This is a genomic window from Salinicola salarius (genome assembly GCF_003206135.1).
GTDB lineage: Bacteria > Pseudomonadota > Gammaproteobacteria > Pseudomonadales > Halomonadaceae > Salinicola > Salinicola salarius.
In genome coordinates this window covers 1-183,860 of the sequence record NZ_PZJT01000010.1, presented here as the reverse complement: position 1 = coordinate 183,860, position 183,860 = coordinate 1, and the positions used below count along the sequence as shown (strand labels likewise).

Below are 183,860 nucleotides of genomic sequence, written 5' to 3'. Positions count from 1 at the left end.
GGCCTGGTCTCGTTGAAGTGTTGCCAACCTCGCTCTTCCTGTAGGTGATGCCAGTGGCATCACTCCAACTCTTATTCCTCCGAGGCCCCGGACTGGGGCAGCAGCTGGTCGTCGTCCAGATCCGCGCCTTCGAGCTTGTGTGCCTGATCACTGCCAGACGGCGAGGCTTCCTCACGCCGGATCGTCGGCGCAAACTCGCTGCGGCGCGTTCCTTCCAGAATGTCCTGCGGCAGCTCACCGTATTTTTCGAGGGCGTTTCGCGCCTTGGCGTTGTTGGCCGCGAAGTCGTCACGCGTTGCCCCGCTGAACCCGGGGAACTTGACGGGGGCGTAACACAGCGAGCGCAAGGCATGACCGCCCTGATCACGGATCATCGCGCCGCGCTGCTTGTTGCCCAGCAAGCCAATGTGATGCGCCAATAGGACATCGCGCACGATGCTGTCGTACTGCATCAGCAACATGACGGCCTGCCAGCCCATCTGCCCGCCGGTGAACACGGGCGTCACGAAAGGTTGCTGGCTGACGTTGCGGCTGACATCGAGTCCTTCCGGGATCTGCTTCAGCACACTGCTGACTCGAGTTTCCAGCTGCTGCAGCGCCTGTCGGGTCTCGTCGACCTTCTCCTCAAGCATGAGCAGCCAACTATCGGCATAGGGATCGTCCCGGCCCGCTGCCTGATGAACACGACCGGCAAGTGACAGGAACTGCTTGAGGCCGACCACCTGCGGTTTGCCGCTCTCGACCCCGCGCCCGTGCCAGGCAAGCACTGCCGGATAGGTATGCAGGGTCATCTCGATCTTGCTACGTAGCTGCCCTACACGGGGCTCAGTGCTGGCCATAATTACTCCTGAGTCGTCGATGCACTGGATGGGATGCCAGCATCAGGGGTCGATGGCCATTGCCCTACCGGAAACGTTAAACGCGATCTCACGGGTTTCTAGCGCCGCAGTCCGAGGCGCTTGAACATCTCCCCTCGCGCCCGTTCGGTTGCCGCCGACATCGGCTGCGGTTCCGGCTCGGCCGGTTTGGGCGGCGACATCGCCACCACCGGCGCGGTAACGACCCGGTTCTGTTCGTCACTCGTCTCAGCCTGATCACGCCGCTTGTTGGCGACGCTGCGCCCGAAGTGGGTCAGCTGGAAATTGTCCGAGGCGGCACGCTTGGCCAGGGTGTGCAGGAAGCCCAGTGTGTTCTTGACCTTGCCGGCATCGACCCGCCCGGCGGCTTCGTCGATCACCGCCTGCTGCGTCTCGGTCGACAACCCCGTCAGCAGGAACGTGACCGATTCCCGTTCATCGGCAGTCAGCTCGAGCGGCCAGCTCCAGACCAGCGAGGTGTCGCCCGGCTCGCGCGCGGTGGTTTTACACACACTGATTGTATAACTACGTACTGTAGGGCGAGATGCATCGGAAACTGCGTCGTAAGTGTCTGATTCACGCATGAGTTTCCGCTGGAAACTGGGATCTTCGGATTTGGGAAACTGTCCGAGTTTCCGCTGGAAACCGGGAGAATCCTGCTGAGTTTCCTCCGGAAACTGGGTATCTGATGACAGAGTTTCCGCTGGAAACTCTGTGCGCTTCTGCCGCTGGGCACGCTGGTCGATGACCTCGAGTCGGGTCGGCAGTTCGAGCACACCGCCCTCGGCCAGCTCATCGCGGACGAGCTGCGCCACCTCGGCGACATCACGGTTGTGGTGCCGAGTGCAACGGATGACGTACTCGATGTACTCGGCATCCAGCGACAGCGACTCGGCGGGTGCCAGCGGCTCATCGTGCAGCACGTAGACGTTGCCGATCATGCGTCCGTTGTCGGTGTTGCGCGCTTTCATGCCCAACGTCATCCAGCGGGTCAGCCTGAGGATCGCGATAACACGCGCCACGGTCTTACGTGACGCCTTGCGGTTCGCCCCGGAACGCAGCAACGGCTCCAGTTCGTCATAGGTTGGGAAAGCGGTGGTGCGGTCGGCGTTCGAGAGCAGCCGGATCATCTGCCACCCGAGCACGTCGACCGCGCCCAGGCGTTGATCGAGTAGCAGGGCTCGGGGAACGGTTTCATGGGGATTGCCCATGAACAGCAGACCGTCGAGCGCATCCGCCTGACCGCTTGACGCCGAGGCGGCCTCGCCTCGGCGTTGAGTCATGGATGACGCGGCGCGCCCGATGAGCGCGTCAAAATGTTTCATCACACCACCCCTTCACGCACCACGCCCTCGTCCTCGGCAGGCAGGCTGTGCTGTCGCGCCTGCTCCGGCTGGGTCCACTGCTTGATCAGGGTCCAGATCACCGCCAATGGCAGCGCGACCTCTTCAGCCAGTACCAGCATGCCGCGAATATCTTCCACGGCACCGGGACCGGACGGATCGTCAGAAATGGTCTGCCAGCGGTGGTACGCCTCGTGCTCAACCTTCTCCTCCGGCATGGGCAAGCGTCCCTGCCGGCTCGGCACGCCCAGCAGGGTGCGACGCGCCGAGCAGTCGTTCGGGGTCAGGCCGAAGAAGGTGGACAGCATGTGAACGCTGGCCCCGTGTCGAATGCAGTGATCGACCAGCCCGTCGCGATCCTGGTCGCGATCGACGCGGCGCAGCGCCGCTTTGAAGGTGTCGTGGTCCAGCTCGAACCGGGCCACGCCCGGAAACTCGTGAATCAGGGACTCGATCTCGCTGGCCCGCAGCCGACTGAGACTCTGCAGCTCGTCATCGCGGAAGCCCAGCGCGCGAGCGCGTCGCATGTCGCCCTCACGAATCAGGATCAGCGCCTGGTTGAACAGCGCATGGTTGAGTTGCGGTGTCGCCATCACGAATCCCCCTTTGCATTGAGCACGTCACGCAGCACCCGGATCAGCCGGGTCAGCCAGAACACACGAACGAAGAGGCCGTCGGGCAGACGCACCTCGGTGTCGTCACCATGACTGCCCACCAGTTCTCCCAACAGCGAGATGTCGCTCGGCATCACCGGATCGATGTTGCCCTCGAGACCGGCGAGCAGTTGCCAGACGAGCTGAGCACGACGGCTGGGTGCGTCCTCGAGGGGACCGAGTTCGTAACCGATACCGTCGCGCGCATTGAGTCGAATGATCTCGCTGGATCCGCTGGCCTCGACGCCGGCCCAACTAGCCAGCACCTGGACCACTTCACCGATCTGCATGCGTAGATCCTGAGCGTTGCGACGCCAGGTCGGCACATGCCAGAGATCCGTGATCGGGGCGACACGGCCACCGTCCTGCAGCGGTACGCTCTTGAGTGCCGCTGCCTCGAAGTCGATGGCCTCCTCGCCGTGCTCCTTTGCCTGCCAGTGACGCAGCTGGCGATGGCCCTCCGTCTCGTGGTGGGGAGAGAGGGTCAGATCGGCGGTGATGGTCGCCTGTTCCTCGGCAGAGCGGGTCGGCTGAGGTGTGTGCTCCTGCAGCAGACCATCGGTGTCCAGTAGCCCGCCGGCGTTGTCGTTCCAGTCGTCATCGAAGCTGCCGCCCTGTAGGGCCACCGGTGTTCGCTGGGTCTGAGCCTCGAGTTTGGCGTTGCGCTGCTCGAGCTGCTCGAGCTGGGCACGCATCTGTTTCATGGCGACCGACTCGCCTACCCCGCCCGCATCCGGCACACCGCGCGCCGGCGACGGTCCCGGCGCGGGATCGAGGTCGCTCTGGCCATCGCCGAAGGTCAGATCATTGGGGTCGAGTTCACTCCCACCGCCGGTGGGTTCGCTACCGCCTCGAGAGGTTTTGGCGGTCGATGGCAGAGAGGAAGGATCCGACGACTTGCCGGACGACGAGCCACCCGGAGAGGTATCCGGTTTTGGCGGATAAAGGTGGCGCTCCTGGGGATGACGCAGGCGCTCCAGTTCACTATCGACAGTGGTCCAGATATCCGCGCGCTCCTCGTCCGTTGCCGCCCGGGCATACTTGCGTACGGTGAACCAGTTCTTCCACGCCATGTCGATGGGGTTGAAGTGCAGCCCGGTGTGCTCGTTGAGCATGCCCTTCAAACGATCCTCGACGATATTCCAGCGAAACTCGGTCTGACCCTCGTGATCGAGCTGGGCCATCTCCTCATGCCAGGCCTGAGCGAAATCACCGTCCACGACGTTGTTGGCCCAGCGCTCACCCTCGCCCAGGTCATCGGCGTGCTCGATCCAGTAGTCGGCACAGCGGGTCCAGCACTCGTCACAGAACTGGCGATACGAAATCAGCTTCTCGATCTGGGGACGGCCCATGCCGGCATCCAGCGTCAGCGGCAGGGTCGGCAGAAAATGCTCGATGGTGTAGAGCATTTTCGAGATATGGCTCTGATTAACCGTGTAGCCCAGCCCCCGCAGCCGCTTGGTCAGCTCACGCTGGGAAATGGTCTCGCCGGCGTCCTCTTCGATCATGCGCTTGGCCTCGAAGATCCCGCGCGCCCGCTCGATCCAGCTCAGTTGCCCCCGGTTGTCGTTCTCGGCCAGGTGGCCGGCGAGCACGTTGATCTCGCCCTGCCACGGAATGAAATGACAGTCCTGGTAATAGAAGGACTGATCGCCCGTCTCCTGGTACAGCTCATTGAGAATGGTTAGGCGAGTGTTGCCCCCATCGGAGATCATGTAGCGGTCATCGCCGGGACGCTGCGTGACGGTCAACTTCTGCTTGAGTCCGACTGCCTTGATCGACTCCTTGATCTCATCGTACTTCGGATTGTGGTGGGTTCTGGGGTTGCGGTCGTAGGCACGCAGCTGATCCAGCGTGAGCGACATCGCCTGTTTGCGGGTTGGTGCCGGCAGCCGATCGGTGGGCTGGCTCCTGAGCGTCGGCCCCGGCTGGTTCAGCTTGGCCGTGATCTGATCGGGGGTAACGGATGGTTTACTCATGAGGTCCACTCCGGCTGCCGCGAGGCGCAGCCATCAGAATCGAAAAAATGGTTCAACTGCTGGTTGAGACGACCGATGCTCTGGGTCAACCCGTGCAGGCTCAGGTCGCTGCGCGTCTGCGGCGGATGCTGCTGGCACAGCGCCTGCAGGCCACAACGCAGATCGAGCAGGTTGTCGTTGACGATCACCAGCAGCTCGAAATCGCTGAGGTCGAAATACTGGAGCTGTGCCCAGCGCAGGCTGTGGTGGGGCTCCATCTCGAGCCGACTGGCCTTGTCGCAGGCCATATGGAAGACCAGCCAGGTATCGGCGAGCAGCGAGCGCAGCGCATCATTGCGCTTGTTGTGCGCCTGGGGATGCGCCGCGAACCAGGGCTCCAGTGTCTCGACCCAGCCGGCGAAGGGATCGAGCAGTCCCAGGGCCAGACATTCCCGGCCTTGCAGATAGCGCTCCATGCCCCGGTCGGTCGCGACGCGTGTCGGAAACGTGACGATCTCAGCCATGGGGCAGCTCCTTGTGTTGGTCGCGATCGACGCCGCCATGCAGGCGCGCGTTACGACCAGCGGTATACCCCCGGGCCATTGCTCGCTGATCGTCACGGCGTTGACCGCGGTCGATGGCCTTCATCGCCTCAAGCTGCGGATAGAAGCGCTGCTGGAAGTGCGCGATTGCCGCGACTGACGCCTCCGTTTTCTGCACAGGGACGATGTGCTCATACGCCCCGGCGACCCATGCCAGCGCATAGGCGTCTGCCCGACGGACCTTGGTGACGCGCTTCGCGCGCTTGTGCATGCCGTTCAGGAATGCCTTGCGATCGCTGATCAGCTGACGCTGCAGCACCTCGAAGGCATAAGCCGCGATGCGCACCTGGCTCGCCTCGCCGAGAAAGGCGAAGTACCCCTGCCAGCTCTCGAACGTGGGACGCGGCTCATAGACCGTGGCGGTACCGAAGGCGGCATTGACCAGGCTGGCCAGATGATCGAGCCAACGTGGCGGTTTGCGCCCGGCCGGGGACTTGACGGCGACTCGGTCGATGGTCGATGCCGCAACATCGATCTCGCTGACGCCGTACTCGTCCATCAGATGCTGCGCCTGACGCAGGGCCGTTCCGGCCTCGTGCTCGTTGGCAGAGCGCGATAGCGCCAGACAGCGCTCGATCTTGCGAAGGATGCGATCAGAAGTCATTGGACACCTCCCGTCGCACCGTTGGGAAAAGGTGCCGGGCGCATCCCGTGGTAGGTTGAAAACGCTCCCCAAGAGCACATCTCAACACTGCCCACAGCAGGCCCGACATGACGGAAAAAGCGGAATTTGTCTATCGAGTGAATTACGAGATGGAGACCTCGCACGGTCAAAGTGAACCACTGAGAATCCTGAAACGAACGGATCACTTGCTTTACAAGCTCGCAGAACCACGCATCATTCCTCGACAAGGCGAATCCGTCGCCTTCAAGGACGATCTGTTGTCGACTGATATCGAATGGCTGAAAGTGAAGAATGTGTTTCATGGCATCACTCCTGGTCCACTCGGGGATCTACAACATCAATGGGTGACCGTCCTGCTAACTGCTGACGAATCCATTCCGGAGTGATACCAAGAAATGCCAGGACCTCTCTGACATCACCGTTGAGAACGATCATCTGATCGACGCTTAACGCACATCGACCGCGCATACCCGGAAACGCGTGGTGTGCGCGGTACCAATGCCGCGTACAGCTGGGCAGGCTGTAGATAGGCTCATCCGAGGTGCTCATCGGCAGCATCAGGTCAGCCAGCAGGCCTCTCGCTCGAGGGCTCAAGTCATTGATGGCTGGGTTGGAGTTATCCTTCATACCTCACCCTCCTCATGTCGCTGAACCCTACGTAGGCGTGCCAGCACGTTCTTCTCGGCACGCGCGTCGCTGGGTGAAAAGCCGGTGAATACGGGCGGGCAGCCCGGCTTGATGAAACGAACGTGACCGCCACGTGTGCGCTCGACGTGCCAGCCGTGAGTCACGGCGTAACGCACCACACGCTTCAATGCGCGGGTCGAGCAGCGGATCGGGAGTGCGTCAGGCATGAGGCACCTCCCCGATGAATTGATCGGTGTGATCAAGCTGCTGACGAAACAGATCCAGTTGGCCTTCAAGCGACCGGATCAGTCGCTCTCGTTCACCTCGAAGCAGTCGACATTCGCGGTTGAGCCGCGCAAGTTCGTCGCGTTTTTCAGCGAGGCGAGTTTCGAGATGCAGTAGTTCCTGGGCTGCACTGTTCATGAACGCCCCTCCTGTACCTGTTTCCACGCCAAAGACTCGAACCGGGTGCTCGAGCCCACGAACGTCAGGTGCACCGTGCCGGTGGGACCGTTGCGCTGCTTGCCGATGATCAGCTCAGCCAGTCCCTTGTTGTCGGGGTTATCGGTGTTGTAGACCTCATCGCGGTAGACGAACCCGATGACGTCGGCGTCCTGCTCGATCGCGCCGGAGTCGCGCAGATCGGCCATTGAGGGCCGCTTGTTGGGGCGATTTTCGAGTGTCCGGTTGAGTTGCGAGAGCGCCACCACCGGGCAGTTGAGATCCTTGGCGGTGGCTTTGAGAATCCGCGAGATCGTGGATATCTCGTTGTTGCGGTTCTCACAGCCCGGCTCCTCGAGCAGCTGCAGGTAGTCGATGAGGATGAGTGCCGGCTTGCCATGGCGGCGCATCAGCCGACGGGCACGAGACTTGAGTGAGGTTGCGGAGAGCCCACTGGAGTCGTCCACGAACAGGCGCTCTTCGAACCCGAGTATGCGGTTCGTGGCTGAGGTCAGCTTCTCCCAGCCGCCATCGTCGAGCTGCCCTGAGCGCAACTTGCTCAGATCCAGTCGCCCCATGCTTGCCATCAAGCGCAGCATCAGCTGCTCCTCGGGCATCTCGAGCGAGAAGACAAAGATCGGGGCGGTGGCTAACTCAGTGCGGCCCGCCGTGGCAACCAATGCATTCTCGACGAGGTTCATCCCCAAGGTCGTCTTGCCCATCGACGGGCGGCCGGCGAGGACGATCAGATCGGAGTCCTGCCAGCCGCAGGTGAGCGCGTCGAGATCCTGGTAGCCGGTCGGCGTGCCAGTAATGCCGTCTTTGGCGTTGAAGGCGCGATCAATGGTATCGATCGCTGCCGTCAGTGCGGGACGTATGCCGGTTTCCTTGCCCTGCCGATTTTCGGCCAGCTCGAATAGTTGACGCTCGGTGGCTTCGATCAACGCCTGACTGAGCTGCTGCCCATCCAGCGCCCGCTGACTGAGATCGCGCCCCATGTTGGCCAGTTGCCGGCGACGCTGATGCTCGCGAACAATGCCGGCATAGGCGACCACATTGGTTGCCGACGGTGTGTGACGGGCCAGCTCGGCCAGGTAGGACAAGCCGCCGCAGGTCTCGAGATTTCCATCGCGCTCCAGAACTTCGGAGAGCGTCACCACATCCAGCGGCTTTTCGTCATGGGATAGCGCTTCCATCGCCTTGAAAATCAGCCGGTGCGGGTACTGATAAAACGCGCCGGTATCGACGATTTCGCAGATGTCATCCCACTTGGTGTTATCGAGCATCAACGCACCCAGCGTGGACTGCTCGGCCTCGATGCTATGCGGTGGCAGAAGCCCCATGGCCTCGGCTTCGGCGGATGCCGGGGATGCGGCTTCAATGGACATGACCCACCCCCGATTTTCCGGTGCCGGATTTACCGCTCGGAGCATTGGTGCCCACCGCGCGGATGGCATCGGCCCACTCGGGATAGAGATCGATGGCCACGGCCTTGAGCTGGTCGGCACAGGCCGGTGCCTTGCGGCTGTATGGCTTGCGCGGCTCGACCCGGTGGACGGGCAAGCCCTGCAACGCTGCCGAACGATAGGCGGAGAGATTGACCAGTGGCGTCTCGAGCACACTAATCCCGTGATCTTCGACCTCGGCATACATGGTGCGAATACTGTCGGCGATGTCGCGGGCATCGCGCAGCTGGTCGGTCATCTTGTTGAGCAGGATGGAGACCGGCGGCACCTCAAAACGGGTATAACGTGCCAACTCGCGCAGTTCGTTGAGCATGCCCTGGGTGCCACGCACGAATTCGCGGGCGGTGAGCAGTTCGGGAACGATGGGTGAGATCAGCCGATCGGCAGCCATAACGGCCATCTCGAGAATCACCGATCGCGCACCCTGGGTATCGATCAGGATGGCGTCATAGCGATCGGCGAAGCGATCGAGGAGGTCAATCAGCCGGAAACGACCATTCGGGGCGTTGAGCAACAGCTGCTGCAACTGGTTCCGATAATCGTTGGAGACAATGATGTCGAGATGGGGGATAGCGGTCTGCGAGATGATTTGGTCGAGGTCGACCAGTTCTGTCGCGAGCAGCTCGTACACCCCACCAGGGGCAGGCTGGGACAGCTCATAGTAGGAAGAGAGGGTTGGCTGGGAGTCGAGGTCGATGAGCAGGACCCGTAGACCGGCGTCTGCCAGGAGACCGCCCAGATTGGCCGTCGTGGTGGTTTTCCCGACGCCACCCTTGGAGCAAACCGTTGCTGAAACACGCATGACTGCACCTCATCCGTCAGTGATTGGAATGAGTGCAGAGGCGGTATTACATAGCAGGATGTCTTTCTAAGCGTTCAGCTGGCTCCCTGAGCAGGACTCGAACCTGCGACCCAGCGATTAACAGTCGCTTGCTCTACCAACTGAGCTATCAGGGATCGATTTGCGGGCTTATCGATGCAGTGACAGCGATGGCTCCCCGAACAGGACTCGAACCTGTGACCCAATGATTAACAGTCATTTGCTCTACCAACTGAGCTATCGGGGATCGATGCGGCAGTGTCGTCATACGGTGTCGGCGATGGCTCCCCGAACAGGACTCGAACCTGTGACCCAATGATTAACAGTCATTTGCTCTACCAACTGAGCTATCGGGGATCGTCGTTCACCGCTGGCTGATCTGGATGTTGTTGGCTCCCCGAACAGGACTCGAACCTGTGACCCAATGATTAACAGTCATTTGCTCTACCAACTGAGCTATCGGGGACCATCCTTCAGCACGCGGCGTAGTATACGCGCTGAGTCTTTTGCGTCAAGGCCGATACGCAGGAATCTTCAAAAGAATGGAAACGAATTATCCAGCGCAATCAATACGCTGCGGAGTCAAAAAAGTAGTCCAGGGCAAATCTTCTTATCGAATGACCAGCACTGTTCGCAAAGCGAGGAGCGTATTCACCGAGCCACGGGCGGCTACGTTGACAAACAGCCTGCGATCCGCATAGCGTCTATTTATTATAATAAATACCCAGCTTGTCTGCGGCCTGCCACAAGAGCTCACGGCCAGCAAGCACATGAACAACAATAGCGATAAAGGAGATCCCCATGACGGCAAGAGACGCGACAACCCGAAAGCCGTGGTATCAACGCATTCCCCATCCTGCCATTTTGATCTTCTGCCTGCTCTGCGTCGTCTGGGTGTTGACGCTGATCATTCCAGCAGGAACTTATGATCGCCAGGAGGTGAATGGCCGAAGCGCCGTCGTTCCAGGAACGTTCCACCTGATAGATCAATCGGCGCCGTCAGTACTGGAAATCTTCCATGCGATCCCCCTTGGCATGATCGGCGCTGCCAGCATTATCGTTATCGTATTCATCGGCGGCGGCCTGTTCCGGGTCATGGAAGCAACCGGTGCACTGGAAAACCTGGTCGGCACACTGGTGAAACGCCTGGGTGCTGAGCGCCCTTCCATCCTGATCTGGCTGATGACGTTCGTCTTTGGGGCCTTGGGGATCGCAGTCGGATACGAGAACAATATCGCCTTGATACCGCTTGCGGTCCTGCTGGGGCTCGCCATGGGTGGTGACAGGCTGGTCGGAACGGCGATCGCACTCGGTGGTGTCGGGATAGGCTTTGCCACCTCGCCTATCAATGTCTATACCGTTGGCGTCTCCGACCAGATCGCACAATTGCCGATGTTCTCGGGTGCCGGGCTGAGGAGCGTGCTATGCCTCGGCGCCCTGGCACTATTGGCACATCACACCAGCCGCTACATGAAACGCCTGCGCGCAGATGCCAGTGCCTCGCTGCTCGAGCGTGACGAGCACGACGCCTCTCTCGATAAGCCGATCGACGACTATCGACTGTCGGCGTCGGATCTTCGGGTCATTGGCACCTTCGTGGTCGGCCTCGCCATCATGCTCTACGGGGTCTTCGCCCACGGGTGGTATATCAACGAAATTTCCGGCGTATTCGTGGCCATGACCATCGCCATTGGTGCCATGGCCAAGCTTTCGCCTGCCGACATCAATCGATACTTCTTCGAGGGCACGGCATCGGTGACAACCGGCGCACTTTTGGTGGGCCTGGCCCGGGCGCTGCAGGTCCTGCTCGAACAGGGCAGCATCGGCGATACCATCGTCCACGGCCTGGCAGAACCGCTGGCCAATCTGCCGGTACTGGCATCAACGCTCGCCATGACCCTGGTGCATTCGGTCATCAATGTTTTCATTCCCTCGGGCAGCGGCCAGGCCATGGCCACCATGCCGATCATGATTCCTCTGTCCGACTTGATCGGGATGACCCGGCAAACCGCGATTCTGGCGTTCCAGGTCGGTGATGGCCTGACCAATATGGTGGTACCGACCTCCGGTGGAACATTGGCCATGTTGGCCATTGCCCGCGTGCCATATGACCGCTGGGTGCGCTTCTTCTTCCCATTGCTGGTCAAGGTCTTCCTGCTCAGTTGGCTGATTCTGGCATTTGCGGTGGCGATCGGCTGGGGGCCGGCGTGAGCCGTAAACGTTCGGACCAGATCGCCGACGGGCTACGCGAACGGATTCTCTCCGGCGAGCTGCCGCCCGGCGCCAGGCTGGAAAGCGAATCCGCCCTGAGCGCTCGCCTTTCGACCAGCAAGTGGACACTGCGCGAGGCATTGAAGTCGCTCGAGACCCAAGGCCTGGTCCGAGTCAAAAGCGGCCCGGGCGGTGGTGCCAGTGTCACCGAAGTGAGCGCCGCCACCGCCAACGAGTTGCTGTGGAATTTCTGCTTCAGCCGTGACCTGTCGGTGCCGGACATCTACGCGCTGCGCAAGCTGCTGGAACCGGCTCTGGCACGCGAGGTGACACCACTGCTCGACGCGGCCGCTCTGGAGCGCTTAAGCGCCACCGCCGGGCGTTGCTGCAGTGACCGGCGCGATGGACGTGGCGTATCGGAACGAAAAGATGAGTTGAACTTCCACAACCTGCTCGCCGCAGCGTCGCCTAACCCGTTGCTTCGCTTTCTGGTCGAATTCCTGAATGGGTTGCTGCTCAAGGTGGTTGCCGCACAGCATCTCGATCCAGCTCTGACTGGGGTCGATATCAATTATCACGGTCATGACTATCATCTGGAACTGATCGAAGCCTTCCGTGAATGCGATGCCGAGCGGGCCGGCCGCTTGATGTTCGACCACATGGAGGCCGCCGAACGCTACATGGCCGAACTGACGGCGCTGGCCGGACGTAACCGCTCGCCCGGCGACAACGACAGCGGAACTCATGACAACGAGACAAATGACAACGAGGATTCATGATGTCCATGACGCCCCATAACGCCGCCGATATGCTCGCCAAACTGGTCGGCTTCGATACCGTATCGCGACACTCCAATCTTGCACTGATCGAATTCATCGAAGCGCATCTCGCCGAATACGGCGTCGAGAGCTGGCGTGTCGAGAACGATGACGGCAGCAAATCGAACCTGATCGCCAGGATCGGGCCGGCGGTCGAAGGTGGGGTGGCGCTCTCCGGCCATACCGATGTAGTGCCGGTCGACGGCCAGCCCTGGACCACCGATCCATTCACGCTGACCGCCCATGACGACAAGCTCTATGGACGCGGCAGCTGCGACATGAAGGGCTTCATCGCCTGCGCACTGGCACAGGTGCCGCACTGGGTCGAGCAAAAGCTCAAGAAACCGATCTGGCTGGCATTCTCCTATGACGAAGAGATCGGCTGCCTGGGCGCCCCACGCATGATCGAGCGCCTGGCTGGCGAGCTTCCCCGCCCGGCGGTCGTGGTGGTCGGCGAGCCGACATTGATGCAGCCGGTGACCCAGCAGAAAGGGATTACCTCGCTGAAAACGGTCGTGCATGGCGTCGAGTCTCACTCGAGCCAGGTGGACCAGGGTATTTCGGCGATCCATGTTGCCGCACGACTGGTGACACGGATCGAGGAAATCATGACGGAACTCGTACGCGAAGGTCGAACCAACTCGGCCTTCAATGTGGCCCATTCAAGCCTTCATGTGGGACGCATCCATGGCGGCACCGCAATCAACATCATGGCCCGCGAGTGTGCTTTCGAGTGGGAAATCCGGCACCTTCCCGAAGAGGGCTTCGAGGCAGTCTTTGAGCGCTTCATGACTTACAGCCGACGATTGGAAAGCAAGCTCAAGGCCCGCGACCCCCGCTTTGCCATCGAAACCACGCCCCTGACCCATACCGTGCCGGGGCTCGCCGGCAGCGACAACCGAACGGCCATTGCGCTGTGCGCGCAGCTTCTGGGAGAGCGCGAAGCGGAAGCGGTCGCTTATGCCACCGAAGCCGGTCAGTTTCAGCGGGCAGGACTCGAGGCCATCATCTGCGGACCGGGAAGCATCGCCCAAGCCCATCAGCCGGATGAATTCATCAGCGAAGATCAGCTCGAGCAAGGTGCCGAGTTCATGCGCCGACTCGGCCAGCTACTGGAAGCCTGAGGCAGCCTGAGACAGAGGAACGCAGAACGAAAAATCTGGAATGGCGCTTCTCGACATGCAGTCGACAAGACGGTCTTGGCGCAAGCCAGGAAAGCGAGTCAGGGAAGGCAGGTGGTGGCTACGCCCTGATTCGAACAGGGGACCCCATCATTATGAGTGATGTGCTCTAACCAGCTGAGCTACGTAGCCAACGATGTCACTTGCATACTGCAGACGTTGCCGAGTGACAACGGGGGCGGACTATACCTGCGAGCTCGCCGAAGGACAAGCCCGCAGTGAAAATCGAGGCGAATTTCTGCGTCACCTCTCCTTTCGCGCCGCCCCCGGCGTCGTCAGATATCCAGCGCCTGCTTGACTGCCGGCAAGCCCGGTTCGCCGTCGGCCGTCTTCACGCCTTCGAGCCATCCATCCAGCGTTTCGGGATGGGCCTTGAGCCAGGCGCGAGCGGCGTCTTTCTCGTCTTCGCCGTCATCCATGATGCTGCCCATCACCTCGTTCTCCATATCCAGCGTGAAGCTCAGATTCTGGAGGAACTGGCCAACGTTGCCGCACTCGTCGATGTAGCCGGCACGGGTATTGGTGTAGACGGTTGCCCCACCGTAATCCGGGCCGAAGTAATCGTCCGCGCCGGACAGGTAGCCGATATCGAAGTTGGTATTCATCGGATGCGGTGCCCAGCCCAGGAATACCATCCAGTCCTTGCTCTGGGTGCGCGCCTTGACCTCGGCCAGCATGCCGGCTTCGCTGGAGTCGACCAGCTCCCAGTCGCCCAGACCGAAGGCATCGTCATCGATCATCTGCTGGATGATCATGTTGCCGTCGTTGCCCGCCTCGATGCCGAACAGTTTGTGGCCGAACTGGTCCGCATGCTCGTCCAGGTCGGCGACCGAAGTCACGCCAGCGTCGATGATGTATTGCGGCACGGCCAGGGTGTACTTGGCCCCTTCGAGATTCGGGCGGGGGCGATCGACCTGACCTTTCTCGATGTAAGGGTCGCTGATCGATTTCATCGACGGCATCCAGTTGCCCAGGAAGACGTCGAAGTCGCCGTTCTTCATGCCCGCGTAGGCCACCGGCACGGAGACGGTATCGGAAGTCGCTTCGTAGCCGAGCCCTTCGAGCACGACGCTGGCCAGCGCGGTGGTGGCCTGAATGTCGGTCCAGCCCACCTCGGCGAAACGGACGCTCTGGCAGCTTTCGGGTTCCTGCGCCTGTGCCTGAGCCTGAGCCGCCGGTATTGCCGCCAGGCTGGCGCCGGCCAGGGTCCAGAGAATGGTCGAGTATTTCATGCTTCAACTCCCTGATCGTCTTGTAGGTTATCGTCAATAATCACTGCTTATCGAATGCCGAATTATTCATTCGATAGCACAATACAGTAGTTTTTATTGATTGACCGTTCAATAAAAAATTCCCATAATGATGGCTCGCTGGGGATAAAAGCGAAGTTAATGAAAGCGGAATGGATGGGCGCTAGGTTGTTCAGCGCCATGCTCGAACCGTCTTCGGACGCCGCCTGAAGCGGGCGACTCGCAGATTCTGATCCCCTCAGCCCCGATTCAGGAGGAGCGCCGTGCCGAAACTGGGTATGCAGCCCATTCGTCGCCGACAATTGATTCAGGCAACGCTGGAAGCGATCGACGAGGTAGGGCTGGCCGACGCCACGATTGCGCGCATCGCCAAGCGCGCGGGCGTCTCTACCGGCATCATCAGCCACTACTTCGCCGGCAAGGACGGATTGCTGGAAGCGACCATGCGTCACGTTCTCAACGACCTGGGCACGGCGGTACTGGAGCGCCGCACGGCGCTGGGCAATGCGCCGCCGGAAGCCCACCTGCGCGCCATCATCGATGGCAACTTCGATCGCAGCCAGACCAGCCAATCGGTCATGAAGACCTGGCTGGCATTCTGGGCCAGCAGCATGCACCACCGCCCGCTTCAGCGGCTGCAGCGCGTCAACGATCGCCGGCTCTATTCCAACCTGAGCTGTCAGTTCCGGCGCGTGCTGCCCAAACAGGAAGCGAGAGATGCCGCCCGAGGCCTGGCGGCGCTGATTGACGGCCTGTGGCTGCGTGGCGCCCTGGCTCCGGAAGGGCTCAACGTGGAGCGCGCCCGCCGACTGGCCTACGACTACGTTCGAGTGCAGCTCGACGCCGCGAGGAACACCCGGACGCGCGCCAACGACTACGCTTGAAGCGGCGTCCCTCAGCAACGCTATTTCATTCGCCATCCGAAGGGAGAGTCATCATGGCACGACTCGAAACGCAGACACTTTACATCGACGGTCGCCACACGCCGGCCAGTGGCAACGAAACCTTCGACGCCGTCAATCCGGCGAATGGCGAGATCATTGCCAGCGTCCAGCAGGCAACGGCGGCCGATGTCGACAAGGCGATCGACAGCGCCCAGCGTGCCCAACGCCAGTGGGCGGCGATGACCGGGATGGAGCGGGCGCGAATCCTGCACAAGGCAGTCGCCCTGCTGCGTGAACGCAACGACGAACTCGCCGAGCTCGAAACGCTGAACACCGGCAAGCCGATCAGCGAGACGGCCAGCGTCGACATCGTGACCGGGGCGGACGCACTGGAGTACTTCGCCGGGCTGGCGCCGACCATCGAGGGAACTCAGATCCCGCTGCGCGAGGACTCGTTCGTCTATACCCGCCGCGAGCCGCTGGGTGTCATCGGCGCCATCGGCGCGTGGAACTACCCGATCCAGATCGCATGCTGGAAAGCCGCCCCGGCCCTGGCCGCAGGCAACGCGGTAGTGTTCAAACCGAGCGAAGTCACGCCGTTGACCGCGATGAAACTGGCGGAAATCTTTACCGAAGCCGGCCTGCCGGACGGCTTGTTCAACGTCGTTCACGGCGACGGTAGCGTCGGCGCCATGCTCACCGAGCATCCGGGCCTGGCCAAGATCACCTTCACCGGCGAAGTGGGCACCGGCAAGAAGGTCATGTCCGCCGCGGCCAGTTCCACGCTGAAGCAAGTCACCATGGAACTCGGCGGCAAGTCGCCGCTGATCGTCTTCGACGATGCCGATCTCGATCGTGCCGCCGACGGCGCCATGATGGCCAACTTCTACTCCAGCGGCCAGGTCTGCACCAACGGCACCCGCGTGTTCGTTCACAGCTCGGTCAAGGAAGCGTTCGAAGCCAAGATCGTCGAGCGCGTCAATCGCATCAAGGCCGGCGACCCGCTGAATCCGGAAACCAACTTCGGCCCGCTGGTCAGCTTCGAGCACCTGGAAAAGGTTTCCGGCTACCTGGAGACCGCCAGGCAGGACGGCGCCCGCCTGCTGGTAGGCGGTAACCGCATGACCGATGGCGATTTCGCCGGCGGCGCCTGGGTCGCCCCGACCGTTTATACCGACTGCCAGGACGAGATGCGCATCGTCCGCGAGGAGATCTTCGGGCCGATCATGGCGATCCTGTCCTTCGACGACGAGGAAGAGGTGATCCGCCGCGCCAACGATACCGAATACGGCCTGGCCGCCGGCCTGTTCACCGAAGGGCTCAACCGTGCTCACCGGGTCATCCATCGGATCGAAGCCGGCATCTGCTGGATCAACACCTGGGGCGACTCCCCCGCCGAAATGCCGGTGGGCGGCTACAAGCAGTCCGGCATCGGCCGAGAGAACGGCATCGAGACACTGGCGCACTATACCCAGACCAAATCCGTACAGATCGAGATGGGGCCGTTCGCCTCGGTTTTCTGACCGATAACGGGCTGCGCTCGATCATACGGCGTTGTCTCCCGGCTCGGGCTGCTCACTTAGCACCCAGTAAGTTCCGCGCCCTTGCCGGGAGACGCCTTGTCTGATCGTCGCTCGCGCTGTCCTCGGGCGGCGCATTCGACCGCCTCGGACCGCTTGGTCTCTTCGCTCTTGTCTCTCCCCCTCTTCTCTCTTGAAGGAGCGTGTGTATGCAACAGGCTCAGGAATTCGATTACATCATTATCGGTGCCGGTTCGGCGGGTAACGTGCTCGCCACCCGCCTGACCGAGGATCCGGCGGTCAGCGTGCTGCTGCTGGAAGCCGGCGGGCCGGATTATCGCGCCGACTTCCGCACCCAGATGCCGGCAGCGCTGGCGTACCCGCTGCAGGGCAAGCGCTACAACTGGGCGTTCGAGACCGACCCGGAACCGCACATGGACAACCGTCGCATGGAGTGCGGGCGCGGCAAGGGGCTGGGCGGCTCCTCGTTGATCAATGGCATGTGCTATATCCGCGGCAACGCGCTGGATCTGGACAACTGGGCCAAGCAGCCCGGTCTTGAGGACTGGACCTATCGCGACTGCCTGCCCTACTACCGCAAGGCGGAAACCCGCGATATCGGCCCCAACGACTACCACGGCGGCGACGGCCCTCTGAGCGTGGCGACGCCCAAGGCCGGCAACAATCCGCTGTATCAGGCGTTCATCGAGGCTGGCGTGCAGGCGGGCTATCCGCGTACCGACGACCTCAACGGCTATCAGCAGGAAGGCTTTGGCCCCATGGATCGGTCGACGACGCCCAACGGCCGGCGCTCTTCGACCGCCCGCGGCTACCTGGATATCGCCAAGCGGCGCGAGAACCTGACTATCGTCACCCACGCCACGACCGATCGAATCCTGTTCGAGGATCAGCGCGCCATCGGCGTCAACTACCTGCACGACCATCTCAACAACAGCCAGCCCCGCCAGGCGCTGGCGCGTCGCGAAGTGCTGCTGTGCGGCGGCGCGATCGCCTCGCCGCAGATTCTGCAGCGCTCGGGTGTGGGCAATCCGGCGCTGCTGGAGAAGCTGGGCATTCCGGTTGTGCACCCGCTCAAGGGCGTCGGCGAGAATCTGCAGGATCACCTGGAGATGTACATCCAGTACGAGTGCAAGGAGCCGGTATCGCTCTATCCGGCGCTCAAGTGGTACAACCAGCCGAAGATCGGCGCGGAATGGATGTTTCTGGGCAAGGGTGTCGGCGCCAGCAACCAGTTCGAGGCCGGCGGCTTCATCCGCACCGACGACAGCGAGGAGTGGCCCAATCTTCAGTACCATTTCCTGCCGATCGCGATCAGCTACAACGGCAAGAGCGCGGTCCAGGCGCACGGTTTCCAGGCCCACGTCGGCTCGATGCGCTCCGAAAGCCGCGGTCGCGTCCAACTGCGGGACAGAAATCCGCGCAGCGCACCCAGCATCCTGTTCAACTACATGTCTACCCAGCGCGACTGGGAAGAGTTTCGCGCCGCGATCCGCCTGACCCGGGAGATCATCGCCCAGCCGGCGATGGATGCCTATCGCGGCCGGGAGATTTCGCCAGGGCCGGACGTGCAGTCCGACGAGCAGCTCGACGCTTTCGTGCGCGAGCACGCCGAGACCGCCTACCACCCCTGTGGCACCTGCCGCATGGGCACCGGCGACGATGCGGTGGTCGACCATGAAGGCCGTGTCCACGGCATCGAAAGCCTGCGCGTCATCGACGCCTCGATCATGCCCCAGATCGTGACCGGCAACCTCAATGCCACCACCATCATGATCGCCGAGAAGCTCGCCGACCGGGTGCGGGGTCGCGAGCCGCTGCCACGCTCCGACGCTCCCTACTACGTGGCCAACGGCGCCCCGGCCCGCCAGACCCCGGCCAAAAGCGCCTGACGAATCACGGGGCGCCGACGCGCCCCTGATCGATGTCCGCTCGCTCCGTGGCGTACTCCTGTCCGACCGCCATTGCCGCGCTGAGATGCCCTTCCCGCGCTTTCTGCCTGCCCCGCACTGCCTGGGCCGGGCATCGTCTCAGCGCCATTCGGGGCGGTTGCGCTTCGAAAACGGCTGATGCAACGTTCACATTCTTGGTCGCGAAGATGATTTTATTCGCGAAGATGATTTCGTCCGTGAAGATGATTTTGCCCGCGGAGATGATTTGCGCGCTAATTGCGCATTGTTCGAACAGTGTTCCGTTACACTGGGTTCGTCTTTACGCTAGCCCCGCCTCTATCGTGAGTTCGTCATAAAGCCAGTACAAGGACCGTTGCCCGTTATGCCCTCTTCCTCTTCGTCGCCTCAGAATCGTCGACCGCTACGCTGGCTGTGGCTGCTGTTACTGGTGATCATCGTGGCCGTCGTTGCCTATTACATGTTCGGCCGAGGCGAAGACTCGCAAGCACCCGATGGCAACGCCGGGCAAGCCGGTGGGCGCGGCGCAATGACGACCGCCATTTCCGCGGTGGCCGCCAGCCGGGGCGATCTGCCGATCGAGCTGACCGCGCTGGGCACGGTACGCCCGTTGCAGAGCGTCGCCGTGCGACCCCGCGTCGAAGGCGAGCTGCTGTCGGTGAATTTCGAGGAAGGCGAGACGGTCCAGAAAGGGCAGCAGCTTGCGCAGGTCGACCCGCGCGATTATCAGGCGCAACTGGATCAGGCCAAAGGCCAGCTCGCCCAGGATCAGGCCCAGCTAGCCTCCGCCCGCGAAGACTTGGCTCGCTACGAGAAGCTGATCGATTCCAACTATGTCTCGCAGCAGGAACTGGAACAGCAGCGTCAACTGGTGCGTCAGTACGAAGGCACCGTCGCCAGCGATCAGGCCAGCGTCCAGAGCGCCCAGGTCCAGCTCGACTACACAGACATCGTCGCGCCGATTACCGGCGTGGTGGGGATTCGCAACGTCGATCCCGGCAATATCATCCAGCTTGGCGACGACGAGCCCATCGTCACCATCACCCAGCTCGACCCGATCTCGGTGATCTTCTCGCTGCCCAGCCGTTATGTCGACACGGTCCGTGGGCGCCTGGCCGCTGGCGATCATCCGGCGGTGAGCGTGACCGGCACCGATGGCGAAACCTACTCGGGCCAGTTGAGCAGCATCGACAGCAACATCAACAGCGCCACCGGCACGATTCGGCTGCGCGCCACCTTCGACAATCCGGTCGGCGGTCTCTATCCCAACGCCTACGTCGATGTCAGCCTGGTGTCGCAGATCCTGCGCGATCAGGTCATCGTGCCAGAACCGGCGGTACAGACCGGCCAGGACGGCAACTACGTCTACGTGGTCAAGGATGACGACACCGTCACCCGCCGCGCGGTGACGCTGGTCGCCACCCAGAACTCGCAAAGCGCCCTTTCCTCCGGCGTCGAGGCCGGCGAGCACGTGGTCGTGGACGGCGTCGACAGCCTGCGGGAAGGCGCCAGGGTACGGGTGGTCAGCGATGCCCTGCCGGGAGAATCGAGCGACGAGGTTGCGGACCCGGCCAGCAGCGACGTAGCGAAACAGGCCGGCGGTGACGGCAGCGCGTCATGAATCCGTCTCGCCTCTTCATCCTGCGCCCGGTCGCCACGTCGCTGGTGATGCTGGCGATCCTGATCGCGGGCGCCCTCTCCTATCGGCTGCTGACGATTTCGTCGCTGCCGGAGGTGGAATTCCCGACGATCCAGGTCACCACGCTCTACCCCGGCGCCGGCCCGGACGTGATGCTCTCCCACGTCACCTCGCCACTGGAGGACGAGCTCGGCGAAATCTCGGGGCTGGAGGACATGAGTTCGACCAGTACCGGCGGCGCCTCGCTGATCACGCTGCGGTTCTCGCTCGATTCCGACCTGGGCGTCGCCGAGCAGGAGGTGCAGGCAGCGTTGAGCCAGGCCGAGACGCTGCTGCCGGACGACCTGCCCCGCCCGCCCAGCTACAGCAAGGTCAACCCGGCGGACACGCCGATCATGACGCTGGCCGTCAGCTCGGACACCCTGCCGCTGACCCAGGTCTACGATCTGATCGACACGCGCATGGCGCAGAAGATCGCCCAGATCAGCGGCGTGGGCCAGGTCAAGCTGGCCGGCGGCCACCAGCCGGCCGTGCGGATTACCGTCGACTCCCGCCAGCTGGCCGCCTACGGGCTCGACCTTGCGGCGGTGCGCAGCGCCGTCGATGCCGCCAACGTCAACCAGGCCAAGGGCACGCTGTACGGCCCCTACCGCGCCTACAGCATCGACGCCAACGACCAGTTGCTGTCGGCGAGCGGTTATCGCGACCTGATTCTCAAGACCGACGACGGATCGGTGCTGCGCCTGTCTGACGTGGCCACCGTCGAGGATGGCGCCGAGAACGCCTATCTCTCGGCCTGGGCCAACCGCGAAGGCGCAATTCTCATCGATGTGCTGCGTCAGCCCGGCGCCAACGTGGTGGGTGTCGCCGACGCCATCAAGCAGAGCCTGCCGGCCCTGGAAAACACGCTGCCGGCCAGTGTCGAGGTCAAGGTGCTCACCGACCGCACCACGACCATTCGCGCCGCGGTGGAAGACGTGCAGTTCGAGCTGATCCTCGCCATCGGGCTGGTAGTGATGGTGACCTTCCTATTCCTGCGCAACATTCCGGCCACGCTGATTCCCAGTCTGGCCGTACCGCTGTCGCTGGTCGGCACCTTCGGCGCGATGTACCTGGCCGAGTTCAGCCTCAACAACCTGACGCTGATGGCGCTGACCATCGCCACCGGCTTCGTCATCGACGACGCCATCGTGGTGCTGGAAAACATCACCCGCTACATCGAGAAAGGCGAGAAACCGCTGGCGGCCGCGCTCAAGGGCTCCCGGCAGATCGCCTTCACCATCGTCTCGCTGACGATCTCGCTGCTCGCCGTGCTGATCCCGCTGGTGTTCATGAGCGGCGTGGTCGGCGTACTGTTCCGGGAATTCGCACTGACCCTGGCAATCTCGATCCTGATCTCCGCCTTCGTGTCGCTGACGCTGACGCCGATGCTTTGCGCGCGTTGGCTGAAACATCGACCCGACGCCGCCGACCGCGGCGAGGAAGAGAACGACGACGAGGCCATGGTGCGCAACCGCCAGGGGCTGTTCGGTCGCGTGACGCGCGGCTACGAGCACGCGCTGGACTGGATCCTGCGCCACCAGACGCTGACGCTGCTGGTCGCGGTCGCCACCCTGGGCGTGACCGCCCTGCTGTTCGTCGCCACACCCAAGGGGCTGTTTCCGGTGCAGGACACCGGCGTCATTCGCGGCGTCACTACCGCCACGCAATCGACCTCGTTCGAGGCGATGTCGGCCCGCCAGCAGCAACTGGTCGACCGCCTGCTCGAGGACCCGGCCGTCGAAAGCCTCTCTTCCAGCGTGGGTATCGACGGCACCAACACCACGCTCAATGGCGGGCGCCTCTCGATCAATCTCAAGCCGCTGGACGAGCGCGACGACCTGGATAGCGTGTTGGCAAGGCTGCGCAGCGAAAGCCACGATATCCCCGGCCTGTCGCTCGCCCTGCAGCCGGTGCAGGATCTGACGCTGGAAGACACCATCAGCCGCTACCCGTATCAGTTCGCGCTGACCCAGGGCGACCGCGAGGTGCTCAACGATGATGCCGCCAAACTGCTCGCGGCGCTGGAGAAGTCGCCGGCCATCGCCAACGTCAGCAGCGATGTCCAGAACGCCGGGCGCAAGCTCGAGGTCACCATCGATCGCGCTCGTGCCGGCCAGCTCGGCATCAGCGTCGCCGATATCGACGACGCGCTCTACGACGCCTTCGGCCAGCGCCTGATCTCGACCATCTTCACCCAGGCCAGCCAGTATCGCGTCGTGCTCGCCGCCAACGCGACCGACAGCGACGGCCCGCAGGCGCTGTCTCGCCTCTACGTCGCCAACGACGACGATGAGCTGGTGCCGCTGTCGACGCTGGTCACGCTGACCGAACGCACCACGCCGCTGTCGCTGCAACGCCAGAACCAGTTCCCCTCGGCATTGATGTCGTTCGCCGTCGCCGACGGCTACTCGCTGTCGGACGCCTTCGAGGCGGTCGACCAGGCGGCGACCGAGACGCTGAGCGACCAGACCTCGCTGGACTATCGCGGCTCGGCGCTGGCCTATACCCAGTCCACCAGCGATACCCTTTGGCTGATCCTGGCCGCCATCGTTACCATGTACATCGTGCTGGGGATTCTCTACGAGAGCTATATCCACCCGCTGACGATCCTGTCGACGCTGCCCTCGGCCGCCATCGGCGCCCTGCTGGCGCTCCAGATCAGCGGCTACTCGCTGGGGCTGGTGGCGATCATCGGCATCATTCTGCTGATCGGCATCGTCAAGAAGAACGCCATCATGATGATCGACTTTGCCCTGGAGGCGCAGCGCGAGCGCGGCATGTCGGCGGAGAAGGCGATTCACACCGCCGCGCTGCTGCGTTTCCGGCCGATCATGATGACCACCTGCGCCGCACTGCTCGGTGCGTTGCCGCTGATGTTCGCCAGCGGCTACGGCGCCGAGCTTCGTCAGCCGCTGGGCATCACCATGGTCGGCGGGCTGTTGTTCAGCCAGTTGCTGACACTGTTCACCACGCCGGTGATCTACCTGTTCTTCGATCGTCTCGCCTCGCGCTGGCGACACGATGACGACGCCGAGCGTGACGAAACCGCGATCGGGGCCACATCGTGAGTCTGTCATCGCCCTTCGTTCGCCGACCGGTCGCGACCATTCTGCTGGCGCTGGCCGTGGTGCTGCTGGGGTCGCTCGCCTACGAGCGCCTTCCGGTGGCCCCGCTGCCCAATGTGTCGTTCCCGACCATTCTGGTCTCGGCGAGCCTGAGCGGGGCCAATCCGGAAACCATGGCCTCGACGGTAGCGACACCGCTGGAACGCTCGCTGGGCCGAATCCCCGGGATTACCCAGATGACCTCGTCGAGTTCGGACGGCTCCACCAGCGTGGTCATCCAGTTCGATCTCGACAAGGACATCAACGTGGCGGCGCAGGAGGTCCAGGCCGCGATCAACGATGCCCAGCCGCTGCTGCCCAGCGCCATGACCAGCCGCCCCCAGTATCGCAAGCTGAACCCGGCCTCGGCGCCGGTGATGATCCTCTCGCTGACCTCGGACGCCCTGCCCACCAGCGAGCTCTATCGTCTCGCCGACAGCAAGATCGCGCCGCCCATCGCCCAGGTGCCGGGGGTCGGCGACGTCAATGTCGGTGGCAGCTCCTCCCCCGCGGTCAGAGTGTCGATCGACCCGCGCAAGCTCAATCATGCCGGCATCACGCTCGATGCAGTGGCCGGCGCGCTGCGGGCGGCGACGACCCAGTCCCCCACCGGCTTCGTGCAGACCGTCGAACACCGCTGGGAAGTGCAGACCGATTCCCAGTTGCTGAAAGCGAGCGACTACAGCCAGATCGTGATCGCCCGCGACGACGGCTCGCAGATGCGCCTGGGCGACGTGGCTACCATCACCGATGGTGTCGAGGATCGCTACAACGTCGGCTTCCAGAACGATCTGCCCGCCGTGCTGCTGGTGATCAGCAGCGCCAGCGGGGCCAACATCATCGACACCATCGCCGGCGTCAGGGAGCGACTCGACGAGATCCGCAGTCTGCTGCCGCAGAACATCAATCTCAGCGTGCAGCTCGACCGCGCGCCGGGCATCCAGGCATCGCTGCATGAAACCCAGCTGACGCTGCTGCTGGCGGTGATCCTGGTCGTGCTGGTGGTATTCGTGTTCCTTCGCAACGCTCGCGCCACCATCATTCCCAGCGTCGCGATTCCGGTGTCGCTGGTCGGCACCTTCGCCATGATGTGGGCGTTCGGCTTCTCGCTCGATACGCTGTCGCTGATGGCACTGATCGTGTCGATCGGCTTTCTGGTCGACGACGCCATCGTCGTGGTCGAGAACATTGCGCGGCATATCGAGCAGGGGGTGAAGCCCTTCCAGGCCGCGCTGCTGGGTGCCCGGGAGGTCGGCTTCACGGTGACCGCGATGAGCGTCTCGCTGGTGGCGGTGTTCATTCCGCTGCTGCTGCTCGGCGGCTTCATCGGCCGGATGTTCCACGAGTTCGCGGTGACCTTGTCGCTGGCCATCGGCGTCTCGCTGCTGGTGTCGCTGACGCTGACGCCGATGCTCTGTGCGCGCTGGCTCAAGCCGCATCCCGAACGTCAGCGCCAGCCCAGGTGGGAACGGGCCTTGACCGCGATCGGCAATGCGTTCGTGCGCGGCTACGCCAGGTCGCTGGACATTGCGCTGAAGCATCGCCGGCTGACGCTGCTCTCGCTGGTTGCCGTGATCGTTCTCAACGGCTACCTGTATACCGCCGTCGACAAGGGGTTCATTCCCGATCAGGATACCGGCCGCCTGCTCGGCACCATGCGCGGCGACCAGGCGCTGTCATTCGAGGCCGTCTCGGACAAGCTCGGCCAGGTTCGCGAGCGGCTGCAGGCTGACCCAGCAGTGGAGAGCGTGCTGGGTTTCATGGGTAGCGGCGGCCCGGGCCGGGGCGGCTCCTCGGCGACGCTGTTCATCACCCTGAAAGCCGACCGCCAGGGCTCGACGCAGGCCATCGGCAATCGCCTGATGGCGAGCCTGCAGGGCCTGACCGGGGTCAGCACCTTCATGTTTCCGCTGCAGGACATCCGCGTTGGCGGCCGTTCCAGCAGCGCTTCCCAGTACGAGATCACGCTCAAGAGCGACGACCTCGATCTGCTCGGCGACTGGGCCGGCAAGGTCCAGCAGGCGATGCAGCAGGTCGACGGCATCACCGGCATCGACAGCGACAACCGTGGCGAGGGCTTGGCCGCCAAGCTGGTCGTCGACCGGGAGACCGCCTCGCGTCTCGGCGTCGACATGCGCACCATCGATACCGCGCTGGGCAACGCCTTCGCCCAGAGCAAGGTGGTGAGCCTCTACGACGCCGACGAACAGCGCTACGTGGTGATGGAGGTGGCTGCGCCCTATCGTCAGGCACCGGACGCGATCGGCGATCTCTACGTCAGCGGCAGCGATGGCGAGATGATCCCGATTTCGGCGTTCAGCCACGTCGAGCGCAGCACCACGCCGGTCAGCGTCAACCATCAGGGCCAGTTCGCCGCCTCGACGATCTCGTTCAATCTGGAGGACGGCGTTGCGCTGGGCGACGCCACGGCGCGTATTCGTCAGGCCGTCGACGCGCTCCACCTGCCTACCGACGTGCAGATCGATTTCGAGGGCAGTGCCGGCGCAGCCCAAAGCGGTATCGAGGCGATGCCGTGGCTGATTCTGGCCGCACTGGTCACCGTCTATCTGGTGCTGGGGATTCTCTACGAGAGCTACATCCACCCGCTGACGATCCTGTCGACGCTGCCCTCCGCCGGGGTGGGCGCGCTGCTGGCACTGATGGCGCTGGATACGCCCTTCACCCTGATCGCGCTGATCGGCATTATCCTGTTGATCGGTGTGGTCAAGAAGAACGCGATCATGCTGGTCGACTTCGCGGTCGTCTGCGAGCGCGATCAGGGCATGACGCCGCAGGACGCGATTCGCCACGCCGCGCTGGTGCGTTTCCGGCCGATCATGATGACCACGCTGGCCGCGCTGCTCGGCGCCTTGCCGCTGCTGCTCGGCACCGACGAGAACGCCGGCCTGCGGGCACCACTGGGTATCACCATCATCGGCGGGCTGATCGTCAGCCAGATCCTCACGCTCTATACCACGCCGGTGGTCTATCTCTATCTCGACCGGCTCCATCGTCGGCTGCGACCCCGGCACATAGAGTCGACACAGACCCGCGAAGCGTGAGCGCTCGTAGCTCGTAGCTCGTAGCTCGTAGCTCGTAGCTCGTAGCCAATAGTCCCAAAGGATGATCCCGCCGGCTCTAGTCAGCCGTCACGGGATCGGCTAGTCTGAAAACCAAATTCAAACGCTCGTCTGAATTTTCGTTTTCCTCTCGGAGCTCGTCATGATCACACTGCTGCTCATCGTCCTTGCCGTCATCGGCTGTCTGGTCGTCATGCGTCGCGAAGCCGGCGCGCTCGCGGCAATCGCCGTTCTTGTCGTGCTGGGTCTCGTCGGGCTGGCGCTGGATGCCGGCGTCATCGGCACGCTGCTGCTGATCGCGGCGATCGGCGTCGCCGCCTGTGGCCTCAAGCCGATCCGTCGCCTGTGGCTATCGCCGCGTCTGTTCGCGCTGTTCAAGAAGATCGCGCCGCGCGTTTCCGAAACCGAACGCGTCGCGCTGGATGCCGGCACCGTCGCCTGGGATGGCGAGCTGTTCAGCGGCCGCCCCGACTGGCAGAAGCTGCTCGACTTCGACAACGCCGGCCTGAGCGAAGAGGAGCAGGCGTTCATCGACAACCAGTGCTCCGTGGCCGCCGGGATGTGCAACGCCTGGGAAATCGCCCGCGAGCGCGCCGACATGCCGGAAGCGCTGTGGGAGTACCTGAAGAAAGAACGCTTCTTCGGCATGATCATTCCCAAGTCCTACGGCGGTCTCGAGTTCTCGGCCAAGGCGCAATCCGCCGTGCTGCAGAAGCTCGCCTTCAACGAAACCCTGATGAGCACGGTCGGCGTACCCAACTCGCTCGGCCCCGGCGAGCTGCTGCTGAAATACGGCACCGAGGCACAGAAGAATCACTACCTGCCGCGCCTCGCCGATGGCCGTGACGTCCCCTGCTTCGCGCTGACCGGGCCACGCGCCGGCAGCGATGCCACTTCGATCCCGGACGTCGGCATCGTCTGCCGCGGCATGCATAACGGCGAAGAGGTGCTGGGGCTGAAGCTGACCTTCGAGAAGCGCTGGATCACGCTGGCGCCGATCGCCACGGTGGTCGGCCTCGCGTTTCGCATGTTCGACCCGGACAACCTGCTGGAGCGCGGCGAGAGCGACATCGGCATCACTTGCGCACTGATTCCCCGCGAGACGGAAGGCCTGCAGATCGGCCGCCGCCACCATCCGATCGGCAGCCCGTTCATGAACGGCCCGATTCGCGGCAAGGACGTGTTCATCCCGCTGGACTACCTGATCGGCGGGCTCGACATGGCCGGCCAGGGCTGGCGCATGCTGGTCGAATGTCTCTCGGTGGGCCGCTGCATCACCCTGCCTTCCGGTGCCGCGGGCATCGGCCGCTACGCGGTGGGCTGGAGCGGCGGTTTCACGCGGATTCGTCGCCAGTTCAACATCGCCGTGGCGGACATGGAAGGCGTCCAGGAGCCGTTGGCGCGCATCGCCGCCAAGGCCTACATCTCCCAGGCCGCCGTCATGCAGACGGCCAACACCATCGACCACGGCGTCAAGCCGGCGGTGCCGTCAGCGATTCTCAAGAGCCAGCTGACCGAATTCCAGCGCGAGGTTCTGGCCGACGCGATGGATGTCCACGGCGGCCGCACGGTCACGCTCGGCCCCCGCAACTACCTCGGCATCGGCTACAGCGCCAACCCGGTCTCCATCACCGTCGAAGGCGCCAACATCATGACCCGCAACCTGATGATCTTCGGTCAGGGTGCGATCCGCTGCCATCCTTACGTCCTCAAGGAGCTGGCCGCCAAGGACGCCGACGATTTCGCGGCCTTCGATCGCCTGTTCTTCCGCCATATCGGGCTGATCTTCGGCAACGGCGCGCGTGCCTTCACCCAGGCACTGGGTCTCGGCCGGCCCAAGGTGCCCTTCGACGCGATCGCCGCGCCCTACGCGCAGGATGCCGCCCGGCTCTCTTCCGCCTTCAGCCTGTGCGCGGATGCGGCCATGGCCAGCCTCGGCTCCAAGCTCAAGCAGCGCGAGATGATTTCGGCGCGTCTGGGTGACGTGCTGTCGAACCTCTATCTGCTGTCGATGGTGCTCAAGCAGTTGCACGAGACGGACCGCGTCGACAATGAAGCCGCGCTGTTCCATTACAGCTGTCGGCTGCTGCTGAACCGTGCCGAACAGGCGCTGATCGATCTGTTCGACAATCTGCCCAACCGGGCGTTGGGCAACACGTTGTCGTTCGTCACCCAGCCGCTGGGACGTCGCTGGCACAAACCCCAGGATACGCTGACCCGCGAAATCGCCAAGGCGATCTCGACCGACAGCGCGCTGCGTCACAAGCTGACCCGCAACACCTGGGATACCTGGGAGGAAGGCCAGAAAGACAACGCACTGGCGCGCTACAACGCCCTGCTGGCCAATGCCGAGCGTGCCGAAGCGATCTATCGCACGCTCAATAAGGCGCGGGTCAAGAAGGCCCTGCCCGAGGTCGCGCTGCACCCCGAACAGTGGATCGACGCGGCCCACGAAACCGGGCTGCTGAACGACGAAGATGCCGCGTTCATGCGTGCACATGAAGCCGAAGTGCTGGACATGCTGACGGTGGACGACTTCGCCTTCGACGCCTTCGAGATGCGGCAGCAAAGCGCAAGTGCCAGCCACCAGACCGACGAAACCGTTGCCTGACCCCGCCAGACCATACACGCCAGACCACAGAAGCCCCGCTCATCGAGCGGGGCTTCTGTTTGTCGAGGGGAGTCTCTGCTTGATGAAAAAGCCTTCGAGCTTCGCCAGAGCCACCCCAAGCGCCTTTCAAGACCGTACTGGACGATAATCGCGAAGCTGGGTCTTGCGACATGGATGTCGCAAGAGGCATGCCGGGACAGGGATGTCCTTGCATGCCGACCCTAAGCGCAGCGATTGATCGGCCAGGGTTTCACGGTTTGTGGCGCGAAAAGAGGGGGAGCGGCGAGGGGGCGAGCGTTAAGCCCCCTCGTCATCATGCGCGATAGGATAGGTAAGGTTTCGACAGTGGTAAGCTTACGTCGAAGGGGCAAATTGCCTTGGCAAAAAGCTGATTATCAAACAGCCCTCGCTTTACGACCCGATACGAGTGCTGATGGCGGATTACGATCTACTGCCCCAACACCTGCAGCTGCACTTCGGCGGCACCCTCGTGAACCATGCCGAGCTGCTCCGCCGCCTTTCGGGAAAGATCGATGATGCGACCGTCGACGAACGGGCCGCGGTCGTTGATGCGCACCACGGCCGTCTCGCCGGAATCCAGCGCGGTCACCTTCACCTTGGTCCCGAACGGCAAGGTCTTGTGCGCCGCCGTCATCGCCTGGCTGTCGTAGGGTTCGCCACTGGCGGTCGGCCGCCCTTCGAAGTAGGAGGCGTAGTAGGTCGCCTCGCCCCGACGCGGCTTGCCCATCGGCGATGCGCTGGCCCGCGTGTCGGCGGCCTTGCGCTTGATGCTGGCGTCTCGCCTGGCGGACTCCTTCTTGCCGGGCTTGCTACCGGACTTGCCGGTCGCGGCCACCGGCGGCGGTGACGAAGTCGCTTCCCAGCCCTGCGGGTGATAGGGCGACGCACAGCCCGCCAGCAGAACCGATGCGATGGCAGCGGCGAACAGCGTCTTGCGAACGCGGCGCTCTCGAGAGGATGCCGGCCTTGCCGGCGAGAACCTGTCGTCGGTGGTATCGAATGTCATCGTGATTGACCTGGCATGGATCATCTGGCCTCGACGCCCCGCGGAGAAACTGGCGAAATGCGGGCGCCATCGTCGTACTACGACAACGACAATCGCTGTTCGCTCACGAAAGCGGCCAAATAAGTGAACGTGATGATAAGTGAACGTGATGATAAGTGAGTACGATAAGTGGGTACGATGATCAGTGAACACGATGGAATGATCGCCCCACGTCGCGACCGCCGCGCGATCAGGGAACCAAAAGGCCGGCGTCGCCCGTTCGGACGACGCCGGCCTCTGCATGGGTAGCGATGGCTCAGGGGATCAGAATCGTGGATCCCGTCGTCTGGCGTGAGGCCAACGCCTCCTGCGCCTTGCCGGCCTCTTCCAGCTTGAAGCGCTGGGCGATATCGATATTGACCTTGCCGCTCTCGAGCATGTCGAACAGGTCGAGACACATCTCCTCGAAGCGCTCCCGCGTATCGGCATAACCGTTGAGGCTGGGGCGCGTCAGGTAGAGCGAGCCCTTCTGGTTGAGGATGCCCACGTTGACACCTTCGACCGCGCCGGAAGCGTTGCCGAAGCTGACCATCAAGCCTCGCGGCGCCAGGCAGTCCAGCGAGGTCATCCAGGTATCCTTGCCGACGGAGTCATAGACCACCGGCACCATCGCGCCGCCAGTCAGCTCGCGAACGCGCTCGACGACATTTTCCTCGCGGTAGTTGATCGTTGCCCAGGCGCCATTCTTCTTCGCCAGTTCGGCCTTTTCGGCGGAACCGACGGTACCGATCACCTTGACACCCAGGGCGTTGGCCCACTGGCAGGCGATCGACCCCACTCCACCGGCGGCAGCGTGGAAGAGGATGGTTTCACCCCCTTCCAGCGGAAATGTCTGGCGCAGCAGATACTGGGTGGTCAAGCCCTTGAGCATGGCAGCCGCGGCGGTCTCGAAGGAGATACTTTCCGGCAACTGGACGACCTTGTCCGCCGGCAGCACGTGATATTCCGAATAGGAGCCGAGCGGCCCCTGGGCGTAAGCGACGCGATCCCCCTTTTCGAGGTGGGTCACGCCTTCGCCGACCGCATCCACCACCCCGGCCCCTTCGGTGCCCAGACCGGATGGCATGGAGGGCGCCGGATAGAGACCGGTGCGGAAGTAGATATCGATGAAGTTGAGTCCGATGGCGTGGTTCTTGACCCTGACCTCTCCCGCCCTGGGGGCGGCAGGTTCGAATTCGACGGTTTCGAGAACCTCCGGGCCGCCGGTACGGGCGAACTGAATACGCTTGGCCATGACGTTTCCTTGTTGGGTGATGACTCTCGGTCTGACATCCAAGCGCCATTCCCGAGGCGGGTCAAGTCAGGAGCGGCACGCGTCGCGGCCGTCAGACATTGGTCGAAGCCGGCTTTACAAACTATTCGAGTAACGTTCAAGGGCGGCAACGAAGCGCGTCTTGTACTCCTCGAAGGTCTTCGGCTGCTCCTTGAAGGTACGCACGATACCGTCGCCGTTGAAGCGCACCATGTTGGGCAGCGCTCCTTTCACCGGCGCCGGATGCAGCGGCCCCAGACCGATGCGCAGGCCCTCTTCGCCATCCACCCAGCGCTCGATGCCGCAACGTCGGAAGAATGTTTCTCCCGCCTCGTCGCTGGCCGTCACGCGCAGCGGCGCCTTCTCCGCCAGGGTCCTGACCAGTTGCCGGCTATGCCGGGTGTTGCCTTTCCCCTCCGGCGTCGACAGCATGCCGACTTCCATGGTCCCGCCGTCGACATCGGAGGAAATCAGCGCCAGGCAAAGAATGGTGCCGTCGTCTTCGGTCAGCGCGAACAGCCGCGCCGCCTCCTGCTCGAACAGCACGCCCTGGGTGCCGGCGAACGTCACCAGCGGGGCCAGGCCCGCTTCCTGCCCATAGACACTGGCGCACAGCTTGGCGAGACACGCTTCGCGGGTTTCAGGGTTCTTGACGTGAACGACCTTCATCATGCTTCTCCTGACTTGTTGCCTTGTGGCGCGCTGCCGGCGGCTTCGGGCCGGTGTAATAAGCCGCGCAGCCTATCATATCGTCACGTTGCTGGCCCCGTCCGTCCGCCTCCGGCCGGTATTCGAAAGGAGTCGGAATCCAGCCGCGTCAGTGCCGCCGTCGCGACTCCGCCGGGCTCGGCCGCACAGCAGGCATCGGAATCGAAGCGCGGCAGACATAACCACTCGATCGAGGCGCACTCCGATCGATCAATGCGGCGGTACGCATATCACCGATAAGGCCATAATCCTCGATCTTCTTCGATTCATCCATGCAAGGGAGATGTCGTTCCCCAGATGCCATTGGCATTCTTTCCGCCACGAAGCGGTAAATATGCATTATTTTTTAACGGAGATTAATCAAAATTCAGCCGATCGATTCAGCCACTCGATGTCTCTTTATTCGTTTGTTAATCATAGCCATGACTCGTCCGGCTTTCGTCTTGCTCAAAGCCACGTTGATGTACCACCTTGAAGAGTGTTTTCCGCATAGCGTCACTATTTTTTTCAGCAAACCGACATTCTTCTCAAGCAACCGATCCAAGTTCTCAGTAACCGATCCAAGCGTGGAGGCCAGGAAATGAGCAGCGAAACGGTCAGCGATTTTCTTCTCAAGCGTCTATCGCAATGGAACATTCGGCGAATATTCGGCTACGCCGGCGATGGTATCAACGACATCATGGGAGCTCTCGACCGCGCCGGCGACCGCTTCGATTTCATTCAAGTCCGTCATGAGGAAATGGCCGCATTCATGGCCTGTGCCCATGCCAAGTTCACCGGCGAAGTGGGCGTTTGTCTCGCCACATCAGGACCGGGCGCGATCCATCTGCTCAACGGCCTGTACGACGCCAAGAAGGATCACACGCCGGTGGTGGCAATCGTCGGCCAACAGGCGCGCAGTTCATTGGGCGGCGACTATCAGCAGGAAGTCGATCTGGTCTCGCTGTACAAGGACGTGGCCAATGAATATGTGCACATGGCAACCACACCCGGCCAGATCCGCCATCTGATCGACCGGTGCGTGCGTATCGCCTTGTCCGAACGTACGGTCACCGCGCTGGTCATTCCCAACGATCTGCAAACCCAGCCCGCCGTCGAGACACCGCCGCATGCGCATGGCACGGTGCATTCGGGTGTCGGCTATGCTGCGCCGCGCACGATTCCGCACCAGGATGATCTCGAACGCGCCGCGGAGGTGCTCAACGCTGGCGAACGCGTCGCGATCCTGGTCGGCGCCGGCGCCTTGCAGGCTACCGATGAAGTCATGAAGATCGCCGACATTCTCGGTGCCGGTGTCGCCAAGGCGCTGCTGGGGCGCGCGGCGCTGCCCGATGACCTGCCCTACGTCACCGGCTCGATCGGCTTGCTCGGCACCAACCCCAGTTGGGAGCTGATGGCGAACTGCGACACTTTATTGATGATCGGTTCGACGTTCCCTTATTCGGAATTCCTGCCCGAGGAAGGCCAGGCACGCGGCGTACAGATCGATATCGATGGTCGCATGCTGAGCATGCGCTATCCGATGGAAGTCAATCTGACCGGTGACAGCGCGGCAACGCTGCAGGCTCTGATTCCGCATCTGCAACGCAAATCGGAGCGCAAGTGGCGTGAACGGATCGAGAAAAGTGTCTCCCAATGGTGGGAAATGCTCGAACAGCGCGCCCTGGCCGATGCCGATCCGATCAATCCGCAACGCGTGTTCTGGGAGCTTTCGCCCAAGCTGCCCGACAACTGCATCATCACCAGCGATTCCGGTTCGGCCGCCAACTGGTACGCACGCGATCTCAAGTTGCGCCGGGGCATGCAGGCATCGCTTTCCGGCGGGCTGGCGACGATGGGTAATGGCGTGCCTTACGCCATCGCCGCCAAGTTTGCCCATCCCGACCGCGTGGTACTCGCCCTGGTCGGCGACGGCGCGATGCAGATGAACGGCAATTCCGAGCTGGTGACCATCGCCAAGTACTGGCAACGCTGGAGCGATCCGCGCCTGGTGATCATGGTGCTCAACAACCAGGACCTCAATCAGGTGACCTGGGAAATGCGCGTTCAGGTCGGCGACCCTAAATACACCGGCTCGCAGGATTTGCCCGACTTCCCCTATGCCGATTACGCCAATATGATCGGCCTGAAGGGCATCAAGGTCGATGAGCCGGAGGCACTGGCCGGCGCCTGGGACCGCGCGCTCAATGCCGATCGCCCGGTGGTACTGGAAGTGGTCACCGACCCCGACGTGCCGCCACTGCCACCCCATATCAAGCGCGAACAGGCCAAGGCCTACATGTCGGCGCTGCTGCATGGCGATCCCGACTCGCTGGGTATCATCAAGGCGTCGTTCCGACAGTTCTCGCGCGATGTCGTGCCGAAGCTCCGCAAGCACTGATTCATGAGCGTCTGCTTCACGAACATCAGGAAGACGCCGCCATGTTGGAAATGACGCATGTCCCGATCGAGGGTATCGAGGACGCGCCCCATGAGATACCGACGGACGACCCCAATCCGACGGTACGCTCGCCTGGGATTCGACCGGCATGGTGCTGGTCGAACTCGGCGCTGGCGGCAGGACCGGGCTCGGCTATACCCATGGATCTCTCGGCTATCGGCCGATTCCGCTGCAGACTGCCTATCGGTATCGCTATCGGCACAGCAAGACGGCGGTGGCATTAGGCTTGGTATGAAAACTGCCCGGGAACCTGGAAGCCTGGGAATCCGGGTGTCACACAGCGGATATCCACGTTCGCCATACGGCATGAAGGGTGATTTGCCTTGACGGCGCGCGTGCGGTGGTCGAAGGTCTGAGCCTGGCGATGACGCCAACGCACAGCCGCCTGAATCTGTGCCATTTCGACAGTGATGAACGCCCGCCCCAGCGTTCGACGGAGATCCTGACCGCATGACCCAGCCGCGCCCCGCCGATAGCGCCGATCACACCGACACCGACACGCCCCGCTACATCGCCCATCGCGGCCTTTCCGCGCGTGCCCCCGAAAACACCCTGGCAGCGGTTCAGGCCGCCCATGATGCCGGTTGCCAATGGGTCGAACTCGACGTTCAACTGCTCGGCGATGGAACACCGGTCATCTGGCACGACGCCGGTCTCAAGCGCTGCTCCGACGGTCGCGGAAAATTGTTCAAGCTCGACGCCGAAAGCGCCGCCAAACTGGACGCCGGCAGCTGGTTCGGCGCCCAGTATCGCGGCGAGCCGATCGCCACGCTGGAGGCGATGCTCGAGCTGATCAAGCGACTCGGCATGGGGCTGAACCTTGAGCTGAAGGTGTGTCGCGGCCGCAACGCCATCGAGCTCGTCCAGGCCGCCCTGCCGCCGACGTTGGAAGCGCTGCCCGCCGACAAGCTGATCGTCTCCTCGTTCGATCGTCATGCACTGACCGCCGCACGGGCGCTGGAATCCGACCCCGACCGCCTGCGCCTCGGCGTGCTGGACGACAAGGCACCCAAGCGCTGGTGGCTGGAAACCGAACGTCTCTCCGCCTACAGCCTCCACCTCGACTGGCGCAAGCTGAAGATCAAGCGGGCGCAGGAGATCGCCGACGAAGAGATCAAGCTGTTCTGCTACACCGCCAACGACCCGGTCACCTTCGAAAAGCTCTGGGACTGGGGCGTCGACGGCGTGATCAGCGACGATCCGACGCGTTTCGTCACCCACGCCAAGGAGGCGGCAGCACGCCGGTCGGACGACGACGCCTGAGATTGGTCGCGTCGATCACCGCTCGCCGATGCATCCCGTCGACAATAAGCGCCTGATACACGCGCCAATTAGCGCCTTTGACGGTGGAGCCCCGGGCTTAAGATGGGCACCATGCCCGTTCACCAGGTTGCGAGCCGTTCATGAATCCTTCCACACTCATCGGCATCATCGCCAGTGCTCTGCTGCTGGCGACCGTCGTGCTGTTCACCGCTCAGGCCCCGAGTAGCTTCTTCAACCTGCCGGGGCTGGCGATCGTGCTTACCGGCACGCTGGCGGCCAGTTTCATCAGCTATCCCCTTCAGGAGATGCAGCGGCTGTGCCGGCAGGTCGCCGTGGTGTTCCGGCGCGAACCCCAGGCCAGCGAACTGGAAAGCGATCTGGATCAGTTGATCGAGATGTCCCGCCACTGGAGCCGCGGCAACATCCGCGCCATCGAAGGCGCGCTGGAGAACACCACCAATCCCTTCCTGCGCACCGGCATGCAGATGGTGATCAGTAACACTCGCGAAGAAGAGATCCGCGAGATGCTTCGCTGGCGCATGGTTCGGGTCAAGGCCAAGGAGCGAGCCGAAGCGCAGATCCTGCGGACCATGGCCGTCTACGCGCCGGCCTTCGGCATGCTCGGCACCCTGGTCGGGCTGATCAACATGCTCGAGGTGATCCAGGCCGGCGACCTGGCGGTGATCGGACCGCGTCTGGCAGTGGCGTTGATGTCCACCTTCTACGGCATCCTGCTCGCCAACCTGGTGTTCAAGCCGATCGCGGTCAAGCTCGAACGCCGCACCGAGGCCCGGCTGATGGCCATGACGCTGATTCTGGAAGGCGTCATCATGGTCAGCAAGCGCCGCCTGCCGTCGTTCATCGAAGAGGCCCTGAACACCTACCGCGCCGAGCACCGCGACGAGATGCGCGATGCCCGCCGACCGCAGAGCGCCGACGCGTCGGTCGAGTCCGCATGAGCCAGGCCGCGATCTCCCCCGGCGGCCCCTTTGCCGACCTGCTGTTCGACGATGATCCCCTGGTCGACAGCGGGCGGAGCAGCGAGAGCGATTCGTGGCTGATGAGCTACCTCGACATGCTCATGCTGCTGATCACGTTCTTCGTGCTGATGCTGGCGCTCTACGGCGGCCAGCTCATCGACCGGGACGCGGCCGGGGCGCCGCCCGTCACGGCGCTGCCGCTGCACATCCCGGCGTTGAAGCCGCCGCCAAGACTGCCGCTGGCCGACATCGGTGAATTCTATCAGCCGCCGCGTCAGCTCAAGCCGGCGCCACTGGCGAGCGATACCGGCTTCTACTCGCCCGCACCGAAGCCGGCGCCTGCCGAGATCTTCGCCATGGCGCCGATGGCGTTCAGCGTGCCGCTGTTCGACCTGCCCGATCCCGAACCAGCACCCGTATTGCCGCAGATCGACGGTGTCGAGGTCACCGCGATTCCCCACGGCTTCAACCTGCGCATTCAGGATCACCTGCTGTTCGACAGCAGTGCGGTCGGGCTCAGCGATAGCGGCAGGCAACTGGTCGAAAAGCTGATCCCGATGCTGCAGGAGTTCAAGGGCACCATCTCCGTCGAAGGCCATACCGACAGCGTACCGATCTCGACCTCCCGCTTCCCCTCCAACTGGGAACTGTCGGCGGCGCGCGCCTCGGCGGTGGTGCGCGTGTTGCGCCAGGCCGGCCTCGATGGCGAGCGGCTGCGAGCGATCGGCTATGCCTCGACGCACCCGCTGGCCAGCAACCACACCCCGGCCGGCCGCGCCAGCAACCGCCGCGTGGAACTGGTACTGCAGGAACCCAGCTCGCCGACACCGTGACGGCTCGCGCCGTCGCGGAGATCGCACCTGCCCGATCCGTCACGAAAGCCCCGGCGCCCGGTTTCCCGATTCGGATTCACTTGCCGCAAGGAAGCTGCGACAATCCGGCGCGTCGAGAGACGTGTGCTCAGGAAACGCTGAATAAATTGTCGAGCGGTATAAAGCGCAAGGCGCACGCAGCACAAAAACCGGAGCCTATGGGGTATAGGTGAGGATTTTGACCGGGCTGGCGCTCCAGCAGCGCGCACAAATTCGCCGGGAGCGAATTTGAACGGCCGCAGGCCGGCCTTTGGTGACCGCCAGGGATGGCGGTCATAGCGAAGCGATTTGGCTGCGCAGACATTTAGACAGTGTTTTCCTCGGGAAGTGGGTGAGAACCCCGCACTGCCCCCGCAACGGTAATTGCGTTAGAAAACATAGCGTTTTCTTCGACACCACCGGATGCGCCGCCAGGCCATCCAGCCACTGTGATCGCATGGACTGCCCTTCGAGGGAACTTCAAGGGAACGGCCATCGACATGGGAAGGCGTGCGTGTCGGATGACCCAGGGTCTATCGCCTGGGTCATCGCGCGAGAGTCCGGAGACCGGCGCGTTTCTCTTCACTGGTTGATGCGGAGGGCTCATCCAGTGGCGGCTCCCCCTGCCCGGACTCCATGACGTCCGAGGCGGGCATCGTCACGTCCGTCCTCCCATTGCGTATTCGTTCGGTACTCGTGTCGAGTACTCCGTGTCATCGCGTCCGGCCGCAGTGCCGGTGAATCGCGGGATACAACGCAGTTGGGGATCACATCACATGCGTTACAAGAAGAATGCCGTCGCCTCGGGCGTCGCGCTCGCCATGGCCATGACCACGCTGTCGGCCCAGGCCCAGCAACGCGTCGAAAACCCGCAGCAGCTCGGCGACGTCCAGGTCACCGCCAATCGCCTGCCGCAATCACAGGCCGATGTACTGGCCAGCACCACCATCATCGATCGCGACGAGATCGAACGCAGCCAGGCCGATAGCGTGGTCGAGCTGCTGCAAGGCCGGGCCGGGATCGAGATGACCCAAAGCGGTTCACCAGGAACGGTCTCAAGTCTCTTTATGCGCGGCACGAACTCCAATCACACCCTGGTATTGATTGACGGTGTACGCATCAATTCCGCCGCTTCATCGAACGGTGCCTCCAGTCTGGAGTTCCTCTCCCCCGATATGATCGAGCGGATCGAAATCGTACGCGGCCCTCGGGCCGCGGCTTACGGTTCCGATGCCATCGGCGGCGTCATTCAAATCTTCACTCGCAACGGCGGCAAAGATACCCAAGCCGAGTTGAATCTGCGCGCGGGAGAGGATGGTTTCGGCAAGCAGAGCGCCTACGTGGCGGCAGGAAACGCGGATACACGCCTCAATGCGACGCTGTTCCACCGCGATGGCGATGGCTTCAACTCCACCGAAGCCGACACCAGCGGCGAAGATGATGGCTTCGAATCCACCGGCGCCCAGGTCGGGCTGTCGCATCGCTTCAGCGATAGCGTTCAGGGTAGTTTCCGGGCCTTGCGCCAGGACTTCGATAGCGACTACGACTACGGGGGCGCCAGCAACTACACCAGCGAAGGTTATCAACAAAGCTTCAGCGGTAATCTGGACGTGGCGCTTGAACCTGACTGGAACATGCGTCTGACTGCCGGACATTTCGACGAACGCCGCGATGATCGCAACGACGGCCAACGAGAGACGCTGGCCAAGACCAAGCGCGATGAACTGGGCATTCAGCACACCTTCACTCATGAGCATGGTATAGAAAGCCTAGGCGTGGACTACCGCCACGAGGCGATTGATTACGATAGCATCTGGGACTCTATCAACCGCGACAGTCGAGAAAATTACGGGATCTATGGACTGATCCAGCGTGAATATGGTCGCCACCAACTTAGCGGTTCTCTACGTTACGACGACGACTCGCTATTCGGTGACAAGACCACAGGCAACATCGCCTATGCGTACCAGTTGGCGACCTACCAGCAACTCGGCGCGAGCTATGGCACCGCTTACAAAGCACCGACGCTCTATCAACTCTATAGCGCCAGCCCTTATGGGAACTACGGCAATCGCGATCTCGACGCCGAAAAGTCCAAATCTACCGAACTTTTCTGGTCCTACCAGCGCGACGGCTGGCACGGCCGGGTATCGCTCTTCGAAAACCGTATCGACGATCTGCTCAACACCGAGACAGGGCCAGACGGAGAGTACCGTTATTACAATGTCGACGAAGCGAGAATCCGAGGCGTGGAGCTGTCCGGCGGCTGGACGTATGGCAGCTTGAGTCTGAATGCCTCACTGACACGTCAAGATCCCGAGAATCGTGAAACCGGCGACCAGTTGGCCAGACGCGCTGAACTCTACGGGCGCATTGATGCCGACTACCGCTACCACGCAGTCAGTGTCGGCATGACGCTACGCGCCTCTCAAGAACGTCCCGATAGCGACTATAGCGACGCTATTGACGCCGGCTACGGCGTCGTCGATCTGCGCACGGCCTGGCAGGTCACGCCGACCGTCGAGCTGTCGGCCAAGCTGGAGAACGCCTTCGACAAGGATTACCAACTGGTCGATGGCTACAACACCCAGGACCGTTACCTCGAAGGCGGCGTGAAACTCAGCTTCTAACCGCTTTTCTCCTTCAGCGGCGCCGATACCACGGCGCCGCCTCTTCCCTCTTCCCTCTTCCCTCTTCCCTCTTCCCTCTTCCCTCTTAAACAGTTTCTCCCCGGCTGCGTGGAGTGATACTGTATATATAAACAGTTATCAGGAGTCGCTGCCATGTCGTCTCCCTCTCGACCCGGCCCGTTGAAAGGCCGCGGCGCGACCTACAACCCGGACAACCGTTTCCAGCCGACACACAGCACCGTCGAGGACGACGGCTGGTGGCAGGAGGCGTTGCCGGAGCGCATCTCGACCCACGTGCAGTTCGAGGCGCCGCGCTCGGCGCTTTCCTGGAATCAGTCGCCGGACCTGGGCTTCGACCGCTCGCTCAACCCCTATCGCGGCTGCGAGCATGGCTGCATCTACTGCTATGCCCGCCCCAGCCACGCCTATTGGGATCTGTCGCCCGGCATCGATTTCGAGACGCGCCTGATCGCCAAGACCGGCATGGCGGATCGATTGCGCGAGGAGCTGTGCAAACCGGGTTATGTCTGCCGGCCGATCAATCTCTCCGGCAACACCGACTGCTACCAGCCGATCGAGGCGCAGCACGGCACGACACGTTCGCTGCTGGAGCTGCTGCTGGCGTGCCGCCACCCGGTCACGCTGGTGACCAAGAGCGCGCTGATTCTGCGCGATCGGGAACTGCTCGCCGAGATGGCGCGCGAGCGGCTGGTCCGGGTGTTCGTCAGCCTGACGTCGCTCGACAACGAACTGAAACGCACCCTGGAGCCGCGCACTGCCTCTCCCGCGGCACGGCTCAAGGTCATTCGGGAGCTGCATGAAGCCGGCGTGCCGGTGGGCGTGCTGGTGGCGCCGGTAATCCCCGCCATCAACGACAGCGAGATCGAGACGCTGCTGACGCGTGCCGCCGACGCCGGCGCCCGCACCGCCAGCTGGACGCTGTTGCGATTGCCCCGCGAGGTGGCGCCGCTGTTCGAAGCCTGGCTCGAGGAGCACTACCCGGAGCGCGCGGGCAAGGTGATGAGCCTGATCCGCCAGTCCCGAGGTGGCCAGAACAACGACAGCCGCTTCGGCCACCGCATGCACGGCGACGGCTTGTTCGTGGATATGATCGGCCAGCGCTTCCGCCGGGCGGCCTCTCGCCTGGGGCTGGAACGACGGGCCGACCTGGGTCTGGATACCACGCGATTCCGAGCGCCCCATGCCCAGCAGGATCTGTTCGGTTGATGTCTCCTGTCTGGCCGACATGCCCAGGAGGCATGCCGTCCACGGGCTATTCGATGCTTTCTTGATACAGGTCAAGCTGGACAGTGGTCGAGCGGATAACTTGGCTCGAGCAAGCCAAGTTCGTAATCCATCGCCCTCTGCGAGGTACGCGCCATGTTCAGCTCACTGCTGGTCCCGATCGATGGATCGGAAGACTCCCACGCCGCGCTCAAGATCGCCTGCCAACTGGCGGCTCCGGTTCAAGGCAAGATCCATGTATTGAACGTGCGCGATCCCTATCCGGATCTCTATCAGGGTGAAATGTTGACCGTCGCGGCCGCGATCAAGGCAGTTTCGGTGGAGCTCGCCGAAAAGGAGGGGGAAGCGATCATCGCGGAGGCGCTGAAAGAGATTACCTCCATGCCAGGCTACGAAAACGAGTTCGATACCCTGGTCAAGCAGGGCTCACCGGCCGAGGTGATTATCGAGGAAGCCAAGCGACTCGAAGTGGATGCCATCGTCATGGGTAGCCGAGGGCTCAGCGATCTAAAGGGCTTGCTGGTCGGCAGCGTGTCGCACAAGGTCACCCATGTCGCCCACTGCATGGTCATCAGCATCCATCAGCGCCGTGCCGGGTAAAACCCATCTTCCCCTTCTGCTCTGAGACGTCGGACGACAACAACGCCAACAGCCCGACGTTTTGCAGGCCGCACGAAATCCGCGGTATCCGGCGTTTGCCAGAAACAGCCGAAGGTCGGTTTCCATCAGCGTATTGCCTCTTGCTCGTCGGATGGTGGGGTATCGTCACGACGACCCGCCTTGAATTTGCGCCGCAGTTGTCTTTCGGTCTCCACCGCCAGCAGCAGCAAAACGGCCACGGCCAGAATCGCCATCCCGTCGAGGAGCGGAATGGTGCGGGTCTCGAACACCGCCTGTATCGGTGGCAGCCAGTTCATGGCGGCCTGCGACGCCACGACGATGCCGATGGCGACCCAGAGTGCCCGGGTACCGCGCAGGATCCGCAGGCTGAAGGCCGAGTCGTGAATGCTGCGGATGAAGAACAGGTGGCTGATTTCCATCGCGATCAGGGTATTCATCGCCATGGTGCGCGCCAGCGCGATGTCGTGGCCCCGCTCGATGGCCCAGGCGTAGATACCGAACGTGCCCAGCAGAAAGAGCGCCGTCACCAGCCCGATATGCCATAGCCAGGCCAGCCCCAGCAGCGGCGCACCGGGCGAGCGTGGCGGACGCTGCATCGCGCCCGTCTCGCCGGACTCGAAGGCCAGGGCAAGACCCAGCGTGACGGTCGTGATCAGGTTGACCCAGAGAATCTGCACCGGCGTGACCGGCAATACCATGCCAAACAGCAGCGCCGTCACGATGGTGGCGGCCTCGCCCGCATCGGTCGGTAAGGTCCAGGCGATCACCCGTACGATCTTGTCGTAGACGTTGCGGCCTTCACGCACCGCCGCCACGATAGAGGCAAAGTTGTCGTCGGCCAGCACGATATCGGCCGCCTCCCGCGCCGCTTCGCTGCCCTTGCGCCCCATGGCGATGCCGACATCGGCACGCTTGAGCGCCGGGGCATCGTTGACCCCATCTCCGGTCATCGCCACGGTCATGCCTCGCGCCTGCAGTGCCATGACCAGCCGCAGCTTGTGCTCGGGACTGGTGCGGGCAAAGACATCCGTTTCCATTGCCGCCGCGCCGAGTTCGTCGTCGCTCATCGTCTCCAGTTCGGCACCGGTGATGACCCGCCGGGTGCGCTCCAGCCCGATCATTCGCCCAATGGCCGCCGCGGTGGCGGCGTGATCGCCAGTGATCATGCGCACACCGATTCCCGCACGCCGGCATTCGGCAATGGCGGCCACGGCTTCCGGTCGCGGCGGGTCCATCAAGGCGACCAGCCCCAGCAGAATGATGCCGCCTTCCACATCGGCGTGGGAGAGCACGGTCTGCGAGACGGGCACCCTGCGTGTCGCCAGGGCCAGCACTCGCAGGCCACGGCCAGCCAACGCCTCGACCTGCGCGTGCCACCAGGCGTGCTCCAGTATCGCCTCCCCGCCATCGGCGGTGCGAACTCGACTGCACATCGCCAGCACCCGCTCCGGGGCGCCCTTGATGAACAGGCGGGCGTGGCGCTCGTGATCGTGGTGCAGAGTCGCCATGTAGCGGTGCTCGGCATCGAACGGCAATACGTCGGTACGTACCCAGCAGCGCTGTGCGTCGGGGCGACTCATCCCCATTCGCGCGGCCAGCGTCAGCAGCGCGCCCTCCATCGGGTCGCCCTCGACCCGCCAGATACCGTCGCTGTGCTGCAGCGCGGCGTCGTTGCACAGCACCGCGACCCACGCCAGTTCCCGCAGCCGCAGGCTGGCCTGAAGATCGATGGGCGCAGCCCCCCGGATCGCGCCATCCGGCGCGTACCCCACTCCATCGATGGTGAAGCGCTCGTCCACGGTCACCAGTTCGGTGGCCACCATTTCGTTGCGCGTCAGCGTGCCAGTCTTGTCCGTGCAGATGACCGAGACACTGCTCAGCGTCTCGATCGCCGGCAGGTGGCGTACCAGGGCGTTGCGCCGCGCCATCGCCTGAGCCCCCAGCGCCAGCGTGATGGTCAGCACCGCCGGCAGCCCTTCCGGAATCGCCGCCACCGATAGCCCCACGACAGCGGTGAACAGCTCGCCGAAGGGGTAATCCCAGAGGAAGTGACCCAGCGCCATCACGGCAGCCGCCAGCACCAGAATGATCAGCGTCAGCCAGCGGGCAAAGCTATTCATCTGCCTGACCAGCGGCGTGGTCCTGGGCGTGACATGGGCCAGCAGACGGCTGATCCGGCCCATCTCGGTGGCGATGCCCGTCGCCACCACGACGCCCAGCCCCTGACCGCCGACCACCAGCGTGCCGCCGAAGGCCATGCAGCCACGTTCGGCCAGCGCCACCCAGGCGGGAACCGGGTCGGTATGTTTTTCCACCGCCGTCGATTCGCCGGTGAGCATCGATTCCTGAATGCTCAGCCCATGACTTTGCAAAAGCCGCAGATCGGCGGGGATTTGATCCCCGGCTTCCAGCAGCACGATGTCCCCGGGCACCAGGGTCTCGACTTTCACCCGGCACCGCCCGCCGTCGCGCAGCACCGTCGCGTATGGCGCCAGCAGTTCCTGGATGGCGGCCAGCGCCCGCTCGGCACGATGCTCCTGAATCAGACCGATGACGGCATTGATGACGACGACGGCCAGAATGACCGCCGTATCCACGACATGACCGAGCAGTGTCGTGATCAGCGCCGACCCCAGCAGCACGTAGATCAGCACGTTGTGGAACTGGGACAGGAACAGCCTGGTCAGGCTGCGCTTCGGAGGCGCCGGCAACCGGTTTGCCCCCTCGCTGCGCAGACGGATGCCTGCCTGATCGCTGCTCAATCCGGTCATGGCCGAATCCAGCTCGCTCAACACCCTGTCCGTGGCCAGGGCATGCCACTGTCTGGGTTCCATCACGGCATCTCCCGAAGGGCCGACCCTCGGGTCGGATACCCGGGATTCAGGCATGATCGCGCGGGTGCGATCATTGCCGCTCAGCCTATCCCCGGCCATTCGACGCTTTCTTGATGCCGATCAAATCTGCCCGTCGATCCGCCCGATAACCTCTCCATACAGTCGACATCCCGTTACCAACCGCGAGGTGCAAGCCATGTTCAGGTCACTGCTGGTTCCCGTCGATGGTTCCGACTACGCCCAGGCTGCGCTACGGGTCGCCTGTCGACTGGCCGAACCGGCCCAGGGCACGATCCATCTGCTGACCGTGATCGAGCCCTTCGAACCGATGCAATACGGCGGCGACTACCGGGTGCAGCAGATCGTGCGGGAAGCCGTCAACGACAACGCCGAAAAGGAAGGACGCGCCATTCTCGACCACGCCGTGGCGCTAATGCCGGACGGCGCGCCGAAAGACGGCGTACAGACCCTGCTGCGTCTGGGCTCCCCGGCGGAAGCGATCATCGAGGAAGCCGAGCGACTCGGTGTCGACGCCATCGTCATGGGCAGCCGGGGGCTCAGTGACATCAAGGGCTTGCTGGTCGGCAGCGTCTCGCACAAGGTCAGCCATGTCGCCGGGTGCACAGTCATCAGCGTTCATGGCCAGCCGCACACCGGCGCATGAAACCTCCGTTCCCCTTTGCCATCCTGCGCTGGCTGGTCATCGGCGCCGCTCTGCTCCTCGCTGGCGTCACGCTCTGGTATTGGCTCCAGCCCGAGGGGCTGGACGACGCCTTCGCCCGCGGTAACGGCCGCATCGAAGCGACGGAGATCGACGTCGCCACCAAGCTCGCCGGCCGGGTGGCGGAGATCCTGGTCAACGAGGGCGACTTCGTCGAACCGAATCAGGTGGTGGCGCGCATGGATACCCGAAGCCTGGAAGCCGAGCGACGCCAGGCCGAGGCCGAGCTGCAGCGCAGCCGCAACGCCTTGCAGACCGCCCGTGCCGGGGTGGCCCAGAACGAGAGTCACCAGGCAGCCGCCGAAGCGACGGTGCATCAGCGTGAAGCCGAGCTGGACGCCGCCCGGAAACGCTTCGAGCGCTCCAGCGCGCTGCTTCAGCGCCACGTGATCTCGTATCAGCAAGTGGACGACGACCGCGCGACGATGCAGAGCGCCCGCGCCGCGCTGTCGGCCTCCCAGGCGGAGGTGGCGGCGGCCCGGGCCAGCGTGGCAGCGGCCCGCTCCCAGGTGATCGAAGCCCAGTCGGCGATCGACGCGGCCCAGGCCAATGTCGAGCGCGTCCAGTCGGACATCGAGGACAGCCTGCTGCGCTCCGACCGGCTGGCCCAGGTGCAATATCGCGTGAGCGAACCCGGCGAAGTGCTGGCGGCCGGCGGCAAGGTGCTCAACCTGATCGACCTGACCGACGTCTACATGACGTTCTTCCTGCCCACCAGCCAGGCCGGGCGGGTCGCGCTGGGCGATGACGCCCACCTGATCCTGGATGCGCTGCCCGACTACGTGCTGCCGGCCCGGATCAGCTTCGTCTCCAGCGAAGCGCAGTTCACCCCCAAGACGGTGGAGACCGAAAGCGAACGGGAAAAGCTGATGTTCCGCATCCGCGCCCGTATCGATTCCGATCTACTGCGCGAGCACATCCGCCAAGTGAAGACGGGGTTGCCCGGCGAAGCCTACCTGAAGCTGGACCCGGCAGCCGAATGGCCGGAAGCACTGCGCGTGAACGTCTCCCGATGAGCACCGACGCGGTCGCGGCGCTGTCCGGGGTCACCCTGCGTTACGGCAAGCGCACGGCCCTCGAGGAGCTGACGCTCGACATTCCCGCCCGCCGCATGGTGGGCCTGATCGGGCCGGACGGGGTCGGCAAGTCCAGCCTGCTGGCGCTGATCGCCGGCGCCAGGCGGATCCAGTCGGGGCAGGTCCAGGTGCTTGGCGCGGACATGGCCAGCGCCACCCAGCGTCGCGTGACCGGCCCGCGCATCGCCTACATGCCCCAGGGTCTGGGCAGGAATCTCTACCCCACGCTCAGCGTGCGCGAGAACCTCGAGTTCTTCGCCCGGCTGTTCGGCCAGGATGCCGAGGAGCGCGAGCGGCGTATCCACGACCTGACGACCAGTACCGGGCTGGAGAGATTCACCGAGCGCCCGGCGGGCAAGCTCTCCGGCGGCATGAAGCAGAAGCTGGGGCTCTGCTGCGCGCTGATCCACGATCCCGACCTGCTGATCCTCGACGAGCCCACCACCGGGGTCGATCCGCTGTCGCGCAGCCAGTTCTGGGAACTGATCGCCCGAATACGCCACCAGCAGGCCCGGATGAGCGTGATCGTCGCCACCGCGTACATGGACGAGGCCTCGGCCTTCGACTGGCTGATCGCAATGGACGCCGGCAAGGTGCTCGACCAGGGCTCGCCCGCGACGCTGCTCGAACGGACGGGATGCGCTTCGCTGGAGGCCGCCTTCATCCAGCTGTTGCCTGCGGAGAAGCGGTCGGGACACACCGATCTCGAGATCCCGCCCCGCAAGGCCCACGACGAGGTGGCGATCGAAGCGCACGGTCTGACCAAGCGCTTCGGCGATTTCACCGCCGTGGATCATGTCGACTTCCGCATCGAACGCGGGGAGATCTTCGGCTTCCTGGGCTCCAACGGTTGCGGCAAGACCACCACCATGAAAATGCTGACGGGCCTTTTGCCCTTCGACGAGGGGCAGGCGCGGCTGTTCGGACAGCCGGTCGCCCCCGAGCATATCGAAACCCGGCGCCGGGTCGGCTACATGTCGCAGGCGTTCTCGCTCTACAACGAGCTGACGGTGCGCCAGAACATCGACCTGCACGCGCGGCTGTTTCGTCTTTCGCCACAGCGACACGCCATCCGTCGCCGGCAACTGCTGGCACAGTTCGAGTTGCAGGGCGTCGAGGGGCAACTGCCGGGCAGCCTGCCTCTCGGTATCCGCCAGCGTCTCTCCCTGGCCGTGGCCATGCTGCACGAACCGGAAATTCTGATCCTCGACGAGCCCACTTCCGGGGTCGATCCAGTGGCCCGCGATCGCTTCTGGGAGCTTCTGGTGCGGATGTCGCGCGAAGATGGCGTCACGATCTTCATCTCCACCCATTTCATGAACGAAGCGCTGCGCTGCGACCGCATTTCGCTGATGCACGCCGGCAAGGTACTCGACAGCGGCACGCCCCGGGCATTGATGGCCAGACGCGGGCACGACAACCTGGAACAGACCTTCATCGACTATCTCAAGGACGCCAGCGAGCTCAAGGGCACCAGCGAATTCAAAGGCATCAACGAATTCAAAGACGCCAGCGAGGTGGCGACTCCCCCGGCGACGCACGAGAGCATCGCCGTCGCAGCCGCAGCGGTAAAGGGCGCTCCCCCTCGTTTCAGCTGGCGTCGGCTGTCGAGCTACGCCCGGCGCGAGGGCATGGAATTGCGGCGCGATCCGATCCGCGCCACCCTGGCCCTGGCAGGCACTCTGATCCTGATGTTCATCATGGGGTATGGCATCAATATGGACGTCGAGGATCTCTCCTTCGCGGTGCTCGATCACGACCGGACCACCACCAGCGACGGCTATGTCCTCAACCTTTCGGGCTCGCGCTATTTCCAGAAGAAGGCGCCCCTGCAGAGCTACGAAGAGATGGACGAGCGCCTGCGCCGAGGCGAGATCAGCCTCGCGGTGGAGATTCCGCCCGGATTCGGGCGAGATCTCAAGCGTGGCGCCTCGCCCCAGGTCGCATTCTGGGTCGATGGAGCAATGCCGAGCCGGGCCCAGACCATCATCGGTTATGTGCAGGGAATCCACGCCACCTATCTGCAGCAACTGGCCCAGGCCTCCGGCAGCGACGACAGCCGGCCGGTGGAGGTCGCCCTGCGCTACCGCTACAACCCGGACGTGCGAAGCCTGCCGGCGATGGTGCCGGCGATGATTCCGCTGCTACTGATGATGATCCCGGCCATGCTCACCGCCCTTGGCATCGTCAGGGAGAAGGAGCTGGGTTCGATCACCAACTTCTACGTCACCCCGGTCACCCGCCTGGAGTTCCTGCTCGGCAAGCAGCTGCCTTACGTGATAATGGGAATGCTCAACTTCTTCCTGCTGGTATTGCTCTCGGTCTTCGTCTTCGGCGTGCCGCTCAAGGGCAGCCTGCCGATGCTCAGTGTGGCGGCCCTACTCTATGTGTTCTGCGCCACCGGCTTCGGGTTGCTGGTTTCGGCACTGTTCAACAGCCAGATCGCTGCCGTGTTTGGCACGGCCATCGGCACCGTCGTCCCGGCGATCCAGTTTTCGGGGCTGCTGTATCCGGTCTCAGCCCTGGAAGGCGCTTCCGCGGTCATCGGCCATCTCTACCCGACCAGCCACTTCCTCATCATCACTCGCGGCATTTTCTCCAAGGCGCTCGGTGCCGCCGAGCTATGGCCGAGTTTTCTGGCCTTGTTGGTCACGTCTCCGCTGCTGTTGCTGGCCAGCGTGGCCGGCCTGAAGAAGCAGGAAAAGTGAGTTGAGTACGCTATCGAACATCCTGCAACTGGGCATCAAGGAACTGCGCACCCTGGCACGCGATCCGGCGATGCTCCTGCTGATCGCCTACACCTTCACGTTGAGCGTCTACTCCAGCGCCACCGGCATTCCGGAAACGCCCCATCGGGCCAGTATCGCGGTGGTCGACGAGGATCGCTCGCCCATCACGCAACGTATCATCGACGCCTTCCAGACACCCTACTTCCTCGAGCCGATGCTGACCGACCATGCCGACATGGACATCGGCATGGACAAGGGACGCTATACCTTCACCCTCGACTTTCCGCCCGATTTCCAGCAAGACCTGCTGCGCGGTCGGCAACCCTCGATCCAGTTGAATGTCGATGCCACCCAGATCAGCCAGGCCTTCACCGGCGCCGGACACATCCAGCAGATCATCGACGACGAGGTCGCGTCATTCCTGCAGCACAGCGACATGCCATCGACACAGCCCGTGCAGGCGGTGATCCGCACGAGATACAACCCCAATCTCACCCAATCCTGGTTCGGCGCCGTCAACGAGGTCATCAACCAGATCACCATGCTGTCGATCATCCTGACCGGCGCTGCGCTCATTCGCGAACGCGAACACGGCACCATCGAGCATTTGCTGGTAATGCCGGTGACCCCGTTCGAGATCATGGCGGCCAAGGTGTGGTCGATGGGGCTGGTGGTGCTGGTGGCCGCCCTCCTGTCGCTGCGCTTCGTCGTCGGTGACTGGCTGGGTGTACCGCTTCAAGGCTCGATGACGCTATTTCTGATCGGCGCGATACTGCACCTGTTCGCCACCACCTCGATGGGCATCTTCTTCGGTACCGTTTCCCGCTCGATGCCGCAGCTGGGATTGCTGATCATCCTGACGCTGATTCCGCTGCGGGTTCTTTCAGGCGGCATGACCCCGCGGGAGAGCATGCCGGAGGTGGTGCAGAATCTCATGCTGCTGACGCCGAACACCCACTTCGTGGAGTTCGGGCAGAACATCCTGTTCCGTGATGCCGGCCTGGCAACCGTCTGGCCTCAACTGCTGGCGCTGGCCCTGATCGGCACGGCCTTTTTCCTCGTCGCCCTGCTCCGGTTGCGGCGCTCGCTTGCCTGAAACCATAAAAAAGCCGCATCGTCTGCTCGACGATGCGGCAATCCTGCGCTTTAGAGCTTCCTGCTCATTCCGCCTTCACTGTGATCTTCTTGGCCGGGGCGATTTCTGCCTTCGGCACATGAATGGTCAACATGCCGTCCTTGCCCTTGGCGCTGATTCGCTCCTCGATGACATCGGATGGCAGCGAGAAACTGCGTGAAAAGCGACCAAAGCTGGTTTCGATCAGATGGCGTTTGGTGTCCTTACTCTCTTTCGTGTCGTGCCGTTCGCCCCTGAGCGTCAGCACATTATTCTGTACGGTGATCTCGACATCCTTGCTGTCGATTCCCGCCAGTTCCGCCGTAATGAGGTATTCCTTTTCCGTCTCACTGATATTCACCGTCGGCGCCCAGACATCGCGGGATGTCGCCGGACGGTTGCGGTTGTAGCGATCGAAGAAGGCTTCCATTTCGTGGAAAGGATTCCAGGTGGTGAGTTCCATGGCCTGTGCGCTCCCTGTTCAAGACGATGACAATGGCCGAAGCCGGATATCAGTGTGTACCGCCGCACGAATCCGAGCTTGACCTGGGTCAAGGTTCCTGAAGAAAGCGAGCCGATCGCTTGCCTGTGACATCTTCCGCGACCGATGAATACCGCAAATAATTGATATCCATCGGTAAAGATCGCTTCGATCCCATCGTTTCCTTTCGACCTGCTCAAGCTTGATCTGAATCAAGCCGCTGTCTGCAATCCGGCGGATACTGACTTCGTCACCATGGTCATTACCGGATAGCGTCCACCAGACGAAGGAGATACCCATGTCCACGATGAAAGCCGCCATCTATGTCGAGCCCGGTCGCATCGAGCTGACCGAAAAGCCGATACCTCCCATTGGCCCCAATGACGCCTTACTGCGCATCACGACCACCACCATCTGCGGTACCGACGTGCACATCATGAAGGGCGAATATCCGGTCAAACCCGGACTGACCATCGGCCATGAGCCGGTAGGCACCATCGTGGAGCTGGGCGACAACGTGCGCGGCTATCACGTGGGGCAGCGGGTGATTGCCGGCGCGATCTGCCCCGGCTTTACCTCCTACGCCTGCCAGGACGGCCATCCGGCCCAGGATGGTGGCTGCCAGGGCCATGGCTACAAGCCGATGGGCGGCTGGCGTTTCGGCAACACCATCGACGGGGTGCAGGCCGAATACGCGCTGGTGCCCGATGCCCAGGCCAACCTGGCCCCGATCCCGGATGGGCTCAGCGACGAACAGGTGCTGATGTGTCCCGACATCATGTCGACCGGCTTCGTCGGGGCCGAAAGCGCCAATATCGGCATCGGTGATACCGTCGCGATCTTCGCCCAGGGCCCGATCGGACTCTGCGCCACTGCCGGCGCCCGGCTGCGCGGCGCCAGCTGCATCATCGTCGTCGACGGTATCGATCAGCGGCTGGATATCTCTCGCCACATGGGCGCCGACATCACCCTGAATTTCCATCAGGTCGATGTCGTCAGCGAAATCCTTCGCCTGACCGGCGGTCGTGGCGTCGATGCCGCCATCGAGGCGCTGGGCACCCAGACCACTTTCGAGGCCGCCCTGCGAGTGCTCAAGCCCGGCGGCACGCTCTCCAGCCTCGGCGTCTATTCCGGGGATCTGACCATACCGCTCGACGCCTTCTGCGCCGGTCTCGGCGATCATCGCATCGTCACGTCCCTGTGCCCGGGCGGGAAGGAGCGCATGCGCCGGCTGCTCGACATCGTCAAGGCCGGCCGGATCGATACCGCCTCGCTGGTCACGCACCGCTATGCCCTGGACGATATCGTCGAGGCCTACGATCTGTTCGCGAACCAGCGTGACGGGGTGTTGAAGGTCGCCATCACGCCATGACGGTCGGCCCGGCTCTATCGCAACGCCCTATCGCAACGCCATCAAGCGATGAGCCGGGCATTTCATCGCTTCTTTTCTACCCGAATTCCCTAGGTTTTGTCTGAAGAGTCGTCGAGCGAAGGTCAGACAAGGCAAAAATCGGTAAAAAGACGGAGTTTACGCGGTGTAAATGAGTACTTTGAGCCGATTTTTAACGCCGTATGGCCGAGCGCAGGCAGTTTTCAGACAAAGCCTAGCCGCCCTGCCACAGTACCCGGGGTTCTTCGAGGATACTGATCAGGTCGATGGGTGCAGGACGCAGCCGCACGGTAAAATCGGTCACCGGCCGGTGACTGGTGATTCGGGTTTCGTAGATCGCCTCGCCGCTGCGAGGAAAGTCCACGTCATGGCTCATCGGCTGACAAATAGCGGCTCTTCCACTGACGCCATCGGCATAGAGCTCGACCAGAAGCGCCTCCGGAGAGAGCTCGCCCAGCCGGACACGCGCCCGGAATCGATGCTGATGGCTATCGCTTTCCGTCTCCACCGATTCGAAGGCGACTTCCGGCCAGTGCCGATCCAGCTGTCGGCGACGATTCACGATCCGGTGTCCCCGGGCGCCGTCATCGGCTGCCCGGCCACGCCAGGCCTCGGCCAGGGGAATGTAGTACTGCTCGACATACTGGGAAAGCGATCGGTTGGTGGAATACAGCGGCGTCAGCCGTGCCATGCTTTCGCGCATGCGTGCGACCCACCCCACCGGGATGCCTGCTTCGTTGCGGTTATAGAATGCGGGCAGCACCTCATGCTCCAGCAGGTGATAAAGCGCTTCGGCCTCCTGGGCATCGTAGCCGGGATCATCCGCGTGCTCGCGGCCGTCACCCAGCGCCCACCCCACCTCGGGGGCGTACGCCTCGGCCCACCAGCCATCCAGTTCGGAGAGATTGAGGCCACCGTTGACCAATACCTTCATACCGCTGGTACCGCAGGCCTCCCAAGGGCGCCGCGGGGTGTTGAGCCACACGTCGACGCCCTGCACCAGCTGTTCGGTCAGTTGCATGTTGTAGTCGGCCAGAAACATCACACGATGGCCGACATTCTCCTCCCGAATGAACCGCACCCACTGCTGGATCAACGCCTGGCCCGTCCTGTCCGCCGGATGTGCCTTGCCGGCCAGCACCAGTTGCATCGGACGTTCGGGATGGGTCAGCAACGCCTTCAAACGCTGCGGATCGTGAAGCAGCAGGTTGGGGCGCTTGTAGGTGGCAAAGCGTCGGGCGAAGCCCAGTATCATGATCCGTGGTTCGAACACCTGCCGGGCGCTCTCGATGGCCTCCGGCGTAGCGCCAGCCGTCGCCAGTTGGTGTGCCAGTCGCTCACGAAGCTGCTCGACGAGCTCCCGGTTGGCCTCGGTCCGAAACTGCCACAGGGTGGCATCATCGAGGTGGCGGATGCTCATCGCCAGCGGCTCGCTGCATCCCAGCCAGCGGCCCTTGCCACAGGCGCGGGTCCAGAGCGCGTCGGCCGGCGCCGAATCCCAGCTCGGCATGTGGACACCATTGGTGACGTGAGCGATGGGCAGCTCCGGCGTCGGCCAACGGGGAAACAGCGGCTGGAAAATGTGACGGCTGACCCTGGCATGCAGCTGGCTGACTCCGTTGATGAAACCGCTGCCCCGGCAGGCGAGCCACGCCATGTTGAAAGGCTCGCCATCATCTTCCGAGCGGCTGCGCCCCAGCGCCAGCAGGTCGGCCAGCGGAATCTTCAGTTTCTCTTCGGCGTAGTGCTGCAGGTACTGCGCGATCAGCGCGGGGGAAAACCGGTCGAAGCCGGCGGCGACCGCGGTGTGGGTGGTGAAGAGATTGCCGGCACGGGTGATGGTCAGTGCGGTCTCGAAGTCGGCACCGGTGCGCTGCATGTAGCTGCGCGCCCTCTCCAGCACGACCAGCGCCGCATGCCCCTCGTTGAGATGGCAGACCTGCGGATGCAGATCGAGGGCTTCGAGCAAGCGCCAGCCGCCGATGCCCAGCACCATCTCCTGCTTGAGCCGAAGCTCGGCATCGCCGCCATAGAGTTCGCTGGTGATGCCGCGATGGGCGGGATAATTGGCGATGTCGTTGCTGTCCAGCAGATAGAGCGTCACCCGCCCGATGCGGGCCTGCCAGGCCCGTAGCCACACCGAGTAGCCGGGCAGCACGATCTGCAGGCGCAGCCATTCGCCATTCGCGGTGCGCAGCGGCGTGATGGGCAGCTGTCCGGGATCGTTGTAGGGATACAGCGCGTGCTGATTACCGTCGCTGTCGATCAGTTGGCGGAAATAGCCCTGCTGGTAGAGCAATCCGATGCCGATGATGGGAACGCCAAGATCACTCGCTGCCTTGAGATGATCGCCGGCCACGTTGCCCAACCCACCGGAATAGATCGGCAGGGCCTCGCTGACCATGAACTCCATGCTGAAGTAGGCCACGGCGGTGAAAGGCGCCCCGGGGTGATTCTGTTCGAACCAGCTGGGGCCGACATGCTGCTCGCGCCCGAGACGTGCCAACTGATCCAGCCGGTTTCGAAACTCCGGATCGGCCAGCGTCCGGGCGAGTTTCTCGTGCGATACCGCCTGCAGCACCGCCCAGGGGTTGTGCGTCAGATTCCAGAGAGTGGTATCCAGCTCCCGCCAGATCCTGTCGGTGGCATGCTTCCACGTCCCGCTCAGATCCAGCGCCAGCTCGACCAGGGTATCGAAGCCTTCGATAGCCTCCCCAGGCAGTTCGTACGGTGATGTCACGGTGCATGCTCCTTCACTACCGAACCGAAATGCTCGATACGGAACGCCGCCATTGTCGGTCGATGGTCACCCATCGGAGAGAGTAGATAGCCACTACCAAAGAGTATATCGCTGCCGGGAACCGCGGCTTGACCGGGATCAATTCCGCGCGCTGCCGGCGGGTGTAAAAGGCAGGCCGAGAGATGAACGATGATGACGAACAAAGCGCCTGATCGAACAACGAGCACTCCGTAACCGCTCGGCTTACCGAATGTAAAGAAACCCCGCTCGCGGCGACAGCCTGCTTACATCATCACTGTTGAACTCCCCGCCTTTTCTCGTTCTACTACTTCTCGCTCTACTACCGCCGTTATGCATCATGTTCGTGCAAGCCGTTGTTCCCTGTCACAAGGCCAGACTTGATAACGTCGTCAAGTCACGAAGCGAGGGGTGGCGTCATGTCCGTATCGCCCATTGGTGGTCCCTGCCGCCCCGGTCCCGGCACTCACTGTCGTACTTGCAGCCTCAGTTCGTTGTGTTTGCCCCTGGCTCTGAAAGCGCAGGCCATGGAAGACTTCGATGCCATCATCAGGCGCCGAGCGCCGCTGGTCCGTGGCGAAGTGCTCTGCCGTCAGGGGGAGCCGTTCACGCAGATCTTTGCGGTTCGTTCCGGAAGCTTCAAGCAGGTCGTACTCGATCAGGATGGCGAAGAACAGATCAGCCACTTCCATCTGCCGGGCGAGCTAATGGGCCTGGAAAGTATCGAGGAAGGAAGCCATGCAGGATTCATCATCGCGCTGGAACGGTCGACGGCCTGCGAGATTCCCTTCCATCAGCTGGACGCCCTCGCCGAGCGCATGCCGGAGCTGCGCAACCAGCTCTATCGCAGCATGAGCCGCGTCATGGGCGACGAGCACCGACTGATCCGATTGCTGACCTGTAAGAGCGCCGACGAACGGATGGCGAGCTTCCTCCTGGATCTGGCACGACGTTTCGAGCGTTACGGCTATTCCCCCGAGCGCTTCCGTTTGCCGATGTCCCGCACCGATATCGGCAATTACCTGGGGCTAGCCCTCGAAACGGTGAGCCGCATTCTCGGCCGGTTGCAGCAGCAGTCGCTGATAGCGCTCGATGGCCGAGAGCTTCGCATTCTGCAGCCCGAGGCCCTATATCAGCGCTCCCAGACCTCTCACTGCCGAGCCAGACCCGCCGTCATCCACCAGCACTGATCCTGCGGTGACATTCCGCGCAGCGCACCGCGGTATCCGGCCAGGGGATATCGAGCCCCTTGAGATATCGAGCCCCTTAAGCTTTCTTTAAGTCTGAAACGCGACCATTGCCCACCATATTGGCTCCCGCACTGCGGTCGGTCCGCGTCTGGTTTATTTTTACAGACAAGAGTTTCATGAAGGCCGCAAGCGACGCTTCATCAAGCGGAAACGTGCTCATCGCGCATGAAGAAGCGTTCTGTCAGCAACGCTGTTGAATGTTACAGGGCGGACCGCGCTTACCGGTCCCATTGCCAGGAAAATTGTCATTGATGCATTCCTCTCTCCAATCCTCCCTCCTGTCATCCGTTCCGCCACCCCTGCTCTCGATCCTGATACCGGCCAAGGATGAAGCCGGCAATCTCCCCGGCCTGCTCGATGAAATCAGTCTGGCGCTCGCCGATATCGACCACGAGGTGATCGTGGTCGACGATGCCTCGACGGACGGCACCTGGGAGCTGCTGAGACAGCGTGCGGAGAAGGATGCCCGCCTGCGCCCGCTGCGGCATGCAAAAAGCGCCGGACAGAGCACCTCGGTCTGGCAGGCGGCCTGGGCGGCCCGCGGTACCTGGCTCGGCACGCTGGATGGCGACGGTCAGAACGATCCGGCCGACCTGCCAAATCTGTTCGAGCGTGCCCAGCGTGGCGACGTGACGCTGGTTGCCGGCCATCGCACCAACCGTCGGGATGACTGGATCAAGCGCGTCTCTTCCCGGGTTGCCAACCGGGTTCGTTCGGCGCTGCTCAACGACGCGACGCCCGACACCGGATGCGGCCTCAAGGTGGTGCGTCGCGACGCCTTTCTGTCGCTGCCCTATTTCGATCATATGCACCGTTTTCTGCCGGCGTTGGTGCGCGCCCAGGGCGGCGAGTGCGTCTCGGTCCCCGTCAACCACCGCCCGCGCGGCGCAGGCGAGTCGCATTACGGCCTCAACAACCGCCTATGGGTCGGCCTGGTGGACATGGTCGGGGTGATGTGGCTACGGCGACGAAGCCGGCTGCCGGCGGCCATCGTCGAGTCGGTCCATTCCGAGCCGGCGCCCGTCGAGAGTCGCACGGATTCGAACGACGTGGAGCCGGCGCCATGAATCAGGAATGGCTGTGGGTAACCATCGGCTTCATCGGCCAGGCGCTGTTCTCGGCGCGTTTCATCATTCAGTGGCTCGCCAGCGAACGCGCCAGACGCAGCGTCATCCCGATCGCGTTCTGGTTTTTCAGCCTGGGCGGCGGCGCGACGCTGCTGGCCTACGCCATCTACCGGCGCGATCCGGTGTTCATTGCCGGTCAGGGCGCCGGATTGATCATCTACATCCGTAATCTGATGTTGATCCGGCGAGAACAGCGGCAGACGGCGTCGCCGGAAGATGTCTCGAACTCCTGAACGGAAATTCCCTCCATGCGACGCTTCCTGACCGACCCGTCACAGGCACGGTATCGGCGTGCCTGGCTACTGTTGCTGCTGTTCACCGTGGTGCTGCTGGGCATCGGCATCGGCCTGCGCGATCCGTGGCCGGCCGATGAGCCGCGCTTTGCCCTGAACGCGCTGGAAATGCTGCGCACCGGGCAATTCTGGTTTCCGCATCGCGGTGGCGAACTCTATCCCGACAAGCCGCCGGTATTCATGTGGGCCTCGGCCCTGAGTATCTGGCTCACCGGCTCCGTGCGCTGGGGATTTCTGATCCCGACGACGCTGGCCGGCGTCGGCACGCTGTTGCTGGTCGTCGATCTGTGTCGGCGTCTGCACGGTCGGCGCGTCGCGCTGTTGTCCGGCCTGGCGCTGCTGACGGCCTTCCAGTTCGTGCTGCAGGCCAAGACGGCGCAGATCGACATGATGCTGACCTTCTTCACCACGCTGGCGTCCTACGGCTTGCTGCGACACGCGCTGCTGGGGCCGGACCGGTGCTGGTGGTCGATCGGCTGGGCGGCGATGGGGCTCGGCATCATCACCAAGGGCGTCGGCATCCTGCCGCTGGCGCTGCTGCCGGCCTGGCTCTGGACGAGCTATCTCGGCGATTTTCGCAAGAACGCTCGCGGACACATCACACGCATCACGCTCAAGGATGCCATTCAGGGCATCGGCATCATGCTGCTATGTGTGGCCGCCTGGGCGGTGCCGATGGTCCTCATGGCGACCTGGGGAGACGACCCTTCACTGGCCGCCTACCGGGACAATATCCTGTTCAAGCAGACCGGCCAGCGCTACGCCGACTCCTGGGCCCATCTCGAGCCCTGGTACTACTACCTGGTCAAGGTGCTGCCCTGGGCCTGGATGCCGCTAATCCTGGCGTTTCCCTGGGCGATCCCGGCCTGGTGGCGACGGTTGCGGCGATCCGACGCGCGGATCTGGCTACCGCTCAGCTCGGTGATCCTGATCGTGCTCTTCTTCTCCCTGTCGCCCGGAAAACGCGGCGTCTACATGCTGCCGACCGTGCCGCTGCTGGTGCTGGCGATGGCGCCGCTGCTGCCCGGCCTGATCGCCAGGAAGCGCCTGCACTGGCTGGGATTCGGCCTGCTGGCCTTGCTGGGTGGGCTCCTGTTGATCTCCGGCCTCCTGGGGGCCGCCGGCCTGCCCGCGCTCATCGCAGTCGCCGAGCGTCATGCCGTAACGCCCTGGACGTGGTGGATCCTCATCGGCCTCGTCGCCGTCGGGCTATTGGTCGTCATGCGGCCCCGCCGTGGACTGTGGGCGCTGACGAGCTGGCTGGTGGTGTTCTGGGTCAGTTGGTCGACCTGGGGCTATGCCCTGCAGGATCATGCCCGCTCGCCTCGCGACATGATGGCCGAGGTCGCATCGATTACCGGTGCCGATGCCTGGCTGGCCCTGCCGGATTACGACGAGGAGTTCCTGTTGCAGTCCCGCCAGCCCAGCATCCAGTTCGGCGACAAGACCCCGGCCCAAGACCAGCTCCTGCGCGCTTTCGCGTGGCTGCAGCAGGACGATAGCCGCTGGATGTTCGCGATGAAACGCCAGGCCGAGGACTACGCCTGTATCGACCAGACCCGGATTCACGACATGGGCATCCAGAACGGGGACGCCTGGTGGCTGGTGCCGGCCACCGCCGTCGGCGAGTGCCGGGGAGACGAAGCGGCAGCGCCGATCTTCGTGGCGCCGACGACGCTGCCGGACGAGACCGGCAGCGCGCCTCGGGTGTAGAAGAAACGGACGCAAGCGAAAGGAATGCAGGAAAAAGCTCGCTGGAGGAGTCGATCACGCCACCGGGCGGCGGATCAAACGACGGGATCAAGCCAGTCCAGCCGAACCCGCAAGCCGCCGCCCTCGCGGTTGGCAAGCGTCATCGTCAAGCGCTGCCGCTCGGCGATCTCGGAGGCGATCGACAACCCCAGCCCGCTGCCGCTGATACGCTGGTCGGAAGCCCGCTGGAAGCGCTGCGTCACGGCCTCCAGCAGCGGTTCCGGAATGCCGGGGCCGGAGTCGTCGATAGTCAGCCATGGGTGACGTTTATCGACACCGACCGCCACGCTCACTTCGCCTCCCGGTGGGGTATAGCGCAGCGCATTGTCCATCAGGTTGCGGATCAGAATCCCCAGCTCGGTGGCATTGCCGACGACGTTTACCGGCTCGCCTTCGACGATATCCAGCGTCTGCTGCCGGGATTCGGCCAGCGGCCAGAGATCGGCGGCCAGATCCATGACCAGCGCCGGCAGCCGGACCCTCTCCGGCGCCGGACGCTCCTGGCGGATATCCAGGCGCGCCAGCAGCAGCAGTTGCTCGACCACCCGTTGCAGGCGCTCGATCCCGTTGTAGGCCTTGTCCAGCGCACTGGGCTCGCCGAAGCGGGCGTTGTCGAGATGGATCTTCATCGCCGCCAGCGGGGTTCTCAGCTCGTGCGCGGCATCGGCGGTAAAGCGCCGCTCGCGCTCGAGCGTCTGGCCCAGACGCTCGATGAAATCGTTGAGCGCCCCGCGCAGTGTCTGCAGCTCTTGCGGCACGTCTACCCGGATCGGGCTGAGATCTCTTTCGTCTCGGGTCTGAACCTGGCGGGAAAGATGATCGATCGGTTTCAGCCCGCGCCGGATCAGTCTGGCAATCAGCCAGATCAGGATCGGCAGCGCCAGCAGCAGCGGTACGAAGTTGCCCCAGGCGACCTTGTTGGAAAGTTCATCCTGGAACGACTCGCGCAGGCCCACGCTGATCCAGCGTCCGCCATCGATCGGCATGCTGAACACACGCCAGCGATGGTCACCGTAACTGACCCAGCGGTGCCCCTCCTTGTCGGGCGGGGGAAATTCCTCGTCCCGGGCATCCCAGCGCGCTCCCATCAAGATTGGTTGACGGTCGGCACCCCAGAAGCCCAGCGACAGCATTCGTTCTTCATGGTCGTAGAGCTTCGGCTTGGCGACCTGCGAAATGGGATTGTCGGTCTCGCCATACCAGCGGGCGAAATGCCCCGGTTGCGACAGCTTCTCGGCGACCGCCCGATACTCCTGCGGCGTCGTATCCACATCGACCAGTGCCGCGACCACCCGTGCCTGCAGGCTGAGCTGGGCATCGAAGATCTCTTCCATCTCGTGGCGCGTAATCAGGTAGGCGGCGGTCACCGCCAGCGCCATGACCACCAGCAGGACCCCAATGAGCATATAGTTGAGGTAGCGGCGAATCGATGTCATGCCGCGCGGCTGTCCAATCGATAACCGATCCCGCGGACGGTGGCGATCAAATGCTTGTCCAGCTTGCGGCGCAGGTGGTGGACATGGACTTCCAGCGCATTGGAACCGACCTCTTCTCCCCAGCCGTAAAGCAGGCTTTCCAGTTTGGGCCGCGACATGACCTTGTCGCTGTTTCTGGCCAATTCGAGCAGCAGGGCGAACTCCCGGCGTCCCAGGGTGATCGCGTTGCCCTTCCAACTGACTTCATGTTGCGATTCGTCGATGGTCAATTGCCCGATCGACAGCAACTGGGTCGAGCGGCCCTCGGCACGCCGCGTCACGACCCGCATTCGCGCCAGCAGCTCCTGCAGGTCGAAGGGCTTGAGCACGTAGTCGTCGGCCCCGGCATCCAGCCCGGCGATCCGCTGCTCGACCGCATCCCGCGCCGTCAGGATCAATACCGGTAGCGGATGCTGGCGCCGGATGCTTCTGAGTACGTCCAGACCATCGATATCCGGCAGGCCCAGATCGAGAACGACCAGCGAGAATGGCTCGACACGCACCGCCTCCAGTGCTTCGCGCCCCTTCATCAGCCAGTCCACCACGTAACCTTCCCGGATCAGAGCGGTCCGGATACCGTCCCCCAGCAGGGGGTCGTCTTCCACCAACAATACGCGCATTGCGGTTTCCGTCTTCGTTGACCATCAGGGAGCTCGACAGGAACTCGCCCATTCGATCCTATTGAGACATACCCACCTTAACGGTTTCTTATCGCGCCTTGCGCCTCATTCATGCCACCGGCGCCCAGCGCCAGGCTGGCCGCCGATCGCCTTCCGTTCCCGATAATGTTTCGTTAAGGGAACGCCATCAAAGTAGCCTCCCTCAGCCATCTTGGGGCGCGATCTGATGATCACCACCCGCAGACTCTCGCACACTCTATCGCTCCTGCAGTGGGAAGCCAGATACCGGGATACCTTCGTCATCGCCCTGCTCTGGGCAATGGCGCTCGCCAGCGCCCTGGCCAGGCCGCTGACACCCATCGACGAGACCCGCTACGTCTCGGTCGCCTGGGAGATGTGGAACGCCCACGCCTTCTGGCTGCCGCTGATGAACGGCGAAGCCTATGCCGACAAGCCACCGCTGCTGTTCTGGCTGATCCAGTCCGGCTGGTCGCTGTTCGGGGTCAACGACTGGTGGCCCAAGCTGATCTCGCCGCTGGCATCGCTGGTCGCGATGATGCATCTCTACCGTATCGCCCGTCGTCTGGGCTACGCCGGCAGCCAGGCACGGCTGGCACCCATGGTGCTGAGCGCCATGCTGATGTGGCAGCTCTACAGCGGCGCCCTGATGTTCGATGTGCTGTTGAGTGCTTGCCTGCTGGGCACCATCTCCCCTCTGATCGCGGGTGAGTTCACCCTGCGCAAGGCATCGATCAGCGGGCTCTGGCTGGGGCTGGCCCTGCTCGCCAAGGGTCCGGCCGCCTTCGTGACCCTCGGCCCGATTCTGCTGACGATTCCGCTATGGCGAGCCGCGCCACTGGGGCCGTCGGGCCGGCGCCACCTTGCCCTGGTCCTGATGCTGGGCATCGCCATGCTGGCGGCCTGGGCGCTACCTGCCGCCTGGATCGGCGGGCGCGACTATGCCCAGGACCTGCTCTGGGGCCAGAGCGTCGATCGCCTGCAGCACGCCATGGCTCATGCCAGACCCACCTGGTGGTATCTGCCCTGGCTTGCTCTGCTGGCGTTTCCCTGGTCGTTGTCGCCTGGCGCCTGGTGGCGGCTCCCGACATATCGGCATCAACGGCTGGCCTGGATCTGGCTGGCCGGGCCACTGCTCGCCTTCTCGTTGATCAGTGGCAAGCAGATTCACTACCTGATGCCGCTACTGCCGGCGCTGGCGCTGCTCGTCATGGACGGCCTTGGCCGTGTCGCCTCCCGGAAAATACTGCGTCCTCGTCTGGCGGCGACAGCCATCGTTCTGCTCGCCATGATAGCCCTTGCGCTGGAGATTTTCGGCGCCGGTGCCGTGACCCGCTCGATGGTGTCGCCCTTCGGCATCCTGGTGCTGATCGCCTTCGCCCTCGTTCTCTGGCGACAGCGCTGGCATGGCGGCGCCGAGGCGGCAAGAGGGCTCGCCCTCGGCACAGGTATCGCGGTGCTGATCGCCACCCAGTTGATGCTGGCACCGCTCTGGAGCCGCTACGACGTCAGTGCCGCCAGTCAGTTGCTCGCCCGGCTGGAACTCGACGGCGTGCCCGTCGCCTTCGATGGCGACGGCTACCAGGCGACCTTCCAGTTTGCAGGCCGGTTGAAAAGGCCGCTCGCCACGCTGAGCGGAGACCCTGCGGAGCTGTGTGAATTCAGGCGCCGGGCGCCCGACGGCTGGATCGTGGGCCGCGACCGCGATCTTCGTTCATTGATCGCCAACGACGGTGCTGCTCACGTCTTCGATTATCGTGGAGGTAAGCTGGATATCGTCCCCGTCAGGGCGCTATCGCTGGCTTCCCGGATACCCGCGTGTGATGGATGACATTCAATCCTCACCAGCGGCTAAAGCGGTGAAGGTTCGTTTAAGGATAGAAAACTGGCATGAAAATACTCGTCACCGGCGCCGCCGGGTTCATCGGCTTCCACCTGGCCAACCGCCTCGCTCGCGATGGTCACGAGGTCGTCGCGCTGGACAATCTCAACGACTACTACGCCGTCTCGCTCAAGCAGGCGCGCGTGGACCGGTTAACGGGCGTCCCCTTTCACCATCTGGATATCGCGGATCTGGCATCGCTGGATGCGCTTTTCGCGCGCGAGGGCTTCACCCACGTCGTCAATCTGGCAGCGCAGGCCGGCGTGCGTCATTCCGTCGACCATCCCCACGAGTACGGCCGCAGCAACCTGACGGGGTTTCTCAACGTGCTCGATGTCTGCAAGCGCCACGGGATCGAGCATCTGCTCTACGCTTCCTCCAGTTCGGTCTATGGTCGCCAGAAGACGCTGCCATTTCGGGAAACGGACCCCGTGGATCAGCCGGCCTCGATCTACGCCGCGACCAAGCGCGCCAACGAGATGATGGCCTACAGCTACGCCGACCTGCACCAGTTGCCGGCCACCGGCATGCGCTTCTTCACCGTCTACGGCCCGTGGGGGCGACCGGACATGGCGCCCTGCCTGTTTGCCGCCAGCCTGCTGCGCGGCGAGCCGATCGCGATCTTCAACCACGGCCGCATGGCGAGAGACTTCACTTATATCGACGATGTGGTCGAGTGCATCGTGCGGCTGCTGCCCCACGCGCCCGGCCCCGGCCCGGATCGTTCGGCACCCCACGAAATCTACAACCTGGGCCGCGGCAAGCCGATCGCCCTGCTCGACTTCGTCGACACGCTGGAAAAGCGCCTGGGCGCCACTGCCACCCGACACTTCAAGCAGATGCAGCCGGGCGACGTCGAGCGCACCTGGGCAGATACCCGCAAGTTGCGGTCGGTCATCGATTACACGCCTCAGGTCTCTCTCGAGCGGGGCATCGATCGCTTCGTTGCCTGGCTGCTCGACTATCGCGAGCTCATGCTGGAAGCGATGCCCACCTGAGCCGCGTCCCCTCACGCGGTCAACGGTCGTCGAACGGGCCGCATTGGCGTAGCATCTGGCCTCTGACGCCCATTCGACGAGCCCGCGCATGCCCCTGAGCAAGACCCGCACCAGCTTCTACCGCCGCCTCTATGTCGCCCACCTGATCGACACCGGCCTCGCCGCGAGCGTGCCGGCCATCGTCGAGATCAGCGGCATGCCGCGTCGTACCGCCCAGGACACCCTGGCAGCGCTGGGCGAACTCGATATCCGCTGTGAATTCGAACAGTCCGAGGGCGAGCGTCACCAGATCGGGCGCTACGTGATCCGCGACTGGGGGCCGATCTCGCCGGCCTGGCTGGAACGCCACGCCGGCGAGATCGCCGAAGCCCTGGGTTATCCGCTTCCCGGGGCCTGAGTCGGGCTCTCTCTTCGCACCGCCCGGAAAAGGCAATCGATACCGTTTGGAGCTCCCCATGAGTGATCGCCAGCAGCGTCACCAGCAAGCCATGCAGAAACTCAAATCCCACGTCGACGAAAAGATCGCCGCCGCCACCGAGCAGCGTGGCCTGCTGCTGGTCTTCACCGGCAACGGCAAGGGCAAGACCACGGCGGCGTGGGGCACCGTCACCCGCGCGCTGGGTTACGGCTACCGTGTCGGCGTGATCCAGTTCATCAAGGGATTGTGGGAGTGCGGCGAGCGCGACCGGCTGATCGACGATCCCAGTCTCGAGGTCCACGTGATGGCCACGGGCTTCACCTGGGAGACCCAGAACCGCGACAGCGACACCGCGGCCTGTCTAGAAGTGTGGCGGGAAGCCGAACGGATGCTCGCCGATCCCGACGTCTATCTGGTGGTGCTCGACGAGCTCACCTACATGCTCAAGTTCGGCTATCTGGAGTTCGAAACGGTCAGGCGCGCCATCGCCAACCGTCCGCCGGAGCAGAGCGTCATCGTCACCGGGCGCAATGCGCACCGCGAGCTGGTCGAGATGGCGGATACCGTCACCGAGATGCAAGAGACCCGGCACGCCTTCAATGCGGGAATTCAAGCGCGTCGCGGCATCGACTACTAAAGCCACGAGTCATGAGCCACGAGCTGCGAGCTGCGAGCTAAGAGCTAAGAGCTAAGAGCTAAGAGCTAAGAGCTGCGGGCCAAGAGCTAAGGACCAAGGGCCACGAGCTATGAAACGCGGCCAATAGTTCCGTTTCGGCTATCGACTCGTCGGCTAGCGGCTCGCCTCAGCAAGTGCTCGACATACCTCGCGCACGCCTTCGATCATGCGCGGCCCGGGGCGGCTGATGGCGTCCGGTTCCAGTGTGTAGAGCGCGCCGTCGCGTACCGCCGGCAGCTCGTCGTGGCTGGCCCAGAAGGCCTGCCAGCCATCGTCGTTGCCCGCTGCCAGAATCACCTGCGGCTGCGCCTCGATCAGCGATTCCCAGCCGATCTGCGGGACCAGCACCGGAGCGTCGTCGAACAGTGGCACTCCACCGCAATGACGAATGACCTGAGTCACGATCTGGCCGCCCGCCAGCGTGGTCAGCGGAGACTGCCCCAACTGATAGAACACCCGCGGCGGCGGCGAGAGCGGTTGGGCGGTCTCGTCCAGCGCCGCCTCGAAACGCTGCGCGGCGCGCTCCCCTTTCGCGGCGTGTCCGGTGAGCCGGCCGATATCCCGCAGTTCATCCGCGATCTCGCCGAGCCGGCGCGGCTCGCTGCGATAGACGGGAATATCCAGCCGCTCCAACTGCTCGACCAGCGACGCTGGCGTGCCGCTTCCCCAGGCGAGCACGAGATCGGGCCGTTTGGCGACGATCAGTTCGAGCGGAATGCCGCGATAGCTGCCGACACGATCGATCTGCCGCGCCGCCGGCGGGAAATCGCTGCCGTCGATGACGCCGACCAGCTGGCTGCCGGCGCCGATGGCATAGCTCGACTCCACCAGATGCGGCGCCAGCGCGATGATGCGCTCGGCCGGCTGCGCCAGTGTCACGGTATGACCGCTGGCGTCCTCGACGCTGATGGTCTCGGCGTCACCGGCCGCGACGCTGGCGAGCGGCCAGCCGGCCAGCGCCAGCAGGACCGCCAGCAACGAACCTGGCGACCGACGACCGACGGCGGATCTCGATCGGCTCGGCAATAGGGAAAGACAGCGCATCATCGACTCGGCGGGTTGGGTTAATGGCGCGGGCGAGCATAGCATGGGAACCGAATGGCGCTGCAGGCGTCCATGCAACGTTCGCCTCCGCGCGAACGACGCTTCTCGATACCGGTTTCTCGACAGAGGAAATGCCATGTCTCTCTCCACGCTCAACCACTCACGGGTTGCCGCCCGGCCGTCGAAGCGCCATGGCGCGCTCGGCCGCGCCATCGGCCTGGGTCTGGCCGGCGCGCTGGCGACGCTCACGCTCGCCACGCCGGCACTCGCCGACAAGACACCGCGTCAGATTCAGGTCCAGGCCAACGCGACGATCGATGTCGCGCCGGACCAGGCGACGCTGAATGCCCGGCTGTCGGAGCGAACGCCCGCCCAGGTCCAGGGAGAGGAAACATCGGGCAACAGCGACGCCATCAAGGAAGCGCGGGACCGGCTCGAATCCCGCACCGGCGAGCTGATACGGACGCTGGAAAACGCCGGTGTCGACAGCAAGCAGATCCGCGCCGGCTCGCTCAGCGTGCGCCCCGACTATGTGCAGACCGCCAGCCGGGGCGATGACAATGCGCCGCCGAAGGTACGCACCCAGGTCGAACGCTCGGTGTCGTTGACGCTGAACGAGCTCGACCGGCTGCCGCGTGTGCTCGACGCCCTGACCGCCGCCGGTGTCGATTCCCTCGACGGTGTCAGCTACGGGCTGCAGGACAGCAACGCCGCCGACGACCGAGCGCTCGAGCAGGCCCTCGAGCGGGCGCGCCAGAAGGCCAGGATGATGGCGAAGACGCTGGACGTGGATCTGGGCGACGTCGTCAACATCCAGGAGACCACCGCGCCCCGCTATCAGCCGCAAATGATGATGCGCGCCGCCGAGGCCGACAGCAGCGGCAGCTCGGCCGAGTATCGCAGTGGCGAGATCAGTATCGATGCGGGCGTCAGCGTGATCTGGGAAATCGACGACTGATGTCGTTCGGGCGGGCGCTGAAGCCCGCCCGAAGCCGTTACAAATCCCTTTATCCAGTAATACATTCAAGCAGAGCCAGCTGACTACTGACCGAGTGTTAACCAACCTTTCGCGCGTCATTGCGAGGGAGAACCCTCGCGCTCCCCTTTTTGACGCCACAGACGGCTAAACGGAACTCATGCCCGCCGCATTGCGCGACCGAGCACGATCTCCCCCACCAGCGCCAGGGCGAGAATGGCGGCGATCCAGCGCCAGTCGAACCCGGCCCCCAGGGCGCCGAGCGCGTCCAGGAATACCACCACGATGGCCAGCGGACAGACGTAACGGATCGCGAATCGCCACAGCGCGTGAACCGCCGAAGGCAGCCCCAGCTCCTCCTCGAGGCTCTCCCGCCGCAACACGAATCCGGCCAGTAGCGCGGTTCCCAGCCCGCCCAGCGGCATCAGGAAGCGCGAGGTCAGGAAGTCGAGCCAGTCGAAGAAGTGGCGCCCCGCCAGTTTCCAGTCCGCGCCGACGTTGAACGACAGCATGGCGAGGGTGCTCACCACCCACAACAGGATACCGACGCCCCAGGCTGCCCTGGCGCGCGAAATCCCATGACTTTCGTTCAGCCAGGCGACCGTGGCTTCGATCATCGAGATGGCGGAGGTCAGCGCGGCCACGGTGAGCATCAGGAAGAAGATCGTCTCGATCACGCCACCCAGCGGCATCTGCTGGAACGCCAGCGGCAGGCTCATGAAGATCAGGCCGGGGCCGGAAGCCGGGTCCATGCCGTTGGCGAAGATCACCGGGAAGATCGCCAGCCCGGCCATCAATGCCACCAGCGTATCGCAGATGGCGACCATCAGCGTGGTACGACCGATGGACTGGCCGGCCGGCAGGTAGGCGCCGTAAGTCAGAATGGCGCCGGAGGCCAGCGACAGCGTGAAGAAGGCATGCCCCATCGCGGCCAGTACCGCCTGTCCGGTGAGCTTGCCGGGATCGAAGGCGAACAGGAAATGCACCCCGGCCCCGAAGCTGCCGGAAAAGAACGCATAGACGATCATGATCACCAGCATGATCACCAGCCCCGGCATCATCCAGCGCACGCTGCGTTCGATACCCGCCTGCACGCCCAGTCCCACGATCGCCATCGTCGCCAGCGTGACCAGCGTGCTCCAGAACCCCAGGTTCCAGGGGTTGGCGTTGTTGGCGCCGAAGATCGCCGCCATGCCTTCGACACTATCGGCACTCAGGCCGCCGCTGAGCGACTTCCACAGATAGGAGACCGCCCAGCCGGCGACCACGACATAGAACGACAGGATCATGAAGCCGCACAGCATCGCCATCCAGCCGAGCCCCGACCACAGGCCGCTGCGCCCGGATTCTCTCGCCACCCGGCGGATGGCGTCGATCGGGCTGCCCCGCCCGCGTCGCCCCAGCGCAATCTCGGTCATCATCACCGGCACGCCGATGGCGGCGATGCACAGCAGATAGACCATGACGAACGCCCCGCCGCCATACTCGCCGGTCATGTAGGGGAACTTCCAGATGTTGCCCAGGCCTACCGAAGAGCCGGTCGCCGCCAGGACGAAGCCCCAGCGTCCCAGCCACAGGTTCTTGGGTGATGCGATTGCGGTCATGCTTCCTCGTCGTTCCAGTGGAAGGCCTGATCGAGTCAGGCCCTATCAAGCCCGGATCCGGCGCAAAGAATCGCCCATGGCGGGCAGAAGTATCCCGATGACGGGCGATGCGGCGGGGGATTGTAGCGTCGACGAGACACATGCGCGACCGCCTCATGGTTGGTGGGATGCCGGGGCTTGTGCAAAGCTTGGCACACGACGATGATCCAATCCGTTCGGCGGATGTTTCATTCCAGGCAGAGCTTCGCAAGGAGATTCCGATGTCCCGGCACTTCGCCATTCTGGGGTTGGGCTATTTCGGCAGTACCGTCGCGCGTGAATTGAAACGCCACCAGAACCAGGTGCTGGGCGTCGACTCGGACGACACCCGGGTCGACGCCCTCTCGGACATCCTCGATCATGCCGTGATAGCCGACCTCACCGACGAAAAGGCGCTGGGAGAGCTCTCGCTGGACGCCTATGATGTCGTCGTCATCGCTGTCGACGACGATGTCGAGACCAGCGTGATCTGCACGCTTCACATCAAGGAACTGGGCGCGAAGGAGATCTGGGCCAAGGCGGACTCGGATTCCCACTACAAGCTGCTCAAGCGTCTCGGTGCCGATCGCGTGGTCTATCCGGAATACGATGTCGGTGTGCGGGTGGCGGAGAGTCTCAACTACCATGCCATGGTCGATTTCATTCGACTGGGCGAGCGTCAGTTCATCGTCGAGATCGAGACCACCGAACGCCTGCTCGAAAACGCCACCAATGTTGCCAGTCTCGCGCTCGATCGTGATGCGCTGTCTCTGGTCGCCATCAAACGTGGCCAGGAGGTGCTCCACAATCCTTCCGACGAGACCCCACTGCAGACCGGCGACAGCCTGATCCTGATGGGCGATCTGCAGGCCCTGCGCGAGATCGGCAAGCAAATATGAGTTCCCCGATGCCCACCCTCTCCGATCCCGGTTCGGAGCTGCCCTCGTGAGACGCTGGCAACGCCTGAAGAAGCCTTTTCGCCGCTCGCCTCACGGCGGGGTCATCCGGCTGTCGCCGCCGGAAATCCTGCTGATCGGCTTTGCCCTGCTCTGCGCTCTCGGCGCGCTGCTGCTCTGGCTGCCCGGTAGTGCAACGCGCCCCCTGGCCTGGCACGAAGCGCTGTTCACCGCGACCTCCGCGATCACCGTCACCGGCCTCAGCGTGATCGACACCGGCCAGGACCTGACGTTCGTCGGCCAGCTGGTGATGCTGGTGATGATCCAGATCGGCGGCCTGGGATTCATGACCTTCGCTGCCCTCACGGTCCTGCTGCTGGGAACGCGTCTGCCGTTGAGCCAGCAGAATCTCGTCCGCGAGGCGCTGGGCGAGATCGCCTTCAGCGATATCCGCGATCTGATCAAGCTGGTCGTCGCCTTCGCGTTCCTCACCGAGAGCGTCGGCACGCTGTTGCTGGCGTGGCACTGGGTCCCCGAGTACGGACTGAAGGCAGGCCTGTGGCACAGCCTCTTCCACGCCGTTTCCGCATTCAACAACGCAGGCTTCTCGACCTTTACCGATAGCCTGATTCAGGAAGTGGGCAGCCCACTGGTCAACGGTGCGGTGACGCTGATGTTCATCGTCGGCGGGCTCGGCTTCGTGGTGGTGAGCGATCTTTATCGTCATCGCCGCTGGTCGCGCCTGGCCATGCAGACCAAGGTCGTGCTGCTGGCCACGTTCTGGCTCAACGTGATCGCCACCGCGATGCTGCTCGGGCTGGAGTGGTCCAATCCCGCCACCCTCGGCGGGCTGGGCGATCTCTTCACCAAGGTACAGGCGGCCTGGTTCCAGGCCGTCACGCCGCGCACGGCCGGCTTCAATACCCTGGAGATCGGCTCGCTCACCGATGCTTCCACCCTCCTCGTCATGCTGCTGATGTTCATCGGGGGCGGTTCGAGTTCCACCGCCAGCGGCATCAAGATCACCACATTCGTCGTGCTGCTGCTGACCGCCCGGGCGTTCTACCGCAATACCGAACACCCAACGGCCTTCGGCCGCTCGATGACTCAGGAAACCGTGATCAAGGCGATCACCGTCGCGCTGGCCGGGGTGCTGCTGGTCGTCCTGACGCTGTTCGGCCTCACCATCACCGATGGCGACCATTCGTTCCTCGATCTGGCCTTCGAGACGGTTTCCGCGTTCGGCACCGTGGGGCTGTCCCGCGGCATCACCAGCGACCTCTCGCTGCCCGGGCAATTCCTGCTGGGCCTGACGATGCTGCTGGGTCGTGTCGGGCCGCTCTCGGTAGGCTATTTCCTCGCCACCCGCCAGGCGAAGGGCGTGCGCTACGCCAAGGGCGAAATTCAGATCGGCTAATGAAAGTCAGATCGGCTAATGATGAAACCGGACACTCGAGACCGCGTTCACAGCGCTCGCGTGGCGAGTTGCCAGGCGATCAGCAGCATGATCGCCCCGACCGTGATATCGATGCCCTGCCACCAGCGCGGATTCTGCAGCCGCGGCGACAGCCAGTGAGCCAACCCCACCAGCCCGAAGAACCAGATCAGCGAAGCCAGCGATGCCCCGGCCACGAATCCCGCCGGACTGGACTGCTGGCCGCCAATGATGCCCAGCATCACGACCGTATCCAGATAGACATGCGGGTTGAGCAGCGTCACGCCCAGCGTCGCGATCACCACTGGCTTTGCGCTTGCCAGGCTCACGCCGGTCTCGGGCACATGGTTCATGGCCAACGCGATGGACTCAGGGCGGGCGACGCGCTTGAACGCCACCAGCGCCTGCCATACGAGCCAGGCCACGCCGCCCCATCGCGCCAGCAGCAAGACCACGGCGCTCGAAGTGATCAGCGGCCCGAGCCCCGCCACCCCGGATGCGACCAGCAGCAGATCGCAGACCGCACAGATCCCCGCCACCAGCCAGCCGTGCTCGCGGCGCAGGCCCTGGCGCAGGACGAACGCATTCTGCGCGCCGATGGCCACGATCAAGCTGGCGCCGATCAACAGGCCGTGAAGAAGGGAGTTTCCCACTATCGTGATCTCGAAAAGGCAGGGGTTCGCATCATGCCGCGAAATCGACTATTAATAAAAATGAACATGCTAATGAGGCATTAGAAAATTTGATGCTGGACTACAAACTTCTGGAGGCCTTGGCTGCCATCGTCGATCAGGGCGGATTCGACCGCGGCGCGCAGCAACTCAATCTGACCCAGTCGGCAGTCTCCCAGCGCATCAAGTTGCTGGAGGCGAGGCTGGGCCAACCGGTAGTGGTTCGCACGCCCCGGCTGTTGCCTACGCCGTTGGGCCAGCGGCTGCTGAATCACGCTCAGCAGGTACGCCTGCTGGAGCATGATCTTCTCGACAGGATTCCGGCGCTCGGCGAGGGCAAGCATCGTCTCAGGCTGGCGATCAACGCCGACAGCCTGGCGACCTGGTGGGCGCCGACCCTGGGCGACTTCTGCCATCGACGCGGCGTCCTGCTCGACCTGGTCGTGGACGATCAGGAAGTGGCGCTGCGCCGCATGCGCGACGGCGAGGTGGCCGGCTGCATCTGCGCCACCGCACGTCCGGTACAGGGCGCTCGTGCCCGCGCGCTCGGGTCCATGCGTTATCGGGTCATGGCCAGCCCTAGGTTTGCTGATCGTCATTTCGCCGAGGGCGTGACCCATCAGGCGCTGGAACTGGCGCCCGCCATTCTCTATGGCCCGGACGATCGTCTGCACCAACGCTATCTCGATTTCCATGGTTTCAAGGATCCGTTCCCGCATCACCTGTGTCCGTCGTCGGAAGGCGTGCTGCACATGGTGCTTGCCGGTATCGGCTATGCCTTGATCCCCGAGAGCCAGGGGGCCGATGGATTGGCCCGAGGCGACCTGGTCGACCTCGATCCGCAGCGACCGCTGGACGTGCCGCTGTACTGGCACTTCTGGCGCCATGGCGGTGAACTGCTCGATGCGCTCACGGCCCACCTCGTTTCCGCTGGCGACAATTGGCTGAGAGCCCCGGAAGCGTCGTCGGCTGCCGTTGGCTGAAAACGCCCTCGTCGCACAATGGCGACAGGATTCCTCTTGATAACCAATGACTTGAAGATCAGCAGGCACGGTCTAGAATGAATGGCAAGTCAAATGGACGATGCCACCATGAATGCGGGAAACCACGACACAAGGAGTGAGTGACATGATGCAGACAGCCACCAGAACCCCGGTATGGATGGCCCTGGCCGGACTGCTTACACTAGGCGCCCTTGCCGGCTGCGCCAGCGACAGCAGTTCGATCGAGAAGGACACTACCGATTATGTCGTGACCGGTTTGGGCGATGATCAGGACGAGGCACTGGCCAACGCCAAGGAGCGCGCCCTGGAACAATGCGAGTCTCAGGATCGTGACGAGTTCGTGATCGTCGAACAGGACATGATGGGACCGAAAGACGGCGCCAGCAAGGCGGCCAATGCCAACGACCAGCTCGAAGGCGCGACCGTCGACGAAGACACCGAACTTCAGGCCGCCACGCAAGAAGGAGATGGTTACAAGGCCACCTGGACGATCCGCTGTCGCTGAATTCTGACCCAGTTCCCAACCAGACAAGATCATCGAGCCCCGCCGGTCAAACGACCGCCGGGGCTTTCTACGCTACGCTCGGCGCAGGTTTTCCACGCTCTCGACCTTGTCATCCATGCGCTGCTCCCGATCCGTGCGGGTTCCCATCTTCAGCGTCGTGGTAATTCTCGGCGCGCCCATGGCATGCACCTCCTCGTGGCAGGCCTTGACGACGGCCATCACCTCGTCCCAAGGGCCTTCGATATTGGTGCCGTAAGCATGCATTCGATAATGAAGCCCGGAAGCCTCGATCACGCGCTGGCACTCTGCCACATAGGGCGACACCGAGACGCCGACCCCCAAAGGAACGACACATAGATCAACGATGACGTGCATTTTTCCCTCCTGTGTCGATTTTTCAACTTGATCGACATCAACTATGCATATTTTGGCCTAAGGTTCACTGTGAGTCGTTAGACGAGCCAAAAGAGGCCATCGAACGCCAATCGTCTGGAAAGGCATGACCGAGCCTAGACTATTGCGCCAATAGCGCTAGGCTTATTGACGGTAAAGCCGTTAGCACGCAATGTATCAACGCTGATGAAGTCGTCTAACAATAGGGAACAGGGACAGTGGAGCGTCACGTTTCCAGGCCATGGCTTGACTCTTCGGACTGTTTTCAATCGAGTGGAAAATGACCGAACAAATGCGTCAGCGCGGTCGAACCCGCAAGTCAACGGGTCGTTTTTCGCCGTTCAACCGGAGTGATAGCGCCGGATGGCCAAGGTACGTTACGCGCCCCTTGCTAGGAAAAACCATGACCAGTAATACACCAATCGCCCCAGTCGCACTGCCCGACACTCGCGCTCGTCACACCATCGAGAAAATGCTGGAAGGATCCGGTGTCACCCTCAACGGCGACCAGCCATGGGACATTCGCGTCCACCACCCCGACCTGTTCTCCCGGGTCGTCCGCCAGGGTTCCATCGGCTTCGGCGAAGCCTACATGGACGGCTGGTGGGAGTGCGACCGTATCGACGAAATGATTCACCGACTGCTCCGTCATGGGCTTGGCGGCGTCGCCCATACCACCAAGGAGCGCGTCGTCTACAAGCTGCAGTCGAGCTTCGTGAACCTGCAGAGCAAGGCGCGGGCCTACATCGTCGGCAAGGAGCATTACGATTTCGGTAACGATCTTTTCACCCGCATGCTCGACGAGACCATGTGCTACTCCTGCGGCTACTGGAAGGAAGCCCGGACGCTGCACGAAGCGCAGGTCGCCAAGCTCGATCTGGCCTGCCGCAAGCTTGGTCTCGAACCCGGCATGAAAGTGCTCGATATCGGCTGTGGCTGGGCAAGCTTCGCCGAACACGCGGCCCGCCATTACGGCGTCGAAGTCACCGGCATCACCATCTCCGAAGAACAGGCGAAGCTGGGCCGCGAGCGTTGTGCCGGCCTGCCGGTCGAGATCATTCTCGAAGACTATCGCGAGCTCAGCGGCGAATTCGACCGTATCGTCTCGATCGGTATGTTCGAGCACGTGGGTCAGCGCAACTACGCCACCTACTTCGACACCGTCAAGCGCCTGCTGAAGCCGGGCGGCCTGTTCGTGCTGCATACCATCGGTTCCAATACCAATGAAGTCAGCATCGACCCCTGGATCAACAAGTACATCTTCCCCAACGGCATCCTGCCCTCGGTTCAGCAGATCGCCGATGCCAGCGAAAGCAAGCTGGTCATGGAAGACTGGCAGAATTTCGGCGCCGACTACGACACCACGCTGATGGCCTGGCAGGAGAATCTGCTCGCCCACTGGCACGAGATCGCCGGCAACTACAGCGAACGCGTCAAGCGGATGTTCCTCTACTACCTCGGCTCCTGCGCTGGCGCCTTCCGGGCAAGAGACATCCAGCTGTGGCAGGTGGTTTACTCCAACGACCGGGGTGGACGTTACGACTCGCCGCGCTGAGTTTTTCTCCACCCCCACGACTTCTCCACACTAACAACATCCAGAGTTCGTGAACGGGCTCTGGATGTTTTGCTTTCAGGCGCTATCTCCTCGCAAGTGGCCGGGCCACCGAGAATCCGGAATAGAATCTCCTGCCAATGTGCGGACCGCAGCGTCATCGAGATATTCCTGGTCGAGTCCGCGCGCCGTCTCAGCGGCCAACTGACCCCGCTTTCCGGTAGCCCGAGTCAATGGATGACTGACATCTGCGGACATGGCGTCAATCATGGGCTGATAGAGAGCGGAGAGAACCAGACCTGGCAAAGCGCGTTTCAGGCGCTGATAAATGCGAAAGCCTTCAGGATCCAGATCTCCCCAATAAGCTGGATTAGGTAGTGACAGGAGCTCCGACAAGCCCAAGGTCGACTGATTGTCACCAATCAATCGGACATCATCGGGCCGATCCAACACTTCTGCGAGTGACAGGCCGTAGCCGAAGCTGCAAATCAGCGCCATACGTTGATCAAGACCACAACGGCATGCCTGGTCAAAGCTCTGCGGGTTCTCGATCAACAGGATCGATTCAGGCGCTTCCGGTGCCGCTAGCAGAACACGTACTATTGGCCGCGCAAACTTCTGGGGATCAATACCGAACGTCCGCGCCAGCGGCAACAAACTGCCTAGCAGCTTGCTACTACCCAAGAGATAGCGCGCACTGGCCTGGAAGGCGGTCAGCGCATAAATTCCAGGCACGTCGTTCACCATACAACGGAAACCGTCAGCCAGTCGGCGTTGATCCTCTAGTGACCACTCCCCAAGCGGGCCATCCAGGGCGCGATTCCACGCCCGCCTCTGCTCCTCTGTCAGCGGCAAGACCGGATGTGCAGCCTCCATGGCGTCCTGTAAATCAGCGGCATGATCCTCTGAAAGAGAAACGAAAGGATTCAACCCATTCAGCGGAGATAAAGCAGTCTCGCCACCTCCTTGAGGCAGGCTAATAAAGCCGCAACGGTAAAGTTCAATGAGCGCCTGCCGACCTTCATGCAACGAACGGCAGACATCTCCCCTGAGCAGGCGTTTGCCGAGCGTATCGGCCTTACTTCGGGGCGGCGTCTGCTCTAGGCGCGCTCTCTTGCGCCATGTGGCTTCCATGTTCTCGAGCAGTGCCAGCGCCGTCGGGTTCAGCAGCTGCCGATTACGGTTCATCAACGGATTCCTTTGCCCGGGTCACATGAATCCCGAACAGGCTCGCCTCGCCTTCGCCGCGCCCCGTTTCCTCGGGTGAGACCTGCCGACCTTCCCGCACGATGACGTGACCGCCCTGCCCCTGTTGCCCACCGATCACGCTGCCGACCAGGTAGGTGGGGAAGATGCTGGGGTCATTCTCGTAGTTGGGGTTGTGGATCAGCCCGATCATCTGGAAGCGTCCGCGGGTATTGCGCAGCGACTCCAGCGAGTCCTGGATCAGGCGCCGATGCGAGAGCTTGGAGAACAGGCCGTCGAGCAGGATGACGCTCTCGCGGCTGGCGCGGGCACGACGCTTGTGGCTACCCGGCAGTTCGCGCAGCTCCCGTTCGATGGCGAACTCGGAGAGCTTCACCAGCCACATCAGCGAAACGGCCTCGCGCTGGCCTTCCGACATATCCTCGTTGAGCGAGAACAGGCGGCCGTGTGGACGAATGGCGTCGTGCTTGATGCGAATGGTGACGTCGCGGAACAGGCCGCGATAGATGCGCCGGCGAATCTGGCGGGTCAGATCGTCGTCGCGACCGCCCCTGGCCTGTGTGCCGTCACCCGCCTGCTCGAGCCGGCGGCGCTGCACCGCGAGATGGGCATCGATGTCGGCCAGCAACTGGTGGATCAGCTCACGCACCGACTCGTCGGCGATCAGATCCGCCTTGACCTCGAAGTAGGCACCGCCATCGGGGGAGCGGCGAGCCACCCGCCGCAGGATCTCCAGGTTGCCGGCGGCGTCGATGATGATCGAGCTGAGACGCTCGACCAGCGTATCCTCGATCTGCTCGCGGGAGGCATGCAGCCGCGTCACCCGGCTGCGATGCTCGTTGAGCTGGCCTTCGAGCTGGCGATGGAGGCCGCGCAGCGACTCCAGCGCTTCCGGCGTGACGCCTTCCAGCGTCCCCAGCCGGGCGCGTTCGGACTCGTTGAACAGCCGGCTGGCGCTGGCCGCTTCCAGCGACGACGCCAGCGCCTTTTCCCTGGCCGCCACGTCCCGCGCCTGGCGTTCGCGGTTGCGCGCCCGTTCGCCCAGATTGAGACTGCCGAGCCCTTCGAGCAGCGTCTGCTGGCAGGTTTCGAGCGCTTCCAGCTCGAACGGCTGAACGCTCGCATCTGCGCCGGAATCTTCACCAGAACTTTCACCAGCCCCTTCGCTGAAAGCATCGAGCGGTGCGACCTGCCAGCGCCGCCATTCGGCCATGGCGGCGTCGAGACGCTCGGCCTCGGCGTGATCGGACGGCCAGCCGGCGTTGGCGTCGGCTAGTGCGCGCTCGGACCAGCCTTCCGGCAGCTGCCGCAGCACTTCGAGCCAAGCCACCGCCAACTGATCGGTCACGTTGAGTGCCTGCTGGTGGCGAGCGAGGCGCGAGTCGATCTCGCTCTGTTCGCGGGTATTGCGCTTGCGCTTGTCGCGCGTATCGTTGAGCGACTGTTTCACTCGGCCGATATCCCGCTCGAGGGTGCGATTGCCGCCTTTTTCGTCACGTACCTGAAGGAAGGCGCGAATGCGGGCGAAATCGAAATCGGCACGCCGGCTGGCCTGAGCCAGTGCCGCGGTCAGCTCCGCTTCCCGCGCTTCGGCCTGATCCATGAATGCCGGGCCGCCCTCGGCAACGAACCGATCCAGACGACGCAGACGCTCGCGCTCGCCGTCGGCGAACAGCCCGCTCAGTTGCTCGCGGCATTGGCTGCGCCGCTCGTCGAGCTCCTCGCTGCGCAGCGTCAGCTCGGCGACGCGCTCGTCCAGCTCGGCGATCTCTTCGGTCAACGCCTCCAGGCTGGCATCGATTTCGCGCAGACGCTCGACCCCGCCGGCCTCGGCGAAGCGTTCCGCCGCCAGCCAGTTGCTGCCATGCGTCTCGAGCTCGCGGGCCGCCTGTTCACGCTGCGGCTGCAGCGTTTCGAGCCTTTCCACGGCCAGTTCGCGCGCCTCGCGGGCCTCGTCCAGCGCCCGCTCGCCGCCCTCTTCCAGATATCGCTGGTAATCATCGATCGATTTCAGCGCCGCTTCGCTCAGCCGAGGCGTCAGTGCCTCCTGCTCCGCTTCTGTCTCCATGCGCTGCGTTTCCAGCGCGGCCAGGCGCAACTCGGCCTCTTGCTCCAGCGCTTCCGCCGCCTGCAGGGCCAGACGGAAACGCTCGCCGTGAGGATCGAGTCGGGATATCTCTTCCGTCAGCGCCTGCTGGCGTTGCCGATCGATCTCGAGCCGCTGCTGGGTCTCTTCACGCAGCGCCGTGAGAAAGGCCGGGTCCAGCGCCGCCTTCACCGCCAGCGTCTCGACGCCCTGTACCGCCCCCAGCGGCAGCTCGCCCCGCTCCAGAAGCGCCAGCAGGCGTCCGGTTTCCAGCACCGGCACGCCGCAGCCGGCATCGATCAGGCACTGGGAGGCTTGCCGCGCCGCATCGATGCCCTCGACTACCGGCGCGAACAACTGGCCGGCGGCCTGCGCCAGCCACTCGCGACACCGTTCGTCGTCGGCGTCGCCGCCGGAGAGCACCTCGTGCAGCGCGCGGAAGCCGATCTCGCGGGCCTCCAGCAGTTGATGCGCCTGGGCTTCCGCCGCCTGTCGCGCCAGCGGATCGCCGCTGAGGCTCTCCAAATAGCGCTCGCGGGCCTCGATCGTCTCGGCCAGCGTCTCGGCCTCGCGCAGCAGACGTGGATAACGCGCCTTGGCATCCTTCAGCCAGGCCTGGGGAGCGGCGTCACCGCCGAGTTCACGGAACTGGCGATAGGCTTGATCCAGCGCCGCGAACTGGGCGGACTCCTGTGCGATGCGATGCAGCTGGTCCTGACACTCGCGGGACTGGCGATAGAGCGTATCGCGCAGATGTACCGGCGAGGCGTCGCCATGCCAGTGCCGGTAGCGCTCGCTGGAATCCGCCAGCGGCGTCAGCCGATCCAGCCGCGCGGCAGCATCGTCGCTCTCCCGCCGCGCCTGGGCCAGCGTCTGTTCGAGTTCCGCCAGCACGTTCTTGCGCTCGCTCCAGAAGCCGATCGCGGAGGCATCCGGCCAGCCTTCTACGAACGTCTGCCAGGCTTCGCGGCCGGCCTGCAGCGGCCCCAGTTCGCCTTCCAGGCGCTGGCGCTGCTCGCGGCGGGCCTGCAGGGTTTCCCGCAGCGAATTGCGCTGCTCGTCGAGCGCGGTCCACTCGTCGTTCCACTCGGCGAGCTGGGCTTCCAGCGTCTCCTGCCGCTCGGTCTTCAGCGCCAGCAGCTCGCCCGGGTTCGTGTCGGGATGTTCGCGAACGAATGCCTCGTGCCACTGCGCCGGCTGCTTGAGTTCGCCCAGCCGGCCGAGATGATCGGCGTGCGCCTTGCGCGCTTCGGCGAGCGCCGACTGTGCCTCTTCACGCGTGGTCTCAGGTGATTCGAGCTCGGCCTCGCTGAAGAGACCCTCGGCCAGCGCCTGGGTATAGACGCTCTGATTGTCGATGAAGTCGCGCTGGCGCGATTCGAGCTGTTCGCGCTCCTGCTCCAGCCGCTCCATCTCCTCGTCGAGCTGTTCGGCATCGAGACGCAGCGACCGACGATACTCGCGGTCGGCGATCACCTCCTCCCGGAAGCGGTTGCCGTCCAGCCCTTCGAACGCTTCGGCGGCATCCTCGAGCAAGCCGAGCGCCCGATAGCGCGCGGCGTCGTCGTTGAAGGCATGGCTGTCGGCGAGCCAGGCACGCGCCTGATCGAACGCGACATGACCGATATCGCGCCCGCCGATCCAGCCGGCCGTCGGCAGATGAACGAGCCGGCGATGGGTGTCGACCCGCGCCCCGCGTTCGGAAAGCGCCTGACGCACGCTGCGCTCCGCCTGGTGCGAGAGCTTCGCCAGCAGCCAGGTGGAAACCCGCGGCCGCTCGGTATCGCCGATCGCCCAGGCGAGGCCTGCCACGGCCTCGGTGATCTCCTTGTTCGTTTCGTCGTGGTCATTGTCGTTGCGAACATTGTTGTCGCGACCATTATCATCGCGGTTAGCGCCACGACCCGGCAGGCCGGGCAGCGGCGCCAGCGCCTGGCTCCCCAGCAGACGCTCGGCCTCCAGTAGTGCCGCATCCTGCATGACGAGCTGGCTGCGCGCTTCGAGCAGCGCCTCGCCCTCCTGGTCGAGCGATGCCAACCGTTCGACCTTCTCGTCGGCGCGCTGCTGATCGCTCTCGGCTTCGGCGAGGCGATGGCGCAGCTCGGTGATGCGCGTCCCCGAGTGCAGGATGACGTCTTCGATCAGCTCTTCTTCTTCATCGGTCTCGCCGCGGGTGGCGCCGGAGAGAATCTGCGGTGCCAGCACTTCGTAAAAGAATGCCTGATCGGCCTTCTCGCCGGCACGCGGCTTGATCGCGTTGAAGATCTGACTCTTGTCGGCGCCGCCCTCCTTCTGGAACGCCGCCAGCTGCGCCAGCTCGCGCCGGGAGATGTGCGCGCCCACCGCTTCCAGCCACTCTTCGCGGTTGTGGGCTCGTGTGGCGCCATGATTGCGCAGCATGCTCTGGAAATCGGCATTGGCGTAGAGCGCCAGCTTGCCGTCGCGGGTAATGTGATGCACCGGCACGTCGGCCAGCTTGCCCGGGTAGTGATAGAACGTAAGCCCGCTGCCATCGCTGTAGCCGTACATGCCGAAGACGAAGGTCTCGCCGGCGACCTCTTCTCCGGCCGCCGCGAGCATGTCTTCCTGCTGGGCATCACCCCCCTGGGCGCGGAATTCGACGCGCAGGTGGGTCCAGCTGCGACCCTCTCCGTTGACCTTCGACGGCGAGCACTTGCGCCGGGTGCGCGTCAGCAACTGCCGATCCCGCGAGAGCATGCCGATCAGCGCTTCGGCCATGGTGGTCTTGCCGAAGCCGTTCTCCATGCTCACCGCGCTCGACTGACCGCGCAGGTCGAGCAGCAGGTGGCGCATCTTGGCTTCCCAGGGCGAGGCGATATCACCGTGCTTGTTGAGAAGGTTGGCGATTTCGATACGGTTGATGACGCTCACCGGCGATTCTCCCCAGGCTCGTCCATGAATTGGCTCGTGGCATCGGATGTCGATTCCCCGGCCGACTCGTCGGCATCGGTGTCGGCTCGATCCGTCTCGAACAGGTCGGCTTCCGAGTGCGCCTCGTTCTCGGCCGGCATGGCCGTTTCGAGGATCTCCTCGTCGACTTCCGTGCCGTCCGGCGCTTCGTCCTCGACGTCGGCCCGAGGCATCGAAGCGGCGTCCTCCTGGGCCGAGGTCAGCTCTATCAGATGCGTCAGGTGGTGCACGCCGATCTGTTCGGCTTCCAGCGCCCCGAGCAGCGTCTGCTGCCAGACATCCTCGTCGCCGGCCTCGCGCACCATATCGAGATGGCCGGCACGGGCCAGCAGATCGATGAAGGCCTTCACCCGCCGGGGAATGTCCTCACCCCGCTCGTCGAGCAGGACGCGACTGTTCTCCGGCGCGCGATCTCCCAGCCCCCGCAGCGTCTCGAGTTGATCGCGAACCAGTTCCACCAGCTCGCGGGGCGTGAAGGTCGCCTCCTGGTAGCGGCTGACGTCGGACAGCGCGCGGTTCAGGCGGGTATAGATCAGCGTATGCAGCAGAAGCCACAGCTGCAGGTACCACAGCGCCAGCTCGGTGCGGCTCTCCTGGCGCAGCTTGAGTGCCTCGAACACCGGCTCGCGGGTGTAGAGCGGCGGCTGCTCGAGCTCCGGATCGGGCAATAGCGCGAAGAAACGCGAGCCCGGTGCGATACCGGGATAGTCGCCGGACTCGAACGCCTTGAGACGCAGCCCCTGCCCGGCGAGAAAGTCCCGCAGCGCCTCGCGCTCGTTCTCCTGGGCGTCGTCGATCAGCGCGCAGACATCGCGCTCGGAGAGCTGGCCTTCGCGTGCCGCACGGCGCTTGCGGCCGCCGCTGGGCACGCGTTCGGCAGTGCGGTAGCGCAACAGATACGCGACGACTTCGCCCATTTCCATCATGTTCATTTGTCAGACTTCCTGTTCTTCTGTCGTCGTCTCGAGCAGACGCAGCGAGGGCGTGACGGCGCCTTCGATGCGCCGACCGTCGGGGAGATCGATCGAAAAGGGGGTCTCGTCGATCCCGACGCTGAGCCGGGTATCGAGCAGTTGGGTATCGACGAAGGTGTTGAGCAGTTGCGGCAGGCAATCCAGGGTTTCGGCGTTGGCCGAATCCGCCCCGACCTCGAAGTGGTGCCAGCCTTCGCTGAGCGCGTCGGGCAGCGACAGCGGCGCCTGACGCAGACGCTGGCGCAGCGCCGGGCCACGGGCCTTGAGGTAGCGCGCCAGCAGCGGATCGGCGCTGGGCTTGTCACGCGTCTCGTCGAAGACCAGCGCCGCCCCGCTGCGCTCGGCGCGGCGGGTTTCGACCAGCGGCAGCAGCGTTTCGACGCGAGGCATCACCACTTCCGTTCCCAGCGGCATCATCCGCGCGACGACCGCTTCCTGCAGGCGCCGGGGCGGCGGCGAGACCAGCAATCGGTGCGCCAGCCCGGCGAAATCGATCACGCCCATGGACTGGATCCGGCCCTCGGCGATGTCCGACAACAGTTCGGAAAGCCGCCGCGACAGGTTTTCGATGGCATTCAGCACACGGCCGATGGCGCCGGAAAGCATCCGCAGGTCCCACTCCTCTTCCTGGCGCTCGGCCCAGCTGTCGAACTGGGCGATCAGGGCGGGCGTGGCGAGCTGCGCGCGGGCGCTGAGCAAGGTGCTCTGAATCGTGCTCAGGGCGTTGTGATAGTGGCGCTCGTTGTCCATCAGGGCGGCGAGCTTGCCTTCATGAGTGGGGTTCTCGCGCACCCGCCGCAGCTCCTGGGTCAGCGCGCGAATCGCCATCAGGATCTGCTGAGTGATGTCGGGTACGCGGGCGTAGTCCCCGCGGGAGAGCGCGGCGACGACCTTGGCGGCATCGTACTCGGAGTAGAGCAGGTCTTCGATCTGGCTCGCCAGGGTGACCGCCTGGCGGCCGCTGGGCGTCAGCCTGACCTGGCCGGTCTGGCCCTGCTTCTCGATCAGCGCGGTGCGCTTGGTGCTGCGGCCGCCGCGCATGCCCGGCGCTGCGTCGTCGTCATCGGATTCCTCCCTGTCGTCGCGGCTCGCCTGCCATTCGCGATAGTGAATCTCGCTGGGCGTCGCCAGCAGGTTGATGACGAAACTCAGGTCATCGGCGGGCAGGTCGGGATAATCCCCGCGCAGGTGGGCCAGACAGCGGCGTTGGGTGACGAAGGCGCTGTTGGTGGCGAAATCCACCTCCAGCAGATAGTCCAGCAGCAGGCAGCCCAGGTCGAGCCAGTAGCCGTCGCGCAGGCCGCGGCGCTGCTCCTGCGTCACCTGCACGAAAGGCGAGCCCGGCTCGTGGGCGCTGTCATGTAGATCCAGCAGCCGCGTCGTCGCGACCAGCAGCTTGTTCCAGGCGGTCATGTCGACTCCAGACGGGGAACAACGAGGGAAAGCGCCGCATTATGCCAAGGTTGGTCTGCCGGGTCATGGCGATCCGGGTAACGATACCGTCATTGAATGCTATGGTAAGGAACGCCCTTTATTTATTTACGCGTCATCGGGAGAATTTCATGAATTACCGTCGTCTCGGCCGTACCGGCCTCAAGGTTTCCCCGCTGTGCCTCGGCACCATGACCTACGGCACGCCGCAGTGGCGGGACTGGGTGCTGGACGATGCCCAGAGCCGCCCTTTCATCCAGCAGGCGCTGGATGCCGGCATCAATTTCTTCGATACCGCCGACATGTACTCCGACGGCGAATCGGAGCGCGTCGTGGGCAAGGCGCTCAGGGATTTCGCGCGCCGGGAGGAGGTCGTGCTGGCGACCAAGGTCTACAACCCCACCGGCAACAAGTCCCCCAACGAGCGCGGGCTGTCGCGCAAGCACATTCACCACGCCATCGATGCCTCGCTCGAGCGCCTGGGGATGGATTACGTCGATCTCTACCAGACCCATCGCTGGGATTACGACACGCCGATCGAAGAGACCATGGAAGCGCTCCACGAGGTCGTCAAGGCGGGCAAGGCGCGCTATATCGGCGCTTCCAGCATGCATGCCTGGCAGTTCGCCAAGGCCCAGCATGTCGCCGAACGCAACGGCTGGACGAAATTCGCGACCATGCAGCCGATGGTCAATCTGATCTATCGCGAGGAAGAGCGCGAGATGATCCCGCAGTGTCTGGATCAGGGCGTGGGCGTCATTCCCTGGAGCCCGCTGGCCCGCGGCATTCTCGCCGGCAGCAAGCCGGTGGGCAGCGAAGGCAGTACCACGCGTGCCAAGAGCGACGAGCAGATGCGCAACTGGAAGCTGGGGCTCGAGCGGGACGCGCCTGTGATCGAAGCGCTGCAACAGGTCGCCCAGTCACGCAACGTCTCTCCCGCCCAGATCGCGCTGGCCTGGGTGCTGCAGAAGCCGGGCATCACCGCGCCGATCATCGGCGCCAGCAAATCGCATCATCTGGACCAGGCGCTGGGCGCGCTGGAGATCACGCTGACGGCGGATGAAATCGAAGCGCTGGAAGCCCCCTACGTGCCGCACGAGGTGGTGGGCTTCGAATAGTCGTGGGCTTCCAGCAAACGTTCGCAGGAGCCGGCCCGGCCCGAGTGGCGGATCGCCATAGGCAGTGGCATCATGCCATGAGTTGTCGAAAGATCGTCATGGTCCCCAGAAATAGCGAGGTAGTGCACGCTAATGTTTGAGAAGATCGAGCGCGTCCCCGGGGATGCCATCCTCGGGCTGATCGAAGCTTATAATCAGGATTCCAACCCGCAGAAGGTCGACCTGGGCGTCGGCGTCTATCGGGATCCGAATGGCAATACGCCGATCATGCGGGCCGTAAAACAGGCCGAGGCGCGTCTGCTGGAAAGCGAGAAGACCAAGAGCTACATCGGCTCTCACGGTGATCCCCGCTACGGCAAGGCGATTCTTCCGCTGGTGCTGGGTGCCGGCTCGCCGGTACTGGCCGCCAACCGGGCCAGCGCCACCCAGTCGCCGGGCGGCACGGGCGCTCTGCGCCTGGCGGCGGACTTCATCCGCACCCAGTTGCCGGGCAAGAGCATCTGGCTCTCCAACCCGACCTGGCCGAATCACATCGGCATCTTCGAAGGCGCCGAGATCCCGATTCAGCGTTATCCGTACGTCGACAGCGACAACCGTCTCGACTTCGACGGCATGTTGGCCGCGCTCAAGCAGATCCCGCAGGGCGATGTCGTGCTGCTGCATGCCTGCTGCCACAACCCGTCCGGCTTCGACCTGAACCAGGATCAGTGGCGCCAGGTACTGGCCGTGGTTCAGGAGCGCGGCCTGCTGCCGCTGGTCGATTTCGCCTATCAGGGGTTCGGCGATGGCCTGGACGTCGATGCCTTTGGCGTGCGCCTGCTGGCCGAGAATCTCGACGAGATGCTGATCACCAGTTCCTGCTCGAAGAACTTCGGCCTCTATCGCGAACGCACCGGCTGTCTGATCGTCATCGCCAAAACGGCCGAGCAGATGGAGAACGTGCGCTCGCAGATGGCGATCGTCGCCCGCGAGAACTACTCCACGCCCCCGTCGCACGGCGCCGCCATCGTGATCGACATTCTCGAATCCGAAGAGCTGACCCAGCTCTGGAAGAGCGAACTGACCGAGATGTGCGATCGCATCAATTCTCTGCGTCGCGACCTGGTCGATTCGCTCAAGCCCTATGGGCTGGATCAGCGCTTCGCCCACGTGGCGGAACAGCGCGGCATGTTCTCCTACACCGGCCTTTCCACGGAACAGGTCAAGCGCCTGCGCGACGAGTTCAGCATCTACATGGTGGGCTCCGGCCGCGCCAACGTCGCCGGCTTCACCAGCGAGAACCTGCCCTACGTGGCCAAGGCGATCGCTGCCGTCGTCGACTGAACCTGGCATTATGGCCAGTCGAAAACCCCGGTCTGACCGGGGTTTTTTCGTTGGATCTAAGGTTTTCTTCGTTGGATAAGCAGGCACGTCACGATCACGACGATATGGTCGATACGACGTTGAATATCACTCGGACAGCGTATCCGATCCCATGGCCTGCTCGAAGCGTTCCCGGGTCACGCCACCGGCGTCCGCCTCGTTGAGTTGCTGGAACATCGTCTGCTGCTCGGCGCTGACCGCTTCGTCCTCGTCGATGACGCCGCTACCGTCGACATCCAGCTGGTCGAAACTCAACGCATTGGGCCGCTGATCGACCGGGGTCTGTGCGCCGCCATCGGTGAAGCCGGCATTCTTCTGTCCGACGCCGCCCGATTTCTCGATCGATTCGTGATCGACCTGAGAGGCATTGGCAGGAGCCTGCGGCTCACCGCTATCCTGTTTCACGTTCAGCCCCGAGCTTTCCGCCGGCGTCGACTCCTCTTCCATGACCGAGGCGTCCTGAGCCCAGGCCGGCAGCGCCAGCAGGCCCGCCACCAAGCCGGCACCCAGGCCCGATACCACTGCCTTTTTCATCATCCGTGTACGCATTGCTGATCCTCTTGAAACGGTAACGCTTTGACCCGCGGGCTCGGCAAAAATTCGCCGGGATCGAATTTCGGCATCGTATCGCAAGGTTCAGGCCGGTTGCCCGTCCGAGACGGGCAACCGGCGCTTGTGCTCGTTGACCTGTGGAGTCAGGAACCCAGGGGTCAGTCAGGGGCAGGCGTCACTCGTCCCAGCGAGGGGCAAACGAGGGATTGGCTTGACGGTCGCCGCGATCGAGGCGGTTGATTTGCTCGATCTCGTCGTCGCTCAGGCGAATGTTCATCGCCTCGAGGTTCGATTTCTGGTTGGCCGGCTTGGTCGAGGAAGGAATCACGATGATGTCGCGTGCCGCGATCCAGGCCAGCGCAATCTGCGCCGGGGAGGCATCATGGGCCTGCGCGATGCGCTTAAGTACCGGGTCGTCCATCACCTTGCCCACCGCCAGCGGCATGTAGGCCGTCACTTCCAGCCCCTTGGACTGACAGTGTTCGACCAGCTTGCGATTGGCGAGGAAGGGATGCACCTCGATCTGGTTGGTCACGACGTTTTCGCCGCCCGGCAATGCCAGCACCTCGTCGATCTGGCCGATGGTGAAATTGGATACGCCGATATACCTGGTGAGCCCGCGGGCACGCGCCGCATCCAGCGCACCGATGGTATCGGCCATCGGCACCTCGCCGTCGGGGGACGGCCAATGGATCAGCACCAGATCGAGCCGGTCGAGACCGAAGTTCTCGAGGCTCTGCTCGATGGCTGCGGTCAACTGCTTTGGTTCGAGCTTGTCCCACCAGATCTTGGTAGTGACGAACAGCTCGTCACGCGCGATGCCGCTCTGGCGAATCGCCTTGCCCACCGCGACTTCGTTTTCGTACATCTGAGCGCTGTCGAGGTGGCGATAGCCGAGCTCGAGGGCGGACGTCACCGAGTCGATCACTGCCTGCTCCTTGAGACGATACGTTCCCAGACCGGGTTGCGGCAGAATATGACGTGCCATGAATGCTTTCTCCTTGATGTAAAAAGTCGATCGGGACCGACAGTCGAACAGTAAGACACTGCGGATGAAAAACGGTCTCTTCAAGTCCCGCCCCCAGCCCATGCTAGACTGAAGTTCGACTTTCTGCCCGGATCGAGGCATGCCCAATACCCAGCCGAGCGCCTTTGACAACCAGTCCGACGGCCAGCATCTGGTACTCGTCGGCAATGGTGACTCCCATCTCCACATTGCCGCTCACGCCGAGCGCCTCATTCGACATGGCGCTCGCGTCACACTGGTGACCCAGCAGGACTTCGCCTTTTCGGATTGGCTTGGCGGAATGCTGGGCGGCGAGTGGCAGCACGAAGACGTTCGCCTGCCGGCCGATCGAATCGTCGCCCACGGCGGCGCCCATGTTCGCGCCGAGGTGACCCGGGTCGAGCGCCAGAAACGTCGGATCACGCTCGGTGGCGGCCAACAGCTCGATTACGACTGGCTGTCGCTCGATCTGCCGCCTGTCGTCGATGAACATGCCCTTCCCGGCTTCTATCATGCCAAAGGCGTATTTACCCCCGCCCCCGACGATCTCTGGCAACTCCGCCAGCAGCTGGAAACCCGGCTCGCCAGCGCTACGGGCACGCTCCCCGCCATCGCCGTCATCGGTGGCGGCCCTACCGGTGTCGAACTCGCAGCCAACCTGCTGGCGCTGGGTGAACGCTACGGCCGCCGACTTCCGGTCGCCCTGATCGGTAACGACCGCCGCCCACTACCCGGTGCTTGCCTGCGGGCCAATCGCTGGCTGACGCAGCGGCTACTTCGTCGAGGGCTGCGCCTGGAACTGGTCGCGACGGCGGCCCGCTACGATCGCCATCAATTGATACTGGACGATGGCAGCGCGGTCGATGCCGATCTGCTGCTGGTTACCGATCATCTGCGGCCTTCACCGACACAGGCTCTCTTCGATCTGACACCTGACGAGGCAGGCCACTTCGATGTCGACACGATGCTACGCAGCCGTGAGGATTCGCGACTGTTCCTGGCCCGGGAGACACCACCCGCTCATGATCGTCCGCTGACGACACGCGAGCGAGCGGCGCTGCTGCTGGAATCGCTGGATCAGACGCTCAGTGGCGAGTCCCGAACGCTGCGCCACGATCAATTCGAACGCTGGAAGGCGCTCAATCTAGGCGATCTCCGCGATATCGCCTGGCGCGGCCCGCTATGGTGTCGCGGCCGCTGGGTCCGGCGCTGGAAGCATCGCCGAGACCGCCGCGAGGTGGCGCACTACCTGGGCAACGCGTAGCCGCGAGATATTGCCCCCGCCGGCCGGCTGTACGGCTGCGCCGAAATCGATGCCCCATAATGCGCGATCCCGGCGCCAGGGCCGGGATCGCGTCTATCGAACCGCTTTCTTCAGACGAGCCTCATGGCCCGAGCCTCGTTACTGGCGGATGCCTTCCAGCACCACGTAGAGTTCCAGTGTACGCATCGACTCGGGGAAAGCGCTCATGTCGATATCGAAGTCGGCCAGGTTGAGCTCCGTCGTTGCCTCGAAACCCTGACGGTAGCCGCCCCACGGGTCGTCGCCGCCACCGATATGATCGACCTCGAACGTCACCGACTTGGTGACGCCATGGATCGTCAGCTCGCCGGTCATCTCGGCCTCGTCACCATCGTCGTCGACATCGAAGCCGGTGGACTTGAACGTCGCCTGCGGGAATTTGCTGGCGTCGAGGAAGTCACCGCTCAGAATGTGCTTGTTGCGCTCGGCGTGGTTGGTTTCCAGGCTGTTCACATCCACGGTGACATTGACGCTGGCGTCGTCCGGCGACTCGGGATCGTAGCTGAAGCCCCCCTCGAACGACTTGAAGTCACCCAGAATGTACGAATACCCCAGATGGCTGATCTTGAACTGGATGAAGGCGTGCTGACCTTCGGTGTCGATCTGGTAGTCGGCGGCCTGTGCCTGGGCCAGCGGCATTGCCGAAGCGGCGGCGATCAGCGTCGCCAGTGCGGTCTTCTTCAACATCGTCATGCTCCTCGAAGCGGTTTGAGTCATCTTGCCAAACGGTCCGGCCCTGGCGACGGCAGCCGACGGCCAGGGCCGGAAATGAAATCCTCAGCGGTGTCTGGCCGCACGGGAGGTCAACATGCGGGTCAGCGTATCCTGGCGATCCACCCAGTGATGCTTGAACGCTGCCAGCCCGTGGCCGACCGCCAGAATGACCAGCGCCCAGGCCGCGTACCAGTGGACGTCGCCTGCCAGCACGGCCTGATCCGGTAGCCCCGAGACCAGCGCCGGCACGGTGAACCAGCCGAAGACGCTGATCCCCTCGCCTTCCGCCGTGGAAATCAGATAGCCGGAGATCATCACCACGAACATCAGCGCATAGATCAGCCCGTGCCCGACATGCGCCGCCCGTTGCTCCAGCGGCTTGCCATGGGCGGCCGGCGTCGGCTGCGCCAGCCGCCAGACGACCCGGAAGACGCTGACCAGCAGCACCACGATGCCGATCGATTTATGCCACCACGGCGCCAGGTGATACCAGTGATCGTAATAGCCCAGCCCGGTCATCCACCAGCCCAGCGCGAACAGGCCGAAAACCGCCAGCGCGCTCGCCCAGTGAATGACGATGCTGACCCAACCCCAACCCGATCGCGTATTTCCCACACGGCACGTTCTCTCGTTGTCATTCGCTCAGCATACGGCCTGGCGGGCAGGAAGCTAGATGAGTCTCCGGAAAACGATTGGTGACGAAGAGGAAACAATACGCGGGGAACATGTATCAATACCCTCGCCATGGCATGCCATAGCGAGTATCGGGATATCTTCAAAGCCCATGGGTAGCCGACGGGAGATCACCCAATAAAAAAGCTCTGACGATGCCGCCAGAGCTTTTCGAAGCGAGGGAGCCGTTGGCTAGAGCAGAGTCAGACCTCGTTCGAGATCGACCTTGAGATCGTCCAGCGTTTCCAGCCCGACGGCGATGCGAATCAAGCCATCACGGATGCCGGCAGAAGCGCGCTGTTCGTCGGTGAGACGGCCATGGGTGGTGGTACCAGGGTGAGTGATCGTCGTCTTGACGTCGCCCAGGTTGCCGGTGATCGACATCAATCGCGTATTGTCGATGACCTTCCACGCAGCCTCCTGGCCGCCCTTCACCTCGACCCCCATGACCGCACCGAACCCCTGCTGCTGGTGCTTGGCCAGCGCATGCTGCGGGTGACTCTCGAGTCCGCTGTAATAGACGCGCTCGATGGCGGGCTGGGACTCGAGCCATTCCGCCATGGCCTGCGCGTTGCGGCTGTGTGCCTGCATGCGCAGGCTGAGCGTTTCCAGCCCCTTGAGGAAGATCCAGGCGTTGAACGGGCTCATGCAGGGCCCGCAGGTACGCACCACGCCGTAGAGCTGTTCGAGCTCCGCATCGCGCCCGACCACGGCACCGCCGATCGCCCGGCCCTGACCATCGAGATATTTGGTGGCGGAGTGAATCACCAGATCCGCGCCCAGGTCCAGCGGCCGCTGCAGCGCCGGGGTCAGAAAGCAGTTATCGATCGCCAGCAAAGCGCCGTGACGATGCGCCAGTTCGGACAGCGCCGCGATATCGACCAGCTCGTTGAGCGGATTCGAGGGCGTTTCGGCGAACAGCAGTCTGGTCTTCGGCGTGATGGCCGCTTCCCACTGCGCCAGGTCGTTGAGCTCGACATAGCGCGGGACGACGCCGAACTTGGCCAGGTACTTGTCGAACAGCGCGATGGTCGAGCCGAACACCGAACGCGAGACGATCACCTCGTCGCCGGCCTTGAGCAACGCCAGCACGGTGGAGAGAATCGCTGCCATGCCGGAGCTGGTGGCGACGCAGCGCTCGCCGCCCTCGAGCGCCGCCAGACGCCGCTCGAAATTGCGCACCGTCGGGTTGGTGAAGCGGGAGTAGACGTTGCCCGGCTCCTCGCCCTTGAACTTGCGCGCCGCTTCCGCCGCACTGCCGTAGACGAAGCTGGAGGTCGGGAAAATCGGCTCGCCGTGTTCCTGCTCGTGGGTGCGCTCATGCCCCGCACGAATCGCCAGCGTCTCCAGGCCTAACGTTTCCAGGCCCGATGCCTCCAGACCCGGTGTTTCCAACCCCGGCGTGGGGGCGTCGTCAAAACTCATCCTTCAGCTCCTGAAAAACAAGGGAGCCTCCGATTAACGTCATGAGCGCAGGCAAGACAAGGCAAAAATCAACGAAACAGCGGAGTTTACGAGGGTGTAAATGAGCATTTTGAGTTGATTTTTAGCACCGTATTGCCCAGCGGAATAGTTAATCAGAGGTTTCCAAGATCCCGTGAGAGCCCGGCACATGCGGCCGGACTCAGGTTCGATCGCCCTGGCGATCAATCGTCCTCACTGTCGTTGTGCAGATCGACGACGGCGTTGAGGCTCTCGCGACCGGACTTGGCAGCATCGTTACGCGCCGCTTCCAGCGCCGTGAAATACTCCTCGTCGACATCGCCCGTGACGTAGTTGCCGTCGAATACCGAACAGTCGAAATCGTCCAGCGCCGGGTTGACCTCGCGACAGGCCGCCTTGAGATCCTCGAGATCCTGATAGATCAGCCGGTCGGCGCCGATCAGCTCGCCCACTTCGGCATCGGTGCGGCCATGAGCGACCAGTTCGGTGGCGACCGGCATGTCGATACCGTAGACGTTGGGATAGCGCACGGCCGGCGCGGCGGAGGCGAAGTAGACCTTGTTGGCGCCGGCATCGCGGGCCATCTGGATGATCTGCTTGCAGGTCGTCCCGCGCACGATCGAGTCGTCCACCAGCATCACGTTCTTGCCTTCGAACTCGCTGGCGATGGCGTTGAGCTTCTGGCGGACCGACTTCTTGCGCTGGGTCTGCCCGGGCATGATGAACGTCCGGCCGATGTAGCGGTTCTTCATGAAGCCTTCGCGGAACGTCACGCCGATGTGCTGGGCCAGTTCCAGCGCCGTGGTCCGGGAGGTATCGGGAATCGGGATCACCACGTCGATGTCGTGGTCCGGCCACTCGCGCTGGATGCGGTCGCCCAGCTTGCGGCCCATCTGCATCCGGGTGCCGTAGACATAGGCACCGTCGAGCATGGAGTCGGGCCGCGCCAGATAGACGTGCTCGAAGATGCACGGGGTCAGCCGCGGCTTGTCGGCGCACATCTGCGTATGGATGTTCTTGTCCATGTCGACGAAGATCGCCTCGCCCGGCGCCAGGTCCCGCACCAGTTCGAAGCCGGCCACATCGAGCGCCACCGACTCGGAGGCGATCATCACTTCCTGGCCTTCGGGCGTCTGGCGCGTACCATAGACGACCGGACGAATGCCGTGGGGGTCGCGAAACGCCACCAGCCCGAAGCCGTTGATGATCGACACGGCGGCGTACCCCCCGCTGCAGCGCCGGTGAACGCGGCGCAGCGCATCGAAGATGTCTTCCGGCGTCAGATAGAGCCCCTGCTTGCCCAGTTCGTGCGCGAACACGTTGAGCAGCACCTCGGAGTCCGAGCTGGTATTGATATGGCGCAGATCGGAGGAGAACAGCTCCTGCTTGAGCTGATCGGAGTTGGTCAGGTTGCCGTTGTGGGCCAGGGTGATGCCGTAGGGCGAATTGACGTAGAACGGCTGGGATTCGGCCTCGCTCGCCGTACCGGCGGTCGGGTAGCGGACATGGCCGATGCCCAGGTTGCCCTTCAGTCGCTTCATGTGACGCGTATGGAACACGTCCCGGACCAGACCGTTGTTCTTGCGCAGCAGAAAGCGACCTTCATCCCAGGTCATCATGCCGGCGGCATCCTGTCCGCGGTGCTGCAAGACCGTCAATGCGTCATAGATCAACTGATTGACCGCTTCATTGGCCATGAGGCCTACGATACCGCACATGCCGACTTACCTCGCTTGGTCGCACCCATTCAGGGCGCCGGTTTTTCGGCCGGAACAGGGGCGGGAATCGTCACCCCCTGCCCGTCCTGACTGTATGAAGAGCTGGATGAAGCGTCGCGCCCCGGTAGCGTCATCGGCAGGTGCCGCATCGCCTCCTCGGCGGCGGACGGGTCGACGTCCCAGCTCTGCAGCTGAACCACCGCCCATGTCCGCAACGACTCGAACGACGGTCTCAGCTGCGCCTGCTGCCAGGCCTGCAGCTGGGCCAACGGCGTCAAGCCGATGACGACCGTGACGATCACCAGGATCGCCCCGCCACGGGCCAGACCGAAGATCGCTCCGGCCACGCGGTTGAAGAATCCCATGCCGACCCACTCGATCGCCGCATTGAGCAGGCGGATGATGAATCCGCAGATCATCACCACCACGAAGATGATCAGCACGAACCCCAGTACCAGCCGCGCATCAGGATGCGAGATGTAGGGTTCCAGCAGATCGGCGATCGGCTTGGCGAATATCCGTGCCGCCAGCAGCGCCACGATCCAGGCGCCGAGCCCCAGCGCCTCCCGCACCAGGCCACGCATGAAACCTGCCAGCATCGATATCGTCAATACCAGCAGGAAAGCGTAGTCGAGCCAGGTCAAAGTCATCAGCTACCCGGTTTGCGAATCAGCAGTCCCTGGATATTGGCGGCCTGCTTGAGCTCGGAGCGCGCCTTCTCGCCCGCATCCGACGACGAGAACGGGCCAACGTAGACCGTGGTCAGGTTGTTGTCCCGCGGCTTCGAATAGGCTGCGAAGCCCTGCTCCTTGAGCTTGGCGGTCAGGCGCGACGCGTTGTCCGCCTGACCGAAGCTGCCGACCTGCACGACCCAGCCGCCATCGCTGCTGGCGGCAGTGCGCTCGGGTGCCGATGCCTGCTGCGTGGAGGACGGCTGCGACGAGGATTGCACCGGCGCCGAGGGTTCCGGTTCGGCCGGACGCGGTTGCGGCTGCGGCTGGCTCTGCTCCGTCTGCGCGATCTCGGCGATCGGATCGCTGCCTCCGCCGGAGGCTCCGTCGTCGCCGGAGGTCGTGCCACCCTGGCCGAAGGAATCCTCGCTGCCGGCGCCGAGCTGGCTGCGGGTATCCGGCTCCGGCACGGCGTTGTCACCCGCGCTGCTCCCGTTCGTGTTCATGCTGCCGGCACCCTGATTGCCGTTGGCGACGACCGATGCCGGCGGTTCGGGCGATTCGATGATGCGCTGACGGGTTTCGCCACCGCCGATCGGTTGCTCGATGACCATGACCGGGCCCGGCTCCTGCTGACGCGGTTCGGGATCATCGAAAAGCATCGGCAGGAAAATGGCCCCCAATGCGACGAGAATGACCGCACCGCTGATACGTTCACGCCATCCGTACTTCATGGGACCTTGACCTCCTTGATAGCACCTTGATTTCCTTGAGCACGATCCGGCATCCGATCGATCATCCCGGCAATCGCCTTCACTACACTTCGTCGCCCGCCAGCGCCGTCAGCGCTTCCAGCGCGCCGGCCACGGTCAGAAACGAGCCGCATACTAACACTTCTTCATCGGGCGCAAGGCGTGATGCCAGCCAGTCGACGCCGGCTGCCGGCGACGAAGCGGTCGCCAGCACCTCACCGCCTCGGCCAATGATGGATTCGGCCAGTGCCTCGCCCGAGCGACCGCGCGGCCCTGCCAGCCCTACCGGCAGCCAGACATCGATTACCGGAGCCAGCGCCTCGATCAGCGCCTCGGCATCCTTGTCCTGCAGGACGCCGAGCAGGCCGATACGGCGACGCGGCGCCGGTGATCGCTGCGCCAGTCTCGCTGCCACATAATGCGCGGCATGGGGATTGTGCGCCACATCGAAACACCAGTTCCCCAACCACTGCAGTCGGCCCGCCAGCGCGACGGTGGACATCGCCTGGCGGGATTTCGCAGGTTGAGGCACGACGCCGCACAGCCCGAGCACCTGGAGCGCGACGGCGGCATTGTCGAGCGGCAACCCCGGATCGGGCAAGCTATCGAGCTGATAGCGAAGCCCCTCCGCCCCTTGGCCCCGCCAGCGCCACTGGTTGCCATCGACGTCTTCATGATCGAAATCGCGCCCCAGCCAGTAAGCGGGCACCTCCAGGGCACCGATGCGCTGCGAGACACTGACCGGCAATGCGCGGCTGCCGAGCACCGCCGGCCGCCCCTGGCGGAGAATGCCGGCCTTCTCGAATCCGATGACTTCGAGGTCGGTGCCGAGAAAGTCCGCATGATCCTGGGCGATGGTGGTGATGACGGCAATATCGCTGTCGATCACGTTGACCGCATCCAGACGACCGCCGAGCCCGACTTCGAGAATGGCCAGATGGGGGCGCACCTCGGCGATCGCAACCAGTGCCGCCAGAGTTCCGGCCTCGAAGTAGGTAAGACTGACGGGGTCGCCGGCCAAGCGGGCCGATTCGACGCGCTCGAATCCGGCGATCAGGGTGGCGTCGTCGGCCGCGATACCATCGAAGCAGAGCCGCTCGTTGTAGCGCAGCAGATGAGGCGAAGTGTAGCTGGCCGTGGACAGGCCATGAGCCCGAGCGAGGCGCTCGAGCATGGCCACGGTGGAGCCCTTGCCGTTGGTGCCGGCGACGGTCACGACCCGCTGCGCGATCGGACCCTGCGTCAACCCCAGCCGTGCGGCAACGACCGCCACCCGTTCGAGCCCCATGTCGATGGCGACCGGATGCTGGCGCTCGAGACGCGCCAGCCAGTCGTTGAGGGTGGCACTCATGGATCAGCGGTTCCTCAACGGGGTGCCTGGGTCGCGTCCGGTTCGTCGGCCAGCGGCGAGAAGTCCGCACTCTCATCCGCGACCTGACCGGCCGGCGGCTGGTGCGTCAGCTTGCGCAGAATGCTGCCCAACCGTTCACGCATCTCAGGCCGCGGGATGATCATGTCCACGGTGCCGTGTTCGAGCAGGAACTCGCTGCGCTGGAAGCCTTCCGGCAGTGTCTCTCGCACCGTCTGCTCGATGACGCGCGGGCCGGCAAAACCGATCAGCGCATTGGGCTCGGCCACGTTGAGGTCGCCCAGCATCGCCAGCGACGCCGAAACCCCGCCGAAGACCGGATCGGTGAGCACGGAGATGTAGGGCACGCCGGCCAGCTTGAGCTTTTCCAGCGCCGCGGAGGTCTTGGCCATCTGCATCAGCGAGAACAGCGCTTCCTGCATGCGGGCGCCGCCGGAGGCAGCGAAGCAGATCAGCGGAATCTCTTCTTCCAGCGCCAGCGTGGCGGCACGGACGAACTTCTCACCGACCACCGCGCCCATGGAGCCGCCCATGAAGGAGAACTCGAACGCCACCGCGACGACGGGCAAACCATCCAGCGTGCCGCGCATGGCGATCAGCGCATCGTTCTCGTCGGTCGCTTTCTGGGCCGATGCCAGGCGATCCTTGTACTTCTTGGAGTCCCGGAACTTGAGACGATCGCTCGGCTGAAGGTCGCCCGCGATCTCTTCACGCCCTTCAGCATCGAGAAACCAGTTGAGACGCTTGCGCGCGGTCAGCCGCAGATGATGCTGACATTTGGGACAAACGTTCTGGTGCTTCTCCAGCTCGGGAAGATAGAGCACCGATTCACAATTCGGGCACTTGCGCCACAGGCCGTCCGGCACGCTGGCGCGGCGGTCGTTGCGCTGGATGCGGCTCATCGACGGGACGATCTTGTCTAGCCAGCTCATGTCAGGAACGATTCCCTATTTGCCTAAATAGAAAGTAATGACGACATAGAAAACAATGGCGCCAGCCGCGACGAACGGCTGTCGCGACAACCGCAAACGCTGAATGATACCAAATCGACGACAGCGACTCAGCCGACCGCTTCCCGGTCGAGCGCTTCGCGCATCTCGCCGAGAATTGATTTCAGCGCGGCGGGAACGGACGCCGGATCATCGGCATGCTCGGCGATGCGACCGACCAGGGCGCTGCCGACGATCACGCCATCGGCGACACGGCCGATGGCCGCTGCGGTGGCCCCGTCGCGGATGCCGAAGCCCACGCACAGCGGCAGCTCGGTGATACGGCGCAACTTGTTCAACTGCTCGCCGACGGCGTCGGCGTCCAGCGTGGCGGCCCCGGTCACCCCCTTGAGAGAGACGTAGTAGAGGTAGCCCTCGCCGTGTTCGCAGATCGCGCGAGCGCGCGCCTCGGAGGTCGTCGGCGCCAGCAGGAAGATCGACTGCAGGCCGTGCTCCGCGAACAGCGCGGCGTTGTCGCCCGCCTCCTCCGGGGGCATGTCGACCACCAGCACGCCATCGACCCCGGAAGCCTGGGCCTGGCGCGTGAAGACCTCGTACCCCATCCGCTCGATGGGATTGAGATATCCCATCAGCACCACGGGAGTTTCGCTGTCCCGCTGGCGGAATTCCGCCACCATCTCCAGCACATGCTGCAATCGCGTGCCGTGTACCAGCGCCCGCTCGCAGGCCTTCTGGATGACCGGACCATCGGCCATCGGATCCGAGAACGGCACGCCCAGCTCGATCACGTCGGCGCCGGCTTCCACGCAGGCATGCATGAAGTCGACCGTGTGCGCAGGGGCCGGGTCGCCAGCGGTGATATAGGGAATGAGCGCCGTACGGCCCTGAGCCTTCAGTGCGGCAAAGCGCTGGTCGATACGGTTGTGTTCAATACGATTCATGTCGCCCTCGAGTCATGTCGCCAGCCGTCGTTCTGCCGGCGCCGGCCATCAAAATTCGATTCCGTCGAGTTTGGCGACGGTATGGATATCCTTGTCACCACGCCCGGACAGGTTGACGACGATATGCTGCTCCGGAGACATCTCCCCCGCCAGCTTCTTGGCGTGAGCCAGGGCATGCGACGACTCCAGCGCCGGCATGATGCCTTCGACGAGCGTCAGCTCACGGAAGGCCGCCAGCACCTCGTTGTCGTCCGCCGCCACGTAGCGCACGCGACCGACATCCTTCCACAGCGCGTGCTCGGGGCCGACGCCGGGATAATCGAGACCGGCGGAGATCGACTGGGTGTCGGCGACCTGCCCGCCCTCGTCGGACATCAGGTAGGTCCGGTTGCCGTGCAGCACGCCGCGAGGCGCATTGGCGGTCAGCGGCGCGGCGTGGCGGCCGGTGGCGACGCCTTCGCCGCCAGCCTCGACGCCATACATGGCGACATCGTCATCCTCGACGAACGGATAGAACAGGCCCATGGCGTTGGAGCCGCCGCCGACGCAGGCGACCAGCGCGTCCGGCAACCGGCCGATCTGCTCGAGCGACTGGCGACGCGCCTCGCGGCCGACCACCGCACTGAAATCGCGTACCAGCATCGGATAAGGGTGCGGACCCGCCACCGTACCGATGATGTAGAAGGTGTCGTCGACGTTGGTGACCCAGTCGCGCAGCGCCTCGTTCATGGCATCCTTGAGCGTGCGCGAGCCGGACTCCACCGGCACCACCTTGGCGCCCAGCAGATGCATGCGGTAGACGTTCAGCTTCTGGCGCTCGACATCCTCGGCGCCCATGTAGATCTCGCATTTCAGACCCAGCCGCGCGGCAACCGTCGCCGTGGCGACACCGTGCTGACCGGCACCGGTCTCGGCGATCACGCGCGGCTTGCCGGCCTTCTTGGCCAGCAGCGCCTGCCCGATGGTGTTGTTCACCTTGTGCGCGCCAGTGTGGTTCAGATCCTCGCGCTTGAGCCATATCTGCGCACCACCGATCTCGCGCGACCAGCGCTCGGCGTGGTAGAGCGGCGACGGCCGGCCGACATAATGCTTCAGGTCATTGTCGAACTCCGCCTGGAATTCGGGATCGTTCTTGAGACTCGCATAGATGTTCTCGAGCTCCTCGAGCGCGAAACTCAAGGTCTCGGAAACGAAGCGGCCACCGTAAGGACCGAAGTGGCCGCGAGCATCCGGCAGTTGCGTCAAATCGTGGAATCGGCTCACGAAGGGACCCTCATGATGTGGCGGTGGATGAATGGGGCGTGACTGGATCGGCACTGGACGGTACCGGCGCGAGCGAAACGTTCGCCGCCTGTACGCGTTCACAGAAGGCGCGGATGCGAGAGGGATCCTTGATCCCCTTTCGCGTGCCCACCGCAGACGCCAACGCCGCGGAAGGTGTATCGGCAGCGTGCATCGCTTCGACGCCGCCGGAAACATCGACCGCATAGGGCCGCACCCGCGCCACGGCGTCGGCGACGTTGTCCGGCGTCAGGCCGCCGGCGAGAATGACGGGTTTCGCCAGGCCCGCCGGGATACGCTGCCAGTCGAAGGTTTCCCCCGTGCCGCCGGGAACGCCGGGGCGATAGGCGTCGAGCAGCAGCGCGCCAGCGCCTGCGTAGGTGTCGACTGCCGCCTGCAGATCGATATCGTCGTGCATGCGCAGCGCCTTGATCCAGGGCTTGCCGAAACGCGCGCAGAACTCGGGCGACTCGTCACCGTGGAACTGTAGCAGGTCGAGATAAGGCAGACACATCTCGACATCGGCCACGCTCGGGTCGACGAACAGCCCCACACGTGTCACGAACGGCGACACCGAAGCGCTGAGCGACGCGAGCGTGTCGAGATCAAGCGCGCGCGCGCTTCCCGGCCACATCACGAAGCCGAGCGCATCGGCCCCGCTGGCAACGGCCGCCGCGATGTCTTCACGACGGGTCAAACCGCAGATCTTGATTCTGACGGGATTCATGACGTGGTCTCCAAGCGGGCCTGGGGAGGCTGATCGACTACCCGGCCCTGATCATCGATCCATTTCGGCCACACGCGACGGCGGCGCATCAGCAGCGTATCCGGAATTTCGCCACGTTCACCGGTCCATTCACCAAGAAAGGATAGCAGGTGCGGCCCCACCGGTTCTTCCGGCAGCGCAAAGCGCTCGTCGAAGCGCACATCGACGAAATGCAGACCGCTGGCCGGCGCCGTCACGTTGCCCGACCTGCGATCCCTGAGCGCCAGCAGTCGCTCGGGGTACGCTTCGTCCTCGTCTCCCCGGCCGACCGCCATCAGTACGCCGGCGATGTTGCGAATCATGTGATGAAGAAAGGCGTTGGCCTGCACATCGATCATCACGATCGGCCCGAAACGGCGCACGTCGATGAAATGCAGATGGCGAATCGGCACCTTCGACTGACAGCCGGCGGCGCGGTAGCTGGAAAAATCATGTTCCCCGACCAGCGCCTGGGCGGCACGATGCATGCGCTCCGCGTCCAGCGGCTCGCGACACCAGGTCACGTTGTGACGCTCCATCACGGGGCGCGTCGGCTGGTTGAGGATGACATAGCGGTAACGTCTTGCCAGGGCCGAAAAGCGAGCGTGGAAGTCGCCGGAAACCGGCGTCAGCCAGCGTACCGCGATATCACGCGGCAACTGGGCATTGGCGCCGAACAGCCAGGCTTTTTGGGTACGCACTACCGGCGCATCGAAGTGAACGATCTGGCGCGTGGCATGGACGCCACTATCGGTGCGGCCGCTGCAGAGCACACGCACGGGCGTGGCGGCGATCTTGCTCAGTGCCGCCTCGAGCGCGCCCTGCACCGAGTCGGCATGGCGCAACCGCTGCCAGCCGCAGTAATGCGTACCGTCATATTCGACGCCAAGGGCCAAGCGACCGCTGAGCGGCTGGTTGTCATCCTGCCGGGAGAAAAACGCCATCGAAACCTGTGCAGCCCAAAGTCGTTAGGGGCGCCCATTATCCCGATGCGACGGTTCGAATTCCACCTCCTCGACATCCCATCCCGCAGGAACTTCCCGCAGCGTGCCACGCCTCTCGCCGCCACGCGCTGGCGACACGACATCCGGCACCTCGGGACGAGCGCTGCGGATGCCCGCCCGGGCCCCGTCGTCGGGTGCCATCTCGCTCTTCGGCTCCAACGGCAGAGCGGAAAAATCGATGTCCGGCATCGTCAGCGACGACGCTTCGTTCCCGCTCTCCAGCGAGGCGGATACCGAATCCGCCGGCGATGCGATCACGCTCCGCTCGGCGTCCAGTTCCAGCTTTGGGGCTTCGTAGTCGATATGAGCGAGGGCTGACGACGTTGCCGAAGGCTCGGCGGACGATGTCATATCGTCATCGAACAGCACCGACATGGAATCGGTCCGGGAAGCGGATTCAACCGGAGTCGAGGCTTCCGACCGCACGGTGGGTTCATCGGCAACTCCGGTATCGGGCCGAGCCTCATCGGTCTCGGGACGAACCTTATCGGCCTCGGCACGCACCGCGCCGGACTCGACCCGGCCGGCCTGCGACTCGAACAGCGCGTCGACATCCTCCACCGTATCCTGCGCGACCGTCTCGCCCCCCGCTTCCGTTTCGCCGGTTGCCTCCTGCCAGCTCTCCTCGACGTAGCGGGCGCGATAGTCATCGACCAGAGCCTGTCCTTCCCGGCGCTGTTCGGGCGTGGCGTCGTCACCAAAGCCGGCGAGCGCCTGTTCCAGCGCGTCCATGTCACGCAACTCGCCCAACGCTCTCAACAGCCCCAGGCGAAATTGCGCATTCTTTTTTTGGGCCAGTTGCTGGCGCAGCCAGTCGCGCGCCTCGGCATGGCGTCCATAAGCCATGAAGATATCCGCCTGGCTGATCGAGACCGAGTCGACATCCACTTCCGGCAGCGGCCGGCGCGGTGCCATCGATGCTGCGGCCTGGCGACTGGCCTCGAGCGGGGACGGCTCGACGGCCTCCGCCCTCTGCTCATCGACAGGTTCGACAACTTCGTGAACTTCACGACGGCGGCGTCGCTCCCAGATCCACAGCAACAGCAGGACGATCAGTACTCCGCCGCCAATCCAGTCGAGATGCCCCAGCAGCCGCTGCCATAACGAAGGCGACGCGGCGGGCGCCGGTCCGGTTGATGCCGTTACGGGCTTTTCGCCGGAGGGGGTCCCGGCGGGCGACTGCACGCGGGAAGGCGGCGGTGTTGCAGCCTGAGCCGCCGCGATGGCGGCAGCACTGACGACCGGCGTGCCTCCCTGCACGCCTTCCTGTCCAGAGGCACCGTCGCTCGCGTTTGCGTTTGTTGCCGTCTTGGATGGCTCAGCGACGGCCGCGAGCGCGCCCTGCAGCGCGTCGCGCTCGGATTGCAACGCAGCAATCGTCGCGCGTTGGCGTTCGGTCATCGCGGTCAGGTCGGCTATCTGCCGGGTCAGTGCGGCGAGCTGGTCGGTATCGGATGCCCCCAATGCCTCACGGCGCCCCACGATGTCGATCATCGGGCGCCCGTCGTCGGTCCGATGAGCGAGCTCATCGAGCCGGGATGCCGCCTCCCCTGGCGAGATATCGGTCACGGCCGCGATCGCAGGCACCGCCAGCCTGACGCCAGCCCGCAGCCGGTCGATGTCTCCATCGATAAAGGCATCGGGGTTGGATTGGTACAGGGCCAGCATCAGCGGCTGGCGATCAAGTCCGGATCGAGGCAACAGCGAAGCTGCCAGGGTGGATAGCGAGTCGCCGGGCCGAACGGTGATTTGCCCGGGCCAGGCGGGCGACCCGCTCGTTGCCGATGCAGCGTCGTCGGCAGATCCGTCGACCGGGTTCCGCATTGCCATGGCCTGCGTCACCACGCTCTTCGCTACCGGATATCCCGGCGCGAGGCCGCGATCGCCATTCAGCAATGGCTGCGAGCTGGCATAGCCGACGGGATCGAACAGCAGCGACACGTCCCGCTGCCATTGCCCACCCGGCCAAGTCACCACCAGCAGCAGATCGAGGAACGGCTCCCGCACGCGGCGCGAGCTATCGAGAATCAGTGCCAGATCACCCTCACGGCGCACGACCTTGACCGATAGCGTGTCCAGCAGCGAGCTGCGAGACAATCCTGATTGCCGGTAAGCCGCGTCGTCGGCAACGGCTACCGATATCTGCGAGGCCTCGAGGCCGCTGCCATCGGTCAGCGGCAGCACCACGTGAAGCGGCCGATGGAGGGGGGATACCTGCTGCGGATCGCCAATGCCGAGAGCGTGGGCTGAAGAGGCCAGCACCAGGCAGAGCCCGCCGGTGATCGTTGTAAGCCGTTGCCGCATGGTTTCCTCGCCGACGAATTGGAGTAAGCCTCGACTCACTCATCGGCAAGGACTGAATAAACTTGAGGACGAGATCATGGCCCGAATGGCAAAGAGCCCTGCCAGTGGACACAGGCAGGGCTCGGGCAACTCATGCCGGCGTGATGCTCAGGATTGTTCGCGGAGGATCTTGAGCATGCGCTTCAGCGGCTCGGCGGCGCCCCACAGCAGCTGGTCGCCGACGCTGAACGCGGTGAGATATTCGCCGCCCATGGCCAGCTTGCGCAAGCGGCCCACCGGGATCGTCAGGGTGCCGCTGACGGCCGCCGGCGTCAGATGCTTCAACGTCTCGTCCTTGTCGTTGGGCACGACCTGGACCCAGTCGTTGTGCCTGGCCAGACGATCCTCGATCTCGTCGAGCGGCACGTTCTGCTTCAGTTTGATGGTGAACGCCTGGCTGTGCGAACGCATCGCGCCGATGCGCACGCAGAGGCCGTCGATGGGAATCGGGTTGTCGCCGGTGGCGAGAATCTTGTTGGTCTCGACGCCGCCTTTCCACTCCTCCTTGCTCTGGCCGCTCTCCATCGCCTTGTCGATCCACGGCAGCAGGCTGCCGGCCAGCGGTGCGCCGAAGTTGTCGACCGGGAACTCGCTAGCACGCATACGGGTGATGACGTCGCGGTCGATGTCGAGAATGGCGCTGGAAGGCGTGGCAAGATCGGTGGCGACGGCCGAGTGCAGCGAGCCCATCTGGGACAGCAGTTCGCGCATGTGCTTGGCGCCGGAACCGGAAGCGGCCTGATAGGTCATGGAAGTCATCCACTCGACCAGGTTGGCCTCGAACAGCCCGCCCAGGCCCATCAGCATCAGGCTCACGGTGCAGTTGCCGCCGACGAAGGTCCTGGCGCCCTTGGCCAGTTGGGCATCGATCACGTGACGGTTGACCGGATCGAGCACGATGGTCGCCTCGTCCGCCATGCGCAGGGTGCTGGCCGCGTCGATCCAGTAGCCTTTCCAGCCGGACTCACGCAGCGGCTTATAGACGGCACTGGTGTAGTCGCCGCCCTGGCACGTCACGATCACGTCCATCGCCTTGAGCGACTCGATGTCGTTGGCATCCTTCAGCGCCGGCACGTCGACACCGATATCCGGCCCGGCCTGCCCCGCCTGGGAGGTGGAGAAGAAGACCGGCTCGAGCCCGGTGAAATCATTGTCGTCCAGCATGCGCTGCATCAGCACGGAACCGACCATACCGCGCCAGCCGACGAATCCGACTTTCAACATAGTGGCGTACCCCGAAATATTTTGAATGTCGTGAATCGATGCGACGACCCATTTCGGTCGTCGCATCATCAGCAAGTGAAGACGTGAATGATATCAGTTTAGCGCATTCGGCTCAGGCCTCGGCAAAAGCCGCCAGCACCGCGTCGCCCATTTCGCTAGTGGAAACCTGGCGGGTGCCCGGATAGGCGATGTCCGCGGTGCGCAGGCCCTGATCCAGCACCTTGCCCACGGCGCGCTCGATACGATCGGCCAGCGCCGGCTCGCTCAACGAGTAGCGCAGCATCATCGCCACCGACAGAATCGTCGCCAGCGGGTTGGCGAGACCTTGGCCTGCAATATCCGGTGCACTGCCGTGACACGGCTCGTACATGCCCTGCTGCTTCTCGTTGAGCGACGCGGACGGCAGCATGCCGATCGAGCCGGTGAGCATGGCGGCGGCATCGGAAAGAATGTCGCCGAACATGTTGCCGGTCACCACCACGTCGAACTGCTTGGGCGCGCGCACCAGCTGCATCGCGGCGTTGTCGACGTACATGTGCGACAGCTCGACGTCCGGATACTCCGGCGCTAGCCGGTTCATCACCTCGCGCCACAGGATGGTGACTTCCAGCACATTGGCCTTGTCCACCGAGCAGAGCTTCTTGCCCCGCTTCTGCGCCATCTCGAAGGCGACGCGACCGATGCGTTCGATCTCGGATTCGGAATAGACGTAGGTATTGAACCCGACCCGCTCACCGTCGCGCTCCTCGATGCCGCGCGGCTGGCCGAAATAGATACCGCCGGTCAGCTCGCGCACGATCATGATGTCGAGCCCGGAGACGACTTCCGGCTTCAGCGTCGACGCCTCGGCCAGCTGCGGATAGAGCAGCGCCGGGCGCAGATTGCCGAACAGGTTGAGATTCTTGCGCAGCCCCAGCAGCCCCTTTTCGGGACGCTTGCTCAGATCTTCCAGCGTATCCCACTTGGGACCGCCCACGGCGCCGAGCAGGATCGCATCGGCGGCCTTGGCCTTCTCCAGCGTGGACTCGGGTAGCGGATGCCCCTCGGCGTCGTAGCCGGCGCCGCCGACCAGCGCCTCTTCAAGTTCCGCGTCCAGCCCCGCCTCACGGCAGGCATTCAGGATCTTGACCGCCTCGGCGGTGATTTCCGGGCCGATGCCATCGCCGGGCAACACCAGAATCTTCTTGCTCATGCATTTTCCTCAAACGTGTTCTTTGGTCGCCCACAGCACCAGCATGTCCGTGGTGAAGGAGCCGTCATCACCGATCTCGAAGGCATCGCGGACTTCCTGACCCACCTGCTGCTGCAGATGACGGATCGCGTCGCGCATGACATCGGGCGTGCGCATTCGCGCAATCCAGGTATCGAAATCCAGCCGCAGCCGCTGGCGCGAACTGGCCGTCACCACGAGCCCGGCCTCACCGACCATCTGCGCCCACTCGCTCGGTGCGTAATCGCGAACGTGGCTGGTATCCCGCAGCATCTCGACGGTCTGCAGGAAGCTGTCGAACAGCGGCTGCTCGGAAGCGGCGACGTCGATGAACGCCGCCAGCCCGCCGGGTTTGAGGACGCGCCTCGCCTCGCGCAGCGCCAGTCCCACATCGCGCCAGTGGTGTGCGGAGAAACGGCTGCAGACGACATCGAAACTGTCGTCGGCAAACGGCAGCGACTCCGCAACGCCCTGAACCGTACGGATATTGCCGAAGCCGCGTTCGCGGGCCGCCTCGCCGACCACCTCGAGCATTCGCGGCGAGAGATCATAGGCCACGACCTCCGCTGCCAGATCGGCGACCTGAAAGCTGACATGCCCAGCGCCGCAGCCGAGATCCAGCACGCGGGGCGCGTCGAGTCCTGCGACACGCTCCCGCAACTGGGCGAACTCAGCGCCCTGGGCATGCACCTGGCTCGACAGATAGGCGCCTGCCTGGCCACCGAACTGGCGTTCGACCACATCGCTGTGACCACCACGCTTGCCCGAATCACGCATCGCGGAACAGCCACGGATTCGCCGCACGATGACGGCTTTCATAGTCGCGGATGGCGCCGGCCTGCTCGAGCGTCAGGCCGATATCATCGAGGCCTTCCAGCAGACAGTGCTTGCGGAACGCATCGACCTCGAACGGGATCGCCTCGCCGCTCGGCGTGATCACCTGCTGCCCTTCGAGATCGATATCGAGACGATAGCCTTCGCTGGCTTCCGTTTCCTGGAACAGCCGGTCGACCGTCGCCTCGTCGAGCGTGATCAGCAGGATGCCGTTCTTGAACGAGTTGTTGTAGAAGATATCGGCGAAGCTCGGCGCGATCACCACGCGGAAGCCGAAATCGTCCAGCGCCCAGGGGGCGTGCTCGCGCGAGCTTCCGCAGCCGAAGTTGCGCCGTGCCAGCAGCACCTGCGCGTCGCGATAGCGCGGCTGGTTGAGCACGAAGTCCGGATTGAGTGGACGGCTGGCCGCATCCTGGCCCGGATAGCCCTCGTCGAGATAGCGCAGCTCGTCGAACAGGTTGGGGCCGAAGCCGGTACGCTTGATCGACTTCAGAAACTGTTTGGGAATGATCAGGTCGGTATCGACATTGGCGCGATCCAGCGGCGCGACCAGACCCTGCAGGCGTTCGAACTTTTTCATCGTCTGGTCTCCTTAGGCACTCATCGCATCGGCGCGGTCATAGTCATAGCTTCGGACATCCACGAAGTGGCCTTCGATGGCGGCCGCCGCGGCCATCGCCGGGCTCACCAGATGGGTACGTCCACCGTAGCCCTGGCGCCCCTCGAAGTTGCGGTTGGAGGTCGACGCGCAGCGCTCGCCGGCGCCCAGCTTGTCGGCATTCATCGCCAGACACATCGAGCAGCCCGGTTCACGCCACTCGAAGCCCGCCTCGATGAAGACCTTGTCGAGCCCTTCGGCTTCGGCCAGCCGCTTCACCAGTCCGGAGCCCGGCACTACCATCGCCAGCTGGATGTTGTCGGCGACCTTGCGCCCTCGGGCGACCTTGGCGGCTTCGCGCAGATCCTCGATCCGCGAGTTGGTGCAGGAGCCGATGAACACCTTGTCGAGCCGGATATCGGTGATCTTCTGCCCGGCGCTGAGCCCCATGTACTCCAGCGCACGCGTCATGCCCTGCGTGACGGTCTCGTCACCGGCACTGGCCGGATCGGGCACCGCGGCGGAGACGTTGGCGACCATTTCCGGACTGGTGCCCCAGGTCACCTGCGGCTCGATCTCGGCGGCGTCGAGTTCGACGACCTTGTCGAAGTGCGCGCCCTCGTCGGAGACCAGATCACGCCAGGCTTCGACCGCCGCCGGCCACTGCTCGGCCGAGGGCGCGTACGGACGGCCCTTCAGGTAATCGATCGTGGTGTCATCCACCGCCACCAGCCCCACGCGGGCGCCGGCTTCGATCGCCATGTTGCAGATCGTCATGCGGCCTTCCATGGAAAGCTCGCGGATCGCGCTGCCGGCAAACTCAATGGCATATCCGGTGCCGCCAGCGGTACCGATACGGCCGATGATCGCCAGCACGATGTCCTTGGCGGTGACGCCGAGGCCCAGCTTGCCCTCGACACGCACCTGCATGTTCTTCATCTTCTGGGCGATCAGGCACTGGGTGGCGAGCACGTGCTCGACCTCGGACGTGCCGATGCCGTGGGAAAGCGCAGCGAAGGCGCCGTGGGTCGCGGTATGGGAATCGCCGCAGACCACGGTCATCCCCGGCAGCGTGGCGCCCTGCTCCGGCCCGACCACGTGGACGATGCCCTGGCGCTCGTCGTTGATCCGGAACTCCTCGATGTCGAAGCTCTCGCAGTTGGCATCCAGGGTTTCGACCTGAATGCGCGAGACGTCGTCGAGAATCCCGGCGTTACCGGCGCTGCGCTCCTTGAGCGTGGTCGGCACGTTATGGTCCGGCGTCGCCAGGTTGGCATCGCGGCGCCAGGGCTTGCGACCGGCCAGACGCAGCCCTTCGAACGCCTGCGGCGAGGTGACTTCGTGCAGCAGATGACGATCGATGTAGATCAGCGCCGAACCGTCGTCGCGCTGAGTCACCAGGTGCTGCGCCCAGAGTTTGTCGTAGAGCGTCTGGCTTGCCATGTGTTTTATCTCCTCCGTCACGCTGTCTGAAGCAGCTTGGTGACGTAACGCTTGCGAATCGCGACGCCATGACAGCGGCCCGCGAATGGTGTGGCGACCAAGATACGGCGCCGTCATGCATAAAATCAATTCATCTTGATTATGCTTTGGATTCCATAACAGAATTCACTGATTCTGGTTCATCAATGCCACGTACGGAAAGCCAACGACGCCATGGACACCCAGAGCCTGCAAGCCTTCATCGCGGTCGCCGATACGACGTCGTTCTCGCTGGCCGGCGAGCAACTGCACCTCACCCAGCCGGCCATCAGCAAGCGCATCGCCACGCTGGAACATCAGACCGGCGCCAAGCTCTTCGACCGCATCAATCGCCGCGTCAGCCTAACCGAAGCGGGCCGGCTGCTGCTGCCCCGAGCCCGCCAGATCCTGCAACTGGTGGAGGACAGCCGGCGCACCTTGAGCAACCTGAGCGGCAGCGTCGAAGGCAGCCTGACGCTCGCCACCAGCCACCATGTCGGCCTGCACCGGCTTCCTCCAGTACTCAAGGCGTTCACCCAGCGCTACCCGCACGTCGATCTGGATCTGCGCTTTCTCGATTCCGAACAGGCCTATCACGGCGTCGTCGCCGGGGAGATCGAACTGGCCGTGGTGACGCTGTCGCCCCGGCCCAATCCGCAGGTGGAATCGGTGCCGGTGTGGATCGATCGACTGCGCTTCGTCGCCGCGCCCGACCATCCTCTGGCGGCACACGGCGAGCTGCCGCTGTCAGCGCTGGTGGACTATTCGGCGGTGCTGCCGGGGCCGCTAACGTTTACTCGGGACATCGTGGTGGGATCGTTCAGTCGCGCGGGGTTGACCGTCGATGTGGCGCTTTCCACCAATTACCTGGAGACGCTGAAGATGATGGCGGGTATCGGGCTGGGCTGGAGCGTGCTGCCGGAAAGCATGGTCGACGACGACATCGCGGTACTACCGGTGACGCACCCCCCGATCGAGCGCCGGCTGGGCTACCTGGTGCACAAGCAGCGCACGCTCTCCAACGCCGGACGCGCGATGATCGCGGAGCTGGAGGGCGCGCGCCTCACTCCCGATGCCTAGGGACGCTATCCATCAGAGGGGCGCTATCTATCAGAGGGACGCTATCCATCAGAGGAGCGCTATCTATTCAGAGTGATGCTATCCACCAAGTCTGACCGAGGCGGGCTATCAGACCTGACCAAGGCGCGGCGTATCGACGTGAACGTCGCCGTTCTGGGCACGGTGGCGCAGCAGATGATCCATCAGCGTCAACGCCATCATCGCCTCGGCGATCGGCGTGGCGCGGATACCGACGCAGGGGTCGTGACGCCCCTTGGTGACGACCTCCACCGGCTCGCCGTGGATATCGATCGAACGCCCCGGCTGGGTGATGCTGGAGGTCGGCTTGAGCGCCAGATGCGCGACGATGGGCTGGCCGCTGGAGATGCCGCCGAGCACGCCGCCGGCGTGATTGGACAGGAATCCTTCCGGCGTCATTTCATCGCGATGCTCGGTGCCGCGCTGGGTCACGACATCGAAACCGTCGCCGATCTCGACGCCCTTCACCGCGTTGATGCTCATCAGCCCGTGGGCCAGGTCGGCATCCAGACGATCGAAGACCGGCTCGCCCAGCCCCACCGGCACGCCTTCGGCGACGACCGTGATCCTGGCGCCCACCGAGTCCTGGTCGCGACGCAGCTGATCCATGTAGGCCTCGAGTTCCGGCAGCTTGTCCGGGTCCGGGCAGAAGAACGGATTGTCGTCGACACCCTCCCATCCCTTGAAGTCGATCGCGATGGGGCCGAGCTGGCTCATGTAGCCGCGCACCCGAATGCCCTGCCGGGCGAGCCACGTCTTGGCGATGGCGCCAGCGGCAACGCGCATGGCGGTCTCGCGGGCGCTGGAGCGGCCACCGCCGCGATAGTCGCGAATGCCGTACTTGTGGTGATAGGTGTAATCGGCGTGGGCCGGGCGGAACTGCTCGGCGATCTTGGAATAGTCCTTGGAGCGCTGGTCGGTATTCTCGATCATCAGTCCGATCGGCGTGCCCGTGGTGCGGCCTTCGAACACCCCGGAGAGGATCCGGACCTGATCCGGCTCGCGGCGCTGGGTGGTATGGCGTGACGAGCCCGGCCGGCGGCGGTCCAGGTCGCGCTGCAGATCCGCCTCGCTGAGTTCGAGCCCCGGCGGGCAGCCGTCGACGATGGCACCCAGCGCGGGGCCGTGACTCTCACCGAAGGTGGTGACGGTGAACAGTTTGCCGAAGGTGTTGCCGGACATGCGCGATCCTCAGGAAAGGGAAGAAAGATTCAGGTTCAGGCCGGATGAGACGCGACGAAGTAATCCGCGTAGGTATCGAGATCCTCGGCGCTCAGCGCAAAGACCCCTTCCCCGCCGCGTTCGAACTCCAGCCACAGGAACGGCACTTCCGGGAAAGCCGCCTCCAGATGACGCTGGGAGTTGCCCACTTCGACGATCAGCATGCCGCCGTCGTTCAGGTAGGCGCGGGCTTCGCGCAGGATGCGTCGGACGATGTCGAGACCATCGCGACCGGCGCCCAGTGCCAGATCGGGCTCGTGCCGATACTCCGCCGGCATGGCCGCCAGGTCGCGAGTGTCGACATAGGGCGGATTGCTGACGATCAGATCGTAATGCTGCCCCGCGACGCCTTCGAACAGATCCGACGCCACCGCGCGAACGCGCCGCCCGACATCATGCCGCACGATATTCGCCTTGGCGACCTCGAGCGCTTCCACGCTGATATCGACCAGATCCACCTCGCAGGTGGGCAGGTAGAGCGCCGTGGCAATGCCGATACAGCCGGAGCCGGTGCACAGGTCGAGCACGTGCGCCGGCGGCAGGTCATCGAACCAGGCCGAGAAGCCCTGTTCGATCAGTTCGGCGATGGGCGAACGGGGGATCAGCACCCGCTCGTCGACCTCGAACGGGAAGCCGGCGAAAAACGCCTCGCCGAGCAGGTAGGGCAACGGCCGACGCGACTCGATGCGACTTCTCACCAGCGCGACGATCCGGCGCCGCTCGATGCCCAGCAGACGCGCGTCGAGCACGGCCGGGTCGATGTCCCACGGCAGATGCAGCGCGCCCAGCACCAAGGCCACCGCTTCGTCCCAGGCGCTGTCGGTGCCATGGCCGAAATGCAGCCGATGGGCATGGAATTCGGTGGTGGCCCAGCGCAGGCAGTCCCGCACGCTGAACAGGTCTTCGACGATGGCATCGTCCGCTAGCGTCAGGGTCGACTGCGGTGGCGACATGGAAGGAACTCGCATCTGGCTGGAAAACGGACGACGATTGTACGCGCAAGGCTCGCGCGTTCACAGCCGGCCATGTCATGACGCGCGGAATCGGTTACCCTTCCGCCCGCTGAATCACTCAAGCCAAAGACAGCGGTCAGCAAAGGCACAATGGCAATGACCCACTCCCCGAGCGACGACGACGATCACAACGCCTTCCGCCAGGCACTGGAAGCGGCCGGCGTTCAGCGGCTCAAGCTCAACCGTGCGGCCACGGGTCGCCCGCGGCGCAACGCGCTCAACGCCGACGCGCGGCGTGAAGCCGCCGAGCAGGCGCCGCCGGTCGTGCAATCCCGGCTATCGGACGGCGGCGTCGAGGCGGTCACGCCGCATCAGCGCCTGGAATTCTCGATCCCGGATCTGCCACCGCGAACCTTTGCCCAGCTCAAGCGCGGTCACATCGCCTGGGAAGGCGGGCTCGACCTTCACGGCTACACCCTCGACGAAGCCCGTGCCGAACTAGAATCGTTCATCGACGACGCCATCGCCAGCCGGGTTCGCTGCGTGCTGGTGGTGCATGGCAAGGCGCGCGGTTATCGCGGCAGCGGCGCGGACTACCCGGTGATCAAGAGCCACGTCAACACCTGGCTCAAGAACTGGTCGCGGGTACTGGCCTTCTGCTCGGCGAGCGAGATCGACGGCGGCACCGGCGCCCTCTACGTGCTGTTGCGCACGCGCGGCGATTGACGAGCGGCGTCAACCGTGGCGCTTGGGCGAGGATAGCGGCAGCGGCAGGCGCCCTTGCGGGTCGGCGCTGCTGGCCGGGTGGCGATGGCCATCGGCCGGTTCGGCGGCGGCAGACGTCCGGTCCCGCTGTCGCTCATAGCGATCCAGGGCCTGGGCGGCAAGATAGCGCCCCAGCTCGATCAGCGCCTCGGCGCGATGGAATTCGTAGGCGCCGCACACGCTCTTGGGCACCTCGATCAGAATGTCGGGCGGATAGCCGGCGATCTTGTACTTGGCCAGCGCGGCCTGAGTGATATCGAACGAGGCCAGCATCATGTCGAGCTTGCTCCAGGCGCGCTCGGTCTGGCTCGACCAGCTGGTGTTTTCCGATGCTTCCTCTTCGTCGCTGAACGATGAGACCATGCCTTGTACCCGCGTGCGCACGTTCTTCAGCCAGCCGCTGAAGCTCTTGCCTTCGGCTTCGCGTTCGATTTCACGTTCGTATTCCTGGGCCGCCTGTTCGGCGGGCAGCAACTCTTCCAGCGTCACGGGCGTCGGCGTCTGGGCAGTGGCGTTGACCGCCAGCACGATGTCCGCATCGACGGAAACCGTGGGAATGATCGGCAGCGGGTTCAGCAGCCCTCCGTCGACCAGCACATGACCGTTGTCCTGAACCGGCGTGATGATGCCGGGCACTGCGATCGAGGCGCGGATCGCGCGCAGCAGCGGGCCACTCTGGAACCACACTTCCCGCTGGCGGCTCAGATCCGTCGCCACCGCCGTGAACGGCATCGGCAGGTTCTCGATACGGATATCCCCGACCAGCGACTCCAGCTTGGTCATCACCCTGCCCGCGCGCATGGCTCCCATGGCGCTCCAGGTGATGTCGACCAGCCGCAGCACGTCGAAATAATCGAGCTGACAAACCCAGTCACGGTAGCCGTCGAGCTTGCCGGCGGCGTAGATGCCGCCGATCAAGGCGCCCATGGAGCAACCGGAGATCGACGCGATCTCGTAGCCGCGCGCCTCGAGCTCCTCGATCACGCCGATATGGGCGTAACCCCGTGCACCGCCACTCCCCAATACCAACGAGACGCGAGGTTTCATGACATGGACTCTCCCACCGTCGATTGATGCCAGCGTACGATTTCCGAGGCGACCTGTGCCACTCTGATGCCCTCCAGATGCAGATGATGCCCGCCGGAGACGATGCGCCGTTCGAGCCTGTCGATCCGGCGGCAGGCCTCGCCGAGATGTGGCCGCTGAGTCAATACGCCGGCCGTCGCCTGCAACAGCAGTACCGGGGCGCGGATGGCGGACACCGTTGCCAGCATCTGGTCCGGCGTCCAGCGCAGCAGCGACGGCTGGATCAGGCGTCGGTCGGTCCGCCAGCGGTAGCGCCCGCCTTCCTGCCGGCCGAGATTACGCTCGACGATGGGCCGCGCGGTATCGGCATCGATCCGGGTGACCCCGCCACGCACCCTCGCCGCCACCGCGTCTTCGATGCTCGCATAACCACCGGCAGCGCTGCGTGAACGCCGCCGTGCCCGCAGCGCTGCCTGCAGCTGCGTCACCGTCTCGCCGGGCTCGTTGGTGGTCGAGGCGAGCCCATCGATCAGCACCAGTCCATCGACCCGCTCCGGCGCGGCGGCAGCGATCAGACTGGCAACCCCGGCACCCATCGAATGGCCGACGAAGGTCGTCGAGCTCAGGTCCAGGGCGTCCACGGCGTCGAGCACGTCCGGCAAGTAGCCCCACAACGGGTACTCGGCCTGCGCGCCACGATGCGGTGAATGGCCGTGCCCCGGCAAATCCAGCGCCACCAGGCGTATTCCCAGCGCGGTGACCAGTGCCGGCGCCAGGCGGGAAAACGTCGCGGCGTTGTCGAGCCAGCCATGTAGGGCCACCCAGGTGGGCGCGGCGTCGTCACCCCAGCTCAACGCGGCCAGACGCCCTTCACCCAGAACCCTCTCTCGTGCCTTCAAGGATCTTCTCCCAGCATGCTGTCGACGGCTTCCAGAATCGCCTGCCGGGTCGCTTGCGGATGCTCGAACGGAAACATGTGACCGCCGGGCACACAACGCAACCGAATGCCCAGCCGCGAGAGCGTGCGTCGCCGCTCGGGCGTCAGCAGATCGGAGTCTTCACCGGCGATCACGGTCAGCGGCACCTTGAGTCTGCGCAGCACCGAGGTGAGATGATCCGGCAGGTGACGAAACACGGCGGCCTCGGTACGGGGTGCATAGCGCAGCTTCGCCGCGCCGCTGTCATCGACGATTGTCGTCGCCCCGGTGACGTAATCCTCCATCGCGGTTTCGGTAAAGCCCTGGAACAGCGAACGGCGCCTCAGCGAAGCGGCCATCGCCTCCCGGCTGGGCCAGACCTCGCGACGGCGCAGCGTCTTGCCGGCCGGCGTCACCCGGTCGACGAAGCCGGCGAGCTTGGCGAACTTCAACCTCCAGGCGTCCCGCCCGAGCAGCAATGGCGGATCCAGTGCCACCACGGCGCGAAAGCGGTCCGGCGCCTTGGAGGCGGCCATGATCGAAAGCACGCCACCCATGGAGTGCCCCACGGCGACGATCGGCGTCGATAACGACGCGGTGGCCGACAGGTACTCTTCGCGCAATGCCAGCCAGTTCCGCCCCACCGGGAACTGGGGGTCGTGCGCCAGACGGTCCAGCGGATGCAGTTCGAAATGCGTCGCCAACGGTGACAACAGCGTCCGGTAACTGCTACCGGTAAACCCGTTGGCGTGGGCAAAGACCAGTGGATAACGCAGCATCGACATCTGAATTCCCTTAGACTATCGGCTAATCGGCTATAAGTGCATGGCTTCAAATTCACGACCCGGGTCGAACGCCCCTACGCCAATGCCTCTCGATATCGTCTTTCGACATTCGGCTGGCATCGGCCCTGATCGCCGCCGACAGGATTCGATGGCCACGATCATGGAACGGGCTCGCATCCCGGCGGCATTCGACCCTTTTATTCAGCAAGGATTGTACTGTGTCTCGCAAAAGATCCCACCGCGATACCCGTCTGCGTAACCGCTTGTTCTGGGCGCTGCTGATCGCGGCGCTCGTGGTCGGCTTCTGGCTGGTTCGCGGCGGAGAGTGAATCATGGGGCTGCTGGCCGCTTTTACCCATACGCTGGAAATCACGCTGCCGGTCTTTCTGATGGTCTTCCTGGGGCTCGGCCTCAAGCGGATCGGCTGGATCGATTCCCACTTCATCACCACGGCATCGATGCTGGTATTCAAGGTCACCATGCCGGCGCTGCTGTTTCTGAGCATCATCAAGGCGGACCTGAGCCGCGCCCTGCAGCCGGAACTGATCGGCTATTTCATCGGCTACACCATCATCAGCTTCTTTCTCGCCTGGGCCTGGGCGATCTGGCGGCACCCCCGCGTGGAAAGGGGCATCTTCACCCAGGGGGCATTCCGCGCCAACAACGGCATCGTCGGGCTCGCCCTGGCGGCCGGCCAGTACGGCGACTACGGCCTTTCCGTGGGCGGCGTGCTGGCCGGCGCGGTCATCGTCATCTACAACGTCTTTTCGGTCTTCATCCTGTCGCTCTACAGTGACGAGGTCGCCACGGACTTCCGCAGCCTGATCAAGAATCTGGCCAAGAATCCGCTCATCCTGAGCGTCGTCTTCGCGATCCCGGTGGCACTATCGGATATCGAACTCCCCGGCTGGGTCATGACCTCGGGCGGCTATCTTGCCGGCATGTCGCTGCCGTTGGGATTGATCTGCATTGGCGGCACGCTTTCCGTCAGCGCGTTCAAGCGCAGCAGCACCATCGCCCTCGACGCCAGCCTTTGGAAGCTGGTGTGGGTTCCCCTGCTCGGGGTGCTGGGCGCCCTCGCCGTGGGGATTCACGGCCCGGCACTGGGGATCATCTTCCTCTACCTGGGTTGCCCGGGGGCAGCGGCCAGTTTCGTCATGGCCAAGGCGTTCAAGAGCAACGACAAGCTGGCTGCCAACATCATCGTCATCACCACTTTCGCGTCGATGTTCACCCTCAGCCTGGGGCTGTTCCTGCTGAAATGGCTGGGGCTGGTATAGCCCGGGCGCTGTCGCTGCCGGACGAACGCCGGACGAATACCGGACGAAAAAGGGGCCGCTCTCGAGCGACCCTTTTCATTGCCCTGTCTCATCAGATCGTCTCATCAGCCAGTCATCGTCATGCCGATGACTGGCATGCGAGCTGACGAGATCAGCGTTCGCGTTCGCCGTCGACGAGGCGACGCAGCTTCAGCGGATTGCTCTCGCGCACGGCTTCCGGCAGCAGCGCATCCGGCAGGTCCTGGTAACAGACGGGGCGCAGGAAGCGGAAGATCGCCGCGGTCCCCACGGACGTGGTGCGCGAATCCGAAGTCGCCGGGAACGGGCCGCCGTGAACCATGGCGTGGCATACTTCCACCCCGGTCGGCCAGCCATTGGCCATGATCCGGCCCGCCTTGCGCTCGAGCGTCGGCAGCAGCACCCTGGCAGCCTCGTGATCGGCGGCGTCCATCTGCAGCGTTGCCGTCAGCTGGCCTTCAAGCACCTCGGCGACACGCTTGACTTCCGCCGCATCGCGGCAGGCCACGATCAGCGAGGAGGCGCCGAAGACTTCTGCCTGCAGCGAGGTATCGGCGATCACGTCCTCGCCGGCAGCCACGAACAGGCCGCCCTGGCACTGGTTGGCGCCTTCGCCCTCCAGTCCACGCGCCACTTCGCGAACCTTGCTGTTCGCCGCCAGCGCGCGGACGCCCTGGCCATACGCTTCGTGAATCCCCGGCGTCAGCATCGTCTGCGCCGTGCTGCTCTTGAGCGTTTCGCTGGCGGACTCGATGAACGCGTCGAGATCCGGCCCTTCGACCGCGATCACCAGGCCCGGATTGGTGCAGAACTGACCGGCGCCCATGTTGAGAGAGCCCACGAACGCCTCGCCCAGCGCCTTGGCGCGCGCCTTCAACGCCGCCGGCAACAGGAACACGGGGTTGATGCTGCTCATTTCCGCATAGAACGGGATCGGCTCCGGACGACGCTGGGCAATCTCCAGCAGCGCCAGACCGCCCTTGCGCGACCCGGTGAAGCCCGCTGCCTTGATCCGCGGATCGGCGACCAGCGCCTGCCCCACCTCGAAGCTGGAATCGTGCAGCATCGAGAACACGCCTTCGGGCAGACCGCACTTCTTGACGGCGGCCTGCACGGCACGACCCACCAGCTCGCAGGTGCCGGGATGCGCCGGGTGCCCCTTGACGATCACCGGGCAACCTGCAGCCAGTGCCGACGCGGTATCGCCACCGGCGACGGAGAACGCCAGCGGGAAATTGCTGGCGCCGAACACGGCCACCGGCCCCAGGGCGATATGACGCTGGCGCAGATCGACCCGCGGCATCGGTTGGCGATCCGGCAAGGCCGGATCGACGCGAACATCGAGCCACTCTCCCGCCCGCACGGTATCGGCAAACAAGCGCAGCTGGCCGCAGGTACGGCCCCGCTCGCCCTGGATGCGCCCCTGGGGCAGACCGGATTCGGCCACGGCCCGTTCGATCAGGTCGTCACCGATCGCCTCGATCTCGTCGGCGATCGTCTCGAGAAACCGGGCACGTTCTTCGAGCGAGGTTTCTCGGTAGGTATCGAATGCCGACCAGGCGAGATTGCAGGCTCGCGTCACGTCTTCGGCAGTACCGCCGAAAAACTCGGTCGGCAGACGCTCGCCCGTCGCCGGATTGATCGCAACGATCAGATCGCGGGCTCCCTTGACGGTTTGCTGTCCAATCAGTAGTTCGCCAGTCAGATTCACATTGCCTCCTAGAAAAGCTGGGATGTTAGAGAAAGCTGGGATATCGAAAACACCCGAATGCCGGGACGCCAATGCCAACAGGAAGACACCGCCGCCCCTTGGGACGGCAGTGCAGTCGAACGATGTCTCGAATCGATCGGCCCGCCTTTACCACCCGGGCCGGCAAGAGATTACGCTTCGGAGCGATCCTGATACGCGGCGTAATTGTCGTACGCCCGTTGGAGATGGCGGTGCATGGCGTCCCGGGCGGCTTCCGCCTGCCCCGAGACGATCGCCTGCAGGATCTCGCCATGCTCCCGAGCCACCCTTTCAAGATAGTAAGATATGGCCTGAGGGTCGAGCTCGACGGACAGAAGCTTGGTCCTGGGGATAGCGCCTTCGTTGAGCTGATCGTACAACGAGACGAAGAACGGGTTGTGCGTGGCTTCGACGATCGCCCGATGGAAGACGTAGTCCTCGTGGCGAGCCTGGCTACCCGTCTCGCAGGCCGCCAGGAACTGCTCGTGAGCACTCTGCATCGCCGCGATATCCAGCGGCGTGCGCCGTTCGGCCGCCAGCGCCGCCGCCTGGGCGTCCAACGTCATGCGCATCTCCAGCACGTGCAGAATGTCTTCCACCGTGGTGGCGTTGATGCGTCTTGCCGGAAACTGGTGGTCCGGCACGGAGCGCAGGACGCGCGTGCCGATGCCTCGACGCGTTTCGACCAGACCCATCGATTTGAGATGAGCGATAGCCTCGCGCACCGCCGTTCGACTGACACCGAACATGTCGCACAGCTGGCTCTCGGTCGGCAATTTTTCGCCCACCTCGATATGTCCCTGAGTGATCAGGGCTTCCAGCTGCCGGGCGATCTGGCGCGATAGACTCTCCTGAGAAGAGATGCGCTTTATCTCCCAAGCCTTGGTCTGCTCCATCGTGCTGCCTACCTTATCGATTTTCTTGGCCGACGCCGGCGTCCGTAATCGCTCGGGGCGGTCGGTGCTGTATGACGTTCGAGGTGAATAGCATACCAGTTCGACCGACCCCGGCCCGGATCACGTTTCGTCGTCGGGATGACCCAGCGTGACGAACTTGCCGCCTTGATGGACGACCGCCGGGTCCGTCGGATCCTGAGGCGCTTTGGCCGCTTCGGCCTCGACTTCGGCCCGCCATGGCGCCGAGCTTTCCTGCGGCACCCAGCCGAGGAACTGCGCATGGCGGTTGTCCCACCACTGCTCGGCATTGTCGGAAGCGCCATAGACCACCGTATAACCCAGCTTGGGGGCGACGAACGCCCGCTCCAGCAGGGCCACGAAATCCTCGACGCCTAGCCACGTCGCCAGCATGCGAGTGTCCTTGGGCTTGGGAAAGCAGGAGCCGATGCGCACGCTCAGCGTCTCGATCGCGAACTTGTCGAAATAGAGACTCGCCAGGTCCTCGCCAAAGCATTTGGAAACCCCATAGAGCGAGTCCGGCCGGCGCGGGACCTGGCTATCGATCCGCGTCGAGCGCTCGTAGAAACCGATGGTATGGTTCGAGCTGGCAAAGACGATGCGCGGCTTGCCCTGTTTCCGGGCCGCCTCGTAGAGGTTGTAGGTTCCGATGATGTTGGCCTGCAGGATCCCCTCCCACGGCTTCTCGACCGAGATGCCGCCCAGGTGGACGATACCGTCGCAATCGCTGACGAGCTTTGCCACCGCCGCCGCGTCGGCCAGATCGCAAGCGACAATCTCCTCGTGCTGCTCGGCGTTGCCGATTGTCTCGATGTCCGACAGACGCACGTGCCGGGCGAGCTTCGCCAGATGCGGACGGATGGCTTGCCCGACGCCACCGGCGGCGCCAGTCACCAGTAATCGATTCAGCATGTTGATCTCTCCTCGTTGGGTTGGACGGTCAGATGCCAATGACCGTCCAGTGGGGTGTCGAATGGTTCGAAGCCGAGCTCTCGCTGTCGCGTCACTGCAGCAGGTTGGGCAACGTCAAGGAAATCGCCGGTACGTAGGTCACCAGCATCAGCACCACGAACAACGCCAGGTAGAATGGCCAGATGGTCTTGACGGTCTGCTCGATCTTGATCCCGCCGATCGCGCTGCCGACGAACAGACACCCACCGACCGGCGGCGTACACAGACCAATGCCCAGGTTCATCATCATCAGGATGCCGAACTGGATAGGGTCCATGCCGAACTGCTGCGCCACCGGCAGGAAAATCGGCGTACAGATCAGAATGAGCGGCGCCATGTCCATGATCATGCCGAGCGCCAGCAACAGCAGGTTGAGCATCAGCAACACGACGATGGGATTGTCGGAGAAGGATGTCAGTGCATTGGCGAGCATTTCCGGCACATTGTAGAGCGCCAGCAGGTAGGAAAATGCCGAGGCGCACCCGACCAGAATCATCACCAGCGCCGTCGTCTTGACGGCCTGGTAGACCGCCTTCTTGAACGACTCCCAGCGAAGTTCGCGATAGACGAGCCCGGTGATGACGATGGCGTAGATCGCACCGAACGCGCCGGATTCGGTCACTGTCAGGATGCCGGACAGCACGCCGCCGACGATGATCACCGCCGTCAGCAGCCCGGGCAGCGACGCGACGAAGCTGATCAGCAGCGCATACCAGCCCGGAAAGGGTTCGCCGCCGTAGCCGCGCTTGACCGCCACCACATAGGCCGCCACCGCCAGCGCCAGACACATCAGAATACCGGGAACGATGCCCGCCACGAAAAGCTGGGTAACCGAGATCCCGCCACCGGCCGCCACCGCGTAGAGAATCATGTTGTGGCTGGGCGGAATCACCACACCGGCAATCGAGGAGGTCACCGTCACGTTGACCGCATAGTCGGTGTCGTAGCCCTTCTCTTTCATTACCGGAATCAGAATGGAGCCCAGTGCCGAAGTATCGGCGACGGCAGAACCGGAGATGCCGCCGAACAGCATGGAAGAGGTCACGTTGACCATCCCCAGGCCGCCGCGGACGCGACCGACCGCTGCCGAAGCGAAACGTACCAGGCGGCTCGAGATGCCGCCGTGCAGCATCAGCTCACCCGCAAAGATGAAAAACGGAATCGCCAGCAGCGAGAATACCGAGATCCCCGAGACGATTCGCTGGAATCCCACGAACAGCGGCAGCCCCTCGTAGAGAAACGTCACGATCGAGGCCAGCCCCACCGCGAACGCGATCGGCGCTCCCACGATCAACCCGAGGAGAAAGACGCCGAAAAGAATCGCAAGCCCCATAGTGTCAGCTCCCTGCCCGGCCGGTACGTGTGATGCGTTGAATGAGATTGGCGCAGGTGAAAACCACCATGAGCACGCCACAAGCGACTAGAGGCGCGGCTCGCCAACTTTCGGAGAGCCCGATCATCGGGATCGGACGGCCGGCGTTGCTCATCATCATCAACCAGCCCTGCCATGCCATGAAACCACCGAAAAGCAGCACGAATCCGTCGGAAATGGCGTGCATGACCACTCGCGGAATCCGCGGTGCGCCCTCACGCAGGAAGTCGATGCTCAGATGGGAATTGAAGCGTACACCCGCACCCGCACCCAGGCAGGTGATATAGACCACGATCAACAGCGAAGACTGTTCGATCCAGGTCGGCGTGTCATTGAGCACGTAACGGCCGAAAACCAGCCAGCCGAACGAAAAAATCAGGAACACCAGCAGCACGCCAGCAACGATCAGGCATAAACGCGCCAAACCGTCCAGCACCCTGTCTGACGTCGTGTCAGGATTGGTGGCCGAATCCGGGACGTTATCCACGATGGTTTTCCCTAGTTGATATCGAAGACAAAAAACGAGCCCCTGTGATCAGGGGCCCGTCACTCTTGAAGGCTTACTGGGTATTGCGAATATCGTCGATCAACGATTCCAGATCGGGATGCTCCTTGATGAAGGCCTGATAGATCGGCTCCATACGCTTCTGGAATGCCGCCTTGTCCTTCACTTCATTGACCTTCACGCCAGCCGCTTCGACTTTCTCGCGGCTTTTCTCTGCACCTTCTTTCCACAGCTCCCGCTGCTTTTGGGCCGCATCTTCTGCCGCCTTGCGCACGATCGACTTGTCTTCGTCGGAAAGTTCGTTCCAGCTGGACTTCGCGACACACAGACATTCGGGAATGATCAGGTGACCGGTTTCGGAGAAGTACTTGGCGACTTCGTAATGATTACTGGATTCGAATGACGGGAAGTTGTTCTCGGCACCATCGATGACACCCGTCTTCAATGACTGGAACACTTCGCCGTAGGACATTGGCGTCGCGTTGCCGCCCAGGGCATCGACCATGTCCACATAGAGATCATTGTTCATGACGCGAAGCTTGAGCCCCTTCACATCATCGGGACCTTCGATGGGATGATCCGTGTTGTAGAAACTGCGAGCACCGGAGCCGAACCAGGACAGGGCGATCAGATCCTTTTCCGCCAGGGCATCGGCGAAACGCTTGCCGATATCCCCATCCATGACGCGATACATTTGATCGACGCTATCGAACAGGAATGGCAGAGACAGCACGTCGGTTTCAGGGACGATCGGCCCCATCGGACCCATATTGAAATTACCGAAGTCCAGGGCGCCGCTACGGGTCTGATCGATCGCGTCCGGCTGGTCACCGAGAACCGCATTGTTATAGACCCGCGGATTGATTCTGCCGTCCGTGTTCTTGGAAACTTCCTCGTCGAAGAATTTCAACGCCACCGAGTTTGGATAACCATCCGGATGAACGTTCCACCCTCGCCAGTTTTCCGCATGAGCGGGGAAAGCAGCGACGGATAACGCGCCAGCAACGGCAACCGCAGGCAGCGAAGCGGATAGGTTGTTCCAGAAACGTGATGTCATCATATGGCTCCTTCGCTCGACTCGAAGCGAATTGTGATTGTCGAAACGCAGAATGCCATACATCATACTTGAAGTAATATTAGACTTTGGAATTGGCAGATAATGGCGAATTATCAACGAGATACGGCATTAGTTGTCTTTGTAAACTATTGATAAATCGCCACTTTCATAGCAATGGATCCAACCGGGTACGATCGTTTCTCCGGGAATGGGTCGGCTCTGACCGTCATCGAACGTAAAAAAGGCAGCATCCGAAAATGCTGCCCAGATCCTTCGATATCTATCGACGGAGGCCGGCTGACATGTCAGCGCACCAGCGCTGGCCGCTTGGGATCGAACGACCAGCCATCGATCAGATACTGCATCGCCATTGCATCGTTGCGTTGACGCACGTCGAGCGACTTGTAGAGGGCGTGGGCCTTTTCGACCTGAGCCATGTCGAGCCTGACCCCGAGCCCCGGCGTCTTCGGCACACTCAGCTTGCCCTCGCGGATCGCGAAGGGCGCCTCGGTCAGGCGCTGGCCGTCCTGCCAGATCCAGTGCGTATCGATGGCCGTGATATTGCCCGGACAAGCTGCCGCTACGTGGGTCATCATCGCCAGTGAGACATCGAAGTGGTTGTTGGAGTGCGAGCCCCAGGTCATCCCCCACTCGTCACACAGCTCGCCGACCATGACCGCGCCCTGCATGGTCCAGAAATGGCAGTCCGCCAGTGGAATGTCGACGGCATTGAGCGCTACCGCATACTGCAGCTGCTTGAAGTCGGTCGCGATCATGTTGGTGGCGGTGGGCAAACCGGTGCGCTTCTTGAACTCGGCCATCACCTCGCGCCCGGACCAGCTCTCTTCCTGCCCGCAGGGATCTTCGGCATAGCTGAGGATGTGCTTGATCGGATCGAGAACCCGAACCGCCTCGTCGAGCTTCCAGGCCCCGTTGGGGTCCAGCGTCAGCCGGGCTTCGGGGAAGGCTTCGTGCAGCGCACGGATGCAGTCGGCTTCCTCTTCGCCCCGCAGCACGCCGCCCTTGAGCTTGAAGTCCTTGAAGCCGTAACGCTCATAGGCCGCCTTGGCCAGATTGGCCACGGCATCCGGCGTCAGCGCCTCCCGACGGCGGACTTCGTCCCACGCATCGACCGGGTTTTCGGGCTTGGGATACGGCAAGTCGGTCTTGCCCGGATCACCCAGCAGGAACAGATAGCCCAGCGCTTCGACTTCATCGCGCTGGCGGCCGAAACGGCCCAACAGGTCCGCCACCGGCTGACCCAACGCCTGGCCGTAGAGATCGAACAGCGCCGATTCGATGGCAGTCAGCACGTGCACCGCCACGCGCAGATCGAACGTCTGGCGTCCCCGCTCCTCCCGCCCGTTGGTCGCCAGCAGCAGGCGCGAGCGGTTGAGCGTCTGCTTGACCTCGTTGACTCTGGAGCCTTCGACCAGAGAACGACACTGCTCCAGCCCCTTGAGAATTCCCTCGCTGGACGGGATCTCGCCGACGCCCTGGTTGCCGGCATCATCCTCGAGGATCAGCAGGCAGCGAATGAACCACGGCGCATGGCCGCCGCTCAGGTTGAGCAAAAAGCTGTCATACCCGGCGACCGGCATCACCATCATCCTGGTCACTTTAGGGAAACTCATATCGCACTCCTCGATATTCGATCGTTGCGGAAACACTGAAGAAATCGGCGAGCAAGGCGCGCGGCGCCCGGCGCACAGGAACCGGAGCCTATGGGGTATAGGTGAGGATTCCGACCGGGCTCGCGCTCCAGCACCGAGCAACGCAGCGATTCATCTGCGCAGCCATTGATTCAGTGTTTCCTAGCCGCGCTTGCCGAATTCGGCGCTGTTGACCGTCCACTTCCGCGCCTGCTCGGTCAGGGTGATCCCCAGGCCCGGGCGATCCGGCACCAGCATGCGGCCGTCGCGGGTTTCCAGGCGCTCGTTGAACAGCGGCTCCAGCCAGTCGAAGTGTTCGACCCAGGGCTCGGCGGGATAGGCGGCGGCCAGGTGAAGGTGAATCTCCATCGCGAAGTGAGGCGCCAGTTGCAGGCCGGCAGCGTCCGCCAGCGTCGCCAGTTTCAGGAACTGGGTGATCCCGCCGATCCGCGGGGCATCCGGCTGGATGATGTCGGCGCTGCGGTGCTTGATCAGCTCCATGTGCTCGCCCACGCTGGCCAGCATCTCGCCGGTGGCGATCGGCGTGTCGAGAGCACTGGCCAGGGCCGCGTGACCTTCCACGTCGTAGGCGTCCAGCGGCTCCTCGATCCATACCAGATTGTACGGTTCCATGGCACGACCGAAGCGCAGGGCCGTGGCGCGATCCCACTGCTGGTTGGCGTCGATCATCAGCGGCACGTCGTCGCCCAGATGCTTGCGCACGGCCTCGACGCGCTGAAGGTCGATCCGCATGTCGGGCTGCCCCACCTTGATCTTGACGCCCTTGATGCCGTTCTCGAGAGACCGCGTCGCGTTCTCCTTGACCTCTTCGATCGGCGTATGCAGAAAGCCGCCGGAGGTGTTGTAGCACTGCACGGAGTCGCGATGCGCCCCCAACAGCTTGGCCAGCGGCAGCCCGGCGCGCTTGGCCTTGAGATCCCACAGGCCGACATCGACCGAAGCGATCGCCTGGGTCGAGAGGCCGCTGCGCCCTACCGATGCCCCGGCCCACACCAGCTTCTGCCACAGCTTGCCGGTGTCGTTGGGATCTTCGCCCAGAATGGCCGGCGCGATTTCCTGGGCATGGGCGAACTGACCATATCCCCCGGCACGCTTGGAGTAGCTGAAGCCGATCCCCTGATGGCCATCACGCGTCTCGATCTCGGTGAACAAAAATGACACTTCGGTCATCGGCTTCTGACGACCGGTGAGCACCTTCGCATCGCTGATGGGCGTCGCCAGCGGCAACAGGACGTGGGAAAAACGGATCCAGCTAATGGCATCGTTGGACATCGGACTACCTCATGAATGTGGCTGAGAGACTCTCCCCGATCTGCTCGACGCCCTGGATGATAGCGCAATCATTCAAGGCGTCGAGCTGCGAACGGAGAGGATGTTAGCGCAATCAATTTGTATGACAAAGAGGCCGCCCTGCGATTACGACCAAAGGATGACGATTCGTGACGACACCGCGCCGTACGCCGAAACGGCTCAAGTGGTATCCCGATCGATGATCTCGAAGCCGACATCCAGCACCTGCCCGGCCCGCTCGAATGTCGGCTGCGCCATGCGCTGTAGCAGATGCTCGGCCGCCCGCAGCCCGATGGCGGCACCGTCGATACGTACGGTGCTCAACGCCGGAAAGCTGGCGGCAGCATAACTGCTGTCGCCGAACCCCATGATCGCCAGTTGTCCCGGCACCGTCAGCCCGCGACTCTGCGCCTCCGACAACACCCCCAGCGCGAGGATATCGGAGCTGCAGACGATGGCATCCAGCGCGTGGCGATCGAGCAGTTCGGCGCTCTTCTCCCGCCCCCAGGGCATGCTCGAAGGCGTACCGACTTCCCGCAGCTGATACTCCCCGATGCCGGCGCTCTCGAGCCCCGACACGAAGCCGGCGACCCGCAGCTTCGCGCGAGAATCGTCGGCGCTGATGATGCCGAAGCGCCGATAGCCCCGTGACAGCAGATGCTCGGCCACGGCGCGCCCCACCGCTTCATGGGAGAAGCCGACCAGCATGTCCAGCGGATCATCGGTCATGTCCCAGATCTCGACCAGCGGAACCTCGGCCGCCTTGAGCCGCTGGCGGGTCAAGGCCGAATGACGGCAGCCGGTGAGAACGATCCCGTCGGGACGGCGGCTCAACACGGTCTCGAGAATCGTCTCCTCCTGCTCCGGCGTATAGCCGACCAGTCCCAGCAGCACCTGATAACCCTGGGAAGAGAGCACGCCCATCACCGTCTGCACGACTTCGGCGAACAGCGAGTGCGCCACGGTCGGCACCAGCAGCGCCACCAGCCGGCTCCGGCTCGAGGCCAGCGCGCCGGCGACCCGGTTGGGCACGTAACCGGTTTCGAGCACCGCCTGCTGAACGCGTAGTCGTGTACTTTCGCTCACCAGCTCGGGGCGGTTGAGCGCCCGCGACACCGTCATCGGCGCCACGCCTGCAACGCGAGCCACATCGGTCAGCCGCGCGCTGCCGGTCGAGCGCGAGGAGCGTGGTTTGTCGCCGCTATCGTCCATCGACGTGATCACTCATCAGACTGTTCATCCATACGAAATCCATCCGGTTCGAGGCTCGTTCCTCGGCATCCGATCTTCTGCCCTTTTGGCACACATGAAGACGGTCAAGATGATAGCGCAAACATGCCTCTGCCTACTTGCTGAATCATGTCGAGCGAAAGCACGCCGCCCTAGGAGGGAGAGACGAAAGCCTTCAACGACGCACACCCGGCTGCCCAGACATCGGCTTCCAGCAGCGCGATACCGGCCGTGGGGAACATCACGCCAGCGCTGGCAGTCCCCTCGGTCAGGCGCCCGGTGAGCAGCCCGACCAGCGGCATGTGGCTGACGACGATCAAGGGTCGCGCCGTATCGAACAGAGTCAGCCGTTCGATCAGCGCGCCGACATCGTCGTCCGGCGTCACGCCGCCGACCGTCTCGACTTCGCCGTGCATGGCTTCGGCAACCGCCTGTGCGGTCTGCTGCGCCCGATCGTAGGGACTGGCCCAGATCGCGGCGCCGGCCAGCGTCTGTCGAGAGGCCAGCCATCGGCCCGCCTCTGCGGCCTCGCGCTCCCCGCGGGGCGTCAATCGACGTGCCGCATCCGGGCTGCCCGGCCCCGCCTCTCCATGCCTGACTACCGCGAGCCAGCCCATCACTCGGGATCCGGCGCGAGTTCGTGAGCGCGGGATACCGACTCCCGCGACAGCATGAATTCGACGTCGCTGCTCTGCTCGCTTTCCATCAGCGCCTTGGCCATGTCCTTGGCTGGAATGCCGTCGAACATGACCCGATAGAGCCCTTGGGCCAGCGGCATGTAGATATTTTCCTGGCGCGCCTTCTCGCACACCAGCTTGACCGTATTGACGCCTTCGGCCACCTGACCGAGCACTTCGATGGCGGAATCGAGATCGTGCCCCTGCCCCAGCGCGTAGCCGACGCGGTAGTTGCGCGAGAGCTCGGAAGAACAGGTCACGATCAGGTCGCCGACGCCGGAGAGTCCCAGAAAGGTCATCGGGTTGGCGCCGAGCGCGACGGCGAACCGGCTCATCTCCGCCAGCGCACGGGTCATCAGCATGCTGCGCGTGTTCTCCCCCATGCCCAGCGCGGCAGCCATACCGGCCGCGATGGCATAGATGTTCTTCAGCGAGCCGCCCAGCTCGGCGCCGTAGCGATCGTTGCCGGCGTAGACGCGGAAATAACTGCACCCCAGCGCCGCCTGCACGTAGGCCCGCGTGACCGGATCGTCGCTGGCAATCACCGTCGCCGTCAGCTGCTTCTGGGCAATCTCGGCGGCCAGGTTCGGGCCGGACAGCGCGCCGATGTGCGAGGAGCCGGTCTCTTCCTCGATTACCTGACTCATCAGCTTGAAGCCGTCGGCCTCGATCCCCTTGGTGGTACTGACCAGGATCTGCTCGGGGCGCAGGTACGGCCGCGCCTGCTGCAATACCTTGCGGAAGGCCTTGGAGGGAATCGCGATGAAAACCACGGCGGCTTCGGCGACCGTCTCCGCCAGGTCGGTGGATGCGACCACTGCCGGATTGATCGAGTAATCGGGCAGGTAGCGCCCGTTGCGGTGTTCGCGATTGATCTGCTCCACCAGCGCTTCGTCGCGCAGCCACTGACGAACCTCGGCGCCGTTATCGGCGGCGATACTGGCGATGGCGGTACCGAAGCTGCCTCCGCCGAGTACCGCGACCTGCATGCGTTCTTCCGACCCGTTCTTGGCTGACCTGGTTTTATCCGACTCGTTTTTATCCGACTCGTTTTTATTCAACATAGCCGTTCCATTGACGATGAGCGATACCCACAGTGTAACGAAAAAACGCCCCGAAAACGGGGCGTTGATCGTGCAGGAAACGCGTTCAGCCATACATCGCCGGGGCTAGTCGATCATCCCGACGAGGGAGTCGATACTGGACCGGGCGTCGCCGTAGAGCATGCGCGTGTTCTCCTTGAAGAATAGCGGATTCTCGATGCCCGAGTAGCCGGTTCCCTGCCCGCGCTTGCAGACGAAGACCTGCTTCGACTCCCACACCTTCAGTACCGGCATGCCGGCGATCGGGCTGTTGGGATCTTCCTGGGCCGCGGGATTGACGATGTCATTGGAGCCGATGACGATCACCACGTCGGTGTTGGCGAAGTCGTCATTGATCTCGTCCATCTCCAGCACGATGTCGTACGGCACGCGGGCCTCGGCCAGCAGCACGTTCATGTGGCCCGGCAGGCGCCCGGCCACCGGATGGATGCCGAAGCGAACCTCCTTGCCGGCCGTGCGCAACTTGCGCACCAGATCGCTGACCGCATTCTGCGCCTGGGCCACGGCCATGCCGTAGCCGGGCACGATGATCACGCTGTCGGCGTCATTGAGCGCGCTGGCCACGCCGCCAGTGTCGATGGCGACCTGCTCGCCCTCGATCTCGGCCGCTGGCCCCTGCGTGCCACCGAAACCACCCAGGATCACGCTGACGAAGTTTCGGTTCATCGCCTTGCACATGATGTAGGAGAGAATCGCACCGGACGAGCCGACCAGCGCGCCGGTCACGATCAGCAGATCATTGGAGAGCGTGAAGCCGATTGCCGCGGCAGCCCAGCCCGAGTAGCTGTTGAGCATGGAAACCACCACCGGCATGTCGGCACCGCCGATGCCCATGATCAGGTGCCAGCCGATGAAGAACGCCAGCGCCGCCAGCAGCAGCAGCGTCCAGAAGCCGGCGCCGTTGAAGTAAGCGATGGCCAGCAACAGACTCAGCGCTACCGCTCCGGCATTCAGCAGGTGCCCGCCGGGCAGCTTGTGCGGCTTGCCGCCGATCTTGCCGGCCAGCTTGCCGAATGCCACCACGGAGCCGGTGAAGGTGACCGCGCCGATGAAGACACCCAGCACCACCTCACCCTGCAGGAAGGCGAGTTCCGCCGGGGTCTTGTGGGCCAGGGTCGAGGCAAACGCCGACAGGCCATCGAAGGAGGCACCGGCCGCCTTGATCGCCATGACCCGCGCGCGCTCCAGTTCGGCATTCCAGCCGATGAAGACCGCAGCCAGGCCGACAAAGCTGTGCAGCGCCGCTACCAGTTGCGGCATTTCGGTCATCTCGACCTTGCGCGACAGCCAGGCGCCGATCAGCCCGCCGATCAGCATCATCGGGATCATCCAGCCATAGCCGCCGACCTTCGGGCCCAGCGCGGTGAAGACCACGGCGATCGCCATGCCGACGATGCCGTACCAGACCGCACGCTTGGCTTTCTCCTGGTTGCTCAATCCTCCCAGCGAGAGGATGAACAGGACACTCGCCGCGATCGCCGCGGCGGAAACGAACTCGTGTTGCAACATATCGATTCTCCGCGGATCAGGATTTCTGGAACATGGCGAGCATGCGGCGGGTCACCAGGAAGCCCCCGACGATGTTGATCGAGGCGATCAGCACCGAAAGCCCTGCCAACAGCGCCACCACCCAACTGCCGGAGCCGATCTGCAACACGGCGCCCAGGATCACGATGCCCGAAATGGCATTGGTCACCGCCATCAACGGCGTATGCAGGGAGTGGCTGACGTTCCAGATCACCTGGAAGCCGACGAAGCAGGCCAGTACGAAGACGATGAAGTGCTGCATGAACGATGCAGGCGCGACCATGCCCAGCAGCCACATCAGCACGCCGCCAGCGACCAGGATGCCGATCTGGCGCTTGCTCTGGGCCACGAAAGCGGCATGCTCGGCCGCCTTTTTCTCTTCCGGCGTTGGCTCCTTGACCTTTTCCTTGGGCTTGGCGGCACCGATCGCCTTCACTTTCGGCGGCGGTGGCGGGAAAGTGATCTCGCCGGCATGGGTCACCGTCGCACCGCGAATGACGTCGTCTTCCATGTCGTGAACGATCACGCCATCCTTTTCCGGCGTCAGATCGGTCAACATATGACGGATGTTGGTGGCATAGAGCAGCGACGCCTGTGTCGCCATGCGCGACGGGAAGTCCGTATAGCCGACCACGATCACCCCGTTGTCGGTGACGATGCGCTCGTCGGGCACGGTCAGATCGCAGTTGCCGCCCTTCTCCGCCGCCAGATCGACGATCACCGAGCCGGGCTTCATCGCCGCGACCATGTCCTCGAGCCACAGTTTCGGCGCCGGGCGACCGGGGATCAGCGCGGTGGTGATGACGATATCCACCTCCGGCGCCTGTTCGCGGAACAGCGCCAGCTGCTTCTCGCGGAACTCGGGGCTGGAGGGCGCCGCGTAGCCGCCGGTGCCCGAGCCGTCCTGGCTCTCCTCGAAATCGAGGAACAGGAACTCCGCGCCCATCGACTCGATCTGCTCGGCGACTTCCGGCCGCACGTCGAAGGCACGAACCACCGCGCCGAGACTCGTCGCGGTGCCGATGGCCGCCAGCCCGGCGACTCCGGCACCGACGATCAGCACCTTGGCCGGCGGCACCTTGCCTGCCGCGGTCACCTGACCGGTGAAGAAGCGTCCGAACTGGTTGCCCGCTTCGATCACGGCACGATAGCCGGCGATATTGGCGGTACTGGAGAGCGCGTCCATCTTCTGGGCACGCGAGATACGCGGGACCATGTCCATGGCGATCACCGTCGCGCCCTGGGCTCGGCAGCGCTCCAGATTCGCCTCGTTCTGTGCCGGCCAGAAGAAGGTGATCAACGTCTGTCCCGCTCTCAGCTGGTCGATTTCCGACTCGACCGGCTCCCGGACCTTGATCACCACGTCCGCCTCTTGCCACAGCGACGCCGCACTATCGACCACGCTGACGCCGGCCTGCCGGTAAGCGTCGTCATCGAAGCCCGCAAGCCGGCCCGCGCCGCTCTCGATCAGGCACTCGTGCCCCAACTTCTGTATCTGCTGCGCGCTCTCAGGCGTCAGCGCCACTCGCGCTTCTCCCCTAGCGAGCTCCTTGGGTGCCCCGATCTTCATTGGCCTCTCTCCCGATGGTCAGCCATGCACCGATACTCCTCATGCTGTATATCGATAGTCGTATAGCAATGACGCACCACGCCTTGGCCATGCACTGAAAGCCATGACAGAAAAGGTGTCATCGTTTATCGCAGAATACTGCGGTAGGTGACCACAGTTTTCCGGAGTTCCAGCAGGCGAATCAAGCGTTTAGGAGAAAAACCAACCCGATCAATAATTTATGGCAGGCATAACCAAATCATTATGTTTAAAAACGGCACTAAAATCTTGTTTTAAATATTGAAAGCCGGACCTATGGTTTCCGTTATCAAACTTATAATGAATGACTTATTGCTAAAAAATGCCGGCATCGGAAGCCGGCATTCAATCATCGAGAGTATCGATCAGACAGCGGTCAGGACGAACAGGAGAGACAGACGGGAGGCGCGCTGGGCGGCGGCGCCTCGCTCCAGACATCCATGCCCGGCCGCTGGAGGAAGGGAGACGACAGCAGCTCGCGGAACGTCTGCAGCGGGCGCGTATCGCCTTCCTGTGCCGCCTCGATGACCTGCTGCGCCAGATGGGTACGCAAGACATAAAGCGGATTGACCCGCCGCATCGCCGCCAGCCGCTCCGTCTCTCCACGCGACTCGTCGGCAAGCCGCTGGCGGTAGCGCGCCAGCCACTCATCGAGCTGATGACCCGCCCCCGAGCCGACGATCTCCTCGCGTAACGACAGACCACCGACGACGTCCTGATCGCTCAAGGCGCGGAAGCTGCGATGAAAGTCGGCCCGTGAACTTTCGAGCAGCGACAGCCAGTCCTCGATCAACTTGCCGTCGCTCTCCTGCTCGGTCTCGAGCCCCAGGCGTCCACGCATCAGAATGGCATACGCCGCCTGAAGCGTGGGCTCGTAGGTATCGAGGATTTCTCGCAACCGCTCCACCGCGATCAGCGGTGTCAACGACTGCCCCAGTACGGTCAGATTCCATAGCGCCACGCCGGGCTGCTGATCGAAGGCATAGCGCCCAGTCGTATCCGTATGGTTGGGCGTCAGGTTAGACTCGAGGCGATCCATGAACGCATAGGGGCCGTAATCCAGCGTCAGTCCCAGGATCGACATGTTGTCGGTGTTCATCACTGCATGAACGAAGCCATAGGCCTGCCAGCGAGCGATCAGTTCCGCGGTCCGCGTGACCACGTCCTGGAACAGCGCCTCGAGCGGCGCGGTCTCCTGCGCGAGATCGGGGCGGTGGCGATCGATGACGTGGCGCATCAGCCGTTCGATATCCTCGACCCGCTGCTGCTGATACAGCCATTCGAAGTGACCGAAGCGCACGTGGCTCTCGGCCAGCCGCAGCAGGGTCGCCCCCGGCTCGACCCGCTCGCGCATGACCTTCTCGCCGTTGACGGCGACGGCCAGCGCCATGGTCGTCGGGATCTTGAGTCCGGCCATCGCTTCGCCGGCCAGATACTCGCGAATCGAGGAGCGCAACACGGCGCGACCATCGCCGAAACGCGAATACGGCGTCTTCCCGGCGCCCTTGAGATGCAGGTCGATCGGCCCCTGCGATGTCATCGCTTCACCGAGCAACAGACCGCGCCCGTCGCCCAACGCCGGGTTGTAGGTGCCGAACTGATGCCCGGTGTACTTCTGGGCCAGCGGATCCATGCCGCTCAAGAGTCGCTCGCCGCTCATCAATGCGGTCAGGCGGTCGCGGTCGATCTCTTCGGGATCCAGCCCCAGGAGCGCCGCCCCGCTCGGGCTGACGTCGAGCAGCCGGGTATCGCGCCACGGGGTCGGCTTCACCCGTGTAAAGAAGTCCTCGGGAAAGCGGGACCAGACATTATCGAAAGTCAGTGTCTCGAGGGAGCTATCGCTGGCCATGGGGGCCTCCTCGGATTGGCAGGAAAGTGGCTGTAGTCTAGCGCAACTGGCCGATTGCACACGTTCGACCGGTACGCGGACATCATCCGAATACCGGTCGACAGAGAGGTTCGGGATATCAGGCCGGGCTGCCCGTCACGAAGGCGCTATCGGCGCCGTGGGTGCGAATCAACTCGCCGTTGGTGCGCAGTAGCGACAGGAGCTGCTGCTGATAGTCGGGCGAGGTCGAATAGTTGTGAAGCGTGCCGATCAGCTTCTCGGCGGAGATCGACTTGCCCTTGGCGGCCAGCGCCGCGCGCTGCCCGCGAAGCTGGGCATAGGCACGATGGGTATTCAGGTTGTGCAGGTAAGCTCTAACGCCGTCACGCACGCTATCGAACGTCTGAAAGCGTCGCGAGGTGCCGAGTTGAGCGATACCGCATCCCTCGCTGAAGCAGCGCATGCCGAACAGATTGTTGCTGTCCCGGGCGAGCCGCGAGGTGCCCCAGCCGGACTCTTCCACCGCCTGGATCACTACCATCTCCAGCGGCACGGTATTGACCCGTGCCAGCAGCTCCCGGCTGACCTCGCCCGGCTCGCATTCGACGCCGTAGTCGTCGCATAGCTGAGCCAGCCGCTGCTTTTCGTCCGCCGTCATCGGATTGATGCGGCTGCCGACGCCGATCAGCCAGTTGCGATCACGCTGGATACGCGCATTTTCGACCTGGACCAGCGGCACCAGCATACCCAGGAACGCCGCCTTGCGCTTGGGTCCGGCCTTGATGTCTCGCAGGTCGGGCAGCTCGGTGACGGGGTCCAGCGCGGGCCGCTGGATCTGGCTTTCGAGGGTTGGCACGGTTTCGGATATCGACTCGGCTCGAGACGCTATCGGGAACACTGCGAGGCCCAGTGTCAGGGCTGTCCCCATGACGACTGCCAGGACGCGTTGTCGGCGGGCAGGCTGGGGATCGTGTCGAAAAGGTCGTCGAAGAAAGGGCCATTCACGGACGGAACGTCGGTGAAGAAGCCTCGGGAAGGATAGCGACATACTCGCCCCTCCATCATGAAGAAGTCGGCAGGTTAACAGTAGTTGGCTGCAAATTTGAGGAAAGAACGTGCAATTAGGCCGTTTTCACCAAATAAATGGCCGGCCACGAGGGCCGGCCATGACACGCTCGAGCGCGCGATGATCGATGACGATCAAGCACTTAGCAGCGTATTGAGGCGCTTGACGTAGGCCGCCGGGTCGTCGAGATGTCCACCCTCGGCGATGACTGCCTGATCCAGCAGGATATGCGCCAGATCATCGAAGTTGCCCCCTTCGGTGCTTTCGAGACGCGATACCAGCGCGTGATCGGGGTTGAGTTCCAGGATCGGCTTCACCTCCGGCAACGGCTGTCCGGCCGCTTCCATCATGCGACGCATCTGGAAACCCATCTCGTGCTCCGGCAACACCACGCAGGCCGGGGAATCGGTCAGACGATGCGTGACTCTCACTTCCTGAACATAGTCGCCGAGCGCCTGCTGTACTCGCTTGACCAGATCCTCCTTGGCCTTGGCGGTCTCTTCCTGCGCCTGCTTCTCGGCCTCGTCGGCCATGTCGTCGAGCTCCAGGTTGCCCTTGGCGACGTCGGCGAAGGACTTGCCGTCGAACTCGGTGAGATGGCTCATCAGCCACTCATCGATGCGATCGTGCAGCAGCAGGACTTCGATGCCCTTCTTGCGGAAGATCTCCAGATGCGGGCTATGGCTGGCGGCCTTGAAGCCATCCGCGACGATGTAATAGATCTTCTGCTGGCCTTCCTTCATCCGCTCGACGTAATCCGTCAGCGACTGATCCTGCGTTGCGCTGTCGGTATGCGTGGTGGAGAAGCGCAGCAGGCCGGAGATCTTGTCGCGGTTGGCGTAATCCTCCGCCGGACCTTCCTTCAGGACGTCGCCGAAGGTGTTCCAGAAGGTCTGGTAGGCTTCCTTGTCCTTGGACAGCTTCTTCAGCATGTCCAGCGCGCGCTTGGTCAACGCCGCCTTCATGGAGTCGACCTGGGGCGACTTCTGCAGCAGCTCGCGGGAAACGTTGAGCGGCAGGTCGCGGGAATCCAGCACGCCCTTGACGAAGCGCAGGTAGAGCGGCAGGAACGCTTCGGCGTCGTCCATGATGAAGACCCGCTGAACGTACAGCTTGAGCCCGCGCACCCCGTCACGCTGGTAGAGATCGAACGGCGCGCGCTCGGGAACGTAGAGCAGGCTGGTGTACTCGAGCTTGCCTTCGACCTTGTTGTGGCTCCAGGTCAGCGGATCGCTGAAATCGTGCGCGATGTGCTTGTAGAACGCCTTGTACTCGTCATCATCGATCTCCGCCTTGGGACGCACCCACAGCGCGGTCGCCTCGTTGACGGTCTCCCAACTGACGGTCTCGCTGCCTTCGATCTCCTTGCCCTCTTCGTCGCGAGCCTTCTCGACCTTGGGCATGCGCACCGGCACGTCGATATGGTCGGAGTACTTGCGCACCAGATTCTTGAGCCGGAAGTCGTCGGCGAACTCCTTGGCGTCCTGCTTCAGGTGCAGCACGATCTCGGTGCCGCGTTCGGGGCGATCGATCTCGGCGATGGTGAACTCGCCTTCACCCCTGGAGCGCCACTCGACGCCCTGGTCGCTGTCGGCACGGCGCGTGCGAACCACCATTTCGTCGGCAACGATGAAGCCGGAGTAGAAGCCCACGCCGAACTGGCCGATGAGCTTGGCATCCTTCTGCTTTTCGCCGGAAAGCTGCTTGAGGAAGTCGGCAGTACCACTCTTGGCGATGGTGCCCAGGTTCTGGATCACCTCGTCACGGTTCATGCCGATACCGGTGTCGCGCACGGTCACGGTGCCGGCGTCGGCATCGTGCTCGATCTCGATGCGCAACTCGGCGTCGCCTGCGTAGAGAGCGTCGTTGTCCAACGCCTCGTAGCGCAGCTTGTCGCAGGCGTCGGCAGCGTTGGAGATCAGCTCACGCAGGAAAATCTCCCGGTTGGAGTACAGGGAGTGAATCATCAGATGGAGAAGCTGTTTGACTTCCGTCTGGAAGCCGAGCGTTTCTTCTTGAGTCGCAGTGGTCATTGACGGGCCTCTCGAGGCGGTTACGAAATAATACTAATGAAATCACGGTGTTCAGCGATATGGGGCTCGCCAGCCCCATTTCAAGCCGAGCCGTCACTCGGCGATGACTTCCTCGTCGTCGATGCCCTTCCAGCGCCGGTAGTCGCCCATCGCCCGGTCGACCCGGGTCAGCAGCCAGCCCACGATGAAGACGTCATCGACGAGCCCGAGGATCATCAGAAAATCGGGAATCAGATCCAGCGGCGACACCAGGTACACCAATGCCAGCGCCATCCAGCCGAAGGCAGCCCACGGAATCGGCCGGTAACGCCCGCGCAAGACGTCCAGCGTCATGGGGCCGAAAACCCGAAACGCGCGGCCAATGCGGGCCAGCGCGCCGCCGCGCTGCTTGAGACGAGACAGCTGGGTCAGAAAACGCCAAGGATTCATGGTGGAATCTCCGGTAGTGACGTTGGGGCGAAGCAGGCTCGATCGACGCCGACTAACGATTGGACTAGCCCCTTAGATGGTCACGATCGGGCCAGGATTCAATGTCCTCCCCGCCGCACGAGGCCATAGCGTCACCGGAAGGCACCGTGCCGTTGCGAAACGGGACTACCCAAGCGGGCCGCCATCAGCGACGATGGGGCCATGAATCGGCGAGGTGACACGCATATCTCGCCGAGAACGCAGCGCTGCCGCGGTCTTTCGAAATGATCTGCTGCAAGCAGTTCCGAAAAGCGCAGGATCGCTTCAAGCGTGGGCGTTGAAGAACGGCCCTTCGAGAAAGAGAGAGATCCAATGCCCGCATTGCCTACCCGCAGACGTTGGTTACGCTGGTGCCTCGTCGGCGCCATCGGATTGAGCGCGACCGCGCAAGCCGCAGTGACGACACCAGTCACCACGACCCAGGCCGACCAGGTCATGAAGCAGGCGCTGGACGCCGCCCGCGATCGTCGCTGGAACGATATCGATCAGGCCGCCATCGAGGGCCACGTCCTGGCTGGCTACGTGGAATACCACCGCCTTCGCTCCCGGCTTGCCACGGCTTCGGCCGCGGAGGTGAACGATTTCATCATCCGCTACGGCGACTCCCCGCTGTCCGACTGGATGCGCGGCGCCGCGCAGACGCGATTCGGCGAGCTGGGGCGTTATGACGACCTCCTGGCGATCAGCGACGGCGAGCCTTCCAGTACCATCCGGCAGTGCTACTACTACACCGCCCTGCTCGACCGGGAGCCGGCCCGGGCTGCGGCGGGCGGCGAGGCACTGTGGCACGTCGGCACCTCGCAGCCCGAAGCCTGCGATCCGCTGTTCGCGACGCTCGAGGAGCGCGGCGTGCTGACCGACGAGGACACCTGGGAGCGCATGATGCTGGCCTGGGAAAACGGCCAGGACGGACTGGTCACCTATCTCGAGCGAGGCCTGGACGACACCTGGCAGCGGGCCATCGACAGCTTCGACACGGTCCGCGGCAATTACGCCGCCGTCACCCGGGTCCCGCTGGATCTCGGTCCCGACGGCCAGGCCAGTGGCGCGCTGATCGCTGCCGCCATGCATGGTCTGATCCGCGCGGATACCGAGGCCGCCCTGGAAGCCTGGCGCAAGATCTCTCCCCATGTATCGATCGGCGAGGACCGGCGCCACCAGGTCGAGCACGACCTGGCGTTCTACTCCATGGTTCGCAATGTCGATAACAACCAGGGTTGGGTCGATACCACGCTACCGCGTCTCGCGGATGCCGATCTCATCGAGCTGCGTATCCGCAATGCGGTGACCGAGGGCAACTGGGCCAACGTCGCGCGCTGGAGCGAGGCGCTTCCCCCGGAGGTACGCGCGGAAGCCCACTGGCAGTACTGGCTCGGGCGCGCCAGCGAAGCCTTGGGCGACGATGCCAAGGCACGCCAGGCCTACCGAATGGCCGCGCAGAATCGCAGCTTCTTCGGCTTTGCCGCCGCCGATCGTCTCGGCCAGCCCTATCAACTGGAGATGGCGGACACCCGTGTCTCGACGCTGCAGCAGGAACTGACGGGCATGCTACCCGTCGTACAGCGTACCGAGGCATTGATGCGAATCGGCGAGGAAGGTCTCGCGCGCAGCGAGTGGTTCACGGCCGCCGCCCGCGATACGCCGGACCAGGCCGCAGCACTGGCCGACTACGCCATTCGCCAAGGCTGGTACGGCATGGCGATCCAGACCACGATCGCCGCCAAGCAGTGGGACGCATTGCCCTGGCGGTTTCCGGCAGCATACCGCGATTCGTTCCTGAAATGGGCCGAGGTCAATCAGGTCGACCCCTACCTTCTGATGGGTATCGCGCGACGCGAGAGCGCTTTCAACCCCCGTGCCGCTTCACCGGTCGGGGCCCGCGGGCTGATGCAACTGATGCCGGGGACGGCCGATCATGTCGCCCGAGAACTAGGCATCAGCGCACCCAGCACTGCGGAGCTGTTCGAGCCACAGGTGAACATCCAGCTCGGCAGCACCTACATTCGCTCGATGCTGGAGCGCTACCGCGGCAATCGTATCGCGGCGACGGCGGCCTACAATGCCGGCCCCTATCGCGTGGACCGCTGGCTTGCCACCGCCCCGCGCGAGTTCGATCGATTCGTCGAAAGCATTCCGTTCCGCGAAACGCGTGACTACGTGCAGGCCGTACTGGCCTACCGGGTCATCTTCGAGAGCCTGGCCAAGCAAGGCGACACCCGCGGTGTCGCCATGCTGTCCCAGGCCGAGCGCCAGGGCGACTACGACCCGACCCTGATCGCAAGCAACTGATACGGCATCGCAGCGGCGAATTTTCGCGCCGCTCTTCCACGGCAAAGCCCCCGACGGTCCGATGGATCGTCGGGGGCTTTCCGTTGGCGTGCGGTTGATTCGTGATTGATTCGTCGCGGCTGATTCGCCGTGGTCGATTACAACATCCAGAAGCCGATGCCGACGCCGCCTGCCAGAGTAACGCCAAGGCCAATCAGCATCATTACCCCATCGCCGGCCGTGAGCCCCAAGGCCATGACGACGATCGCCAGCGCCGGTATGGCCGCGGCGAACGGCAGCAGCTCCAGCGGAATCATCCCCAGCCCGAGCACGACCATCAGCAGCGCCAGCAGGCGCTGGGTGACATCCCCCATCAACCAGCGCAACCGAGGCTCGAGGAATCGATCGATCTTCCGAGTCCAGGGCTTGACGCGCTGGGTCACCCGATGCCAGCGCTCGTGGCTGACGCCGCGCCGACTCAACACCTTCGGTAGCCATGGGCTCCTGCGGCCGAATACCAGCTGAATCGCCATCAAGGCGATGAAGATGCCGCAGGCGCTGGGCACGCCCGGGACACCGCCGGTCGGCAACAGTGCAATCAGTGCCGGCAGCAATACCACCGGCCCAAAGCCTCGGGAATTGAAGGTATCGACGATGTCCTGCAGCGTGATCTTGTCATCCTCGACCTGACGGTCGAGCGTTTCGAGAATATCGGTAAGCTGAAGTCGCTCCGACATGCGTCACCTCCCTGTGACGTCGAAAAGGGTTCCCTGGCGTCGAGCGCCTGGAACGAGTCGACCGGGAGCGGATTACAGCCCACGGCGCGCGTGTTTCAGAGAAATCTGGTCATTGAGCGTCCAGAAGTCGTAGAGCACCCCGACCAGGAACAGACCACCCGTGAGCAGATAGATCAAACCCGTGATCCATTTCCCCATGTACATCCGATGGATACCGAACACCCCCAGGAACGTCAGCAGGATCCAGGCCAGCGTATAGCTGGTCGGCCCGGCCCGGAATCGCAGATCGGCCTGGCGATCCATGCCCGGGATCAGAAACAGGTCGATCAACCAACCGATCCCGAACAGCCCGAAGGTGAGAAACCACAAAGTCCCGGTGACGGGCTTACCATAGTAGAAGCGGTGCGCTCCGGTGAACCCGAAAATCCACAGCAAATAACCGATGGCCTTGCTGTGAGTGTCATTGAAACTGATTTCACGTTGTGCCACGCACATTGCTCCTGACTCGATGATGAATGGTCACTGGCCCTAGGCGCGACTGCCGCAGCGACCCGAAAAGGCGAGTGACAGCTTACCCGAGGACCCTACTGCGATACATGTTCCCGATAAATAGCCTCGCTGCACGCTGCGTCGTCGACTCCCGGCGAGGTTACGGTGTTATATCAATCTTCTTAAAAAGCGTTAATAAAACCATACCGTGTGACGCGATCAACCCGAAAAAAAGGGTCTGGAAGGTTATAGACGTGCATGAAATTTCCATCTATGGTTCGTAAGCGGGGCATGGGAAACGGTTCTACCAAAGTCAAGCTGCTATTGCTTGACCCGGTATATCCGCCGATGCAACATCCGTTGCGTAGGTTTGCAGGCAGAATGGCGTCAGTTGTTAGTCGATCTCGTCGAACTCCTAGTGCGCATTCCCCCCTAGTCTGACCACGCATTTCGGGCATCCCCCGGGACGCTCGGCTACATCACTATGCAAGTTAAGGATATCGACAATGGCAACTGGCACTGTCAAATGGTTCAACGACACGAAAGGCTACGGATTCATCTCTCCCGATGACGGCGGCGATGATCTGTTCGCACACTTCTCCGAAATTCAGGCAGACGGCTTTAAAACTCTGCAGGACGGCCAGAAGGTTACCTTCGACGTTACTCAGGGCAAGAAAGGCCTTCAGGCCGCCAACATCAAGGTATCTGGCTAATCCCAGTCAAGGGTTCCAGACTCCGGGATTTCGATCCTGAAGTCTCACCGCCTTGAGCAAAGCCCACCGTCAGGTGGGCTTTTTCATGTCACCTGCCGATGATCCGAGCCGCTCAGGGCTCTCCGATATCCTCGTTCCACACTTCCGGATAGGCTGCGATGAACTGTGTCATCAATTCGCGGCAGGCCGGATCGTCGAGAACCTCGACATCGACCCCGCGCTCGCGCAGCAATGCCTCTTCTCCGAGAAAGGTGCGATTCTCCCCGATGACGACCCTGGGTATGCCGTAGAGCAGGATGGCCCCGCTGCACATCGAACAGGGTGATAGCGTGGTGTAGAGCACCGAGTCGCGGTAGACCGAGGCAGGCAGACGCCCCGCATCTTCCAGCGCATCCATCTCCCCGTGCAGGATTGCGCTCCCCTTCTGCTGGCGCTGGTTATGGCCACGGCCGATGATCGCCCCCCGGTGAACCAGAACGGAACCGATGGGAACGCCGCCGTTGTCGAGGCTGAGCCTGGCCTGTTCGATGGCTTCCTGCATGAAGTTGTCCATGTGATCACTCCTTTTCCGGGTCGATGCATGAGGGCTCGCGGGTCGATCATGAAGGGCTGTCGAGCTACTCGCCCGGACGCAGCAGAGGGCAATTTTCCGGTACGACCAACGGTAGCGCTTCACGATCCAGCGTGGCACGAAAATGCTCATAGCGGCGCGGTTCACCATCGAGATTGAGGGGAAAGGCGCCGTCGCTGTCGAACTCGACCCAGGGCACGCGCAGATAGCGCACGAACTCCCCATCCCGGGGCAGGTTTTCGAGCTCGTCGATGATTCGCTTCAGTTCGCCCAACGAATTGAAGTGGCGCACGAAAAGCAGCTCGAACAGCCCGTCGTCCAGCTTGGCAGAGGGCGCCAGCCGTTGGCCGCCGCCTGCCTGGCAGCCGTTGCCGATCGCCAGCATGAATAGCGGGACCCGTGCTTCCCCCTCCGGCCAGCGTATATGCCCTTCGAAGGGTTGGTAATTCCAGGCTTTCAACATGCCCATGAGCGAATACGCACCGCCACCCAACAGACGCTTCAGCCCGACCGGTGTCGAGGTAGTGATCTCGGCACCGAAGCCGCCGGACGCCACGTTGATAAACGCCTCGTCGTCCAGCTTGCCGACATCCACCTGACGAACGGAGCCGGTCAGCGCCAGCTCCAGCGCCGCCAGCGGAGCCATCGGCAGGTTCAAGCCATGCGCGAAGTCGTTGGCGCTCCCCAGAGGCAGAATCCCCAGCGCCGGGCGCCGCTCGGGTGACTGTTGCATCAGGCCGGCAACGATCTCGTTGATAGACCCGTCTCCCCCGCCAGCGACGATTCGCGTCGCCCCGCCGGCCACCGCGCTATCCACCAGCCAGACGCCATCACCGCCCTCCCAGGTCACCCGCACCTGCAGATCGTGACCTTGGCGGCGCAGATGCTCGACCGCTTCGCGAATCTCTGGCTGCTGGGCAGATTTACCGTTGAGAATCAACCATGTGCTTTCCTTGCCATGAGTGGCCATACCCATCTTTTCCTTTCCTGAAGCCGAACCATCACCGTCGTCGTGCCGAAATCTCCCGCCATCTCTTTCATTCTAGCCTGTTCATGCCAGCGCGATATCGAAGGCGATGAACCTCACGCAATGCAGCCGCCCGGAGCAAACGACTCGATACCGCAACCTTCCAGGCCATCGCAGCGCACACGAACCGGGCGAGCTGAACACGAGACGGCATGGCTGTGACAACGGTCTCGGGAAATCGCTCCACCACCACGATCATTCGCCGGAATCAGAGCGCTCGGCCTGTCGTCTTGCCAAGGCCCACATCACGAGCCCGCCGCCACAGCAGATCAGTGCCAGCGACGACTGCGGTGCCAGCGGCGTCATCAACAGCAGGGTCGCCAGCGTGGCGCCGCCGCCCAGTTGAATCGCGCCCAGCAAGGCCGCCGCGGTTCCCGCGCGCTCCGGGAACGGCTCCAGTGCCAGGCTCGCAGCCGACCCCAGCACCATCGAGAAACCGATCGAGAGCATCGCCACCGGCCCCATGAAGGTGATTACCGATACCGGCACGGCCCAGTAGAGGCAGGCGATCAAGAAGCCCCCGCCAATGACGACGAGCAGCCCCCGCTGCACGGTCGACCGTCTCCCCCACCGGGCCATCAGTCTCGGCACGATGAAGAAGGCTACCGTGCTGACCAGGGCGTTGCCCCCGAACCACAGGCTGAAGATCCACTCCGGCTGGCCTAGGCGATCCATCATGACCACCGGAGCCGCCGATACATAGACCAGAATGGCCGCCATCATCGTGCTGACGAGCATGGCGTAGTAGAGAAACCGCCGGTGGAAAAGCACCGGACGATAACGGGACCAACGATAGAGCCGCTTTTCGATCGGCGTCTCCGCTGGCCGTGTCTCGCCGAAACGCCAATACGCGCTCAGCCACAGCATGCCCGCGAAGGCGGTCATGAAGGCGAAATTGCTGCGCCACCCCAGCGCCACGGTCAGCGCCCCGCCCAATACCGGGGCCAATGACGGCACCAGCGTCAGCGAGCCATTGAGATAACTGTAGAGCTTGGCGCCCTGGGTCGGCGTGTAGCTATCGCGAACGGCGGCGAAGGCGACGGTCACGGATGCGCAGGCCCCCAGGCCTTGGAGAATGCGCGACACGTAGAGCATCTCGAGCGAGACAGCCGTCATGCCGATGACGGCGGCCAGCATATAGATGGCAACACCGCCCAACAGCACCGGACGGCGACCGAAGCGATCGGTCAACGGCCCGACCAGAACCTGGCCCACGCCAACACTCATCAGGAACAGGGTGATGGTCAATTGCAGCGCAGCGTATGGCCGTTCGAACACATCGGCCATGGCCGTCAGCGCCGGCAGATAGATATCGATCGCCAGGGGCGACAGCATGACTGCGCCCATCAATAACCAGAAAGCTGGACGTCCCTCACGTACCTGCATCACTGCCTCGCCGCCATTTCAAGAGCGCCTACTCTATCGGCTGGCAAGGGAATGACAACCATTCCCGCATCAATCACCCGTAGGGGAAAGTTGAAACTCCAGCAGGCGAGCGTCGTCACGCAGATCGGCGGCCAGCGGCGGAATGTACTTGCGATCGTGAGTTCGCAATACCATGCGGTATTCGAACTGACGGCCTTCGTCGCGTGTGCGATAGCTCAAGCTCTCCACCCGAAACCGATGCGAAGCCATCAAATCATGGATCTGCGCTTCGGCCATCACGGCCCGGCTATCGAAGCGCAGGATGCAACGCGCGAAAATCCGGCTCGGCATGCGCCCTTCAACCACGCGAAACAGCGAGAGCGTCAACAAGGTGACGACGGTTGCCAATACCGCCGGGAACAGAAATCCGATACCGTACAGTATGCCCAGCGCCGAGGTTATCCAGATCGAGGCGGCCGTGGTCAGCCCTCGAACCGTCAGGCCTTCCTTGAAAATCACCCCGGCACCCAGAAAGCCGATCCCCGTCATGATGCCCTGAGCCATTCGCGTGGGATCCGTACGGATCGTGGCTTCCGGCACCTCCGTGCCCAGCCACTGCCACTGATACATCGTGACCATCATCAACAGCGCCGAAGAGACACAGACCAGCGCATGCGTGCGAAATCCCGCCGGACGCCCATGAAAAGTTCGTTCCAGGCCGATCAGACTTCCGGCCAACCAGGCTATTCCTAAATGAGTCAGCATCGTCCACGATTCCGGCGACATCCCTGGCTATCTCCCTGGTTCGTTTACGACTATCGTTTCAGCATAGCGCTTGCCACCAGCTGTCGCAGGGAAACCTGAGGGCAGTTTTGCCTGTCCAGCGCGTCTTTTCCCGCTACCGAGAGGAACGCACGCTTGACCAAACATCACGATCTCACGCCACCCAGCCGTGTCGCGGAAGGCGATGAGGAACACGACCTTCATCTCAACGGGGAAGAGCTGCCTTCAAAAGCCGCTGCCGTCCATGAGTTCATCCGCGAGGAGGGCGAAAAGGAGCTGAGCCGTACGATGTCAGCGCTGCTATGGTCCGCCATCGCCGCTGGCCTCTCGATGAGTTTTTCGATGCTGGCGAAAGGCCTGCTGCATGCGCATCTCCCGGACAACGACGTCGGATTCCTGGTGGAATCGCTGGGCTACACGGTAGGGTTCCTGGTCGTGATCATGGCTCGACAGCAGCTCTTCACCGAGAACACCGTCACCGCAGTGCTACCCGTGATGAGCCAGCCCCGGTTCGGCAAATTTCTGTGTCTGCTTCGCCTCTGGGGCGTGGTGCTGGTCGGCAATCTGGTCGGCGTGGCCGTCTCGGCCTGGGCGATTCTGGCCCTGCCGATCTTCTCGACCCAGACTCACGAAGCCTTTCTGGCGCTGGGGGAACACATCCTCGTGAACACCCCGATGCAGATGTTCGCCAAGGGCATCGTCGCCGGCTGGATGATCGCGACCATGGTATGGCTGTTGCCGAGCGCGGGCAGCGCCAAGATCTGGGTCATTCTGATCGTGACCTACCTCGTCGCGATCGGCGAATTCACCCATATCATCGTCGGTTCGACCGAGGTGATGTACCTGGTCTTCTCCGGTCACGCCGCATGGACCGAATACCTGTTCCGATTCGGCCTGCCCACCCTGCTCGGCAATGTCGTCGGCGGCACCTTCATCTTCGCCCTGATCAGTCACGCCCAGATCCGCAGCGATAGCGACAACTGAGCCACCATCGGGCGTCACAGCGGCGCCCGCTGCCAGCCGCCAGGCCTCCCTCCTCAAGTCATCCCGGCAGCTCGCCGATACTGGTAATACATTCTCGAGTCCGCATCGAGACAAGATTATCGAACGGGAACCTTATCTCCATGTCATTCAAGACCTGGGCGGTCGTGTTGGGTGCAGCGACGCTCTCCGGCTGCTTCGGCGTCAACACGTCGCAAGCCCCCATCGCCACCACTTATCCCATCAGCGAGCAGCAACGCATGCAGGCGGCCCACCATTGGGAAGTGCTCGCCGAGCATGAAGCCAGCGCGATTCTTTCGGACCGAAGGCTCAGACAGAAAGCTCTCTACATCGCTCCCGAAATGCCGACGACCGCGTTCGCGGAGGGCTTCCGCGCCCTGCTGACCAGCGAACTGGTCAGCCGCGGCGCCATCGTGAAGACCCGGCCGGAGGCCGCCGTCGAGATCGACTTCGATGTCCAGGTGATCCGCCACCGCGACCGTACGGCCATACGCGCGCCTCAAGGTGCGCTGACCGCACTGGCGGCCGGCATTGCCGTCGCCACCATTCCCTACAATCACTGGGCCGAACCGGCGCTGGGGCTGATTCCCGCGGCGGCGGTCGCCGATGTCTTCAGCGGCAGCTGGACCTCGGAGACGAACCACGAAGTCATCATCACGGTATCCGCCGACGAATACGACACGCTGGTGTACTCCTCGTCGAACCTCTACTACATCAGCGGCGGCGACAGCGGTCAGTACGACCGAGAACGGGGCCGCCTGGCGGTATCTTCAGACTGGTAAACGGATAGAAAGCGCAGACATGACTTTGAAAAAGACCGCAAACCTGGTGGCGCTGCTGCTGATGCCGCTGCTGCTGGCGAGTTGCTCGCTGCTGGATACCACCACGTCTCCTCGAGAAGCCACCACGCTGGAACGCATAGACGATGCAGCCGGCGAGCTGATCGCCAGCGCCCGAGACCGCATCGACACCCAGCAACCGATCATCGCCACGACGCTCGTCAACGTGGACCAGCTCGGACAGTCCTCGACGCTTGGCCGTACGCTGAGCGAGGCTTTCACTTCCCGAATGGTGCAGGCCGGGCTCAACGTGGTCGAGGTGAAGCTACGCGACAGCCTGTACATCGAGGAAAACACGGGCGAGCTGATCCTCTCGCGCAACGTTCAGCGTCTGGGACAGGATTACAACGCGGACGCCGTACTGGTCGGCACCTACGCCCAGGCCCAGAATCAGGTGTTCATCAACGTGCGTCTGGTGAAGATCGCCAACCGGACCATTCTCGGCGCAACGAGCTTCTCGCTACCCTTGACCAACGACCTTCGGTACCTGTTGCCCGTCAGTTATCGTTGAGGCTCATCACTCCTGCGAACTGGCTCCAATGAAACGGGATTCAACGAAACAGGCCCCAACGAAACGGGGCGCCGATAAGGCGCCCCGTCCGCTTGTCGGACAGTCATCGAGAACGTCTAGACTTCCCGCTCCATCTCGCCAGCCTTGTTCGACTCGGCCTCCCTGGCCGCCAGATTGATCCCGGCGATCACGGCCTTGAGCGAGGCACTGACGGTATCGCTGTCCTCCGCCACGGCGCAGACACGCTGCCCGTCGACATTGAGCTGGACGAAGGCGATGGCATTGGCCTCGCTGTCGCCGCCCAACGAATGTTCCGCATAGTCGATGATCCCGACGCTGACACCGGAATGCTTTTGCCACGCATCGGTGAAGGAAGACATGGCGCCGTTACCCTTGCCCGAAAGACGGAGCGTCTCGGCGCCCTGCCACAGGGTCACGTCGATGCCTTCGTCCTGGCCCTTCGACAGCCGATAGTCCGCCAGCGACAGCGGCGTCTCGCTGGTGAAACGATCGAACATCACCTGGCGAACCACCTCGCTGGACAGCTCGCTGGCCCGCTTCTCGCTCTCCTGCTGCACATGGGGTGCCAGCGCCAGCATCATCCAGCGCGGCAGGCTGATGCCGTAATCACGCTCGAGCAGAAACGCCATGCCGCCCTTGCCGGACTGACTGTTGACGCGGATCACCGCCTGATAGTCGCGGCCGATATCGCGCGGATCGATCGGCAGATAGGCGACCTGCCACGGCTCGTCCGGCTGCTGTTTCTTGAGCGACTTGCGGATCGCATCCTGGTGGCTGCCCGAGAAGGCGGTGTAGACCATCTCGCCGACCCACGGATGACGGGGATGGATCGGAATGTTGGTGCATTCGTTGACCACCTCGATGATCTCGTCCGGCCGCGACAGGTCGAGCTCAGGGTCGATGCCCTGGCTGTAGAGGTTCATTGCCAGCGTGACGATGTCCATGTTGCCGGTGCGCTCGCCGTTGCCCAGCAGCGTACCTTCGACACGCTCGGCGCCGGCCAGCAGCGCCAGCTCCGCGGAGGCGACCGCCCCGCCACGATCGTTGTGCGTGTGAACGGATATGATCACGCTGTCGCGGTTCTTGATGTGCTGGCAGAAGTACTCGATCTGATCGGCATGGTGGTGCGGACCCGCCACCTCGACCGTGGTCGGCAGGTTGAGGATGCACTTGTTGTCCGGGGTGGGCTGCCACACATCCATGACCGCTTCGCAGATCCGCAACGAAAAATCGATTTCCGTGCTGGAGAAGCTCTCCGGGGTGTATTCGAAACGCCACTCCACTTCCGGATAGCGCTCGGAATAGGTCTTGACCCAGGTCGCGCCCTGCACCGCGATATCGACGATGCCATCGCGATCCATCTCGAACACCCGCTCGCGCTGGACGGTCGAGGTGGAGTTGTAGAGGTGCACGATGGCCCGCTTGGCGCCGACGAGTGACTCGAAGGTCTTCTCGATCAGATGTTCGCGGCACTGCACCAGCACGGCGATGGTCACATCGTCAGGGATCTGCTCTTCCTCGATCAACCAGCGCACGAAATCATAGTCCGGCTGGCTCGCCGACGGGAACCCGACCATCACCTCCTTGATGCCCACCTTGACGATCTGGTGCCAGAAGCGCTTCTTCTGCTCGACGCTCATCGGCTCCAGTAGCGCCTGGTTGCCATCGCGCAGGTCCTCGCTCACCCAGATCGGCGCGTGATCGAGATCACGATCCGGCCATTGGCGATCGAAGGCGGGCACACGAGGCGCAGGGCGATATTTTCTATGATCAAAGGCGCGATGATCCAAAGCAGACATGGTGAAATTCCTGAAGGTGAAGAATTCGGCGCGTTCCGACCGCTGATGGCGGCCCGGTCATCGTGCCGCATGGCGGGATGTGCCATGCGGACGCATCCGCAGCTTGTGGCGGCGGAATCTGACGACAGCAACAGTGTAAAACGTTTTCCGCGACAGTTTATTGCGAATGAAAGCAGAAAACGAAGTATATTGGCATGATATTGCCGTAAAAACGTAAATAGAGGCAGAAGCTATCATGGGCCAGTCCACTCCTCTTGCGCTGGATCGATATGACCGGCGCATACTCGAAGTCCTGCAGCAAGAAGGGCGGATCAGCAATCAGGAACTGGCCGACCGTATCGGCCTGTCGCCCTCACCCTGTCTCAGGCGCGTCAGAGCGCTGGAAGAGAGCGGCCTGATCGTGAGATACCGTGCCGATATCGATGCGCGCCCTCTGGGTTACCAGCTCATGGCGCTGCTGCATATCTCGATGGACCTTCACACCCCGGAGCGCTTCGACAATTTCGAGCGCCACATTCGGGACGTCCCCAACGTCATCGAGTGCCTGATCATCACCGGCCAGGCGGCAGATTTTCAGCTCAAGATCCTGGTTCGCGACATGGACGACTACCAGCATCTTCTCCTGCACGTCATCAACCGCATCGAGGGTGTCACCGGCGCGCATACCAGCTTCGTGCTGCGTCGCGTGTTCGAGAATCGCCCCATCCCCACCGACCTCGTCGCCACGACCTGAGGCTTTCATCGCCACGGCCTGAGGCTTTCATCGCCACGGCCTGAGAAACTCATCGCCACGCCATTAGACGATTGCGCAATTGTAGCGAAGACAGCACCTTGCTAAGACTTTGCATGCAAAGTTCATCTTGGAAATAACAAGTACGCCAAGCGAGGTCCACATGAAACGATCAACGGCTCCCCGTCGCCTGAGTCTGTTGCTGTCTGCCGCCGTTCTGGCTTCGCCGCTGGCGCTGGCCGACTATCCCGAAAAGCCGATCACCTTGATCGTGCCCTGGGCAGCCGGCGGTGGTACCGATGCCACGGCCCGCATCATCGCCTCTTCGCTCGAGGAACAGCTGGGTCAGACGATCAATGTCCAGAATCGTACCGGCGGGAGCGGTGTCGTCGGCCATACCGCGATCGCCAACGCCAAGCCCGACGGTTACACCCTGGGCCTGGCCACCGTCGAAGTCGCCATGATGCACTGGCAAGGGCTGACCGACCTCACCTACCAGGACTTCACCCCGATCGCCCAGATCAATTTCGACTCCGCCAGCCTCTCGGTCGCCGACGACTCCCCTTTCAAGAACCTCGAAGACTTCGTGACCCAGGTCAAGAACGAGCCCCAGGGCACCTATACCGCATCCGGCACCGGCCTCGGCGGCATCTGGCATGTCGCGCTCAACGGTTTTCTGATGGACCAGGACATTCCCGCCGGCAAGATCACCTGGGTTCCCAGCCAGGGCTCGGCGCCGGCCATGACCGAGCTGGCTTCCAACAGCATCGACCTGGTGGCTTCCTCCGTCCCCGAGGCGAGATCGATGATCGACGCAGGAGAGCTCAAGAGTCTCGGCGTCATGACGCCGGAAAGACTCGAGGGTTTTCCTGACATTCCTACCTTCAAGGAGCAGATCGGCAGCGACTTCACGCTGGGGGCGTGGCGTGGCATCGTCGGCCCCAAAGGGATGGACGAGGATGTCGTGGCAACGCTGGAAGCTGCCCTCAAGAAAGCCTACGACAGCGAGGCCTACCAGAACTTCATGGCCAAGCAAGGCTACGGCGTAGTGTGGCGAGATGCCGATGAGTTCGCCAAGCTAATGGCCGAGGATGACGAAAAGTTCGGCAAGATCATGGGCGAGATGGGCCTGACGAACTAGGTCGCCAACCCTGCGACAAGCGTTTATCCCGATCGGGCCGGAGCAGTGATTGCCCCGGCTCGTTTCATTCCGCCCGGGCTATCTTTCCCACGGCGGCCATATTTTTCTCTCGGCGACGTATAAGGAAGCCACAGCCATGCAACTCCCACAGAACCCCTTCAAACGCTCTCTCGACGGCAATCCGCGTTATGGCTGCTGGGCCGGGTTCGGCACCGGCTACGCCACCGAGATTCTGGCCACGACCGGTTTCGACTGGTTGCTGATCGATGGCGAGCATGCTCCCAACACCGTGCCTTCCGTTCTGGCACAGCTGCAGGCCGTGGCGCCTTACGCCAGCGCGCCGGTCGTTCGTACCGTCAATCACGACCCGGCGCTCATCAAGCAGTTGCTCGATATCGGCGCCCAGACGCTGATGATCCCGATGGTCGATACTGCCGAGCAGGCGGCCAGGCTGGTAGCAGCGACTCGCTACCCGCCCCACGGATTCCGAGGCGTCGGCGGCGGCCTGACCCGAGCCACTCGCTGGGATAGCGTGGAAGACTATTTGGCCCGCGCCCATGAAGAGCTCTGTCTCGTGGTACAGGTGGAATCCCGCGCTGGCGTCGACAACGCCGAAGCGATCGCGACCACCGAGGGTGTCGACGCCATCTTCGTGGGTCCGGTGGATCTCTCTACCGGCGTCGGCCATGCCGGCAACCCCAATCACCCGGACGTACAAGCCATGATTCGCCACACGCTGGACGTGACCAAGGCTGCAGGCAAGGCGGCCGGCATCCTCGCCCCCGCCGAGGCGGATGCCAAGCGTTATGCCGAGTGGGGGTTCGATTTCATCGCCGTGGGCATCGATATCAGCCTGCTGCGTCAGGCGGCCGTCGAGACGATCTCTCGCTACAAACCGAACACGCCCAAGCCGAAGTCGAGCCTGGGGTATTGAAGCCGGCATTCACCACGATCGCCCCGAACGCCCGGTAATGTCGGGTCAAAAAACGCGCTCCAAGGAGCGCGTTCGTTGCATGCCATTTCTTGTTGCGGCCCATCTTGTTGCGGCCCATCGTCACGCGTAGGCGTTGATCTGGGTTCCCAGCGTGCCGGAAACCGCAAGCTCCGGCGAAGGCGACACGGAGGACATCAACTGCTGGATATGAGCGGCTTGCCCATCCAGTGACTGCTTCAGCAGGCTACCCTGCGCCTCCTGGCTCTGATTGAAGTTCTGCAGTGCCAGGGCGGCGCCCACGGCGGCATTGACTGAGGTATCCATCGCAATCTCCTTGTTCCGAAAGCAGGTCGTGCGTTTGTTGGTCTTGCGATCTTCGGTCCATCCATCAGGCTATCGGCCAGCTCGTTTGTCAACTTTAACGCCACGGCACTCGCCACGAAAGTTTCCCTGACGAGGACCGTGAACAGGCGAAGAACGCGCCACTGATGCCCCTTCGGGTCGTCTACGCTGAATCGTCGAATTCCCTGCAGGAGAGCATGATGTCCAGACTCCCCCTCGCGACCGCACTCACGCTCTGCATACCGGTCACCCTCAGCGCCTGCCAGCAGCACGATGCCTCGCCCACCGTTGCCAGCATCGACGAGCAGACGTTTCACGCCTCGGGTTATCCGCTGATGCTTCACTATGATGCATCGCTGATCGCTCTCGACGGCCAGGCCTCCAGCTACTTTGACAATGGCGATTGGCAACTGGCTGACGGCACGGCCGGCGAGCGCCTGATCACGTTGCAACTCCCCGAATCCGACGACGTCACCACCGCACTATGGCGGCTTGGCGCAAGTCGCGATCCGGCTGCCGTCGAAGGGTGTCTGACCCTGCCCGCCAATGCGCAGCCCATGGCCTCGAAAGCCGAGATCGCCGGCCAGACGTTTACCGGGTTCACCCTCGACGATGCCAGCATGAGTCATTTCCAAAACGTGGAGGGTTATCGCGCCGTGGTGGATGGCGCCTGCTATGCCATCGACCTGATCGTTCAGGGCACCAATGGCGAGGTTTACGATCCCCCGCGCGAAGCCCCCTTTCCACGGGAAGACGCCATGAACCGCCTGCGCTCGATCAACGACGGGGTCTCGTTCCCTCGCGAATGACCTCCCTCTCTAGATCTTACGAATCATCCCTCCTGGAGCGAACGGCCGAAGCCGTTCCTCCTTGCCTCGGCTCTGGCGCGGGACGCCGCCACGAGGCGGCTGTTAAACTGCGAGCGCTCATCCCCCAGGATCGGATCATCGTATGAAATACATCGGAGCCCATGTCAGTGCCGCGGGCGGCGTCGATCAGGCCGTGAGCCGCGCCACCGAGATCGGCGCCAATGCCTTCGCGCTGTTCACCAAGAACCAGCGCCAGTGGAAAGCCAAGCCGCTGGAGGAGACCACGATCGAGGCGTTCAAGGCGGCCTGCCGCGCACAGGGCTTCGGACCAGCCCAGATCCTTCCCCACGACAGCTACCTGATCAATCTCGGCCATCCCGAGAAAGAGGGGCTGGAGAAGTCCCGCGCGGCGTTCCTCGACGAGTGCGAGCGCTGCGAGCAGCTCGGGCTGGAGTTGCTGAACTTCCACCCCGGTAGCCACCTCAAGAAGATCAGCGAGCGCGACTGCCTCGCGCGGATCGCCGAGTCGATCAACGAGGCTCATGCAGAGACTCGATCCGTCGTCGCCGTGATCGAGAATACCGCCGGCCAGGGCTCCAACCTCGGCTTTCGCTTCGAGCAGCTGGCCGAGATCATCGAACAGGTCGACGACAAGGATCGCGTCGGCGCCTGCATCGACACCTGCCACGCCTTCGCCGCCGGCTACGACCTGCGCACCGAGGAGGACGCCGTCGCCATGCTCGACGATTTCGAGCGCGTGGTGGGTATTCGCTATCTACGCGGCATGCATCTCAACGACGCCAAGAGCGAGTTCGCCAGCCGTGTCGACCGTCACCACAGCCTGGGCAAGGGCAACATCGGCCTACCCGCCTTCACCGCGCTGATGCGCGACAGCCGTACCGACGGCATTCCGCTGATTCTGGAAACCATCGAGCCCGAGTTCTGGGCCGACGAGATCCAATGGCTGCGCGATCAGCAACACGCTGGCTGATCTTCAAAACCCGAGCCCCCAACCGGCTCTCCAAACCACTACGCCCCAAGGAACCTGCTCGACATGGATGGATTCTTCAACTGGCTCGGCGAAGCGATCGGCAACGTCATTCGCGCCTTGGTCAACGGCCTGCACGCCATATTCGGCAACCTGTGGCAGGCGATCGACGGCTTCGTCGACGGCCTGACCGGCTCGCTCGGCATCAGCGATTCGATCTTCAGCATCGCGGCACTGGTGGTAGGCGTGCTGCTGTTGATCAGCGGCATCCGTTCGCTGGTTCGCGGCGGCATCGTCGGCGGCATCGTCTGGCTGCTGCTGGGGCTGCTGATCCTGAGCTGGCTGATTCGCTGAGCCGGGTACCTGCCCGCTTATATCGATTGGCGGGAAGATATGCCTATTCCTGCTAGATCAACACGATCTCCTTGTCATCCATCCTTTCGTCTACCACCTTGAATTTACAAGGTCACATCGATTGGTGACCGACCGGCGACAGGATCCGTCGTCGCGTTAGACAAGGAGACATCACCATGAGTCAGTCACTCAAATCGCAGCAGAACGGCGTCGACGTCTACAACCAGTTCATCGGTGGCCAGTGGCTTACCGGCGACGGTGAGCTTTTGGACGTTCTGAACCCGGCGACCGGTGAAGTCATCGCCCGAGCGCAGCTGGCCGATAAAAAACTCGCGGACCAGGCTCTGCAGGCGGCACAGAAGGCTTTTCCCGCCTGGTCGCGCAAGACCGCGGTGGAACGCGCCGACTATCTCTATCGGTTGGTCGATCTTCTTCAGGAGAACCGTGATCGCCTGGCCAGGTTGATCACCACCGAACAGGGCAAGCCGCTCTCCGAATCCGACGCGGATGTCGGCATGTGCTGCGACCTGATTCGCTTCGCCGCCGAGAACACGCGCCGTCTGGAAGGCGACATCATTCCGGCGGACGATCCCGACGAGCAGATCTGGATCCAGAAAGTGCCGCATGGCGTGGTGGTCGGTATCACGGCCTGGAACTTCCCCGCCGCGCTGATCGGTCGCAAGCTCGGCCCGGCCCTGGCGGCAGGCAACACGATCGTGCTCAAGCCGTCCGAGGAGACACCACTGACCGCGCTGGAGATCGTCGAGCTGGCGCGCCAGGCCGGCATTCCGGCTGGCGTGGTCAACCTTGTCAACGGTCGCGGCCGGGACATCGGCAATCACCTGATCCAGAGCCCGATCACCCAATTGATCAGCATGACCGGCAGCGTGCGCGGCGGCCGCGAGATCAACAAGGCGGCCGCCGAACACCTCAAGATCGTGCGACTCGAGCTGGGCGGCAAGGCGCCTTTCATCGTCATGGACGACGCCGATCTCGACCCGGCCGTGGATGCCGCCATCGCCTCGCGCTACAACAACTGCGGTCAGGTCTGTACCTGCAACGAACGCATGTACGTCCAGTCCGGCATCTATGATCGCTTCCTCGAACGTTTCAAGCAGCGCGTGGAGGCTCTGAAGGTCGGCAACCCGCTGACCGACAAGGATGTCGACATGGGGCCGAAGATCAACGCCGCCGAACTCGACAAGATCCACGACATGGTCGAGCACGCCCAGAGCCAGGGCGCGCAGGTGCTGACAGGCGGCAAGCGTCTGACCGGCGGCGATTACGACAAGGGCAACTACTACGCTCCGACGATCCTCACCAACGTCGACAACGACATGGACATCATGAAAGAGGAGATCTTCGGCCCGGTGGCTCCGATCATGAAGGTCGATAGCTTCGAACAGGCGATGGAGTACGCCAACGCCTCGGAGTACGGTCTTTCTGCCTATGTCTTCACCCAGAACGTGAAGCAGCTGATGGCACTGACCCGCGAGCTCGACTTCGGCGAGATCTACGTCAACCGCGGCGGCGGCGAATCGGTCCAAGGCTTCCACAAGGGCTACCGCAATAGCGGCCTCGGCGGCGAAGACGGCAAATACGGCCTCGAGGCTTACGTCAAGAGCAAGACGATGTACGTACACTACGCCTGATCGGCATTCGCAACGACAACGGCCGCGATTTCCATCGCGGCCGTTTTTTCTGCCTTCGCTTTTTCTGCCTCCGTGTTCCTACCTGAACGTCATCACTCGATCAGGCATCCGCCAGCGCCCGCTCGACCATCTCAAACACGTTGGGCGAGAGCTTCTCGGCGCGAATGCGCTCGAGCTCGGCCTTCATCAGGGCCTGACGCGTCTCGTCGAAACGCTGCCAGCGCGTCAGCGGCGTGATGATGCGCGCGGCGATTTCCGGGTTGAGGCGGTTGAGCTCGATCACCACATCGGCCAGCAGCTTGTATCCTTCCCCGTCGAGCCGATGGAAGTTGACCCGATTCTGGGCAAAGGCCCCGATCAGGGCGCGCACCTTGTTGGGGTTCTTCATCGAGAACAGCGGATGCCCCATCAAGAAGCGCACGCGCTCCAGCACGTCGGGCTGCGGCCGCGTGACCTGAATGGTGAACCACTGATCCATGACCAGCGGATCGTGGGCCCACTTCTCGCCGAAGGCCTTCAGCGCCGGTTCGGCCAGATCGGTCCGATCGCTGTGAGCCAGCAACGTCAGCGCGGCGCGCACGTCGGTCATGTTGGCGCCCTGTTCCAGCTGTCGCTGCGTCAGGCTGACGGCCTCGTCGTCCTCGATACTCATCAGGTAGGCAAGCGCCACGTTCTTGAGACGACGCTGGGCGATCTGCGCTGGCGTCGGCGCGTAGGGCTCGTCGCTCAGGTTGTCGCGATAGACGGCGAGGAATTCGTCGCGCAGCTGCCAGGCCAGCGACTGGCGCACGAATTCCCGCGCGGCGTGGATCGCATCGACATCGACCATCGGCTGCTGTTCGGCGACATAGGCTTCGGAGGGCAGCGTCAGCATCTCCGCCAGTACCGCCTTGTCGTCGCCCGGCTCGTTGAGCAAGCTGCGATACGCCTCGATCAGGCGCACGTCCATGACCTTCTCGACGCCGTTTCGGTGCGCCGCGATCAGATCGTCCAGTGCCAGCATGGTCAGCCGCTGGCCGGCATCCCAGCGGTTGAAGCCGTCGGAATCATGCGTCAGCAGAAACGCCAGCTCTTCCCGCGAATAGGGGTAACGCAGCTTCACCGGCGCGGAGAATCCGCGCAGCAACGACGGCACCGGCGCCTCTTCGACATTGGTGAACACGAAGGTCTGCTCCGCTTCGCGCAGATGCAGCACGCCGTCCTTGCCCAGGTCGTCCGGGCCCTCGCCACCGTTATCCAGCTTCAGAGTCAGGTCGTGGCCGGACTTGGTGCCGACCAGCCCCATGCGCACCGGAATGTGCAGCGGCAGCTTCTCGGTCTGGCCCGGTGTCGCCGGCGTCCGCTGGGAGAGACGCAGATGGTATTCGCACTTGGCGTAGTCATACTCGCCGTGGGCATCGATCTCCGGCGTCCCCGCCTGGGAGTACCAGCGCAGGAACTGATCGAGATCCAGCCCGGAGACTTCCGCCATGCAGGCGACGAAATCCTCGATCGTCACCGCCTGGCCATCGAAGCGTTCGAAATAGAGATCACTGCCGCGGCGGAAGTCTTCCCAACCCAGCAAGTGGCGCAGCATGCGCACCACTTCCGCCCCCTTCTCGTAGATGGTCAGGGTGTAGAAGTTGGAAATCTCGATGTAGTGGTCGGGGCGAATCGGATGCGCGGTGGGGCCGGCATCTTCCGCGAACTGCGCGGTACGGAAGAACGAGACGTCCTCGATCCGCTTGACCGGTGCCGAGTTGACGTCGGCGGAAAAGGTCTGGTCGCGGAAGACGGTAAAGCCCTCTTTCAGCGAGAGCTGGAACCAGTCGCGGCAGGTGACGCGATTGCCGGACCAGTTGTGGAAGTACTCGTGGGCGACGATGCCCTCGACGCGCTGGAAGGCTGCATCGGTCGCGGTCTGCGGATGCGTGAGCACCGCCGCCGAGTTGAAGATGTTGAGCCCCTTGTTCTCCATCGCGCCCATGTTGAAGTCGTTGACGGCAACGATCATGAAGCGGTCGAGGTCGTACTCGCGGCCATAGGTCTCCTCGTCCCACTGCATGGAACGCTTGAGCGAGGCCATCGCATGCTCGGTCTTGTCGAGATTTTCCGGCTCGACCCAGATCTGCAGCAGCACCTCGCGACCGCTCATGGTGGTGTAGTGATCCTCCACCTTCTCCAGGCTGCCGGCGACCAGCGCGAACAGATAGCTGGGTTTGGGATGCGGATCTTCCCAGGTGACGAAGTGGCGACCATTGGGCAACTCGCCCTTCTCCACCGGGTTGCCGTTGGAGAGCAGTACCGGCAGCGACTCGCGATCGCCGATCACGGTCGTGGAAAAGGTCGCCATTACGTCCGGGCGATCGGGGTAGAAGGTGATCCGGCGAAAGCCTTCCGGCTCGCACTGGGTGCAGAACATGCCGTTGGAACGGTAGAGCCCTTCCAGCGCCGTATTGGCATCGGGATCGATCTCGACTTCGGTATCGAGCCGGAAACGCGCCGGCACCGAGGCCACGGTCAGCTTGTCTTCGCCGACCTCGAACTCCCCGGCCTCCAGCGTCTGGCCATCGATGGCGATACTGATCAGCTTGAGCTGCTCGCCGGCCAGTTCCAGCGGCAGGCCGGACTCTTTGTCATCGGGCTTGCGGTCGGGGTGGCGTTCCACGTGCAAGCGCGCCTTGACCCGGGTTGCGGACGGCTCGAGATCGAAGGTGAGCTCGGTGTGCGTGACGCGGTACGCCGGCGGCAGATAATCCTTGAGATAGGTCGCTTGCATCTCAGACATGGCAACGCTCCTTGTAGAAATGGGTAGGTCGAATCGGCAGCTCGAACCCGTGACAACAGCCAGTAACCCTAGTGGGATGACAACCCAGTGGGCCAACAAAGCCTGCCGACCGACGATCGGCAACCATTCTACCCACGTCACCGGAACGATATCGAATCGATGTCGCGACGCAGGAACGTGGGCAGTGCAAGGTGAGAGAAACGAGAAGGCTTGCCGCCGAATCAACGCCGCTCGGGGGCCTCTTCCGACCACACGCCACGTACCGGGCACTGGAGGCTCGGCAGCGGGCGGGTCACGATCCAGATCGCCAGCCCCGCCAGGCCGACGATCAGGCCGATCTTGAGCGGCCAGTGGGAGACGGTAAAAGCGATGATCAGGCACGACACGCTGAGCATGATCACGGCCATGATCTTGGCGTGTTTGGGGATGGCGCGCTCGCGCTCCCAGGATTGGATCGGCGGGCCGAAGCGCGGGTGATTGCGAATCCAGCCGGCGAATCGGGGGGACCCTCGCGAGGCGAGCCAGACCGCCGCCAGCATGAAACACGTGGTCGGCATCACCGGCAGGAAAAGACCGATCACGCCCAGCGCGAAACTGATGGCGGCCAAGGTGACATAGATGGCATTACGCATGCCGAACATCCCCACTGCGATTGATCGAGGCGCCACCCGAAGAGGACGCTTGGATCAATAGTGTAAACCAGCCTTTACCGTCCTCTCCAACGTGCGGCGATGGAAAAGCCCAATATTGACGATAGGGAAACCGTTCATTCGCAAGGAAACGGCTAGTGCCGCCGCGCCATCGGCGTAGGCTTCGGCGTAACGCCCCTCTATCCCCGGAACGGATATCATGACCACGCGACAGGTACTTTACCTCTCCCACGGCTCCCCCGACCTCAGCCTGACCGATCATCCGGCACGCACTTTCCTAAAGGAACTGGGCGGGCGTTTGCCCAAACCCTCCGGCGCGCTGGTGATCTCGGCACACTTCGAGACACCCGGGCTGGTCGTCGGCGGCGCCAGGCAGCCCGACACCTGGCACGACTTCCACGGCTTCCCCGACACGCTTTATCGCATGCGTTATCCGGCCCCCGGCATGCCGGAGACCGCCGAGCGGCTGGTGGCAACACTCGCCGCCTCGGGTATCGAGGCGCAACTGGATCCTGAGCGGGCGCTGGATCACGGCATCTGGTCGCCGCTCTCGCTGTTCTGGCCGCGGGCGGATGTTCCATTGATCCCGATCAGCGTGCCGACACGGATGAGCACACCCGCCCAGCTCGAGATCGGCGTAACCCTGGGACGCTGGGCGCAGCAGAACGACTTCATGCTGATCGGCTCCGGTGCCGTCACTCACAATCTCGGTGACCGGCACTTCGTTCACGACGCGCCCGACACGTGGGCCAGGCGATTCCACGACTGGGTCATCGATATCGCCGCACGCGGCGATCTGAAAGCGATGCAGGACTGGCAGGCCGCGGCCCCCTACGCACGTTACGCCCACCCGACGCCGGAACATTTTCTGCCGCTGCTGATGTGCCTCGGCGCGATGGAAGGCCAGCCACTGCATGCGCTTCACGAGAGTTTCATGTACGGCAACTTGAGCATGCTGGCGCTAGGGAGCGAGGATTTGACGCAACGGCTCGATAGCGCCGCCGCGTAAGGGTAAGGGGCTCCACGAGGGACTGGCCGGGACATCGAAGGGTTGACGGGCGTTGCCGGGTATCTCGGCCACACCCGGCGTCGGATCGGGACGTCAGTCCCGGAAGTTGTCGTACTGCAGCGGCAGGTCCGGGCCATCCTCGCCCTTGAGCAGCGCGATCGCCTGTTGAAGGTCGTCGCGCTTCTTGCCGCTGACGCGAACCTTGTCGCCCTGGATCGCGGCCTGGACCTTGAGCTTGGAATCCTTGAGCAGCTTGACGATCGCCTTGGCGTCGGGCTGTTCGAGGCCCTGCTTGAGCTTGATCTGCTGGCGCGCCTTGACCCCGGACGTCTGGGCGTCCTGGATATCCATGCAGCGCGGGTCGATGCCGCGGGCGATCAGCTTGTTGCGCAGCACGTCGATCATCTGCTGGAGCTGAAATTCGGCATCCGCCTCGATCGAGACGGTTTCGCCTTCCAGCGTGAAGCTGGCATCGACGCCGCGAAAGTCGAAGCGGGTCTGGATTTCACGATTCGCCTGGTCGACGGCATTGGTCGCTTCGTGGCGATCGAATTCGGAAACGATGTCGAAAGATGGCATGAGCCTCGGTCCTCAATTAAAAGTGGAGCCGCGGTGCGACCAGAATCGGTCCGCGGCCGGTATCAGTCGGCAGCCGACATGTCGGGCGGCTCGGGCGGCTCGAGCCGCTTATCCATCTGCCAGGCGGCACAGCCATCGGCATAATAGTCGTCCAGCCAGCGATGAGCGATGAACCCCATCCGGCGGTAAAGCCCCATCGCCACGCGATTGTCGGCACGCACTTCCAGCAGCATGCGCTGGCTGCCCCGCTCTCGCGCCGCATTCTCCAGCGCCTGGAGCAGTTCCCGGCCCAGGCCGATACCGCGAGCGGCCGGATCGACACAGAACGAGTAGAGTCTAGCCGTGGTGCTGTTGCGCCGGAACAGTAGCGTGCCGTAACCGATGACTCGCTGGTCTTCGGCGATCGCCAGCAGATTGGCGGCGTTGGCCCGGGTCAGCAGGTGTGCAAGTTGGCGGCGGCTGAAGCGATCACTGTCAAAGCAGCGTTCTTCCAATTCATACAAGGCGTCGCAATCGGCAGGCAGGCCGTAGCGAATGGTGCGGAGCATGCGTGCGCTCTCATCTGATTCATCTGGGATCTGGGTGCAGCCACGGCCTTCGTTCGACCGGGACCGCGCCGGTGGCCCGTCAGGCGGGCAGTCGCCGAGGCGATGACGCCGACGATGCTGAAATTATTTCACGCCGGCAACGACTTGTCGCCGCCTTCACATCATCGCATGCTATTTCCTTTTTGCAGCCCCGGCAGCTTGCCGCATCGATCGCCGACCACCCCAACGGGAAGATGTCGGAAAAGGAGCCACCGATTCATGTCACGCCTGCGTATCGTCGTCGATCGCCTTGCCGACTGGCAACCTTACTACCCTTCCGAGGATCTGATTAGCGCCGACGAGTTCCTCGCGCTGAACGGCGCGGCGACGGCAGATGACGCCACGCACGTCATCAACCTGTGCGCCAATCTCGACTATCTGGAAACCGGCTATTACGTTTCTCTGCTGGCCCAGGCGCGCAACCAGCGTGTGCTGCCCAGCGTGGAAACGCTCAACCAGCTCTCGCGCAAGGCACTGATCGACATGCAGCTGGCCGCCATCGATCCGCTGTTGATGGAACTGAACAAGCGCGGCGTTCTCGAGGGCGAATCCTTCACGCTGCGCGTCTTCTTCGGCGAGTGCCGGGAACCGGAGCTGCAGCGCCTGGCTCGTCGCCTGTTCGAGCGTCTGCCTCATCCGCTGCTGGAAGCCCGCTTCGAGAAACGCCAGAACGTCTGGCGCCTGGCACGGCTCAAGCCCATCGCGCTGACGGCGCTGCAATCCGGCGAGGAAGACCTGTTCGCGACGGCGCTGAACCGCCATTCGACCCGGGTCTGGCGCACGCCACGCGCACGCCGTCGCTACCGCTTCGATCTGGCGATCCTGATCGATCCGGAAGAGAAGTTGCCGCCCAGCAACAAGGGGGCGCTCAAGCGCTTCATACGCGCCGGCCGGCGCCTGGGCATCGACGTCAGCCTGATCACCCATCGGGACGCCGGCCGGCTGGCCGAGTTCGACGCTCTGTTCATCCGCGAGACGACCCGGCTGGATCATCACACCTATCGCATGGCGAAGAAGGCCGAGCACGAGGGGCTGGTGGTGATCGACGATCCCCAGTCGATCCTGCGCTGTACCAACAAGATCTTTCTCCATGAACTGCTGGGCACCCACAAGGTTCCCGCGCCTCGCGGTCAGCTGCTTCATCGCGGCGACATGAGCCGGCTCGACGAGAAGCTCGCCCATCTGGACTATCCACTGGTCCTGAAGGTGCCGGACGGCGCCTTTTCCAAGGGCGTGGTCAAGATTCGCTCACGTGAGGAGCTGGAGGCGGAGGCGCCCAAGCTGTTCGAGGCTTCGGCGCTGCTGCTGCTGCAGGAGTGGCTGCCGACCGACTTCGACTGGCGCATCGGCGTGCTCGACGGCCAGGTCCTCTTCGCCAGCCGCTACTACATGGCTCGCGGCCATTGGCAGATCTACGACCACTCCAGCGGCAAGACCCGCAGCGGCGGTTTCACCACCCACGATCCGTCGGAGGTGCCACCGCAGGTGGTCAAGGCAGCGCTGCGGGCGACCAAGCTGATCGGCAACGGCCTCTACGGGGTCGATCTCAAGCAGATCGGCGATCGCGTGGTAGTCATCGAGGTCAACGACAACCCCAACCTGGATGCCGGCGTGGAAGACGTGGTGCTGAAGGATGCGCTCTACGAGCAGGTCATGTCGGTATTTCTGAAGCGCATGGAGCGCCAGCTCGAGCACAAGCCGCGCTGATCCGCCCGGCCTGGCGTCATCACGCGGACTCGGCCGTCACCGAGACCTGATAACCGGCGAACTTACGCAGGTTGATGACGCCGGTATCGAGGATCATGTACTGCCCCTTGAGCCCCATCAGGGTGCCTTCGACCATCGGCGACTTGTCGAGATTGAACGAGACGATCTTGCGCGGCCATTCGAGCACGGGATAGTCGATCGTCAGTGGCAGCGCATCGTCGACCGTTTGAATGGCATCCTCACCGACACGCTGGCGCAGCGCTGCCAGCCCCGGTGCGAGCCGGGCCAGCAGGCGGTCACGCTCGGCGGTCAGATCGAGCGGCTCGACCTCGCCCTTGAGCATCGCCCGCCAGTTGGTGCGATCGGAGACGTGCGACTTGAACAGCGTTTCCACCAGCCCGGACTGCTGCCGCGTATCGACATCGAGAATCGGCAGCGCCTGGATCGCCCCCTGATCGAGCCAGCGGGTCGGCGTATTGGTGCCTCGCGTGATGCCGACCTTGAGGCCGGAGGCGTTGGCCAGGTAAACGGTATGCGGGCGGAAGCAGTGCCGTTCGCCCCAGGCCGGATCGCGGCAGGTGCCCTGAAAGTAGTGACAGGTCTCCGGGCGCATCATGCAGAGATCGCAATGCGCCAGCGAGGAAAAGCAAGGGTAGCAATGCCCTTGACCGAAACTCTTGCGCGTGGCGCGCCCGCACTCGACGCAGTGGATCTCGCCGGTATGGTGCAACCGGATGCGCTGCCCCAGCCACGCATTGAGCCCCACACGCTGCTCGCCGGCCCGCAGGGTATAGTCCGCCGGGCCGTTCTCCACCGGCAACCGAATGTCGAGCTTGCGGAGCTGGCCGCTGGCAAAGCGGCCAGACTCGCTCGCGACCTGCGCAGCCGGGATCAGTTGATCCATTTGACCGCGGCTTCCTCGGCGGAGGCATGATTGCCGGAGGCACATTCGTTGCGCTCGAGATAGCCGACACGCTGTTCCGCCGGCACCTCATGGATCATTTCGTACTTGATGACCGCCTCCAGACACAGCTCGGTCTGCTCGGGGGTCAAGCGGCGGCCGTCGGGCCATTTGCGCAGTTGAATGGCCTGCTTGAAGTTCTCGTACATCTCTCGGGTCATCTGCGCGACCATGCGGTCGAAATTCATCTCGCTCACTTATTTTCTCCTGAAGAGCTTTCTCCTGAAGCGTCGTGTCCGGCGCCTCCCGATGCATTACGGCTGGCGAACCAGCCCATGAACAGCCCAATCAGCAATCCGCCCAGATGCGCCTCGTTGGCGACGTTACCGAAGCCGAAGGCCCCGGCAAGATCGGTCATGGTAAAGACCATCCAGACCAGCATGAAGACCATCAGCATCTGGGGCACGAAGAAGCCGCTTTCCGGCCGGCGGCGAGACATCAACCACACGTAGCCCAGCAGCGCGTAATCCACCCCCGACATGCCCCCGAACAGCACGATGCCGGTGAAGTACTGTGCCAGATTGGAAACCAGCGTCGCGATCAGCACGATGAGGCCGAGCCGGCGCCATCCCTGGATCGCTTCGACCTGACGGCCGAAATACCACACCCACAGCATGTTGAAGATCAGGTGCATCCAGCCGAAGTGCAAAAGCGCCGGCGTGAACAGGCGCCAGAGCTGGCCGCCGGCTAGGGTATCGGAGACGAGATCCCCCGGTACCAGCCGCTGGCCGACGATGTCGAGCGGCACGATGGTGAAAGCGCGGACGATGGCATCGCCCGCGAAGATCATGGCCAGGAAGATCAGCACGCAGACGGCAATCAGCCCCGCCGCGAACGGTGCCTGCCCGAACGCCTGGCTGGCGATACCGGGTCGACGCCGTGGCGCCTCGGCCGCCGAAGCAGTATCCAGCTCCCCCCGGTGCCAGAGCTCGATCAGTCGCGCAGCCGCATCTCGCTGCTCGGGATCGACAAGCCACAGTACCTGCCGATTCTCCTGATGCGTGAAGCGATGACCGATGTGATGCGCCCAGAGCGCCTGCCGCAGAGGCCGCGTATCCAGATCGCCAGGCAGTTCGAGGAGTTTGTACATGGAAGATGTCCGACCCGCTTACCGAGAGAATATCGAGAAGCCCGATGCTGAGACTCAGGCGCCGAGCCCAGCATGGACAGGGCACTGAAGCCCAGCATGAAAATGTCATCATGGAGCGCGAACCCGTGACGGGTTCGAAGTCGCCATTCTACAGGCACCGCGAAATTTTACAGACCCAACAAAGAAAAATCCGGCGGGAGGGCCGCCGGATAAGAGCAAGGGATCATTCAAGGGAACACTGACTTTGAGGGTCGTCGGTGGCAGGAGTTCCCGCACGCGGCGAAAAATTTCCCATTTTTTCCCTGATCCGCTTCATGTAACGGTAAAAAATCCGCCAAATCAGTTAGCTGCGGCTAATGTAAAAAAATGCAATTTCCCTGATATTCCGCAACGGCATCAGTCACGAATCCCTTCCTGAGACACGTCGACCCAGACGAAGCGATTGGCATCGAGCCGCGACTCCCCGTCCCAGCGATAAGCCACCAGCCGGCCGTACTTCACCGCGCTGTAATCGAGGCAAGCGATGTTCGCTCGCGGCAACGCCGGTACGCCCTTGCACCAGTAATGCCCCACGAACAGAGGCGGCGCCGATTCCGGATAGTAGGTCAGCCGTTCCCGTTCGCTGTCGTCCAGCGGACGATCCTCGAGTCCCAGCGGCAGATTGTCGGGCTGGAAGACCACATCCCCGTAAGTGCGCGGGTTTCGGCACCAGAAATGGGTACGGAACGAGCGCCGCGTGAATCCGTCCCCCGAACGAATCTCGACGCCAGGCGGCAGCGGCATCTGAGTGCCCCGGGTCAGGCGATCCAGCACGCGGTGCGCCAGGCTGCCATGCCGTGTCGATTCGACCAGAAAGTCGCGGTCGATTCGGGCATCGGGGCGCCGCGCAAGAAAGGCGGCGATCAACGGCTCGTCCCAGCAGGCATGTACCACACGCAGGCCATCCAGATCGAGGCACAGCGGTAGCGTCATGAACCAGGAAAGGCAGGTTTCCCACTCCAGCGGAAAATCGTGAAACTGCTCCAGCGTACGACCGATGATGCGATTGTTGCGCGGGGTATGATCGCGAAGCCATTCGCGCTCGCTGTCGCTTGGCGCCTCGTGACAGTAGGCCAGCGCGTTGGCTTCATGATTGCCCATCACGATATGCGCCTCGCCGGCGTCGACCATGCGCTTGGCAACGGCAACCGCCAGCCGGATGGTGGGGCCGCGATCGATCAGGTCGCCCAGGAAGATGACCCGGCGGCGCGGATGGCGAAACACCCCATCTTCCGCCCGGTATCCGAGTTTCTCCAGCAGCCGGATTAGGCTCCGGCCGCAGCCATGGACATCCCCGATCAGATCATAGCCGTCGACATCGCTGTCCTGCGCCATGTCAATCTCCCAGCCTGCTGCTCCAACCCAGCTTGGAGCGGCAGGCTTCGAAGAAACTGTGCCCGCGTGGATGAATCAGCGTCAGGCGCTCGGCGTGGCGACGGACGTAGAGAATGTCGTCAGGCTTGCAGACGACGCGGGTCTGGCCGTCGCAGCTGACATGGGGATAGGCCTGGTTGATATCGCCGATATGCACGCGAATCTCGCTGGCGGCATCGATCACGATCGGCCGGCTGGAGAGCGTGTGCGGGAACATGGGTACCAGCGTGATCGCCTCCAGCCCCGGATGCACGATCGGCCCGCCACCGGAGAGCGCATAGGCCGTGGAGCCGGTGGGTGTGGCCATGATCAGGCCATCGGAGCGCTGGGAATAGACGAAGCGATCGTCGACGAAAAGCTCGAATTCGATCATCCGCGCAGCCTTGCCGGGATGCACGACCACATCGTTGAGACTGGTGCCGGAACCGATCAGACGCTCGCCACGATAGAGCTCCGCCTCGAGCAGAAATCGCCTTTCGGTGTCGTACTGCCCTTCCAGTACCTCGGCCACCTTCTGTTCGACCTCGTCGGGGGAGATATCGGTCAAAAAGCCCAGCCGCCCACGGTTGATGCCGAGTACCGGCGTCGCGCTATGACACAGGGCCCGCGCCGCCCCCAGCAGGCTGCCGTCGCCGCCAACCACGATCACCAGATCGCACAACGTGCCCAGCTCCCGGCGCCTGGCTTCCCTGTGGCCATGGCCGGAAAGCAGCGCAGCGGTACGATCCTCGATCACGATCTCGAGACCATGACGCTCGAGAAAGATCACCAGGCGCTTGAGCGTCTCGACCACCTTGTCGCTACCCAGACGGCCAATCAGACCGATGGTGTTGAACGATTCCATACAACGTGTCTCTCGCGGGGTGACGGCCGGCCATTATGCTGGCTGCGCTCGCTTTGCCGCAAACGACCCGCCACATCGGTTAAAACTTCCTCCCAAAAAATCAATCGTTTCCATGCTAACATCTAAAAGTATCCTACACTTTAGTCTGCCTGGCGTGTGGATTCCGCGCACACGTAACCACACTCCCGACTGTTTCGAGGCTATCAATTGACCTGATGCAACATCAGAACGATGCAGAAACAGCCGCCAGGTGCACCAATCGATCTCATCAGGAGACAACGACCTCATGTCCCAATCTCGATCATTCAGGGCGGGCATCATAGTGCTGCTGGTGGCCTCGCTTGCCGGGCTCGCCGTATCGCTTTATGCCTATTTCACTCCGCTGACCGGTGTCGACGGTACGCTTGGCGCCCTCGTCGTCATCCTCACGTCGATCGCGCTGGTCGTCATGACGCTGGTTTTGGCTCCGCTTTCCTGCCGCAGCGGACGCGTGGCGCTGCGAGTGTTGATCCTGCTGGATCTCGTCGGCACCGGTTTCGCCGGGCTATTGCTGCATCAGTGGTGGCTGACGGCCGCCATGGTGGTTGGCCTGATCGGCCTGCTGCTGGACATGGCCAGTCCGGCTGCTTCCAAGTCACCAGCCCATTCATGAGGAGCCGATTCATGCCAACTTCCTTGCCCCAAATGCCCTTGCCTGCACTGAAGCTCACCGCGCAGCGGTTGGGTACGGCCACGGCACTGGCGCTACTGCTCGCCCCGGTCCCGCTGTTCGCCCAGGACCAGCCAGCCGATGCCGGCCAGACATCGGCCCAGAGCGACGCTCAGTCGTCGTCCGAGTCACAAAGCCCCGAGCCACAAAGCCCCGAGCCACAGGACGTCAGCGCTGCGGACTCGAACGATCAGGAAAATGCCAACCGGCCGCCGATTCCGCTGGTGCCGGAGAAGCCGACCTGGGACAGCTTCCACGGTCAGCTCAACGCCCAGAAGTACAGCCCGCTCGATCAGATTACGGCGGATAACGTCGGCGAACTGGAGAAAGTCTGGGAGTACCACACCGGCGATATCTCCGACGGCTCCGGCGACATCCCGGCGACGGTATGGTCGGCGACCCCGGTCTTCGCCAACGACACCATCTACATCGGCACGCCCTTCTATCGCCTGATTGCGCTGGACCCGGGTACCGGTGAAGAGAAGTGGAGCTTCGACACGAAATCCTCGCGCGAGGCATTGACCCAGCCAGTGCTGAAGAACCGCGGCGTCTCCTATTGGGAAGCCGAAAATCCGGTCGCCGGCGAACCGTGCCAGAAGATCGTCTACATGGGCACCATGGACGCGCAGCTGTTCGCGCTGGATGCCGATACCGGCGAACTCTGCAAGGGCTTCGCCGACAACGGCGTGCTCAACGTCAACCAGTGGAACGACACCCACGCCGAGTGGCCGCTTTCCGTCCTTCAGCCTCCGACCGTGGTCGGCGACCATCTGATGCTCGGCTGGGCCGGCATGGACTGGGCCTACGAACAGGCGCCGCCGGGAACGATCTTCTCGCTCGACGCCCAGACCGGCGAGCTCGAATGGACGTTCCAGGCGCTTTCCGACGAGATGCGCGAGAAGAGCGGTACCGCCAACGTCTGGACGCACATGTCCGCCGACCGCGAGAACGGCCTGCTCTACCTGCCGGTCTCTTCGCCATCACCGAACTACTGGGGCGGCAATCGCACCGAAGAGGCTCCTTTGGGAACCTCGACCACCGCGCTCGACATCGAGACCGGTGAAGTGGTGTGGTCCCGCCAGTGGGTTCACCATGATATCTGGGACTATGACATCAACTCCGCGCCGACGCTGATGGACATCACCGTCGACGGCGAACAGATCCCGGCGCTGGTCCAGGCGACCAAGCAGGGCTTTTTGTTCGTGGTCAACCGCCTGACCGGCGAGGATGTCTGGCCGATCGAGGAGCGCCCGGTCCCGCAGGGCGATGGCACTGTCGAGGGCGAAGTCTATGCGCCGACGCAGCCGTTCCCGACCAAGCCGGCACCGCTGCTGGATCAGTCCGAGAAGCCCAAGATCTGGGGTCTCGCCGACGCCGTGGGTGCCGGCCAGTGCTCGCGCCTGTGGGACGATCTCTGGTACGAAGGCATGTACACCCCGCCGACTACCAAGGGCGAAGGCACCTTGACCTATCCGGATAGCGCGGGTGGTGTGCAGTGGGGTGGCGTGGCATTCGATCCCGAAAGCCAGACCGCCATCGTCAACACCTCCCATATCGTGCAGTACGTCAAGCTGTACAACCGTGAAGACTACGAAGAGGCCGATAGCGGCTCCGGCAACGAAAGCGGCTTCGCCCCGCAGAAAGGCGCACCGTACGGCATGCGCCTGAAGGTGGCGATGAACTGGCTCGGCATGCCGTGCTGGGAACCGCCTTTCGGTGAGCTGGTGGCGATCGACATGCATACCGGTGACGTGAAGTGGCGTAAGCCGGTCGGCGCCTCTCAGCAGTACGGCTTCTTCATGCCCGAACGCTGGGGCTCGCCGACTATCGGTGGCCCGGCCGTGACCGCAGGTGGCGTCGTGTTCATCGGCGCATCGATGGATGCCAAGGTGCGTGCCTACTCGCTCGAGACCGGTGAAGAGCTGTGGGAAGACCAGGCCCAGGCGCCTGCCGTCGCCAACCCCTCGGTCTACGAATACAAGGGCCGCCAGTACGTCGCTTTCGTGGCCGGCGGCAACACGATCCTCAAGGATCAGGTAGGCGATCAGGTGGTGGTGTACGCCCTGCCGGAAGAGTGATCGCCCAGCCCGATAATCGACGGGCAGTTGCGATCATGATCGCATTGACAGGGTGGGCCTTGGCCCACCCCGTTTTTCGTTGCGAATGGCTGATCCCGTTTCAGTCATCCAAAAAACAGAACACCTCGCGCCTTTCATTCGATCGCGCTCTCTCTGGATACTCGGTGGATGAACCCACCAGCCCGCCCTGCTCACACTTATTGGGCTGGCAAGCGCGCAAAGTCGCCTCGTTCCTGCATCCTCTTACGCAGGAAATCAAACAGTGCCATGACCCGGGCATTTCGTCGGAGATCAGGATGCGTCAGCATCCATAATTCGGTCCGCAACGTCGGAATCGGTTTCCCTTTCCTGACCAATCCGACATCGTTCTCTGCCAGATAGCAAGGGAGAACGCCCTTCCCGATACCGCTTCGGACGGCTGTCAGCATGGCCAACATACTGTCGACGCGATAACCGATAACGCCCGCCTGACTGCTCAACCAAGCATCCAACGCCGGGTATCCCATTCTGGCATCTACCCCCACCCAGTTTGAGCTATCGGCGGCCATTCCTTCGATATCTCCATATACCGCCATGTCGATCCAGCCGAGACGATGACCGACCAATGTATCGGGCGGCCGATTGGTCGGACGAATAGCGATATCCGCATCCCGTCGAGTGATATTTAGCGTGCGATTGGATACCACGACTTCAAGAGAGATCGCCGGATGCAACCGGCGAAAGTCGGCCAGTGAATTGGTCAATACTCCTGTAAGTAACGTATCTGTCGTAGTAATTCGCAGCGTGCCCTCGAGTTGCTGATCCCGACCGGCCAATTTGCGTTCGATGTTGCTGGCTTCCGCCGCTACGCGCCTGGCAGAGTCGACCATAAGTTCCCCCATGGCGGTGGCCGTATAAGTCCCGGATTGGCGCTCGAAGAGACGTGTGCCGAAGCTCGACTCTACCGCCTTTAGCCGTCGAAACGCAGTTGCGTGATTGACTGCCAACCGACGCGCAGCGCCCGCTAGCGTCCGTTCCTCGGCGATTGCCAGCACGATTTTCAAATCATCCCAGCGCCACGATCCCGACATACCACCTCCTTGCACAAATGCAAAAACAGATTTCCGAAACACCTTATTGCAGTGCGTTATCGCAATAAATAATGTGTAATGCCACTCCTTTCAGGCATTTACAACATGCAAGTACTGATCGTTCATTGTCATCCTGACCCGTCATCATTCAACGGAGCGATGACACGAATCACGCGGGAATGTCTCGCTTCGACCGGCCACGCCGTAGCACTCTCTGATCTCTATGCTCAAGGATTCGACCCCGTCGAGCATTCTCGTCACTATGAGGCGCCCACCAATTCGGCGGTATTCCAGCCACTGACAGAACAGCGTTATGCCTTCGAGTCGGAACAATTGGCGCCCGACGTACGCCGGGAAGTCGACAAGCTCAAGGCTGCCGATCTGGTGATCTTCCAGTTCCCGCTTTTGGTGGCATGGCATGCCCGCCATGCTCAAGGGGTGGTTCGATCGGGTCTTTGTCTACGGTGGTATCTATAATGGAGAACGCCGTTTCGATCGGGGCATGTTACAGGGTAAACGTGCCCTCTACTCGTTCACGACCGGTGGCCCAGCAGAGACGTTTTCTCCGCTAGGGCGAAGTGGCGATATAGCCAAGTTGATATGGCCGCTGCATTGTTCACTTTATTACGTCGGTTTTGATGTCTTGCCTCCTCATCCCATCTATGGCGTGCAGGGTGGTGGGCTGCAATATCAGGCAGCGGATGCATTCAGAAAGAGGCTCGAGGAAGAAAAGCACCGCTGGAAGGATCGTCTGACAGGGCTCTTTGAGGAAATGCCTATTCCTTTTACGGGCTGGAGCGATTGGAACGAGGCAGGCATCCTGCTCGATTCGCACCCACTGAGGTGGCGCGGGTAGCGATTCCCCGGCAGCATACAGGGAGAACCCGACCTCAAGGCAGGAACTCCCGTGCAGCCATCCGATCTGTGCTACCTCAACAATGCGTCCGTCGGCCTGCAAAGCCCGACGGTATCGGCACGCCTGCGGGACTGGCTGGAGGCGGAGATGGCGGTCTATCCGCGCCAGCGCCTCGAAAGCGCCATCTGGGATCTGCAGGCGACACGAACCCGGCTGGCCGGCTGGATCGGGGCGCCAGAGCCGCAGGTCGCATTCGGGGCGAGCACCTCGCAGCTCATGGGGCAGATGGTGGGGAGCCTCGATCTCGCCGGTCGGCGGCTGCTGGTCGCCCCGGGCGAGTGGGCTTCGAACATCGTCATGCTGAGGCGCCTGGGCGGAGAGCCGCCGCGCCATATCGAACTGCTGGCGACCGATGCCGATGGCCGGTTCGACATGGCCGCGATCGCGAACCAGATCGGCGAGGACGTCGCGGCGATCCTGACGCCGCTGGTGACCAGCATCGAGGGCCGCCGCTACGATGTCGAAGCGCTGGGAAATCTGCCCCGACCATCCCACTGCCCGCTGATCGTGGACGCTGCCCAGGGCTTGGGTCAGACCGAAGTCGATGTGCGCCGGCTCGGCTGCGACGTGCTGGTCGCCACCACTCGCAAGTGGCTCCGTGGCCCCCGCGGCATGGCGCTGCTCTACGTCAGCCAGCCGGCAGTGGCCATGATGCATCCCAATCCGGCGCCGGAACTGGCGGGATTGCGCCTGGACCGGGAGACCCAGCGTTTTCTCGACCTCCCCCAGGCGCGGCGCTTCGATGCCTCGGACGTCTCGATCATGAATCAGGTCACGCTGACAACGGCGATCAACGAACTGCAGCAGATCACGCTGGAGGCGTTGCGCGAGCACCTGACGACGCTGACCGAACGGATCTACGAACTGGCCCGCGAACGAGGGTTTCGGCCGCTGCTGCAACAGCCGGAAAGCGGCATCGCCACGATTCATCTGCCGGACGCCGCACCGTTACAGATTCACCAGAAGCTCGATGCGGCCGGCATCGTTGCCAAGGTGTGTGATACCGCCGCGGAGCCCTTGAACGTCAGGTTGCCGACGACAGGCGCCCTGGTGCGGATCTCGCCGCATTGGCACAACACGAAGGACGACATCGACCGCGCCATGGCGGCGCTGAGGTGAGAAAACCGGAGACTTATTCCGTACCCTGCCTTCAGGAATCCCGATATTGGGCAATACTGCAGACAACCACACCACGGATGAAAGGCTCATGAGCTTCGGCATCGATCACCCCTTACTGGCGGTCAATCATCTCGATCACGCCGCCCAGGCGGCGAGAGATCTCGGCTTCAACGTCAATTCGCGCCACCGGCACCCCTGGGGCACGGACAACCATCTGCTGTTCTTCAGCAACAACTTCATCGAACTGATCGGCATCGGCCGCCCGGAATGCCTGGACTATCAGGACGACAACGGTTTCCAGTTCGGTCGTCTGATCGAGGCGCGCCTGATCACGGTGGGTGACGGCATCGCCATGGTGGCGCTCGACAGCGACAGCATTCAGCGCGATCACGCTCTGGTGGCGGCACGGGGATTTTCCGAGGCGTGCCCGATCATCTTCCGCCGCATGGCGCATCTGCCCGGCGGCCGCAACGAGGAAGTGAGCGTGGCGCTGGACATGCTGCACGATCCGGAACGTCCCTTTCTGACCCAGTTCCTCTGCCAGCAACTGCGCCCAGAGCTGTTTCGTGTCGATCCGACGCAGGAAGCGCACGCCAATACCGCGACCTCGATCGCCGATGTCTGGTACGTCAGCGACGACCCGGCTTACGACATCGAGCATTTCCGACGCATTCACGGCGACAGCTCGGTTCGCGGCAGTGACACCGCCTGGACCATTCATACCCACAAGGGCGATTGTCACCTGCTCGATCGCCAGACACTGTCAGCGACCTTCCCGACCCTCGGCGATATCGAACCGGAACCGCCGCGCGCCGTGGCGCTTACGCTTACCTGCCGAGATCTGGATGCGGCGATCGCCTGCTGGGACAGCCAGGGCATCGACTACCACCGTCACAGCGAGACCCAGGCCGACATCGCGTCCGGTGTCCTGGGAACGCTACTCCGGTTCGAGCAGCGTTAAGCACGACTCGAACGACGTGAGGCCCCCCTTGCCGGCTCGACTTTTGCCACCGGATGCTGGCAATGTTGCTCGGTCATGTCCGAAAACGCGCGGCGACATCGTTCTTCGGTTCGTTCATACGGCTCCCTCCCGGGGCCGATTTTCTCAGTCAGGAGTCGATTCATGTTCATCGCCATGAACCGCTTTCGCGTCAATCCGGAGCGCACCGAGGAATTCGAGACGCTGTGGCTGGAGCGCGAAACGAACCTTCAGGGGTTGCCCGGGTTCGTCGAATTCCACATGTTGCGCGGTCCCGCGGAGGAAGATCACGTTCTCTACGCCTCCCATACCCTCTGGCGCACCCGCCAGCATTTCGAGGCGTGGACGCACTCGGAAGCCTTCCGTGCCGCCCACGCCAACGCTGGCCAGAGCCGCCGCGAGGGCCTCTATCTCGGGCCGCCCAAGTTCGAAGGCTTCGAGGTCATCCAGACGATCGGCAACGATGATCAGGCTGGCTGATCGATATCGGCGCCTGACGGGCGCACTCTTGCTGACGGGGCTTCTGTTGCAAGGCGCGTCGGCACTGGCCGAACCGCCACTGACAAAAGCCGAAATCGCCCGCCAGAAAGCCGAGCAGCTCGAACAGCGCGTCGCCGAGACGGACAAGATCGAACCGGCCCCGGACGCGGCACGACTGACGCCAGAGGGTACGGAGGCGGTCGACCCCCGCGGCCTGGCACCGTTGGACGACGCCATTACCTGCCTGGCGAGATCGATCTACTGGGAAGCCAAGGGCACCGATCAGCGCGAGATGCAGGCGGTGGCCAACGTGATCATGAACCGGCTGGGGAATCCAAAATTTCCATCGAGCCTGTGCGACATCGTCCAGCAAGGCTCGGAGACCGGGCAGTGTCAGTTCTCGTGGTGGTGCGATGGCCGTCCCGACGAAGCCACCGAGCCCGAGCAATACGCGGCGGCAAGAGAAGTGGCGCGCCGCGCGCTCAATGGCACGCTTCCCGACATCACCCACGGCGCGTTGTTCTTCCATCACCGCAGCATCTCGCCCGGCTGGATGTCGACCCTGGTGCGGACGGCGCGGACGCACGAATTCAACTTCTATCGCGAGCCCGGATAACGACGCGAAGCCAGCGAAGAGAACGCGCCCCACCGACGCAGATAGCGTCATGCCGGCCAATGCACGATCCCACGGAGTCTTCCTCTTGCTCGATGCCTTCGCCCCTCTCGATGCCTTCCCCCCTTTCGATGATGCGCTGCGGGAAGATCTGGCATCGCTTCGTCAGCCTTGGGTCCGCGATATCGCCTGGCTGCTGCATGCGCCGGACATGGCGACGCTCGACTATGCCGGCCGGCCCACCTTGGCAGAGCTCGGGCTGGAGGAACCGCAACGAAGGCGCACCTGGTTGCGCCAGCAAGAGGATCAAGGGGAGCGCTTCCAGCAAAGACGCCTGATCCGCCGATCACAGCGTCTGGGCATCTATCACGAAACGCTGTGGCAGTGGATTCTGGATCATGCGCCGCGCACCCGGCTTCTGGCCCATAACGTGGCGCTGCGCGAGAGCAGGCAGACCCTTGGCGAGCTCGACCTGCTCTACGCTTCCGGGGGGACCGAGAGCTCGCCGGCAGAAGCGAATCGAGGTTGCCACGATCAGCTGACCTTCCATGCCGAGCTGGCGATCAAGTTTTTCCTCGGCCTGCCCGAAGGGCCGGGTGATGACCGAAACGCCGCGCGCTGGATCGGCATCGGCAGCTTCGACTCCCTGGCCATCAAATGCCATCGCCTGGCGTCTCATCAGCTACTCAGAGGCCGATCTCCGGCCGCCGAACGGCAGCGCCAGAGGCTGGGCGCCACCGGAGCATTGCGGCAGCGCATCATCATGCCGGGATGTCTTTATCATCCGTGGACTCAGCGCCTGCCTCTGCCGAGACTGGCCAATGCCAAGGCCGAACAGGGCCTGTGGTGTCACTGGCAAGATTGGCCTTCATTGATCCGGTCGCTGCCGGAAGGGGCTCGCGGCCATCGACTGACCAAGCCTCACTGGCTCGCGCCGCCCGCGACCGAACCGATGCCGCTGGCGATGCTGGACCGTGAACTGGCCCATTCTTTCAGCGTTCCCGGCGGGCCTGCACATCTGCTGCTGATCCTCCCGGATGATCGGCGATGCCGGCTCTTCGTGGTCAGGGACGACTGGCCGCTGGCGTTGCCGTTGCCACCCCGGAGCGCTTCGCCCAGCGCGCATTGAGCCACAGCGAACCGGCCAGGATCACGGCACCGATCCCCAGGCGGGCCAGGTCGGCGTCCCGGTTCCAGATCATCAGGTTGACGATCAATCCGGCGGGAATCAGAGCGTTGTTCATGATCGCCAGCGTGCCGGCATCGACGCGACAGGCTCCCTTGTTCCAGAGGAAATAACCCAGCCCCGAGGCGACGAGACCCAGCCACCCCAGAACGCCCCACTGCAGCGGTGTCGTGGGCAACTTCGTCGAGTCGCCCAGCAGCCAGAAAGCCGGTATGGCGATGCACAGCGCTCCCAGATAGAACCAGCCGAACAGGTGGCGATGCGCCACGCCATCGGGCAGGCTGCGTGCCAGGTGCCGATACGCGACCTGTCCCAGCGCAAAGCTCAGGTTGGCGCCCTGCACGACCAGGAATCCCAGCCAGTAATCGTTCGTGACGCCGTCATACCGGATCACGGCCGCGCCCACCACGGCCAGCGCCGCTACCACCAGATAGCGTGGCGAAAATCGTCGCGCCAGCAGGTCATCGACAAGCGTGATATAAAGCGGCGTGAAAATGGTGAACAGCAGCACTTCCGGCACGGTGAGCAAGAGGAAGGACTGGTAGAAGAAAAGATACATCACGCCAAGCTGGAGGCTGCCGATGGCCATCAAGCCGAGGCGGGAAGACCAGCGCAGTGCAGCGGGACGCAGAAACGGCAGGAAAATCGCGGTCGCGAGCAGGATCCGCGCCATGACGGCGAAGTAGCTGTCGACCTGACCGGAGAGATAGACACCGATCAGACTGAACGAAAAAGCCCACAACGCCGTGACACCGACGAGATACGACATGAATGGTCAACCTTATGAAATCGAAAAGTTTACAGCCATTATACGGCTAGAGACGCTGTTGCCCAACCTCTCGCGCTTCGCGTTCAGCGCGCAGTCGGGTCAGGCCTCGGCGGTAGGCTGGAATGGTCGTGGCGAAGGCAGGATCGAGGTGACTCGGGAGAACCACAGCGTGCGCTTCTTCGAGTCGGGCATCTTCACGCTGGATGGCCAGACCCGCAACGCACCCATGCGCAACGTCTACCGCTGGGATATCCATCCGGATCGAATCGCGCTTTCGCATGAGCGCCGCGGTGCTGACGCTGCCGTCTCGCTATTCGACCTGATCGTCGAAAACGATGACACCCTGGTCAGCGCGGAGGTACATCAATGTGCCGCCGATGCCTATAGCGCCAGGCTGACATTGATGGATGACGGGATCGATCTTGCGTGGCGCATCGTCGGGCCACGCAAGGACGAACGGATTCTCTACCACTATCGAACCCGCTGAAACGACATCGGCTTCCCGAAGGAAGCCGATGACCGCGTCGCTGCGCTGCCTTAGCGCGTCGCGATGATCCAGATCGCGTGGATGATGCCCGGTATGTACCCCAGCAACGTCAACACGACGTTGATCCAGAATTGCAGCCCCAGCCCCACCTGCAGGAATACCCCTACCGGCGGCAGAATGATGGCGAAGATGATGCGAATGATGTCCATATGGCCTCCTTTGCTCGAAACGACATCGTTTGTGCTCGACAATCCGTTGCAGTACTTCGATAAATCCAGTACTTCGATAAATCCAGTACTTCGATAAATCCAGTGCTTCGAGAAACCGAAACCTTTGGATTTTCAAAGTAGACGAGATGACGACATCTCGTTGAAAAATCTTGGTTCACCCGATCACAGCATAGCGTTCTTTCGCCTCCAACGCTGCCGACCTGGGTGCTCCTCTCACTCGTGATCGTCTTCCGGGGTCTCGCGAGGCGAGCGACGCGAGCTGATTTTGGCGCTGATCGATCGCGAACCGGAAGCCAGCGCCTCGTGATGCCGCTCCCAGTCCTCCCAGTCCTCCCAGTCATGAGGGGTGCCGCTGCGAGGACCATGCTCCACGGCTTCCCGCGCGCGGGCCCAGGCTTTCTCCTCGAGCGACTGCGGCTTTTCCTCTTCCTTGTCGAGCGCGATTCCCTGCTTGGCAAGATAATCTCGAGCATTCATGGTCAGATCCTCCTGGCCGCCACGTTGGATCCACGCACGACGCGTGAACCCATGATGGCGAGAGATGGCGACGACCCCGCTCCACTTCAAGCCGTCAACGACATCCTATAGCGATAACGGCGCCAACAGCACCAGCTGAAATGGATTCTCCCGTCAGATCGGGTTTATGAACTATAGTGAAGGTGCGCGACACCGTGGATGATGGTTGCCGTGTTCACCTTCTGACGTGTTCGGTATCGTCATTTTCGACACTGTCGTGCTCTTGTCACGGTAGTTCTCTTATCACGTAGTTCTCTTACCACGTAGTTCTCTAGCAAAAGGACCTTGTCATGAGAAAGAATCTTATTACTGCCTCCTTGACGGCCATGCTACTGATGGGTGCAGCAGGTCACGCGCTCGCGCAGAGCGAGGCGATGGAAGAAGCCTACAAGGCCAATGAAGAGCCCTTGACCGAAGGTAGCGGTGTCACCGAATCCAGCGGCAAGCAGTCGGACACGGCGTCGGGGGGCCACAGCGAGGCCACGGAAGAGTCTCTGAACTCCATGGAGTCGGAGACGGACGAAACGACCAACGTTCCTGATTCAGATCAGCTCGACGACATCAACGCCGAAGGCCAAAGCGACGCGGCCGGTGACGCCATCGAGAGCCAGTGATCCTGCCAGACCAGTCGAAGGGGCTTCGGCCCCTTTTCGATACAGCGCGATGCAACGATGTCGCATCAGCAGGAATAGCTGCCCAGACTGGCATCATCGCCAAGACAGCACACGGTCAAGAGAGGGGAGGTTCCGTGAAATCATTCGTCGTGCGTCATTCCGACATCAACGAAACGCAGCAAGCACCTGAATGGCTAGTCGTCGACAGTCGCTATGACGAAAGCGGCGACCGTCGCTGGATCCATTCCCGCCACGCGTTTTCTGAAGAGGCCGAGATGGAGGCCGAACGCCTCAACGGTAATGACACGTCACCCATTGGAAGCGTCGATTGAGCCAGGCCCCGCAGAGGGATCCTGCAACAACGCATCGGCGTTTCGACCACTCCGAATCAGGAGGATGACATGAAGAAAATGATCGGCGCGGCCATCGCCAACTGGCTAAGAAAGCCGGAGAACCGGGAAAAAGCCAAACTCACGGCCAAACAGGCCTATGACAAGTACCAGCAGCGTAAAAACGGCCCGAAACCCGGTTCGGATCGTAACCCACGTTAAAATCTTCCAAATACTCCAGACAACAAGACTGGGCTTGTGATTGGGGCTCGAGAAGCCTTGTTCTAACATTAGATTGAATAAGTTCGTCTGCTAGACATATAAAGCCTAAATTTTCCTGGCCTCCTGCCGTTCATGTATCAATGCGTAATGGGAAATGTTGCGTATCGCAAATGGCAGACAATGAGGTCGTGATGAGGATGATGGCGAAGGATCGAGTGGAGCCTCTCATAAAAAAAAGGATAACACCTGATAAGAAAAGTCTGGCAGCGCTCGCCGAACAACACGGGATGCCGCTAGGCACACTCAAGACGCGGATAAAGAAACTGACCGATCAGGGCATCGATAGAGACAAGGCCATCCGCCTGGCTCTCAAGAATCCGATAGGGCCGCAAGGCCGCCCCAGACGTGAATGACAGGAAGTGACCTGCAACGCCACTCCTGGCGGGTGGCGTTATTGATCATCGCTCGCGAGTCGATATTCACTTTTTCGTCGTATTGCTGCCCGGAAGCGACCTATCGACTTTATCGGCGACCTCCTCCTTGACGAAAGTCTCCTCTCGCTTCTGCATGTCACTGGTAAAGTCCGATCTCTTGCCGACGACGGCACCGCAGGACGTGCAACGAACCTCCTGATCCGGTGCATCGCCAGCGGGAACGTCAAGCGTCTTGTTACCACATTTCGGGCATTGGGTAAGGGCTTCTGCCATGGGACTTCTCCTTTACTGAGCTGTCCTCATCAGCGTAGCGGATCTACTGCAGATTCGCGTTGGTTCATCCTTCATCCGGCGCCAAAGCAGAGCCAGGCCAGGCAATGGACGACAATTGTCCTTGATGAACAATCGGTTAGAAGCACAGAGAAGAAGGTGGCGGACAAACAAGGATGGAGCGGGTGAAGGGAATCGAACCCTCGTCTTAAGCTTGGGAAGCTTCTGCTCTACCATTGAGCTACACCCGCAATGGTTTTGATAGTAAATCCAACCACTTAGACTTGCAAGCTTCTCCACACCGGCAACGACATGCGAGATGGCATCGCCTTCCGAACAGGAGAAAGCCCGACCGATCATCGCTGACCGGCCGAGCTTTCGATCAGCATGGGCCTGACTTGCTGAAAGTCGCGGACTGCCCCGTACCGCTTCCCTGGCTCCGTTTTCCTTCACGGGTTCCTCTACCGCCGTCCTTGAAAGGAAGTAAAGTCGATCTATCCAATAGATCGCTTCAATGCCGCTACCCCTAGATGCGGCAGTTACCGCTGCTCTTCAATCCATTCGCTTCAATTATGGGATGAATTTACCCGGTCAATAAGGAAAAGCTCCATTGCCAACCTGTGATCCGGTTAAAATCGTTCACCCAAAATAATTATCCTGTGTTAAATAACATCTCTAATTTGGAGATCACTTTTGTACCCATGAAAGCTGATAATCAAAAGCGCTACCTGGGCTACATTTCTGACTAGCTGTGTAAA

At 63.1% G+C, this 183,860-nt stretch carries 164 protein-coding genes, 6 tRNA genes and 1 riboswitch; of the genes, 72 read left to right on the top strand and 98 right to left on the bottom strand.

Features of this window, described 5'->3' with window-relative positions:
- Positions 1 to 71: 71 nt before the first annotated feature.
- The 9 genes from DOM32_RS11575 to DOM32_RS11535 all read right to left on the bottom strand — a co-directional run bounded on the left by DOM32_RS11575 (position 72) and on the right by DOM32_RS11535 (position 6,892).
- On the bottom strand, positions 72 to 839 hold the full coding sequence (locus DOM32_RS11575; protein ID WP_110634646.1) for a PFL_4669 family integrating conjugative element protein: 768 nt from the start codon (positions 837 to 839) through the stop codon (positions 72 to 74).
- 98 nt (positions 840 to 937) lie between these two features.
- Positions 938 to 2,140: an STY4528 family pathogenicity island replication protein gene (locus DOM32_RS11570; protein ID WP_208625374.1), complete on the bottom strand. Its 1,203-nt coding sequence runs from the start codon at positions 2,138 to 2,140 to the stop codon at positions 938 to 940.
- A 41-nt stretch (positions 2,141 to 2,181) separates the two neighbouring features.
- On the bottom strand, positions 2,182 to 2,793 hold the full coding sequence (locus DOM32_RS11565; protein WP_110634640.1) for a DUF2857 domain-containing protein: 612 nt from the start codon (positions 2,791 to 2,793) through the stop codon (positions 2,182 to 2,184).
- Entirely contained in the window at positions 2,793 to 4,832 is a 2,040-nt protein-coding gene (locus DOM32_RS11560) for a ParB family protein (RefSeq protein ID WP_110634637.1), read from the bottom strand. The genes DOM32_RS11565 and DOM32_RS11560 overlap by 1 nt, the downstream gene beginning before the upstream one ends.
- Positions 4,829 to 5,335, bottom strand: coding sequence for a hypothetical protein (locus tag DOM32_RS11555; RefSeq protein WP_110634635.1), 507 nt, complete (start codon positions 5,333 to 5,335; stop codon positions 4,829 to 4,831). Before DOM32_RS11555 ends, DOM32_RS11560 begins: the two co-directional genes overlap by 4 nt.
- Positions 5,328 to 6,017, bottom strand: coding sequence for a DUF2786 domain-containing protein (locus tag DOM32_RS11550; RefSeq protein WP_110634632.1), 690 nt, complete (start codon positions 6,015 to 6,017; stop codon positions 5,328 to 5,330). The genes DOM32_RS11555 and DOM32_RS11550 overlap by 8 nt, the downstream gene beginning before the upstream one ends.
- Complete coding sequence (locus DOM32_RS11545; RefSeq protein ID WP_110634629.1) at positions 6,014 to 6,340, bottom strand: hypothetical protein; 327 nt, start codon at positions 6,338 to 6,340, stop codon at positions 6,014 to 6,016. Before DOM32_RS11545 ends, DOM32_RS11550 begins: the two co-directional genes overlap by 4 nt.
- A gap of 4 nt (positions 6,341 to 6,344) precedes the next feature.
- The gene (locus tag DOM32_RS11540) at positions 6,345 to 6,665 is read right to left on the bottom strand and encodes a hypothetical protein (protein WP_110634626.1); all 321 of its coding nucleotides are present in this window, start codon (positions 6,663 to 6,665) and stop codon (positions 6,345 to 6,347) included.
- Positions 6,662 to 6,892, bottom strand: a complete 231-nt coding sequence (locus DOM32_RS11535) for a type II toxin-antitoxin system HicA family toxin (protein ID WP_110634623.1) — start codon at positions 6,890 to 6,892, stop codon at positions 6,662 to 6,664. Before DOM32_RS11535 ends, DOM32_RS11540 begins: the two co-directional genes overlap by 4 nt.
- Between DOM32_RS11535 and DOM32_RS17790 the strand changes: the two genes are divergently transcribed.
- Complete coding sequence (locus DOM32_RS17790; RefSeq protein ID WP_157957073.1) at positions 6,891 to 7,067, top strand: hypothetical protein; 177 nt, start codon at positions 6,891 to 6,893, stop codon at positions 7,065 to 7,067. The genes DOM32_RS11535 and DOM32_RS17790 overlap by 2 nt on opposite strands.
- Positions 7,068 to 7,084: 17 nt before the next feature.
- Here the strand turns inward: DOM32_RS17790 and dnaB are convergent, their stop codons facing one another.
- From dnaB to DOM32_RS11505, 6 genes are all read right to left on the bottom strand, one after another.
- Entirely contained in the window at positions 7,085 to 8,494 is a 1,410-nt protein-coding gene (dnaB, locus tag DOM32_RS11530; RefSeq protein WP_110634620.1) for a replicative DNA helicase, read from the bottom strand.
- Positions 8,484 to 9,374 carry a ParA family protein gene (locus DOM32_RS11525; RefSeq protein WP_110634617.1) on the bottom strand — a complete coding sequence of 297 codons (891 nt, stop codon included), beginning with the start codon at positions 9,372 to 9,374 and terminating at the stop codon, positions 8,484 to 8,486. Before DOM32_RS11525 ends, dnaB begins: the two co-directional genes overlap by 11 nt.
- A 79-nt stretch (positions 9,375 to 9,453) precedes the next feature.
- Positions 9,454 to 9,529, bottom strand: a tRNA-Asn gene (locus DOM32_RS11520).
- Between the two features lie 34 nt (positions 9,530 to 9,563).
- Positions 9,564 to 9,639 (bottom strand) — tRNA-Asn (locus DOM32_RS11515).
- 34 nt (positions 9,640 to 9,673) lie between these two features.
- Positions 9,674 to 9,749, bottom strand: a tRNA-Asn gene (locus DOM32_RS11510).
- 33 nt (positions 9,750 to 9,782) lie between these two features.
- A tRNA-Asn gene (locus DOM32_RS11505) sits at positions 9,783 to 9,858 on the bottom strand.
- 335 nt (positions 9,859 to 10,193) lie between these two features.
- Between DOM32_RS11505 and DOM32_RS11500 the strand changes: the two genes are divergently transcribed.
- The 3 genes from DOM32_RS11500 to argE are packed head-to-tail and all read left to right on the top strand — an operon-like array spanning position 10,194 to position 13,545.
- A complete protein-coding gene (locus tag DOM32_RS11500) occupies positions 10,194 to 11,603 on the top strand; it encodes a YfcC family protein (RefSeq protein WP_110634614.1) in 1,410 nt (469 codons plus the stop codon).
- A complete protein-coding gene (locus tag DOM32_RS11495; protein WP_087721003.1) occupies positions 11,600 to 12,382 on the top strand; it encodes a FadR/GntR family transcriptional regulator in 783 nt (260 codons plus the stop codon). Before DOM32_RS11500 ends, DOM32_RS11495 begins: the two co-directional genes overlap by 4 nt.
- The gene (gene argE, locus DOM32_RS11490) at positions 12,382 to 13,545 is read left to right on the top strand and encodes an acetylornithine deacetylase (RefSeq protein WP_373419442.1); all 1,164 of its coding nucleotides are present in this window, start codon (positions 12,382 to 12,384) and stop codon (positions 13,543 to 13,545) included. The genes DOM32_RS11495 and argE overlap by 1 nt, the downstream gene beginning before the upstream one ends.
- A gap of 112 nt (positions 13,546 to 13,657) precedes the next feature.
- On the opposite strand, the gene DOM32_RS11485 is transcribed toward argE, so the two are convergent.
- Together DOM32_RS11485 and DOM32_RS11480 are read right to left on the bottom strand one after the other, a co-directional pair.
- Positions 13,658 to 13,734 (bottom strand) — tRNA-Met (locus DOM32_RS11485).
- Between the two features lie 143 nt (positions 13,735 to 13,877).
- Complete coding sequence (locus DOM32_RS11480; RefSeq protein WP_110634611.1) at positions 13,878 to 14,834, bottom strand: choline ABC transporter substrate-binding protein; 957 nt, start codon at positions 14,832 to 14,834, stop codon at positions 13,878 to 13,880.
- Positions 14,835 to 15,115: 281 nt separating this feature from the next.
- Here DOM32_RS11480 and betI point away from each other — a divergent pair, with 281 nt between their 5' ends.
- The 7 genes from betI (at position 15,116) to DOM32_RS11445 (ending at position 29,660) form a co-directional block, all read left to right on the top strand.
- On the top strand, positions 15,116 to 15,736 hold the full coding sequence (betI, locus tag DOM32_RS11475; RefSeq protein WP_110634608.1) for a transcriptional regulator BetI: 621 nt from the start codon (positions 15,116 to 15,118) through the stop codon (positions 15,734 to 15,736).
- 53 nt (positions 15,737 to 15,789) lie between these two features.
- Entirely contained in the window at positions 15,790 to 17,259 is a 1,470-nt protein-coding gene (gene betB, locus DOM32_RS11470; protein WP_110634605.1) for a betaine-aldehyde dehydrogenase, read from the top strand.
- Positions 17,260 to 17,465: 206 nt separating this feature from the next.
- Entirely contained in the window at positions 17,466 to 19,166 is a 1,701-nt protein-coding gene (gene betA / locus DOM32_RS11465; protein ID WP_110634600.1) for a choline dehydrogenase, read from the top strand.
- Between the two features lie 382 nt (positions 19,167 to 19,548).
- Positions 19,549 to 20,805: an efflux RND transporter periplasmic adaptor subunit gene (locus tag DOM32_RS11460; protein ID WP_110634597.1), complete on the top strand. Its 1,257-nt coding sequence runs from the start codon at positions 19,549 to 19,551 to the stop codon at positions 20,803 to 20,805.
- Complete coding sequence (locus DOM32_RS11455; RefSeq protein WP_110634595.1) at positions 20,802 to 23,933, top strand: multidrug efflux RND transporter permease subunit; 3,132 nt, start codon at positions 20,802 to 20,804, stop codon at positions 23,931 to 23,933. Before DOM32_RS11460 ends, DOM32_RS11455 begins: the two co-directional genes overlap by 4 nt.
- On the top strand, positions 23,930 to 27,031 hold the full coding sequence (locus DOM32_RS11450; RefSeq protein ID WP_110634592.1) for an efflux RND transporter permease subunit: 3,102 nt from the start codon (positions 23,930 to 23,932) through the stop codon (positions 27,029 to 27,031). Before DOM32_RS11455 ends, DOM32_RS11450 begins: the two co-directional genes overlap by 4 nt.
- A 160-nt stretch (positions 27,032 to 27,191) precedes the next feature.
- The gene (locus tag DOM32_RS11445) at positions 27,192 to 29,660 is read left to right on the top strand and encodes an acyl-CoA dehydrogenase (RefSeq protein ID WP_110634589.1); all 2,469 of its coding nucleotides are present in this window, start codon (positions 27,192 to 27,194) and stop codon (positions 29,658 to 29,660) included.
- Positions 29,661 to 30,108: 448 nt separating this feature from the next.
- Here DOM32_RS11445 and DOM32_RS18090 read toward each other — a convergent pair whose 3' ends face one another.
- The 3 genes from DOM32_RS18090 to DOM32_RS11430 form a co-directional block, all read right to left on the bottom strand.
- Positions 30,109 to 30,687 (bottom strand): septal ring lytic transglycosylase RlpA family protein, encoded by a 579-nt coding sequence (locus DOM32_RS18090; RefSeq protein WP_244179902.1) that lies wholly within the window; start codon positions 30,685 to 30,687, stop codon positions 30,109 to 30,111.
- 295 nt (positions 30,688 to 30,982) lie between these two features.
- Positions 30,983 to 31,960 carry an NADPH:quinone reductase gene (locus DOM32_RS11435; RefSeq protein WP_110634586.1) on the bottom strand — a complete coding sequence of 326 codons (978 nt, stop codon included), beginning with the start codon at positions 31,958 to 31,960 and terminating at the stop codon, positions 30,983 to 30,985.
- 114 nt (positions 31,961 to 32,074) lie between these two features.
- Positions 32,075 to 32,650, bottom strand: coding sequence for a hypothetical protein (locus DOM32_RS11430; protein WP_244179901.1), 576 nt, complete (start codon positions 32,648 to 32,650; stop codon positions 32,075 to 32,077).
- 616 nt (positions 32,651 to 33,266) lie between these two features.
- Between DOM32_RS11430 and DOM32_RS11425 the strand changes: the two genes are divergently transcribed.
- The 8 genes from DOM32_RS11425 (at position 33,267) to DOM32_RS11395 (ending at position 42,695) form a co-directional block, all read left to right on the top strand.
- Positions 33,267 to 35,066 (top strand): thiamine pyrophosphate-requiring protein, encoded by a 1,800-nt coding sequence (locus tag DOM32_RS11425; protein WP_110634583.1) that lies wholly within the window; start codon positions 33,267 to 33,269, stop codon positions 35,064 to 35,066.
- A 148-nt stretch (positions 35,067 to 35,214) separates the two neighbouring features.
- Entirely contained in the window at positions 35,215 to 35,361 is a 147-nt protein-coding gene (locus DOM32_RS17785) for a hypothetical protein (protein ID WP_157957072.1), read from the top strand.
- A gap of 215 nt (positions 35,362 to 35,576) precedes the next feature.
- Complete coding sequence (locus DOM32_RS11420) at positions 35,577 to 36,389, top strand: glycerophosphodiester phosphodiesterase family protein (RefSeq protein ID WP_110634579.1); 813 nt, start codon at positions 35,577 to 35,579, stop codon at positions 36,387 to 36,389.
- A 140-nt stretch (positions 36,390 to 36,529) separates the two neighbouring features.
- Positions 36,530 to 37,348 carry a motility protein A gene (locus DOM32_RS11415; RefSeq protein WP_110634576.1) on the top strand — a complete coding sequence of 273 codons (819 nt, stop codon included), beginning with the start codon at positions 36,530 to 36,532 and terminating at the stop codon, positions 37,346 to 37,348.
- Positions 37,345 to 38,202: an OmpA family protein gene (locus DOM32_RS18085; RefSeq protein ID WP_110634573.1), complete on the top strand. Its 858-nt coding sequence runs from the start codon at positions 37,345 to 37,347 to the stop codon at positions 38,200 to 38,202. Before DOM32_RS11415 ends, DOM32_RS18085 begins: the two co-directional genes overlap by 4 nt.
- A 316-nt stretch (positions 38,203 to 38,518) precedes the next feature.
- A riboswitch (cobalamin riboswitch) is annotated at positions 38,519 to 38,810 on the top strand.
- A gap of 186 nt (positions 38,811 to 38,996) precedes the next feature.
- Positions 38,997 to 40,850 carry a TonB-dependent receptor domain-containing protein gene (locus tag DOM32_RS11405; protein WP_110634570.1) on the top strand — a complete coding sequence of 618 codons (1,854 nt, stop codon included), beginning with the start codon at positions 38,997 to 38,999 and terminating at the stop codon, positions 40,848 to 40,850.
- Positions 40,851 to 41,003: 153 nt separating this feature from the next.
- Entirely contained in the window at positions 41,004 to 42,077 is a 1,074-nt protein-coding gene (locus DOM32_RS11400; RefSeq protein WP_110634568.1) for a PA0069 family radical SAM protein, read from the top strand.
- Between the two features lie 153 nt (positions 42,078 to 42,230).
- Positions 42,231 to 42,695, top strand: a complete 465-nt coding sequence (locus tag DOM32_RS11395; protein WP_110634565.1) for a universal stress protein — start codon at positions 42,231 to 42,233, stop codon at positions 42,693 to 42,695.
- A gap of 125 nt (positions 42,696 to 42,820) precedes the next feature.
- Here DOM32_RS11395 and DOM32_RS11390 read toward each other — a convergent pair whose 3' ends face one another.
- Positions 42,821 to 45,550 carry a cation-translocating P-type ATPase gene (locus DOM32_RS11390; RefSeq protein WP_208625376.1) on the bottom strand — a complete coding sequence of 910 codons (2,730 nt, stop codon included), beginning with the start codon at positions 45,548 to 45,550 and terminating at the stop codon, positions 42,821 to 42,823.
- A gap of 196 nt (positions 45,551 to 45,746) precedes the next feature.
- Between DOM32_RS11390 and DOM32_RS11385 the strand changes: the two genes are divergently transcribed.
- From DOM32_RS11385 to DOM32_RS11370, 4 genes are read left to right on the top strand one after another with little or no spacing between them, the layout of a single operon-like run.
- Positions 45,747 to 46,214, top strand: coding sequence for a universal stress protein (locus DOM32_RS11385; protein ID WP_071232187.1), 468 nt, complete (start codon positions 45,747 to 45,749; stop codon positions 46,212 to 46,214).
- Positions 46,211 to 47,287: an HlyD family secretion protein gene (locus DOM32_RS11380; RefSeq protein ID WP_110634563.1), complete on the top strand. Its 1,077-nt coding sequence runs from the start codon at positions 46,211 to 46,213 to the stop codon at positions 47,285 to 47,287. Before DOM32_RS11385 ends, DOM32_RS11380 begins: the two co-directional genes overlap by 4 nt.
- Entirely contained in the window at positions 47,284 to 50,055 is a 2,772-nt protein-coding gene (gene rbbA, locus DOM32_RS11375; RefSeq protein WP_110634559.1) for a ribosome-associated ATPase/putative transporter RbbA, read from the top strand. The genes DOM32_RS11380 and rbbA overlap by 4 nt, the downstream gene beginning before the upstream one ends.
- A 1-nt stretch (position 50,056) precedes the next feature.
- The gene (locus tag DOM32_RS11370) at positions 50,057 to 51,172 is read left to right on the top strand and encodes an ABC transporter permease (protein WP_110634557.1); all 1,116 of its coding nucleotides are present in this window, start codon (positions 50,057 to 50,059) and stop codon (positions 51,170 to 51,172) included.
- A gap of 64 nt (positions 51,173 to 51,236) precedes the next feature.
- Here DOM32_RS11370 and DOM32_RS11365 read toward each other — a convergent pair whose 3' ends face one another.
- A complete protein-coding gene (locus tag DOM32_RS11365; protein ID WP_110634554.1) occupies positions 51,237 to 51,653 on the bottom strand; it encodes an Hsp20/alpha crystallin family protein in 417 nt (138 codons plus the stop codon).
- Positions 51,654 to 51,969: 316 nt separating this feature from the next.
- On the opposite strand from DOM32_RS11365, the gene DOM32_RS11360 reads away from it, so the two are divergent.
- Positions 51,970 to 53,043 (top strand): NAD(P)-dependent alcohol dehydrogenase, encoded by a 1,074-nt coding sequence (locus DOM32_RS11360; RefSeq protein WP_110634551.1) that lies wholly within the window; start codon positions 51,970 to 51,972, stop codon positions 53,041 to 53,043.
- Between the two features lie 232 nt (positions 53,044 to 53,275).
- On the opposite strand, the gene glgP is transcribed toward DOM32_RS11360, so the two are convergent.
- Positions 53,276 to 55,801, bottom strand: a complete 2,526-nt coding sequence (glgP, locus tag DOM32_RS11350; RefSeq protein WP_110634545.1) for an alpha-glucan family phosphorylase — start codon at positions 55,799 to 55,801, stop codon at positions 53,276 to 53,278.
- Positions 55,802 to 56,238: 437 nt separating this feature from the next.
- Between glgP and fnr the strand changes: the two genes are divergently transcribed.
- The 4 genes from fnr to DOM32_RS11330 all read left to right on the top strand — a co-directional run bounded on the left by fnr (position 56,239) and on the right by DOM32_RS11330 (position 60,202).
- On the top strand, positions 56,239 to 57,009 hold the full coding sequence (gene fnr / locus DOM32_RS11345) for a fumarate/nitrate reduction transcriptional regulator Fnr (protein ID WP_110634542.1): 771 nt from the start codon (positions 56,239 to 56,241) through the stop codon (positions 57,007 to 57,009).
- 311 nt (positions 57,010 to 57,320) lie between these two features.
- Positions 57,321 to 58,136, top strand: coding sequence for a glycosyltransferase family 2 protein (locus DOM32_RS11340; protein WP_110634539.1), 816 nt, complete (start codon positions 57,321 to 57,323; stop codon positions 58,134 to 58,136).
- Positions 58,133 to 58,429 (top strand): lipid-A-disaccharide synthase N-terminal domain-containing protein, encoded by a 297-nt coding sequence (locus DOM32_RS11335; protein ID WP_071232178.1) that lies wholly within the window; start codon positions 58,133 to 58,135, stop codon positions 58,427 to 58,429. Before DOM32_RS11340 ends, DOM32_RS11335 begins: the two co-directional genes overlap by 4 nt.
- Positions 58,430 to 58,444: 15 nt before the next feature.
- Positions 58,445 to 60,202, top strand: a complete 1,758-nt coding sequence (locus DOM32_RS11330; RefSeq protein ID WP_110634536.1) for an ArnT family glycosyltransferase — start codon at positions 58,445 to 58,447, stop codon at positions 60,200 to 60,202.
- Positions 60,203 to 60,276: 74 nt separating this feature from the next.
- On the opposite strand, the gene DOM32_RS11325 is transcribed toward DOM32_RS11330, so the two are convergent.
- Entirely contained in the window at positions 60,277 to 61,677 is a 1,401-nt protein-coding gene (locus tag DOM32_RS11325; protein ID WP_071232176.1) for an ATP-binding protein, read from the bottom strand.
- The gene (locus DOM32_RS11320) at positions 61,674 to 62,336 is read right to left on the bottom strand and encodes a response regulator (protein ID WP_071232175.1); all 663 of its coding nucleotides are present in this window, start codon (positions 62,334 to 62,336) and stop codon (positions 61,674 to 61,676) included. The genes DOM32_RS11325 and DOM32_RS11320 overlap by 4 nt, the downstream gene beginning before the upstream one ends.
- Before the next feature lie 226 nt (positions 62,337 to 62,562).
- Here DOM32_RS11320 and DOM32_RS11315 point away from each other — a divergent pair, with 226 nt between their 5' ends.
- From DOM32_RS11315 to cobO, 4 genes are all read left to right on the top strand, one after another.
- On the top strand, positions 62,563 to 64,185 hold the full coding sequence (locus tag DOM32_RS11315; protein WP_139284311.1) for an ArnT family glycosyltransferase: 1,623 nt from the start codon (positions 62,563 to 62,565) through the stop codon (positions 64,183 to 64,185).
- 59 nt (positions 64,186 to 64,244) lie between these two features.
- Positions 64,245 to 65,234 carry an SDR family NAD(P)-dependent oxidoreductase gene (locus DOM32_RS11310; protein WP_071232173.1) on the top strand — a complete coding sequence of 330 codons (990 nt, stop codon included), beginning with the start codon at positions 64,245 to 64,247 and terminating at the stop codon, positions 65,232 to 65,234.
- Between the two features lie 88 nt (positions 65,235 to 65,322).
- A complete protein-coding gene (locus DOM32_RS11305; RefSeq protein ID WP_110634533.1) occupies positions 65,323 to 65,631 on the top strand; it encodes a winged helix-turn-helix domain-containing protein in 309 nt (102 codons plus the stop codon).
- A 58-nt stretch (positions 65,632 to 65,689) separates the two neighbouring features.
- Entirely contained in the window at positions 65,690 to 66,289 is a 600-nt protein-coding gene (cobO, locus tag DOM32_RS11300) for a cob(I)yrinic acid a,c-diamide adenosyltransferase (RefSeq protein WP_071232171.1), read from the top strand.
- A gap of 153 nt (positions 66,290 to 66,442) precedes the next feature.
- Here the strand turns inward: cobO and DOM32_RS11295 are convergent, their stop codons facing one another.
- Positions 66,443 to 67,372, bottom strand: coding sequence for a cobalamin-binding protein (locus DOM32_RS11295; protein WP_157957071.1), 930 nt, complete (start codon positions 67,370 to 67,372; stop codon positions 66,443 to 66,445).
- Between the two features lie 136 nt (positions 67,373 to 67,508).
- On the opposite strand from DOM32_RS11295, the gene DOM32_RS11290 reads away from it, so the two are divergent.
- Positions 67,509 to 68,330 carry an SIMPL domain-containing protein gene (locus DOM32_RS11290; protein ID WP_110634530.1) on the top strand — a complete coding sequence of 274 codons (822 nt, stop codon included), beginning with the start codon at positions 67,509 to 67,511 and terminating at the stop codon, positions 68,328 to 68,330.
- A gap of 176 nt (positions 68,331 to 68,506) precedes the next feature.
- Here DOM32_RS11290 and DOM32_RS11285 read toward each other — a convergent pair whose 3' ends face one another.
- Positions 68,507 to 69,952 (bottom strand): sodium-dependent transporter, encoded by a 1,446-nt coding sequence (locus DOM32_RS11285; RefSeq protein ID WP_071232169.1) that lies wholly within the window; start codon positions 69,950 to 69,952, stop codon positions 68,507 to 68,509.
- Between the two features lie 260 nt (positions 69,953 to 70,212).
- On the opposite strand from DOM32_RS11285, the gene DOM32_RS11280 reads away from it, so the two are divergent.
- The gene (locus tag DOM32_RS11280; RefSeq protein WP_157957070.1) at positions 70,213 to 70,869 is read left to right on the top strand and encodes a potassium channel family protein; all 657 of its coding nucleotides are present in this window, start codon (positions 70,213 to 70,215) and stop codon (positions 70,867 to 70,869) included.
- 46 nt (positions 70,870 to 70,915) lie between these two features.
- A complete protein-coding gene (locus DOM32_RS11275) occupies positions 70,916 to 72,283 on the top strand; it encodes a TrkH family potassium uptake protein (protein ID WP_110634524.1) in 1,368 nt (455 codons plus the stop codon).
- Positions 72,284 to 72,330: 47 nt separating this feature from the next.
- On the opposite strand, the gene DOM32_RS11270 is transcribed toward DOM32_RS11275, so the two are convergent.
- Entirely contained in the window at positions 72,331 to 72,954 is a 624-nt protein-coding gene (locus tag DOM32_RS11270; protein ID WP_110634521.1) for a LysE/ArgO family amino acid transporter, read from the bottom strand.
- Between the two features lie 92 nt (positions 72,955 to 73,046).
- Here DOM32_RS11270 and DOM32_RS11265 point away from each other — a divergent pair, with 92 nt between their 5' ends.
- Together DOM32_RS11265 and DOM32_RS11260 are read left to right on the top strand one after the other, a co-directional pair.
- A complete protein-coding gene (locus DOM32_RS11265) occupies positions 73,047 to 73,955 on the top strand; it encodes a LysR family transcriptional regulator ArgP (RefSeq protein ID WP_071232165.1) in 909 nt (302 codons plus the stop codon).
- Between the two features lie 145 nt (positions 73,956 to 74,100).
- Positions 74,101 to 74,481, top strand: coding sequence for a hypothetical protein (locus DOM32_RS11260; RefSeq protein ID WP_087718990.1), 381 nt, complete (start codon positions 74,101 to 74,103; stop codon positions 74,479 to 74,481).
- A 72-nt stretch (positions 74,482 to 74,553) separates the two neighbouring features.
- Here the strand turns inward: DOM32_RS11260 and DOM32_RS11255 are convergent, their stop codons facing one another.
- Entirely contained in the window at positions 74,554 to 74,856 is a 303-nt protein-coding gene (locus DOM32_RS11255) for an MTH1187 family thiamine-binding protein (RefSeq protein ID WP_110634517.1), read from the bottom strand.
- Positions 74,857 to 75,277: 421 nt separating this feature from the next.
- On the opposite strand from DOM32_RS11255, the gene cfa reads away from it, so the two are divergent.
- Entirely contained in the window at positions 75,278 to 76,429 is a 1,152-nt protein-coding gene (gene cfa, locus DOM32_RS11250; RefSeq protein WP_110634513.1) for a cyclopropane fatty acyl phospholipid synthase, read from the top strand.
- Positions 76,430 to 76,504: 75 nt separating this feature from the next.
- Here cfa and DOM32_RS11245 read toward each other — a convergent pair whose 3' ends face one another.
- From DOM32_RS11245 to DOM32_RS11230, 4 genes are read right to left on the bottom strand one after another with little or no spacing between them, the layout of a single operon-like run.
- The gene (locus DOM32_RS11245; RefSeq protein WP_110634509.1) at positions 76,505 to 77,614 is read right to left on the bottom strand and encodes a Wadjet anti-phage system protein JetD domain-containing protein; all 1,110 of its coding nucleotides are present in this window, start codon (positions 77,612 to 77,614) and stop codon (positions 76,505 to 76,507) included.
- Positions 77,604 to 82,610 (bottom strand): coiled-coil domain-containing protein, encoded by a 5,007-nt coding sequence (locus DOM32_RS11240; RefSeq protein ID WP_110634507.1) that lies wholly within the window; start codon positions 82,608 to 82,610, stop codon positions 77,604 to 77,606. The genes DOM32_RS11245 and DOM32_RS11240 overlap by 11 nt, the downstream gene beginning before the upstream one ends.
- Positions 82,607 to 83,581, bottom strand: coding sequence for a hypothetical protein (locus DOM32_RS11235; protein WP_244179900.1), 975 nt, complete (start codon positions 83,579 to 83,581; stop codon positions 82,607 to 82,609). Before DOM32_RS11235 ends, DOM32_RS11240 begins: the two co-directional genes overlap by 4 nt.
- Positions 83,582 to 83,584: 3 nt before the next feature.
- Positions 83,585 to 85,036, bottom strand: coding sequence for a hypothetical protein (locus tag DOM32_RS11230; protein ID WP_071232160.1), 1,452 nt, complete (start codon positions 85,034 to 85,036; stop codon positions 83,585 to 83,587).
- Between the two features lie 149 nt (positions 85,037 to 85,185).
- On the opposite strand from DOM32_RS11230, the gene DOM32_RS11225 reads away from it, so the two are divergent.
- Both DOM32_RS11225 and DOM32_RS11220 read left to right on the top strand, forming a co-directional pair.
- Positions 85,186 to 86,172 (top strand): aldo/keto reductase, encoded by a 987-nt coding sequence (locus tag DOM32_RS11225; protein ID WP_110634504.1) that lies wholly within the window; start codon positions 85,186 to 85,188, stop codon positions 86,170 to 86,172.
- A 132-nt stretch (positions 86,173 to 86,304) separates the two neighbouring features.
- Positions 86,305 to 87,495 carry an amino acid aminotransferase gene (locus DOM32_RS11220; protein ID WP_110634501.1) on the top strand — a complete coding sequence of 397 codons (1,191 nt, stop codon included), beginning with the start codon at positions 86,305 to 86,307 and terminating at the stop codon, positions 87,493 to 87,495.
- Positions 87,496 to 87,621: 126 nt separating this feature from the next.
- Here DOM32_RS11220 and DOM32_RS11215 read toward each other — a convergent pair whose 3' ends face one another.
- Positions 87,622 to 88,083, bottom strand: coding sequence for an EF-hand domain-containing protein (locus DOM32_RS11215; protein WP_110634498.1), 462 nt, complete (start codon positions 88,081 to 88,083; stop codon positions 87,622 to 87,624).
- A 178-nt stretch (positions 88,084 to 88,261) separates the two neighbouring features.
- Positions 88,262 to 89,074 carry a 2,5-didehydrogluconate reductase DkgB gene (dkgB, locus tag DOM32_RS11210; RefSeq protein WP_110634495.1) on the bottom strand — a complete coding sequence of 271 codons (813 nt, stop codon included), beginning with the start codon at positions 89,072 to 89,074 and terminating at the stop codon, positions 88,262 to 88,264.
- A 139-nt stretch (positions 89,075 to 89,213) separates the two neighbouring features.
- Between dkgB and DOM32_RS11205 the strand changes: the two genes are divergently transcribed.
- A complete protein-coding gene (locus tag DOM32_RS11205; protein ID WP_110634492.1) occupies positions 89,214 to 90,356 on the top strand; it encodes an FAD-dependent oxidoreductase in 1,143 nt (380 codons plus the stop codon).
- A gap of 138 nt (positions 90,357 to 90,494) precedes the next feature.
- Here DOM32_RS11205 and DOM32_RS11200 read toward each other — a convergent pair whose 3' ends face one another.
- From DOM32_RS11200 to leuC, 18 genes are all read right to left on the bottom strand, one after another.
- Positions 90,495 to 91,082, bottom strand: a complete 588-nt coding sequence (locus tag DOM32_RS11200) for a YceI family protein (protein WP_110634489.1) — start codon at positions 91,080 to 91,082, stop codon at positions 90,495 to 90,497.
- A 90-nt stretch (positions 91,083 to 91,172) separates the two neighbouring features.
- Positions 91,173 to 91,724 (bottom strand): cytochrome b, encoded by a 552-nt coding sequence (locus DOM32_RS11195; RefSeq protein WP_110634486.1) that lies wholly within the window; start codon positions 91,722 to 91,724, stop codon positions 91,173 to 91,175.
- 249 nt (positions 91,725 to 91,973) lie between these two features.
- Entirely contained in the window at positions 91,974 to 93,206 is a 1,233-nt protein-coding gene (locus tag DOM32_RS11190; protein WP_110634483.1) for an O-succinylhomoserine sulfhydrylase, read from the bottom strand.
- 221 nt (positions 93,207 to 93,427) lie between these two features.
- Positions 93,428 to 94,942, bottom strand: coding sequence for an amidophosphoribosyltransferase (purF, locus tag DOM32_RS11185; RefSeq protein ID WP_071232152.1), 1,515 nt, complete (start codon positions 94,940 to 94,942; stop codon positions 93,428 to 93,430).
- Between the two features lie 29 nt (positions 94,943 to 94,971).
- On the bottom strand, positions 94,972 to 95,592 hold the full coding sequence (locus DOM32_RS11180; protein WP_110634480.1) for a CvpA family protein: 621 nt from the start codon (positions 95,590 to 95,592) through the stop codon (positions 94,972 to 94,974).
- On the bottom strand, positions 95,592 to 96,347 hold the full coding sequence (locus DOM32_RS11175) for an SPOR domain-containing protein (protein ID WP_071232150.1): 756 nt from the start codon (positions 96,345 to 96,347) through the stop codon (positions 95,592 to 95,594). The genes DOM32_RS11180 and DOM32_RS11175 overlap by 1 nt, the downstream gene beginning before the upstream one ends.
- Before the next feature lie 82 nt (positions 96,348 to 96,429).
- Positions 96,430 to 97,716 (bottom strand): bifunctional folylpolyglutamate synthase/dihydrofolate synthase, encoded by a 1,287-nt coding sequence (locus tag DOM32_RS11170; protein WP_110634477.1) that lies wholly within the window; start codon positions 97,714 to 97,716, stop codon positions 96,430 to 96,432.
- Between the two features lie 14 nt (positions 97,717 to 97,730).
- On the bottom strand, positions 97,731 to 98,666 hold the full coding sequence (accD, locus tag DOM32_RS11165; protein ID WP_071232148.1) for an acetyl-CoA carboxylase, carboxyltransferase subunit beta: 936 nt from the start codon (positions 98,664 to 98,666) through the stop codon (positions 97,731 to 97,733).
- Positions 98,667 to 98,794: 128 nt separating this feature from the next.
- The gene (gene trpA / locus DOM32_RS11160; RefSeq protein ID WP_071232147.1) at positions 98,795 to 99,625 is read right to left on the bottom strand and encodes a tryptophan synthase subunit alpha; all 831 of its coding nucleotides are present in this window, start codon (positions 99,623 to 99,625) and stop codon (positions 98,795 to 98,797) included.
- Positions 99,626 to 99,673: 48 nt separating this feature from the next.
- A complete protein-coding gene (trpB, locus tag DOM32_RS11155) occupies positions 99,674 to 100,888 on the bottom strand; it encodes a tryptophan synthase subunit beta (protein ID WP_071232146.1) in 1,215 nt (404 codons plus the stop codon).
- A 10-nt stretch (positions 100,889 to 100,898) separates the two neighbouring features.
- Complete coding sequence (locus DOM32_RS11150) at positions 100,899 to 101,633, bottom strand: phosphoribosylanthranilate isomerase (RefSeq protein ID WP_110634473.1); 735 nt, start codon at positions 101,631 to 101,633, stop codon at positions 100,899 to 100,901.
- Entirely contained in the window at positions 101,630 to 102,595 is a 966-nt protein-coding gene (gene truA, locus DOM32_RS11145; RefSeq protein ID WP_110634470.1) for a tRNA pseudouridine(38-40) synthase TruA, read from the bottom strand. Before truA ends, DOM32_RS11150 begins: the two co-directional genes overlap by 4 nt.
- Before the next feature lie 24 nt (positions 102,596 to 102,619).
- On the bottom strand, positions 102,620 to 104,959 hold the full coding sequence (locus DOM32_RS11140) for a type IV pilus assembly protein FimV (RefSeq protein WP_110634467.1): 2,340 nt from the start codon (positions 104,957 to 104,959) through the stop codon (positions 102,620 to 102,622).
- 147 nt (positions 104,960 to 105,106) lie between these two features.
- Entirely contained in the window at positions 105,107 to 106,222 is a 1,116-nt protein-coding gene (gene asd, locus DOM32_RS11135; RefSeq protein ID WP_110634464.1) for an aspartate-semialdehyde dehydrogenase, read from the bottom strand.
- Between the two features lie 112 nt (positions 106,223 to 106,334).
- Positions 106,335 to 107,414: a 3-isopropylmalate dehydrogenase gene (gene leuB, locus DOM32_RS11130; protein WP_071232142.1), complete on the bottom strand. Its 1,080-nt coding sequence runs from the start codon at positions 107,412 to 107,414 to the stop codon at positions 106,335 to 106,337.
- Between the two features lie 9 nt (positions 107,415 to 107,423).
- The gene (locus tag DOM32_RS11125) at positions 107,424 to 108,209 is read right to left on the bottom strand and encodes a class I SAM-dependent methyltransferase (RefSeq protein WP_071232141.1); all 786 of its coding nucleotides are present in this window, start codon (positions 108,207 to 108,209) and stop codon (positions 107,424 to 107,426) included.
- Positions 108,202 to 108,846: a 3-isopropylmalate dehydratase small subunit gene (gene leuD / locus DOM32_RS11120; RefSeq protein ID WP_071232140.1), complete on the bottom strand. Its 645-nt coding sequence runs from the start codon at positions 108,844 to 108,846 to the stop codon at positions 108,202 to 108,204. The genes DOM32_RS11125 and leuD overlap by 8 nt, the downstream gene beginning before the upstream one ends.
- A 12-nt stretch (positions 108,847 to 108,858) precedes the next feature.
- Complete coding sequence (leuC, locus tag DOM32_RS11115) at positions 108,859 to 110,307, bottom strand: 3-isopropylmalate dehydratase large subunit (RefSeq protein ID WP_071232139.1); 1,449 nt, start codon at positions 110,305 to 110,307, stop codon at positions 108,859 to 108,861.
- Positions 110,308 to 110,520: 213 nt separating this feature from the next.
- Here leuC and DOM32_RS11110 point away from each other — a divergent pair, with 213 nt between their 5' ends.
- Positions 110,521 to 111,405 (top strand): LysR family transcriptional regulator, encoded by an 885-nt coding sequence (locus DOM32_RS11110; RefSeq protein ID WP_110634460.1) that lies wholly within the window; start codon positions 110,521 to 110,523, stop codon positions 111,403 to 111,405.
- Positions 111,406 to 111,513: 108 nt separating this feature from the next.
- Here the strand turns inward: DOM32_RS11110 and aroC are convergent, their stop codons facing one another.
- A complete protein-coding gene (gene aroC / locus DOM32_RS11105; protein ID WP_110634457.1) occupies positions 111,514 to 112,605 on the bottom strand; it encodes a chorismate synthase in 1,092 nt (363 codons plus the stop codon).
- A gap of 35 nt (positions 112,606 to 112,640) precedes the next feature.
- Positions 112,641 to 113,597: a 50S ribosomal protein L3 N(5)-glutamine methyltransferase gene (gene prmB, locus DOM32_RS11100; RefSeq protein ID WP_244179899.1), complete on the bottom strand. Its 957-nt coding sequence runs from the start codon at positions 113,595 to 113,597 to the stop codon at positions 112,641 to 112,643.
- 156 nt (positions 113,598 to 113,753) lie between these two features.
- Here prmB and DOM32_RS11095 point away from each other — a divergent pair, with 156 nt between their 5' ends.
- On the top strand, positions 113,754 to 114,323 hold the full coding sequence (locus DOM32_RS11095) for a Smr/MutS family protein (RefSeq protein ID WP_110634451.1): 570 nt from the start codon (positions 113,754 to 113,756) through the stop codon (positions 114,321 to 114,323).
- Positions 114,324 to 114,332: 9 nt separating this feature from the next.
- Here DOM32_RS11095 and DOM32_RS11090 read toward each other — a convergent pair whose 3' ends face one another.
- Genes DOM32_RS11090 through DOM32_RS11080 form a run of 3 tightly spaced genes read right to left on the bottom strand, consistent with a single transcriptional unit; the run spans position 114,333 to position 117,090 of the window.
- Positions 114,333 to 115,409, bottom strand: coding sequence for a patatin-like phospholipase family protein (locus tag DOM32_RS11090; protein WP_110634448.1), 1,077 nt, complete (start codon positions 115,407 to 115,409; stop codon positions 114,333 to 114,335).
- Positions 115,406 to 116,287, bottom strand: coding sequence for an alpha/beta fold hydrolase (locus tag DOM32_RS11085; RefSeq protein ID WP_110634446.1), 882 nt, complete (start codon positions 116,285 to 116,287; stop codon positions 115,406 to 115,408). Before DOM32_RS11085 ends, DOM32_RS11090 begins: the two co-directional genes overlap by 4 nt.
- Positions 116,284 to 117,090 (bottom strand): alpha/beta fold hydrolase, encoded by an 807-nt coding sequence (locus tag DOM32_RS11080; RefSeq protein ID WP_110634443.1) that lies wholly within the window; start codon positions 117,088 to 117,090, stop codon positions 116,284 to 116,286. Before DOM32_RS11080 ends, DOM32_RS11085 begins: the two co-directional genes overlap by 4 nt.
- A 332-nt stretch (positions 117,091 to 117,422) precedes the next feature.
- Here DOM32_RS11080 and DOM32_RS11075 point away from each other — a divergent pair, with 332 nt between their 5' ends.
- Positions 117,423 to 118,370, top strand: coding sequence for an AEC family transporter (locus DOM32_RS11075; RefSeq protein ID WP_110634440.1), 948 nt, complete (start codon positions 117,423 to 117,425; stop codon positions 118,368 to 118,370).
- 151 nt (positions 118,371 to 118,521) lie between these two features.
- On the opposite strand, the gene DOM32_RS11070 is transcribed toward DOM32_RS11075, so the two are convergent.
- The 17 genes from DOM32_RS11070 to DOM32_RS10990 form a co-directional block, all read right to left on the bottom strand.
- Positions 118,522 to 120,099, bottom strand: a complete 1,578-nt coding sequence (locus DOM32_RS11070; RefSeq protein WP_110634437.1) for an aldehyde dehydrogenase (NADP(+)) — start codon at positions 120,097 to 120,099, stop codon at positions 118,522 to 118,524.
- A 170-nt stretch (positions 120,100 to 120,269) separates the two neighbouring features.
- Positions 120,270 to 121,013, bottom strand: a complete 744-nt coding sequence (locus tag DOM32_RS11065; protein WP_071232128.1) for a FadR/GntR family transcriptional regulator — start codon at positions 121,011 to 121,013, stop codon at positions 120,270 to 120,272.
- A 120-nt stretch (positions 121,014 to 121,133) separates the two neighbouring features.
- Complete coding sequence (locus DOM32_RS11060; RefSeq protein WP_110634435.1) at positions 121,134 to 121,943, bottom strand: NAD-dependent epimerase/dehydratase family protein; 810 nt, start codon at positions 121,941 to 121,943, stop codon at positions 121,134 to 121,136.
- A gap of 91 nt (positions 121,944 to 122,034) precedes the next feature.
- Complete coding sequence (locus tag DOM32_RS11055) at positions 122,035 to 123,315, bottom strand: TRAP transporter large permease (protein WP_071232126.1); 1,281 nt, start codon at positions 123,313 to 123,315, stop codon at positions 122,035 to 122,037.
- A gap of 4 nt (positions 123,316 to 123,319) precedes the next feature.
- Positions 123,320 to 123,841, bottom strand: a complete 522-nt coding sequence (locus DOM32_RS11050; RefSeq protein WP_110634430.1) for a TRAP transporter small permease — start codon at positions 123,839 to 123,841, stop codon at positions 123,320 to 123,322.
- A 73-nt stretch (positions 123,842 to 123,914) separates the two neighbouring features.
- On the bottom strand, positions 123,915 to 124,916 hold the full coding sequence (locus tag DOM32_RS11045) for a TRAP transporter substrate-binding protein (protein WP_416221240.1): 1,002 nt from the start codon (positions 124,914 to 124,916) through the stop codon (positions 123,915 to 123,917).
- Positions 124,917 to 125,221: 305 nt separating this feature from the next.
- Positions 125,222 to 126,550: an enolase C-terminal domain-like protein gene (locus DOM32_RS11040; RefSeq protein WP_110634424.1), complete on the bottom strand. Its 1,329-nt coding sequence runs from the start codon at positions 126,548 to 126,550 to the stop codon at positions 125,222 to 125,224.
- 180 nt (positions 126,551 to 126,730) lie between these two features.
- Positions 126,731 to 127,861, bottom strand: a complete 1,131-nt coding sequence (locus DOM32_RS11035) for an L-talarate/galactarate dehydratase (protein WP_110634422.1) — start codon at positions 127,859 to 127,861, stop codon at positions 126,731 to 126,733.
- Positions 127,862 to 128,059: 198 nt separating this feature from the next.
- On the bottom strand, positions 128,060 to 129,091 hold the full coding sequence (locus tag DOM32_RS11030) for a LacI family DNA-binding transcriptional regulator (protein ID WP_071232122.1): 1,032 nt from the start codon (positions 129,089 to 129,091) through the stop codon (positions 128,060 to 128,062).
- Positions 129,092 to 129,261: 170 nt separating this feature from the next.
- The gene (gene sixA, locus DOM32_RS11025; RefSeq protein WP_071232121.1) at positions 129,262 to 129,726 is read right to left on the bottom strand and encodes a phosphohistidine phosphatase SixA; all 465 of its coding nucleotides are present in this window, start codon (positions 129,724 to 129,726) and stop codon (positions 129,262 to 129,264) included.
- Positions 129,726 to 130,775, bottom strand: a complete 1,050-nt coding sequence (locus tag DOM32_RS11020) for an NAD(P)H-dependent glycerol-3-phosphate dehydrogenase (RefSeq protein ID WP_110634419.1) — start codon at positions 130,773 to 130,775, stop codon at positions 129,726 to 129,728. Before DOM32_RS11020 ends, sixA begins: the two co-directional genes overlap by 1 nt.
- A gap of 180 nt (positions 130,776 to 130,955) precedes the next feature.
- A complete protein-coding gene (locus DOM32_RS11015) occupies positions 130,956 to 132,398 on the bottom strand; it encodes an NAD(P)(+) transhydrogenase (Re/Si-specific) subunit beta (RefSeq protein WP_110634416.1) in 1,443 nt (480 codons plus the stop codon).
- Between the two features lie 16 nt (positions 132,399 to 132,414).
- Positions 132,415 to 133,986 carry a Re/Si-specific NAD(P)(+) transhydrogenase subunit alpha gene (locus tag DOM32_RS11010; RefSeq protein ID WP_110634413.1) on the bottom strand — a complete coding sequence of 524 codons (1,572 nt, stop codon included), beginning with the start codon at positions 133,984 to 133,986 and terminating at the stop codon, positions 132,415 to 132,417.
- Positions 133,987 to 134,380: 394 nt separating this feature from the next.
- A complete protein-coding gene (locus DOM32_RS11005; RefSeq protein ID WP_110634410.1) occupies positions 134,381 to 135,853 on the bottom strand; it encodes a protein adenylyltransferase SelO in 1,473 nt (490 codons plus the stop codon).
- Positions 135,854 to 135,971: 118 nt separating this feature from the next.
- Complete coding sequence (locus DOM32_RS11000; protein WP_244179898.1) at positions 135,972 to 136,688, bottom strand: glucosaminidase domain-containing protein; 717 nt, start codon at positions 136,686 to 136,688, stop codon at positions 135,972 to 135,974.
- A 344-nt stretch (positions 136,689 to 137,032) separates the two neighbouring features.
- Positions 137,033 to 138,931: a molecular chaperone HtpG gene (htpG, locus tag DOM32_RS10995; RefSeq protein ID WP_110634407.1), complete on the bottom strand. Its 1,899-nt coding sequence runs from the start codon at positions 138,929 to 138,931 to the stop codon at positions 137,033 to 137,035.
- 93 nt (positions 138,932 to 139,024) lie between these two features.
- Positions 139,025 to 139,360 carry a YkvA family protein gene (locus tag DOM32_RS10990; RefSeq protein ID WP_071232115.1) on the bottom strand — a complete coding sequence of 112 codons (336 nt, stop codon included), beginning with the start codon at positions 139,358 to 139,360 and terminating at the stop codon, positions 139,025 to 139,027.
- A 351-nt stretch (positions 139,361 to 139,711) separates the two neighbouring features.
- On the opposite strand from DOM32_RS10990, the gene DOM32_RS10985 reads away from it, so the two are divergent.
- Entirely contained in the window at positions 139,712 to 141,688 is a 1,977-nt protein-coding gene (locus DOM32_RS10985) for a transglycosylase SLT domain-containing protein (protein ID WP_110634404.1), read from the top strand.
- A gap of 137 nt (positions 141,689 to 141,825) precedes the next feature.
- Here the strand turns inward: DOM32_RS10985 and DOM32_RS10980 are convergent, their stop codons facing one another.
- On the bottom strand, positions 141,826 to 142,404 hold the full coding sequence (locus DOM32_RS10980) for an exopolysaccharide biosynthesis protein (protein WP_071232114.1): 579 nt from the start codon (positions 142,402 to 142,404) through the stop codon (positions 141,826 to 141,828).
- 72 nt (positions 142,405 to 142,476) lie between these two features.
- Positions 142,477 to 142,893 (bottom strand): NINE protein, encoded by a 417-nt coding sequence (locus DOM32_RS10975; RefSeq protein WP_244179893.1) that lies wholly within the window; start codon positions 142,891 to 142,893, stop codon positions 142,477 to 142,479.
- Between the two features lie 506 nt (positions 142,894 to 143,399).
- Between DOM32_RS10975 and DOM32_RS10970 the strand changes: the two genes are divergently transcribed.
- Complete coding sequence (locus DOM32_RS10970) at positions 143,400 to 143,606, top strand: cold-shock protein (protein WP_071232112.1); 207 nt, start codon at positions 143,400 to 143,402, stop codon at positions 143,604 to 143,606.
- Positions 143,607 to 143,718: 112 nt separating this feature from the next.
- Here the strand turns inward: DOM32_RS10970 and DOM32_RS10965 are convergent, their stop codons facing one another.
- The 4 genes from DOM32_RS10965 to DOM32_RS10950 all read right to left on the bottom strand — a co-directional run bounded on the left by DOM32_RS10965 (position 143,719) and on the right by DOM32_RS10950 (position 147,334).
- A complete protein-coding gene (locus DOM32_RS10965; RefSeq protein WP_110634401.1) occupies positions 143,719 to 144,159 on the bottom strand; it encodes a nucleoside deaminase in 441 nt (146 codons plus the stop codon).
- Between the two features lie 64 nt (positions 144,160 to 144,223).
- Positions 144,224 to 145,153 (bottom strand): lipid kinase YegS, encoded by a 930-nt coding sequence (gene yegS / locus DOM32_RS10960; RefSeq protein ID WP_244179892.1) that lies wholly within the window; start codon positions 145,151 to 145,153, stop codon positions 144,224 to 144,226.
- 246 nt (positions 145,154 to 145,399) lie between these two features.
- The gene (locus tag DOM32_RS10955) at positions 145,400 to 146,590 is read right to left on the bottom strand and encodes a multidrug effflux MFS transporter (protein WP_071232109.1); all 1,191 of its coding nucleotides are present in this window, start codon (positions 146,588 to 146,590) and stop codon (positions 145,400 to 145,402) included.
- Between the two features lie 69 nt (positions 146,591 to 146,659).
- Complete coding sequence (locus DOM32_RS10950) at positions 146,660 to 147,334, bottom strand: MgtC/SapB family protein (RefSeq protein WP_244179891.1); 675 nt, start codon at positions 147,332 to 147,334, stop codon at positions 146,660 to 146,662.
- Between the two features lie 153 nt (positions 147,335 to 147,487).
- On the opposite strand from DOM32_RS10950, the gene DOM32_RS10945 reads away from it, so the two are divergent.
- The 3 genes from DOM32_RS10945 to DOM32_RS10935 all read left to right on the top strand — a co-directional run bounded on the left by DOM32_RS10945 (position 147,488) and on the right by DOM32_RS10935 (position 149,704).
- A complete protein-coding gene (locus DOM32_RS10945) occupies positions 147,488 to 148,336 on the top strand; it encodes a formate/nitrite transporter family protein (protein WP_071232107.1) in 849 nt (282 codons plus the stop codon).
- 140 nt (positions 148,337 to 148,476) lie between these two features.
- A complete protein-coding gene (locus tag DOM32_RS10940; RefSeq protein ID WP_071232106.1) occupies positions 148,477 to 149,136 on the top strand; it encodes a hypothetical protein in 660 nt (219 codons plus the stop codon).
- 19 nt (positions 149,137 to 149,155) lie between these two features.
- A complete protein-coding gene (locus DOM32_RS10935; RefSeq protein WP_110634395.1) occupies positions 149,156 to 149,704 on the top strand; it encodes a FlgO family outer membrane protein in 549 nt (182 codons plus the stop codon).
- A 116-nt stretch (positions 149,705 to 149,820) separates the two neighbouring features.
- Here the strand turns inward: DOM32_RS10935 and DOM32_RS10930 are convergent, their stop codons facing one another.
- The gene (locus tag DOM32_RS10930) at positions 149,821 to 151,524 is read right to left on the bottom strand and encodes a 2-isopropylmalate synthase (protein WP_110634392.1); all 1,704 of its coding nucleotides are present in this window, start codon (positions 151,522 to 151,524) and stop codon (positions 149,821 to 149,823) included.
- 235 nt (positions 151,525 to 151,759) lie between these two features.
- Between DOM32_RS10930 and DOM32_RS10925 the strand changes: the two genes are divergently transcribed.
- The 3 genes from DOM32_RS10925 (at position 151,760) to DOM32_RS10915 (ending at position 154,329) form a co-directional block, all read left to right on the top strand.
- A complete protein-coding gene (locus DOM32_RS10925; RefSeq protein WP_110634389.1) occupies positions 151,760 to 152,257 on the top strand; it encodes an Lrp/AsnC family transcriptional regulator in 498 nt (165 codons plus the stop codon).
- Positions 152,258 to 152,417: 160 nt separating this feature from the next.
- Positions 152,418 to 153,395, top strand: coding sequence for a tripartite tricarboxylate transporter substrate binding protein (locus DOM32_RS10920; protein WP_110634386.1), 978 nt, complete (start codon positions 152,418 to 152,420; stop codon positions 153,393 to 153,395).
- A 136-nt stretch (positions 153,396 to 153,531) separates the two neighbouring features.
- Positions 153,532 to 154,329, top strand: a complete 798-nt coding sequence (locus DOM32_RS10915; protein WP_110634383.1) for an HpcH/HpaI aldolase family protein — start codon at positions 153,532 to 153,534, stop codon at positions 154,327 to 154,329.
- A 120-nt stretch (positions 154,330 to 154,449) separates the two neighbouring features.
- Here DOM32_RS10915 and DOM32_RS10910 read toward each other — a convergent pair whose 3' ends face one another.
- Positions 154,450 to 154,653 carry a putative motility protein gene (locus DOM32_RS10910; protein WP_071232100.1) on the bottom strand — a complete coding sequence of 68 codons (204 nt, stop codon included), beginning with the start codon at positions 154,651 to 154,653 and terminating at the stop codon, positions 154,450 to 154,452.
- A gap of 218 nt (positions 154,654 to 154,871) precedes the next feature.
- Between DOM32_RS10910 and DOM32_RS10905 the strand changes: the two genes are divergently transcribed.
- The 4 genes from DOM32_RS10905 to aldA all read left to right on the top strand — a co-directional run bounded on the left by DOM32_RS10905 (position 154,872) and on the right by aldA (position 158,474).
- Positions 154,872 to 155,480, top strand: a complete 609-nt coding sequence (locus tag DOM32_RS10905) for a hypothetical protein (RefSeq protein ID WP_110634380.1) — start codon at positions 154,872 to 154,874, stop codon at positions 155,478 to 155,480.
- A gap of 142 nt (positions 155,481 to 155,622) precedes the next feature.
- Entirely contained in the window at positions 155,623 to 156,471 is an 849-nt protein-coding gene (gene nfo, locus DOM32_RS10900) for a deoxyribonuclease IV (RefSeq protein WP_110634377.1), read from the top strand.
- A gap of 63 nt (positions 156,472 to 156,534) precedes the next feature.
- The gene (locus tag DOM32_RS10895; RefSeq protein ID WP_071232097.1) at positions 156,535 to 156,822 is read left to right on the top strand and encodes a hypothetical protein; all 288 of its coding nucleotides are present in this window, start codon (positions 156,535 to 156,537) and stop codon (positions 156,820 to 156,822) included.
- Positions 156,823 to 156,998: 176 nt separating this feature from the next.
- The gene (aldA, locus tag DOM32_RS10890) at positions 156,999 to 158,474 is read left to right on the top strand and encodes an aldehyde dehydrogenase (protein WP_110634372.1); all 1,476 of its coding nucleotides are present in this window, start codon (positions 156,999 to 157,001) and stop codon (positions 158,472 to 158,474) included.
- 100 nt (positions 158,475 to 158,574) lie between these two features.
- Here the strand turns inward: aldA and pepN are convergent, their stop codons facing one another.
- Together pepN and DOM32_RS10880 are read right to left on the bottom strand one after the other, a co-directional pair.
- Positions 158,575 to 161,241, bottom strand: coding sequence for an aminopeptidase N (gene pepN / locus DOM32_RS10885; RefSeq protein ID WP_110634369.1), 2,667 nt, complete (start codon positions 161,239 to 161,241; stop codon positions 158,575 to 158,577).
- 221 nt (positions 161,242 to 161,462) lie between these two features.
- A complete protein-coding gene (locus tag DOM32_RS10880) occupies positions 161,463 to 161,873 on the bottom strand; it encodes a YbaN family protein (RefSeq protein ID WP_338095124.1) in 411 nt (136 codons plus the stop codon).
- Positions 161,874 to 162,090: 217 nt separating this feature from the next.
- Here DOM32_RS10880 and DOM32_RS10875 point away from each other — a divergent pair, with 217 nt between their 5' ends.
- Entirely contained in the window at positions 162,091 to 162,900 is an 810-nt protein-coding gene (locus tag DOM32_RS10875) for a DODA-type extradiol aromatic ring-opening family dioxygenase (protein WP_110634363.1), read from the top strand.
- A 93-nt stretch (positions 162,901 to 162,993) separates the two neighbouring features.
- On the opposite strand, the gene DOM32_RS10870 is transcribed toward DOM32_RS10875, so the two are convergent.
- A complete protein-coding gene (locus DOM32_RS10870; RefSeq protein WP_110634360.1) occupies positions 162,994 to 163,479 on the bottom strand; it encodes a YajQ family cyclic di-GMP-binding protein in 486 nt (161 codons plus the stop codon).
- A gap of 62 nt (positions 163,480 to 163,541) precedes the next feature.
- On the bottom strand, positions 163,542 to 164,027 hold the full coding sequence (rimI, locus tag DOM32_RS10865; protein ID WP_110634357.1) for a ribosomal protein S18-alanine N-acetyltransferase: 486 nt from the start codon (positions 164,025 to 164,027) through the stop codon (positions 163,542 to 163,544).
- Between the two features lie 258 nt (positions 164,028 to 164,285).
- Between rimI and DOM32_RS10860 the strand changes: the two genes are divergently transcribed.
- Positions 164,286 to 165,773, top strand: a complete 1,488-nt coding sequence (locus DOM32_RS10860; protein ID WP_071232091.1) for a RimK family protein — start codon at positions 164,286 to 164,288, stop codon at positions 165,771 to 165,773.
- Between the two features lie 19 nt (positions 165,774 to 165,792).
- Here the strand turns inward: DOM32_RS10860 and DOM32_RS10855 are convergent, their stop codons facing one another.
- The 5 genes from DOM32_RS10855 to DOM32_RS10835 form a co-directional block, all read right to left on the bottom strand.
- Entirely contained in the window at positions 165,793 to 166,677 is an 885-nt protein-coding gene (locus DOM32_RS10855) for a DUF2797 domain-containing protein (protein ID WP_110634354.1), read from the bottom strand.
- Positions 166,665 to 166,931, bottom strand: coding sequence for a YeaC family protein (locus DOM32_RS10850; protein WP_071232090.1), 267 nt, complete (start codon positions 166,929 to 166,931; stop codon positions 166,665 to 166,667). Before DOM32_RS10850 ends, DOM32_RS10855 begins: the two co-directional genes overlap by 13 nt.
- On the bottom strand, positions 166,928 to 167,824 hold the full coding sequence (locus DOM32_RS10845) for a rhomboid family intramembrane serine protease (RefSeq protein ID WP_110634352.1): 897 nt from the start codon (positions 167,822 to 167,824) through the stop codon (positions 166,928 to 166,930). Before DOM32_RS10845 ends, DOM32_RS10850 begins: the two co-directional genes overlap by 4 nt.
- A gap of 396 nt (positions 167,825 to 168,220) precedes the next feature.
- On the bottom strand, positions 168,221 to 169,198 hold the full coding sequence (locus DOM32_RS10840) for a metallophosphoesterase (RefSeq protein WP_071232088.1): 978 nt from the start codon (positions 169,196 to 169,198) through the stop codon (positions 168,221 to 168,223).
- A 1-nt stretch (position 169,199) separates the two neighbouring features.
- Positions 169,200 to 170,081 carry an NAD(+) kinase gene (locus DOM32_RS10835; RefSeq protein ID WP_071232087.1) on the bottom strand — a complete coding sequence of 294 codons (882 nt, stop codon included), beginning with the start codon at positions 170,079 to 170,081 and terminating at the stop codon, positions 169,200 to 169,202.
- Between the two features lie 286 nt (positions 170,082 to 170,367).
- Between DOM32_RS10835 and DOM32_RS10830 the strand changes: the two genes are divergently transcribed.
- Together DOM32_RS10830 and DOM32_RS10825 are read left to right on the top strand one after the other, a co-directional pair.
- A complete protein-coding gene (locus DOM32_RS10830) occupies positions 170,368 to 170,733 on the top strand; it encodes a hypothetical protein (RefSeq protein WP_071232086.1) in 366 nt (121 codons plus the stop codon).
- Between the two features lie 11 nt (positions 170,734 to 170,744).
- Positions 170,745 to 172,868, top strand: coding sequence for a pyrroloquinoline quinone-dependent dehydrogenase (locus DOM32_RS10825; protein ID WP_244179890.1), 2,124 nt, complete (start codon positions 170,745 to 170,747; stop codon positions 172,866 to 172,868).
- A 197-nt stretch (positions 172,869 to 173,065) separates the two neighbouring features.
- Here DOM32_RS10825 and DOM32_RS10820 read toward each other — a convergent pair whose 3' ends face one another.
- Positions 173,066 to 173,938: a LysR family transcriptional regulator gene (locus tag DOM32_RS10820; RefSeq protein ID WP_110634346.1), complete on the bottom strand. Its 873-nt coding sequence runs from the start codon at positions 173,936 to 173,938 to the stop codon at positions 173,066 to 173,068.
- Between the two features lie 105 nt (positions 173,939 to 174,043).
- Here DOM32_RS10820 and DOM32_RS18325 point away from each other — a divergent pair, with 105 nt between their 5' ends.
- From DOM32_RS18325 to DOM32_RS10790, 7 genes are all read left to right on the top strand, one after another.
- Positions 174,044 to 174,415: an NAD(P)H-dependent oxidoreductase gene (locus DOM32_RS18325; RefSeq protein ID WP_338095123.1), complete on the top strand. Its 372-nt coding sequence runs from the start codon at positions 174,044 to 174,046 to the stop codon at positions 174,413 to 174,415.
- Positions 174,357 to 174,794 (top strand): NAD(P)H-dependent oxidoreductase, encoded by a 438-nt coding sequence (locus DOM32_RS18320; protein WP_338095122.1) that lies wholly within the window; start codon positions 174,357 to 174,359, stop codon positions 174,792 to 174,794. The genes DOM32_RS18325 and DOM32_RS18320 overlap by 59 nt, the downstream gene beginning before the upstream one ends.
- Positions 174,795 to 174,845: 51 nt before the next feature.
- A complete protein-coding gene (locus tag DOM32_RS10810; RefSeq protein WP_110634343.1) occupies positions 174,846 to 175,973 on the top strand; it encodes an aminotransferase class V-fold PLP-dependent enzyme in 1,128 nt (375 codons plus the stop codon).
- Between the two features lie 88 nt (positions 175,974 to 176,061).
- On the top strand, positions 176,062 to 176,934 hold the full coding sequence (locus tag DOM32_RS10805) for a VOC family protein (protein WP_110634339.1): 873 nt from the start codon (positions 176,062 to 176,064) through the stop codon (positions 176,932 to 176,934).
- A 162-nt stretch (positions 176,935 to 177,096) separates the two neighbouring features.
- Complete coding sequence (gene hmuQ / locus DOM32_RS10800) at positions 177,097 to 177,432, top strand: heme-degrading protein HmuQ (RefSeq protein ID WP_110634336.1); 336 nt, start codon at positions 177,097 to 177,099, stop codon at positions 177,430 to 177,432.
- Complete coding sequence (locus DOM32_RS10795; protein ID WP_110634333.1) at positions 177,416 to 178,048, top strand: cell wall hydrolase; 633 nt, start codon at positions 177,416 to 177,418, stop codon at positions 178,046 to 178,048. The genes hmuQ and DOM32_RS10795 overlap by 17 nt, the downstream gene beginning before the upstream one ends.
- Positions 178,049 to 178,133: 85 nt before the next feature.
- Positions 178,134 to 179,174, top strand: coding sequence for a DUF1853 family protein (locus tag DOM32_RS10790; RefSeq protein ID WP_157957069.1), 1,041 nt, complete (start codon positions 178,134 to 178,136; stop codon positions 179,172 to 179,174).
- Here the strand turns inward: DOM32_RS10790 and DOM32_RS10785 are convergent.
- Complete coding sequence (locus tag DOM32_RS10785) at positions 179,110 to 180,000, bottom strand: EamA/DMT transporter family protein (RefSeq protein ID WP_110634327.1); 891 nt, start codon at positions 179,998 to 180,000, stop codon at positions 179,110 to 179,112. The genes DOM32_RS10790 and DOM32_RS10785 overlap by 65 nt on opposite strands.
- Here DOM32_RS10785 and DOM32_RS10780 point away from each other — a divergent pair.
- Positions 179,999 to 180,487, top strand: coding sequence for a DUF6314 family protein (locus DOM32_RS10780; protein WP_110634324.1), 489 nt, complete (start codon positions 179,999 to 180,001; stop codon positions 180,485 to 180,487). The genes DOM32_RS10785 and DOM32_RS10780 overlap by 2 nt on opposite strands.
- A 50-nt stretch (positions 180,488 to 180,537) precedes the next feature.
- On the opposite strand, the gene DOM32_RS10775 is transcribed toward DOM32_RS10780, so the two are convergent.
- Both DOM32_RS10775 and DOM32_RS10770 read right to left on the bottom strand, forming a co-directional pair.
- Entirely contained in the window at positions 180,538 to 180,696 is a 159-nt protein-coding gene (locus DOM32_RS10775; protein ID WP_071232076.1) for a YqaE/Pmp3 family membrane protein, read from the bottom strand.
- Positions 180,697 to 180,930: 234 nt separating this feature from the next.
- Entirely contained in the window at positions 180,931 to 181,194 is a 264-nt protein-coding gene (locus DOM32_RS10770) for a hypothetical protein (RefSeq protein WP_110634649.1), read from the bottom strand.
- Between the two features lie 329 nt (positions 181,195 to 181,523).
- Between DOM32_RS10770 and DOM32_RS10765 the strand changes: the two genes are divergently transcribed.
- The 4 genes from DOM32_RS10765 (at position 181,524) to DOM32_RS10755 (ending at position 182,811) form a co-directional block, all read left to right on the top strand.
- Positions 181,524 to 181,847, top strand: a complete 324-nt coding sequence (locus DOM32_RS10765; RefSeq protein ID WP_157957068.1) for a hypothetical protein — start codon at positions 181,524 to 181,526, stop codon at positions 181,845 to 181,847.
- Between the two features lie 134 nt (positions 181,848 to 181,981).
- Positions 181,982 to 182,179, top strand: coding sequence for a hypothetical protein (locus tag DOM32_RS10760; RefSeq protein ID WP_110634316.1), 198 nt, complete (start codon positions 181,982 to 181,984; stop codon positions 182,177 to 182,179).
- 69 nt (positions 182,180 to 182,248) lie between these two features.
- Positions 182,249 to 182,398 (top strand): hypothetical protein, encoded by a 150-nt coding sequence (locus tag DOM32_RS17875; protein ID WP_167400667.1) that lies wholly within the window; start codon positions 182,249 to 182,251, stop codon positions 182,396 to 182,398.
- A 170-nt stretch (positions 182,399 to 182,568) separates the two neighbouring features.
- Positions 182,569 to 182,811, top strand: a complete 243-nt coding sequence (locus DOM32_RS10755; RefSeq protein WP_139284308.1) for a hypothetical protein — start codon at positions 182,569 to 182,571, stop codon at positions 182,809 to 182,811.
- Between the two features lie 66 nt (positions 182,812 to 182,877).
- Here DOM32_RS10755 and DOM32_RS10750 read toward each other — a convergent pair whose 3' ends face one another.
- Together DOM32_RS10750 and DOM32_RS10745 are read right to left on the bottom strand one after the other, a co-directional pair.
- The gene (locus DOM32_RS10750) at positions 182,878 to 183,105 is read right to left on the bottom strand and encodes a TFIIB-type zinc ribbon-containing protein (RefSeq protein WP_071232071.1); all 228 of its coding nucleotides are present in this window, start codon (positions 183,103 to 183,105) and stop codon (positions 182,878 to 182,880) included.
- A 174-nt stretch (positions 183,106 to 183,279) separates the two neighbouring features.
- Positions 183,280 to 183,353: transfer RNA gene (locus DOM32_RS10745), tRNA-Gly, on the bottom strand.
- Positions 183,354 to 183,860: the final 507 nt, after the last annotated feature.

Coding starts and splice junctions, on each gene's coding strand:
- DOM32_RS11575 (WP_110634646.1), bottom strand. CDS start 839: ATGGCCAGCACTGAGCCCCGTGTAGGGCAGCTACGTAGCAAGATCGAG.
- DOM32_RS11570 (WP_208625374.1), bottom strand. CDS start 2,140: ATGACTCAACGCCGAGGCGAGGCCGCCTCGGCGTCAAGCGGTCAGGCG.
- DOM32_RS11565 (WP_110634640.1), bottom strand. CDS start 2,793: ATGGCGACACCGCAACTCAACCATGCGCTGTTCAACCAGGCGCTGATC.
- DOM32_RS11560 (WP_110634637.1), bottom strand. CDS start 4,832: ATGAGTAAACCATCCGTTACCCCCGATCAGATCACGGCCAAGCTGAAC.
- DOM32_RS11555 (WP_110634635.1), bottom strand. CDS start 5,335: ATGGCTGAGATCGTCACGTTTCCGACACGCGTCGCGACCGACCGGGGC.
- DOM32_RS11550 (WP_110634632.1), bottom strand. CDS start 6,017: ATGACTTCTGATCGCATCCTTCGCAAGATCGAGCGCTGTCTGGCGCTA.
- DOM32_RS11545 (WP_110634629.1), bottom strand. CDS start 6,340: ATGAAACACATTCTTCACTTTCAGCCATTCGATATCAGTCGACAACAG.
- DOM32_RS11540 (WP_110634626.1), bottom strand. CDS start 6,665: ATGAAGGATAACTCCAACCCAGCCATCAATGACTTGAGCCCTCGAGCG.
- DOM32_RS17790 (WP_157957073.1), top strand. CDS start 6,891: ATGAGGCACCTCCCCGATGAATTGATCGGTGTGATCAAGCTGCTGACG.
- DOM32_RS11535 (WP_110634623.1), bottom strand. CDS start 6,892: ATGCCTGACGCACTCCCGATCCGCTGCTCGACCCGCGCATTGAAGCGT.
- dnaB (WP_110634620.1), bottom strand. CDS start 8,494: ATGTCCATTGAAGCCGCATCCCCGGCATCCGCCGAAGCCGAGGCCATG.
- DOM32_RS11525 (WP_110634617.1), bottom strand. CDS start 9,374: ATGCGTGTTTCAGCAACGGTTTGCTCCAAGGGTGGCGTCGGGAAAACC.
- DOM32_RS11500 (WP_110634614.1), top strand. CDS start 10,194: ATGACGGCAAGAGACGCGACAACCCGAAAGCCGTGGTATCAACGCATT.
- argE (WP_373419442.1), top strand. CDS start 12,382: ATGTCCATGACGCCCCATAACGCCGCCGATATGCTCGCCAAACTGGTC.
- DOM32_RS11480 (WP_110634611.1), bottom strand. CDS start 14,834: ATGAAATACTCGACCATTCTCTGGACCCTGGCCGGCGCCAGCCTGGCG.
- betB (WP_110634605.1), top strand. CDS start 15,790: ATGGCACGACTCGAAACGCAGACACTTTACATCGACGGTCGCCACACG.
- betA (WP_110634600.1), top strand. CDS start 17,466: ATGCAACAGGCTCAGGAATTCGATTACATCATTATCGGTGCCGGTTCG.
- DOM32_RS11460 (WP_110634597.1), top strand. CDS start 19,549: ATGCCCTCTTCCTCTTCGTCGCCTCAGAATCGTCGACCGCTACGCTGG.
- DOM32_RS11455 (WP_110634595.1), top strand. CDS start 20,802: ATGAATCCGTCTCGCCTCTTCATCCTGCGCCCGGTCGCCACGTCGCTG.
- DOM32_RS11445 (WP_110634589.1), top strand. CDS start 27,192: ATGATCACACTGCTGCTCATCGTCCTTGCCGTCATCGGCTGTCTGGTC.
- DOM32_RS18090 (WP_244179902.1), bottom strand. CDS start 30,687: ATGACATTCGATACCACCGACGACAGGTTCTCGCCGGCAAGGCCGGCA.
- DOM32_RS11435 (WP_110634586.1), bottom strand. CDS start 31,960: ATGGCCAAGCGTATTCAGTTCGCCCGTACCGGCGGCCCGGAGGTTCTC.
- DOM32_RS11430 (WP_244179901.1), bottom strand. CDS start 32,650: ATGATGAAGGTCGTTCACGTCAAGAACCCTGAAACCCGCGAAGCGTGT.
- DOM32_RS11425 (WP_110634583.1), top strand. CDS start 33,267: ATGAGCAGCGAAACGGTCAGCGATTTTCTTCTCAAGCGTCTATCGCAA.
- DOM32_RS17785 (WP_157957072.1), top strand. CDS start 35,215: ATGGTGCTGGTCGAACTCGGCGCTGGCGGCAGGACCGGGCTCGGCTAT.
- DOM32_RS11420 (WP_110634579.1), top strand. CDS start 35,577: ATGACCCAGCCGCGCCCCGCCGATAGCGCCGATCACACCGACACCGAC.
- DOM32_RS11415 (WP_110634576.1), top strand. CDS start 36,530: ATGAATCCTTCCACACTCATCGGCATCATCGCCAGTGCTCTGCTGCTG.
- DOM32_RS18085 (WP_110634573.1), top strand. CDS start 37,345: ATGAGCCAGGCCGCGATCTCCCCCGGCGGCCCCTTTGCCGACCTGCTG.
- DOM32_RS11405 (WP_110634570.1), top strand. CDS start 38,997: ATGCGTTACAAGAAGAATGCCGTCGCCTCGGGCGTCGCGCTCGCCATG.
- DOM32_RS11400 (WP_110634568.1), top strand. CDS start 41,004: ATGTCGTCTCCCTCTCGACCCGGCCCGTTGAAAGGCCGCGGCGCGACC.
- DOM32_RS11395 (WP_110634565.1), top strand. CDS start 42,231: ATGTTCAGCTCACTGCTGGTCCCGATCGATGGATCGGAAGACTCCCAC.
- DOM32_RS11390 (WP_208625376.1), bottom strand. CDS start 45,550: ATGGAACCCAGACAGTGGCATGCCCTGGCCACGGACAGGGTGTTGAGC.
- DOM32_RS11385 (WP_071232187.1), top strand. CDS start 45,747: ATGTTCAGGTCACTGCTGGTTCCCGTCGATGGTTCCGACTACGCCCAG.
- DOM32_RS11380 (WP_110634563.1), top strand. CDS start 46,211: ATGAAACCTCCGTTCCCCTTTGCCATCCTGCGCTGGCTGGTCATCGGC.
- rbbA (WP_110634559.1), top strand. CDS start 47,284: ATGAGCACCGACGCGGTCGCGGCGCTGTCCGGGGTCACCCTGCGTTAC.
- DOM32_RS11365 (WP_110634554.1), bottom strand. CDS start 51,653: ATGGAACTCACCACCTGGAATCCTTTCCACGAAATGGAAGCCTTCTTC.
- DOM32_RS11360 (WP_110634551.1), top strand. CDS start 51,970: ATGTCCACGATGAAAGCCGCCATCTATGTCGAGCCCGGTCGCATCGAG.
- fnr (WP_110634542.1), top strand. CDS start 56,239: ATGTCCGTATCGCCCATTGGTGGTCCCTGCCGCCCCGGTCCCGGCACT.
- DOM32_RS11340 (WP_110634539.1), top strand. CDS start 57,321: ATGCATTCCTCTCTCCAATCCTCCCTCCTGTCATCCGTTCCGCCACCC.
- DOM32_RS11335 (WP_071232178.1), top strand. CDS start 58,133: ATGAATCAGGAATGGCTGTGGGTAACCATCGGCTTCATCGGCCAGGCG.
- DOM32_RS11330 (WP_110634536.1), top strand. CDS start 58,445: ATGCGACGCTTCCTGACCGACCCGTCACAGGCACGGTATCGGCGTGCC.
- DOM32_RS11325 (WP_071232176.1), bottom strand. CDS start 61,677: ATGACATCGATTCGCCGCTACCTCAACTATATGCTCATTGGGGTCCTG.
- DOM32_RS11320 (WP_071232175.1), bottom strand. CDS start 62,336: ATGCGCGTATTGTTGGTGGAAGACGACCCCCTGCTGGGGGACGGTATC.
- DOM32_RS11315 (WP_139284311.1), top strand. CDS start 62,563: ATGATCACCACCCGCAGACTCTCGCACACTCTATCGCTCCTGCAGTGG.
- DOM32_RS11310 (WP_071232173.1), top strand. CDS start 64,245: ATGAAAATACTCGTCACCGGCGCCGCCGGGTTCATCGGCTTCCACCTG.
- DOM32_RS11305 (WP_110634533.1), top strand. CDS start 65,323: ATGCCCCTGAGCAAGACCCGCACCAGCTTCTACCGCCGCCTCTATGTC.
- cobO (WP_071232171.1), top strand. CDS start 65,690: ATGAGTGATCGCCAGCAGCGTCACCAGCAAGCCATGCAGAAACTCAAA.
- DOM32_RS11295 (WP_157957071.1), bottom strand. CDS start 67,372: ATGCGCTGTCTTTCCCTATTGCCGAGCCGATCGAGATCCGCCGTCGGT.
- DOM32_RS11290 (WP_110634530.1), top strand. CDS start 67,509: ATGTCTCTCTCCACGCTCAACCACTCACGGGTTGCCGCCCGGCCGTCG.
- DOM32_RS11285 (WP_071232169.1), bottom strand. CDS start 69,952: ATGACCGCAATCGCATCACCCAAGAACCTGTGGCTGGGACGCTGGGGC.
- DOM32_RS11280 (WP_157957070.1), top strand. CDS start 70,213: ATGTCCCGGCACTTCGCCATTCTGGGGTTGGGCTATTTCGGCAGTACC.
- DOM32_RS11265 (WP_071232165.1), top strand. CDS start 73,047: ATGCTGGACTACAAACTTCTGGAGGCCTTGGCTGCCATCGTCGATCAG.
- DOM32_RS11260 (WP_087718990.1), top strand. CDS start 74,101: ATGATGCAGACAGCCACCAGAACCCCGGTATGGATGGCCCTGGCCGGA.
- DOM32_RS11255 (WP_110634517.1), bottom strand. CDS start 74,856: ATGCACGTCATCGTTGATCTATGTGTCGTTCCTTTGGGGGTCGGCGTC.
- cfa (WP_110634513.1), top strand. CDS start 75,278: ATGACCAGTAATACACCAATCGCCCCAGTCGCACTGCCCGACACTCGC.
- DOM32_RS11245 (WP_110634509.1), bottom strand. CDS start 77,614: ATGAACCGTAATCGGCAGCTGCTGAACCCGACGGCGCTGGCACTGCTC.
- DOM32_RS11235 (WP_244179900.1), bottom strand. CDS start 83,581: ATGAACATGATGGAAATGGGCGAAGTCGTCGCGTATCTGTTGCGCTAC.
- DOM32_RS11230 (WP_071232160.1), bottom strand. CDS start 85,036: ATGACCGCCTGGAACAAGCTGCTGGTCGCGACGACGCGGCTGCTGGAT.
- DOM32_RS11225 (WP_110634504.1), top strand. CDS start 85,186: ATGAATTACCGTCGTCTCGGCCGTACCGGCCTCAAGGTTTCCCCGCTG.
- DOM32_RS11220 (WP_110634501.1), top strand. CDS start 86,305: ATGTTTGAGAAGATCGAGCGCGTCCCCGGGGATGCCATCCTCGGGCTG.
- DOM32_RS11215 (WP_110634498.1), bottom strand. CDS start 88,083: ATGCGTACACGGATGATGAAAAAGGCAGTGGTATCGGGCCTGGGTGCC.
- dkgB (WP_110634495.1), bottom strand. CDS start 89,074: ATGGCACGTCATATTCTGCCGCAACCCGGTCTGGGAACGTATCGTCTC.
- DOM32_RS11205 (WP_110634492.1), top strand. CDS start 89,214: ATGCCCAATACCCAGCCGAGCGCCTTTGACAACCAGTCCGACGGCCAG.
- DOM32_RS11200 (WP_110634489.1), bottom strand. CDS start 91,082: ATGTTGAAGAAGACCGCACTGGCGACGCTGATCGCCGCCGCTTCGGCA.
- DOM32_RS11190 (WP_110634483.1), bottom strand. CDS start 93,206: ATGAGTTTTGACGACGCCCCCACGCCGGGGTTGGAAACACCGGGTCTG.
- purF (WP_071232152.1), bottom strand. CDS start 94,942: ATGTGCGGTATCGTAGGCCTCATGGCCAATGAAGCGGTCAATCAGTTG.
- DOM32_RS11180 (WP_110634480.1), bottom strand. CDS start 95,592: ATGACTTTGACCTGGCTCGACTACGCTTTCCTGCTGGTATTGACGATA.
- DOM32_RS11175 (WP_071232150.1), bottom strand. CDS start 96,347: ATGAAGTACGGATGGCGTGAACGTATCAGCGGTGCGGTCATTCTCGTC.
- DOM32_RS11170 (WP_110634477.1), bottom strand. CDS start 97,716: ATGAGTGCCACCCTCAACGACTGGCTGGCGCGTCTCGAGCGCCAGCAT.
- accD (WP_071232148.1), bottom strand. CDS start 98,666: ATGAGCTGGCTAGACAAGATCGTCCCGTCGATGAGCCGCATCCAGCGC.
- trpA (WP_071232147.1), bottom strand. CDS start 99,625: ATGAATCGTATTGAACACAACCGTATCGACCAGCGCTTTGCCGCACTG.
- DOM32_RS11150 (WP_110634473.1), bottom strand. CDS start 101,633: ATGAATCCCGTCAGAATCAAGATCTGCGGTTTGACCCGTCGTGAAGAC.
- truA (WP_110634470.1), bottom strand. CDS start 102,595: ATGGCGTTTTTCTCCCGGCAGGATGACAACCAGCCGCTCAGCGGTCGC.
- DOM32_RS11140 (WP_110634467.1), bottom strand. CDS start 104,959: ATGCGGCAACGGCTTACAACGATCACCGGCGGGCTCTGCCTGGTGCTG.
- asd (WP_110634464.1), bottom strand. CDS start 106,222: ATGTTGAAAGTCGGATTCGTCGGCTGGCGCGGTATGGTCGGTTCCGTG.
- leuB (WP_071232142.1), bottom strand. CDS start 107,414: ATGAGCAAGAAGATTCTGGTGTTGCCCGGCGATGGCATCGGCCCGGAA.
- DOM32_RS11125 (WP_071232141.1), bottom strand. CDS start 108,209: ATGCGTGATTCGGGCAAGCGTGGTGGTCACAGCGATGTGGTCGAACGC.
- leuD (WP_071232140.1), bottom strand. CDS start 108,846: ATGAAAAAGTTCGAACGCCTGCAGGGTCTGGTCGCGCCGCTGGATCGC.
- leuC (WP_071232139.1), bottom strand. CDS start 110,307: ATGGCAAGCCAGACGCTCTACGACAAACTCTGGGCGCAGCACCTGGTG.
- DOM32_RS11110 (WP_110634460.1), top strand. CDS start 110,521: ATGGACACCCAGAGCCTGCAAGCCTTCATCGCGGTCGCCGATACGACG.
- aroC (WP_110634457.1), bottom strand. CDS start 112,605: ATGTCCGGCAACACCTTCGGCAAACTGTTCACCGTCACCACCTTCGGT.
- prmB (WP_244179899.1), bottom strand. CDS start 113,597: ATGTCGCCACCGCAGTCGACCCTGACGCTAGCGGACGATGCCATCGTC.
- DOM32_RS11095 (WP_110634451.1), top strand. CDS start 113,754: ATGACCCACTCCCCGAGCGACGACGACGATCACAACGCCTTCCGCCAG.
- DOM32_RS11090 (WP_110634448.1), bottom strand. CDS start 115,409: ATGAAACCTCGCGTCTCGTTGGTATTGGGGAGTGGCGGTGCACGGGGT.
- DOM32_RS11080 (WP_110634443.1), bottom strand. CDS start 117,090: ATGTCGATGCTGCGTTATCCACTGGTCTTTGCCCACGCCAACGGGTTT.
- DOM32_RS11075 (WP_110634440.1), top strand. CDS start 117,423: ATGGGGCTGCTGGCCGCTTTTACCCATACGCTGGAAATCACGCTGCCG.
- DOM32_RS11065 (WP_071232128.1), bottom strand. CDS start 121,013: ATGGAGCAGACCAAGGCTTGGGAGATAAAGCGCATCTCTTCTCAGGAG.
- DOM32_RS11060 (WP_110634435.1), bottom strand. CDS start 121,943: ATGCTGAATCGATTACTGGTGACTGGCGCCGCCGGTGGCGTCGGGCAA.
- DOM32_RS11055 (WP_071232126.1), bottom strand. CDS start 123,315: ATGGGGCTTGCGATTCTTTTCGGCGTCTTTCTCCTCGGGTTGATCGTG.
- DOM32_RS11045 (WP_416221240.1), bottom strand. CDS start 124,916: ATGACATCACGTTTCTGGAACAACCTATCCGCTTCGCTGCCTGCGGTT.
- DOM32_RS11040 (WP_110634424.1), bottom strand. CDS start 126,550: ATGAGTTTCCCTAAAGTGACCAGGATGATGGTGATGCCGGTCGCCGGG.
- DOM32_RS11035 (WP_110634422.1), bottom strand. CDS start 127,861: ATGTCCAACGATGCCATTAGCTGGATCCGTTTTTCCCACGTCCTGTTG.
- DOM32_RS11030 (WP_071232122.1), bottom strand. CDS start 129,091: ATGGACGATAGCGGCGACAAACCACGCTCCTCGCGCTCGACCGGCAGC.
- sixA (WP_071232121.1), bottom strand. CDS start 129,726: ATGGGCTGGCTCGCGGTAGTCAGGCATGGAGAGGCGGGGCCGGGCAGC.
- DOM32_RS11020 (WP_110634419.1), bottom strand. CDS start 130,775: ATGCAGGTCGCGGTACTCGGCGGAGGCAGCTTCGGTACCGCCATCGCC.
- DOM32_RS11015 (WP_110634416.1), bottom strand. CDS start 132,398: ATGTTGCAACACGAGTTCGTTTCCGCCGCGGCGATCGCGGCGAGTGTC.
- DOM32_RS11010 (WP_110634413.1), bottom strand. CDS start 133,986: ATGAAGATCGGGGCACCCAAGGAGCTCGCTAGGGGAGAAGCGCGAGTG.
- DOM32_RS11005 (WP_110634410.1), bottom strand. CDS start 135,853: ATGGCCAGCGATAGCTCCCTCGAGACACTGACTTTCGATAATGTCTGG.
- htpG (WP_110634407.1), bottom strand. CDS start 138,931: ATGACCACTGCGACTCAAGAAGAAACGCTCGGCTTCCAGACGGAAGTC.
- DOM32_RS10990 (WP_071232115.1), bottom strand. CDS start 139,360: ATGAATCCTTGGCGTTTTCTGACCCAGCTGTCTCGTCTCAAGCAGCGC.
- DOM32_RS10985 (WP_110634404.1), top strand. CDS start 139,712: ATGCCCGCATTGCCTACCCGCAGACGTTGGTTACGCTGGTGCCTCGTC.
- DOM32_RS10980 (WP_071232114.1), bottom strand. CDS start 142,404: ATGTCGGAGCGACTTCAGCTTACCGATATTCTCGAAACGCTCGACCGT.
- DOM32_RS10970 (WP_071232112.1), top strand. CDS start 143,400: ATGGCAACTGGCACTGTCAAATGGTTCAACGACACGAAAGGCTACGGA.
- DOM32_RS10965 (WP_110634401.1), bottom strand. CDS start 144,159: ATGGACAACTTCATGCAGGAAGCCATCGAACAGGCCAGGCTCAGCCTC.
- yegS (WP_244179892.1), bottom strand. CDS start 145,153: ATGGGTATGGCCACTCATGGCAAGGAAAGCACATGGTTGATTCTCAAC.
- DOM32_RS10955 (WP_071232109.1), bottom strand. CDS start 146,590: ATGCAGGTACGTGAGGGACGTCCAGCTTTCTGGTTATTGATGGGCGCA.
- DOM32_RS10950 (WP_244179891.1), bottom strand. CDS start 147,334: ATGCTGACTCATTTAGGAATAGCCTGGTTGGCCGGAAGTCTGATCGGC.
- DOM32_RS10940 (WP_071232106.1), top strand. CDS start 148,477: ATGTCATTCAAGACCTGGGCGGTCGTGTTGGGTGCAGCGACGCTCTCC.
- DOM32_RS10935 (WP_110634395.1), top strand. CDS start 149,156: ATGACTTTGAAAAAGACCGCAAACCTGGTGGCGCTGCTGCTGATGCCG.
- DOM32_RS10930 (WP_110634392.1), bottom strand. CDS start 151,524: ATGTCTGCTTTGGATCATCGCGCCTTTGATCATAGAAAATATCGCCCT.
- DOM32_RS10925 (WP_110634389.1), top strand. CDS start 151,760: ATGGGCCAGTCCACTCCTCTTGCGCTGGATCGATATGACCGGCGCATA.
- DOM32_RS10920 (WP_110634386.1), top strand. CDS start 152,418: ATGAAACGATCAACGGCTCCCCGTCGCCTGAGTCTGTTGCTGTCTGCC.
- DOM32_RS10915 (WP_110634383.1), top strand. CDS start 153,532: ATGCAACTCCCACAGAACCCCTTCAAACGCTCTCTCGACGGCAATCCG.
- DOM32_RS10910 (WP_071232100.1), bottom strand. CDS start 154,653: ATGGATACCTCAGTCAATGCCGCCGTGGGCGCCGCCCTGGCACTGCAG.
- DOM32_RS10905 (WP_110634380.1), top strand. CDS start 154,872: ATGTCCAGACTCCCCCTCGCGACCGCACTCACGCTCTGCATACCGGTC.
- nfo (WP_110634377.1), top strand. CDS start 155,623: ATGAAATACATCGGAGCCCATGTCAGTGCCGCGGGCGGCGTCGATCAG.
- DOM32_RS10895 (WP_071232097.1), top strand. CDS start 156,535: ATGGATGGATTCTTCAACTGGCTCGGCGAAGCGATCGGCAACGTCATT.
- aldA (WP_110634372.1), top strand. CDS start 156,999: ATGAGTCAGTCACTCAAATCGCAGCAGAACGGCGTCGACGTCTACAAC.
- pepN (WP_110634369.1), bottom strand. CDS start 161,241: ATGTCTGAGATGCAAGCGACCTATCTCAAGGATTATCTGCCGCCGGCG.
- DOM32_RS10880 (WP_338095124.1), bottom strand. CDS start 161,873: ATGCGTAATGCCATCTATGTCACCTTGGCCGCCATCAGTTTCGCGCTG.
- DOM32_RS10875 (WP_110634363.1), top strand. CDS start 162,091: ATGACCACGCGACAGGTACTTTACCTCTCCCACGGCTCCCCCGACCTC.
- DOM32_RS10870 (WP_110634360.1), bottom strand. CDS start 163,479: ATGCCATCTTTCGACATCGTTTCCGAATTCGATCGCCACGAAGCGACC.
- rimI (WP_110634357.1), bottom strand. CDS start 164,027: ATGCTCCGCACCATTCGCTACGGCCTGCCTGCCGATTGCGACGCCTTG.
- DOM32_RS10860 (WP_071232091.1), top strand. CDS start 164,286: ATGTCACGCCTGCGTATCGTCGTCGATCGCCTTGCCGACTGGCAACCT.
- DOM32_RS10855 (WP_110634354.1), bottom strand. CDS start 166,677: ATGGATCAACTGATCCCGGCTGCGCAGGTCGCGAGCGAGTCTGGCCGC.
- DOM32_RS10845 (WP_110634352.1), bottom strand. CDS start 167,824: ATGTACAAACTCCTCGAACTGCCTGGCGATCTGGATACGCGGCCTCTG.
- DOM32_RS10840 (WP_071232088.1), bottom strand. CDS start 169,198: ATGGCGCAGGACAGCGATGTCGACGGCTATGATCTGATCGGGGATGTC.
- DOM32_RS10835 (WP_071232087.1), bottom strand. CDS start 170,081: ATGGAATCGTTCAACACCATCGGTCTGATTGGCCGTCTGGGTAGCGAC.
- DOM32_RS10830 (WP_071232086.1), top strand. CDS start 170,368: ATGTCCCAATCTCGATCATTCAGGGCGGGCATCATAGTGCTGCTGGTG.
- DOM32_RS10825 (WP_244179890.1), top strand. CDS start 170,745: ATGCCAACTTCCTTGCCCCAAATGCCCTTGCCTGCACTGAAGCTCACC.
- DOM32_RS10820 (WP_110634346.1), bottom strand. CDS start 173,938: ATGTCGGGATCGTGGCGCTGGGATGATTTGAAAATCGTGCTGGCAATC.
- DOM32_RS18325 (WP_338095123.1), top strand. CDS start 174,044: ATGCAAGTACTGATCGTTCATTGTCATCCTGACCCGTCATCATTCAAC.
- DOM32_RS18320 (WP_338095122.1), top strand. CDS start 174,357: ATGCCCGCCATGCTCAAGGGGTGGTTCGATCGGGTCTTTGTCTACGGT.
- DOM32_RS10805 (WP_110634339.1), top strand. CDS start 176,062: ATGAGCTTCGGCATCGATCACCCCTTACTGGCGGTCAATCATCTCGAT.
- hmuQ (WP_110634336.1), top strand. CDS start 177,097: ATGTTCATCGCCATGAACCGCTTTCGCGTCAATCCGGAGCGCACCGAG.
- DOM32_RS10795 (WP_110634333.1), top strand. CDS start 177,416: ATGATCAGGCTGGCTGATCGATATCGGCGCCTGACGGGCGCACTCTTG.
- DOM32_RS10780 (WP_110634324.1), top strand. CDS start 179,999: ATGAATGGTCAACCTTATGAAATCGAAAAGTTTACAGCCATTATACGG.
- DOM32_RS10785 (WP_110634327.1), bottom strand. CDS start 180,000: ATGTCGTATCTCGTCGGTGTCACGGCGTTGTGGGCTTTTTCGTTCAGT.
- DOM32_RS10775 (WP_071232076.1), bottom strand. CDS start 180,696: ATGGACATCATTCGCATCATCTTCGCCATCATTCTGCCGCCGGTAGGG.
- DOM32_RS10770 (WP_110634649.1), bottom strand. CDS start 181,194: ATGAATGCTCGAGATTATCTTGCCAAGCAGGGAATCGCGCTCGACAAG.
- DOM32_RS10765 (WP_157957068.1), top strand. CDS start 181,524: ATGAGAAAGAATCTTATTACTGCCTCCTTGACGGCCATGCTACTGATG.
- DOM32_RS17875 (WP_167400667.1), top strand. CDS start 182,249: ATGAAGAAAATGATCGGCGCGGCCATCGCCAACTGGCTAAGAAAGCCG.
- DOM32_RS10755 (WP_139284308.1), top strand. CDS start 182,569: ATGGCAGACAATGAGGTCGTGATGAGGATGATGGCGAAGGATCGAGTG.
- DOM32_RS10750 (WP_071232071.1), bottom strand. CDS start 183,105: ATGGCAGAAGCCCTTACCCAATGCCCGAAATGTGGTAACAAGACGCTT.